General features: G+C 71.9%; 201 protein-coding genes, 3 tRNA genes, 1 pseudogene and 1 riboswitch (2 of these 206 only partly in view). Of the genes and pseudogenes, 89 read left to right on the top strand and 116 right to left on the bottom strand.

Annotated elements, in window-relative coordinates; all coding sequences use genetic code 11:
- Positions 1-54: the start of an OsmC family protein gene (locus ACIBG7_RS24470; RefSeq protein ID WP_357927733.1), read on the bottom strand. 339 nt of this gene lie to the left of the window's left edge; the window shows 54 of its 393 coding nt (coding positions 1-54); the start codon lies at positions 52-54; its stop codon lies off the left edge, out of view.
- Between the two features lie 53 nt (positions 55-107).
- On the opposite strand from ACIBG7_RS24470, the gene ACIBG7_RS24465 reads away from it, so the two are divergent.
- Positions 108-428 carry a hypothetical protein gene (locus ACIBG7_RS24465; protein ID WP_397337680.1) on the top strand — a complete coding sequence of 107 codons (321 nt, stop codon included), beginning with the start codon at positions 108-110 and terminating at the stop codon, positions 426-428.
- A gap of 52 nt (positions 429-480) precedes the next feature.
- Positions 481-1,107 carry an FAD:protein FMN transferase gene (locus ACIBG7_RS24460; protein WP_357927737.1) on the top strand — a complete coding sequence of 209 codons (627 nt, stop codon included), beginning with the start codon at positions 481-483 and terminating at the stop codon, positions 1,105-1,107.
- On the opposite strand, the gene ACIBG7_RS24455 is transcribed toward ACIBG7_RS24460, so the two are convergent.
- Complete coding sequence (locus ACIBG7_RS24455; RefSeq protein ID WP_357927739.1) at positions 1,104-1,406, bottom strand: hypothetical protein; 303 nt, start codon at positions 1,404-1,406, stop codon at positions 1,104-1,106. The genes ACIBG7_RS24460 and ACIBG7_RS24455 overlap by 4 nt on opposite strands.
- Before the next feature lie 42 nt (positions 1,407-1,448).
- Here ACIBG7_RS24455 and ACIBG7_RS24450 point away from each other — a divergent pair, with 42 nt between their 5' ends.
- The 3 genes from ACIBG7_RS24450 to ACIBG7_RS24440 are packed head-to-tail and all read left to right on the top strand — an operon-like array spanning position 1,449 to position 4,334.
- Complete coding sequence (locus ACIBG7_RS24450; protein WP_397337679.1) at positions 1,449-2,642, top strand: cation:proton antiporter; 1,194 nt, start codon at positions 1,449-1,451, stop codon at positions 2,640-2,642.
- A 4-nt stretch (positions 2,643-2,646) separates the two neighbouring features.
- Positions 2,647-3,024 carry a phage holin family protein gene (locus ACIBG7_RS24445; RefSeq protein ID WP_357927743.1) on the top strand — a complete coding sequence of 126 codons (378 nt, stop codon included), beginning with the start codon at positions 2,647-2,649 and terminating at the stop codon, positions 3,022-3,024.
- A gap of 2 nt (positions 3,025-3,026) precedes the next feature.
- A complete protein-coding gene (locus tag ACIBG7_RS24440; RefSeq protein WP_397337678.1) occupies positions 3,027-4,334 on the top strand; it encodes an aromatic amino acid ammonia-lyase in 1,308 nt (435 codons plus the stop codon).
- Here the strand turns inward: ACIBG7_RS24440 and ACIBG7_RS24435 are convergent.
- Entirely contained in the window at positions 4,321-5,304 is a 984-nt protein-coding gene (locus ACIBG7_RS24435) for a LacI family DNA-binding transcriptional regulator (RefSeq protein WP_357927747.1), read from the bottom strand. The two genes, ACIBG7_RS24440 and ACIBG7_RS24435, sit on opposite strands and share 14 nt — an antisense overlap.
- Before the next feature lie 140 nt (positions 5,305-5,444).
- On the opposite strand from ACIBG7_RS24435, the gene ACIBG7_RS24430 reads away from it, so the two are divergent.
- Complete coding sequence (locus ACIBG7_RS24430; RefSeq protein WP_397337677.1) at positions 5,445-6,317, top strand: amidohydrolase family protein; 873 nt, start codon at positions 5,445-5,447, stop codon at positions 6,315-6,317.
- Positions 6,301-6,789 (top strand): cysteine dioxygenase family protein, encoded by a 489-nt coding sequence (locus ACIBG7_RS24425; RefSeq protein WP_357927749.1) that lies wholly within the window; start codon positions 6,301-6,303, stop codon positions 6,787-6,789. Before ACIBG7_RS24430 ends, ACIBG7_RS24425 begins: the two co-directional genes overlap by 17 nt.
- Here ACIBG7_RS24425 and ACIBG7_RS24420 read toward each other — a convergent pair.
- Genes ACIBG7_RS24420 through ACIBG7_RS24410 form a run of 3 tightly spaced genes read right to left on the bottom strand, consistent with a single transcriptional unit; the run spans position 6,770 to position 9,562 of the window.
- Positions 6,770-7,735, bottom strand: a complete 966-nt coding sequence (locus tag ACIBG7_RS24420) for a glycerophosphodiester phosphodiesterase family protein (protein WP_397337676.1) — start codon at positions 7,733-7,735, stop codon at positions 6,770-6,772. The genes ACIBG7_RS24425 and ACIBG7_RS24420 overlap by 20 nt on opposite strands.
- A 14-nt stretch (positions 7,736-7,749) precedes the next feature.
- Positions 7,750-8,391 (bottom strand): (2Fe-2S)-binding protein, encoded by a 642-nt coding sequence (locus ACIBG7_RS24415; RefSeq protein WP_357927752.1) that lies wholly within the window; start codon positions 8,389-8,391, stop codon positions 7,750-7,752.
- A gap of 34 nt (positions 8,392-8,425) precedes the next feature.
- Positions 8,426-9,562, bottom strand: a complete 1,137-nt coding sequence (locus ACIBG7_RS24410; RefSeq protein WP_357927754.1) for an MFS transporter — start codon at positions 9,560-9,562, stop codon at positions 8,426-8,428.
- A 105-nt stretch (positions 9,563-9,667) separates the two neighbouring features.
- Between ACIBG7_RS24410 and ACIBG7_RS24405 the strand changes: the two genes are divergently transcribed.
- Positions 9,668-10,642: a LacI family DNA-binding transcriptional regulator gene (locus ACIBG7_RS24405; protein WP_357927755.1), complete on the top strand. Its 975-nt coding sequence runs from the start codon at positions 9,668-9,670 to the stop codon at positions 10,640-10,642.
- Here ACIBG7_RS24405 and ACIBG7_RS24400 read toward each other — a convergent pair.
- On the bottom strand, positions 10,614-11,879 hold the full coding sequence (locus tag ACIBG7_RS24400) for an MFS transporter (RefSeq protein ID WP_397337675.1): 1,266 nt from the start codon (positions 11,877-11,879) through the stop codon (positions 10,614-10,616). The genes ACIBG7_RS24405 and ACIBG7_RS24400 overlap by 29 nt on opposite strands.
- 107 nt (positions 11,880-11,986) lie before the next feature.
- Here ACIBG7_RS24400 and ACIBG7_RS24395 point away from each other — a divergent pair, with 107 nt between their 5' ends.
- Complete coding sequence (locus ACIBG7_RS24395; RefSeq protein WP_397337674.1) at positions 11,987-12,970, top strand: DUF5937 family protein; 984 nt, start codon at positions 11,987-11,989, stop codon at positions 12,968-12,970.
- Here ACIBG7_RS24395 and ACIBG7_RS24390 read toward each other — a convergent pair.
- From ACIBG7_RS24390 to ACIBG7_RS24380, 3 genes are read right to left on the bottom strand one after another with little or no spacing between them, the layout of a single operon-like run.
- Positions 12,945-13,772, bottom strand: a complete 828-nt coding sequence (locus ACIBG7_RS24390) for a carbohydrate ABC transporter permease (RefSeq protein ID WP_397337673.1) — start codon at positions 13,770-13,772, stop codon at positions 12,945-12,947. The two genes, ACIBG7_RS24395 and ACIBG7_RS24390, sit on opposite strands and share 26 nt — an antisense overlap.
- Positions 13,769-14,662 (bottom strand): sugar ABC transporter permease, encoded by an 894-nt coding sequence (locus ACIBG7_RS24385; RefSeq protein WP_357927763.1) that lies wholly within the window; start codon positions 14,660-14,662, stop codon positions 13,769-13,771. Before ACIBG7_RS24385 ends, ACIBG7_RS24390 begins: the two co-directional genes overlap by 4 nt.
- A 43-nt stretch (positions 14,663-14,705) precedes the next feature.
- Complete coding sequence (locus ACIBG7_RS24380; protein ID WP_357927765.1) at positions 14,706-16,004, bottom strand: ABC transporter substrate-binding protein; 1,299 nt, start codon at positions 16,002-16,004, stop codon at positions 14,706-14,708.
- A gap of 759 nt (positions 16,005-16,763) precedes the next feature.
- Between ACIBG7_RS24380 and ACIBG7_RS24375 the strand changes: the two genes are divergently transcribed.
- Positions 16,764-18,653 (top strand): ABC transporter ATP-binding protein, encoded by a 1,890-nt coding sequence (locus ACIBG7_RS24375; protein WP_397337672.1) that lies wholly within the window; start codon positions 16,764-16,766, stop codon positions 18,651-18,653.
- 200 nt (positions 18,654-18,853) lie between these two features.
- Here the strand turns inward: ACIBG7_RS24375 and ACIBG7_RS24370 are convergent, their stop codons facing one another.
- The 5 genes and pseudogenes from ACIBG7_RS24370 to ACIBG7_RS24350 all read right to left on the bottom strand — a co-directional run bounded on the left by ACIBG7_RS24370 (position 18,854) and on the right by ACIBG7_RS24350 (position 23,700).
- Positions 18,854-19,633 (bottom strand): hypothetical protein, encoded by a 780-nt coding sequence (locus ACIBG7_RS24370; RefSeq protein WP_397337780.1) that lies wholly within the window; start codon positions 19,631-19,633, stop codon positions 18,854-18,856.
- 44 nt (positions 19,634-19,677) lie between these two features.
- Positions 19,678-20,064: pseudogene (locus ACIBG7_RS24365) on the bottom strand (threonine/serine exporter family protein); the annotation flags it as partial.
- A 339-nt stretch (positions 20,065-20,403) separates the two neighbouring features.
- The gene (locus ACIBG7_RS24360) at positions 20,404-21,753 is read right to left on the bottom strand and encodes a sensor histidine kinase (RefSeq protein ID WP_397337671.1); all 1,350 of its coding nucleotides are present in this window, start codon (positions 21,751-21,753) and stop codon (positions 20,404-20,406) included.
- Positions 21,754-21,846: 93 nt separating this feature from the next.
- The gene (locus ACIBG7_RS24355) at positions 21,847-23,238 is read right to left on the bottom strand and encodes a peptidoglycan D,D-transpeptidase FtsI family protein (protein ID WP_397337778.1); all 1,392 of its coding nucleotides are present in this window, start codon (positions 23,236-23,238) and stop codon (positions 21,847-21,849) included.
- 102 nt (positions 23,239-23,340) lie between these two features.
- A complete protein-coding gene (locus tag ACIBG7_RS24350; protein ID WP_357927772.1) occupies positions 23,341-23,700 on the bottom strand; it encodes a MerR family transcriptional regulator in 360 nt (119 codons plus the stop codon).
- 77 nt (positions 23,701-23,777) lie between these two features.
- On the opposite strand from ACIBG7_RS24350, the gene ACIBG7_RS24345 reads away from it, so the two are divergent.
- On the top strand, positions 23,778-24,677 hold the full coding sequence (locus ACIBG7_RS24345) for an aldo/keto reductase (RefSeq protein ID WP_397337670.1): 900 nt from the start codon (positions 23,778-23,780) through the stop codon (positions 24,675-24,677).
- Positions 24,678-24,782: 105 nt separating this feature from the next.
- Here ACIBG7_RS24345 and ACIBG7_RS24340 read toward each other — a convergent pair whose 3' ends face one another.
- Positions 24,783-25,409 carry a TetR family transcriptional regulator gene (locus ACIBG7_RS24340; RefSeq protein WP_357927776.1) on the bottom strand — a complete coding sequence of 209 codons (627 nt, stop codon included), beginning with the start codon at positions 25,407-25,409 and terminating at the stop codon, positions 24,783-24,785.
- Between the two features lie 40 nt (positions 25,410-25,449).
- Positions 25,450-26,340 (bottom strand): hypothetical protein, encoded by an 891-nt coding sequence (locus ACIBG7_RS24335; protein WP_357927778.1) that lies wholly within the window; start codon positions 26,338-26,340, stop codon positions 25,450-25,452.
- Positions 26,341-26,546: 206 nt separating this feature from the next.
- On the opposite strand from ACIBG7_RS24335, the gene ACIBG7_RS24330 reads away from it, so the two are divergent.
- Complete coding sequence (locus ACIBG7_RS24330) at positions 26,547-27,980, top strand: aldehyde dehydrogenase (RefSeq protein WP_357927779.1); 1,434 nt, start codon at positions 26,547-26,549, stop codon at positions 27,978-27,980.
- Between the two features lie 204 nt (positions 27,981-28,184).
- Here the strand turns inward: ACIBG7_RS24330 and ACIBG7_RS24325 are convergent, their stop codons facing one another.
- The 5 genes from ACIBG7_RS24325 to ACIBG7_RS24305 all read right to left on the bottom strand — a co-directional run bounded on the left by ACIBG7_RS24325 (position 28,185) and on the right by ACIBG7_RS24305 (position 33,484).
- Positions 28,185-28,937, bottom strand: coding sequence for an alpha/beta fold hydrolase (locus ACIBG7_RS24325; RefSeq protein WP_357927781.1), 753 nt, complete (start codon positions 28,935-28,937; stop codon positions 28,185-28,187).
- Positions 28,938-28,996: 59 nt separating this feature from the next.
- On the bottom strand, positions 28,997-29,674 hold the full coding sequence (locus ACIBG7_RS24320) for an AMP-binding protein (RefSeq protein WP_397337669.1): 678 nt from the start codon (positions 29,672-29,674) through the stop codon (positions 28,997-28,999).
- Positions 29,675-29,730: 56 nt separating this feature from the next.
- Positions 29,731-30,531: an AMP-binding protein gene (locus ACIBG7_RS24315; protein WP_357927785.1), complete on the bottom strand. Its 801-nt coding sequence runs from the start codon at positions 30,529-30,531 to the stop codon at positions 29,731-29,733.
- A gap of 56 nt (positions 30,532-30,587) precedes the next feature.
- Complete coding sequence (locus ACIBG7_RS24310) at positions 30,588-33,017, bottom strand: tetratricopeptide repeat protein (protein ID WP_357927787.1); 2,430 nt, start codon at positions 33,015-33,017, stop codon at positions 30,588-30,590.
- A 143-nt stretch (positions 33,018-33,160) separates the two neighbouring features.
- Complete coding sequence (locus ACIBG7_RS24305) at positions 33,161-33,484, bottom strand: hypothetical protein (protein ID WP_397337668.1); 324 nt, start codon at positions 33,482-33,484, stop codon at positions 33,161-33,163.
- A 165-nt stretch (positions 33,485-33,649) separates the two neighbouring features.
- Between ACIBG7_RS24305 and typA the strand changes: the two genes are divergently transcribed.
- The 3 genes from typA (at position 33,650) to ACIBG7_RS24290 (ending at position 38,737) form a co-directional block, all read left to right on the top strand.
- A complete protein-coding gene (gene typA, locus ACIBG7_RS24300; protein ID WP_357927791.1) occupies positions 33,650-35,503 on the top strand; it encodes a translational GTPase TypA in 1,854 nt (617 codons plus the stop codon).
- Positions 35,504-35,600: 97 nt separating this feature from the next.
- Positions 35,601-36,176 carry a superoxide dismutase family protein gene (locus ACIBG7_RS24295; RefSeq protein WP_357927793.1) on the top strand — a complete coding sequence of 192 codons (576 nt, stop codon included), beginning with the start codon at positions 35,601-35,603 and terminating at the stop codon, positions 36,174-36,176.
- 50 nt (positions 36,177-36,226) lie between these two features.
- Positions 36,227-38,737, top strand: a complete 2,511-nt coding sequence (locus ACIBG7_RS24290) for a hypothetical protein (RefSeq protein ID WP_397337667.1) — start codon at positions 36,227-36,229, stop codon at positions 38,735-38,737.
- Here the strand turns inward: ACIBG7_RS24290 and ACIBG7_RS24285 are convergent.
- The 4 genes from ACIBG7_RS24285 to ACIBG7_RS24270 all read right to left on the bottom strand — a co-directional run bounded on the left by ACIBG7_RS24285 (position 38,734) and on the right by ACIBG7_RS24270 (position 42,675).
- Complete coding sequence (locus ACIBG7_RS24285) at positions 38,734-39,384, bottom strand: DUF2461 domain-containing protein (protein WP_357927797.1); 651 nt, start codon at positions 39,382-39,384, stop codon at positions 38,734-38,736. The genes ACIBG7_RS24290 and ACIBG7_RS24285 overlap by 4 nt on opposite strands.
- Positions 39,385-39,403: 19 nt before the next feature.
- Positions 39,404-40,897, bottom strand: coding sequence for a helicase HerA-like domain-containing protein (locus tag ACIBG7_RS24280; protein ID WP_397337666.1), 1,494 nt, complete (start codon positions 40,895-40,897; stop codon positions 39,404-39,406).
- On the bottom strand, positions 40,894-41,610 hold the full coding sequence (locus tag ACIBG7_RS24275) for a polysaccharide deacetylase family protein (protein WP_397337665.1): 717 nt from the start codon (positions 41,608-41,610) through the stop codon (positions 40,894-40,896). Before ACIBG7_RS24275 ends, ACIBG7_RS24280 begins: the two co-directional genes overlap by 4 nt.
- 489 nt (positions 41,611-42,099) lie before the next feature.
- Entirely contained in the window at positions 42,100-42,675 is a 576-nt protein-coding gene (locus ACIBG7_RS24270) for a helix-turn-helix domain-containing protein (RefSeq protein ID WP_397337664.1), read from the bottom strand.
- A gap of 32 nt (positions 42,676-42,707) precedes the next feature.
- Here ACIBG7_RS24270 and ACIBG7_RS24265 point away from each other — a divergent pair, with 32 nt between their 5' ends.
- Positions 42,708-43,550 (top strand): DMT family transporter, encoded by an 843-nt coding sequence (locus ACIBG7_RS24265; protein ID WP_357927805.1) that lies wholly within the window; start codon positions 42,708-42,710, stop codon positions 43,548-43,550.
- A gap of 20 nt (positions 43,551-43,570) precedes the next feature.
- On the top strand, positions 43,571-44,428 hold the full coding sequence (locus ACIBG7_RS24260) for an anti-sigma factor RsbA family regulatory protein (protein WP_397337663.1): 858 nt from the start codon (positions 43,571-43,573) through the stop codon (positions 44,426-44,428).
- On the opposite strand, the gene ACIBG7_RS24255 is transcribed toward ACIBG7_RS24260, so the two are convergent.
- A complete protein-coding gene (locus ACIBG7_RS24255) occupies positions 44,429-45,016 on the bottom strand; it encodes a sigma-70 family RNA polymerase sigma factor (protein WP_357927809.1) in 588 nt (195 codons plus the stop codon).
- A 229-nt stretch (positions 45,017-45,245) separates the two neighbouring features.
- Between ACIBG7_RS24255 and ACIBG7_RS24250 the strand changes: the two genes are divergently transcribed.
- The gene (locus ACIBG7_RS24250) at positions 45,246-46,301 is read left to right on the top strand and encodes a PLP-dependent cysteine synthase family protein (RefSeq protein WP_397337662.1); all 1,056 of its coding nucleotides are present in this window, start codon (positions 45,246-45,248) and stop codon (positions 46,299-46,301) included.
- Here ACIBG7_RS24250 and ACIBG7_RS24245 read toward each other — a convergent pair.
- Positions 46,294-47,280, bottom strand: a complete 987-nt coding sequence (locus ACIBG7_RS24245; RefSeq protein WP_357927813.1) for an iron-siderophore ABC transporter substrate-binding protein — start codon at positions 47,278-47,280, stop codon at positions 46,294-46,296. The genes ACIBG7_RS24250 and ACIBG7_RS24245 overlap by 8 nt on opposite strands.
- A 94-nt stretch (positions 47,281-47,374) precedes the next feature.
- Between ACIBG7_RS24245 and ACIBG7_RS24240 the strand changes: the two genes are divergently transcribed.
- The 3 genes from ACIBG7_RS24240 to ACIBG7_RS24230 are packed head-to-tail and all read left to right on the top strand — an operon-like array spanning position 47,375 to position 50,168.
- A complete protein-coding gene (locus ACIBG7_RS24240; RefSeq protein ID WP_397337661.1) occupies positions 47,375-48,367 on the top strand; it encodes a FecCD family ABC transporter permease in 993 nt (330 codons plus the stop codon).
- On the top strand, positions 48,364-49,389 hold the full coding sequence (locus ACIBG7_RS24235) for a FecCD family ABC transporter permease (RefSeq protein WP_397337660.1): 1,026 nt from the start codon (positions 48,364-48,366) through the stop codon (positions 49,387-49,389). The genes ACIBG7_RS24240 and ACIBG7_RS24235 overlap by 4 nt, the downstream gene beginning before the upstream one ends.
- Complete coding sequence (locus ACIBG7_RS24230; RefSeq protein WP_357927818.1) at positions 49,386-50,168, top strand: ABC transporter ATP-binding protein; 783 nt, start codon at positions 49,386-49,388, stop codon at positions 50,166-50,168. The genes ACIBG7_RS24235 and ACIBG7_RS24230 overlap by 4 nt, the downstream gene beginning before the upstream one ends.
- A 9-nt stretch (positions 50,169-50,177) precedes the next feature.
- Here the strand turns inward: ACIBG7_RS24230 and ACIBG7_RS24225 are convergent, their stop codons facing one another.
- The 14 genes from ACIBG7_RS24225 to ACIBG7_RS24160 form a co-directional block, all read right to left on the bottom strand.
- Entirely contained in the window at positions 50,178-51,065 is an 888-nt protein-coding gene (locus ACIBG7_RS24225) for a glycerophosphodiester phosphodiesterase (RefSeq protein ID WP_397337659.1), read from the bottom strand.
- Positions 51,066-51,091: 26 nt separating this feature from the next.
- Positions 51,092-52,753 carry a tetratricopeptide repeat protein gene (locus tag ACIBG7_RS24220; protein ID WP_357927822.1) on the bottom strand — a complete coding sequence of 554 codons (1,662 nt, stop codon included), beginning with the start codon at positions 52,751-52,753 and terminating at the stop codon, positions 51,092-51,094.
- A 417-nt stretch (positions 52,754-53,170) separates the two neighbouring features.
- On the bottom strand, positions 53,171-54,346 hold the full coding sequence (ftsY, locus tag ACIBG7_RS24215) for a signal recognition particle-docking protein FtsY (RefSeq protein WP_357927823.1): 1,176 nt from the start codon (positions 54,344-54,346) through the stop codon (positions 53,171-53,173).
- 130 nt (positions 54,347-54,476) lie between these two features.
- Complete coding sequence (smc, locus tag ACIBG7_RS24210; RefSeq protein WP_357927825.1) at positions 54,477-58,166, bottom strand: chromosome segregation protein SMC; 3,690 nt, start codon at positions 58,164-58,166, stop codon at positions 54,477-54,479.
- A 160-nt stretch (positions 58,167-58,326) separates the two neighbouring features.
- Complete coding sequence (locus tag ACIBG7_RS24205) at positions 58,327-58,521, bottom strand: hypothetical protein (RefSeq protein WP_357927827.1); 195 nt, start codon at positions 58,519-58,521, stop codon at positions 58,327-58,329.
- 192 nt (positions 58,522-58,713) lie between these two features.
- Positions 58,714-58,998: an acylphosphatase gene (locus tag ACIBG7_RS24200; RefSeq protein ID WP_357927829.1), complete on the bottom strand. Its 285-nt coding sequence runs from the start codon at positions 58,996-58,998 to the stop codon at positions 58,714-58,716.
- Entirely contained in the window at positions 58,995-59,837 is an 843-nt protein-coding gene (gene mutM, locus ACIBG7_RS24195) for a bifunctional DNA-formamidopyrimidine glycosylase/DNA-(apurinic or apyrimidinic site) lyase (RefSeq protein ID WP_357927831.1), read from the bottom strand. Before mutM ends, ACIBG7_RS24200 begins: the two co-directional genes overlap by 4 nt.
- A gap of 5 nt (positions 59,838-59,842) precedes the next feature.
- The gene (rnc, locus tag ACIBG7_RS24190) at positions 59,843-60,568 is read right to left on the bottom strand and encodes a ribonuclease III (protein WP_397337777.1); all 726 of its coding nucleotides are present in this window, start codon (positions 60,566-60,568) and stop codon (positions 59,843-59,845) included.
- Between the two features lie 291 nt (positions 60,569-60,859).
- Positions 60,860-61,039 (bottom strand): 50S ribosomal protein L32, encoded by a 180-nt coding sequence (rpmF, locus tag ACIBG7_RS24185; RefSeq protein WP_139632166.1) that lies wholly within the window; start codon positions 61,037-61,039, stop codon positions 60,860-60,862.
- A gap of 1 nt (position 61,040) precedes the next feature.
- Entirely contained in the window at positions 61,041-61,586 is a 546-nt protein-coding gene (locus ACIBG7_RS24180; RefSeq protein ID WP_357927833.1) for a YceD family protein, read from the bottom strand.
- A 70-nt stretch (positions 61,587-61,656) separates the two neighbouring features.
- Positions 61,657-62,133: a pantetheine-phosphate adenylyltransferase gene (coaD, locus tag ACIBG7_RS24175; protein ID WP_357927834.1), complete on the bottom strand. Its 477-nt coding sequence runs from the start codon at positions 62,131-62,133 to the stop codon at positions 61,657-61,659.
- A 28-nt stretch (positions 62,134-62,161) separates the two neighbouring features.
- A complete protein-coding gene (rsmD, locus tag ACIBG7_RS24170) occupies positions 62,162-62,725 on the bottom strand; it encodes a 16S rRNA (guanine(966)-N(2))-methyltransferase RsmD (protein WP_357927836.1) in 564 nt (187 codons plus the stop codon).
- 526 nt (positions 62,726-63,251) lie between these two features.
- Complete coding sequence (gene recG, locus ACIBG7_RS24165; protein WP_357927837.1) at positions 63,252-65,435, bottom strand: ATP-dependent DNA helicase RecG; 2,184 nt, start codon at positions 65,433-65,435, stop codon at positions 63,252-63,254.
- Positions 65,436-65,515: 80 nt separating this feature from the next.
- Complete coding sequence (locus ACIBG7_RS24160) at positions 65,516-67,042, bottom strand: DAK2 domain-containing protein (protein ID WP_397337658.1); 1,527 nt, start codon at positions 67,040-67,042, stop codon at positions 65,516-65,518.
- A gap of 208 nt (positions 67,043-67,250) precedes the next feature.
- Here ACIBG7_RS24160 and rpmB point away from each other — a divergent pair, with 208 nt between their 5' ends.
- Entirely contained in the window at positions 67,251-67,436 is a 186-nt protein-coding gene (rpmB, locus tag ACIBG7_RS24155; RefSeq protein ID WP_357927840.1) for a 50S ribosomal protein L28, read from the top strand.
- A 77-nt stretch (positions 67,437-67,513) separates the two neighbouring features.
- On the opposite strand, the gene thiD is transcribed toward rpmB, so the two are convergent.
- The 3 genes from thiD to ACIBG7_RS24140 form a co-directional block, all read right to left on the bottom strand.
- On the bottom strand, positions 67,514-68,308 hold the full coding sequence (thiD, locus tag ACIBG7_RS24150) for a bifunctional hydroxymethylpyrimidine kinase/phosphomethylpyrimidine kinase (RefSeq protein WP_397337657.1): 795 nt from the start codon (positions 68,306-68,308) through the stop codon (positions 67,514-67,516).
- A gap of 5 nt (positions 68,309-68,313) precedes the next feature.
- Positions 68,314-69,441, bottom strand: coding sequence for a hypothetical protein (locus tag ACIBG7_RS24145; RefSeq protein WP_397337656.1), 1,128 nt, complete (start codon positions 69,439-69,441; stop codon positions 68,314-68,316).
- Between the two features lie 508 nt (positions 69,442-69,949).
- Positions 69,950-70,903 (bottom strand): thiamine-phosphate kinase, encoded by a 954-nt coding sequence (locus ACIBG7_RS24140; protein ID WP_397337776.1) that lies wholly within the window; start codon positions 70,901-70,903, stop codon positions 69,950-69,952.
- A 105-nt stretch (positions 70,904-71,008) separates the two neighbouring features.
- Here ACIBG7_RS24140 and ACIBG7_RS24135 point away from each other — a divergent pair, with 105 nt between their 5' ends.
- Both ACIBG7_RS24135 and ACIBG7_RS24130 read left to right on the top strand, forming a co-directional pair.
- Complete coding sequence (locus ACIBG7_RS24135; RefSeq protein ID WP_357927842.1) at positions 71,009-71,242, top strand: Lrp/AsnC ligand binding domain-containing protein; 234 nt, start codon at positions 71,009-71,011, stop codon at positions 71,240-71,242.
- The gene (locus ACIBG7_RS24130) at positions 71,239-71,673 is read left to right on the top strand and encodes a DUF3515 family protein (RefSeq protein WP_357927843.1); all 435 of its coding nucleotides are present in this window, start codon (positions 71,239-71,241) and stop codon (positions 71,671-71,673) included. The genes ACIBG7_RS24135 and ACIBG7_RS24130 overlap by 4 nt, the downstream gene beginning before the upstream one ends.
- Here the strand turns inward: ACIBG7_RS24130 and ACIBG7_RS24125 are convergent.
- Genes ACIBG7_RS24125 through ACIBG7_RS24115 form a run of 3 tightly spaced genes read right to left on the bottom strand, consistent with a single transcriptional unit; the run spans position 71,656 to position 74,469 of the window.
- Positions 71,656-72,744: a D-alanine--D-alanine ligase family protein gene (locus ACIBG7_RS24125; RefSeq protein WP_397337655.1), complete on the bottom strand. Its 1,089-nt coding sequence runs from the start codon at positions 72,742-72,744 to the stop codon at positions 71,656-71,658. The two genes, ACIBG7_RS24130 and ACIBG7_RS24125, sit on opposite strands and share 18 nt — an antisense overlap.
- Before the next feature lie 11 nt (positions 72,745-72,755).
- Positions 72,756-73,766 (bottom strand): NAD(P)H-dependent glycerol-3-phosphate dehydrogenase, encoded by a 1,011-nt coding sequence (locus ACIBG7_RS24120; RefSeq protein ID WP_357927846.1) that lies wholly within the window; start codon positions 73,764-73,766, stop codon positions 72,756-72,758.
- Entirely contained in the window at positions 73,759-74,469 is a 711-nt protein-coding gene (locus tag ACIBG7_RS24115; RefSeq protein WP_357927847.1) for a lysophospholipid acyltransferase family protein, read from the bottom strand. The genes ACIBG7_RS24120 and ACIBG7_RS24115 overlap by 8 nt, the downstream gene beginning before the upstream one ends.
- An 84-nt stretch (positions 74,470-74,553) precedes the next feature.
- Between ACIBG7_RS24115 and cofC the strand changes: the two genes are divergently transcribed.
- A complete protein-coding gene (gene cofC, locus ACIBG7_RS24110; protein WP_357927849.1) occupies positions 74,554-75,183 on the top strand; it encodes a 2-phospho-L-lactate guanylyltransferase in 630 nt (209 codons plus the stop codon).
- Here cofC and ACIBG7_RS24105 read toward each other — a convergent pair.
- A complete protein-coding gene (locus ACIBG7_RS24105; protein WP_357927851.1) occupies positions 75,151-76,383 on the bottom strand; it encodes an MFS transporter in 1,233 nt (410 codons plus the stop codon). The two genes, cofC and ACIBG7_RS24105, sit on opposite strands and share 33 nt — an antisense overlap.
- Positions 76,384-76,438: 55 nt before the next feature.
- On the opposite strand from ACIBG7_RS24105, the gene ACIBG7_RS24100 reads away from it, so the two are divergent.
- Positions 76,439-76,642, top strand: coding sequence for a hypothetical protein (locus tag ACIBG7_RS24100; RefSeq protein WP_357927853.1), 204 nt, complete (start codon positions 76,439-76,441; stop codon positions 76,640-76,642).
- Between the two features lie 60 nt (positions 76,643-76,702).
- On the opposite strand, the gene ACIBG7_RS24095 is transcribed toward ACIBG7_RS24100, so the two are convergent.
- The 4 genes from ACIBG7_RS24095 to leuC all read right to left on the bottom strand — a co-directional run bounded on the left by ACIBG7_RS24095 (position 76,703) and on the right by leuC (position 79,257).
- Positions 76,703-77,002 (bottom strand): HU family DNA-binding protein, encoded by a 300-nt coding sequence (locus ACIBG7_RS24095; RefSeq protein WP_357927854.1) that lies wholly within the window; start codon positions 77,000-77,002, stop codon positions 76,703-76,705.
- A 90-nt stretch (positions 77,003-77,092) separates the two neighbouring features.
- Positions 77,093-77,311, bottom strand: coding sequence for a hypothetical protein (locus tag ACIBG7_RS24090; protein WP_357927855.1), 219 nt, complete (start codon positions 77,309-77,311; stop codon positions 77,093-77,095).
- Positions 77,290-77,877, bottom strand: a complete 588-nt coding sequence (leuD, locus tag ACIBG7_RS24085; protein ID WP_357927857.1) for a 3-isopropylmalate dehydratase small subunit — start codon at positions 77,875-77,877, stop codon at positions 77,290-77,292. The genes ACIBG7_RS24090 and leuD overlap by 22 nt, the downstream gene beginning before the upstream one ends.
- A gap of 12 nt (positions 77,878-77,889) precedes the next feature.
- Positions 77,890-79,257, bottom strand: coding sequence for a 3-isopropylmalate dehydratase large subunit (leuC, locus tag ACIBG7_RS24080; RefSeq protein ID WP_357927858.1), 1,368 nt, complete (start codon positions 79,255-79,257; stop codon positions 77,890-77,892).
- 61 nt (positions 79,258-79,318) lie between these two features.
- On the opposite strand from leuC, the gene ACIBG7_RS24075 reads away from it, so the two are divergent.
- Positions 79,319-80,035 carry an IclR family transcriptional regulator gene (locus ACIBG7_RS24075; protein ID WP_357927860.1) on the top strand — a complete coding sequence of 239 codons (717 nt, stop codon included), beginning with the start codon at positions 79,319-79,321 and terminating at the stop codon, positions 80,033-80,035.
- A 34-nt stretch (positions 80,036-80,069) separates the two neighbouring features.
- Entirely contained in the window at positions 80,070-81,800 is a 1,731-nt protein-coding gene (locus tag ACIBG7_RS24070; RefSeq protein WP_397337654.1) for a hypothetical protein, read from the top strand.
- A gap of 4 nt (positions 81,801-81,804) precedes the next feature.
- On the opposite strand, the gene ACIBG7_RS24065 is transcribed toward ACIBG7_RS24070, so the two are convergent.
- Complete coding sequence (locus ACIBG7_RS24065; protein ID WP_357927863.1) at positions 81,805-82,191, bottom strand: YchJ family protein; 387 nt, start codon at positions 82,189-82,191, stop codon at positions 81,805-81,807.
- 89 nt (positions 82,192-82,280) lie between these two features.
- Complete coding sequence (locus tag ACIBG7_RS24060; protein ID WP_397337653.1) at positions 82,281-83,837, bottom strand: hypothetical protein; 1,557 nt, start codon at positions 83,835-83,837, stop codon at positions 82,281-82,283.
- A gap of 128 nt (positions 83,838-83,965) precedes the next feature.
- Here ACIBG7_RS24060 and ACIBG7_RS24055 point away from each other — a divergent pair, with 128 nt between their 5' ends.
- On the top strand, positions 83,966-84,319 hold the full coding sequence (locus ACIBG7_RS24055) for a hypothetical protein (protein WP_397337652.1): 354 nt from the start codon (positions 83,966-83,968) through the stop codon (positions 84,317-84,319).
- Between the two features lie 72 nt (positions 84,320-84,391).
- Here the strand turns inward: ACIBG7_RS24055 and ACIBG7_RS24050 are convergent.
- From ACIBG7_RS24050 to ACIBG7_RS24040, 3 genes are all read right to left on the bottom strand, one after another.
- Positions 84,392-84,467 (bottom strand) — tRNA-Glu (locus ACIBG7_RS24050).
- Positions 84,468-84,490: 23 nt separating this feature from the next.
- Positions 84,491-84,563, bottom strand: a tRNA-Glu gene (locus ACIBG7_RS24045).
- Between the two features lie 35 nt (positions 84,564-84,598).
- A tRNA-Gln gene (locus ACIBG7_RS24040) sits at positions 84,599-84,670 on the bottom strand.
- A gap of 180 nt (positions 84,671-84,850) precedes the next feature.
- Here ACIBG7_RS24040 and ACIBG7_RS24035 point away from each other — a divergent pair.
- The 3 genes from ACIBG7_RS24035 (at position 84,851) to ACIBG7_RS24025 (ending at position 88,323) form a co-directional block, all read left to right on the top strand.
- Positions 84,851-86,824 (top strand): M3 family metallopeptidase, encoded by a 1,974-nt coding sequence (locus tag ACIBG7_RS24035; protein WP_397337651.1) that lies wholly within the window; start codon positions 84,851-84,853, stop codon positions 86,822-86,824.
- A gap of 75 nt (positions 86,825-86,899) precedes the next feature.
- Positions 86,900-87,448, top strand: a complete 549-nt coding sequence (locus tag ACIBG7_RS24030) for an RNA polymerase sigma factor (RefSeq protein WP_397337650.1) — start codon at positions 86,900-86,902, stop codon at positions 87,446-87,448.
- Positions 87,448-88,323: a CU044_5270 family protein gene (locus ACIBG7_RS24025; RefSeq protein ID WP_397337649.1), complete on the top strand. Its 876-nt coding sequence runs from the start codon at positions 87,448-87,450 to the stop codon at positions 88,321-88,323. Before ACIBG7_RS24030 ends, ACIBG7_RS24025 begins: the two co-directional genes overlap by 1 nt.
- Positions 88,324-88,370: 47 nt before the next feature.
- On the opposite strand, the gene ACIBG7_RS24020 is transcribed toward ACIBG7_RS24025, so the two are convergent.
- From ACIBG7_RS24020 to ACIBG7_RS24010, 3 genes are all read right to left on the bottom strand, one after another.
- Positions 88,371-89,180 (bottom strand): NAD(P)H-binding protein, encoded by an 810-nt coding sequence (locus ACIBG7_RS24020; protein WP_357927875.1) that lies wholly within the window; start codon positions 89,178-89,180, stop codon positions 88,371-88,373.
- 126 nt (positions 89,181-89,306) lie between these two features.
- A complete protein-coding gene (gene gltX, locus ACIBG7_RS24015; RefSeq protein WP_397337775.1) occupies positions 89,307-90,638 on the bottom strand; it encodes a glutamate--tRNA ligase in 1,332 nt (443 codons plus the stop codon).
- Positions 90,639-90,666: 28 nt separating this feature from the next.
- Positions 90,667-91,431 (bottom strand): fumarylacetoacetate hydrolase family protein, encoded by a 765-nt coding sequence (locus ACIBG7_RS24010; protein WP_397337648.1) that lies wholly within the window; start codon positions 91,429-91,431, stop codon positions 90,667-90,669.
- 122 nt (positions 91,432-91,553) lie between these two features.
- Between ACIBG7_RS24010 and ACIBG7_RS24005 the strand changes: the two genes are divergently transcribed.
- The 6 genes from ACIBG7_RS24005 to ACIBG7_RS23980 all read left to right on the top strand — a co-directional run bounded on the left by ACIBG7_RS24005 (position 91,554) and on the right by ACIBG7_RS23980 (position 98,029).
- Complete coding sequence (locus tag ACIBG7_RS24005; protein WP_397337647.1) at positions 91,554-93,014, top strand: N-acetylmuramoyl-L-alanine amidase; 1,461 nt, start codon at positions 91,554-91,556, stop codon at positions 93,012-93,014.
- 35 nt (positions 93,015-93,049) lie between these two features.
- Positions 93,050-93,499, top strand: a complete 450-nt coding sequence (locus ACIBG7_RS24000) for a hypothetical protein (protein WP_397337646.1) — start codon at positions 93,050-93,052, stop codon at positions 93,497-93,499.
- Between the two features lie 73 nt (positions 93,500-93,572).
- Positions 93,573-94,682 (top strand): hypothetical protein, encoded by a 1,110-nt coding sequence (locus tag ACIBG7_RS23995; RefSeq protein ID WP_397337645.1) that lies wholly within the window; start codon positions 93,573-93,575, stop codon positions 94,680-94,682.
- Positions 94,645-95,868, top strand: a complete 1,224-nt coding sequence (locus ACIBG7_RS23990; protein ID WP_357927884.1) for an amidohydrolase family protein — start codon at positions 94,645-94,647, stop codon at positions 95,866-95,868. Before ACIBG7_RS23995 ends, ACIBG7_RS23990 begins: the two co-directional genes overlap by 38 nt.
- On the top strand, positions 95,868-96,476 hold the full coding sequence (locus tag ACIBG7_RS23985) for a nitroreductase family protein (RefSeq protein WP_397337644.1): 609 nt from the start codon (positions 95,868-95,870) through the stop codon (positions 96,474-96,476). Before ACIBG7_RS23990 ends, ACIBG7_RS23985 begins: the two co-directional genes overlap by 1 nt.
- A complete protein-coding gene (locus ACIBG7_RS23980) occupies positions 96,461-98,029 on the top strand; it encodes a hypothetical protein (RefSeq protein ID WP_397337643.1) in 1,569 nt (522 codons plus the stop codon). Before ACIBG7_RS23985 ends, ACIBG7_RS23980 begins: the two co-directional genes overlap by 16 nt.
- Positions 98,030-98,033: 4 nt before the next feature.
- On the opposite strand, the gene ACIBG7_RS23975 is transcribed toward ACIBG7_RS23980, so the two are convergent.
- Positions 98,034-98,618, bottom strand: a complete 585-nt coding sequence (locus tag ACIBG7_RS23975) for an HD domain-containing protein (protein WP_397337642.1) — start codon at positions 98,616-98,618, stop codon at positions 98,034-98,036.
- Positions 98,619-98,812: 194 nt separating this feature from the next.
- Between ACIBG7_RS23975 and ACIBG7_RS23970 the strand changes: the two genes are divergently transcribed.
- From ACIBG7_RS23970 to ACIBG7_RS23915, 12 genes are all read left to right on the top strand, one after another.
- On the top strand, positions 98,813-100,456 hold the full coding sequence (locus ACIBG7_RS23970; protein WP_397337641.1) for a heparinase II/III family protein: 1,644 nt from the start codon (positions 98,813-98,815) through the stop codon (positions 100,454-100,456).
- Positions 100,457-100,501: 45 nt separating this feature from the next.
- On the top strand, positions 100,502-102,049 hold the full coding sequence (locus ACIBG7_RS23965) for an N-acetylmuramoyl-L-alanine amidase (RefSeq protein ID WP_397337640.1): 1,548 nt from the start codon (positions 100,502-100,504) through the stop codon (positions 102,047-102,049).
- A 110-nt stretch (positions 102,050-102,159) separates the two neighbouring features.
- Positions 102,160-103,812 (top strand): DUF885 domain-containing protein, encoded by a 1,653-nt coding sequence (locus ACIBG7_RS23960; protein WP_397337639.1) that lies wholly within the window; start codon positions 102,160-102,162, stop codon positions 103,810-103,812.
- 405 nt (positions 103,813-104,217) lie between these two features.
- Complete coding sequence (locus ACIBG7_RS23955; protein WP_357927896.1) at positions 104,218-105,729, top strand: FAD-dependent oxidoreductase; 1,512 nt, start codon at positions 104,218-104,220, stop codon at positions 105,727-105,729.
- Positions 105,726-106,010, top strand: coding sequence for a phosphopantetheine-binding protein (locus tag ACIBG7_RS23950; RefSeq protein WP_357927898.1), 285 nt, complete (start codon positions 105,726-105,728; stop codon positions 106,008-106,010). The genes ACIBG7_RS23955 and ACIBG7_RS23950 overlap by 4 nt, the downstream gene beginning before the upstream one ends.
- A 6-nt stretch (positions 106,011-106,016) precedes the next feature.
- Positions 106,017-109,811 (top strand): amino acid adenylation domain-containing protein, encoded by a 3,795-nt coding sequence (locus tag ACIBG7_RS23945; protein WP_397337638.1) that lies wholly within the window; start codon positions 106,017-106,019, stop codon positions 109,809-109,811.
- Positions 109,801-109,989, top strand: coding sequence for an MbtH family protein (locus ACIBG7_RS23940; protein ID WP_357927901.1), 189 nt, complete (start codon positions 109,801-109,803; stop codon positions 109,987-109,989). Before ACIBG7_RS23945 ends, ACIBG7_RS23940 begins: the two co-directional genes overlap by 11 nt.
- The gene (locus ACIBG7_RS23935) at positions 109,986-111,503 is read left to right on the top strand and encodes an amino acid adenylation domain-containing protein (RefSeq protein WP_397337637.1); all 1,518 of its coding nucleotides are present in this window, start codon (positions 109,986-109,988) and stop codon (positions 111,501-111,503) included. Before ACIBG7_RS23940 ends, ACIBG7_RS23935 begins: the two co-directional genes overlap by 4 nt.
- Before the next feature lie 2 nt (positions 111,504-111,505).
- Positions 111,506-112,825 carry an ATP-grasp domain-containing protein gene (locus ACIBG7_RS23930; RefSeq protein ID WP_397337636.1) on the top strand — a complete coding sequence of 440 codons (1,320 nt, stop codon included), beginning with the start codon at positions 111,506-111,508 and terminating at the stop codon, positions 112,823-112,825.
- On the top strand, positions 112,822-114,141 hold the full coding sequence (locus ACIBG7_RS23925) for an MFS transporter (protein WP_397337635.1): 1,320 nt from the start codon (positions 112,822-112,824) through the stop codon (positions 114,139-114,141). Before ACIBG7_RS23930 ends, ACIBG7_RS23925 begins: the two co-directional genes overlap by 4 nt.
- Positions 114,142-114,226: 85 nt before the next feature.
- Positions 114,227-114,685, top strand: coding sequence for a helix-turn-helix domain-containing protein (locus ACIBG7_RS23920; protein ID WP_357927908.1), 459 nt, complete (start codon positions 114,227-114,229; stop codon positions 114,683-114,685).
- 1 nt (position 114,686) lies between these two features.
- Positions 114,687-115,094, top strand: coding sequence for a PIN domain-containing protein (locus ACIBG7_RS23915; protein WP_397337634.1), 408 nt, complete (start codon positions 114,687-114,689; stop codon positions 115,092-115,094).
- 175 nt (positions 115,095-115,269) lie between these two features.
- Here the strand turns inward: ACIBG7_RS23915 and ACIBG7_RS23910 are convergent, their stop codons facing one another.
- The 6 genes from ACIBG7_RS23910 to ACIBG7_RS23885 all read right to left on the bottom strand — a co-directional run bounded on the left by ACIBG7_RS23910 (position 115,270) and on the right by ACIBG7_RS23885 (position 121,409).
- Positions 115,270-115,893, bottom strand: a complete 624-nt coding sequence (locus tag ACIBG7_RS23910; protein WP_357927921.1) for a Pr6Pr family membrane protein — start codon at positions 115,891-115,893, stop codon at positions 115,270-115,272.
- Positions 115,894-116,273: 380 nt separating this feature from the next.
- Positions 116,274-116,753 (bottom strand): DUF433 domain-containing protein, encoded by a 480-nt coding sequence (locus ACIBG7_RS23905; RefSeq protein WP_397337633.1) that lies wholly within the window; start codon positions 116,751-116,753, stop codon positions 116,274-116,276.
- Positions 116,754-116,755: 2 nt separating this feature from the next.
- Positions 116,756-116,926 carry a hypothetical protein gene (locus tag ACIBG7_RS23900; protein ID WP_397337632.1) on the bottom strand — a complete coding sequence of 57 codons (171 nt, stop codon included), beginning with the start codon at positions 116,924-116,926 and terminating at the stop codon, positions 116,756-116,758.
- A 363-nt stretch (positions 116,927-117,289) separates the two neighbouring features.
- Complete coding sequence (locus ACIBG7_RS23895) at positions 117,290-117,418, bottom strand: hypothetical protein (protein ID WP_397337631.1); 129 nt, start codon at positions 117,416-117,418, stop codon at positions 117,290-117,292.
- Positions 117,419-118,972: 1,554 nt separating this feature from the next.
- The gene (cimA, locus tag ACIBG7_RS23890; protein ID WP_397337774.1) at positions 118,973-120,547 is read right to left on the bottom strand and encodes a citramalate synthase; all 1,575 of its coding nucleotides are present in this window, start codon (positions 120,545-120,547) and stop codon (positions 118,973-118,975) included.
- Positions 120,548-120,755: 208 nt separating this feature from the next.
- Positions 120,756-121,409, bottom strand: coding sequence for a thioredoxin domain-containing protein (locus ACIBG7_RS23885; RefSeq protein ID WP_357926358.1), 654 nt, complete (start codon positions 121,407-121,409; stop codon positions 120,756-120,758).
- A gap of 22 nt (positions 121,410-121,431) precedes the next feature.
- Between ACIBG7_RS23885 and ACIBG7_RS23880 the strand changes: the two genes are divergently transcribed.
- Positions 121,432-122,070 carry an O-methyltransferase gene (locus tag ACIBG7_RS23880; RefSeq protein WP_357926360.1) on the top strand — a complete coding sequence of 213 codons (639 nt, stop codon included), beginning with the start codon at positions 121,432-121,434 and terminating at the stop codon, positions 122,068-122,070.
- Between the two features lie 15 nt (positions 122,071-122,085).
- On the opposite strand, the gene ACIBG7_RS23875 is transcribed toward ACIBG7_RS23880, so the two are convergent.
- Together ACIBG7_RS23875 and ACIBG7_RS23870 are read right to left on the bottom strand one after the other, a co-directional pair.
- Positions 122,086-122,745, bottom strand: a complete 660-nt coding sequence (locus ACIBG7_RS23875) for a hypothetical protein (RefSeq protein ID WP_397337630.1) — start codon at positions 122,743-122,745, stop codon at positions 122,086-122,088.
- Positions 122,733-123,500, bottom strand: coding sequence for a hypothetical protein (locus ACIBG7_RS23870; protein WP_357926365.1), 768 nt, complete (start codon positions 123,498-123,500; stop codon positions 122,733-122,735). The genes ACIBG7_RS23875 and ACIBG7_RS23870 overlap by 13 nt, the downstream gene beginning before the upstream one ends.
- A 116-nt stretch (positions 123,501-123,616) precedes the next feature.
- On the opposite strand from ACIBG7_RS23870, the gene ACIBG7_RS23865 reads away from it, so the two are divergent.
- Complete coding sequence (locus ACIBG7_RS23865; protein ID WP_397337629.1) at positions 123,617-124,609, top strand: RNA polymerase subunit sigma-70; 993 nt, start codon at positions 123,617-123,619, stop codon at positions 124,607-124,609.
- 54 nt (positions 124,610-124,663) lie between these two features.
- Entirely contained in the window at positions 124,664-125,308 is a 645-nt protein-coding gene (locus ACIBG7_RS23860; RefSeq protein ID WP_397337628.1) for a dihydrofolate reductase family protein, read from the top strand.
- Between the two features lie 2 nt (positions 125,309-125,310).
- On the opposite strand, the gene ACIBG7_RS23855 is transcribed toward ACIBG7_RS23860, so the two are convergent.
- Both ACIBG7_RS23855 and ACIBG7_RS23850 read right to left on the bottom strand, forming a co-directional pair.
- On the bottom strand, positions 125,311-126,396 hold the full coding sequence (locus ACIBG7_RS23855; RefSeq protein ID WP_397337627.1) for a branched-chain amino acid aminotransferase: 1,086 nt from the start codon (positions 126,394-126,396) through the stop codon (positions 125,311-125,313).
- Between the two features lie 145 nt (positions 126,397-126,541).
- Positions 126,542-127,591, bottom strand: coding sequence for a 3-isopropylmalate dehydrogenase (locus ACIBG7_RS23850; RefSeq protein WP_397337626.1), 1,050 nt, complete (start codon positions 127,589-127,591; stop codon positions 126,542-126,544).
- Positions 127,592-127,691: 100 nt separating this feature from the next.
- Positions 127,692-127,830, top strand: a riboswitch (cyclic di-AMP (ydaO/yuaA leader).
- A 144-nt stretch (positions 127,831-127,974) separates the two neighbouring features.
- On the opposite strand from ACIBG7_RS23850, the gene ACIBG7_RS23845 reads away from it, so the two are divergent.
- Complete coding sequence (locus ACIBG7_RS23845) at positions 127,975-128,433, top strand: C40 family peptidase (RefSeq protein WP_397337625.1); 459 nt, start codon at positions 127,975-127,977, stop codon at positions 128,431-128,433.
- On the opposite strand, the gene ACIBG7_RS23840 is transcribed toward ACIBG7_RS23845, so the two are convergent.
- On the bottom strand, positions 128,417-129,571 hold the full coding sequence (locus ACIBG7_RS23840) for an ROK family protein (RefSeq protein ID WP_397337624.1): 1,155 nt from the start codon (positions 129,569-129,571) through the stop codon (positions 128,417-128,419). The genes ACIBG7_RS23845 and ACIBG7_RS23840 overlap by 17 nt on opposite strands.
- A gap of 65 nt (positions 129,572-129,636) precedes the next feature.
- Between ACIBG7_RS23840 and ACIBG7_RS23835 the strand changes: the two genes are divergently transcribed.
- From ACIBG7_RS23835 to ACIBG7_RS23815, 5 genes are read left to right on the top strand one after another with little or no spacing between them, the layout of a single operon-like run.
- Positions 129,637-130,719, top strand: coding sequence for a sugar ABC transporter substrate-binding protein (locus ACIBG7_RS23835; RefSeq protein ID WP_397337623.1), 1,083 nt, complete (start codon positions 129,637-129,639; stop codon positions 130,717-130,719).
- Positions 130,716-131,483, top strand: a complete 768-nt coding sequence (locus ACIBG7_RS23830; RefSeq protein ID WP_397337622.1) for an ATP-binding cassette domain-containing protein — start codon at positions 130,716-130,718, stop codon at positions 131,481-131,483. Before ACIBG7_RS23835 ends, ACIBG7_RS23830 begins: the two co-directional genes overlap by 4 nt.
- On the top strand, positions 131,476-132,624 hold the full coding sequence (locus ACIBG7_RS23825; protein WP_357926386.1) for a sugar ABC transporter permease: 1,149 nt from the start codon (positions 131,476-131,478) through the stop codon (positions 132,622-132,624). The genes ACIBG7_RS23830 and ACIBG7_RS23825 overlap by 8 nt, the downstream gene beginning before the upstream one ends.
- Positions 132,621-133,472 (top strand): ROK family protein, encoded by an 852-nt coding sequence (locus ACIBG7_RS23820; protein WP_397337621.1) that lies wholly within the window; start codon positions 132,621-132,623, stop codon positions 133,470-133,472. The genes ACIBG7_RS23825 and ACIBG7_RS23820 overlap by 4 nt, the downstream gene beginning before the upstream one ends.
- Positions 133,472-134,284, top strand: a complete 813-nt coding sequence (locus ACIBG7_RS23815; protein WP_397337620.1) for a class I SAM-dependent methyltransferase — start codon at positions 133,472-133,474, stop codon at positions 134,282-134,284. Before ACIBG7_RS23820 ends, ACIBG7_RS23815 begins: the two co-directional genes overlap by 1 nt.
- Positions 134,285-134,639: 355 nt before the next feature.
- Here ACIBG7_RS23815 and serA read toward each other — a convergent pair whose 3' ends face one another.
- Complete coding sequence (gene serA, locus ACIBG7_RS23810) at positions 134,640-136,229, bottom strand: phosphoglycerate dehydrogenase (RefSeq protein ID WP_357926393.1); 1,590 nt, start codon at positions 136,227-136,229, stop codon at positions 134,640-134,642.
- A gap of 223 nt (positions 136,230-136,452) precedes the next feature.
- On the opposite strand from serA, the gene ACIBG7_RS23805 reads away from it, so the two are divergent.
- Entirely contained in the window at positions 136,453-137,310 is an 858-nt protein-coding gene (locus ACIBG7_RS23805) for a hypothetical protein (protein ID WP_357926395.1), read from the top strand.
- A 22-nt stretch (positions 137,311-137,332) separates the two neighbouring features.
- Complete coding sequence (locus ACIBG7_RS23800) at positions 137,333-138,118, top strand: class I SAM-dependent methyltransferase (RefSeq protein WP_357926397.1); 786 nt, start codon at positions 137,333-137,335, stop codon at positions 138,116-138,118.
- Here ACIBG7_RS23800 and ACIBG7_RS23795 read toward each other — a convergent pair.
- From ACIBG7_RS23795 to ACIBG7_RS23785, 3 genes are read right to left on the bottom strand one after another with little or no spacing between them, the layout of a single operon-like run.
- The gene (locus ACIBG7_RS23795) at positions 138,072-140,636 is read right to left on the bottom strand and encodes an FtsX-like permease family protein (RefSeq protein ID WP_397337619.1); all 2,565 of its coding nucleotides are present in this window, start codon (positions 140,634-140,636) and stop codon (positions 138,072-138,074) included. The genes ACIBG7_RS23800 and ACIBG7_RS23795 overlap by 47 nt on opposite strands.
- Positions 140,633-141,313: an ABC transporter ATP-binding protein gene (locus ACIBG7_RS23790; protein ID WP_357926401.1), complete on the bottom strand. Its 681-nt coding sequence runs from the start codon at positions 141,311-141,313 to the stop codon at positions 140,633-140,635. Before ACIBG7_RS23790 ends, ACIBG7_RS23795 begins: the two co-directional genes overlap by 4 nt.
- Positions 141,310-141,813 (bottom strand): PadR family transcriptional regulator, encoded by a 504-nt coding sequence (locus ACIBG7_RS23785; RefSeq protein WP_357926403.1) that lies wholly within the window; start codon positions 141,811-141,813, stop codon positions 141,310-141,312. Before ACIBG7_RS23785 ends, ACIBG7_RS23790 begins: the two co-directional genes overlap by 4 nt.
- 82 nt (positions 141,814-141,895) lie before the next feature.
- On the opposite strand from ACIBG7_RS23785, the gene ACIBG7_RS23780 reads away from it, so the two are divergent.
- Positions 141,896-142,453 carry a DUF1707 and FHA domain-containing protein gene (locus tag ACIBG7_RS23780; RefSeq protein WP_357926406.1) on the top strand — a complete coding sequence of 186 codons (558 nt, stop codon included), beginning with the start codon at positions 141,896-141,898 and terminating at the stop codon, positions 142,451-142,453.
- Positions 142,454-142,459: 6 nt separating this feature from the next.
- Here ACIBG7_RS23780 and ACIBG7_RS23775 read toward each other — a convergent pair whose 3' ends face one another.
- Positions 142,460-143,749, bottom strand: coding sequence for an MFS transporter (locus tag ACIBG7_RS23775; protein WP_357926408.1), 1,290 nt, complete (start codon positions 143,747-143,749; stop codon positions 142,460-142,462).
- 143 nt (positions 143,750-143,892) lie between these two features.
- Between ACIBG7_RS23775 and dacB the strand changes: the two genes are divergently transcribed.
- A complete protein-coding gene (gene dacB, locus ACIBG7_RS23770; protein ID WP_357926411.1) occupies positions 143,893-145,428 on the top strand; it encodes a D-alanyl-D-alanine carboxypeptidase/D-alanyl-D-alanine-endopeptidase in 1,536 nt (511 codons plus the stop codon).
- A 20-nt stretch (positions 145,429-145,448) separates the two neighbouring features.
- Here dacB and ACIBG7_RS23765 read toward each other — a convergent pair whose 3' ends face one another.
- Together ACIBG7_RS23765 and ACIBG7_RS23760 are read right to left on the bottom strand one after the other, a co-directional pair.
- Entirely contained in the window at positions 145,449-146,441 is a 993-nt protein-coding gene (locus ACIBG7_RS23765; RefSeq protein WP_397337618.1) for a hypothetical protein, read from the bottom strand.
- A gap of 5 nt (positions 146,442-146,446) precedes the next feature.
- Positions 146,447-147,112 (bottom strand): TetR family transcriptional regulator, encoded by a 666-nt coding sequence (locus ACIBG7_RS23760; protein WP_357926418.1) that lies wholly within the window; start codon positions 147,110-147,112, stop codon positions 146,447-146,449.
- A gap of 282 nt (positions 147,113-147,394) precedes the next feature.
- Between ACIBG7_RS23760 and ACIBG7_RS23755 the strand changes: the two genes are divergently transcribed.
- Positions 147,395-148,207 carry a CAP domain-containing protein gene (locus ACIBG7_RS23755; protein ID WP_397337617.1) on the top strand — a complete coding sequence of 271 codons (813 nt, stop codon included), beginning with the start codon at positions 147,395-147,397 and terminating at the stop codon, positions 148,205-148,207.
- Between the two features lie 1,167 nt (positions 148,208-149,374).
- Here ACIBG7_RS23755 and ACIBG7_RS23750 read toward each other — a convergent pair.
- Positions 149,375-153,025, bottom strand: a complete 3,651-nt coding sequence (locus tag ACIBG7_RS23750) for a BTAD domain-containing putative transcriptional regulator (RefSeq protein WP_397337616.1) — start codon at positions 153,023-153,025, stop codon at positions 149,375-149,377.
- A gap of 104 nt (positions 153,026-153,129) precedes the next feature.
- Between ACIBG7_RS23750 and ACIBG7_RS23745 the strand changes: the two genes are divergently transcribed.
- Entirely contained in the window at positions 153,130-154,533 is a 1,404-nt protein-coding gene (locus ACIBG7_RS23745; protein WP_397337615.1) for an MFS transporter, read from the top strand.
- 72 nt (positions 154,534-154,605) lie between these two features.
- On the opposite strand, the gene ilvC is transcribed toward ACIBG7_RS23745, so the two are convergent.
- The 5 genes from ilvC to ACIBG7_RS23720 all read right to left on the bottom strand — a co-directional run bounded on the left by ilvC (position 154,606) and on the right by ACIBG7_RS23720 (position 161,799).
- Complete coding sequence (gene ilvC, locus ACIBG7_RS23740; RefSeq protein ID WP_357927002.1) at positions 154,606-155,589, bottom strand: ketol-acid reductoisomerase; 984 nt, start codon at positions 155,587-155,589, stop codon at positions 154,606-154,608.
- Between the two features lie 23 nt (positions 155,590-155,612).
- A complete protein-coding gene (gene ilvN, locus ACIBG7_RS23735; protein ID WP_357926429.1) occupies positions 155,613-156,137 on the bottom strand; it encodes an acetolactate synthase small subunit in 525 nt (174 codons plus the stop codon).
- Positions 156,130-157,857, bottom strand: coding sequence for an acetolactate synthase large subunit (locus tag ACIBG7_RS23730; protein ID WP_357926432.1), 1,728 nt, complete (start codon positions 157,855-157,857; stop codon positions 156,130-156,132). Before ACIBG7_RS23730 ends, ilvN begins: the two co-directional genes overlap by 8 nt.
- 233 nt (positions 157,858-158,090) lie before the next feature.
- A complete protein-coding gene (locus ACIBG7_RS23725) occupies positions 158,091-160,718 on the bottom strand; it encodes a putative bifunctional diguanylate cyclase/phosphodiesterase (protein WP_397337614.1) in 2,628 nt (875 codons plus the stop codon).
- A gap of 187 nt (positions 160,719-160,905) precedes the next feature.
- Positions 160,906-161,799 (bottom strand): 2-hydroxyacid dehydrogenase, encoded by an 894-nt coding sequence (locus tag ACIBG7_RS23720; protein WP_357926438.1) that lies wholly within the window; start codon positions 161,797-161,799, stop codon positions 160,906-160,908.
- Positions 161,800-161,817: 18 nt separating this feature from the next.
- Here ACIBG7_RS23720 and ACIBG7_RS23715 point away from each other — a divergent pair, with 18 nt between their 5' ends.
- Positions 161,818-162,876 (top strand): PQQ-dependent sugar dehydrogenase, encoded by a 1,059-nt coding sequence (locus ACIBG7_RS23715; RefSeq protein ID WP_397337613.1) that lies wholly within the window; start codon positions 161,818-161,820, stop codon positions 162,874-162,876.
- Here the strand turns inward: ACIBG7_RS23715 and ACIBG7_RS23710 are convergent.
- The 3 genes from ACIBG7_RS23710 to ACIBG7_RS23700 all read right to left on the bottom strand — a co-directional run bounded on the left by ACIBG7_RS23710 (position 162,860) and on the right by ACIBG7_RS23700 (position 167,111).
- Complete coding sequence (locus ACIBG7_RS23710) at positions 162,860-164,839, bottom strand: VanW family protein (RefSeq protein ID WP_397337612.1); 1,980 nt, start codon at positions 164,837-164,839, stop codon at positions 162,860-162,862. The two genes, ACIBG7_RS23715 and ACIBG7_RS23710, sit on opposite strands and share 17 nt — an antisense overlap.
- 83 nt (positions 164,840-164,922) lie before the next feature.
- Positions 164,923-165,579: a response regulator gene (locus ACIBG7_RS23705; RefSeq protein WP_357926443.1), complete on the bottom strand. Its 657-nt coding sequence runs from the start codon at positions 165,577-165,579 to the stop codon at positions 164,923-164,925.
- A complete protein-coding gene (locus ACIBG7_RS23700) occupies positions 165,576-167,111 on the bottom strand; it encodes a sensor histidine kinase (protein WP_357926446.1) in 1,536 nt (511 codons plus the stop codon). The genes ACIBG7_RS23705 and ACIBG7_RS23700 overlap by 4 nt, the downstream gene beginning before the upstream one ends.
- A gap of 110 nt (positions 167,112-167,221) precedes the next feature.
- Here ACIBG7_RS23700 and ACIBG7_RS23695 point away from each other — a divergent pair, with 110 nt between their 5' ends.
- From ACIBG7_RS23695 to ACIBG7_RS23680, 4 genes are all read left to right on the top strand, one after another.
- A complete protein-coding gene (locus ACIBG7_RS23695; RefSeq protein WP_397337611.1) occupies positions 167,222-168,196 on the top strand; it encodes a tripartite tricarboxylate transporter substrate binding protein in 975 nt (324 codons plus the stop codon).
- Positions 168,196-168,714 (top strand): tripartite tricarboxylate transporter TctB family protein, encoded by a 519-nt coding sequence (locus ACIBG7_RS23690; protein WP_397337610.1) that lies wholly within the window; start codon positions 168,196-168,198, stop codon positions 168,712-168,714. Before ACIBG7_RS23695 ends, ACIBG7_RS23690 begins: the two co-directional genes overlap by 1 nt.
- A 1-nt stretch (position 168,715) precedes the next feature.
- On the top strand, positions 168,716-170,230 hold the full coding sequence (locus ACIBG7_RS23685) for a tripartite tricarboxylate transporter permease (protein WP_397337609.1): 1,515 nt from the start codon (positions 168,716-168,718) through the stop codon (positions 170,228-170,230).
- Between the two features lie 129 nt (positions 170,231-170,359).
- Complete coding sequence (locus tag ACIBG7_RS23680; protein ID WP_397337608.1) at positions 170,360-172,516, top strand: transglycosylase domain-containing protein; 2,157 nt, start codon at positions 170,360-170,362, stop codon at positions 172,514-172,516.
- A gap of 9 nt (positions 172,517-172,525) precedes the next feature.
- On the opposite strand, the gene ACIBG7_RS23675 is transcribed toward ACIBG7_RS23680, so the two are convergent.
- Positions 172,526-173,686, bottom strand: coding sequence for an ROK family protein (locus tag ACIBG7_RS23675; protein WP_357926459.1), 1,161 nt, complete (start codon positions 173,684-173,686; stop codon positions 172,526-172,528).
- A 137-nt stretch (positions 173,687-173,823) separates the two neighbouring features.
- Between ACIBG7_RS23675 and ACIBG7_RS23670 the strand changes: the two genes are divergently transcribed.
- From ACIBG7_RS23670 to ACIBG7_RS23645, 6 genes are read left to right on the top strand one after another with little or no spacing between them, the layout of a single operon-like run.
- Positions 173,824-175,068, top strand: coding sequence for a Gfo/Idh/MocA family protein (locus tag ACIBG7_RS23670; RefSeq protein ID WP_397337607.1), 1,245 nt, complete (start codon positions 173,824-173,826; stop codon positions 175,066-175,068).
- A complete protein-coding gene (locus ACIBG7_RS23665) occupies positions 175,065-176,675 on the top strand; it encodes a beta-N-acetylhexosaminidase (RefSeq protein ID WP_397337606.1) in 1,611 nt (536 codons plus the stop codon). Before ACIBG7_RS23670 ends, ACIBG7_RS23665 begins: the two co-directional genes overlap by 4 nt.
- A gap of 32 nt (positions 176,676-176,707) precedes the next feature.
- Positions 176,708-177,982, top strand: a complete 1,275-nt coding sequence (locus ACIBG7_RS23660; RefSeq protein ID WP_397337605.1) for an ABC transporter substrate-binding protein — start codon at positions 176,708-176,710, stop codon at positions 177,980-177,982.
- A 2-nt stretch (positions 177,983-177,984) separates the two neighbouring features.
- Positions 177,985-178,917 carry a sugar ABC transporter permease gene (locus ACIBG7_RS23655; protein ID WP_357926469.1) on the top strand — a complete coding sequence of 311 codons (933 nt, stop codon included), beginning with the start codon at positions 177,985-177,987 and terminating at the stop codon, positions 178,915-178,917.
- On the top strand, positions 178,910-179,719 hold the full coding sequence (locus tag ACIBG7_RS23650) for a carbohydrate ABC transporter permease (protein ID WP_357926472.1): 810 nt from the start codon (positions 178,910-178,912) through the stop codon (positions 179,717-179,719). The genes ACIBG7_RS23655 and ACIBG7_RS23650 overlap by 8 nt, the downstream gene beginning before the upstream one ends.
- 57 nt (positions 179,720-179,776) lie before the next feature.
- Positions 179,777-181,540, top strand: coding sequence for a bifunctional metallophosphatase/5'-nucleotidase (locus tag ACIBG7_RS23645; RefSeq protein WP_397337604.1), 1,764 nt, complete (start codon positions 179,777-179,779; stop codon positions 181,538-181,540).
- A gap of 561 nt (positions 181,541-182,101) precedes the next feature.
- On the opposite strand, the gene gatB is transcribed toward ACIBG7_RS23645, so the two are convergent.
- Genes gatB through gatC form a run of 3 tightly spaced genes read right to left on the bottom strand, consistent with a single transcriptional unit; the run spans position 182,102 to position 185,372 of the window.
- On the bottom strand, positions 182,102-183,580 hold the full coding sequence (gene gatB, locus ACIBG7_RS23640) for an Asp-tRNA(Asn)/Glu-tRNA(Gln) amidotransferase subunit GatB (RefSeq protein ID WP_397337773.1): 1,479 nt from the start codon (positions 183,578-183,580) through the stop codon (positions 182,102-182,104).
- Between the two features lie 5 nt (positions 183,581-183,585).
- Complete coding sequence (gatA, locus tag ACIBG7_RS23635; RefSeq protein ID WP_357926477.1) at positions 183,586-185,076, bottom strand: Asp-tRNA(Asn)/Glu-tRNA(Gln) amidotransferase subunit GatA; 1,491 nt, start codon at positions 185,074-185,076, stop codon at positions 183,586-183,588.
- On the bottom strand, positions 185,073-185,372 hold the full coding sequence (gene gatC / locus ACIBG7_RS23630) for an Asp-tRNA(Asn)/Glu-tRNA(Gln) amidotransferase subunit GatC (RefSeq protein ID WP_357926479.1): 300 nt from the start codon (positions 185,370-185,372) through the stop codon (positions 185,073-185,075). Before gatC ends, gatA begins: the two co-directional genes overlap by 4 nt.
- 88 nt (positions 185,373-185,460) lie before the next feature.
- Here gatC and ACIBG7_RS23625 point away from each other — a divergent pair, with 88 nt between their 5' ends.
- Positions 185,461-185,958 (top strand): N-acetyltransferase, encoded by a 498-nt coding sequence (locus ACIBG7_RS23625; RefSeq protein WP_357926482.1) that lies wholly within the window; start codon positions 185,461-185,463, stop codon positions 185,956-185,958.
- A gap of 4 nt (positions 185,959-185,962) precedes the next feature.
- Here ACIBG7_RS23625 and ACIBG7_RS23620 read toward each other — a convergent pair whose 3' ends face one another.
- From ACIBG7_RS23620 to ACIBG7_RS23610, 3 genes are all read right to left on the bottom strand, one after another.
- On the bottom strand, positions 185,963-188,005 hold the full coding sequence (locus tag ACIBG7_RS23620) for an EAL domain-containing protein (protein ID WP_357927009.1): 2,043 nt from the start codon (positions 188,003-188,005) through the stop codon (positions 185,963-185,965).
- 139 nt (positions 188,006-188,144) lie between these two features.
- Complete coding sequence (locus ACIBG7_RS23615; RefSeq protein WP_397337603.1) at positions 188,145-188,873, bottom strand: class I SAM-dependent methyltransferase; 729 nt, start codon at positions 188,871-188,873, stop codon at positions 188,145-188,147.
- A gap of 11 nt (positions 188,874-188,884) precedes the next feature.
- Positions 188,885-190,369, bottom strand: a complete 1,485-nt coding sequence (locus ACIBG7_RS23610) for an MFS transporter (RefSeq protein WP_397337602.1) — start codon at positions 190,367-190,369, stop codon at positions 188,885-188,887.
- Between the two features lie 192 nt (positions 190,370-190,561).
- Between ACIBG7_RS23610 and ACIBG7_RS23605 the strand changes: the two genes are divergently transcribed.
- A complete protein-coding gene (locus ACIBG7_RS23605; RefSeq protein ID WP_397337601.1) occupies positions 190,562-191,458 on the top strand; it encodes a hypothetical protein in 897 nt (298 codons plus the stop codon).
- Positions 191,459-191,540: 82 nt separating this feature from the next.
- On the opposite strand, the gene ligA is transcribed toward ACIBG7_RS23605, so the two are convergent.
- The 3 genes from ligA to ACIBG7_RS23590 all read right to left on the bottom strand — a co-directional run bounded on the left by ligA (position 191,541) and on the right by ACIBG7_RS23590 (position 197,628).
- The gene (gene ligA, locus ACIBG7_RS23600) at positions 191,541-193,724 is read right to left on the bottom strand and encodes an NAD-dependent DNA ligase LigA (RefSeq protein ID WP_397337600.1); all 2,184 of its coding nucleotides are present in this window, start codon (positions 193,722-193,724) and stop codon (positions 191,541-191,543) included.
- A 64-nt stretch (positions 193,725-193,788) separates the two neighbouring features.
- Positions 193,789-194,784, bottom strand: a complete 996-nt coding sequence (locus tag ACIBG7_RS23595; protein WP_397337599.1) for a methionine synthase — start codon at positions 194,782-194,784, stop codon at positions 193,789-193,791.
- A gap of 9 nt (positions 194,785-194,793) precedes the next feature.
- On the bottom strand, positions 194,794-197,628 hold the full coding sequence (locus tag ACIBG7_RS23590) for a histidine kinase (protein ID WP_397337598.1): 2,835 nt from the start codon (positions 197,626-197,628) through the stop codon (positions 194,794-194,796).
- 25 nt (positions 197,629-197,653) lie between these two features.
- Between ACIBG7_RS23590 and ACIBG7_RS23585 the strand changes: the two genes are divergently transcribed.
- Complete coding sequence (locus ACIBG7_RS23585; protein ID WP_357926497.1) at positions 197,654-198,289, top strand: MBL fold metallo-hydrolase; 636 nt, start codon at positions 197,654-197,656, stop codon at positions 198,287-198,289.
- On the opposite strand, the gene mnmA is transcribed toward ACIBG7_RS23585, so the two are convergent.
- Positions 198,276-199,334, bottom strand: coding sequence for a tRNA 2-thiouridine(34) synthase MnmA (gene mnmA, locus ACIBG7_RS23580; protein WP_397337597.1), 1,059 nt, complete (start codon positions 199,332-199,334; stop codon positions 198,276-198,278). The two genes, ACIBG7_RS23585 and mnmA, sit on opposite strands and share 14 nt — an antisense overlap.
- A gap of 22 nt (positions 199,335-199,356) precedes the next feature.
- Here mnmA and ACIBG7_RS23575 point away from each other — a divergent pair, with 22 nt between their 5' ends.
- Positions 199,357-200,412, top strand: a complete 1,056-nt coding sequence (locus ACIBG7_RS23575; RefSeq protein WP_357926501.1) for a DUF695 domain-containing protein — start codon at positions 199,357-199,359, stop codon at positions 200,410-200,412.
- A 36-nt stretch (positions 200,413-200,448) separates the two neighbouring features.
- Here ACIBG7_RS23575 and ACIBG7_RS23570 read toward each other — a convergent pair whose 3' ends face one another.
- On the bottom strand, positions 200,449-201,603 hold the full coding sequence (locus tag ACIBG7_RS23570; protein WP_397337596.1) for a cysteine desulfurase family protein: 1,155 nt from the start codon (positions 201,601-201,603) through the stop codon (positions 200,449-200,451).
- Positions 201,604-201,656: 53 nt separating this feature from the next.
- Here ACIBG7_RS23570 and ACIBG7_RS23565 point away from each other — a divergent pair, with 53 nt between their 5' ends.
- From ACIBG7_RS23565 to ACIBG7_RS23535, 7 genes are read left to right on the top strand one after another with little or no spacing between them, the layout of a single operon-like run.
- Positions 201,657-202,163: a TetR/AcrR family transcriptional regulator gene (locus tag ACIBG7_RS23565; protein WP_357926507.1), complete on the top strand. Its 507-nt coding sequence runs from the start codon at positions 201,657-201,659 to the stop codon at positions 202,161-202,163.
- 36 nt (positions 202,164-202,199) lie between these two features.
- The gene (locus tag ACIBG7_RS23560; RefSeq protein ID WP_357926510.1) at positions 202,200-203,396 is read left to right on the top strand and encodes an MFS transporter; all 1,197 of its coding nucleotides are present in this window, start codon (positions 202,200-202,202) and stop codon (positions 203,394-203,396) included.
- 58 nt (positions 203,397-203,454) lie between these two features.
- The gene (locus tag ACIBG7_RS23555) at positions 203,455-204,030 is read left to right on the top strand and encodes a biotin transporter BioY (RefSeq protein WP_397337595.1); all 576 of its coding nucleotides are present in this window, start codon (positions 203,455-203,457) and stop codon (positions 204,028-204,030) included.
- Positions 204,030-205,502 (top strand): AMP-binding protein, encoded by a 1,473-nt coding sequence (locus ACIBG7_RS23550; RefSeq protein WP_397337594.1) that lies wholly within the window; start codon positions 204,030-204,032, stop codon positions 205,500-205,502. Before ACIBG7_RS23555 ends, ACIBG7_RS23550 begins: the two co-directional genes overlap by 1 nt.
- Positions 205,499-206,632 carry a thiolase family protein gene (locus ACIBG7_RS23545; RefSeq protein WP_397337593.1) on the top strand — a complete coding sequence of 378 codons (1,134 nt, stop codon included), beginning with the start codon at positions 205,499-205,501 and terminating at the stop codon, positions 206,630-206,632. The genes ACIBG7_RS23550 and ACIBG7_RS23545 overlap by 4 nt, the downstream gene beginning before the upstream one ends.
- Entirely contained in the window at positions 206,633-207,307 is a 675-nt protein-coding gene (locus ACIBG7_RS23540) for an energy-coupling factor ABC transporter ATP-binding protein (RefSeq protein ID WP_397337592.1), read from the top strand.
- On the top strand, positions 207,304-207,897 hold the full coding sequence (locus tag ACIBG7_RS23535; protein WP_397337591.1) for an energy-coupling factor transporter transmembrane component T family protein: 594 nt from the start codon (positions 207,304-207,306) through the stop codon (positions 207,895-207,897). Before ACIBG7_RS23540 ends, ACIBG7_RS23535 begins: the two co-directional genes overlap by 4 nt.
- Here the strand turns inward: ACIBG7_RS23535 and ACIBG7_RS23530 are convergent.
- Complete coding sequence (locus ACIBG7_RS23530) at positions 207,894-208,172, bottom strand: DUF1905 domain-containing protein (RefSeq protein WP_357926524.1); 279 nt, start codon at positions 208,170-208,172, stop codon at positions 207,894-207,896. The genes ACIBG7_RS23535 and ACIBG7_RS23530 overlap by 4 nt on opposite strands.
- 142 nt (positions 208,173-208,314) lie before the next feature.
- On the opposite strand from ACIBG7_RS23530, the gene ACIBG7_RS23525 reads away from it, so the two are divergent.
- Positions 208,315-209,376: a serine hydrolase domain-containing protein gene (locus ACIBG7_RS23525; RefSeq protein ID WP_397337590.1), complete on the top strand. Its 1,062-nt coding sequence runs from the start codon at positions 208,315-208,317 to the stop codon at positions 209,374-209,376.
- Positions 209,377-209,428: 52 nt separating this feature from the next.
- Here the strand turns inward: ACIBG7_RS23525 and ACIBG7_RS23520 are convergent, their stop codons facing one another.
- The 13 genes from ACIBG7_RS23520 to ACIBG7_RS23460 all read right to left on the bottom strand — a co-directional run bounded on the left by ACIBG7_RS23520 (position 209,429) and on the right by ACIBG7_RS23460 (position 223,598).
- Positions 209,429-210,382 carry an electron transfer flavoprotein subunit alpha/FixB family protein gene (locus ACIBG7_RS23520; protein WP_357926528.1) on the bottom strand — a complete coding sequence of 318 codons (954 nt, stop codon included), beginning with the start codon at positions 210,380-210,382 and terminating at the stop codon, positions 209,429-209,431.
- A gap of 19 nt (positions 210,383-210,401) precedes the next feature.
- Positions 210,402-211,181, bottom strand: coding sequence for an electron transfer flavoprotein subunit beta/FixA family protein (locus ACIBG7_RS23515; protein ID WP_397337589.1), 780 nt, complete (start codon positions 211,179-211,181; stop codon positions 210,402-210,404).
- Positions 211,182-211,402: 221 nt separating this feature from the next.
- The gene (locus tag ACIBG7_RS23510) at positions 211,403-212,614 is read right to left on the bottom strand and encodes a serine/threonine-protein kinase (protein ID WP_397337588.1); all 1,212 of its coding nucleotides are present in this window, start codon (positions 212,612-212,614) and stop codon (positions 211,403-211,405) included.
- A gap of 18 nt (positions 212,615-212,632) precedes the next feature.
- A complete protein-coding gene (locus tag ACIBG7_RS23505; RefSeq protein WP_357926536.1) occupies positions 212,633-214,465 on the bottom strand; it encodes a serine/threonine-protein kinase in 1,833 nt (610 codons plus the stop codon).
- Positions 214,466-216,649: a protein kinase gene (locus tag ACIBG7_RS23500; RefSeq protein WP_397337587.1), complete on the bottom strand. Its 2,184-nt coding sequence runs from the start codon at positions 216,647-216,649 to the stop codon at positions 214,466-214,468. It abuts the gene before it with no gap.
- A 124-nt stretch (positions 216,650-216,773) separates the two neighbouring features.
- Entirely contained in the window at positions 216,774-217,286 is a 513-nt protein-coding gene (locus tag ACIBG7_RS23495; RefSeq protein WP_357926541.1) for a YbaK/EbsC family protein, read from the bottom strand.
- 81 nt (positions 217,287-217,367) lie between these two features.
- Positions 217,368-218,912, bottom strand: coding sequence for a flavin monoamine oxidase family protein (locus ACIBG7_RS23490; protein WP_397337586.1), 1,545 nt, complete (start codon positions 218,910-218,912; stop codon positions 217,368-217,370).
- Positions 218,905-219,747 carry a M55 family metallopeptidase gene (locus ACIBG7_RS23485; RefSeq protein WP_357926544.1) on the bottom strand — a complete coding sequence of 281 codons (843 nt, stop codon included), beginning with the start codon at positions 219,745-219,747 and terminating at the stop codon, positions 218,905-218,907. The genes ACIBG7_RS23490 and ACIBG7_RS23485 overlap by 8 nt, the downstream gene beginning before the upstream one ends.
- Positions 219,744-220,949: a DUF6395 domain-containing protein gene (locus tag ACIBG7_RS23480; protein WP_357926546.1), complete on the bottom strand. Its 1,206-nt coding sequence runs from the start codon at positions 220,947-220,949 to the stop codon at positions 219,744-219,746. The genes ACIBG7_RS23485 and ACIBG7_RS23480 overlap by 4 nt, the downstream gene beginning before the upstream one ends.
- Complete coding sequence (locus ACIBG7_RS23475; RefSeq protein WP_397337585.1) at positions 220,946-221,206, bottom strand: hypothetical protein; 261 nt, start codon at positions 221,204-221,206, stop codon at positions 220,946-220,948. Before ACIBG7_RS23475 ends, ACIBG7_RS23480 begins: the two co-directional genes overlap by 4 nt.
- Before the next feature lie 344 nt (positions 221,207-221,550).
- Entirely contained in the window at positions 221,551-222,207 is a 657-nt protein-coding gene (locus ACIBG7_RS23470; protein ID WP_397337584.1) for a hypothetical protein, read from the bottom strand.
- Complete coding sequence (locus ACIBG7_RS23465; protein ID WP_357926554.1) at positions 222,204-222,398, bottom strand: hypothetical protein; 195 nt, start codon at positions 222,396-222,398, stop codon at positions 222,204-222,206. Before ACIBG7_RS23465 ends, ACIBG7_RS23470 begins: the two co-directional genes overlap by 4 nt.
- A 426-nt stretch (positions 222,399-222,824) precedes the next feature.
- A complete protein-coding gene (locus ACIBG7_RS23460) occupies positions 222,825-223,598 on the bottom strand; it encodes an enoyl-CoA hydratase/isomerase family protein (protein WP_397337582.1) in 774 nt (257 codons plus the stop codon).
- Between the two features lie 191 nt (positions 223,599-223,789).
- On the opposite strand from ACIBG7_RS23460, the gene ACIBG7_RS23455 reads away from it, so the two are divergent.
- The gene (locus ACIBG7_RS23455; RefSeq protein WP_357926559.1) at positions 223,790-225,703 is read left to right on the top strand and encodes an N-acetylmuramoyl-L-alanine amidase; all 1,914 of its coding nucleotides are present in this window, start codon (positions 223,790-223,792) and stop codon (positions 225,701-225,703) included.
- 43 nt (positions 225,704-225,746) lie between these two features.
- Here the strand turns inward: ACIBG7_RS23455 and ACIBG7_RS23450 are convergent, their stop codons facing one another.
- Positions 225,747-225,836 carry the 3' end of an anti-sigma factor RsbA family regulatory protein gene (locus ACIBG7_RS23450; protein ID WP_357926562.1) on the bottom strand. Its footprint extends 840 nt past the window's final position, so the window shows 90 of its 930 coding nt (coding positions 841-930); the start codon falls outside the window, past its right edge — the gene reads right to left on this strand; it ends in the stop codon at positions 225,747-225,749.

Here is a 225,836-nt window from a genome sequence, read left to right as displayed (position 1 = left end):
GTTGACGGCGCGGAAGCCGCCTTCGGTGGTTCGTTCGACGCGTACATTAGCCATGTCCACAGGAACCACTAAGAGCGCTCTCATCTTCCTGACGCACCGTCGAAGACATGACGAGCACCGTTCTGATCGCCGCCGACGTGGACGCCGCCGAGCTCCGCGCCCTGCTGGCCGACCTGCCGCCCGACGCGCCGGCCCTCGTCAGGACCGCCCGCGTGACCCCCGAGCTGCGCGAGCTCCAGGCCCGCCGCGGCGTGGTCCTGGTGGTCGGCGAGGAGCACGACCCGCGCGCCAAGGAGCAGGTGAGCGCCTCCGGCCTCAGCCGCCTGCTGCCCGACATCACCCGCCGCAAGGTACGGCTGGCCGGCCCGAAGCCCTTCCGCAGATACGTCCGCGGCTCACTCAAGCGCCTCCGGAGGCAAAGCGTTTAGCCCGGCCTTACGGTCGTTATGAAAGCGTGATCTCTGAGTCTGAGGAGGCAGAATGACGTTCCCTGGAACTGCCCGGATGGAAGTGGTCATGGGCATCCCGGTCATGGTGGACATCCGGACCGCGTTGCCGGAACGAGAGCTCGTTCCGGTCATGGCCGACGCGTTCGCCTGGCTGCGCTGGGCGGGCGAGACCCTGGCCCCGGAGATGGACCGCTTCCACGGCGGCCAGACCATCGAGCAGCTCCCCGAACTCATCGAGGTCCTGCACCGCTGCGACGAGTTGTACGAGGCCACCGGCGGCTGGTTCGACAAGGCGGATCATCCCGCCTACATAAGGGGCTGGGCGATCGAGCGGCTGTCGCGGGCGCTGACCAACGCCGGGGCGGTCGACCATCGCATCGACGTGGGCGGCGACATCCGCGTGCGCGGTTCGGCCTCGCCCGGACGGGCGTGGCGGATCGGCGTGCGCGACCCGCGCGAGGGCACCGTCCGCCGGGTGCTGAGCGCGCACGACCTGGCCGTGGCCACGGTGGACGAGGTCACCGTCTGCGGGCCCGACCTCGGGGTGGCCATGGCCTGGGCGCTCGCGCTGCCGCGGATGCGCCCGGCCGCCGCACGGCTGCCGGGCGCCGACTACGAGGTGATCGCCTCCTCCGACGAGGGGCTCCTGGTCGGCTAGGCGTCCGGATGCTGGGCGAGGTACTCGACGTACACCGGTTTGAGCGCCTCGCCGAGCTCGCCTTCACCGGCCGCCATGGCGTCGCTGAGCAGGGCCGACACCCGGCTGAGGTCGTTGGCCGACTCCCCGCCGTGACCGCTGGCGGCCTCGGCCGCCGGGATCACCTTGAGCAGGTCCCACAGGAAGGCGAAGTCCCCATGGCGTACGGCATAGCGCACGGCGCGCTCGTGCAGCTCGCTGGTGGGCAGGGCTTCCAGCTCCTCGACGTCCATGGTTGCGCTGTTCCCGCGAAACAGCATGAGTAACGACTACCCGGCGTAATCGTTGGGCACATAGCGTGCATGTCCGATCATGCTCTGACCAGCGTGCTGGTGGTGGCGCTGGCGGCGATGCTCGCGCCGATCCTGGCCGCGGCGTCGGCACGCGTGGTGCGGGTGCCGAACGTGGTGCTGGAGATCCTGCTGGGCGTGCTGGTCGGACCGGTGGTCCTGGGCTGGGTGCGGGTGGACGGACTGGTCGCCGCGATCTCCGACTTCGGCCTGGCGATGCTGATGTTCATGGCCGGTTTCGAGATCGAGTTCCAGCGCATCCGCGGGCGGCCGATCCGGCTGGCGGTGCTCGGCTGGCTGATCTCGCTGGCCGCCGGGATGGCGATCGGCCTGGCGTTGTTCGGGTTCGGGACCGCCGCCCAGGTGATCGGCCTGGCGCTGACCACGACCGCGCTGGGGACGATCCTGCCCATGGTGCGCGACGCCGGCGCGCTGGGCTCGCCGTTCGGCGGGCGGGTGCTGGCCATGGGCGCGCTCGGCGAGTTCGGGCCGATCGTGGTGATGGCCTTCGTCTTCTCCGAGGACGAGAAGATCCACACCGTCCTGGTCATCGCGCTCTTCGCGCTGATCGCGATCGCCGCCGCGGCCTGGGCGGCCCGGCCGCGCGATCCCCGGCTCGGCGAGCTGGTCAGCGTCACCATGAGCACGAGCGGGCAGCTCGGCGTGCGGATCGTCATGTTCGTCCTGGTGCTGATGCTCTGGCTGGCCGCCACCTTCCGGCTCGACGTGCTGCTCGGCGCGTTCGCCGCGGGCATCGTCATCCGGCTGGCGGTGAACTCCGGCCCGCCCGGCGAGGAGGAGATCGTCGCCTCGAAGCTCGACGGCATCGGCTTCGGGATGCTCATCCCCTTCTTCTTCGTGATCAGCGGCGTCACTTTGGACTTGAAGGCGATGTTCGCCAGTCCGGCCAGCCTGCTGCTGATCCCCGTCTTCCTGCTGCTGTTCCTGCTGGTCCGGGGCCTGCCGACCTACCTGCTCAACCGGCGCGACCCGGAGCTGCGGCCGGGCGAGCCGCGCGCGCTCGGGCTTTTCGCCGCCGCCGCGCTCCCACTCATCGTCGTGATCACCAACACTGGAGTAGAGGAGGGTGTGCTGACCACCAGCACCGCGGCGGCCATGGTGACCGCGGGTGTCATCAGCGTCATGATCTATCCACTGGCGGCCCTACGGCTCTATCGCGCCGCCGAGCAGAATGCGAGGATCTAGCAGCGTGAGATTCATCCTGAACATCCTGGCAGCCGCGGTCGCCTTCTGGGTGGCGACCAAGCTCCTGCCGGACGACATCGTCGTCAGCTCCACCGGGGGCACCGCCAAGTACTGGGGCACCCTGCTCATCGTGGCGCTGATCTTCGGCGTCATCAACGCGATCGTCAAGCCGATCGTCCAGGCCCTGGGCTGCGCGCTGGTCGTGCTCACCCTGGGGCTGTTCCTGATCGTCATCAACGCCGGCATGCTCATGCTGACGAGCTGGATCTCCGGGCAGCTCGACGTGCCCTTCACCGTGGAGACCTTCTGGCCGGGCGCCGTGCTCGGCTCGATCATCATCAGCGTGGTCACCTGGGTGATCGACCTGATCATCCCCGACTGACCATGGAACTGACCGGCTCGGGCCTGACCTGCGCGCAGCTCTACGCGGTGGCGTACGGCGGCGCGCGGGTGGGGCTCGGGCCGCTCGACCGGGCCTGGCGGGCCTGGGAGAGCGCGCAGGACCTCACCGGGCCGGTGTACGGCCAGAGCACCGGCGTGGGGGCCAACAAGGATGTCGACGTCGCCCAGGGCGGGTTCGACCTGCTGCGCAGCCACGCCGGCGGGGCCGGGCCGCTCGTGCCGGCCGAACGGGTGCGGGCGATGCTCGTGGTCCGGGCCAACCAGCTTCTCGCCGGCGGGTCCGGGGTGGATCCGCGGGTGCTTCCCGTCCTGGTCGAGGCGGTGAACGGCGGCTTCGTCCCGCCGGTCCGGACCTACGGCGCGATCGGGACCGGCGACCTCACCGCGCTGGCGACCACCGCGCTGTGTCTGCTCGGCGAACTACCGTGGCACGACCAAGCCGAAGGTCCGCGGTTCGCCCTCACGTCCGCCGACGCGCTGCCCTTCATCAGTTCGGGAGCCGCCACGCTGGCGGATGCCGCGCTGGCCTGCCACCAGGTGGCGCACCTGCTGGAGGCCGCCGTCACCGTCGCCGCGAAGGCGTTCGCCGCGGTCGGCGCCTCGCCGGAGCCGCTGGCGCTCGCCGTGCAACATGCCCGGCCGCAGCCCGGCCAGGTCGCCGCGGCCGAGGCGCTGCGGCCGATGCTGGGCGTCGAGGGGGCCAGGCTCCAGGACCCGTACGGCTACCGCGCCTTCGCCCAGGTGCACGGCGCCGCCCTCGACGCGGTGCGGCACGCCTGCCGTACCGTCGAGATCGACCTGAACGCCGCGGCCGAGAACCCGCTGATCGCGGAGTCGCTGGCCTGGCACAACGGCAACTTCCACGCCGCCTCGGTGGCGCTGGCGCTGGACACGCTCCGCGCGGCGGTGTGCTCGGTGGCGCAGTTGAGCGCGGCCAGGCTGGCCACGCTGATGGAGCCGGAGTACACCGGCAGGCTGCCCTTCCTGGCCGCCGCGCCGGGCGCGTCGGGGGCGATGATCCTGGAGTACGTGGCGCACGACGCGCTGGCCGAGCTGCGGCACCTGGCCGGCCTGGTGTCGACCGGGAGCGCGGTGCTGTCGCGCGGCGTGGAGGATCATGCCTCGTTCGCCACGCAGGCGGCCCGGCTGGCGCTGCGCTGCGTGGAGCCGCTGGAGATCGTGCTGGCCTGCGAGCTGGTCGCCGCCACCCGCGCACTGGGCACTCCCGGCCCCGACCGCCCGCTGGACGGCGAGCTCGACGCCGCGCGGGCGACGTTCAGAGCCCCTTGACCGACCCGCGCTCGATGAGGGTGGGCTGCTGGATGGAGCGCCGCCGCCGCATGGTGCCGTCGGCCGCGGCCACCACCAGCCGCACCGAGGAGCGGACGATCCCGTCGATGTCCCAGTCGACCGTGCTCAGCCCGGGGGTGAGCAAGGCGGACATCGGGTGGTTGTCGTATCCCATGACGGAGAGGTCGTCCGGGATGCTCCTGCCCAGCTCGGCCGCCGCCGCGTACACGCCGTAGGCGATGGAGTCGGCGAAGCAGAACACCGCCTGCGCGCCCGCCTCCAGCACCTCGCGGGCGACCGCGGTGGCCCCGCCGAGGTCCTGGGGCGCGGTGCGGACCTCGACGGCGAGGCCGAGCCGCTCGCCCTCGGCCAGCACGTGCACGTCGGCGGGCCGGTCGGGGGTGGAGGCCATGGTGGGCGTGAGCAGCACGATCCGGCGCTGGCCGAGCGCCAGAAGGTGTTCGAGGACGAGGGTCACGCCTCGCCGGTTGTCGAAGACGACTTCTCCGGCGGTTCCCGGCAGCGAGTCACCGATCGCCACGACCGGCACCGATTCGCACAACTCCGCCCAGAACTCCGCCGCCGGGTCGATCGGGTGGACGATCATCGCGTCCACCCGCTGGTCGCGCAGTTGCTGGGCGAGGGTCCGCTGGCGCGCGGGCTCACCGGCGGCGTCGAGGATGAGCGCGTAGCGGTCGTGGGCGAGCAGGCGGCGCCCGATGCCGACCACGAGCGCCTGCTGCCAGAGGTCTTCGAGGGAGCCGGCCAGCAGCCCGATGGTGCCGGTCTTGCCGCTCGCCAGCGCCCGGGCGATGGGATCGGCCTCGTAGCCGAGCTCGGCCGCGGCGGCGCGCACCCGGAGCATGGTCTCCTCGGAGACCTGCAGGCCACGCAGCGCGTACGACACAGCGGCGGGTGACAAGCCCGTCGCCTGTGCCACCTCACGGATCGTCGCTCGTTTCCGCGGCATCGGGCCAGCCTAACCCCCATTGACACAGAAGCGGGTGAAGCGGTTCACTGAACCGTATCACTGAACCGTTTCACACCGATGTGTTCCGCAACCGACCTGGTTTACCTATAAAATCAGTCGGAAATGAAGGGAGTGTGAGCATGGACGTGCACCAGCACCTCTGGACCCCGGCCTTCGTCGAGGCGCTGCGCCGCCGTGCCCGCGCTCCCCGGCTGGACGGCTGGACCCTGCTCCTGGACGGCGAACCGCCCTACGAGGTGGACCCCGCCGACCATGATCCGGCCACCCGCGAGACCGGCGGCCTGGCCCTCGTCTCGCTCTCCAGCCCGCTGGGCATCGAGGCGCTCCCGCCCGAGGAGGCCTGGCCGCTGCTCGACGCCTACCACGACGGCGCGCTCGCGCTCCCGGCCGGCTTCGGCGCCTGGGCCTCGACCTGCCACAGCGCGCCCGACCCCGACCGGCTGGCCGCCGACCTCGACCGGGGGTTCGCCGGGCTGCAGATCCCGGCGACCGCCGAACCGGCCGACGAGCTGCTCGCCGTACTGACCGAACGGGACCTGCCGCTGTTCGTGCATCCCGGACCGGCCGCCGGGCCGTCGCCCACGCCCTGGTGGCCGGCGGTCGTGCCGTACGTCCAGCAGATGCACGCCTCCTGGCACTACTTCCACGCGGTGGTCCGGCCCCGCCACCCCCGGCTGCGCGTCTGCTTCGCGCTGCTGGCCGGGCTGGCCCCGCTGCACTCCGAACGGCTGCTCGCCCGGGGCGGCCGCAGCGGCCGGGGGCGCGTCGACCCCGGCTTCTTCGTCGAGACCTCCAGCTACGGACCCAAGGCGATCGACGCGATCGTCCGCGAACTCGGCATCGACGTCGTCGTCAACGGCTCCGACGCCCCCTACGCCACCGCCCCCGACCTCGGGCCCGGCCTCGGCGAGGCCGCCGCCCACGCCATCCGCGTCACCAATCCGCATCGCCTCTTGCACGGAAGGAGATCCGCACGTGAACACGCTCCCTGAGCGCAACCTCGACCGGAGGGAGCTGCGAGACCTGGTGGAAGAACTCGCCGCCGATCCGGCGCGGTGGCAGGACCAGGTCGAGTTCCCCGAGGGCGAGGGGCGTCACTACGCCTCGCTCTACCGTGACGCCTACGTCGACGTCTGGCTGCTGTGCTGGCGGCCGGAGGACGACACCGGCTGGCACGACCACGACATCAGCTCCGGCGCGGTGCGGGTCGTGCGGGGCGCGCTCCTGGAGTGCAACCCGCGCATCGGCGGCCAGCACCTGGAGACGGTGGTCGGCGAGGGCCAGTCCTTCTCCTTCGGTCCCGACCACATCCACCGGCTGACCGGCGCGGTGGACCGCAGCGTCTCCATCCACGCCTACTCGCCGCCGCTGTGGCGGCTCGGCCAGTACTCCATCGACGACACCGGGCTCATGCGCCGCGTCTCGGTGAGCTACGCCGACGAGCTCAGGCCGATCGTCGCCTGAGCACCGCCGAGGCCAGACCCGGATCGTCGAAGAACGCGCCGTCGATCCCCAGATCGAGCAGCCGGCCGAGCCAGCCCGCCACGTCCCCGGTGGCGCGCTCGTAGGCCGGGCTGGCCGGGTCGCCCAGCCGGTGCTCCGGCGGGAGCTGCGAGTTCTCGTTCCTGATCGTCCAGACGTGCACCTGCAGCCCCGCCTCGTGGGCGTCGCGCACCAGCGTCGTCGGCTCGCCGTCGCGCACCACGCACCCGGTGTGCACGCCGATGCCGTCGGCGTAGGTCGCCACCTCGCGCAGGCCCTCGGGGGTGAGCAGCTCGTCGTAGCCGCGGGTCTCCTCCCCCGAGACCACCCAGTCGTACGGCCGGCCGCCCGCGTACATGAGCTGGATGAGCGGCAACGACGTCTTGCCCCGCAGTTCCCGCAAGTTGCCCACCTCGAAAGACTGCAGGAACACGCGGGGCACCGGCGTCGCCGCCAGCCGCTCCAGCATGAGATCCTCCAGCGGCAGACCGAGCGCGGAGAAGTGGCTGGGGTGCTTGGTCTCGGGGTAGACGCCCACCCCGTGCCGCCGGGCCAGCGCCAGCACCTCGTCGAAGGTGGGGATCTCGGCCAGCCCGTCGAAGGCGGTGTTGGCCGGCCGCAGCTCGGGCACGCGCTCGCACGCCCGCAGCGTCTTGAGCTCGGCGAGGGTGAAGTCCTCGGTGAACCAGCCGGTCACCGGCCGGCCGTCGATCTCCTTGGTGGCCCGCCGGTCGGCGAACTCCGGCCGGGCCGCCACGTCGGTGGTCCCGCTGATCTCGTTCTCGTGCCTCGCGACCAGCACGTGGTCGCGGGTGGCGACCAGGTCGGGCTCGATGTAGTCGGCGCCGAGGGCGATGGCGCACTCGTAGGAGAGCAGGGTGTGCTCGGGGCGCAGTGCGCTGGCTCCGCGGTGGGCGATGACGATCACACGGCGACGGTAGCTCAGCCCTTGGCGAGGATGCAGCAGGTGCCGCAGGGCTCCGCGTCCGGCAGGGTGATCCACAGGCAGCAGGTGCGGCGGAAGTAGCCGTCGCCGCCCGGCTGGATGAGGCCGTGCACGGGCGGGCCGATCCGCTCCAGCAGGCTCATGTAGTCGCCGGGGACGTAGACCTTCAGCGGGTGGGCCACGGCTTCGGCGGTGGAGCCCCACAGGGTGCGCTCGCCGACGCGGGCGATCGTGGACAGCCGCTTGACGAGGGGCTCCTGCGACTCCAGGAGGGCCGGGCGGATGTCGCCGGCGTCGCCCCAGGAGACCTCGCTCGCGCCCAGCGTGACGCCGGCGTCGGAGACCTTGAACCACGTGTCACGAAATTTCATGATCGGTACGTGGCCGTCCAGGGCCCAGCCGACCGCCATGGGCAGGGTGTGCCAGTAGGAGTAGGTCTTCCAGAACAACGCGGCCCCCACGTGCCGGGGCGCGTTCCAGCGGGCGGCGGTCTGGTCGACCAGGGCGTCGAGGTCGGGGCCGGACAGCAGCGCCGAGGCCGGGGTCCAGCTCTCGTCCGGCTCGATGACCAGGCCGGGCACCACGCCGAGCACCCCGCCCCGTTCCGCGGCGAACCGCTCCAGCACCGTGGTGAGCACCCAGAACCCCTTCCCTATATAGGCAAGGCTAACCTTAACGAGGCACAGGGCGTCCGGCGAGCCAGCCCGCCACCACCTGGATCAGGCAGAACGCCAGCCCCGCCAGCAGCGGCACGTCCCATCCCCCGCTGGCCTCGCGCAGCGCCCCGACCAGCACCGGACCGGCCGCCGCGAGCAGGTAGCCGGCCGACTGGGCGACCGCCGACAGCGCGGTGACCGACGCCGGGTCGGCCGCGCGCATGGTGATGATCAGCAGGGCCAGCGCCAGCGTCGCGCCCTGGCCGACGCCCAGCACGATCATCCACAACCAGGGCAGCACCGTGGGCGCCATGAGCACGCCCAGGTACCCGGCCACGGTCAGCAGGGTCGCCGCGACCACGTGCGGCACCTGCGAACCCCGGCCGCCGGCGTGCATGGGCGCGCCGAAGGTGCCCACGACCTGGGCCACGGCCGACAGGCTGAGCAGATAGCCGGCGTTCTCGGCCGAGACGCCCGACTCCTGGAAGATCGTCGGGAGCCAGGCGAGCATGATGTAGTAGGTCAGCGACTGCAGCCCCATGAAGGCCGTCACGTACCAGGTCACCCGGCTGCGCAGGATGGCGCGGAACGGCCTGGCCCCGCCGTTGCCGCCGGCCTGCCGGCCCAGCGCCTGGGGCAGCCAAAGCACCGCCGCCAGCAGGGCCGGGACCGCCGCGAGCGCCGAGACGCCGCGCCAGCCGTACCCGGTGAGCCGTTCCAGGGGGATCACGAAGGCGGAGCTCGCGGCGGCGCCCAGCACCAGCGCGGAGACGTAGACGCTGGTGAACGGGCCGACCCGGCTGGGGAAGTGGTGCTTGACGACGCCGGGCATGATCACGTTCATGATCGCGATGGCGGTGCCCGCGACGGCGGCGCCCAGGTACAGCAGGACGGGCCCGTCGAGGCTGCGGATCACCACGCCGACGGCGAGCAGCGCCAGGCCGGCCAGCAGCGTGCGGTCGACGCCGATCCGGCGGGCCAGCAGCGGGGCGAGCGGGCCGAAGACGCCCAGGCAGATCACCATCACCGTGGTGATGGCGCCACCCCCGGCCGCGGTGAGGCCCACGTCGGTCATGATCTCGTCGAGGAGCGGGGACACGCCGGCGATGGCGGGACGGAGGTTGAGCGCCGCGAGCACGAGCCCGGCGACCAACAGAGCAGATCTCAGCCACATAGCGCGACTACTCTCCCATTCGCCGTAACGTGCTTGAAACCGGGCCGGGTAGGCGGCGTTGACAACGTTGTCTATGATCCTGTCGTGAGACCGACGATGAAGGACGTGGCCCGGGCGGCGGGTGTGGCGCTCAAGACCGTCTCGCGCGTGGTGAACGGCGAGCCGGGCGTGAACGAGGTCACCGCCGGGCGGGTGCGCGAGGCCATCGAACGGCTCGGGTACAGCCGCAACGAGGGCGCCCGGATGTTGCGCCGGGGCAGGACCGCGACGATCGGCCTGGTCATCGAGGACGTCGGCGACCCCTTCTACGCCGGGCTCAGCCGCGCGGTCGAGGACGCCGCGCTGCGCCACGGCTGCCTGCTGCTCAGCGGCTCGTCCGGGGAGGACCCGGCGCGCGAGCGCGACCTGGTGCGCGAGTTCTGCAGCCGCCGGGTGGACGGGCTGATCATCGTCCCGGCCGGCGGCGACCACACCTACCTGCGGCCCGAGCTCGACGCCGGCACCCCGGCGGTGTTCGCCGACCGGCCGCCCGGCCCCGGCGTCGCGGTGGACACCGTGGTGTGCGACAACGCCGGCGGCGCGGCGCTCGCCGTCGAGCACCTCAGGCAGCACGGTCACCGGCGCATCGCGTTCCTGGGCGACAGCCCGGCGATCTTCACCGCCACCGAGCGGCTGCGCGGATACCGCGAGGCGCTCGGCCCGCTGTTCGACCGGCGCCTGGTCTCCATGCGCGCGCCCGTCCTGGAGGGGGTGCGGGCCGACCTGGAGAGCATGCTGGCGCTGGAGGACCCGCCCACCGCGTTGTTCACCGGCAACGGGCGGCTGACCGTGACCGTGCTGCGCGCGCTGGCCGGGCGCTGGATGCCGCTGGTCGGCTTCGACGACTTCGAGCTGGCCGACCTGCTCACGCCCGGCGTCACCGTGGTCGCCCAGGATCCGGTGGGGCTCGGCCGGGTCGCCGCCGAGCTGCTGTTCCGCCGGATCGGCGGCGACACCGGGCCGGCCGAGCACGTCGAGCTGCCGGTCCGCCTCATCCCGCGGGGTTCGGTCGCCCGCTGACCGCCGCGTCGGTGGCCGGGGCGTCGGTGGCCGGGGCGTCGGTGGCCGGGGTGTCGGTGGCCGGGGTGTCGGTGGTGAAGAGGCCGCGCACGGTGAGCAGGGCGGCCAGGATGCCCACCGCCCCCGCGGCGGCGATCGCCAGGTGCGGGCTGACCAGCTCACCGGCCCCGCCGACCAGCGCGGCGCCGACCGCCTGGCCGGTCATCAGCCCGGTGTTCTGCAGCCCGAACGCCTGCCCGCGCACCCGCTCGGGCACCGCGTCCAGGAAGGGCCGCTGCAACCCGAGGGTGTACCCGAGGCACCCCGCCGACAGCGCCGCGCAGGCGGCGGCCACCGCCGTGCCGGGCTCGAGCAGGAAGAACAGCCAGGGCACCCCCATCGCCACCGCCAGCGGCCGGACCAGCCGCTCGCGCAGCGCGGGCGTGGCGAAACGGCCCACCAGGAACTCGCCGACCGCCATCCCGCCGGCCGCGAAGCCGAGCACCAGGCCCGCCCGGCTCCCCAGATAGGGCACGAGCATCGCCTCCGCCCCGGCCAGGAACATGACCGGCGTCCACTGCGCCAGCAGCAGCCGCCGCACCCGCCGGTCGGCGAACAGCCGCCGGTTGACCCGCCAGGTGCCGCCCGCGCCACCCCTGGCCTCGCGGTACGGCAGGCCGGCCCGCAACACCACCGCCGCCACCGCGCTCATCCCCGCCGTGACCAGCAGGGCCGGCTCCGGCCCCACCGTCGCGATGAAGCCGCCGCCCACGGCCATGCCGACGATCTGCGCCCCCGCCGCGGTGACGCCGAACACCGACCGGCCCAGCACGAAGGCGTCGCCCGGCAGCACCTCGGGCAACATCGCGTTCCTGGCCGCCATGAAGACCGGGGTGAACAGCCCGCTGAGCAGCACCAGGCCGAGCATCACCCAGATCGGCGCCCCGGTCAGGGCGATCACCAGGCAGACCGCCATCCGGACGAACTCGCCGAGGATCATCAGCAGCCGGGGCGAGACCCGGTCGGCCAGCGACAGCAGGAACAGCCCGCCGAAGACGAACGGCAGCCAGCCGGCCATGTAGGCGGTCGCGGCCAGGCCCGGCGAGTTGGTGCGGTCGAAGACCAGCACCGACAGGGCCAGCATCTTCACCGAGTCGCCGGCGACGAGCAGGGCGAAGCTGCCGAACAGGACGCGGAACTCCCGCACGGCGAAGACCTCGCCGAAGGTCGCGCCACGGGCGGGGGTGGACGTTGCCAAGGAGCACTCTCTCTCGCTTCGGAGGCGGCCCGGAGGGAGGTCGGGCCGCCGATTCGAGGATGAAGCCGGGAGCCGCTCGACAACACTTATTCGGATATAACCGAAAGGTGTATCGCCTGGAGCTGACCCCGCAGGACCTGGTGACCAGCCGCTTCGCCATCTCGCCGCTGGTCGAGACCATGCACGCCCAGCTCGTCCTGGACGGCCGGCAACCCGCCCCGCTGCTGACCGACTGGGCCGAGCGGTGGCGCGAGCCGTACCGGCGGCTACGGGCCCGGCACCACGGACTGCAGGTCATGGCGGCCATCATCGGCGCGAAGGGGGTGGCCAACGTGGACTTCCTCGCGCCCCCGCCCACCGGCGTGGACGTGCCGTTCGAGACCGAACTGGCGAAGATGCGCGCAGTGCCGCTGGAGCAGGCGCACGCCGAGATCCGGCAGGCGCTGGCGCTGCGACCGCCGGTGGACGAGCCGACCCGGCGGCTGCTGTTCGGGGCCGACATCGTCGAACTGCTGGCGGAGGGCATGCAGGCGCTCTGGACCGAGATCGTCTCACCGGGGTGGCCGCGCTTCCACGCCGTCCTGCAGCGCGACATCGCGCACCGGGCCGGGCGGCTGGCCGCCTACGGCTGGGCCGAGGCGCTCGAGGACCTCAGCGAGCACGTGCGCTGGATCAGCAGCGGGCACATCGAGGTGGACATGCACAGCGAGGGCGAGATCAGCCTCGGCGGGCGGGGGCTGCTCCTGCTGCCCAGCGTCTTCGGTCCCAAGGTGGGCGCCTACCTGGCGGAGGCCTGGCCGTACGCGCTGATCTACCCGGCGCGCGGGGTGGCGGCGGCGAGCCGGGAGCACCGCGACCTGGCCGGGCTGATCGGGCGCAGCCGCGCCAGGATCCTGGCCGAGCTGTCGGGGCCGGCCACGACGACCCAGCTCGCGGCGCTGCTCGGGCAGAGCCCCGGCACGGTCGGCGAGCACCTGGCCGCCCTGCGCCGGGCCGGTGCGGTCACCGGGGCCCGGGCCGGGCGGCACGTGCACTACTCGCGCACTCCCCTGGGGGAGGCGCTGATCAACCCTTCAACGCTCCGGCCATGAGGCCGCGCATGAAGAAGCGGCCGAGGAAGACGTAGATCAGCATCGTCGGGATGGAGCTGAGGATCGCCGCGGCCATCTGCTGGCTGTACGGCGTGGCCTGCGCCCCGGCGATGTTGTTGAGCATCACCGTGGTCGGCCAGTTCTGCGGGCTCGCCAGGAAGACCGCGAACAGGAAGTCGTTCCACAGCGAGGTGAACTGCCAGATGATCACCACCGCGATGGCCGGCCCCGAGACGGGCAGGACGACCGACCAGTAGGTGCGCAACATGCCCGCGCCGTCCACCCGCGAGGCCTCGATGAGCTCGCCGGGGATGGTGACGTAGTAGTTGCGGAAGATCAGCGTGCAGATCGGGATGCCGTAGACGACGTGCGCGAGGATCAGGCCGGGCAGGCCGCCGTAGAAGACGCCGTTGAGCCCGGTGACCTCGTCCATCTTGATCAGGAGCTGGACCAGCGGGATCATCACCCCCTGGTAGGGGATGAACATCCCGAACAGGAACAGCGTGAACAGCACGTCCGCGCCCGGGAAGCGCCACTTCGACAGCACGTAGCCGTTCATGGAGCCGAGCGCGCAGGCCAGCAGCGAGCCGGGCACGGCCAGCAGGAAGCTGTTGACGATGCCCGGGCGCAACTTCTCCCACGCCACCGCCCAGGCGTCGAAGGTCCAGGTGCGCGGCAGGTTCCAGGCCTGCGACGGATCGGCCTCGGTGAGCGGCTTGAAGCTGGTGACCAGCAACACGTAGACCGGGATCAGGATGATCAGGACGAAGGCCAGGAGCAGCCCGAAGCGTACGGCTTTCACGAGCGCTTCTCCTTGCGGACCGACCAGATCAGGTAGGGGATGACGAAGATCGCGACGGCCAGGACGATGTACGCGGCGATGGTCGCGCCCTTGGCCGGGTCGTCGGAGTCAAAGACGGTCACCCACATGAAGACCGCGGGCACGTCGGTGATGATCTGCTTGCCGGACACCGCCATGATCAGGTCGAAGACCTTGAGCGAGATGTGCCCGAGGATGATCAGCGCGGAGAGCGTGACCGGCCGGAGCAGCGGCAGCACCACATGGCGGTAGACGCCCCACTCGGTGCAGCCGTCCACGCGCGCCGCCTCACGCAGTTCCTCCGGGACGCCGCGGAAGCCGGCCAGGAACAGCGCCATGACATAGCCGGACATCTGCCAGACCGCGGGGATGGCCATCGCCGCCATGCCCCAGTCGGGGTCACGGAACCACGCCCACTGTGGCAGCCCGATCGCGTCGAACAGCCGGTTGAGCCCGACCGCGCGCTCGTCCTGCCCGGAGTTCATCAGCCAGCGCCACACGATGCCGGTGGCGACGAAGGAGATGGCCATGGGGAAGAGGTAGATGGTGCGGAAGGCGCCCTCGCCCCTGATGCCCTTCTCCATCAGGAAGGCCAGGAACCAGCCGAGGATCAGCGCGCCGAGCACGAAGACGATCGTGAAGAGGATCGCGTGCTTGACCGACAGGTGCCATCTGGGCTGGTCCCAGAGGCTGATGAAGTTGTCCAGCCCGACGAACTGCTCCTCCGGCTGGCGGCTCGTGTGCCGGTCGGTCATCGCCAGCCGGAAGTTCCAGCCCAGCATGCCGTACACGAAGACGCCGATCGCCACGATGGACGGCGTGACGAGGAGCAGCCCGGGCAACCACGTGCGTGCCCGCCTCACGATGTGCATCCCTTTCCGGCGGGGGGCGCGGGCGGCGCCCCCCGCGGTAGACCTACTGCAGGTTGGCCTTGGCCGCGTCGGCGAGCGCCGACTGCAGCGCCCCGACGTCCTTGGTGCCGAGGAACAGGCCGACGGCCTCACCGATCGCCGCCAGGTGCGGCTGGCTGACCGCGACGCCGTGCTGGATGGAGCCGGCCAGCTTGTTGCTGCTCCAGTCCTTCAGCGCGTCGGCCAGGTAGTCGGTGTAGAGCGCGGTGTCGGCGTCCTTGCGGGCGGGGATGGAGCCCTTCTTCGGGTTGAAGGCGTCCTGGCCCTCCTTGCTGGCGGCCACCTTCAGCCACGCCAGCGCGCCCTCGCGGTTCTTGGCGCCCTTGGGCAGGGTGAAGCTGTCCGACAACCACAGGTAGGTGCCCTCGGTGCCGGGCGCGGGCGCCCAGTCGAAGTCGGTCTTCGAGGTCTTGCCGAGGCCGCCGTCCGGCGGGTTGTGGAAGTAGCCGTAGGCCCAGTCGCCCATGATGTTGAAGGCGGCCTCGCCGTCGGCGACCTGCTTGGCGGCGGGCTGCCAGTCGTCCTGCGGGTCACCCGCGTAGGACATGATCGTCTTGAAGCTCTCCAGCGCCTTGGTCACCTCGGGCGAGGCCCAGTCGGCGCCCGGCTTGAACAGCGCGTTGTAGGCGTCGGTGCCCATCGAGCCGAGCATGACGTTCTCGAGCAGGTGGGCGACGGTCCACTCGGAGCCGACCGAGAGCGGGATCTTGCCCTTGGCCTTCACCTTCTCCAGCGCGGCGATGAACTCCTCGATGCTCTTCGGCGGGCCGGCCACGCCCGCGTCCTTCAGGACGGTCGGGTTGAACCACAGCACGTTGGAGCGGTGGATGTTCACCGGCACGGAGTAGATCTTGCCGTCCACGCTGATCTGGTTCACCAGGTCGGCCGGAAAGACGTCCTTGAGCTTGAGCTCGTCGTAGAGGGCGTTGAGGTCCTCGAGCTTGCCGTCCTTGATGTAGCCCTGCAGCTCGGCGCCGGCGTGGCCCTGGAAGGTGTCCGGCGGCTGGTTGCCGTCCAGCTTCGTCTTCAGCAGCGCCTTGGCCTTGTCGCCGGAACCGCCGGCGACGGCGGCGTCGAAGAAGGTGAAGCCGCTGTTCTGCTTCTCGAAGATCTCCTTCATGGCCTTCAGGCCGTCGGCCTCGCCGGGCCCGGTCCACCAGGAGAAGACCTCCACCTGCTTCTTGGCGTCCCCGCCGGCGCCACCCGTGGCCTGGGTGCCGGCGGGAGCCGTCCCGCCACCTCCGCAGGCGGCCAGGCTCATCATGCCGGCCATGGCGATGGTCGCTAACCACCGTCGTCGCATCGCACACCGTCCCTTTCGCAACCCCGAGCGGTTCATCAGGTGACAACGTTGTCAGTAGGGCAATCAACCCACTTCGCGGTCTCTGGCGTCAAGGTGGTCCCGGTAACAGGTCCGCAACCTCGGGAGAACGCTCTCTCGACTGTAGCCGTCCCGGTGGAGGGGGCAAGGGAGCCCGCCGAATCGTGATGTTCACCGCTCCTATGCACCGTACGGCGAAGCATGCACAACGCCGTGGCGACCGCCTCGTCGGCCGGGCCCGGGTCGCCGCGTGCGCAGAGCCGAGGTCGGTGCCGGTGTCCTATGCCGCCCGCCCGGCCAGAGGGTCCGCGTGCCGGATCCCTCCTGCCCGGGCGCGTCCCCCCTCGTGGCCCCCTCCACCGGAGCGGCCGGGCGAGCCGTACCGGAACCCCTGGACGGGCGGGCGGCAGGTGTGCGGGTCCGAGCCCTGCGCGACTCGGACCCGCTGTCGCACGTCGCCGGCCGAGACCCCCACCCCTCCGAGGAGGCCGGGCCGGCAGTGACGCGCGACGTCCGCGGATCGGGCCGCCGCCCGCCCCGCACGAGCTCGCCCGGGGCACGGGAGGCTGAAGCCGATGACGGGCGCGCGGCCGATCGCACCCTTGACGGTAGGCCGCCCGGCCACCGCCGCACATGAGCTGTTCTCACCATTCACCGGGGTATCCGCACCCATGTAGCCGGCGGGCGACAGGTATGCACACGCCCCCGGAAAGTGTCGGTGCGGCATCGCACACTGGACCCATGGCCGACCACCCACCCCCCTCGGCGACAAGCGAAGACCCCCTCGAACTCGGCGAGATCGCCGTGTCCGACTGGCACGCGCACAGCGACCGGATGGCCTCGGTGCGCTTCCTCACCATCGCCCGGCGCCTGCCCACCCTCATCAGGCAGGCCACCGAACTGGCCTGGCGGGCCAGCCCGCGCGACACCGTGGCCACCGTCGCGCTCAACCTGCTCGGCGGCGTCTTCACCGCCTTCGGCCTGCTGGCCACCACCGGCGTCCTGGAGGCGCTCTTCCGCGACGGCCCCACACCCGACCGGCTGCGCGCGGCCCTGCCCAGCCTGGCCGTGGTCGCCGCGGCCGCCGCCCTGCGCACCACCACGCAGGCCGCCGCCGGCTGGGCCCAGGCGCGGCTCGACCCGCAGATCAGCCGGCTCACCGAGGAACGCCTGTACGGCCTGACCAGCCGGGTCGAGCTGGTCAGCTTCGACGACCCCGACTTCCACGACGCCCTGCAGCGCGCCCGCATGCGCGGGGTGAGCATGGCCGACGTGGTGGTCGCCACCGCCATCGACCTGGTCACCGCCGTGGTCGGCCTGGCGGCCGTGGCCGGTGTGCTGGCGGTCCTGCACCCGGTGCTGCTGCCGCTGTTGCTGCTGGCCGTCCTCCCCGACGCCTGGGCGACCGTGCGCGCGGCCAAGATGCGCTACACCACCACCTACTCCCTCGTCCCGGTCATCCGGCGCAAGTGGATCATCGCCGAGCTGCTCGCCGACCGTGACCCCGCCGCCGAGGTGCGGGCCTTCACCATGCGCGGCTTCCTGCAGCGGATGTACGACGCGGTCGCCCGGGCCGAGCAGGAGGTCCTGCTGCGCCTGGCCCGCCGCCAGACCGTCGCCCGGCTCGTCGGCGAGGCCCTCGGCGGGCTCGGCACCGGCCTGGTCTACCTCGCCCTCGGCATCCTGCTCGCGCTCGCCGCCATCCCGCTGGCGGTCGCCGGCACGGCCGTCCTCGCCATCCGGCAGGGGTCGATGTCGCTGAGCAACCTCATGTACGCCACCAACCGGCTCTACGAGGAGGGCCTCTACTTCACCGACTTCCTCGATTTCTGCGCCGACGCCGAACGCCGGATCCCCGCCGCCCGTCCCGTCCCAGCGCCGGCGGCCTTCCACCGGATCACCGCCGAGGACATCTCCTTCACCTACCCCGGCGGCGACTCCCCCGCCCTGCGCGGCGTCTCGGTCGAGATCGGCCGTGGCGAGGTCATCGCCTTCGTCGGCGAGAACGGCTCGGGCAAGACCACCCTGGCCAAGATCCTCTCCGGGCTCTACGAACCCGACGGCGGCGTCGTCCGCTGGGACGACACCGACCTGCGCACCGTCGACCCCGAGGCGTTACGCGCGCACATCGCGGTCATCGCCCAGGACCACACCCGCTGGCCGCTCACCGCGCGCTACAACATCACCATGGGCACCGACAAGGGCGACGCCGCCCTCGACTCCGCCGCCCGCGTCGCCGGGGCCGACGAGGTCGTCGCCGACCTGCCCCACGGCTACCGCACCCTGCTCGACCGCCGCTTCAAGGACGGGCAGGAGCTGTCCGGCGGGCAGTGGCAGCGGATCGCCGTCGCCCGCGGGTTCCACCGGGACGCTCCGCTCCTCATCTGCGACGAGCCCACCGCCGCCCTCGACGCCCGCGCCGAACACGCCCTCTTCGAGCGCATCCGCTCCCACGCCGACGGCCGTACCGTCCTGCTCATCACCCACCGGCTGGCCAGCGTCCGCTACGCCGACCGGATCTACGTGCTCGACCACGGCAAGGTCGTCGAGGAGGGCACCCACAGCCACCTCATCGGTCTGGCCGGTCTCTACGCCGAGCTCTACAACCTCCAGGCCGACGCCTACCGCTGACCTCTCCACCTCTCGACCCCGGGTTCCCGGCCTGGCCCGCCCCCGGTCTTCCGTTTCAGCCCGCTCTCCTTCCGGTGCCCCGGCCATCGTTCCCGTCTCTGCTGCGAGCCCCGCTACCGCGACTCTTGGTTCTCCCCGCCCGGGCGGGTGAGCGGGCCGGGAGAGGTCGCGGGTGGAGGCCCGTCCCGTCGGCCGGCCTCTCACTTGGACGGGCGGGTGGCGAGGAGGGTGCCGAGGACGACGCCGACGCCGATGGCGGCCGTGGTGGCGAGGGCGGAGAGGAGGAGTCCCGGCGCGGCGGCGGACCCCTTGGCGTACTGGACGAGGCTGGCGTAGACGGTCGGTCCGGGCAGCAGGGCGCCGGTGACGCCGGGAAGGGTGGTGGCGGCCGAAGGCACGCCGAAACAGGTCCCCACGACGGCGGCCCAGGCACCGAGGAAGGTGGCGGCGGCGAGCGCGGCCAGCGGCGGGCTGTGCAGGAGGGCGAGCATGAGCTGGTTGACCAGCCCCGCCAGCAGCCCGGCCGCGACCCCCAGCGGCACCAGCCGCACACTGCCCCCGTTGAACAGCGTGTTCCCCGCCGCGCCCACCGCCGACGACAGCAGGCTCAGCCCGAAGGGCAGGGCGGCGAAGCTGACCCCGTAGGCGGCGAGCTCGAAGCCGGACCGGTCGAGCACCAGCGACCCGGTGATCGCGGTACCGGCGATGATGCCGCCCACCAGCATGGTCACGGTGATCGCCCGCCCGGCGGCGATCTGCGGGAAGCCCATGATGGCGTCCTCGGCCAGCGAGACGACCGACAGGATGGGCAGGAGCAGCACCAGGTTCGCGGCGAGCATGCCCGCGACGGCCTGCCCGCTGAGGCCGGCGGCGAAGGCCACAGCGCCCGCGCCGACGGTGAGGGCGGCCTGGGCGGCGGTGGTGTAGAAGGCCGGGATGCCGACGCGGCCGAAGAGCCGGCCGACCCGGTTGACCAGCACGAGCAGCAGCGCCGCAGCACCGCACCGCCCTGGGTGCCGCCGGCCTGGAGGCAGATCATGGCGGCCAGGACGGCGCCGCCCGCGACGTCCACCCACCAGGGGCGGCCCGCACCGGCTCCGGCGATGCGGTCGACCTCGGCGGAGGCCCCCTTGAGGTCGAGCTCGCCGGCCAGCAGGCGGCCCACGACGCGGTGCAGCCGGCTCAGCCGGTGCAGGTCGCGGGCGCCGTCGGTGGTGATGGTCCTGAGCATGACCATGGGGCGTTCGCCGGGGGGCGAGTACTGCAGGTGGATGGAGCGGGCGGCGAAGTCGATCTGGAGGTGGCCCATCCCGAGGTGGCGGGTGGCGGCGAGCACGGCGGCCTCGACGGTGCCGGTCTCGGCGCCGGAGCGGAAGAGCTGTTCGCCCAGGTGGAGGACGAACCGCAGCATGGCGGGGGCCTCGTCGGGGTCGACGATGCCGTCGCCGGTCAGGGGCGAGGGGGTGTAGGGGCTCCAGCGGTGCCCGCCGCGAGGCCAGATCCTGCCGAAACCGTCCCGCCCGATCACGCCACCGCTCCATCCTCGGCCCACCCCGGCTCAGCCCGAGCCCAAGGTTCCGGGACCCGAGCCGAAGAGCCCCGGCTCGGCTGTGGGCTCCCACGCCCGGCTCCGGGTGAGGGCTCCTCAAGCTCGACTCCGGCTCAGGCGTTCCTGTGTCCCGGCTCTGGCGGAGGGTTCCCGGGGGTGGCTCACGGGAAGACCGGGGCGGTGACGGCACCCGGCAAAACTTCAGGCCGCCAGCGGCAGCCGGAGCACCAGCCGGGCGCCCCGCGGGCTGGGCTCGGCGGTGAGGGTCCCGCCGTACATGGTGGCGATCTCCCGGGCGATGGGCAGCCCCAGCCCCGTCCCGTGCGGGTCGCGGGCGCGGCTCTCGTCGAGCCGGGCGAAACGCTCGAAGACCCGCTCACGATCGGCCTCCGGGATGCCGCCGCCGTCGTCCCGCACCTCCAGCACGGCCTCCGAGCCGTCCCGCCGTACGGTGACCATGACCTGCCCGGCGGCATGCCGTTCGGCGTTGGCCAGCAGGTTGTTCAGCACCCGGCTGAGCCGCAGCCGGTTGGCCGTGACCTCGACGCCGGGCTCGAGTTCGAGGGTGAGCGGCACCCGGTAGCTGCGGAGCCCGGTCTCGGCCCGCACCAGGTCGTCGAGCTCGACGCGGGACAGCGGCGCGGGGGCGCGGGCGTCGAGGCGGGCGAGTTCGAGCAGGTCGACGACGATGTCGTTGAGCCGGTCGGTGTGCCGCAGGGCGGCGTCGATGAGCGGCCGGGGCTCGGGGTCGTCGAGCGCGACCTCCAGGGTGGTGCGCAGGCCGGCGATCGGGTTGCGCAGGTCGTGCGAGGCGTCGGAGATGAACCGGCGTTCGCGCGCGGTGGCGGTCTCCAGCCGCTCCAGCCCGGCGTTGATCGTCTCGGCCAGCCGCTGCACCTCGCCGCCGGTCTCGGGGACCGGCACGCGCAGGTCGAGCTGGTTGGTGGTGATGTGGGACAGCTCGCGGCGGATCTCCTCCACCGGGGCGAAGGTCAGCCCGATCGTCCACCAGGTGCCCGCGCCGATCAGCACCAGCAGCGGCACCATCACCCAGCCGACCACGATCGGCAGCCCGAGCCCGCCCAGCGCCCGCGGCTCGATCACGGCGGCCAGCGCGATGCTCTCCTGGCCCGGGATGCGGAAGCCGGCGACCCGTACGCAGTCCTTCACGTACGGCGGGCAGACCCGCTGGTCGATCCGGATGTCGGGCGCCACCGGCCGCGCCGTGGTGAGCGCCGGCCGGCCGTGGAGAGCGCTGCTGGAGGCGAGCACCTCACCTCTTGGCCCGACTATCTGCACCAGGTTGGTGCCGCCCGGCGGGGAGAGCAACTGGTTCCCGGCGCCGGCCCGGACCGCGGTGTAACTCACCTCGCGCGCCGAGCGTGCCGCCCGGTCCACGGTGTCGGCCTCCAGGAAGGACCGGATCAGCAGCACCGCGAGGATCCCGCAGAGCGAGAGCACGACCGCCGCGACGCCGACGGCGATGACGGTCGCCCGGCCTCGGACGGAGTACAACATGCGCATCCGCGTGCGATGCAGCCGGTTCCTCACGTTTCGTTGCCTTCCGATGACGGACTGTCCGTCCCTCTCAACACGACGTGACGTTCATTTCACGTCAAGCCCCGACAAGCCTTGAACGATCCTTTACCCCAGCGCCGCCTGGAGCACGGCCCTCGCGACCGGCGCCGCGACGTCTCCCCCGGCTCCGCCGTTCTCCACGACCACGCCCACCGCGACCACCGGCGCCTCGGCCGGCGCGAAGGCGGTGAACACCGCGTGGTCCGGCGCGCCGGGCACGTTCTCCGCGGTCCCGGTCTTGGCCGCCACCGAGATCCCGGGCAGGGCCGCCCCCGACCCGGTGCCGCCGGGCTGGGCGACGGTGACCATCATCGCGGTCAGCGCCCGGGCGGTCTGCACGTCGAGCACGGTCCGGTACTCCACCGGCTCGGCCCGCCCGATCACCGTGCGGTCCGACATCCTGATCTCCTCCACCAGGTGCGGCCGCATCAGCACGCCGTTGTTGGCCACCGCGGCCGAGAACATGGCGATCAGCAGCGGCGTGGCCCGGTCGTCGGCCTGGCCGATCGCGGCCATGGCGGTCTGGGCGTGGTCGAGCCGGGCGGGGAAGACGCTCTCGGCGACCGCCAGCGGCACGGTCAGGTCGGTGGCGTTGAAGCCGAACGCCTCGGCCTGGTCCCGCAGGACGTCCTGGCCGAGCTGCAGGCCGATCCGGGCGAAGGCGGTGTTGCAGGAGACCTGGAAGGCGTAGGCCAGCGGCGGTTGCCCGTCGCCGCACGGCTGGCCGCCGGCGTTCGGGAGCTGGACGGAGCTGGCCGGCAGGAGCAGCCGGCGCGGCGCCTCGACCCGGGTGGCCGGGGTGTACTCCCCCGAGGCCAGCGCGGCGGCGGCCGTGACCACCTTGAAGGTGGAGCCCGGCGGGTAGGTCTGGCTGGTGGCGCGGTTCAGCAGCGGCTGCCCGGGATCGGCGCGCAGCCCCCGGTCGGTGGCCGCCAGCTTCGCGACGTCGAAGGTGGCGTAGCGGTTGGGGTCGTAGGACGGGTAGGAGGCGAGCGCCAGGATCGCCCCGGTGGCCGGGTCGATCGCGACCGCGGCTCCCGGGCGGCCGGTGGCCCGCAGCGCGTCGTAGGCCGCTCGCTGGACGCGGGAGTCCACGGTCAGCCGCACGTCCGCGCCGCGCCGGCCGCCCTCGCGCATCAGGGAACGCACTCGCACCCGCGGGTCGTCGCCGGACAGCACCGGCCCTTCGAGGCGTTCGAGCCCGGCCGAGCCGAACAGGCTGACGTACCCGGTGATCGCCGCGTACCGCTCGCCGTCCGGATAGGTGCGCTTGTAGGCGTGCATGCTGGTGCTCGACCGCACGCTGCGGGCGACAGCCGTACCGTCGAAAGTGAGGATGTCTCCGCGCGGGTGGTCGAAGCGGGCGAGCTGGGTGCGGCGGTTGCGGGCGTCGGCGTTGAGGGGGTCGGCGCGGAAGGCCTGCAGCCAGGTGAGGTTGGCCAGCAGCAGGAAGAGCATCACCGCCCCGACCAGGGCAACCCGCCTCAGTGGGATATTGATGCGTTTCGCCCTGGGTCCGGCCATACCACCTGGTGTAACAGCCCGAACACCAAGTTCCGGCTAGAGCGCGCTGCGGTAGTAGGAAATCTTGCGCTGGATGTAGTCCTGGCGGGACCGCAGGGTCGCGACCTGGGCCTCCACCCGCCGGTCGTGCTCCTCCAGCAGCGCGATGCGGTCGGCGAAGGTGTGGTCGCCGGACCGGACGAGCTCGGCGAAGCGCAACATCTCCGCGATCGGCATCCCGGTGTCGCGCAGGCAGCGGATGGTGCCCAGCCAGTCGAGGTCGTGCTGGGTGAACCGGCGCTGACCGGCGGCGTTCCGGCCGACCGGCTCCAGCAGGCCGATCTTCTCGTAGTAGCGCAGCGTGTCGAGGGTGAAGCCGGTCTCCTCGGCCACCTCGGACGGTGTGTACACAGTCACCCCGCCAGCTTGCCAGGTATCACCGTTTTTCGGATGACTTGACCTGGAGTGCACTCCAGGACGCATCGTCATGACCCATGCAGATCGCACTCGGCGCGCTCTCGTTCGGCTCCACCGTCGGCGAGCGCGACTCCTTCGCCCTTCTCGACCGCTTCGTGGCCGCCGGCGGCACCCTGATCGACACGGCCAACAACTACGCGTACTGGATCGACGGCCGCACCGGCGACGAGAGCGAGCAGACCGTCGGGGCCTGGCTCGCCGCCCGCGGCAACCGCGACCAGGTGTTTCTCTCCACCAAGGCCGGCGCCCGCCCGGACGCCTCCGGCGAGTGGGAGGGCCTGTCGGCCCCCGTGCTGGCCGCGGCGATCGAGGGCAGCCTGCGCCGGCTGCGCACCGACCACGTCGACCTCTACTGGGCGCACGTGGAGGACCGCTCGGTGCCGCTGGAGGAGACGCTGGAGGCGCTCGACGCCCTCCACCGGCAGGGCAGGGCGGTCAGGCTCGGCGCGAGCAACCACCCGGCCTGGCGGGTCGAGCGCGCCCGCGCCCTGGCCACCGCCCGCGGCTGGCTGCCCTACTCGCACGTGCAGCTGCGGCACAGCTACCTGCGCCCACGCCCCGGCGCGGCCCTGCAGGAGGCCGGCCACCGGCAGGCCTCGGACGAGACGCTCGACTTCGTCCGGGACGCGGGGCTGACGCTGTGGGCCTACAGCACGCTGCTGAGCGGCGCCTACCGCGACAAGCCCCTGCCCGAGGTCTACGAGCACCCCGGCACCACGGCCAGGCTCAAGGTGCTGGCCGAGGTCGCCGCCGAGGTGGACGCCACGGTCAACCAGGTCGTGCTGGCCTGGCTCGGCGCTCAGGGCATCGTGCCGATCGTCGGGGTCACCAAGCCCGAGCAGCTCGACGAGGCCATGGCCGCGACCCGGCTCACCCTGCCGGAGGCCCTGCTGGCCCGCCTGGACGAGCCGGCCTGACCCGCACGTCGCTGGCCCGCCTGGACGAGCCGGCCTGACCCGCACGTCAACCCTGGCCGAGAAGCCCGTTCCGCTTGAAACGCGCGCTCGGCCTCGAACCCCCGTTCAGCGCAGGTGGACGGCGAGGTACCGCCTGGCCAGCAGCTTGCACTCGGCGATCAGGTCGGGATCACCCTGCGGATGCGCCCGGAACGCCAGCTTGAGCACCGCGTCGGTGGCCTCCACCGCGACCAGGACCGCCCGGTCGACGCTCGTCCCGGGCGGCGCGTCGAGCAGCACCCGGAGCCGGTCGGCGACCACGGCGTTGTTCTCCAGCGCCGCGTCCAGCATGTGGTTGGTCCCCGGTACGGCAGGCCCGCCGGGCGTCGGCAACACCTCGCCGAAGTCGACCACCGCGAACCCGGGGGTGGTCCGCTTCATCTCGACGAACTCGTCGATCGCCAGGTCGACGAAGTCGGTCCAGTGGTCGGGCTCCCGGACGGCGATGCGCTCGGAGACGCGGGCGAGGAAGGCGTCGAGGTTGCGCAGCGCCAGCGCCCGCACGAGCCCGCGTTTGTCGGGGAAGAACTGGTAGAAGGTGCCGATCGGGACCTCGGCGCGGCGCGCTACCTCCTTGGTGGTCAGCGCGTCGTAGCCGACCTCCTCCAGCAACGCCGCGCATTCGTCGAGCATCCGCTCGACCCGCTCCACGCTGCGACGCTGGGCGGGACGGCGGCGGAGGGTACTCGTCATGCTCCCATCCTGGCTCATTACCGGAGGGTAGAGGGCGCCGCTAGAAGACCGAGACGTGCACGTGGTCCCAGTGGTTGGCGGTCACGCCGCCGCGGTCGGACATGGGGTCCCAGCCTCCGCCGCCGCGGATGTCGTAGTAGCGCTGCTTCCAGATGATGTACATGACCCCGAGGCGCGAGCCGTTGTTGATCAGCCACTGGGCGAGCTCGTCGCCGCGCCGCTCGGCGTCGCCGGTGGCCATCTGGCCGCCCGTGGTCATCATGAAGTCGCAGGCCCGGCCCTTGCCGTGCTCGCCGGGATCGCCCGCGCGGAAGCAGCCGGTGCTGGGCACCAGGAACTGCGAGAGCACGGCGTCCTTCACCGCGGTCATGCGCGGGGTGAGGCCGCCGGTGCCGATGGTCTGCTGGAAGCCGTACTTGGCCAGCAGCCGTTCGATGTCGCGGCGCTTGTTCTGCATGGCCTTGATCTCTTTTTCGAGATCGCCGATCTTCGCTGAGGCGGCGGCCTTGGCCTTCTTGGCCTCCGCGATCAGCTCGCGGAGCCTGGCCAGCCGGCCGGCGCGCTCGTTGGCCAGGTAGGACATGCTCGCGGCCAGACCCAGGGCGCTGTGCGGGTCGCCGCCGTAGTTGAGCAGCTTGGTGGAGTCGATCGGGCCGTTGATGTAGTTGCTCTGCGCGATGAGCGTGACGTCGCCCTGCGCCGAGGCGAGTTGCCTGGTCAGCGCGGCGGCCCGCGCGTTGGCCTTCTTGACCTGGATCTTCGCCTCTTCGAGGCTCTGGATCTCGCCGCGGTACTGCTTGGTCAGCGCGGTGGCCTGCTGGTTGAGGCGACGGAGTTTGGCCTGGTCGGGATCGGCCTCGGCGGGAGCGCTCTGGGTGAGGAGCAGGCCGAGCAGGGCGACGGCTGACACGGCGAGACGGCCGGTTCTCAACGCTCGTCCTCCCCTCAAGCGACGGGCGAAACTATAGAAGATGATCTTGATGCCTGCCACCGGAACGAGGTAAGTCACGCACCATTGGCGAACTATCTACCAGTTCGTGAAGGTTACGCCAAAACAGGATTGCGCCTTGTCGAGGGCCCCAGAACATGGTTCGGTTTGATCGGGACATAAGCCACGAGCAGGAAGAGGCTCACGACATGCGCCAGCACGACAAGCTGTTCATCGGGGGCGAATGGGTGGCGCCAGCGGGGACCGGCACCATCGAGGTCGTCTCCCCGCACACCGAGGAGGTCGTCGGCAGCGTACCGGACGGCACCCCCGAGGACGTGGAACGGGCCGTCGCCGCCGCCCGGCACGCCTTCGACCACGGCCCCTGGCCGCGCCTGAGCTTCGCCGAACGCGCCGAGAAGATCGCCCGCCTGGCCGAGATCTACGCCGCCCGCCAGGGCGAGATGGCCGCCCTGATCACCGAGGAGATGGGCTCCCCCATCACCTTCTCGCAGCTCGCCCAGGCCCCGCAGCCGCTGGGCATGCTGCAGTTCTACGCCGAGTACGGCAGGACGTTCGAGCAGGAGGAGCAGCGTCCCGGCCTGTTCGGCCCCACCACCGTGCGGCGCGAGCCGGTCGGCGTGGTCGCCGCCATCGTGCCGTGGAACGTCCCGCAGTTCGTGACCATGACCAAGGTCGCCCCCGCGCTGCTGGCCGGCTGCACGATCGTGCTCAAGCCCGCGCCGGAGACCCCGCTGGACGCCTACCTGCTGGCCGAGATGGTCCAGGAGGCGGGCATCCCGGCCGGCGTGCTCAACATCGTCCCGGCCGGCCGCGAGACCGGCGAGCACCTGGTCGGCCACCCCGGCGTGGACAAGGTCGCCTTCACCGGCTCCACCGCCGCCGGCCGCCGCATCGCCGCCATCTGCGGCGAGCAGCTCAAGCGGGTCAGCCTCGAACTCGGCGGCAAGTCCGCGGCGATCATCCTCGACGACGCCGACCTCGGCGCCAGCATGGGCATGCTCGCCATCGCCAGCCTGATGAACAACGGCCAGGCCTGCGTCGCGCAGACCCGCATCCTGGCCTCGCGCAGCCGCTACGACGAGGTCGTCGAGGCGGTCGCCGCGATGATCGCCGGCCAGCCCGTCGGCGACCCCGCCGACCCGGCCACCGGCATCGGCCCGATGGTCGCCAAGCGCCAGCAGGAGCGGGTGGAGAGCTACATCCGCATCGGCATGGAGGAGGGCGCCAAGGTCGTCGTCGGCGGCCTGGAGCGCCCCTACGACCGCGGCTGGTACGTCGCCCCGACCCTCTTCGCCGGCGTGCACAACGACATGCGCATCGCCCGCGAGGAGATCTTCGGGCCCGTCCTCGCGGTCATCCCCTACGAGGACGAGGCCGACGCCGTGCGCATCGCCAACGACAGCGACTACGGCCTGGCCGGCACCGTCTGGACCAGCGACGCCGACCACGGCATGGACATCGCCCGCCAGGTGCGCACCGGCACCTACGGCGTCAACTGCTTCATGCTGGAGGCCAACGCGCCCTTCGGCGGCTACAAGGCCAGCGGGCTCGGCCGCGAGCTCGGGCCCGAGGGGCTCAGCAGCTACCTGGAGTACAAGACCATCTCCAGGCTCGGGTAACCCGGGCGACTCGGCCCGGAAAAGCCGAGGCTCCGGTACGGCATGCCGTACCGGAGCCAGATGGGCCCAGCGCGCCCCCGCGACGCTGGGCGACCACCCGAACACGGGAAGTATCTCGCATGCCCGCCCCTGATGGGAGGGCTTGCCCCAACGAGACCTCTCCCTGGGGGTATCTTCCATCCGCCCTAAGTAGACGATGTTTACTCAGGAAAGGTTCGAACCGATCCACTTTCCGATCCGGCGGACCAGATCGGGCCTGGCGGCCGATTCGGCATGGCCGTACCCCGGCTCCACCCAGAGCTCCTTCGGCTCCCGGGCGTTCCCGAAGAGCTGGTGCGCGTGCTCCAGCGGGAAGAAGGTGTCCGCGTCCCCGTGCACGACCAGCAGCGGCGTGGGCGCGATCAGCGAGACGGCCTCGTGCGGCGGCATCGGGACCGGGTTCCACGGCCCGCGGGCGATCCGGGTGCGCTTGCCCAGCCGGGCCGCCCAGCGGCCGAAGCGGCGCTCGATCGCCCAGTGCACGGTGCGCATCGGGCGGGTGCCCCGGTAGTACCAGCGGGCCGGGGCGCTGACCGCGACCACCGCGTCCACCCCGCCGATCAGGCCCGCGTGCCGGACCGCGACCGCCGCGCCCATCGAGAAGCCGACCAGCGCGATGCGCCGGTAGCCCAGCCCGCGGGCGTGCCGTACCGCCGCCTCCACGTCGAGGATCTCCAGGTCGCCCACGGTGCTGAGGCCGGTCGAGCGGCCGTGGCCGCGGAAGTCGAAGGCGATCACGCCGCCGGTCAGCGACAGGACGTGCGCGATGCGGCGGGTGTCCTTGCAGCGCCACGAGCCCGTGAAGCCGTGCGCGAGCACGATGCCGATCTCCTGCGAGGGGCCGGGGGTGTGCACGGCGTCGAGCCGGACCCCGTCCTTGGTCACGAGCATCGCGGGGTAGTTGGTGGCGAGAGGCATGGCAAAAGGGTAGGTCCAGCCTCCGCGCAGACCGGGCACCGCCCTGGTCACCGGGTGGGTCACGCGCGCCGCGCGAAGGCCGAGTCCTCCAGGACGCGCAGCTCGGTCTGGCCGACCAGCCGGCGGGCCAGGTCGGCCGGGACCGCGACGACGCCGGCGCCGTGCTCGGCGGCCAGCACCCGCAGGCCCAGCACGGTGGGCTCGTGCGCGAGCACGATGTGCGCGCCGTTGAGCAGCGCGAGGTCCAGCAGGCGCAACGACCGCAGCCGGTCGGTCAGCGAGGCCAGGAGCACGTCGCCGGGCCGGATCAGCCCGGCCTTGGACAGCCGGCGCAGGTCGTCGGTGAGGTCCGCCTGGGTGAGCACCTGGCCGCCGAGGATCATGGCGGGGCCGGCGATGGGGCCGAACTCCAGGGCCTCTCCGCCGGCGGCCAGGGCGTTCAGTGCCCCGGGGTCGTCGATCGCCATCGTCGCCTCGCCGCCCGGGTCGGCGAAGCAGACCACGCCGCCCGCCCAGGCGGCGGCGTGCGTGCCGACCAGCAGGTTCAGGCCGGGCGGCAGGTTGATGAGGATCCGGTGGCCGGGGCGCAGCCCGCGGCGGCGCAACCCGCCGGCGATCAGCGTGATCCGGCGGGACAGGGCGGCGTAGGTCAACGCCTCGCCGGTCCTGATCTCGGTCACCGCGGGGCGCTCGCCCCGCGCGGGAGCCGCGCTCAGTACTAGCTCTGTCCAGGTCATGGCGCCACTGTAAGCAGAGGGGACGGGGGGACACATGCGCAGGATGATGTAGCGGCCTACGTACGCGGGGTGCGTACGAGCACCATGGTGTGCCCGTGCACGGTCAGCCGGACGTGCTCGCCGTCCAGCACCGGAGCCAGCCGCGGCGGCACCGCGGCCACGCTGACCCGGTGGTCGGCGATCAGTTCCCGGCAGCGGCTCAGCGTCGGCTCGACGGTGGCGATCACGTGCGCGCCCGCCATCATGGCCAGGTCGAACATGACCGCCTGCTCCCGTGCCTCGGTGGCGGCCACGAGCACGGTGTCGCGCTCGGTCAGCCCCACCTCGCGCGACAATCGCCGCAGCTCGGTGACCATGCCGGCGTGGCCGATGCGGTGGCGGCCGTCGAAGCTGGCCGCGACCGAGACCGGCACCTTCGCCGGCCGGCCGTCCAGGTCGCAGAAGGACGTCGCCCCCGGCACGTCGCCGAAGGCGAAGATCTGCCGGATCCGCGACTCGCCCACCGCCGAGGTGGACCACTCGGCCAGCTCGGCGTCGGTGATCAGCAGCCGGGCGCGGCTGGTGCACAGCCGCTCGTAGAACAGCTCGGTGTCCATGTCGCACTCCAGCGGCAGCACCAGCGCCCCCGCCGCCGCGGCGGCGTGCAGCGCCAGCGGGTAGTTCGCGCCCGGCGGCAGATGGACCAGGACCGGGTCGCCCGTGGACAGGCCGCGCTCGCGCAGCCCGGCCGCCGCGCGGCCGAGCTTCTTGGCCAGCAGCTCGTACGTCAGGACCTCGCCGGTCCGCACGTCGGTGACCGCCGGCCGGCCGTTTCGGCGAGTTGCGTCCCCGAGTACGACATCAGTCCAGGTAGGCATGCGCACTACGGTAGGAAAGCCAGCTCCTGCGCACATGCACACGAATATGTAGTGACCTAGCCATTCACGATGCGCTGCTCCAGCGCCCAGGCGGCGACCTGGGTGCGGGAGGAGAAGCCCAGCTTCAGCATGATGTTGGCCACGTGCCGGGCCGCGGTCGCGGTGCTGATCACCAGCTCCTCGCCGATCTTGCGGTTGGACAGGCCCCGCACCAGCAACGCGACCACCTCGCGCTCGCGGGCGGTCAGTAGGGAGGCGGTCTCCACCGCCACCTGCTCGGCGGGACGGCTCACCGGGGCCTGGAGCGGCTGCGCCGTACTGGCGGTGGTCAGGGCGTCCTCGGCCGACATCGCGCGGCCGTGCGCGTACAGCAGGCCGGTGCGCGAGTCGCCGAGCACCGCGCGCGCCCGGCCGAGGATCTCCTCGGCCCACGCGACCGACGACTTCTGCCCGATCGTCTCGCGCAGCGCGGCGACCGTCCCGCACAGCAGGACCGCTGACTCGATCTCGCCGCGCGCCTCGGCCACCCGCGCCAGCGCGGCCAGGCCGCGGGTCACCCCGCGCCGCTGGCCGATCTTCCGGCTCAGCTCCACGCTGGCCACCAGCCGGTCCCGGGCGCGCTCCAGATCCCCCTGCTGGGTGGCCACCCGGCCCAGCTCCGACAGGGCTCGCGCGATCTCGGGCTTGGCGTCCAGGGCTTCGAGGTACGGCAGAGCGGCCTCCAGGTTGGCCCGCGCGTTGTCGTAGTCCTCCCGGATGCGGCCGAGCACGCCCAGGCTGATCAGCGCGCGCCCGATGCCCCACGGCTGGTCGGTCTCGCGGAAGGCCACCAGGGCGTCCTCCGCGTGCCGCTGGGCCTCCCGGAGCTTGCCGTCCAGGCCGGCGATCAGGGTCAGGCCGTTGTGCGCCATGCCGATGTTCCACAGGTCGCCCGCCTGGGTGGCGCCCTCCAGAGCCTCCTCGGCATGGCTGCGCGCCTGCTCGGGGCGGCCGGTGCGCAGGTAGATCATCGCCACGTTGTTCAGCGACAGGCCCAGCGCGAACCGGTAGCCGGGCCGGGTGCGCATCAGCTCCAGGCCGCGCAGGGCCGACTGCTCGGCGATGGCCAGGTCGTCCTGGCCGAAGGCCATGTCCGCCTGGCGGCACCACGCCTCACCGACCAGCTCCGGCGGCACGTCCGTGGTGTCCATGGCCAGCAGGCGCTCGTACCAGCCCCGGTTCTCCAGCCAGCTCCCCCTGACCGCCCAGATCGGGTAGAGGAAGCAGGCCGTCTCCAGGCCCGCCTCGGCCTGCCCGGACTCGACCGCCCAGGCCAGCGCGGCACGGTGGTCGGCGTTGCGGTCGGCGACCTTGGCGAAGGCGGTCAGCCGGGTCTCGCCCGGCAGCTTGACCAGCATGTCGTTCCAGAAGTCGTCCCTGGCCCGGTCGCGGGTCACCCGCAGGTGCCGGTCGCGCAGCTCCTCCTCCTCGCCGGCCTCGCGCAGCCGCTCCCGGGCGAAGTGCGCGATCGTCTCCAGCAGCCGGTAGCGGGCCTCGCCCCGCTGGTCGCACTGGACCAGCGACTTGTCCACCAGCCCGGCCAGCAGGTCGAGCACGTCGTCCGGCGCGAGCAGCGCGTCGCCGCACACCCGCTCCACGTACTCCAGGTCGAACTCGCCGGCGAAGACCGCCAGGCGGCGCAGCAGGATCCGCTCCTCCTCGGGGAGCAGCTCGTGGCTCCACTCGACGGTCGCGCGCAGCGTGCGGTGCCGGGCGGGAGCCGTACGGTCCCCGCCGGTCAGCAGTTTGAAGCGGTCGTTGATGCGGGCGGCGATCTGCTCCGGTGCCAGTACGGCGGTGCGGGCCGCCGCCAGCTCCAGGGCCAGGGGCATGCCGTCCAGGGCCCGGCACAGGCCGCCCACCGCGTCCAGGGTCTCCGTGGTCAGCTCGAACCGGGAGCCGGCCGCGTAGGCCCGTTCCAGGAAGAGCTGCACCGCCTCGCTCGCCTCGATCTCCTCGCGTTCCTCGGGCAGTTCCAGCGGCGGGACCCGCCACACCAGCTCCCCCGCGATCCGCACCGGCTCCCGGCTCGTCGCCAGCACCCGCAGCCCGGGGCAGTTGGCCACGAGGGCGTCCACCAGCTCCGCGCACGCCTCGATCACGTGCTCGCAGTTGTCCAGGACCAGCAGGATGCGTTGCGACCCGATCCGGCCGACCAGCGTGTCGAGCAGGGTGCTCGCGCCCTCCTCGTGCGCCCGGAGCACGTCCGCCACGGCGTGCGCCACCAGGTCCGGCCGGTTGATCCTGGCCAGCTCCACCAGCCAGACCCCGTCCTGGAAGTCGTCCACCACCTCACGCGCCAGACGCAACGCGAACCGGGTCTTGCCGATCCCGCCCGCACCGCACAACGTGGCGACGCGATGGCGCGAGAGCAACCCGATCACCTCGGTCAGGTCCCGCTCCCGGCCGATGAAACGGTTCGGCTCACTGGGAAGGTTGTGGGGCATCGTGGTCCAAGGGCTGGAGGCTGGATCACTCGGAGTCTGTTCTCGACCGCGAGGCCTTGCAACCCCTTGCCCGATTTGTCACCGCAGCCAGAGACCGCACCGCTTGCCCTGTCTTGTGGCGATCAGTAGGCCCTTGACCAGGATCACCACACCCTGGCCACCGCCTCGCGAATCCGCCGCCCCACCTCGAACGCGCCGAGCACGACCAGCGGCAGACCGTAGAGGATCTTGGCGGGCCACTGCGACCCGTCGAGGTCTGGGAGGTCGACCATGAGCAGGAGCACGACCCACAACGCGCCGGTCAGCCCGAACTCGATCAGCCGGTCGATCACCAGGTCCCGGCGAGACCGGGGCGCCTGCCGTACCCAGGGCTCGGGGTCGGCGGCGAGCCGGTCGACGTAGGAGTGCGCCCACGGGAAGCGCCCTTCCTCGCAAAGCCGGGCGACATGGTCACGGTGGGAGGACACACGACCATCCAACAGATAGCAAAGCAGCCCCCTACAAGAGGGGTAGAGAGTCGGAATTGTGCCCCTTTGCGCCTGCGCCGCCCTAGGTGCTAGCGGGATCAACTAAAATGGTAGAGCCGCGGTTCGCGCGGACGACCCCAAACGATCACAGAGCGAGACTCCAACATGCCTTTGAACAGCCGCGACGACCTGCGCAACATCGCGATCATCGCGCACGTCGACCACGGGAAGACGACGCTGGTCGACGCCATGCTCTGGCAGTCGGGGGCGTTCCGCGCCAACCAGGACGTCGACGACCGGGTCATGGACTCGAACGACCTCGAGCGCGAGAAGGGCATCACCATTCTCGCGAAGAACACCGCGGTCAAGCACGGCGACATGACGCTGAACATCATCGACACCCCGGGCCACGCCGACTTCGGCGGCGAGGTCGAGCGCGGCCTGTCGATGGTCGACGGCGTGGTCCTGCTGGTCGACGCCTCCGAGGGCCCGCTGCCGCAGACGCGGTTCGTGCTGCGTAAGGCGTTCGCCGCGAAGATGCCGGTCATCCTGTGCATCAACAAGGTGGACCGCCCCGACGCCCGCATCAAGGAGGTCGTGGACGAGGTCTACGAGCTCTTCATGGACCTCGACGCCACCGAGGAGCAGATCGACTTCCCGATCGTCTACGCCTCGGCCAAGGCCGGTCGCGCCAGCCTCAACCGTCCCGAGGACGGCGGCATGCCCGACAGCGACGACCTGGAGCCGCTGTTCGACATCATCAAGTCGACCATCCCGGCCCCGACCTACGACCCGAGCGCCCCGCTGCAGGCGCACGTCACCAACCTCGACGCCTCCTCGTACCTCGGCCGGATCGCGCTGTGCCGCATCCACCAGGGCACGATCAAGAAGGGCCAGCAGGTCGCCTGGTGCAAGACGGACGGCACCATCCAGCGGGTGAAGATCACCGAGCTGCTGATGACCGAGGCGCTGGAGCGCAAGCCCGCCGAGGAGGCCGGCCCCGGCGACATCATCGCGATCGCGGGCATCCCCGAGATCATGATCGGTGAGACGCTGGCCGACCCCGAGGACCCGCGCCCGCTGCCGCTGATCACGGTGGACGAGCCGGCCATCTCGATGACCATCGGCACCAACACCAGCCCGCTGGTCGGCCGGGTCAAGGGCTCCAAGGTCACCGCCCGCATGGTCAAGGACCGCCTCGACAAGGAGCTCGTCGGCAACGTCTCGCTGCGCGTGCTCCCGACCGAGCGTCCCGACGCCTGGGAGGTCCAGGGCCGTGGCGAGCTGGCGCTGGCCATCCTGGTCGAGCAGATGCGCCGCGAGGGCTACGAGCTGACCGTCGGCAAGCCGCAGGTGGTCACCAAGGAGATCGACGGCAAGATCCACGAGCCGGTCGAGCGCCTGACCGTCGACTGCCCGGAGGAGTACCTCGGCGCGGTCACCCAGCTCCTGGCCGTCCGCAAGGGCCGCATGGAGCACATGACCAACCACGGCACCGGCTGGATCCGCATGGAGTTCGTGGTCCCGGCGCGCGGCCTTATCGGCTTCCGCACCGAGTTCCTCACCGAGACCCGCGGCACCGGCCTGGTCCACCACGTGTTCGAGGCCTACGAGCCGTGGTTCGGCGAGCTGCGCACCCGCAACAACGGCTCCCTGGTGGCCGACCGCTCCGGCCCCGTCACCGCCTTCGCGATGACGAACCTGCAGGAGCGCGGCACCCTGTTCGTCTCCCCCGGCACCGAGGTGTACGAGGGCATGATCGTGGGCGAGAACTCCCGCGGCGACGACATGGACGTCAACATCACCAAGGAGAAGAAGCTCACCAACATGCGCTCCTCCACGGCCGATGTGACCGAGACGCTGATCCCGCCGCGGGTGCTCTCGCTGGAGCAGGCGCTGGAGTTCATCCGCGAGGACGAGTGCGTGGAGATCACGCCCGAGACCGTGCGCATCCGCAAGGTCGTCCTCGACCAGGCGACCCGCGCCCGCACGACGGCCCGCGCCAAGCGCACCAACTAAGCCGCCGCTCCGGGCGATCGTGACGCCGAGGAGTGGGTAGGACTGCCGGGTGAGCCCCCGGCCAGGCCCACTCCTCCTTACGGAAGGCAGTCACGAAATGACCGGAAAAGCGCATCTGACCCTCGTCGCCCTGCTGGCGACGGGGGTCGCCGCTGTCTGGACCACGGCCGCGATCGGCGCGGACGGCCCGAGCGCGCGTGCCGCGCTGCACGACGTCTCGGGACGCAAGGTCGGCGAGCTCTCCGTCCGCCCCGAGGGCGGGGCCTCCCGCGTCTCGGTCCGCGTCAGCGGGATCCCCAAGGGCGTGCACGGCTTCCACCTGCACACCACCGGTGTCTGCGACCCCAAGGCCGTCGACCCGTCGACCGGGGCGGTCACGCCGTTCTTCACCGCCGGCGGGCACTTCGACCTCGCGCAGGCCTCGCACGGCGAGCACTCCGGCGACCTGCCGCCGCTGCTGGTGGGCGCGGACGGCACGGGGACGGCCTCGTTCGTCACCGACCGCTTCCGCCTCCGGCAGCTCATGGACCAGGACGGCAGCGCGGTGATCGTGCACGCGCTGCCGGACAACTTCGCGCACATCCCGCCGCGTTACGCGCCGAACGGCCCGGACGAGGCGACGAAGAAGACCGGTGACGCCGGCGGCCGGATCGCGTGCGGCGTCATCAGATAGTTATCTTCTTCGGCTGAACCTTTGCCCGCGCGTGGGGATCATCCTTAACCGTGGGCACGTTACGGCTGGTCATCGGTTATGCACTGGCCGCTCTCTCGGTGGCGGCGATCGTGTGGGGTGCGGTCGCCGCCCAACCGGTGCCCGGGCCGCCGCGCGCGGTGCTGCCGAGCCCGGCCGAGCTGCTGGTCAACCAGGGTCCCCGGGTGTCCGACACCGATCCGCCGGAGATCGCCACCAAGGTCGAGGTGCTCCAGCCCCGGGACGCCGACCTGGAGCGGGTCGCGCCCAGCCGGCTCGACGTCGGCCAGCGCCAGATCAAGCTGGTGATCACGCACACGCTCACCGCCGACCCGGACGAGACGCGGCTGCTCAACCGGCTGCGCGAGCGGCAGAACTTCCCCGGCTCCCTGCGTGCCGAGACCGACGAGCTGTTCGGCCCGATCGTGGCCGAGGGCGGCACGGAGCTGACCCCCACCGCGCGCTTCGCGCCGCAGACGGTGACGTCCGGCGGGCGCACCACGGTCACCTACGGCCTGGTCATGATGTACCAGACGGCTCCGGGCGCCCTGCTGACGTTGCGTTTCGAGGTGCCGACCGGCCGCCCGCTGTGGACGGCCAGCCGCGAGATCTCCGTGGTGCCCGGCCAGTGGCGGGTGGTGAGCACGCCGGACTTCGTCCCCGACGTCGAGACGCCCGACCTGCTCAAGGTCTCGATCAACCCCAACCCGGTGCGGCTCTCCCTCGCGCACGGCCGCCACGAGTACGTCGAGGCGGTCAAGGACGACGAGGTCTCCTGGTCCGCGGCCCTCGGCGTGGCGACCGCCCTGGTCATGGCCGTGCTGCTGCTGCGTGCCCTGGGCGGGAGCTGGTGGCGCCGGCGGCGCAACCGCTGGCTGGCGGCCGGGGTGGCGCTCTGCGCGGCCGTGGTGGCGCTCTCGCTGCCGATCGAGCCGCTGCACCTGGCCGGGTACGTGATGCTCTTCGTGGTGCTGCCGATCCTGACCCTGCGCCACGCGATCAAGGTGGTGCCCGGTCCGGCCCCGTGGACGACCACCGACCTGCTGGTGGTCACCGCCGCCGCGGTCGCGGTCGGCGGCGGCATGCTGCTCTGGTCCGGTCTGTACGGCCAGCTCCCCCTGGCCACCCTGCTGGGCTCCGGCACGGTCGCCGCCCTGTCGGCCGCCGGCTCGGCCGTGGCGTTCGGCGCCGACCTGGGCTCCCGCCAGGTGACCGTACGGCTGGCCCTGATCGCCGCCGGGGTGGCCCTGGGCGCGCTCGCCTTCGCGTTGTGGATGCGCGCCCTGATGACCGCGGTCTACCCGCCCGACAGCGTGCGCCTGGTGCTGGCCCTGGCCTGGTCGCTCATCCCGGTGGCCGGCATCGCGGTGATGACCCGGCAGTGGTCGCGCCCGGTGGTCGTCTTCGGCGTGCTCGCCGGCCTGCTGGTGCAGGGTTGGCCGGCGGAGTGGCTGGACGCCGAGTCGTGGAGCGTGGCCGGGCAGCCGGGCCCGCCCGACGGCCTCGACCCGGTGCTGCGCGGCGCGCAGGGCCTGCTGCTGCTGGCCTTCGTGCTCATGGTGCTGCGGCTGCGCCGGCTGGGCACCTCGCCCGACGTGCTGGGCAGCTCGGCGGTCCAGGCGACGATGATGGTGACGTTGCTGGCCGTCTACCTCACGCCCCGCGAGGGCGCGCTCGACGTCGGCGTGACCCTGCCCTCGCTGGCGATCACCTCGCTGATGGCGTGGGGCGGGGCGAGCTGGCTGATCTCCGGCCTGCGTCCCGAGTTCGTCGAGCCGGACAGCCCGGCCGAGCATCGTGACCTGGTCCGGAAGGCCCTGCACCAGCGGTTGCTCTTCCAGGCCAAGCAGGAGCTCTACCGGCTCGGCCGGGGCAAGCTGGGCGCGGGCGAGATGTCGCTGGACGACTTCGACGAGCGGCGCCGCGACCTCAACGAGGCGCTCGGCAGCGACTCGCACCGGCCGGAGACCGCGTTCGCGACCGCGGCGGCCTGCTCGCCGTGGCACAACGGCGTGATGGCCTTCGTCGTCACGCTGGTGCTGACGCTGCCGTTCGCGTTCATCTTCGGGCTGCCGGCCGGCTCCAACCTGAGCGAGGTCGCCTTCGACGCTCGCGGCCTGCTCTCGCTTCCCGTCTTCGGCTTCCTGTACGGCTACTTCTACCCGAAGATCCGCGGCACCCAGCCGATGACCAAGGCGCTGCACCTGATGGCCGCCGCCACCGCGACCGAGCTGTCGGCCTATCTGACCGCGCTGTTCGAGCCGGACATCGGCGCGGCCGACAAGATCCAGCTCATCGCCATCGTGGTCGGCCAGACCTCGCTGGCCTGCATCGGGCTGGGGCTGTACTGGGAGTGGCGGATCATGCACCTGGCCGGCGAGCCGTGGGGCCGGGTCCGCAACGTCCGCAGCGTGCGCAGCCTGGCCACGCCGCTGCTGGCGGTGGTCATCGCCGCCGGCACCACCGCCGCCACCTCGGTCGCCGGCAAGACGGTGGACCGCATCCTCAAGGGCGACGGCTACACCTCCCAGCAGAAGGACTAGCGGCGGCTGAGCTCGCTGCCCCGCACGTGCGCCGCCAGCCAGTCGACCAGCGGCCCGTAGGCCCGCCACGTCTCCCGCACCCGCTCGGCCACCTCGGCGGTGTGCACCCACGGCTCGGGCTCGAACCGCGAACCGGCGTAGAGCGACTTGTGCCGGAGCAGGTCGATGCGGGGATGGCTCTCGTCGAAGCCGCGCGGCTTGGTCTTGAGGCGCTCGCCGGAGATGGCGTAGCCCTCGCCGCGCAGCTCCTCGACCAGCTTCTCCAGCGGCACGCCGGTCAGCTCGTTGTCGATCGCCGCCCGGAAGCGGGCCACCTGGTCGGAGGCGGTGCTGTAGCAGCCGCCCGCGGTGTAGAGCCCGCGGGCGCTGATCTCCACGTAGAGGCCGATGGACGGCTGCAGGTCGATGAAGGCGCCCTGGTGGTCCTTGTAGGGCGACTTGTCCTTGGCGAAGCGCACGTCCCGGTAGGGCCGGAACAGGTGGGCCGTCCCGAACTCCGCGGCCAGCTCCTCGGTCAGGGCCAGCATGGGCGCCTTGACCGCCTCCTCGTACAGGTGCTTGTTCCGGGTGAAGTAGGTCTTGGAATTGTCCGCCTCGAGCCCCTCGTAGAAGAGGAAGGCCTCGTCGGGGAAGCCGGTGAACGCCATGGGCCCCAGGGTATGCCGTCTACCTGCGCCGCCTGGCCGTACCGAAGATGGCCCGGCTGATCTCCCGGCCGAACGCGCTGGCGGCCGAGCGGGCGAAGGACCGGAAGACCGACGAGCCCAGGATGCCCTCCAGCACGCCCGGCTCCTGCCGCTCGGCGGCCGGGGGCGGGGCGGCCGGCGCCTGCGGGGCGGGCTGCCGCTCGACGACGCGGGCGGCCAGCAGCTCGTAGGCGGACTGCCGGTCGACCGACTGGCCGTACTTTGCCATGAGCGGCGACTGCGCGATCAGCCCGCGCATGGCGACGGGGTCGGTCGGCCCCATCCTCGACTGCGGCGCGCGCAGCCGGGTCCAGGCGACCGGGGTCGGCACGCCCTTGTCGCCCAGCACGGTGACCACCGCCTCGCCGATGCCGAGCTGGGTCAGCACCTCTTCGAGGTCGTAGCCGGAGCGCGGGAAGGTGGACACGGTGGCCTTGAGCGCCTTGGCGTCCTGCGGGGTGAACGCCCGCAGCGCGTGCTGGACCCGCGCGCCGAGCTGCGCCAGCACGTCGGCCGGGACGTCCTTGGGCGTTTGGGTGACGAAGAAGACGCCCACGCCCTTCGACCGGATGAGCCGCACGGTCTGCGTGATGGCCTGCAGGAAGGCCTTGGAGGCGTCGTTGAACAGCAGGTGCGCCTCGTCGAAGAAGAACACCAGCCGCGGCTTGTCCGGGTCGCCCACCTCGGGCAGCTCCTGGAACAGGTCGGCCAGCAGCCACATCAGGAAGGTGGAGAAGAGCGCGGGCCGGTCCTGCACCGAGGGCAGCTCCAGCATCGAGACCACGCCCCGCCCGTCGGGCAGCACCCGGAGCAGGTCGGCGGTCTCGAACTCGGGTTCGCCGAAGAACTGCTCGGCCCCCTGCGCCTCGAAGTTGACCAGCGTGCGCAGGATCACCCCGGCGGTCTGCTTGGACAGCCCGCCGACCCCGCGCAGCGCCTCAGGGTTGTCGATCAGGTACTGGATGACCGCGCGCAGGTCCTTGAGGTCGAGCAGCGGCAGCCCCTGGCTGTCGGCGAAGTGGAAGACCAGCCCGAGCGAGGACTCCTGGGTCTCGTTCAGCCCGAGCACCTTGGCCAGCAGCGTCGGGCCGAAGGCGGTGATGGTCGCGCGCAGCGGCACCCCCTCGCCCAGCCCGCCCAGGGAGTAGAACTCCACCGGGCAGGCGGCCGGCTTCCAGTCCTGCCCGATCCCCTTGGTACGGCCGAGCAGCTTGTCGGAGCTCTCGCCGGGACTGGCCATGCCGGACAGGTCGCCCTTGACGTCGGCCAGGAAGACCGGCACCCCCTGCGCGGAGAGCTGCTCGGCCAGCACCTGGAGGGTCACCGTCTTGCCGGTGCCGGTCGCGCCGGCGACCAGGCCGTGCCGGTTGAGCATGCGCAGCGGGATGCGGATCTGGTCGCCGGGGCTGGGCTCGCCGTCCACCAGGAGCGCGCCAAGGTCGAGGACCGGGCCGTCGAACTCGTAGCCGATCATCGTTCGGTGTACTTCCTTCCCGGCGCGGGACGCTTGCCGTACAGCTCGGAGACGGTCACGAAGTCGAACCCGCGCCGCGACAGGGAGGCGACCAGCGACGGGACGGCGGCGACGGTGCTGCGGTGGATGTCGTGCATGAGCACGATGGAGCCGGGGCCCGCCTGGACGGCGCGGCGGGTGACGACCGAGGCGACGCGGTCGCGCCAGTCGAGCGTGTCGACGTTCCACAGGATCTGGGCCAGGCCCTCGCGGCGGCTCTCGGTGGCGACGCGGCCGTCGGTGGAGCCGTACGGCGGGCGCATGACCTGCATCTCCACGCCGGTGCGGTCGGCGACGATGTCCTGGGTGCGGGCCAGTTCGGCGCGGATGCCGTCGCTGGACAGGCCGGTGAGCTGGGCGTGGCTCCAGGAGTGGTTGCCGAGTTCGTGCCCGTCCTGGACCATGCGCTGCAGGGTGTGGTGCCGGTCGGCGGCGACCATCTGGCCGACCACGAAGAAGGTGGCTCGCACGCCGCGTTCGCGCAGCAGGTCGAGCAGGCCGGCGGTGTAGTCGCCGGGTCCGTCGTCGAAGGTGAGCGCCACGCACTTGCGTTTGGCGCAGTTGATCTCGGCCTTCGGACGGGGCCAGTGCGGTTGCATCCCACTCAACCGCTTGGCCAGCTCCTCAGGCGCCATTCGCACTGCCGGGCGGCCCTCCTCCACCCGGACGGTCATGGCCCCTCTCTCTGGTGGCTTGGTCGCACATCCAACCGCCACCGCCATGACCAGCAGCGCACATCGTCCGCGCAAGCTTCCCCCCGAAACGCGTTCGGGGGCTTACATCACGGATAGTCCTGTGCCGAGTCCCCCCGCAGTTCTCGAGCCAGGTCTTCCCACCAGGGTGGGACATCCGCCTGGAGTTCTGTGTACCGGCGCGCCACTCTTATGGCACATCCAACCGGATCCGTACCCAAATGCCGACGCTTCACCGTCCCTTCCTGCCATCGGTAAAAACCATCACGGAACCGAACCACCAGACCGATCCACACGGAGAGCGTGGAATCGTCACCGACCTCATCTGTGTCGGTCACGCCGAGACCGGCAAGCTCCGCTCGGAGCTTCTCGATCGCAGCACGGGCTTCACTCACCTGAACCCCTATCGACGGGTTGTCGAACAGATAGGGATGTACCCAGCATCTGTTGACCGATTGAGTAATCGGAACTTTACGATTCGGCGACTTCTTTCGGCTCGACAACGACCATCGTGAAGCGAAGAGGTTGGGATCCCGTATTCGCGTAGCGGTGCGGGCGGTCGGCGGTGAACAGCAGCGCGTCGCCCTCGGTGATCGTGTGCGTCCTGCCGTGGACGGTGAGGGTGAGCTCGCCGTCGAGGACGGTCAGCATCTCGCGGGTGCCCGGCGGGTGGGCGTCGCCGTCGTGGTGGGCGCCGGGGTCGAGGCGCCAGTCCCACAGTTCGAGGATCATCGGCGAGTCGGCGCCGACCAGCAGCTTGGCGACCGAACCGGCGTGGGTGAAGGTCATCACCTCGCTCTTGGCGATCACCCGCACCGGCGGCACGTCGTAGACCTCGACCAGCTTGGCGACGGTCGTGCCGAGCGCGGCGGCGATGCGGGTCAGCGTGGAGACGCTGGGGTTGGTCCGGCCCTGCTCGATCTGGACGAGCATGCCCTTGCTCACGCCGGCCCGCTGGGCGAGGGCGTCGAGGGTGAGCCCGCGGTGGGTGCGCTGCCCGCGGACGTTCGTCGCGATCGCCGCGGTGATGGCCTCTGTCTCGTGCAATATAGAGTACCAATCGTGCAATGGAGTGAACTATGCTTGCTGTGATCTTAGCGACAACCTGCGCCGTGGTGTACGGCACCGCCGACTTCTTCGGCGGCCTGGCCTCCAAGCGCTCGCGAGTGCTGTCCGTCGTGGTGCTCTCCCAGCTCGCCGGGCTGGCCCTGGTGCTGGTCCTGCTGCCGGTGCTGCCGGGCGCCTACTCGGGCGAGGCGCTGGCCTGGGGTATGGCCGCCGGCGTCGCGGGCGGGCTGGGCCTGGTGCTGTTCTACCGGGCGCTGGCCACCGGGGTGATGTCGGTGGTCGCGCCGACGACCGCGGTGACCTCGACGGTGCTGCCGGTGGTGTTCGGGCTGGCCATGGGCGAACGGCCGCACCTGATGGCGGTGGCGGGCATCGTGCTCGCGGTGTCGGCGGTCGTGCTGGTCAGCCGCAGCCCCGCCGAGGGCTCCCGGTCCTCGACCGGCGCGGTGCTGTCGGCGCTGGCCGCCGGCGCGGGGTTCGGCGGCTTCTTCATCCTGCTCGCCCTCGCCCCCGAGGGGACGGGCATGTGGTCCCTGGTCGGCGCCCGGCTGGCCTCGGTCGGCCTGGTGGCGCTGCTGGCGGTGCTCACCCGGCGCTCGCTGCGGCCCGGCCAGGGCTCGATGCGGATCATCCTCGCCGCGGGCGTGCTGGACATGGCGGCCAACGTGCTCTACCTGCTCGCCGAGCAGCAGGGACTGCTCAGCCTGGTCGCGGTCCTGGTCTCGCTCTACCCGGCCAGCACGCTGCTGCTGGCGCGCTTCGTGCTGGGCGAGCGGTTGCGCGGCATCCAGATGGCCGGGGTAGCCTTCGCGCTCGGGGCGGTGGCGCTGATTGCCGTTGCACCCGCGCCCTAGCGCTTGCTACGGTTCGCAGCGTGCTCACGCACATCGCCGTGCCGTACGAGTCCGACGAGGGGTTCCTCCGGCTCGTCCGCCCGCGTGTCGAGCAGGCGCTCCACGACGGCCGCCACGCCCTGGTCATCACCTCGCCGCGGCGGCTGGAGCTGCTCGGCCTGCCGGTGGACAGCGCGCCGTCGGGCGAGTGGTACCGCCACCCGCAACGGGCACTGGCCGCGCTGCACGAGTACGCCAGCGGGCGGCGCACCATGGTCGTCGGCGAGCCGCCGGTCGAGGGCGAGGGCTGGATCCGCTACGAATCGGTGATCAACGCGGCGCTCAGCGAGCAGGACTGCACCATCCTCTGCCTGTACGCGGCGCTGCCGGAGCACGTGCTGCTGACCCATCCGGCCGAGCTGGCCGCCGACGGCCTGCGGCCCAGCAGCCGGTACGTGCACCCGGCCGAGCTCGTCCTGGCCGGTGACCGGGCGCCGCTGGCCGAGCCGGTCGGCGAGGTGCGGGCGACCGCCTTCACCGCGCCGGAGCTGGCCAGGCTGCGCCGGGTGGTGGCCGACTACGCCCGCGCGGCGGGCATGGAACGCGGCCTCATCTCCTCGCTCGTGCTGAGCGTCTCGGAGGTGGCCGCCAACAGCGTGGAGCACGGCGCGGGCCACGGCACCATCACGATGTGGACCAACGGCCGTGAGGTGGTCTGCGAGATCTGCGATCCCGGCGGCGCGCTGACCGACCCGCTTCCGGGCTATCTGCCACCAGAGCCCGAATCCCAGCGGGGATACGGGCTCTGGATCAGTCGTCAGTTGTGTGATCTGGTGCAGATCAGGGGTGGCGAGGTGCTGCGTATCAGACTGCACATGCGCCTGCGCCAGAGCGCCTGATCAGGCCGCGCGCTGCGCCGGGATGCCGGCCGCCCGGCCCTCCTCGAGCGCGTAGCCCTCCAGCATGCTGCGGAGCTGACGGCGCCCGCGGTGCAGGCGGGACATCACGGTGCCGATCGGCGTGCCCATGCGCTCGGCGATCTCCTTGTAGGCGAAGCCCTCGACGTCGGCGAGGTAGACCGCCACGCGGAAGTCCTCGGGCAGGGCACGCAGGGCGTCCATCACCGTGCTGTCCGGAAGCTGCTCCAGGGCCTCGGTCTCGGCCGACTTCAGGCCGGTGGAGCTGTGCGACTCGGCCGCGTGCAGCTGCCAGTCCTCGATCTCCTCGGCGGCGGAGAGCTTCGGCGAGCGCTGCTTCTTGCGGTAGTCGTTGATGAAGTTGTTCGTGAGGATGCGGTGCAGCCACGCCTTGAGGTTGGTGCCCTCACGGAACTGGTGGTAGGACGTGTAGGCCTTCGTCACCGTCTCCTGGACCAGGTCCTCGGCGTCGGCGGTGTTCCGGGTGAGGCGCATGGCGGAGGCGAAAAGCTGAGTGGTCACCGGTACGACGTCACGCTCGAACCAGTCCTGACGCTGCTCATCGGTCATCGTGATCAATTCTCTCCCCCTCGCACTATCCCCCGGTCCGGCGCGAGCGCCGGATCCCATGCTCGCAAACCCGCCCTAAGGTGGGTGTTAGCTGGTCACTGGGGCCTACCATCCGTTTGCTCGCGGCGTGCGGTGCTACGTCCACGGCCGGACAAGTCTCATTATCATAACACTCTCTCTGCAATTCAGCATGAGATGTGGCAGGAGTCACAAAGGTTAGGTATGCGACATGAAACCTGTTGACCGCCAGTGGGTCGCGGACGCCGTCCGCACCGTGGAAGCGGACTCGAACCGGAGTGCTGACACCCATCTCCATGTTTTTCCGCTTCCCTCGCGCTGGGGGGTAAACCTCTACCTGAAAGACGAGTCGGTCCACCCCACCGGTTCACTCAAACACCGGCTCGCCCGCTCTCTTTTCCTGTACGGCCTGGCCAACGGCTGGATCGGCCCGGCGACGACGATCGTCGAGGCCTCCAGCGGCTCGACCGCGGTGAGCGAGGCCTACTTCGCCCGGCTGCTCGGCCTGCCGTTCGTGGCGGTGATGCCGGCGGGCACCTCGCCGGAGAAGATCGCGCTGATCGAGTTCTACGGCGGCAAGTGCCACCTGGTGGAGGACCCGACGACGATCTACGCCGAGTCCCGGCGGGTGGCCGAGGAGAGCGGCGGCCACTTCATGGACCAGTTCACCTACGCCGAGCGGGCCACCGACTGGCGGGGCAACAACAACATCGCCGAGTCGATCTTCCAGCAGCTCACCCTGGAGCCGCACCCGATCCCCCGCTGGGTGGTCGTCGGCGCGGGCACCGGCGGCACCTCGGCGACCCTGGGCCGCTACATCCGCTACCGCTGCCACCCGACCCTGCTGGCGGTGGCCGATCCCGAGGGCTCGGCCTTCTACGACTCCTGGGCCACGGGCGACCCCTCGGTGACCGCCGCCGGCTCGCGCATCGAGGGCATCGGCCGGCCCCGGGTCGAGCCGTCCTTCGTGCCCGCGGTGATCGACCGGATGATGCGGGTGCCGGACGCGCGTTCCATCGCGGCCATGCGCTGGGTGCGCGAGGTCACCGGGCGCGACGTGGGCGGCTCGACCGGCACCAACGTCGCCGCCGCGGTGGACCTCATCCGGGAGATGCGGGCCGCGGGCGAGCGGGGCAGCGTGGTCACCCTCATCTGCGACGGGGCCGAGCGTTACCGCGGCACCTACTGCGACGACCGCTGGGTCGCCGCGCAGGGCCTGGACCTCGGCCCCCATCTCGAGGACTTCGAGCGCTTCCTGCTCAGCTAGCGCGGGCCGGGTCGACCGCGAAGAGCTTGGCCAGGTCGTCCAGGATGGCGTGGGCGCCCTGCAGGCCGACCGCGCTCATCCAGATGGCGTCCTGCACGTCGTGCTTCTCGCCCTTGAGCTTGCCCCACAGTGGGTTGTTCACGAACTGCTTCTTCGGCCCCTCGGCGGAGGGGTCGGCGTAGGTCGAGACGAAGATGTGGTCGGCGTCGAACTCGGCGATGCGCTCCTGGGAGATGTCCACCGCGATGGCGTTCGGGTCCTTGGGCTGGTTCTCCGGCCGGGGGAAGCCGACGTCCTTCAGCACGATGCCGGAGTAGGAGTTCTCCACGTACAGCCGCGTCGTGGGCTCGCCGGCGAAGCGCACCACGGAGACGGTGGGCATCTCGCCCTCCTTCTCCTTGATCGCCGCGCCGATCTTGCCAGCCCGGTCCTCGAACTCCTTGATCTTGGTGTCGGCGAGCTGCTCCTTGCCGAGCGCCTGGCCCATCAGCCGGACGTTCTCCTTCCAGATGGCGCCGGTGGTCTCGCTGAACACGGTCGGCGCGATCTTGGAGAGCTTGTCGTACAGGGCCTCGTGCCGCACCTTCGCCGAGACGATCAGGTCGGGCTTGAGCGCCATGATCTTCTCGAGGCTGGGCTGCTCCAGGCTGCCGACCGGGGTCGCGTCCTTGCCGTACTCGGCGGCGACCTTGGCCATGTAGTCGGGCAGCTTGTCGTCGATCGAGCGGTAGGTGGTGTAGCCGACGACCGGCGTCTCCAGCGTCAGCACCGCGTCCACGAAGCTCTGGTCGAGCGCGACGACCCGCTTCGGCTGGGTCGGGATCTTGGTCTCGCCCATGGCGTGCTTGATGGTGCGGAAGGCCTCGGCGGACTGGCCGGCGGCCGGAGCCGAGGCGCCGCCGCTCGTGCTGGACGACCCGCAGGCGGCGAGTCCCATAGCGAGCACGGCACCGAGGGCCACTGCGGGGAACAGCTTCATGACAGAACTCCTCGTAAGGGCAACCTAAGTAAGTTTAGGCAGCCCTAAGCTGGCATACTTCAACGGGACCGGCAAATGGGCTAGGAGGACAGCGGTGGCACGTGCACGCTTCCTTGCCGTGCTCATCGGGGCTCTGGCCGTCGCCGTTGTGCTGAGCATCACCATCGGGGCGAAGGCCGTGCCGCTCGCCGACGCCTGGCAGGCGCTCACCGCGCCCACCGGCACCGAGAACGACATCATCATCCGCTCGCTCCGCATCCCACGGACCGTCATCGGCGTGCTCGCCGGGATCGCGCTCGGCGTCGCCGGCGCGCTGATGCAGGGCCACACCCGCAACCCGCTGGCCGACCCCGGGCTGCTCGGCGTGACCCAGGGCGCCGCCTTCGCCATGGTCGCCTCGATCATCTTCCTCGGCACCACGAGCCTGTACGCCTACATCTGGTTCGGCCTGGCCGGCGCCCTGATCGCCAGCGTCGGCGTCTTCGCCCTCGGCATGGTCGGCGGGCGAGGCGGGCCGACCCCGGTGACGCTCGCGCTGGCCGGCACCGCGGTCAGCGCCTTCCTCTACGCCCTGACCTCCGCCGTCGTCCTGCTGGACGAGCAGGCCATGGACGTCTTCCGCTTCTGGCAGGCCGGCTCGATCGCCGCCCGCGGCTCCGAGGTGATCTGGCAGGTCCTGCCGTTCATCCTGGTCGGCCTGGTGCTGGCCATGATGAACGCGCCCGGCCTGAACGCGCTGGCCCTGGGCGAGGACGTGGCCCGCGGTCTCGGCCAGAACGTCAACCGCACCCGCGCGGTCGGCGTGGCCGCGGTCACGCTGCTGACCGGCGCCACCGTCGCCGCCTGCGGCTCGCTGGCCTTCATCGGCCTGATCGTGCCGCACCTGGCCCGCTCGCTGTCCGGCACCGACCACCGCTGGCTCCTGCCCTTCTCCGGGCTGATCGGCGCGGTCCTGCTGCTACTGGCCGACGTGATCGGCCGCGTGGTCGCCCCGCCCGGCGAGCTGGAGGTCGGCGTGGTGCTCGCGCTGATCGGCGCGCCGTTCTTCATCGCGCTGGTGCGGCGCAGGAAGCCGGTGCGGCTGTGAAGCTCCGCGTGCGCCCCCGCGCCCTCATGGTCTCCGCCATCGGCTTCGTCCTGCTGGGCTTCCTGATGGCGCTGAACATGCGCATCGGCGACATCCCGCTCTCCTTGCCCGACGTCCTGCGGGCCACCTTCGACCCCGCCGACCCCGCGCACTTCGTGGTCATGGAGCTGCGCCTGCCCCGCGCGCTGACCGGCGCCCTGGTCGGCGCCGCCCTGGCCATGTCCGGCGCGATCATCCAGTCCATCGCCCGCAACCCGCTGGCCAGCCCGGAGATCCTCGGCGTGACCACCGGCGCCTCGGTGACCGTCGTGGCCGGCATGGTCGTCACCGGCAGCACGTACGGCGGAGCCAGCGGCCTGCTGATGGCGCTCGGCATCCCGGTCCTGGCCCTGGCCGGCGGCCTCATCGGCGCGATCGTCGTCTACGCCCTGGCCTGGCGGCGCGGCCTGGACGGCTACCGCCTGGTCCTGGTCGGCATCGGCGTCGCGGCGGTCTTCACCAACGTGAAGTACTGGCTGATGACCGTGGGCGACGTCAACGACACCACCCGCGCGATGGTGTGGATCTCCGGCTCGCTAAACGGCCGCGGCTGGGAGCACGTGGTGCCGGTCGGCTTGGCGCTGCTGCTGCTCATCCCGCTCACCCTGGCGGGCGCCCGCATCCTCGACGTGCTGCGCTTCACCGACGACACCGCGGTCGCGCTGGGCGTGCGGCTCAACCGCTCGCGCGGGCTGATGATCCTGTCGGCCGTGCTGCTGGCCGCCGTCGCCACCGCCTCGGCCGGTCCCATCGCCTTCGTCGCCCTGCCCTCGCCGCAGATCGCGATGCGCCTGGTCGGCTCCGGGCGGCCGCCGCTGGTCACCTCGGCGGTGGTCGGCTCGGTGCTGGTCGCCGGGGCCGACCTGGTGGCGCGCACCGCCTTCTCCCCGCTCGAGCTGCCGGTCGGCATCGTCACCGCGGTGCTCGGCGCGCCCTACCTGATCTACCTGCTCGTCCGAATGCGAAGGGGGAGCCGCGTATGAGGCTTCAGGCCGTCGACGTCCGCCTCGGCTACGGCGATCGCGTCGTGGTGGACGGACTCGACCTCGGGATCGAGCCCGGGACCGTCACCACGATCATCGGCCCCAACGGCTGCGGCAAGTCCACGCTGCTGCGCGCGCTCGGCCGGCTGCTCAAGCCGAGCGGCGGCGAGGTGCTCCTGGACGGCAAGCGCATCGACAAGCTGCCCACCCGTGAGGTGGCCCGCGTGCTGGGCGTGCTGCCGCAGGCGCCCTCCGCGCCCGAGGGACTCACCGTGGCCGACCTGGTCGCCCGCGGCCGGCACCCGCACCAGACCTGGTACCGCCAGTGGTCGTCCGACGACGAGTCGGCCGTGGGCCACGCCCTGGCCATGACCGGTCTCGCCGACCTGGCCGAGCGCCCGCTCGACGAGCTGTCCGGCGGCCAGCGCCAGCGCGCCTGGATCTCCATGGCGCTGGCGCAGGGCACCGACCTGCTCCTGCTCGACGAGCCCACCACCTTCCTCGACCTGGCCCACCAGGTGGAGGTGCTGGAACTGGTGCGGCACCTGCACACCTCGGCCGGCCGGACGATCGTCATGGTCCTGCACGACCTCAACCTGGCCGCGCGCTACGCCGACCGGCTGGTCGCCATGCGGGACGGCCGCGTGGTCGCCTCGGGCGCCCCGCACGAGGTGCTGACCGAGGAGCTGCTGGCCAAGGTCTTCGACCTGGACGCGGTGGTCATCGCCGACCCGGTCGCCGGCACGCCGCTGGTGGTGCCGATCGGCACCCGGCACTAGCCGCCGGCTTCAGCGGCCGAGCACCTTCTTCAGCAGGTCGGGCCGGTCGGTCATGATGCCGTCCGCGCCCAGCTCCACCAGCCGGCGCATGGTCGGCTCGTCGTTGATCGTCCAGTAGTGCACCTGCAGGCCCAGCCGGTGCGCGCCCTCGATCAGGGCGGGGTCGGTCAGGTCGAAGCCGCTGCTCTCGGTCGGGAGCTGGAGCACCCCGGCCTGCGGGCGATAGAAGCCGGGCACGAAGAACTTGTGCGTCAGCGCGAAGGCCGCCGCCTCGGCCCGGCCCGCGCCCAGCGCCACCCGGCCCTCGGACAGCTCGTCGAAGCGGTCCACGATGGCCTGGTCGAAGGAGACCACCACGACCCGGTCCGCCAGGCCGTGCTTCTGGATCAGCGCCCACAGCTTCGCCTCGATGCCGGGGTAGGGCGCCTTGATCTCGATGTTGAACAGCTTGCGGTAGCGGGTGAAGAGCTCCTCCAGGCGCGGGATCCGGGCGCCCTTGCCGCGGAAGCTCGCCCGCCCGTCGAGGTCGGTGAAGCGGTAGCCCGCGTCTAGCCGGCTCAGCTCGGCGTAGCTGAAGGAGTCCACCCGGCCGGTGCCGTCGGTGGTGCGGTCGACGGTCTCGTCGTGGATCGCGACGAGCTCGCCGTCGGCCGTCAGGTGCACGTCGGTCTCCAGCACGTCCGCGCCCAGCGAGACGGCCAGGTCGAAGGCCGCCAGCGTGTTGCTGGGCGCGAGCTGCTCGCCGCCCTGGTGGGCGATGAACAGCGGCGTCCTGGCGCCCGGGAAGGGCTGGACGGGCCGGTCCGGCGGGAACAGGTGCGTCATCGCCAGGTTGACCAGGAATGCCCCCGCCAGGACGGCCACGAGCCCGCCCAGGAACCGCCGTATCAGCTTCACGAGGCTCATTATGGGGCGAAACGCCCTCAGTCTTCCGCGAGCGCCTGCCGGACGTCCGGGTCGTCGGGGGCCAGCTCGGCGGCCCGCAGCAGGTCCTCCCTGGCCTCCTGGTGCCGGCCGCAGGCCCGCAGCGCCACGGCCCGGTTGAACAGCAGCTCCGCCGACTCGGCCAGCTTGACCGCCTGGGTGAGGTCGGCGACCGCCGCCTCGAACTCGCCGCCCAGGTAGGCCAGCTCGCCGCGGTTGGCCCATGCCGCCACCAGGTCGGGCTGCAGGCCGAGAGCGGCGTCGTAGGCCGCGCGCGCCGCCTCCGTGCGGCCCTCGATCGCCTCGACCTGCCCGCGTACGGCATGCAGGTGCGCGTTGGCCGGGTCGAGCTCCAGGCCCTTGGCGACGTCGCGGGCGGCTCCGCCGTACTCGCCGAGGGCGACGAGGAGGCCCGCCCGGTTGACGTAGGCGGGCGCGAAGCCCGGGTCGAGCTCCAGGACGTAGTCGAGGTCGGCCAGCGCCCCCGCGTGGTCACCGGCCGCGAAGCGCAGCTCCGAGCGGTTGTAGTACGGCTCGGGAAAGGGCGGGCTGAGCCGCATCGCGCTCTCGTAGTCGGCCAGCGCCTCCTCGGTGCGGCCCAGCTTGGCCAGCAGGTTGCCCCGGTCGAGGTAGTAGTCGGGGTAGCCGGGGTCGAGCTCGATCGCGCGGGTGTAGTCGGCCAGGGCCGCCTCTCCCCCGCTCAGCAGCGCGCGGTTGCCGTACAGCACCAGCAGGTGGATCGGGTGCGTCCCGGCCAGGTGCCGCTCGGCCAGGTCGATGGCCTCGGCCACCAGGCGCGCGGCGGCCTCGAAGCGGCGCAGCCGTACCTCCACCAGAGCCCGGGTGTTGAGGTCGAAGCCCAGATGGAAGGCGCGCTCGGCCGGGTCGGGCAGCAGCGAGGTGATGGCGATCGCCTCGTTGACCCAGGCCAGCGCCTCCGTCGCGTCGCGGCGGGCGGGGTCGTGGTGGCGCACCAGCAACGTCGCCATCGAGCAGGCGACGGTGGCGCGGTGCTTGGGGTCCACGCCCTCGCGCCGGGCGAGCTGGTAGAGCTCCCAGGCCTCGTCCTCGCGCTCGATCGCCTCCAGCGCCCCGGCGGTGCGGTGCAGCAGGGTCCACCACTCCTCCTCACCGGGCGTCAGCCGGGCCAGCGCGGGCGGTCCAGCCTCGGCCATGGCGTGGTGGAAGCCCTCGTCGCGGTAGCGGTCGAAGTCCTCGCGCAGCGGGCCGCCGGCGGAGGTGTGCGCGCCCTCGACCAGGCGCAGGGCCGGCACCCGGCGGCGCAACACCTCGATCAGCTCGCGGTCGGTCTGGTCGGCCTCGGCCAGGTTGTCCACGGTCACCGTGAGCTCGCGCCCGGCCAGGGCGTCCCGGCAGAACTCGGCCAGGCCGTTGGCGATGCGCAGCGTACGGCGGGCGCCGGGGATCAGGATGCGCTGCGCGGACGGCAGCGAGTCGGCGCGGCTGCGCCGCCGGACGGGCACCCGCTCGGCCAGGTTCGGCGCCGCGACGCGCAGTTCGATGTCATGGGCGGCCACCAGGTCCGGTGACGCCGCGGGCAGCAGCAGGCCGATCAGGGCGGCGCCGAGCGTGTACGGCCCGCCGATCCGCCGATCGGCGTCCAGGCGCGCGGCAGCGTCCTGAAGAAAAGGTGTGGTCACCAAGAACTCCCGAGAAACAGCTTCCGTACCCGGGGTCCACGGAACGCTCCCGCGCTGGAGAAGTCCCGGTCCAGGCCGCGCCCGAGCGCGGCCGGCGCCCCGGAAAGGGCTCGCGCGATGGGCCGGCGACCCTGTCCAGGACGCCGGCCTCCCGCAGCGTCAGCCCTTGTGCCTCGGCGCGGCGGCGCCTGCAGGCTTCACGGTTCCGGGCTTGTGGACCACGACCTTCTTCATGTGCACCTCTCGTCCGACCAAGGCGAGCCGCCGACAAACTGTGCCATCGCCCGCGATCTCGCCATGACGCCTCATGTGACCACGGTCTCCCGCATAGATCAAGACTTGACGCGGTAAGGGACAATTCCCCTAAATACGGAAACGCTCCGCGAAATTCGCGGAGCGTCCGAAATCACCGAGAGTTCACTCGCCGAGCAGTGCGTCGACGAACACCTCCGGGTCGAAGGGCGCCAGATCGTCGGGGCCCTCGCCCAGCCCGACCAGCTTCACCGGCACGCCCAGCTCGCGCTGGACCGAGATCACGATGCCGCCCTTGGCCGTGCCGTCGAGCTTGGTCAGCGCGATGCCGGTGATGTTGACCACCTCGGCGAAGACCTGCGCCTGGCGCATGCCGTTCTGGCCGGTGGTGGCGTCGAGCACCAGCAGCACCTCGTCCACGGTGGACTTCTTCTCGATGACCCGCTTGACCTTGCCCAGCTCGTCCATCAGGCCGGTCTTGGTGTGCAGGCGGCCGGCCGTGTCGACGATGACCGTGTCGGCCTTCTCCGCCAGACCCTTGGCCACCGCGTCGAAGGCCACCGAAGCCGGGTCGCCGGCCTCGGGACCGCGCACGACCTCGGCCCCCACCCGGTCGCCCCAGGTCTGAAGCTGGTCGGCGGCGGCGGCGCGGAAGGTGTCGGCCGCGCCGAGCACGACCTTCTTGCCGTCGCCGATCAGCACGCGGGCCAGCTTGCCGGTGGTGGTGGTCTTGCCGGTGCCGTTGACGCCGACGACCAGGACCACCGCCGGGCGCTCGCCGTGCTTGTCCACGTGCAGCGTCCGGTCGAGCTCGGGGTTGATCTGGATCAGGAGCTGCTCGCGCAGCAGCGCCCGCACCTCGTCGGGACTGCGGCTGCCCAGCACCTTCACCTTGGTGCGCAGCTCCTCCACGATCGCCTGCGTGGGCGCGACGCCGATGTCGGAGGTGAGGAGGGTCTCCTCGATCTCCTCCCAGACGTCCTCGTCGAGCCGGTCACGGGAGAGCAGCTCCAGCAGGCCCTTGCCCAGCGCGCTCTGCGAGCGGGCCAGCCGGGCGCGCAGGCGCACCATGCGGCCCGCCGAGGGCAGCGGCACCTCGACCTCGGGCTTGACCACCATCGGCTCGGCCGGCGGCGGAGGCGGGACCGTGGTGGTCGCACCGCCTTCGCCCTCCTCCACGCCCTTCGGCCGCGGGGCCTCCTCCTCGACCGGCTTGGCCTCCGGCGGCTTCACCTCCGGCGGGGCGGCCTTGCCCCCCGGCCGGAACAGGAAGAAGAGGCCGCCTGCCGCCAGCAAGGCGACGACGGCCACGATCACGATGATGACAAGGGAGTCAGTCACAATTAGTCAGTTTTCCAGATCAACGAGCATGCTCCGAACACCGAAGCCTCCCGCCGTCCCCGCACCCGGCCTCACCTGGGCGCTCCCCAGGGCTCCGCGTGGCGGCTGCGTGGCGGCCGGAACCGCGCGCTCAGGCGGGTTCGCGCTCGCGCAGCCGCTGGCTGACCACCTGGGTCACGCCGTCGCCACGCATCGACACGCCGTACAGCGCGTCGGCGATCTCCATCGTGCGCTTGTTGTGCGTGATCACGATGAGCTGCGAGGTCTGCCGCAACTCCTCGAACAGGGTCAGCAGCCGCTGCGTGTTGGTGTCGTCGAGCGCCGCCTCGACCTCGTCCATCACGTAGAACGGGCTCGGCCGCGCCTTGAAGATGGCCACCAGGAAGGCCACCGCGGTCAGCGACCGCTCCCCGCCGGACAGCAGCGACAGCCGCTTGACCTTTTTGCCCGGCGGCCGGGCCTCCACCTCGATGCCGGTGGTCAGCATGTCCTCCGGCGCGGTCAGCACCAACCGGCCCTCACCGCCGGGGAAGACCCGGGTGAAGATCTGCTCGAACTCGCGGGCCACGTCCTCGTAGGCGGAGCTGAACATCTGCTCCACCCGGTCGTCGACCTCCTTGACCACGGTCATCAGGTCGCGCCGGGTCTTCTTCAGGTCCTCGAGCTGCGAGGTCAGGAAGGCGTGCCGTTCCTCCAGCGCCGCGAACTCCTCCAGCGCCAGCGGGTTGACCTTGCCGAGCTGCGTCATCTGCTTGTCGGCGGCCCTGGCCCGCTTCTCCTGCTCCTCCCGGACGTACGGCACGGCGGGATCACCCGGCACCAGCGCCTCGGGACCGTACTCGGCGATCAGCGCCTCGGTCTCGACGCCGTACTCGTCGAGCGCCCGCTGCTCCAGTTGCTCCAGCCGCAGGCGCTGCTCGGTGCGGGCCACCTCGCTGCCGTGCACCCGGTTGACCAGCCGGTCGAGCTCCTGGCCCAGCTCGCGCACGTGCACGCGGACCTGCTTGAGCTCGGCGTCCACCGCGACCCTGGCCAGGTCGGCCTCGTCCCGCTCGCGGGCCGCCCGCGTCACCGAGGAGGCGAGCGTGGTGAGCACCTGGCGGGCCGCGCCGGCGATCTTCTCGGCCAGCTCGGCCTGGCGGCGGCGGCGCTCGCGCTGCTCGACGGCGCGCACCCGCTCCTCGCGCTCGCGCTGGGCGGCGGCGATGAGCTGGTCGGCCTTGCCCTCCACGCCCCGCACGCGCTCCTCGGCGGTGCGGACCTGGAGGCGGGCCTCCATCTCGCGCTGCCTGGCCGCCTCGCGGGCCGCGGCCAGCTCGTCCCGTTCGTCGGTGGTGGGCTCGGCCTCGAGCTCCTGGGCGTACTCCGCCTCGGCCAGGCGCATCTCCAGCTCGGTCGCCTCTTCCTGGCCGTCGGCCCGGGCGTCCTCGGCCGCGCGCACGCTCGTGTTGAGCCGCTCGGCCTCGCCCAGCGCCGCCTTGGCCGCGGCGTCGAGCTGGGCCAGCCGCTTGGCCGTGGCCGCGTTGCGCTGGTCGGCCTCGCGCTGCCGGGCCCTGGCGCGGTCCAGGGCGCCCTGGGCCGTGCTGACTCCGGCCTGGGCCGCGCTGGCCGCCCGCTGGGCCTCGGCCACGCCGGTCTGGGCCGTCTCCAGCGCGGCCTGGGCCGCCTGCTCCGCGGCCAGCGCCTCGTCCAGGGTCTCGGCGGTCGTCTCCGCGGTCGCCCTGGCCGCCTCCAGGTCGGCCACCGCGGCGTCGAGGGCGGCTCTGACCTGCAGGATCGAGCTCCCGCTCGTCGCCCCGCCCTCGGCGATGTGCATACCCACGACGTCCCCGTCGCGGGTCACCGCCCGCAACTCCGGGTGCCGCTCGACCAGGGCCCGGGCGCTCGCCAGATCCTCGACCACCACGACACCCGAGGTCAGGTGGCCGAGCGCGGCCCGCAGTTCGCCCGGCACACTCACCAGCTCAGCCGCCCACCGCGCCCCACCCGGAGCCGGTACGGCGTCGCCCGGACTGGCCACCAGGAGGCCCGAGCCGGCCACCAGCAGGGTGGCGTGCCCGCCCGCCGACTCTCGAAGGTGCGTCAGCGCCTCGACCGCCGACTCCAGCGACTTGACCGCCACCGCCTCGGCCGCCCCACCCAGCACGGCGGCGACCGCGGCCTCGTACCCGGGCTCGACGGTGAGCGAGGCGGCCAGCGGCCCGAGCACCCCGGCCAGCCCGGCGGCCAGCAGAGCGGCCCCACCGTCCGCGCCCCGGGCCAGGCCGAGCTCCAGCGCCTCCCGGCGCGCGTCGAGCGCGGCGACAGCCCGCTGAGCCTCCTGATCGGCGGCCCGGGCAGTGCCCACCGCCGCCTTGGCGGCCTGGAGAGCGGCCCGGGGCTCGGCCAGGGCGGCGGAGGCGCGCTCCACGGCCTCCCGGGCGTCCTCGGCCACCAGGACGGCCTCCTCGACCGCAGCGCTCGCCGTGGCGAGCTCCTCGGCCAGGGCGGGATCGGTCTCGGGCTCCTCGGCCAGCGCCAGCTCGTGCTCCTCCTGCGCTCGGCGGGCCCGCTCGGCGGCGTCGAAGACGGCCTTCTGCAACCGGCCGATCTCCTCCTCGGCGGCCCTGACCCGGCTGCGGGCCGAGTCGACCTGGCCGCGGAGCCGTACGAGCCCCTCACGGCGGTCGGCGGCGGCCCGGGCGGCGGCGGCCAGCCGGCGCTCCTCCTCGGCCAGCGCGGCATCGGCCTCGGCCCGGCGCTCGACCACCTCGTCGAGCAGTTCTTGGGCGTGCTCCAGCTCGGCGGCCAGGATGAGCTCCTGCTCGCGGGCCTCGGCGGCCTCGCGCTCCAGCTCCTCAGGGTCGCGGCCGCGCCGTTCGATGGAGGCGGCGTCGAGGGCGTGGCGGTGCCGCTCGGCGGCGAGCTGCTCCAGGCCGGTGATGCGCTCACGCAGCGAGGAGAGCCGGAAGTAGGTCTCCTGGGCGGCGGTCAGCCGGGGCAGCGCCTCGGCCTCGGCCTCCTCCAGCGCGCTCTCCCGGAGCTGGCCCTCCTCCAGGGCGGCCTCGACCTGGCGGCGGCGCTCCAGGATCGCGGCCTCGTCGGCGGCCTCGCGCTCCAGGGTCCGGCGGAGGGTGACCACGTCGTCGGCGAGCAGCCGCAGCCGGGCGTCGCGCAGGTCGGCCTGGATGACGGCGGCCTTGCGGGCGATCTCGGCCTGCCGGCCCAGCGGCTTGAGCTGGCGGCGCAGCTCGGTGGCGAGGTCCTGGACGCGGGTCAGGTTGGCCTGCATCGCGTCGAGCTTGCGGAGCGCCTTCTCCTTGCGCTTACGGTGCTTGAGGACGCCGGCCGCCTCCTCGATGAAGGCCCGGCGATCCTCGGGGCCGGCGTGGAGCACCGCGTCGAGCTGGCCCTGGCCCACGATCACGTGCATCTCGCGGCCGATGCCGGAGTCGGACAGCAGCTCCTGGATGTCGAGCAGGCGGCAGGTGTCGCCGTTGATGGCGTACTCGCTCTGGCCGCTGCGGAACATCAGCCGGCTGATCGTCACCTCGGTGTAGTCGATCGGGAGCGCGCCGTCGGAGTTGTCGATGGTGAGGGTGACCTCGGCCCGGCCCAGCGGCGGGCGGCTGGAGGTGCCCGCGAAGATCACGTCCTCCATCTTGCCGCCGCGCAGCGACTTCGCGCTGTGCTCGCCCATGACCCAGGCCAGGGCGTCGACGACGTTGGACTTGCCGGAGCCGTTGGGACCGACCACGCAGGTGATGCCCGGCTCGAAACGCAGGGCGGTGGCGGAGGCGAAGGACTTGAAGCCGCGCAGGGTCAGGGTCTTCAGGTACAAGCGCTGCCCCCTCCCCTCGGCGCTCCCGTCAGCGTCAAAGGGCAAGCCTACTGGTCATCCCCACCCCGCGCTGGTCATCGGCGGGGCGGCGGAAGGGGCCGGAAAACGCCGAAGGGACGCCCGCTTCGAGGCGTCCCTATGATTTAGCGCTTCCGACCACTCAGGTGAGTGCCGGCTCGCGCTCTTGCAGGCGGTTGTATGCCTCATCCCGGTTCTGGGCCGCAAGAGCATCGTTCTGTGCCTGAAGCCGGATGAGTTCTGCCTCCAGATCGCGGATCCGCTGCTGCAGACGGCGCATCTCCGAGACCATCCGAGGGTCAGGACCGCCGACGTGGCCGAGTAGAGCCTTCGCCATGGTAAAGGGTCCTCCACGCTGAGTGACCAGACTGGTTCGCGCACTTCTTCATTCCGCGGGAGGGGTGCGCGTGGTACCTAACAAGAGTCGCACCGGTGGTCTGGACGGTCAAGTTGAACGCACCGCGTCGACCTACCATTGGGCACTCCCGACATACAAATATACCCTATTTGGCGCGTTTGGCCAAATGGATCATCGCTCGACAAAGCCGATCAAACTACCTCGGGCTTCACTCCATCGTTCCACCACTCCATCCACCTGCCCCGGCGTGTCGCAACCATGCAGCAGATGGAGAAGCTTGACGCAAGACTGCTTCGAACCTTCCGCGACCACCTCGACCCGACCGTCGGCGGTGTTGCGCGCCCAGCCGGTCAGCCCCAGCTCCAGCGCCCTGGCCCGGGTCCACCAGCGGAACCCGACGCCCTGCACCCGGCCGCGCACCCACGCGGTCAGCCGGACCGGATCGGCCTCGCTCACCGGGGCCTGCGCTGGCAGGTCGGGCACGAGTAGGACGAGCGGTTCATGAACGGATCGCGCCGGATCGGCGTGCCGCACCGCGAGCACGGCTGGTCGCGCCGGCCGTACACCTCCAGCGAACGGTCGAAGTAACCGCTCTCCCCGTTGACGTTGACGTAAAGGCTGTCGAACGAGGTGCCGCCCTGACCCAAAGCCTCGGCCATGACCGCGCGAACCCCGGCCAGAAGTTCGGAGATCTGTGGCCGGGTGAGCGTGGCGGTCGAGCGCGCCCAGTGCAGCTTGGCCCGCCACAGCGCCTCGTCGGCGTAGATGTTGCCCACGCCGCTGATCAGCGACTGGTCCAGCAGCGCCCGCTTGACCTCGGTCCGCTTCGCCCGGAGCCGGCGCGCGAACTCCTCCTCGGAGAAGACCTCCTCGAACGGGTCGGGCGCGATGTGCGTGATCGGCTCGGGGATGCCGTCGACCAGCGGGGTGACCATGACGTGGCCGAACGTCCGCTGGTCGACGAAACGCAGGTCGGGACCGGAGTCAGTGAAGGACAACCGCACCCGCAGGTGCTTCTCCGCCGGGGTGTCCGGCCGCACCACCAGGAGCTGGCCGCTCATGCCCAGGTGCGCCAGGAGCGCGTCGGAGCCGTCCAGCGGCAGCCACAGGTACTTGCCGCGCCGCCGTACGTCGGAGACGGTACGGCCGGCCAGCGCGGCGGTGAAGGCGGTCGCGCCCGGCAGATGGCGGCGGATGGCCCGCGGGTGCAGGACCTCGGCGGTGCCGACGGTCCGGCCCGTGACCCACTCGGCCAGCCCCCGCCGGACGACCTCGACCTCGGGCAGTTCGGGCATCGGGCCTAACCAGCCGCGCCCGGCACCTGCGAGGCCGGCTGCTGGAGCTGGCTCGCCTGCTGGGCGTCACGCGCCTCGCGAGCGGCCCGGATGCGGGTCCAGGCGGCCTCGGCCGCCTGCTGCTCGGCTTCCTTCTTGGAACGCCCGCTGCCGGACCCGTAGGACTGGCCGCCCACGCGGACGATCGCGGTGAACGACTTGGCGTGGTCGGGGCCGCTCTCCTCGACGTGGTACTCGGGCACGCCGAGCGCCTCGGCGGCGGTGAGCTCCTGGAGCGAGGTCTTCCAGTCGAGCCCGGCGCCGAGCGAGGCGGAACGGATGATGAGCGGGTCGAAGAGCCGGTGCACGACGCGGAAGGCCTCGTCGAGGCCCTTGTCCACGTAGATCGCGCCGATCAGCGCCTCGAGGGTGTCGGCCAGGATCGACGACTTGTCGCGCCCGCCGGTGCCCTCCTCGCCGCGGCCGAGCCGCAGGAAGCGGCCGAGCCCGAGCTGGCGGGCCACATCGGCGAGAGCACGCATGTTGACCACCGCGGCCCGGAGTTTGGCCAGCTGGCCCTCGGGCAGATCGGGGTGGTTGCGATAAAGGGTGTCGGTGACCACCAGGCCGAGCACCGAGTCGCCCAGGAACTCCAGGCGCTCATTGGTGGGCAGGCCACCGTTCTCGTAAGCGAACGAGCGGTGCGTCAGCGCCCGCTCGAGGATCTCGGCGTCGACACGGACGTCGAGCACTTTGTCGAGCTCGTCACGAGCGACTTCGACGGCGATGGGTTTGGGAGCTACGCCCACGTGCTTCCTCCTCGGACATCATCCAGCAATGCGCGATGGCTGGAGATGCCCGAAAACGTGGTGGGCGTCGGGGACGAGCCGACTACACGGGTTCTGATCCGTCGGGATGAGCCGACTGGAACCCAGTCTGCACGAGCTCCGGCGTCCACCACGGCCGCGGGCGAACCGCCACCGCGTCGCGATGGAGACCATGAGGCCGACCGGATCATCCGGCCGGCACAAGGTCACCTGCGATCAGGCAGACGGCTCGATGACCTGACGGCGGTTGTAGGTGCCACAGGTCGGGCATGCGATGTGCGGCTGCTTGGGGGAGCGGCACTGCGGGCAGCTCACCAGCGCGACAGCAGTCGTCTTCCACTGGGAGCGGCGGTGGCGAGTGTTGCTCCGCGACATCTTCCGCTTCGGGACGGCCACGTCACTTCTCCTGATCGTTCTCGATTGCCAAACCTTGCAACGACGCCCAGCGGGCGTCGATCTTCTCGTGCCGGTGATCCGCGCCGGCTTCCGCCAGCCTGATCCCGCACTCCACGCAGAGCCCCTGACAGTCGTCCTGGCAGACCGGGCTCAACGGCAGTGCGAGCACCGCCGCGTCGCGGAACGTCGGCTCGAGGTCGAGCAGCTCCCCGTCGAGCAGCGAATCCTCCTCCGAGGCATCCTCGTCGGAGTAGAAGAAGAGCTCCTGCAGATCGACCTCGATCTCGTCGGAGACCGGTTCGAGGCACCGCACGCACTCCCCCGCGAGGGGGGCGCGAGCCGTGCCGGACACGAGCACGCCTTCCATCACTGCTTCGAGCCGGAGATCCAGCTCGACTTCGGCGTCCTTGGGGACACCGATCATGTCGACGCCCAGATCCAGCGGAGCCGGGAGAGTGAGATGCATCTGGCGCATCGAACCCGGTCGCCTGCCCAGGTCGTGGGTGGAGATCACCCATGGGGCGCGTGGGTCGAGGTGCTGTGTCATCCTGCTCTCGCTAGGCATGGCGGAATCATCGCGTCGTACAAGGCCGAATAGAAACAATACCAGGCGCGAGTCAGCCCCTGAGCCGCTCGATCAGCAGCTCGTGTACCAGATCCGGCACGAGGCCCGAGACATCCCCGCCGTAGCGGGCAATCTCCTTCACCCGGCTGGACGAAAGGAAAGAGTACTCGGGGTTGGTCGGCATGAACAACGTCTCGACCCCGGACAGCCGGTAGTTGAGCTGAGCCATCTGCAGCTCGTAGTCGAAGTCGCTGACCACCCGGATGCCCTTGACGATCGCCGGGATGTCGTTCTGCTTGCAGAAGTCGACCAGCAGGCCGTGGAACTTCTCCACCCGGACGTTCGGGTACCTCGCCGTCACGGTGGTGAGGATGTCGATCCGCTCGTCGACGGTGAACAGGCTGCTCTTCTCGACGTTGATCAGCACGGCGACGGTGACCTCGTCGTACAACATCGCAGCGCGGCCGATGATGTCGAGGTGGCCGTTGGTGATGGGGTCGAAGGACCCCGGGCAGACTACGCGACGCATGACGCCTCCCCACGGTGTAAGGGGGCGCTCACGGCAACCCCGCGGCGCGACCGTACCAAACGGCCGCTTCGCCGTAACGACGGACCCTCTCCTCTTCGTACCCAGCCGGCCAGACCAGCGCTTCGCCCCTGCTCTCGCGCTCGTAGGCGACCACCGCGTCCTCCGCCAGCCACCCGTTGTCCCGCAGCGCCGCCAGCACCTCGCCGGTGCCGCCCAGCGCGTAGGGCGGGTCGGCGAAGACGATGTCGTACGGCTCCGCGCACGGCTTGGCCAGCACGCGCTCCACCTTGTCGGCCAGCACGCCCACCCGGCCCTCGAAGCCCAGCACCGCGATGTTGGCCCTGATCGTGCGGACCGCCTTCGGATCCGACTCCACCAGCAGCGCGTGGGCGGCCCCGCGCGAGACCGCCTCCAGCCCGATCGCCCCCGACCCCGCGTACAGGTCGAGCACCCGCGCCTCGCGCAGGCCAATCATCGAGTCGAGCGTGGAGAAGATCGCCTCGCGGGCGCGGTCGCTGGTCGGGCGCGTGCCCCTGCCGGGCGGCGCCTGGATCCTCCGCCCGCCGGCGCTGCCCGCGATGATCCGAGTCATGACCCCATTCTTCCAGCCGATTACCCCACGTCCGCGCAGGTCAAGAGTTCACAAGTGTCGTCCTGCTCTGCGCAAGGATCATTCACATCCGGCGGGCGGGCCCGCATGATGATGACTGCGGCCTTCGAGGTGACCCACAGGGAGGCCGTCCGGCGTGATCGTGAGCCCTTCCGCACGCCGGAACCCTCGGCACCTGACCCGAGGGTGGGCCCAGGCGGGGACGGCATTCGGGGGGAGGCCGTCCCCGCGACTGGGACTTCAACCCAGTCGCGACCCCCACTCCCCCGGCACCCACCGCCACACCGGCCCATCGGCCCACCGACGGCCCACGCACCCGCCTCCTGAGACCCCCGCACTCCGCGGCCCCACCCTCCTGGAGAGCCCGCACGCCGCGGCCCCGCACCCTGAAGAGCCCGCACGCTGCGGCCCCGCACCCTGAAGAACCCCTGCCTCACCACCGCGCCCGCCCAGGGACCCCCGGGCTCCACCGGCCACCACCCCGGCTGGGCTCCCTTGCCCGGCGCGGTCAGGTCTTCTCGAGGTAGTCCGCCTTCTCGTCCCGCAGCAGCCGGTCGATCTCCGCCCGCAGCCCGTCGTGCGACTCCAGCGTGGGGTCGGCCGCCAGCAGGCCGGCCGCCTCGGCCCGGGCGGACTCGATCACATCCTCGTCCCGCAGCAGCTGCAGCAGCTTGAGCGAGGACCGCTTGCCCGACTGGGCGGCCCCCAGCACGTCCCCCTCACGCCGCTGTTCGAGGTCCACCCGCGACAGCTCGAACCCGTCGAGCGTCGCCGCCACCGCGTCGAGCCGCGTGCGCGCCGGAGTGCCCTCGGGGAACTCGCTGACCAGCAGGCACAACCCCGGCAGCCCGCCCCGGCCGACCCGGCCGCGGAGCTGGTGGAGCTGGGAGACGCCGAACCGGTCGGCGTCCATGATCACCATGACCGAGGAGTTGGGCACGTCGACGCCGACCTCGATGACCGTGGTGGCGACCAGCACGTCCACCTCGCCACGGGAGAAGGCCCGCATGATCGCCTCCTTCTCCTCCGGCGGCAGCTTGCCGTGCAGGACCGCCACCCGCAGCCCCTCCAGCGGCCCGCCGGCGAGCATCTCGGCGACCTCCAGGACGGCCAGCGGGGGCCGGCGGTCGTCGGCCGAGGAGGAGATGTCGCCCTCGTCGCCTTCGAGGTCGCCGATGCGCGGGCAGACGATGTACGCCTGCCGTCCCAGGGCGACCTCCTCCCGCACCCGCGACCAGGTGCGGTCGAGGTAGTGCGGCTTCTCCGCGACCGGCACCACGTGCGTGGTGATCGGCGCGCGCCCCGAAGGGAGCTGGGACAGGACGGAGACCTCCAGGTCGCCGAAGACGGTCATCGCGACCGTGCGCGGGATCGGGGTGGCCGTCATGACCAGCACGTGCGGCCGCCCGCCCGAGACCTTCTCCCGCAGCGCGTCGCGCTGCTCGACGCCGAAGCGGTGCTGCTCGTCCACCACGACCAGGCCGAGCTCGGCGAACTGCACGTGCTCCTGGAGCAGCGCGTGGGTGCCGACGATGATGCCCGCCGTACCGGAGGCCGCGTCGAGCAGGGCCGAGCGCCGGGCGGCGGCGCCCATGGAGCCGGTGAGCAGGGTGACGGCGGTGCCGCCGAACATGCCGCCGGCGGCCAGGTCGCCGAGCATGGCGGTGATGGAGCGGTGGTGCTGCTGGGCCAGGACCTCGGTGGGGGCCAGCAGCACGGCCTGGCCGCCGGAGTCGACGACCTGGAGCATGGCCCGCAGCGCGACCACGGTCTTGCCCGCGCCGACCTCGCCCTGGAGCAAGCGGTGCATGGGGTGGCCGAGGGCCAGGTCTCGGGCGATCTCCTCGCCGACCGCGGCCTGGCCGTCGGTCAGCTTGAACGGCAGGCGGCCGTCGAATTCGGTCAGCAGCCCGCCCTCCACCCGCGGCCGGGGCTTGGCGGGCCAGGCGACGGCGGCGGCACGGCGCTGCAGCAGCACGGCCTGGAGGACGAAGGCCTCGTCGAACTTGAGCCGCTCGCGGGCCCGGGTGACGTCGCCGAAGTCGCGGGGCCGGTGGATGGCCTCCAGCGCCTCTCCCAGCGGCATCAGCCCGTGCCGGGCGCGCAGCTCGGGCGGGAGCGGGTCTTCGAGCGGGCCGAGGGTGTCGAGCACGACGCCGATCGCCCGCCGGATCACCCAGGGCGTGAGGTCCTTGCCCGCCGGATAGATCGGCACCGGCGTGGTGGCGAACTCCTCCGCCGAGGCCGCGGCCTCCTCGAACAGCTCGAACTCGGGGTGGGAGAGCTGCCAGCGCGGGCTGGTGCGGGTGCCGAACATGCCGACCTTGCCGGCGAACATGCCGCGCCGGCCCGCCTTGAGGCGGTTCTCCGCGATGTGCGAGCCCTTGCCGAAGAAGGCGAGGTAGATCTTGTTCCGGTTGCCGTCGACGACCTCGACCTCCAGCCAGGTGCCGCCGCGGTTGCGCATGGGTTTGCGCATCAGCCGGGTGACCTCGCCGACGACGGTGACGTGCTCGTCGACCTCCAGCGCGTCGAGCGAGGTCAGCTCCCCGCGGGTGGCATAGCGGCGCGGGTAGTGGCGCAGGAGGTCGCCGACGCTCTCCAGGCCCAGCACGCCGTGCAGCAGCTTGGCCGTCTTCGGGTCGAGCGCCCTGGTCAGCGCCTCGTCGAACCGGCTGGTGGTCTCGCTCACGTACAGAGTTCTACCGCCTGGCGCCGACAGGATTCACTCGACGCGGGCCGGGCGGGCTCGTTCGGCTTGAGCCGTGCGGCTCATTCGACGCCGATGAGCAGGGGGTAGACGCCCTGCCCGCCCTCGTGCACGGTCACCTCGACCAGCGGGCCGAGCCGTTCCTCGATCTCCCTGGCCAGCCCGGGGGGCGCGTCCGCGCCGGTGACCAGGGTGATCAGCTCGCCGCCGCCGGAGACCATGCGGTTGACCACCCGGATGGCCACCTCGGCCAGGTCGGGCCCGAGGTCGGCCACGTCGCCGTCGATCAGCCCCAGGACGTCGCCCGGGCGGCAGACCCCCGCGCTGGTGAAGGCGGCGCGTGTCGCCACGGTGACATGTCCGTACCTCGTGTGCCCGGCCGCGTCGGTCATCGCCACCACGTCGTCGTCGAAGCGCCGCAGCGGGTCGTGCACGGCCAGCGCCGCCAGTCCTTGGACAGTCGCCTTGGTCGGCAGCACGCTGACCGTCACGCCGTCCTCGCGGGCGACCTCGGCCGCGGCCATCGCCACCGCGCGCACGGCCTCGTCGTTGGGCAGCACGGCCACCTCGCTGCCCGCCTCGCGGATGCCGGCCACCATCGCGGCCAGCGGCGGCGAGCTGCCCGGTTCGCGGCGCACGACCACCGCGCCGCACTCCTCGAACAATGCCGCGATCCCGGCCCCGGCCGCGACCGCGACCACGCCGCGCCCGCCGCGGGCCCGGTGGGTCCGCTCGGCCAGGTAGGTCACCCTGATCCGGTACGGCCGGCCCACCCGCAGCCCGGCCTCGATCGCCGCCCCCGCGTCCTCCACGTGCACGTGGACGTTCCACAGCCCCTCGCCGCCGACGATCACCAGCGAGTCGCCCAGCTCGTCGAGCTCCTCGCGCAGCTTGTCCACCTCCAGCGCGTCGAGCAGGTACATCACCTCGTACCCGGCGCCCTCCTCGGCCTGCTGCACCACCGCCGCCGTCGGCGCGGGCACCACGAACCGGCCCTCCCCCGCGCCCGTCACGACCTCTTCGAGCGCGTCCAGGATGATCGCCAGCCCGGCTCCGCCCGCGTCCACCACCCCGCTTCTGGCCAGCACCTCGAGCTGTTCCGGCGTCCGGCCCAGCGCCGCCCGCGCGGCCCTGGCGGCGACCGTCGCGGTCTCCCCCTCGTCCTCCCGTACGGCTCGCGCCACGGCGTCGAGCACGGTGAGCACGGTCCCCTCGACCGGCCTGGCCACCGCCGCCCTGGCCAGTTCGGCGGCCCGCACCAGGCCCGCGCGCAGGTCGCCCCGGCCGTCCTTGAGCACGTCCGCCAGCCCGCGCAACGCCTGGCTGACGATCACCCCCGAGTTGCCCCTGGCCCCGACCAGCGCGCCGTACGAGAGGGTCTGCCAGGCGATCGCCACGTCGACGTCGTCGGGCAGCGACTCCACCGCCTCGGCGGCGGACAACATCGTCAGGTGGAGGTTGGTGCCGGTGTCGCCGTCGGCCACCGGGAAGACGTTCAGCGCGTCGATCTCCGCGCCGGCGCGGCCGAGGCTGTCGGCGGACAACCGCGCCCAGCGGCGCACCCCGGCCGGATCGACAAGGGTGCTCACTCTCGCGCGCTCCTCGGTGTGCGGTAGCGTTATGGTCAGGAGAATATCGTCACGGCCCGGATTGCACAGGGTCCGCTCGCGCTCGCGTGGCAGGTTGTGCTCCGGATCGGATATCCTCGACTAGCTCGCCGGTTGTCCCGGCATGCCCTCCGCAAGGCACCGACGTGGCGGACCGGGCTGTATATCGACTGTTTTAAGGAGCGATACCGTGGCTTCCGTCTGCGATGTCTGCGCCAAGGGCCCGACCTTCGGCAACAACATCTCCCACTCGCACCGCCGTACCCGCCGCCGCTGGAACCCGAACATCCAGACGGTTCGCGCGGTGGTCGGTGGCACCCCGAAGAAGCTCAACGTCTGCACCTCGTGCATCAAGGCCGGCAAGGTCTCCCGCTAGATCTTCGGCTGCGAACCGAAAAGCCCGGCGCTCCGCGCCGGGCTTTTGGCATGCCCGCGATCGGGCTGGACGGTGCGTCAGCGCCACTGCCAGGCGTGATCGACGGGGCCGATGCCGGAGCCGAGCGGGAAGCCGAGGCCGATGGCCCCGGTGACGTACCGCTTGGCCGAGCCGACCGCCTCCGGCACGTCCTGGCCGAGAGCCAGATACGAGGCGATGGCCGAGGCCAGGGTGCAGCCGGTGCCGTGGGTGTGCCGGTTGTCCAGGCGCTCGGCGCGGAAGCGGTGCTCGCGCTCCCCGTCGGTCAGCAGGTCGACCGGCTCGCCCGGCAGGTGACCGCCCTTGACCAGCGCCCAGCGCGGCCCCAGGGCCAGCACGGCGTCGGCGGCCCGGCGCAGGTCGCGCTCGTCCTCGACCTTGATCGAGGTGAGCTGCTCGACCTCCCACAGATTGGGCGTCACCACGGTCGCCACCGGCAGCAGCCGCGTCCGGAGCGTGTCGACCGCCTCGGGCGCGAGCAGCGAGTCACCGTGCTTGGAGACGCCGACCGGATCGACGACCACGGGCGCGTCGTAGGCGGCCAGCGCGGCGGCGACCGTCTCGACCAGCACGGGCGAGGCCAGCATGCCGGTCTTGATCGCCTGCGCGCCGATGTCGCCCAGAACCGAGTCGAGCTGGGCGCGCACGGCCTCGGGAGGCAGTTCCCAGTATCCCTGGACGCCCAGCGAGTTCTGTGCCGTCACGGCGGCGATCACGCTCATGCCGTGCACGCCGAGGGCCAGCATGGTCTTGAGGTCGGCCTGGATCCCGGCGCCACCGCCGGAGTCGGAACCGGCGACGGTCAGCACGCGGGGCGGGGTGAGGGAGGACACGCCTCCTATCCCATCACACACTCCGCGCCGACCACGCCGCAGGTCTGGGGCGTCTCGGCCGTGCCGTACACCCCGATGGTGACCGACACCGACTCGCCCGCCGACAGCTCGCCGGGCAGGTCCAGGATGAGCAGGTCGCCGTCCTGCATCCACGACGAGGCGCCCTCGACGTCGTACACCTGGCCGCTGAGCGGCAGGGAGACGGTGGCCGCGGAGAAGGGCTTGGCGCTCTCGTTGGTGACCGACAGCCGGGCGGTGTAGCTGGAGTCGCGCTCGCGCAGGACGCTGAAGCCGACGTTCACCGCGCCCTGGCGCGACGATTGCTGGAACGGGGCGGCGGACTCGGTGCTGAGGGGCGTCACGGCTTCTGAAGGACCTTCCTGGGCTTCGGGCAACTGGTGGGACGGGGTGCTGGACTCCTGCGGGGTGCTGTCGTCCTTGTCCGCTTCCTCTGCCTCGATGGTCGGGACGGGGGTCTGTTTCAGCTTGGTCTTGCTCGGCTTCGGGACCGGGGTACGGCGGGGCGAGCGTTGCGAGGTGACGGTGGGCTTGGGGGTCGGGCCGGTGGTCTCGGTGGCCGGGTCCTCGTCGGGGGCGGCCTCGCTCTCGTCGGCGGCCGGGGAGGTCGTCACCGGGGCGGCGGCCTGCTTGGCGGCGGTGCAGGTGTCGCCGGTGCAGTTCGCCGGGGTGGCGGAGCTCATCATGCGGACGCCGGCCACGGTGCCGCCCAGCACGACGGCCACCGCGGCCACGGCCAGGACCGCGGCCTTGCCCTTGCCCTTGCCGCGCGGGTCGTCGCCGCCGCCGTCTCTCGGTGGGCGGCGGCGGCCTCTGCCTCGTCTGGGCGGGTCGCCGGCCAGGTTCTCCTCACGGGACCAGCCTTCTTCGGGGCGGGACCAGTTCTCGCCGTCCAGGAAGCCGGTGGGCGCCTCGGCCCAGGCGGGCACGGTCGCGGTGGGGGCGGCGGCGTCCGGGGAGGACGGGAAGGTGTCCGGGGACTCCAGGAACGGGCCCGAGGACGTCGGGAACGGGCCTGAGGACGACGGGAACTGGCCCGTGCCGGGCTGGGTGGACTCGACGCGGCTGCCAGCGACCTTCACGTCGCCGGGCGCCGGCGGTGGCCCCTCCTGCACGGGCCACCCGGGCTCCTGCGGGGGCTGGGCGGGCTCAGGGCTGGGCCAGGAGGGCTGGGTGCCGGTGCCGGACGACTGCCAGGCGGTCAGCGGCGCGGTCTCCTGAGCGGGCCACCCGGTCTGGTGCCCGGGTTCCGGCTGCGGCCAGGCGGCCTGAGAGGCCTCGGACCGAGGGGCCTGGGCGGGTTCCGGCCAGGGGGCCTGAGAGGGCTGGGGCCAGGGGGCCGGGGTGGTGGGGCCGGCGGGTGGGGGCGGAGCGGCGGCCCATTGGCCGGTCACCTCGACCTGGTCCGGCGGTTGCGGCCAGCCGGGCTGCTCGGAAGCAGCAGACGCCGCGGGCGGAATCCAGAACGCCCCCGTGGAGATCGGGTCCTGCGGATATTCGCTCTCCGATCCACCAGTGCCATGGCGGCCCATAGTCGACCTTTCTGCCGGGTACGGTGGCCGCCCATCTTCATAACACCTTTACTACGCCTTTGTCACAACTTTCCCGGCAGTATCCGGCGCCTCAACGGAAGTGGTCCCACCCACCGGAGACCGCAGCACGCCCGCTGACCTGCACTCCAGCCCCTTCCACCACCCGCCCGACCACCGTCCAGGCGTCGGTGAGGGGTATGTCACACGGAAACACCGCCGCGAGCGCGTGGTCCTCTCCCCCGGCCAGCACGAGGTCCAGCGGATCGACCCCGAGCCGCTCGGCCGCCGCCCGCACCGGCTCGGCGATCGGCAACGAGGCGGGCTCCAGCACGATGCCCACCCCGCTGGCCGCCGCGATGTGCCCGAGGTCCTGGACCAGCCCGTCACTGACGTCGAGCATCGCGGTGGCGCCCAGCACCGCCGCCTCCGGCCCCTGCGCATAGGGCGGGCACGGCCGCCGGTGCGCCTCGACGACCTCCCGCGAGCCGCCGGACCCCGAAACGCCGGCCCCCTCCCGCTCCAGCAGCGCCAGTCCCGCCGCGGCCCACCCCAGCCGCCCGGCGACCGCGACGACCTGCCCGGGCCGCGCTCCCGACCGCAGCACGGGCGCCCGCCCGCCGAGGTCACCCAGGACGGTCACCGAGACCACCACGAGCGGCCCGCGGGTCACGTCACCGCCGGCCACGCTCGCCCCGACCAGGTCGCACTCGTCCCGAAGCCCGTCGGTCAGCTCCTCCAGCCACGCCACCGGAAGATCGGCGGGCAGCGCCAGCCCGACCACGAGCGAGGTCGGCACGGCTCCCATGGCAACGGCGTCGGCAAGATTCTGTGCTGCGGCTTTACGTCCTACGTCGTACCCGCTGGACCAATCGCGACGGAAATGCCTACTCTCAAGCAACAAGTCCGTTGACACGACAATGCGCCCGTCAGGGGCGCTGACCATCGCGGCGTCGTCGCCGGGTCCGAGCAGGACGCTCGCGCCTTGCGGCAGGCGTCCGGTAATGCGAGCAATGACACCAAATTCGCCGAGTTCTCCGACTGTGATGGCATGCCTCCTGACAATGGACGTTCTGGGTGCCTTCGCTTCGCTGCGGATCCATCACAGGGTACGGTGGCCCTTCGGCGTGATCCAATTGCCCGGGAGGACGCAATGGTGCAGGCCTACATCCTGATTCAGACCGAGGTCGGCAAGGCCGCCGACGTGGCCAGGGAGATCGCGAGCATCTCCGGGGTGACCCAGGCGGAGGACGTCACGGGTCCCTACGACGTCATCGTCCGCGCGGAGGCCAGGAATGTCGACGAGCTCGGCAAGCTGGTCGTCGCCCAGATCCAGGGCGTGGAGGGCATCACCCGCACGCTGACGTGCCCTATCGTCCATATATGAGGGTGATGCGGGGGGCTGCTCTCCTGGTGCTGCTCGGCTTCGCCGCCGGGTGCGGCGGAGCCGTACAGGTGGAGCCGCCCGTCCCGGAGGGCGAGGCGGCGGCGGCCTGCGCGCGCCTGGCCCCTCTCCTGCCCGCCGAGCTCGACGGGTCGGCCCGCGGCCGGTCGGAGCCGGAGTCGCCGTATGTCGCCGTCTGGGGGGACGGCGAGATCGCGTTGCGCTGCGGCGTGCCCCGGCCCAGCCGGATGGAGCCGACCGACCAGCTCATGGAGATCGACGGGATCGGCTGGTTCGCCGACCCCGCCACGCCCACGCTCTTCACCGCCGTCACCGACGCCGCCTACGTCGAGGTCACCGTGGCCCGCAACCACCAGCCCGCCGAGGTCCTGGTGGACCTCGGCAAGCCGATCGGGTCAGCGCAGACCGGGTGAGCGCGCCAGCGCGAGCTGGATGAGCCGGTCGACCAGCTCGGGATAGGTGATCCCGGAGGCGCCGAGAAGCTGCGGCGCGACCGACAGCGAGGTGAAGCCGGGCATGGTGTTGATCTCGTTGAAGATCACCTGGCCGGTCGGGGTGTAGAAGAAGTCCACCCGCGACAGGCCCTCGCAGCCCAGCGCCTCGAAGGCGCGCACGGCCAGCTCCCGCACCCGCTCGGCGACCTCGGCCGGCAGGTCCGCCGGCACGTCGAGGCGCATCTGGTCGGGGTAATACTTGGCCTCGAAGTCGAAGAACTCCTGGCCGCCCTCGACGATCACCTCGCCGGGCTGGGAGGCGATGGGCGGCTCGTCGCCGGGCGACTGGAGCACCGCGCACTCGATCTCGCGGCCCGGGATCGCCGCCTCGACCATCACCTTGGGGTCGTGCTCGCGGGCGAACTCGATCGCCGTCTCCAGCGAGGCCGCGTCGTGCGCCTTGGAGATGCCCTGGGAGGAGCCGGCGCGGGCGGGCTTGACGAAGACCGGCCAGCCGAGCTCCTCGACCTCCTTGAGCACGCGCTGGCGGTCGAGCCGCCAGTCGCGGTCGCGCACCACGACGTACTTGCCGACGGGCAGCCCGGCGGCGGCGATCACCGTCTTCATGAAGGCCTTGTCCATGCCGACCGCGCTGGCCAGCACGCCGGAGCCGACGTAGCGCACGCCGGCCATCTCCAGCAGGCCCTGGATGGTGCCGTCCTCGGCGAAGGGGCCGTGCATGACCGGGAAGACCGCGTCCACCGCGCCCAGCTCCACCGGGATCGTGCCGGCCTCGAAGGCGACCAGTTCGCCGGAGGGCAGGGCCAGGGCGGCGCCGGTCTCCTGCACGACGGGCAGCTCGCCGTCCTCGATCGCGTAGCGCTGCTCGCCCGAGGCGAGCAGCCATCTGCCGTCCTGGGCGATCCCGATCGGGATCACCTCGTACTTGTCATGGTCGATCACCTCCAGCACGCTGCCGGCCCCCATGAGGGAGACAGCGTGCTCGGAGTTACGACCTCCGAAAACGACAGCTACGCGTGGCTTGCTCATGTAACCCGAATCTACACTCCGTACCGCTCCGGCTTGGGTGAGCGCGACATGAGCAGAACGCCGGCTTCGGCCGGAGCCATCCCGTCATGGACCACTCCGACGACGACCTCGGTGATCGGCATCTCCACGTCGTGCTTGCGAGCCAGCTCCAGCACGGACTCGCAGGACTTGACGCCCTCGACCGTCTGCTTGCTGGAGGCGATGGCCTCCTCCAGCGACATGCCGCGGCCCAGCTTCTCGCCGAAGGTGCGGTTGCGCGCCAGCGGCGAGTTGCAGCTCGCGATGAGGTCGCCCATGCCGGCCAGGCCGGCGAAGGTGTGCGGGTCGGCGCCGAGCGCCGCGCCGAGGCGGGAGATCTCGGCCAGGCCGCGGGTCATCATCAGCGCGCTGACGTTGTCGCCCATGCCCATGCCCTGCGCCACGCCGATGGCCAGCGCGATCACGTTCTTGATCGCGCCGCCCAGCTCCACGCCGATCACGTCGGGGTTGGTGTAGGCGCGGAACCACGGCGGCACGTGACACGCCTCCTGGAGGCGCTCCATCACCCGCTCGTCGGGGCAGGCGACCACGGTGGCCGACGGCTGCCCGGCGACGATCTCGCCGACCAGGTTGGGCCCGGAGACCACCGCGACCCGCTCGGCGGGCACCTCGGCGACCTCCATGATGACCTCGCTCATCCGCTTGGTCGTGCCGAGCTCGATGCCCTTCATCAGGCTGACCAGGACGGCGTCGCCGGGGATGGCCGGCTTCCACTGCATCAGGTTGCCGCGCAGCGTCTGCGAGGGCACCGCCAGGACCAGGAAGTCGGCGCCCGCCAGCGCCTCGGCCGGGTCGGTGGTGGCGCGCAGCGTGGGCGGCAGGGCGATGCCGGGGAGGTACTCGGGGTTCTCGTGCCGGTCGCGGATGGCCTCGACCACCTCGGCCCGGCGGCCCCACAACGTCGTCTCGACCCCGGCCCTCGCCATGATCATCGCGAAGGTCGTGCCCCAGGAGCCGGTGCCGAAGACCGCCGCCCTAGTCATTCGGCGCCTCCCACGGCTGGTCGGGGGCCTTCTCGCCGCGCAGCTCGGCGAGCTGGGTCATGATCGCCATCATGATGTCGTGCGTGGCGTCCTTCAAGACCTTGCCGCGCATCGGCTGGCCCTCGTACTTGGACAGGTCCACCGGCTCGCCCACCGAGACGCGGAAGGTCTTGCGGGGGAAGAGCCTGAGCTTGGTCGAGCCGTAGGGCAGCAACTCCTGCGCGCCCCAGTGGGCCACCGGGATGACCTTCGCGCCGGTCTCCAGCGCCAGCCGAGCCACGCCGGTCTTGCCGGCCATCGGCCACAGCTCCGGGTCGCGGGTGCAGGTGCCCTCGGGGTAGAAGAGCACGGCCGCGCCGTCGCGCAGCCGCTGCCGGGAGATCTCCAACGACTTGGCCGCGTCGGTGCTGCCCCGGTAGACCGGGATGGCCAGCAGCGAGCGCACCGCCTTGCCCAGCACCGGCACGGTGAACAGCCCCGACTTGGCGAGGATCACCGGCCAGCGGCCGTTGTTGTAGAGAAAGTGCGAGATCAGCACGGGATCGGTCCAGGACAGGTGGTTGGCCGCGATGATCAGGCCGCCCTGCCGGGGGATGCGCTCCCCGTGCCGCCAGTCCTTCTTGATCAGCAGCCGCGACAGCGGTTTGACCACCACGACGGCCAGCCATTCCCAGAACCGGGTCGGGCGCACACGACCGCTCACTGACTTCCTCCGAACCTCAACGGGACAGCGCCCCCAAGTCTCCCTGTTGCTCAGCAGACATGTCGAGGCGCGATGCTTAAGCCTATGAGCAACCGCTGGTCCCTGGTCATCCCGGTGAAGACCCTGGTCGCCGCGAAGACCCGGCTGGCCGCCGCGCTGGGTCCGCACCGCGAGCGCCTGGCCGTCGCCATCGCCTGCGACACCGCCTCGGCGGCACTCGCCTGCCCCGCCGTGGCCCGGGTAGTCGTCGTCACCGCCGACCCCCTGGCCGCGGCCCCCCTGTCGGCGCTGGGCGCCCTCGTCGTGCCCGACCCCGACCGCGGGCTCAACACCGCGCTCCGCACCGGGGCCGCGCATGCCGTACGGCTGGCGCCGGACGACCCGGTCGGCGCGCTCCAGGCCGACCTGCCGGCGTTGCGCCCTGCGGAGCTGGCCCGCGTCCTGGAGCTCGACTTCGAGCAGGGCTTCGTCCCCGACGCCCAGGAGGTCGGCACCACCTTCTACGGCGTACGGCAGGGCGTCCCGTTCACCCCGCGCTTCGGCGGCGAGTCGCGGGCCAGGCACCTGGCCGGCGGGGCCAAGGAGCTGGCCGCGGCCGGCATCGACTCGGTGCGCAGGGACGTGGACACCCCCGACGACCTGCGGGCCGCCGTGGCGCTCGGGGTGGGCCGGCACACCGCCTCAGTCCTGGCGGACCTGGAGCTTGCGCACTGAGGGCGCCGCCACGATCGGCAGGTGCGCGACCGACACCACCAGGCAGGTGATCCAGAGCACCTGGTGGATCGGCAGCGCGCCGGCCAGCACGCCGCCCAGCAGGCCGCCGAAGGGCATCGCGCTCCACATCAGGAAGCGCATGCTGGCGTTCATCCGGCCGCGCAGGTGGTCGGGGGTGACGAGCTGCCGGTAGCTGGACTGGCCGACGTTGAAGACGACGGCGGAGACGAGCCCGAGGAAGCCGCCCAGCGGGTAGAGGACGAGCTGCCAGCCCGGTCCGCTGAGCGGCATCAGCAGCGGGAAGAGCATCGACAGCGCGGCTCCGCCGTACATGGCGGGTCCGAAGCCGTGGCGCTCGACCACCTTGGGGGCGAGCACGGCGCCGGCCACCCCGCCCAGGGCGTAGGAGGACAGGATCAGGCCGTAGACGCCGGCGCTGAGCTTCAGCTCGCCGATCAGGTAGAGCGGCTGGACGACCGCCCACAGGCCGTTGGAGAGCATGGCCAGGGCCCCGACCACGGCCACGCGGCGCAGGACGGGGTGGCCGAGCACGTACCGCACGCCTTCGCCCAGTTCGGCGCGCAGGCTGCGGCGCTCCTCGCGGGGCGCGGGCGTCTCCTTCGCCCGCACGCCGCGCAGCAGCAGCGCCGACAGCAGGTAGGACACGGCGTCGGCGAGGATGGCCAGCGGTCCTGACAGCACCTGCACCAGCCAGCCGCCGAGGCCGGGCCCGGCGACGCCGGCGACCGAACGGCAGGTCTCCAGCGCGCCGATGCCGCGCGGCAGGTCGGACTTGGCGATGACGGAGGGCAGGAAGCTCATGTGCGCGACGTCGAAGAAGACCGTGCACACGCCCATGACCAGGGCGACGGCGAAGAGCTGGGCCAGGCTCAGCACGCCGAGCAGGTGGGCGACCGGGACGCTCAGCAGCGCCAGCGCGCGCACCAGGTCGGCGACGACCAGCACCGGACGGCGGCGCATGCGGTCCACCCACACGCCCGCGGGCAGGCCGAGCACCAGGAAGGCGATCATCTCCGCGGTGGTGATCAGGCCGAGCTGCAGCGGGGACGCGCCCAGCGTGAGGTAGGCGACCAGCGGCAGCGCGACCAGGGTGACCTGGGTCCCGAACTGGCTGAGCACGTCTGCGCCGAGATAGCGGCGGAAGGCGGGGATACGCCAGATGCCCGGTTCGTCTGTCACGAGCCGCGATCTTCCGATGCTCGCCGGGCGAGGTCAACCGAATTACGCTGGCAGGGTGCAGGCTACGGTCAGGACCTTCGATCCGCTCACCCGCTCGGGCTCGGTCTTCCTCGACGACGGGACGGTGCTGGAGTTCGGTTCGCGCGCCTTCGATGCCGGGCCGCTGCGGCTGCTCAGGTCGGGGCAGCGGGTGAACCTGGTGGCCCGCGGCCAGGAGATCACCTTCATCACGTTGTCCACCTTCCCGGTCCCCGACTGACCGGCTCACCACGCGAAGGCGCCCGGACCGTGAACCGGTCCGGGCGCCTCCCACGCGCTGCTACTTCTTCTTGGCGGCCTTCTTGCCGCCGTCGTTGACCAGTTCCTTGAAGTCGGAGCCGGGACGGAACTTGGGCGCCCAGCTCTCGGCGACCTTGATCTCCGCACCGGTCGAAGGGTTCCTGGCCGTGCGAGCCGGCTTGTGGACCATCTCGAAGGCGCCGAAGCCGGTGATGGAGACCTTGTCACCGCTCGCGACCGCGTTCTGGATGGCCTCGAGAATCGCGTTCACGGCCTCGGTGGCCGTCTTCTTGTCGCCCACGCGGCCGGCGATGGCGTCGACGAGTTCCCGCTTGTTCATCTATCCCCCTGGTATGGAGCGGGGTTCCAGCACAGACGTCAACGAAGAAACCCCTTACGCGCTCGAAATTAAGGCTGATCGCGGGGGAACTCAATCACCGAGCGTGTTTTCTTGGGCGCGTGGCGTGTCGTCCACTTCGGCCAGAAAGGCGTCCAACCGGGCCGAGGCGCGGGCCGGATCGTGCTTGGCGAGGTCGCAGATCGTGATGAAACGCCGCTGCATCCCGGGTGGGAGCAGGCGGACGCGGCGGTGCGCCTCGCGCAACCGCCGCGCCAGAGAGTCGTCTTCTAGACGGTCGTCGGCAGCCATGGCTGCCGACCATTCTCGTATGCCGTGATGTCGTCGGCGTGACGCAGGGTCAGCCCGATGTCGTCGAGGCCCTCCATCAGCCGCCAGCGGGTGTAGTCGTCGATCTCGAAGCTCCACGCCTGGCCGCCCGCGCGGACCTGGCGTTCGCCCAGGTCGACGGTGATCTCGGTGGCCGGATCCGCCTCGACCAGGTCGTGCAGGTGGTCGACGACCTCGGCGGGCAGGACGACCGGGAGGAGGCCCATCTTGGTGGAGTTGTTGCGGAAGATGTCGCCGAAGCGGGCGGCGATGACGGCGCGGAAGCCGTACTGCTGGATGGCCCAGACGGCGTGCTCGCGCGAGGAGCCGGTGCCGAAGTCGGGGCCGGCCAGCAGGACGCTGGCGCCGGCGTAGCGCTCCTGGTTGAGGACGAAGGCCGGGTCCTCGCGCCAGGCGGAGAACAGGCCCTTCTCGAAGCCGGTGCGGCTGACCTGCTTGAGCCAGACGGCCGGGATGATCTGGTCGGTGTCGACGTTGCTGCGGCGCAGCGGCACCGCCGTACCGGTGTGGGTGGTGAAGGCGTCCATGGGGCGGGTCTCCTAGGCCAGGTCGGCGGGGGCGGTCAGTTTGCCGGTGACGGCGGTCGCGGCGGCGACCTGCGGCGACACCAGGTGGGTCCGGCCACCCTTGCCCTGGCGGCCCTCGAAGTTGCGGTTGGAGGTGGAGGCGCTGCGCTCGCCCGGCTGGAGGGTGTCGGGGTTCATGCCCAGGCACATCGAGCAGCCGGCCTGGCGCCACTCCGCGCCGGCCTCGGTGAAGACCTTGTCCAGGCCCTCCTTCTCGGCCTCCAGCTTGACCAGCATGGAGCCGGGGACGATCAGCGTGCGGGTGCGGACCTTGCGCCCGCGCAGGATGTCGGCGGCGGCCCGCAGGTCCTCCAGGCGGCCGTTGGTGCACGAGCCGACGAAGACGGTGTCCACCTCGACCTCGCTGAGCGGGGTGCCGGCGGTCAGGCCCATGTACTGCAGGGCGCGCTCGTCCTCGGAGTTGCGCGGCGCCGGGATCGGCGTGTTGAGCGGGGCGCCCTGGCCCGGGTTGGTCCCCCAGGTGACGAACGGGCTCAGCGTGGAGGCGTCGATCTCCACGACCGTGTCGAAGACCGCGTCCTCGTCGGTCTGGAGCGTCCGCCAGTACTCCACCGCGGCGTCCCAGTCGGCGCCCTGCGGGGCGTGCGGGCGGCCCTTGAGGTAGGCGAAGGTGGTCTCGTCCGGCGCGATCAGGCCGGCGCGGGCGCCCGCCTCGATGGACATGTTGCAGATGGTCATCCGGCCCTCCATGGAGAGCTTGCGGATGGCCTCGCCGCGGTACTCCACGATGTAGCCCTGGCCGCCGCCGGTGCCGATCTTGGCGATGATGGCCAGGATCAGGTCCTTGGCGGTGACGCCCACCGGCAGCTCGCCCTTGACCTCGATCGCCATCGTCTTGGGACGGTAGGCCGGGAGTGTCTGGGTGGCGAGCACGTGCTCGACCTCGGAGGTGCCGATGCCGAAGGCGATGCCGCCGAAGGCGCCGTGCGTCGAGGTGTGGGAGTCGCCGCAGACGATGGTCATGCCCGGCTGGGTCAGGCCGAACTGCGGGCCGATGATGTGCACCACGCCCTGGCCGGCGTCGCCCATCGGGTGCAGCCGGATGCCGAACTCGGCGGCGTTCTTGCGCAGCGTCTCGACCTGGGTCTTGGAGACCGGGTCGGAGATCGGGCCGAGCACGGTCGGCACGTTGTGGTCCTCGGTGGCGATGGTGAGATCGGGCCTGCGCACGCTCCGCCCGGCCAGCCGAAGGCCGTCGAAGGCCTGAGGACTGGTCACCTCGTGGATGAGGTGCAGGTCGATGAAGAGCAGGTCGGGCTCACCTTCGGCACGTCGGACGACGTGCTGCTCCCAAACCTTCTCCGCCAGTGTGCGGCCCATGATCTCCTCCTTGAGAACCGCCGACTTGCTTTCTCGTATGCTGAGACGGCAGTATCGGTGTATGGACAACTCTAGCGGAGTCGGCGTACTCGACAAGGCCGTTTTGGTGCTCAATGCGCTGGAGGCGGGTCCCGCCTCGCTCGCGCAGCTCGTCGCGGCGACCGGACTGGCCAGGCCCACGGCCCACCGGCTCGCCGTCGCGCTGGAATTCCACCGGTTCGTCTCCCGTGACACCCAGGGGCGGTTCGTGCTCGGCGCGCGGCTGTCGGAGTTGTCCACGGCGGCCGGGGAGGACCGCCTGCTGGCCGTGGCCTCGCCGGTGTTGACCCAGCTCAGGGACCTTACCGGCGAAAGCGCACAACTCTATCGCCGCCAGGGCGACGAGCGGGTGTGCGTGGCCGCCGCCGAACGGGCCAGCGGGCTGCGCGACACCGTGCCGGTGGGCTCGGCGCTGCCGATGCTGGCCGGGTCGGCCGCGCAGATCCTGCTCGCCTGGGAGGAGCCCGACCGCCTGCACCGCGGATTGCGTGGCGCGAAGTTCACCGCGGCCACCCTCGCCTCCGTACGGCGGCGCGGCTGGGCCCACAGCGTGGGCGAGCGGGAGCAGGGCGTGGCCAGCGTCTCGGCTCCCATCAGGGGAAACGGTGGCAAGGTGATCGCCGCGGTCTCGGTCTCCGGTCCGATCGAGCGGCTGACCCGCACCCCCGGGCGGCTGCACGCGGTGCCGGTCATGGCCGCCGCGGAGCGCATCACGGAGGCCATGCGGCGCTCGTCCTGAGAAAATCGAGTGCGCGACGCACTAGCCTGGTCGGGTGACAGATCGCATCGAGGTAGCCGCCACTGAGCTGCGACCCCTGCTCGAGGAGTTCATCGTCTGGGCCCGCCACAACGTGCCCGACTGCTCGCCGGATCTCGTCGGGCCCGCCGCGCTGTGGCACCGGCTGGCCTTCTCCGACGACGTCCGCACCTGGAAGAGCGAGGACCTCCGCGGGCTCCTGCTGGACCGCCTGCCTCAGGTGATCGACGACCCCGACGCGGCCGCCGACGGTCTCGTCCACGCGCTCGATGCCTACCTGACCTTCCTGTCCGGGACGGGGCGCCTGTCGCCCGAGTCCGACCCGGTCGACCAGCTGCGCGGCGAGCTCCTCGATCTCGAGGACGAGTTCGTCGACGCGATGGAGGAGATCGAGGTCGAGGACGAGGAGGACGACGAGGAGGAGGAGTACACCGACCTCGGTGACTTCGAGCTGTTCGCCGACGAGCTGGCCGACCTGCCGGTCGTCCGGCTGCGCTCCGACGCCGAGCTGGCCGACGCGGCGCGTGCCGTACCGCTCATCGCCAAGGCCCGCGACCTGGCCCTCTGGGTCGGCCCCGCGCGCCGGGTGGGCGAGGAGAGCCTCCTTTCCGACGACGAGGTCGAGGAGGCGCTCGCGGTGGTCGGGCTGCCCCGGCCCGCCGCCTCCGGGCCGCTGGCCCAGGCGGTCCCGCAGCTCTGGAGCATCTGGAACCTCGCGGTCGACCTGGAGTTCCTGGAGCCCGGCGACGACGAGACGGTCAGCGTCCGCGCCGACACCGCCGACTGGCCCTTCGACGACGACGATGACGTGCTCGACGCCTGGTCGCAGGGCCTGCACTCGGTCGACTACGCCGACCCCGAGCTGCCCGACGACGACTACACCGAGGCCCTGACCGGGCTGACCCGCGGGCTGCTCATCCGGCTCCTGCTGGCCGGCGGCTCCGCCGAGATCGCCGCGCTCCGCGCCGACCTCGCCTCCGCCGCCGCCGAGCTCGACGACCTGGGCGCCGACGCCTGGGCCGCCGCCACCGAGCTGTACGGTGACCCGCTCGCCCCGGTGATCGACTGGCTGGTCGGCTACGGCATGGTGAGCGTCACCAAGACCACCGCCACGCTCACCCCGCTGGGCGTCGACGGCGTGGTCCACCTGGTGGACGACGCCGACATCGACATCGACGCCCGCCCGGCGATCGACACGATGAGCGCCCTCGACCTGCTCTCGCTCAGCGCCGACCTGCCCGAGGAGGAGGCCGACGCGGAGCTCGCCGCCTGGATGGAGCTGCGCGACCCGGCCAAGGCCGCCTCCGAGCTGCTGGACGCCGCCGCCTCCGACGCCAGTGACGCGCTGATCCGGGTGCAGGCGGCCAGCGTCGTCGGCTCGCTCGGCGAGGCCGGCATCCCGGCCTGGCGGGCCGCGCTGGCCCAGCCCTCGCTGCGCCCCTACGCGGCCACCCACCTCACCCAGCTCGGGGTGGCGGACGCGCCGGAGCCCACGCAGGAGGACACCCACTGGCTGATCCTGGACATGTGGACGATCTCCGCGGGCCTCGGCCGCGAGGAATTTGTCAGCAGTTTGCAGGACATCGGGCCCGACCTGCTCGACGGGCTGCTGGAGGTCGTCTGGCGCATCCCCCACGCGCACGTGGAGGAGCTGCTCGACCTGATCTCCCAGGTGCACCCCGACCGCCAGGTGGCCAAGGCCGCCAAGCGGGCCCTGTTCAAGGCCCGTTCCGCGGCCGGCAGGTGAGCCGCTAGGCCACGTCGCCGTCGAGGTAGAGCCAGGCGCCGTCCTCGCGGGTGAAGCGGCTCTTCTCGTGCAGCTCGCCCTCGGCCCCGCGGTGGCTGTAGCGGGCGGTGAAGGTGACCGTGCCGGTGCTGTGGAAGGCGCTGCCCTCGGTGGTGGCCTCGATCTCCAGCCCGGTCCAGCGCATCCCCCGCTCCAGGCCCACGCGGGCGGGGCGGGTGCGGGGGTGCCAGGTGCGCAGCAGGTACGGCTCGTCGCCGAGGGCGAAGGCGGTGTAGCGGGAGCGCATCAGCGCCTCTGCGGTGGGGGCGAGCCTGCCCGCGTGGTAGCGGCCGCAGCAGTCGGCGTAGGTGGCGGGCAGGCCGCAGGGACAGGGCGCGGTGGCTCGGGACATGCTCCCATTGTCGCCGGACCGCGCGCCCGTCTTGTCGCCGGACCGCGCGCCCGTCCGAGCAGGTCGGACCGCGCGCCCGTTCGGGCCGGTCAGTCCACGGGCACCAGGTCGGGGCCGAGCAGCCGGCCCTGTTCGGGGTGCGGGTGGGCCTGGTCGTGGTGGGAGTGCACGGCGTACCACACGACCACGTTCGCGCCGTTGATGTTCTCGCTGTTCAGGAACCGGTTGAGCATCGCGCGGTTGCGCGGGTCCGGGTCGCCGTCGTACAGCTCGGCCGGATGGTGCCGCAGGAACCACAGGTCGGCGATGCCGTAGGCGTCGGCGGTCCCGTCGAACTCGCCGGGATGGATCTGCCAGCCGGCCCCCGACGACTTGTCCCGCACCTGCCACCACCGGATGTTCGGCCGCCGCTTGCGCGAGGTCTCACGGACGATCGGCTCGGGGACCGGCACCAGCTCGCCGGTCTCGTTGACCTGCTCGACCAGGTCGTTCTCGGCCCCGGCGACGTCGAAGTCGAAGCGCCAGTAGGCATGGTGGCGGTGGACCTTGCAGGTGTGCTCGTTCTTGGTGGCGGCGAAGCCGAAGCGGGGCTTGATCGTGCCGTCGTCGGTCAGCCGCCAGTCGGAGGAGTAGCGGTACCAACCGGCTTCGAGCTCGCTGACGATGCGCAGCTCCTCGCCGTCGTGGTGGAAGGCCACGCCCTGGAAGTTGCCGGCGTCGGTGCTGGGCCGTTCGAGGATGGTCTGCGGCGGGCGCGGGCACAGCCGCCAGCCGCGGCCGACCGGCTCGGTGCCGTTGGCGGAGAACTTGGTCTCGATGCTGACGCCGTCGCGGAAGGTCTGGTCGATGGTGAGGTACTCGACGTTGAGGATCGGCAGGTGCGCCTGGCGCAGCACCAGCCGCCCCCGGTAGCGGACGTTGCGGAGCTCGACGCCGCCGCCCATGCCGGTCTGCGGGGCCGAGGCCCGCGGGCGCACCACGACCAGGTTCCACAGCTCGGTGCCGCCGCGCAGCACCCGCACCCGGACCTGGTCGGGGCCCGACTCGTCCCAGACGCCGCCGACCGCGTCCGGGACGCTGTCCTCGCAGTCGTGCATCGGGTGCAGCACCACCCCGGCCGGCGTCCAGTCCACCTCCCCGGCCAGCGGGTCGACGGCGACGATGCGGTGCCGGACGCCGGTCGGGTCGGACGGCGTGTAGATGCCGAGCGTGGGCCGGCGGACGGTGGTGCCGTCCGGCCGTTCGAGGTCGGCCAGCGGCGGCATGGGCCGGTAGACCAGCACGTCGTCACCCGCCGGGAAGCCGGGGTCGGCGCGCAGGATCTCCGCCGCCGCCTCCTGCTCGGCGGGCGTGGGCCAGGGCCGGTGCGCGCTCGGCCGCACCTCGGCCCGCTCGGGCGCGTCCAGCGTGCCCCGCAGCTCGACGCCGCGGTTGCCGACCGGGTCGAAGACCGTCGCGCGGAACGGCGCGTCCGGGCCCGGGTCGTGACCCAGCGGTACGGCAGGCGACAGGTGCAGCCGCCCCGCGTCGGCCACCTCCAGCTCGGCGAGGACCTGCGGGTGGGCGGTGACGACCTGGCGTAAGTCCTCGGCGCTGAGCCCGGCCTTGGGCACGGCCTCCAGCAGGACACGGATCTCATCGGACACGGTTTTCCCCTTGATCGACGATTGGGCCCCGTGCCCTTCCTACCCCGGCGGGCCACCGAGCGGAAGACGTCGAAAGCGCGAACAAAGCGGCGACCCTCATCGTGGCTGCACGACGAAGGGAGCAGGACATGCGCAAGATCGGGAGAATCGCGGTGGCGGCGCTGGCGGCGGCCGGGGCCCTGGCCGTCGCCGGGCCGGCCGCCGCCGAGCCGAGCCAGTGCGGGACCAGGACCTCCGACTCGGGAGGCGGTGGCGACTGGGACGCCGGCGTGCACCCCAACGGCCGGTACCTGTCCTACATCTACGGCACCTGGTACAACTGCGGCGGCTCCGGCACCGACCGGGTCCGGGTCAGGATCGACTACGCACCCGACGGGCCCTGCCTGTCGGTGCCCGCGCGGTCGGCGCTGAGCTGGTCGACGACGCTGCAGTACCCGGGACTGGAGATGCGGCCGCGCTACGCCGGCTGGTACCGCTGCTGAGAAACCGAGGCTGAGAAACCGCTGCTGAGAATGCGGAAAGCGCAGCACCCCGTGGGAGTGCTGCGCTTTCGTTGGTAGTCCCGACCGGATTCGAACCGGCGCTACCGCCTTGAGAGGGCGGCGTCCTAGGCCACTAGACGACGGGACCAAGCTTGTGAACGACGATCTGAGTAGTCCCGACCGGATTCGAACCGGCGCTACCGCCTTGAGAGGGCGGCGTCCTAGGCCACTAGACGACGGGACCGTGTCACAAAAGACAACCCTTGCGAGGCCGTCTAGCTGGGGTACCAGGACTCGAACCTAGAATAACTGAACCAGAATCAGTCGTGTTGCCAATTACACCATACCCCATCGCTACCAACCTCGTGTTTCCCCGCAGGGCTCCGAGGCGCTTGGCGACGTCCCAAACAATAGCCGACGTTGGCGCGTGACACCAAAACGATTGCCGGACCCGGTCCACGCGGTGCTATTGCACGTGCGGCAGCGTGCCAAGCTAGAGGGGACAAAATCACCCCGTGAGGAGCCCGAGCGTTGACCGACAACCCGTTCTTCGCACCCAGCGGCCTGCCGTACCAGCTACCGGATTTCGCCTCGATCCGCGAGGAGCACTTCCTGCCCGCCTTCGAGCGCGGCATGGCCGAGCACCTGGCTGAGGTCGACGCGATCACCTCCAGCGGCGAGGCGCCGACCTTCGACAACACCATCGCCGCGCTGGAGCGCTCGGGGCAGATCCTGCGCCGCACGGCGACCATCTTCTTCAGCCTCGCCTCCTCCGACGCCACGGACGGCATCCGCGAGATCGAGAAGGAGATCGCGCCGCGGCTGACCAAGCACAGCGACGAGATCAACCTCAACCGCGAGCTGTGGGCCCGGATCAAGCAGGTCGCCACCGAGGACGCGGAGGAGGCCTGGCTGCTGGAGCGCTACCGCACCGACTTCATCAAGGCCGGCGCCGACCTCGACGAGGCGCAGCAGGCCCGCCTCAAGGAGCTCAACGAGAAGCTGTCCACCCTCACCACGGACTTCTCGCAGAACGTGCTGAAGGCCACGTCCGAGTCCGCGCTGGTCGTCGAGGACGCCGCCGAGCTCGACGGGCTGGACGAGGCGCAGATCAAGGCGATCGAGAAGGACGGCAAGTACGTCCTCCCGCTGCTCAACTACACCAACCAGCCCGCGCTGGCGCAGCTCACCAACCGGGCGACCCGCGAGAAGCTGTACACCCTCAGCGTCGAGCGCGCGCCGGAGAACTTCGAGCTGGCCGCCCGGATCGCCGAGATCCGCATCGAGCGGGCCAACCTGCTGGGCTACCCCGACCACGCGGCCTACATCGTGGCCGACCAGACGGCCAAGACCGTCGACGCGGTCGAGTCCATGCTCGCCCAGCTCGTCGGCCCCGCCGTACGGAACGCCAAGAAGGAGGCCGAGGCGCTCGAGGAGCAGGCCGGCCACCCGATCGAGCCGTGGGACTGGTCGTTCTACACCGAGAAGGTGCGCAAGGCGCGCTACGACCTCGACGAGGCGGCCATGAAGCCGTACTTCGAGCTCGGCCGGGTCTTCGACGACGGCATCTTCTTCGCCGCGACCAAGCTGTTCGGGATCACCTTCACCCCGCGTCCCGACCTCAGGGGCTACCACCCGGACATGAAGGTCTGGGAGGTCTTCAACGAGGACGGCTCGGCGATCGGCCTGTTCCTGCTCGACCCGTACGCCCGCCCCACCAAGCGTGGCGGCGCGTGGATGAACAACCTGGTCGACCAGTCGTTCCTGCTCGGCGACAAGCCGGTGGTGATGAACAACCTCAACATCACCAAGCCGGCCGAGGGCCCGACGCTGATGACGTTCGACGAGGTCGAGACCGCCTTCCACGAGTTCGGGCACGCGCTGCACGGCCTGTTCTCGCAGGTGCGCTTCCCGCGCGTCGAGGGCACCAGCGTGCCGCGTGACTTCGTCGAGTACCCCTCGCAGGTCAACGAGATGTGGGCGACCTGGCCGGAGATCCTGGCCAACTACGCCAAGCACTACGAGACCGGCGAGCCCATGCCGGGCGAGCTGATCGACAAGATGCAGGCGGCCGAGCAGTTCAACCAGGGCTTCGCGACGCTGGAGTACCTCAAGGCGACGCTGCTCGACTGGTCCTGGCACCGCCTGGCCACCGGCCAGACGGTCGCCGACGCCCGGGCCTTCGAGGACGAGGCGCTGCGCGCGGCCGGCGTGGACTTCCCGCTGGTCCGCACCCGGTACCGGACGAACTACTTCCTGCACATCTTCTCCGACATCACCGGCTACAGCGCCGGCTACTACTCCTACATCTGGAGCGAGGTGCTCGACGCCGAGAGCGTCGAGTGGTTCAAGGAGAACGGCGGGCTCAAGCGGGAGAACGGCGACCACTTCCGCAAGACCCTGCTCTCGGTGGGCGGCAGCATGGACGCGCTGGCCGCCTTCCGCGCCTTCCGTGGCCGCGAGCCGCGGATCGAGCCGCTGCTCAAGCGCCGCGGCCTGGTGTAACGACGTGGCGTGAACTCTTCTCGGGGGCGGCGGTAAGTACCCATGACCGCTCACCCCCGAGAAGGGTTGCCATGCATGACTCTCACCCGCGAAGTCGCACAGTCCGACGACGCGAGTCTCATCCATCACTCGCTCCGTGAACCGGAGATCTTCGCCGTCCTGTTCGACCGGCACGCGCCCCTGCTGCACCGCTACGCGGTCCGCCGCCTGGGGCCAGACGCCGCCGAGGACGTGGTGGCCGACACCTTCCTGGCCGCCTTCCAGAGCCGGGAGCGCTACGACGCCGCCCGGCCCGACGCCCGGCCGTGGTTGTACGGCATCGCCTCCAACGTGATCGGCAAGCGCCGCCGTACCGAGCTCAACCTGTACCGGGCTTACGTGCGCACCGGCGTGCACCCCTTCTACGAGCTGGAGGACGGCGTCTCCACGCTGGCGGTCAACCGGCCGCTGGCGAGCGCGCTGCTCGGTCTCAAGCGAGCCGATCGTGACGTGTTGCTGCTGGTCGCCTGGGCCGACCTCACCTATGACGAGGTCGCGCAGGCGTTGGCCATCCCGGTGGGAACCGTCCGATCCCGGCTCAACCGGGCCCGTAAGAAGATCCGCGAGACCCTGGGAGCCGACTGATGGACGAGCTCAAGACCCTGTGGGCGGAGATCCCGCCCGCCGACCGCCAGACCCTGGACCCCGCCCGCCGCAGGCTGCTCGACGGCATGCGGGCCGGTCCGCCCCGGCGCGGGCGGCCGGCGTTCCGGTTCGCGGTCGCAGGGGGGCTGGCCGCGGCCCTGACCGCCACCTTCGTGGTGGTCCAGATCGGCGCCGACCCGGCGCCGGCCAGCGCGCAGGACGTGCTGGCCCTGGCCGCCGAGGCGGCCGCCGCCGAACCCGACCTGGCTCCACGGCCCGGCCAGGTGGTGCACTCGATCGGCCGGGACCGCTTCTCGGCCACCGACTCGGAGCCGCGGGAGGACTGGGTCCCGGCCGACTGGTCCACCCGCGAGTTCATCATGCGGCAGGGCGAGCAGGTCACCCTCCACAAGCTGTGCGGCGACAGCTTCGACCGCACGATGGGCACCACCTACGCCGACATGGCGCGGTGGCCCACCGACCTGCCCGCGCTGCGCGAGCGGGTACGGCAGGCGGTGGCCGAGCACCCGGCCGAGCCGGACAAGCGGGAGATCTACACCCTGACCAAGCTGCTCGACCGGGCGGCGGTACGGCCCAGCCTGCGCGCCGGGCTGTTCCAGCTCGTCTCGGAGGTCAAGGGCGTCCGGCTGCTGCCCAAGGCCACCGACGCCCTCGACCGCACCGGGGTCGGCGTGGCCACCCCCGACGGGGCCGTGCTCGTCTTCGAGCCGGAGACCTACCGCTACCTGGGGTTCAACGTCCTGGACGCCAAGGGGGAGCTGGTCTCCGGGCACGCGGTGCAGAAGGTGGAGGTCCTGGACAAGCTGCCGATGGAGCTGGTCAACTTCCGCGACCCGAACTGCATCCCGGCCTGACCCGCGCGGCCGATGCGGGCCGGTCCCGGCTCGCATCGCGGGGCGCGTCAGCGGAAGGCGTCGGCGTTCTCGGCCGCCCACTGGGCGAAGGTGCGCGGCGGGCGGCCGGTGAGGTCCTGGACCGTGCTGGAGGGCTGGTAGGCGTCCTCCGCCACCTCGCCGAAGACGCGGATCTGGAAGTCCACCATGTGCTCGGGCACGCCCTCCCTGCGGTACTTCTCCCGGAGCTGGTCGACGGTGAGCTCGACGAACTCGATCTCCCGGCCGATGGCCTCGCCGAGCAGGCGGACCTTGGCCGGGATGTCCAGGCGCTCGCCACCGGTGAGGCCGTAGGACCGGCCGGTGTGGCCGTCCGAGGTGAGGACGACGGCGATGACCGCGCCGATGTCGCCCTCGTGCACCATGACGGTCTTGGTCGAGGCGAAGGCCTCCTCGATGCGGTTGTGCTTGCGGACCGGCTCGGCCCAGGCCAGGGCGTTGGACATGAACTCGGTCGGCTGGATGTAGGCCCAGTCGAGGTCGGAGGCGCGCAGGGCGGGCTCCAGGGTGCCCTCGCCCCAGCTCGACAGCAGGGTCACCTTCCGGCCGGCCAGGAGCTGGACGATCTCTTCGCCGTTGCGCAGCGGGGTGTAGTCGTCGCCGCTGACGTCGATCAGGTGGACGGCCCGCACACCCTCCAGGGCGGCGGCGAAGGAGGCCAGGTCGGTCAGATCGCCCTGGACCACCTCGACCTCGGCGGGGAAGGCGGCCTTGGCCGGGTTGCGGGTCATCGCGCGGACCTGCTGGCCCCGCTCCAGGAGCTCGCGGACTACGTGGCGGCCGACGGCGCCGGTGGCGCCGGTAACGAGAATCGTCATACCGCATACGGTAGGAACTATTGCGGCAAGGTTCGTTCCGCGATTCACCGGCCTTTCCCGGAGATCCCCGAAAAGCCGAACACCGGCCGGTGCCTCACGCGCCGGCCGGTGTCCTGGGGTCAGGGGTCACGCCGTCAGTCTGGCCAGCGCGGCACGCACGCGGTCGACCGACTTCGCCCGGCCCAGCACCTCGATCGACTCGAAGAGCGGCAGGCCGACCGTGCGGCCGGTGATGGCGACGCGGACCGGGGCCTGGGCCTTGCTGAGGCCCATGCCCACCGCCTCGCCGACCTCCAGCAGGGCGGCCTTGATCGACTCGGGGTCCCAGTCGACCGTCTCCAGCTTGGCCAGGAAGCCGGTGAGGATCTCGACCGGGTTCTTCTTCATCGCCTTGTCCCACGAGGCCTCGTCGAAGACGGGCTCGTCGAGGAAGAGGAAGTCGACGTTCTGCCGGATCTCGCCCAGGACGCCGATGCGGGTTTGGGCCAGCGGGGCGACCTTGCTGAACAGCTCGGCGTCCCAGGTGGGGTCGAGGTAGGGCAGGCAGCGCTCCTCGAAGGTCTCCAGCGGCAGCGCCCGGATGTACTCCCCGTTGAAGGCGCGCAGCTTCTTCTCGTCGAAGAAGGCGCTGGCGGAGTTGACGTTCTCCAGCTTGAACAGCGGCATCATCTCGGCCCACGGCATGATCTCGCGGTCGTCGCCGGGGCCCCAGCCGAGCAGCATGAGGTAGTTGACCATGGCCTCGGCCAGGTAGCCCTCGTCCCGGTAGGACTCCAGGGCGACCTTGTCACGGCGCTTGGACAGCTTCTTGCGCTGCTCGTTGACGATCACCGGCAGGTGCGCCCAGACCGGCGGCTCCTTGCCGAGCGCGGGCCAGAGCATGACCTGCTTGGCGGCGTTGCCGAGGTGCTCCTCGCCGCGGACGACGTGGGTGATCCCCTGGGTGATGTCGTCGACCGCGTTGGCGATCACGTACAGCGGGGAGCCGTCGGTGCGGGCGATGACGAAGTCTTCCTGCGCCTCGTTCGGGAACTCCACCCGGCCGCGGATGACGTCCTCGACGACGGTGACGCCCTCGTCGGGGGTGCGGAAGCGGACCGCGCCCTCGGTCAGGCCGCGCTCACGGCAGTGGCCGTCGTAGCCGCGGTGCTCGGAGCCGGTGCGCGCGACCAGGTCCTCGCGGGTGCAGTCGCAGTGGTAGGCGCGCCCGTCGGCCAGGAGCTTGGCGACCGCCTCGCGGTGCTGCGGCTCGAAGGCGGACTGGAAGTAGGGGCCCTCGAACACCTTGTTGGTGCCGTTGATGCCGATCCAGTCGAGCGCCGAGATGATGCCCTCGGTCCACTCCGGCTTGTTGCGGGTGGCGTCGGTGTCCTCGACGCGCAGCACGAAGGTGCCGCCCGACTGTTCGGCCAGCGCCCAGTTGAACAGTGCCGTGCGGGCGCCGCCCACGTGGAACATGCCGGTCGGGGAGGGCGCGAAGCGAACCCTAATCACGGGAGACCACCTTGTTCGTCAGGGTGCCGATGCCCTCGATGCCCACGCTGACCTCGTCGCCGACCTCCATCGGGCCCACGCCCGCGGGGGTGCCGGTCAGGATGACATCGCCGGGGATCAGCGTCATGACCGCGCTGACGTAGGAGACCAGCGCGGGGATGTCGTGGATGAGCTGGCTGGTGCGTCCGCTCTGCCGTACCTCGCCGCTGACCGTGGTGGTCAGGGCGAGGTCGGACGGGTCGAGGTCGGTCTCGATCCACGGGCCGATCGGGCAGAACGTGTCGAACCCCTTGGCGCGGGTGAATTGCACGTCCTTCTTCTGCAGGTCGCGCGCGGTCACGTCATTGGCGCAGGTGTAGCCGAAGATGACGTCCTTGACCCGCTCGACCGGCACCTCGCGGCACAGGCGGCCGATGACGACGGCCAGCTCGCCCTCGAAGTCGACCCGCTCCGACAGCGCCGTCGGGTAGGCGATGGCCTCGCCCGGCCCGATGACCGAGGTCGACGGCTTCATGAAGATCAGTGGCTCGTCCGGCACCTCGTTGCCCAGCTCGCGGGCGTGCTCGGCGTAGTTGCGCCCGATCGCCACGACCTTGCTCGGCAGCATGGGCGCCACCAGCCGCACCTCGGCCAGCGGGAACCGCTCGCCGGTGAACTGGATCTGGTTGAACGGGTGCCCGGCGACGGCCGCGATGAACTCGCCCTCGACGACGCCGAAGGACACGCCTTCCCCTGTGGAGAACCTTGCGATACGCACCCGTCAAGGCTATCGGCCCCCACGTGTCAAGCAGTCATACCCCAATCGTCACATGAGGCGATATTTCCCCAACCCCCTCCGTAGGGTGCACGCGTCATCACCCCTCGAAGGGAGCTTTCCCCATGTTGACCGCCCGGCTGGCGGCGGCCGTCACGCTGCTGCTCGCCCTTATCCAAGCGCCGGGCCACGCCGTCTCGGCGGGCCCGCTCACCGAGGCCTTCGCCAGAGCCTCCGCCGCGTATGACGTGCCAACCGACCTCCTGGTTGCCATCGCCTACACCGAGACGCGCTTCGACGGGCACGACGGCCGGCCCAGCGCCAGCGGCGGTTACGGCGTCATGCACCTGGTCAGCCCAGGCCCGCTGGAGAAGGCGGCCGAGCTCACCGGCCAGCCGGCCGACAAGCTGCGCACCGACACCGCCGCCAACATCTACGGCGGCGCCGCCTACCTCGGCTCCCTCGCCGGGTCCATCAACCGTGACGACCCGACCGCCTGGTACTCCGCGGTCGCGCAGTACGGCGGAGCCGAGGCCGAGGAGGTCAAGCGCCTGTACACCGACTCCGTCTACGACGTCCTGGCCAACGGCCTGTCGGCCACCGTCGGCAGCGAGACGATCACCGTGCTCGCCAACCCCATCGAGCCGCAGCGCGGCGACCTGGAGGACGCCCGCAGCTTCGCCCAGGTGGTCAGCGCCGACTACCCGGCCGCCCACTGGGTCGCCGCCAGCCCGCGCAACTACACCTCGGCCGGGCGGGCTCCGATCGACCGCATCGTCATGCACGTCACCCAGGGCTCCTACGCCGGCTCGATCTCGTGGTTCCAGAACCCGCGGTCCCGGGTCTCGGCGCACTACGTGATCCGCTCCAAGGACGGCGACATCACGCAGATGGTCCGGCACAAGGACGTCGCCTGGCACGCCGGCAACAGCGGCTACAACCGGCGCTCGATCGGCATCGAGCACGAGGGCTACATCAACAACAGCGGCTGGTTCACCGACGCGATGTACCGCGCCTCGGCGGCGCTCACCAAGGCGTTGTGCGAGAAGTACCGCATTCCCAAGGACCGGCGGCACATCATCGGCCACAAGGAGGTGCCCGGCGCCGACCACACCGACCCCGGGCCGCACTGGAACTGGAACCGCTTCATGCAGCTCGTCAACGGCGGTCCCCCGCCGGGCAACCCGAGCGCGTGGAGCCTCGTGGTGGACCGGCCCACCGGCAGCGCCAACTGGGGCAGCTCCACCTTCTCCGGGCAGAAGCTCGGCAAGGACTACCGCTTCGCCAGCCCGGCCCGGGTGGCCGACGCCGCGTGGTTCAAGGCGGCGGTCCCGAACGCCGGGACCTACCGGATCGACGTGTGGTACCCGTCGAACGCCGGGTACAACTCGGCGACGCCGTACCTGGTGAGCACCGCGAGCGGGGTGCAGACCGTCACGGTGAACCAGCGGGCCGGCGGCGGGTCCTGGCAGAGCCTGGGCTCCTTCAAGCTGAAGGCGGGCAGCCAGAACCTGGTGGCGGTGAGCCGCTGGACGAACGGGACCGGGTACGTGATCGCCGACGCGGTCCGGATCACGAAGACCTAAAGGGAATCGATAACGGTCCTCGCTAGCGTCGGCGCATGGATCACGACGAACCGCCGGCGCCACGCCGGGCTCTGCTCGCCGTGGCGGTGGCGGCCGTCGTGGCCGTGGGTCTGCTCGGGGCGACCCATCCGGCGCTGTGGCCGGACGGGCGGGCGTGCGCGGGGTTCTTCCGGGCGGTCATGCCGGCCGAGGTGGCGCAGCCGTCGTCCCGGCCGTCCAGGGCCCCGCTGGCGGTGCCGACGGCGCCGGAGGACCTCTTCGGCGAGCCGCTGGAGCTGGACGTGGAGCTGGAGGATCTCGACCGGCTGATCGAGGAGATGGAGCAGCGGAAGAGCGCAGAGGACCGGCGGCGGCGGCGCGAGGTCCTGGCCGTGGCCGCGCAGGCCGACAGCCCCGAGCTGCGGGCCGCGCTGGAGCAGGCGGCCGGTCCCGCTCCGGCCGACTGGCTGGCCGGGATGGAGAAGGTGGGCACCCTCTGTGGCTGAGCACACCGGAGCGGGGCAACCCGCGACAGAGCCGGTCGGGACGAGGGAGGCCGGGGTCACTCGGCCGGCGCATGTGAGTCTGCCGCGGGCCAGGAGGATGGGGCTGGCGGTCGTGCTGGCGCTGATCGCCGCCCTGGCAGGTCTCGGGATCCTGGCCCAGTTCCTCCGCCCCCACCTGCCGGACGAGCTGAGCTTCCTGTCCCTCCTGCTGGGCTACCCGCTGACGCCCCGCCCGGAGAACTCCGTCCCCCGGCTGATCTGGCTCGCGGTGGCCGCCGCGGCACTGCCCCTGGTCTGCTACTGGCTGCTGGTCGGCCTGCGCCGGGTCCTGCCGCCGAGAGGGGCGCTCTTCGCCGCCTTCATGCTCGGCTGGGCGTGCACGGCGATGGGGATGCTGGTCAGCGGCCCGCTCGCGCTGTGGGGAGTGGGCGGGTACTGGCCGGGCTACATCGGCCAGCCCCTGCCGGTCAGCCTGACGGGCCCGGGCTCCGGGATGTGGCTGCTGGCCTTCGGCTGGATCGGCGGAGCCGCCGCGGCGGTGACCTACGCCCGCACCGCGCGAGCCGTACCACCGGCAGCGGAGGTGCCGACCAACAGCAGGCCGTACGCCACGGCAGGGGTCGCGGCCCTGGTGCTGACCTTGTTGCTGCTGGCCACGGGGGCGATGGCGCGGAACCGGGCGATCGCCAAGGACGTCCTCAACCCGCTGTTCGCGCTGCGCTTTCCCGAGCCGCTCAGCTCCTCCTGGCTGCCGGACGACGACCCCACCCGGCACGTGCTGCTGGACGTGGTCGCGCTGATGGCCCTGATCGTCTTCGCCGCGGTCGCGCTCATGCTCCTGCTGGGGACAACGCTCCGCCGGGTACGGCCGCGCGGCTCGGGCAGCGCGGTGTTCGTGCTCGGCTGGGGCTGCGCGGTCCTGGTGACCGGAGCCACCGGGCTGCTGCGCGAGGGGGCGTTCTTCCTGGCCGACCGGTTCACCTCGGGCACCACCAGCGTCTGGAGCGCGTTCGGGATGGCCGACGGGGTGAACGCCGGCCTGCTCACCGGCTGGCTGGTGGGCCTGGTGACGCTGACCGCCCACCTGTGGCTGCGGCCCGCGGAAGGATCTACCCCGGAGACGGACACGCCGCTAGATTTCGCCCATGACCCGAATCTCGGCAGACCTTCTCATCCCAGGTGACGGCGAGCCGGTACGGCACGGCACCGTCGTCCTCGACGGCGGCACGATCGCCTACGCCGGGCCCACCGAGCAGGCCCCGCCGGGCGAGCCCGGCCTGCACGTCCCGGTGGTCATGCCGGGCCTGTGGGACTGCCACACCCACCTGCTCGGCATCACCAGCCTGGAGCCGGGCCGGATGGCGACGGTACCCGCCCAGCTCCGCGCGGCCCGGTGCGCGGGCGACCTGCGCGCCGCCCTGGACGCGGGCGTCACCTCGATCCGCGAGGTCGGCGGGCTGGGCGTCTACCTGGCCGCGGGCGTCGAGGACGGCTCGCTGGAAGGGCCGTCGATCTACGCGGCCGGCGCGATCCTGTCCACCACCGGCGGGCACGGCGACTTCCACAGCCTGCCGCTGTCGTGGGTCGAGGGCCACGTCCAGGACAACGGCGAGATCCGGCTGGCCGACGGCCCGGACGAGTGCGCCCGCGCGGTGCGGGAGCAGCTCAGGCGCAACGCCAAGGTGATCAAGGTCTGCGCCTCCGGCGGCGTGCTGTCCGACGTGGACCACCCGATCCACCAGCAGTTCACCGGCGCGGAGCTGCGCACGCTGGTCGAGGTCGCCGCCATGGCCGACCGCGCGGTGGCCGCGCACTGCCACGGCAAGCCCGGCATGATCGCCGCGCTGGAGGCCGGGGTCACCACCATCGAGCACGGCACCTACCTCGACGAGGAGGTCTGCGACCTGATGGTGGAGAAGGGCGCGGCGCTGGTCGCCACCCGGACCATCATCGAGGAGCTCCTGGAGGACGGCACCGTGCCCGCCCTCTACCTCGACAAGCTCAAGACCATCGCCGAGACCCACGCCGACGCCGTCGCGCTGGCGCACTCGCGGGGCGTCACGCTGGCGATGGGCACCGACATCTCGGTCAGCGGCGCCGGCCGCCCCAACTCCTGGGGCCGGCACGGCCGCGAGCTGCCCCGCCTGGCCGCCTGCGGGCTGACGCCCCTGGAGGCGATCCGCACCGCCACCGCCAACGGCCCGCTCACCCTCGGCCCGCAGGCCCCGCGCAGCGGCGTGCTGGCCGCGGGCTACGACGCCGACGTCATCACCCTGGCCGCCGACCCGCTGGCCGACCTGTCCGTGCTGGCCGACCCGCGCAATGTCACCGGCGTCTGGAAGGCTGGGCGTCAGGTGAAGGGAGCCTGATGGAGTTCCAAGAGGTGGTACGGCGGCGCCGCATGGTCCGCGACTACGATCCCGACCGGCCCGTCCCCGAGGAGGTGCGCGAACGGATCCTGGCCAACGCGCTGCACGCCCCCTCGGCCGGGTTCAGCCAGGGCTGGGCCTTCCTGGTCCTCGACACGCCCGCGGACGTCGAGCGCTTCTGGGAGACCTCGGTCGAGTCGCGCGGCGACGACCCGTGGCTGGCCGGGCTGCGGCGGGCGCCGCTGCTGATCATCCCGTTCTCGCACAAGCAGGCCTATCTCGACCGGTACGCCGACGCCGACAAGGGCTGGACCGACCGCGACGAGTCGCGCTGGCCGGTCCCGTACTGGGACATCGACACCGGGTTCGCCTCGTTGCTGATGCTGCTCACCGCGGTCGACTCCGGGCTCGGGGCGTGCTTCTTCGGCATCCCGCCGGGCGAGCGCACCACCCGGGTGAAGGCGGCCTTCGGGGTGCCCGAGGCGTACACGCCGATCGGGGTGATCAGCGTGGGGTACCGCGCCCAGGACCGGCCCTCGCCCTCGCTCAAGCGGGGCCGCAAGCCGGTGGACGAGGTCGTGCACCGGGGAGCATGGGGCACGCACTGAAGGCGCGTCACGCGTTGAGCCGGCTTCGCCGGGGGCTGGCGGCCGTCCTCCTGGCGGCGGCGGTCGCCGGTTGCTCGGGCGGGGCCGCCGCTCCGGCGCCGGGGGCCGCGGCCCGGCCGCCCGGCGGTCAGCAGGGCGGCTGCGCGCCACGGGATCCGCGGGTGGCCGCGCCGTACCCGATCTCGGGGTACTGGGTCTCCCCCGATGCCGACGCCTGCCGGACGAGGCGGACGGTGGAGGCGATGCACCGGATCGGGGCGGACACGATCGTGGTCATGGGCCAGCGGCTGCTGCCCGGAACGGGCGCGGCCGGGTGCGTGGTGGACGGGCAGCCGTGCGACCGGCTGGCCGGGGTGCGGCGGGTGTTCGGTTACGAGGCGCGCGAGGACATGGGCGACGCGCTGCTGCGCTGCCCGGGCGTCGACCGGAACGTGCCGGGCGGTTTCCAACTGCTGTTCGTGCCGTGCGAGGGCACGCAGCGGGACCTCATCATCGTGCGGGTGGCCGACGACGGCGTCGGGCACCTGCTGCGCGAGGCGGCGGCGTTCGGGATGAAGGTCTTCCCCGGGCTGCCGACGGCTCCGGCGCAGGAGGGCCGGCCCTGGCTGCCGGACCTGTCGGCGATGGCGCCGCTCAAGGCGCTCACCGAGCGGGTCGCCGCGCGCTACCGGGGACGGGCCGAGGTGGCCGGGGTCTACCAGGCGTTCGAGATGTCGATGCGCGAGCGGCTGCGCGACGACCCGGTGCTGGCGCTCTACCGCGACCAGCACCGGAGCGTGGCGCGGGCGCTGCCGGGCGGCACGATCCTGGTCAGCCCCTACTTCCACGCCCACACCGACCGCGGCTTCCCGCCGGCCAAGGTCGCCGCGGGGCTGGCGCAGCTCGGCGCGACGCGGGCGGGCTCGCCGATGGCGGTGGCGGTCCAGGACGGGCGCGGCACCGGCAAGGTCGGCGTGTTCGGCGGCGACCAGGTCGAGGAGCCGGTCGAACCGGGGCTGGTGCCCGCGGTGGGGCAGGTGCGCAACGGGCAGGCCTACCAGGGCTCGACGGGCGACTACTTCGCGGCGGCGGCGCGGCGGCCGGTCGAGGGCGTGGAGCTGTGGATGAACGTGGAGGTGTTCGAGCCGGCGCCGGAGGCCGGGCTCTGCTCCCGGCCGGACGGCCCGCAGCGGGGCCGGGCGGCCAAGGAGCGGGTCGACCGGCAGCTCGCCGCCGCGGCCGGCCGGGTCGGCAAGGTGCTCTCCTATGCCTGGGACCCCTACCTGATCTGCACCGAGTCGGGCCGGCCGCCGCTGGCCGCGGAGATCGAGGCCCGCTGGGCCGAGCCGATCGTCTTCGGCGCCGAGCGGTCGGGGTCCGGGGTGGCGTTGCGCGGGCACCGGCTGGAGGGGGCGGAGCTGACCTTCAGCTACCGCACCACCTCGGGGACGACGGCCTCGGTGCCCGTGCGGGGCGGCGCGGTCGTGCCGTTCGAGCCGGTCGGCCTCGACCCGGCCCAGCCGTGGGTCCGGGCCGGCACCGCGCGGGTCTGGCACACCTTCCGCTGGGAGTGAGCGGCTAGCCCTGTTCCAGCGGGTTGCGGGCGAGCTTGCCGGCCAGGCCGCCGCGCACGAAGACGGCGGCCAGGCTGTCCGGCTTGCGCTCGGCCTGCGCGGCGAAGCAGCCGGCGAACTCGGTGGCCAGGTCGAACCGCGGGTAGGCGGCCAGCACCCGCGCCCGCAGCGGGCCGGGCAGCTCGTCGGTCTGCCGTCCGGAGATGTCCATGGCGGTGGACAGCTCCAGCAGGAAGCTCTCGGGATCCTCGGCGACGTCCACCTTGTCCCACATGTGGCGGATGATCACTTCGCCGGCCCGCACCCGGCGCTCGACCGGCCAGCCCGCGCCCGCCCCGAAGACCCAGGCGACGTTCGCCCCGGCCTCCTCGAACGTCAGCTCGTGGTTGTCGAAGGCCTGGGCCAGCCCGATGTCGTGCAGCATCGCCGAGACGAACAGCAGCTCGGCGTCGTAGCCGATGCCGTGCTCGGCGGCATACCACTCGGCCCACAGGTAGGCCCGAACGGAATGGTTGAGCAGCGACGGGGTGTGGAAGGCGGTCGCTACTTCGAGCGCCGCGCGGCAGGCGGGACTGTCCGGGAAATTCACCCGGCCAGTCTGCCAGGCGAGGTCAGGGCACAGGAGCGGCCGGGTGGCCATGACCGGAAGGGATCGGGCCGGGCGGCCGAGGCGCTCCTGCGAGTCCGGTGGGAGGGCGGTAACGATCCGGCACTCAACTTGACCAGTTACCGGATAACCGGAAAGCATGTTGCGCCGCCCTCAGCCCCGGAAGGACCCCTCGCGTGCGCCGCCTCGCCCTCCTCCCCCTCGCCGTGTCCCTCGCCGTCGGCGGGCTGAGCGGGGTCGCCGCCGCCGAGAGCGCGCCGGTGAAGCGGACCGCGCAGTGCCAGGGCGACTGGATCCCCGGCACGCCGACCGCGGACGAGGTGATGCGCGGCGAGCTGTCGCTGGTCGGCCTGCCGCCGATCAAGCTCGGCAAGAAGATCGACTGGGACGCCAGCCCCTACCGCAACCGCTCGTGGGAGTACGTCTTCCACTCGCTGCGCTGGATGGGCACGCTGGTCGTGGCCTACGAGAACTCCGGCGACGAGAAGTTCCTGGAGCGCGCCAAGGAGATCACCGCCGACTGGGCCGCGCGCAACAAGCCGGGGGCGGCTCCGCCGTACGTGTGGAAGGACCACCCGACCTCGCTGCGCACGCAGGCGCTGGTCTGCCTGAGCATGCACGTCAAGGAGGACTGGCTCAAGAGCAGCCTGGCCCAGCACGCCAAGCTGCTGAGCAACCCGGCCCTGTACAAGAAGGGCCACAACCACGGCATCGACCAGGACATTGCGCTGATGGCGATCGGCTGCCGCTACAACCGCGCCGACTGGTCGAGGCTGGCCGTGCGGCGGCTCACCGAGACGGTCGAGATCGACGTCGACTCGCAGGGCGCGCTGCGCGAGCAGGCCCCGCGTTATGCCGTCTACGTCTACGGGCGCATCCAGGTGGCGCTGGAGAACATGCGCGCCTGCGGCGTCAAGGCGCCGGGCGCGATCGTGTCGCGGGCCGAGTCGCTCAAGGACTTCATCGCGCACTCCACCCAGCCCAACGGCTACATGGCGCCGCTCGGCGACGGCAGCGCCGAGACCGAGCCCAAGATGGAGACGGGCACGCCGGCCTCGAAGGTCAAGGTCTACCGCGCCGGTTACGTCTACGGCCGCACCGCGTGGGGCAAGCCCGAGTCGGCGTACTACAGCATCCGCTTCGGCCCCGGCATGAAGTTCCACGGCCACGAGGACCACCTCGGCGTCACCTACTACGCCCAAGGCCGCGACATCCTGGTCGACACCGGGTTCCACTCCTACGAGCGCAGCAAGTACCGCTTCTGGACCATGTCCCCCGAGGCGCACAACATCCCGACCGTCGTGGGCGAGCGTTTCCGCCCGCGTACGGCCAGCACGCTGACCAGGGCCACGTACGGCAAGGACCGGCAGAGCTTCCGCCTGACCGACAAGGCCTACGGTGTGGCCCGCAACCGCGCGGTGCTGGTCAACCACGACCAGGACCTGATGGCGGTCAAGGACAGCGCCGCCGGCGGCCGGCAGGTCAGGAACATCTGGCGCTTCGCCGACTCCCTGTCGCTGGTCTCCCGCGAGAAGGGTCACCTGGTGCTGGGCGACGGGAAGTTCAAGGTCTCGCTGGTCCAGCTCGCGGGCTGCACCGCGGTCGGCGGCCAGAAAGTGGAGCGCGGCGGCGGTCTCGGCTGGGTGTCGCCGACGTACCTGTCGAAGAAGCCGGCGACCGTCGTGGTCTCCCCGGCGGCCAAGGAGCTGGTGACCATCGTGGTGCCCGGCGTGGAGGACCCGAAGGTGTCGTGCTCGGGCGGCCGGGTCACCGTCCAGACGGCGACTGGGCCCGTCAGTTTTTCCACAAGCTCGATGTAATGTCAATAATCGACATCTGACCAGGGTTCGCCGAAACTTTCTTTCATGCGAACCCCTCGCTTCACGCTGTTATCCGTGATGCTCGCCACGCTGCTGACGGCTCCGGCCGCAGCCCACGCCGTGACCGTCACCGCGACGGTCACCACGACGGCCGCCACGACCTCCGCCACGACCTCCGGCCCGCTCAACGCCGCCTTCGAGCGCGCGGCCCGGGCCCACGACGTCCCGCGCGACCTGCTGGCCGCCATCGCCTACAACGAGACCCACTTCGACTCGCACGACGGCAAGCCCAGCGCCTCCGGCGGCTACGGTGTCATGCACCTGGTCAGCAACCCGTCGGTCAAGGCCCTGGAGAAGGCCGCCTCGCTCACCGGCCAGCGCGCCCGCGCCCTGCAGCGCGACAACGCGGCCAACATCCTCGGCGGCGCCGCCCTGCTCCGCGCCTACGCCACCGAGCTCGGCCTCACCACGAACGGCGACATCGGCGGCTGGTACCAGGCCGTCGCCCGCTACAGCAACGCCAGCGACCCGGCGGTCGCCCGGCTCTACGCCGACGCCGTCTACGCCACCCTCGGCACCGGCCTGACCGCCGACGCCACCGGCGAGCAGATCGCCATCCCCGCGCAGCCCTTCATCGCCGACCGCGGCGCCTACGCCGAGGCCGCCGACCTCGCCGCGCTGGCCGCCGCCAGCCCCGACTACCCCAACGCCTCGTGGGTCCCGGCCAGCTCGTCCAACTACACCGCGGCCAGCCGCGAGTCGGACTACGCCATCGACCGGATCATCATCCACGTCACGCAGGGCTCCTACGCCGGGGCGATCTCCTGGTTCCAGAACCCGTCCGCCCAGGTCTCCGCGCACTACGTCATCCGCTCCAACGACGGCGCGATCACCCAGATGGTCCGCGACAAGGACATCGCCTGGCACGCCGGGAACTGGACCTACAACACCCGCTCCATCGGCATCGAGCACGAGGGCTGGGTCAGCCAGGCCTCCTGGTTCACCGACGCGATGTACCGCTCCTCGGCCGCGCTCACCGCGCACCTGGCCAACCGCTACGGCATCCCCAAGACGCGCAGCTACATCATCGGCCACAACGAGGTCCCCGGCGCGACGCACACCGACCCCGGCCCGCACTGGGACTGGAACAAGTACATGGGCTACGTCACCGGTGGCGGCGGCACGAGCTGGTCGACCATCGTGGACAACGCCACCGCCGGCCGCTTCACCGCCAGCGCCAACTGGGGCACCTCGACCTACTCGGCCCAGCGCTACGGCGCCGACTACCGCTTCGCAGACCCGGTGGCGGCCAGCGACCCGGCCTGGTTCAAGGCGAACATCCCGAGCGCCGGGACGTACAAGGTCGAGGTCTGGTACCCGGCCGTGTCCGGGTACAACCCGTCCACGCCGTTCATCGTCGCCACCTCCAGCGGCAACAAGACCGTCTACGTCGACCAGTCCACGGGCGGCGGCGGCTGGCGCAGCCTCGGCACCTTCAGCCTCACCGCGGGCGACCATGACGTGGTCGGCGTCTCGCGGTGGACCGGCGGGGCCGGGTACGTGATCGCCGACGCGGTCCGCATCAGCAAGTAGGCCCCCAGCTCGGCCCGCCTTTCCGGCCGGGGGCCGCCGGTGTCGCACCGGCGGTCCCCGGTCTCCTTACAACGCTTCCTGACAGAAGTCACGCGGGTATGGTGCGGGGCATGACCCCGTTACGTGTGCACCAGATCTGCGATGCCTACGTCGACGACTACGCCCGGCTGAACCCGGTCGCCGCCACCGAGTTCGGCATCGGCGGCCACGACGACCGGCTCCCCGACCTCTCCCCGGACGGCCACGCCGCCCGTGCCGCCCTCGCCGCCGCCGCGTCGGCCGCCATCCGCGCCGCCCGGCCCGCCGACGAGGGCGAGCGCGTCGCCCAGGCGGTGTTCGCCGAGCGGATCGGCCTGGAGGTCGAGATCCACCAGGCCGGCCTGCCGCAGGCCGCGCTGAACGTGATCGCCAGTCCGGTGCAGAGCATCCGCTGGGTGTTCGACCTGATGCCGACCGCGAGCGAGGCGGACTGGGCCGCCTTCGCCCGGCGGCTGGCCGCGGTGCCGGCCGCGCTGGCGGGCTACCGAGCCTCGCTGTCGGCCTCGGCCGCCGCCGGCCAGGTGGCCGCCGCCCGGCAGGTACGGCAGGCCGCCGCCCAGTGCGAGACCTGGTCGGCCCCCGGCGGCTTCTTCGCCACCTGCGCCGACCGGGCGGAGGTGGGCGACGCCTTGCGGGCCGACCTGCGAGCCGGAGCCCGGGCCGCGGCCGGCGCCTACGCCGAGCTGGCCGCCTTCCTGCGCACCGAGCTCGGCCCCGAGGCGCCGGCCGAGGACGCCGTCGGCGAGGAACGCTACGCCCTGTGGTCCCGGACGTTCCTGGGCGCGAGGCTGGACCCGCGCGAGGCCTACGCCTGGGCGTGGGAGGAGTTCGCCCGCATCGAGCGCGAGATGGCCGAGGCCGCCGCCCGCATCCGCCCCGGCGCGACCCCGGCCGAGACCGCCGCGGCCCTCGACGCCGACCCCCGCCACACCGTGCACGGCCGGGACGGCTTCCAGGCGTGGATGCGCGAGCTGTCCGAGCAGGCGCTGGCCGACCTGGGCGGCAAGCACTTCGCCATCCCCGACGAGCTCATGCGGCTGGACTGCCGGATCGCGCCGCCCGGCGGCGGGGCGGGCGCCTACTACACCAACCCCGCCGAGGACTTCAGCCGGCCGGGCACGATGTGGTGGTCGCTGCCCGAGGGCAAAACCGTCTTCCCGACCTGGCGCGAGGCCAGCACCGTCTACCACGAGGGCGTGCCGGGCCACCATCTGCAGATCGGCACCGCGGTCGCGACCCCCGGGCTCAACCGTTTCCAGCGCCTGCTGTGTTTCATCGACGGCCACGGCGAGGGCTGGGCGCTCTACGCCGAGCGGCTGATGCGCGAATTCGGCTACCTGGACGACGCCAGGCTGCTCGGCATGCTGAACAAGAGCCTGTTCCGGGCCGCCCGCGTCGTGCTGGACATCGGCCTGCACCTGAAGTCGGCGATTCCCGCCGGGACCGGCTTTCACGAGGGCGAGCGCTGGACGCCGGAACTGGGGGTGGAATTCCTGTCCACCAGGACGCTGACCGATCCGGCGCGGGCCGCCGACGAGATCGACCGTTATCTCGGCTGGCCCGGACAGGCCTCCGCCTACAAACTCGGCGAGCGGTTGTGGCTCGACCTCCGCGAGGCGGACCGGGCCCGGCGCGGCGCGGCATTCGACCTGAAGGATTTCCACACGCGCGCCCTGCGCAGCGGCCCGGCCGGACTCGACACCATGCGAGAGCTGCTCACATAATCCCGTACTCGCGCTTTGACAGAGAGTAAGAATCGAAGAACGATCACGACGTGATCAGCCGTTTTAATTTCGGTCAGAAAAAACGGAGATTCCCTTCCGGCCCACCGAACGAAGTTCGATTAATCGAATATCCAGTTTCATCTCTTGCGAGGCATAGGTCGCCTGGTTAGTGTGGTCAACTGTTGCCAGAACAGCGAGTGGGGCTCGTGACCTGACGACCTACCGGGGGGAACGCACATTATCGATTAATCGACGCCGACGTGAATTGCTCGTGACCGCAGACCTCTCTCGGCGCCGTCACCCACAGCACTGACCACCCTTCGTGCTGCGCCGCCGATACTCCGTTCAAAGCCCTACAAGGGCGCACAGAATTTCGTCATGCCATCTCCCAACAAAGGAGTCCCCGTGCGAAAAGAAAGTGCTGGACAGATAGAACGGCCCGCCCAGGCGGACATCGTCATCGTCGGAAACGGCGCGCTCGGCATGTTCCTCGCCGACGAGCTGGTCGAACGCCGCGCCGGTTCGGTCGTCGTGGTCGGCCCGAAGAGCCGCGAGGCGGGCGCCAGCCAGGCGGCCGGCGCGATGCTCGGCTGTTTCGGCGAGACCACCACCGAGTCGCTGCGCACCGACGCCTCCCGCGTCCGGTTCGAGATCGGCGTGGCCGCCCACGAACGCTGGCCCGAGGTGATCGACCGGCTCGAACCGTTCTCCTCGACCGGCTCGCCGCTGCTGGTCACGCCGGAGTCGCACGTCGTGCTCAACTCCATCGGCGCCGACCTGGACACCGTCAACTTCGCCGCGATGCTCAACGCCCTCGACGAGTACGGCAAGCCGTGGGCGGAGATCGATCCGAAGGAGATCCCCGGCTTCCGCCCCCGGCTGGACACCCGCGCCCTGCGGGCGGTCCACCTGCCGGAGGAGGGCGCGGTGGACGCGCGTGGCGTGCTGGACGCGCTCGACACCAAGCTGGCCGGCACGGACGCGGTCATGGTCGACCAGACGGTGCGCCGGCTGATCAGGACCGACGGCGAGGTGACCGGCGTCGAGCTGGACGACGGGCACATCATCGAGGCCGGCACCGTGGTCGTCGCGGCGGGGGCGCACAGCGAGGCGCTGGTGAAGACGGCGCTGACCGACTTCGACATGGTGCCGACCTTCCCCGGCCTCGGCTTCGCCATGCTGGCCCGCCGTACCGGAGGAGACCCGTTCCGCAGCGTCGTCCGCACGCCCAACCGCGGCTTCGCGTGCGGGTTGCACGTCGTGCCCGGCCCGGGCGACCTGGAGTACTACGGCGCGACCAACCGGCTGGTCGACCACGTGTCCGGGGTGACCTGGATGGCCGACGTCCGCTTCCTGGCGCAGTACTCGATGCAGCAGCTCGACGAGCGGGTCGCCTCGCACGAGGTCACCCGCTGGCTGGCGGGCAACCGCCCGGTCACCCTCGACGGGTTCCCGCTCATCGGGTGGCTGCCGCTGAACGGCCTCTACCTGCTGACCGGCACCTACCGCGACGGCTTCCACTGCGCCCCGCTGCTGGCCGAGCACGTCGCCAACGAGGTGCAGGGCAAGCCGGGCACCCTCGACCCGATGGTCAAGCCGACCCGGCGGCCGATCGAGACCCGGACGATCGAGTGGTCGATCAACGAGTACGTGGAGCACAACCTCGCCGCCTGGTTCGAGACCGGCGCCGAGGCCGCGCCGCAGATGACCACGACGCAGATCGCCGAGTACTACCGCACGATGGCGACGAAGTTCTACGACACGATGGGCATCGACTACGCGCTCGGCCCGGACATCCTCTGGTACGCGCAGGGCAGCCTGCTCGGCGCGCGCCGGGTCGCCCGCTACTTCCAGCGCCTGGCGGCGCGGGGCGGCTCGCAGCCGGTGGGCGCGGGCACCGGGGAGGCGGGCCGATGACGCTCTCCCAGGACTCCGTGGCCGAGGCCGTCCAGCAGCTCGTCGACAAGCACCTCAACCTGACCGCCCACGGCTACGGGTTCGGCGCGGACGACGACCTGTGGGAGCTGGGGATGACCTCGCTGAGCTGCATGGGGCTCATGCTCACCCTGGAGGACACCTTCCAGGTCGAGCTGCCGGAGGAGGCGCTCAAGGAGGACACCTTCCGCACGGTGGCCACCATCACCGCCGCCATCGAGGCCGCCCGCTCCGCGGCGAGCAGCTCTTCGGCGAAGGTGTAGGAACCGATGCCGAGGTTCGAGCCGCGCCCGGCGAATCCGTTCCCGTTGCTCCGCGATCCCCGGGCGCGCCGGTTCCCGCTGTCGGCGGGCCAGGAGCGGCTGTGGTGGTTGCGCCAGCTGGATTCGTCCCACGACCAGTACCACATCACTGGCGGCTGGCGCTTCCCGGCGGGGCTCGATCCCACGGCCCTCGGCACCGCGCTCACCGCCCTGACCCGCCGCCACGCCATCCTGCGCACCGCGTTCGTCCTTCGGCCGGACGGGACGGTCGCGCAGGAGGTCGTGGACGAGGTGGAGATCCCCGTCGACTGGGCCGGACGCGACTGGCGTCCGGCGGTCGAGCGGGCGGCGGCCGAGCCCTTCGACCTGGCCCGGCCGCCGCTGCTGCGGGCCGTGGCCGCGGAGCTGGACGAGGGGCACGGCCTGTTCGTGGCGCTCCACCACATCGTCACCGACCGGTGGTCGATGGACGTGCTGGCCCGCGACCTGGTCGAGCTGTACGCGGCGGCGCTCGCCAAGCGGGCGCCGGTCCTGCCCGAGCTCGCGGTCCAGTACGGCGACTACGCGAGCTGGCAACGCCGGCTGCTGGACGGCGACCTGCTGCAACCCCACCTGGAGCACTGGCGGCAAGCCCTGGACGGCTACGAACGCCTGGAGCTCCAGACCGACCGGCCCCGCACCACGGCCGCCGACGCCGCCGGCGACAGCGTCGTGCTGGAGCTGCCGGAGGAGGCCACGGCGGCGATGAGCGCGCTCGCCTGGCGGACCAGGTCCAGCCCCGGCGTGGTGGTGACGGCTGCGCTGGTCGCGACGTTGAGCGCCTTCACCGGCCAGGACGACGTGACCCTCGGCGCGATCGTCTCCGACCGGCCCCGGCCCGAGCTGCAGGACCTGATCGGCTTCTTCGTCAACACCCTGGTGCTGCGGGTGCGGGCCGACGGGCGGGAGCTGACCTTCCGCGAGCTGGTCGCGCGCACCCGTGACGCCTGGATGGCCGCGGACGCGCACCAGGACGTGCCCTTCGAGCAGATCGTGGGGGCGGTGCGGGCGGCGCCCGAGGAGCAACGCAACCCGATCTTCGACATCGTGGTCAACCACGCGGGTGACCGTACGGCGCTGGCGGAGGCTCCGGACGCGCCCGCGTGGTGGTACCCGGACCTGCCGGTGACCGCCCGCTTCGACCTGTCCCTCACCACGCAGCTCGCGGACGGGCGGCTGCGCGTCACGTTCGTCTACCGGCCCGCGTTGTTCGACCGGGCCTCGATCGCCGCCCTGGCCGAGCGCTACCTCCAGGTGCTCGGCCAGGGCGCGGCGGCCCCCGCCCGGCCGCTGCGCGAGCTGGACGTGGCCGGGGAACCGCCCGGCCCCGCCGAGGAGAGCGCGCCGCGGGCGACGGTGGTCGAGCTGGTCGAGGCGCAGGCCGCGCTCCGGCCGCAGGAGGCCGCCGTCGTCGGCACGGGCGGCGAGCTCACCTACGGCGAGCTGAACCGGCGCGCGAACCGGCTGGCCCGTCACCTCACCACGCTCGGCCTGCGCCATGGCCAGGTCGCGGGCGTCTGCCTGGCGCCGACCGTCGACCGGTTCGTCGTCCTGCTCGCGGTGCTGAAGTGCGGGGCGGCCTACTTCCCGCTCGACCCGGACTTCCCGCCCGACCGGCTCCGCTTCCTGGTCGCCGACGCCGGGGTGAGCCTCACGCTGGTCAGCCCGGAGCTGCGGCTCCCCGCCGACCTGGGCGCGCTGGTGGTCCCGCAGGCGGCCGACCTGGCCGGACACGACGGCGGCGACCCGCCCCTGGCCGCGCGCCCCGGCGACCTGGCCTACCTGATCTCCACCTCGGGCTCGACCGGGACGCCCAAGGCCGTGGCCGTCCCGCACCGCGCGCTCAGCCGGCTCGTCGCCGGGGCCCCGCACTACCTCGACGTCGGACCCGGCGCGACGTTCCTGCAAGCCGGGCCGCTCACCTTCGACGTCTCCGTCCTGGAGTGGACCCCGCTCGCGCACGGCGGGCGCACCGTGGTGACCGGTACCGGCACCCTGCTGGAGGAGCTGCGGCCGGTCCTGCACCGGTACGCGGTGACCACGCTCAAGCTGGTCTCGCCGCAGCTCGACCTGCTCGTCGAGCAGGAGCTGGAAGGGCTGTTCTGGCTGCGCCAGCTCATCGTGGGCGGCGACGTGGTCAACCCCGCCAGCTTCCGTGCCGCGCGCGAGCGGCTGCCCGGCTGCGAGGTCATGGCCTCCTACGGGCCCACCGAGTGCACCGTGCTGGCCACCACCTACACCCCCGACGGCCACGACGCGCCGCTGGACCGCGTGCCGATCGGGCACCCCATCCCCTACACCAGGGCCTACATCCTCGACCGCGACCTCAGGCCCGCGCCGGTGGGCATGCGCGGCGAGATCTACCTCGCCGGCGACGGCCTGGCGCGCGGCTACCACCGCCGTCCCGGCCTGACCGCGCAGGCCTTCCTGCCCGACCCGTACGGCCGGCCCGGCGAGCGCATGTACCGCACCGGGGACGTCGGCCGCTTCCTGCCGGACGGCGCGATCGACTTCCTCGGCCGGGCCGACCGGCAGGTCAAGATCCGCGGTTACCGGATCGAGACGAGCGAGATCGAGCACGCCCTGGTACGGCACGGCGCCTCCGCGGCCGTCGTGCTCCGCGCCGAGCTGGACACCGGGCCCGCCCTGGTCGCCTACGTGGTGGCCGACGCCTCGGTGGACCTGCCGGCGCTGCGCGAGCGGGTGCGCGCCACGCTGCCCGCCTACATGATCCCCGACCACCTCGTGCGGATCCCGCGCGTGCCGCTGACCGTCAACAACAAGGTGGACCGTACGGCGCTGCCCCCGGTCACGCCGTCGCGACCGGAGCCGGCCGCGCCCCCGGCCTCGGGGTTGGAGGCGCGGGTCGCGGAGGCCTGGTCCGGTGTGCTGGGCCGTACCGTCGCGGCGGGCCAGGACTTCTTCGAGCAGGGCGGCCACTCCCTGCTGGTGCCGCGGGCCACCGCGGCGGTCCGGCGGCTGCTGGGCCGGGAGGTGCCGCTCCGGCTGATGATGCGGCACCGCACGCCGGCCGCCTACGCCACCGCGCTCCTGGCCGAGAGCCTGCCCGAGCTGCGCGGCGGGGCCCGGCTGGAGCGGCGGAGCTGGCGGCAGCGGCGGGTGGACCTGTACGTCTCCGCCGGGCCGGTCGAGGAGATGCGGGTCCTGGTGGTGCTCGACGGCTCGGAGTTCGCCGACATCATGCGCCTGCCGGCGATCCTCGACCGGCTGGTGCACGAGCGGCGGATCCCGCCGGTCGCGGCGCTCTTCGTGAGCCCGGAGAGCTGGGCGGCCCGGCGGACCGAACTGCTCGCCGAGGACTGCCCCGACCTGCTCGCCGACGAGTTGCTCCCGATGCTGAGCGGCGAGCTGGGCGCGCGCTGGCGGCCCGGCCGGGCCACGGCGGTCGGCGCGAGCCTCGGCGCGATCGCCGCGGTGCGGGCCGCGCTGCGCCGCCCCGACTGCTTCCGCGGCGCGGTCGCGCTGTCCGGCCCGCTGAGCGAGCACCGGCTCGGCCCGGCGATCTCCCCACCGGCCCGGCTGTTCCTGTCGGCGAGCAAGGAGGAAGCCGAGATCGTGCTCGACGACGGCCTGACCCTCGTCGAGTCGGTGGAACGCACCGGCGCGGACCTGACCGCCGAGGGCCACCACGTGCGGTGCGCGTACGGCGAGGGCGGACACACCTACGCCGCCTGGGAGGCGATGCTCCCGGAGGCGATCTCCTGGGCGCTGAGAGAGGACGACACCCGAGATGTTCGATGACGGCGACTTCCACGTCGTGCGCAACGACGAGGAGCAGTACTCGATCTGGCCGGCCGGGCGCGACCTGCCCGCGGGCTGGCGGGTCGCCGGACCCACCGGGCCGAAACAGGAGTGCCTGGCCTACATCGACGAGACCTGGACCGACCTGCGGCCCCTGAGCCTGCGGGAGCCGACGTGACGACACCTCGCCCCGCTCAGGCCCCGACGGTGACCGAGCTGTTCGAGCGGCAGGTGCGCGCCTGGCCGGAACGCACCGCGCTCAGGACCGCCGCCCGTTCGTGGACCTACGCCGAGCTCGGCCTGCTCACCGCCCGCCTGGCCGCCCGGCTGCGACGCGGCGGCGCGGGGCCGGGCGGCATCGTGGGGATGCTCGCCCCACGCGGCCCGCAGGCGGTGATCGGCCTCCTGGCGATCCTGCGGGCCGGGGCCGCGTGCCTGCCGCTCGAACCCGACGACCCGCCGCGGCGCAACCAGGAGGTCCTCGGGGACACCGGCTGCGCGCAGGTGCTCGTCGCCGCCCCGACCTCCTGGCTGCCGCACGCCCAGCTCATCGACGACCCCACGCTGACCGGCGAGCAGGCCGGCCCGCTCGGCGTGCCGCACCAGCTCGACCTGGCCTACGCGATCACCACCTCGGGTTCCACCGGGCGGCCCAAGGTCGTGGGGGTGCCGCACGAGGGGCTGGCCAACCTGATGGCCGCCTCGATCGAGGAGCTCGACCTGATCCGGCCGGACGACACGATGCTCTGGACCCTCGCGGTCACCGTCGACAGCACCGTGCACGACGTGCTCATGCCGCTGTGCTGCGGCGGCTGCGTCGCCGTGCCCGACGACGGCGACCTGCCCGCGACCCGCGTGGTGCATGCCGTACGGGCGCTGGGGGCGACCGTGCTGGAGATCCCGGCCGCGGTGCTCGGGCCGTACGGCCGGGCGTTGCTGCCGAAGCTGGCCGAGGCCGGGGTGCGGCTGGTGATCACCGGCGGGTCGCAGCTCGACGGGCCGGGGCTCGCCGAGGCCGAGCCGCTGGTCGTGCACAACGGCTACGGGCCCACCGAGACGACGGTCGCGCCGCTCTGGTACCGGTGCGACAAGGCCACGCCCCGCTGGGCGCCGATCGGCACGCCCATTCGCGGCATCCGCGCCTACGTGCTCGACGAGGAGCTCCGCCCGGTGCCGGAGGGGGCGGCCGGCCAGCTCTTCATCGCGGGGGCCGGCGTCGCCCGGGGGTATCTCGGGCTGCCGGGCCGTACCGCCGCCGTCTTCCTGCCCGACCCGTTCGCCACCGCGCCCGGGCAGCGCATGTACGCCACCGGAGACCGAGTACGGCGCGAGCCCGACGGCCAGTACGTCTTCCTCGGGCGCATCGACGACCAGGTCAAGATCAGCGGGTTCCGGGTCGAGGTCGGCGAGGTCGAACACGCCCTGCGCGAGCTGCCCGGCCTGGTCGACGCCGCGGTGCTGGTGCGCCAGGACGCCCCCGGCGGCGCGGCCCTGGTCGCCTACCTCGCCGGGACGCCGTCCCCCGGCTTCCCCGAGCTGCTCGAACGGCTGCGCGACCGCCTGCCGTCCCACATGGTGCCGCGCTTCCACGTCTGGCTCGACCGGCTGCCGCTCAACCGGGCCGGCAAGGTCGACCGCGCCGCCCTCGGGAAGATCCCGTTCGTGACCCCGCAGTCCCCCAGGGAGAACTGACCATGACCCGCGATGTACGGCAGGCCGTACCGCACCCGACCAAGCGACCGACGATCGCGGTGATCGGCGGCCGGGCGAAGTTCGTGCGCAAGGCCCGCGAGCTCGGCATGAACGTCGTCTACGTGCAACACCCCAACCAGTACGACCAGTCGCACTGGCCCTACGTCGACCAGGCGCTGCTGGTCGACTACACCGACACCGAGCGGCTGCTGCCGCTGGTGCGGGCGCTGCACGACGTGCACCCGTTCGACGCCGTGATCTCGCTGTACGAGCTCGGCGTCCAGCCCGCGGCGCTCATCGACGAGATGCTCGGGCTGGGCGGGTACTCGCTGGAGACGGTGGACCTGCTCCTGGACAAGGCCAGCATGCGGCAACGCCTGAACGCGCTGGGCATCAGCCCCGTCGCCGCCGCCGTCGGCCGGACCGAACAGGACCTGCGGGCCTTCGCCGCCGCCCACGGCCTGCCGATCTTCGTCAAGCCGGTCGCGGAGGCGGGCAGCATCGGCGTCTTCGCCGTCCGCGACGAGGCCGACCTGGCGGCCATCCCCGCGCGCTTCCGCGAGCTGGAAGCCACCTTCGACCCGGCCGACCTCGCCGGGCCGCTCGACCGCTTCCTCATGGAGGAGTACCTCGACGGGCCGGAGATCAGCGTGGAGACGCTGAGCTTCGACGGCCGCCACGTGGTCATCGGCATCACCGACAAGGTCCTCGGCGGCCCGGGGTTCGTCGAGGTCGGGCACTCCTCGCCCAGCCGCCACCCCGCCGCCGCGCTCCGTGCCGCCGAGGAGCTCGTGCTGACCTTCCTCGACGCCGTCGGCCTGCGGCACGGGCCCGGACACACCGAGCTCAAGCTGACCAGCCGGGGGCCGCGCATCATCGAGTCGCACACCCGGATCGGCGGGGACCGGATCAACGAGCTCACCGAGCTCGCTTACGGCGTCGACATGGACCGCTACGCCCTCGGCGCCCGGCTCGGCCTCTTGGAACCCTTGCCCGCCTCACCCCGGTCGGTCGGCGGGGCCGCCATCCGCTTCCTCACCCCGCCGCCCGGCACCGTCCTGTCCATCACCGGCGAGGACGCCGTCCGGGCCGACCCCGCCCTGGTCGAGCTGGAGCTCTCCGTCGGGCCGGGGGACGTCGTGCCGCCTCTCACCTGGAGCGAGGACCGGATCGGGCACATCCTGGCCCGTGGCGCCACCCCTGAGGACGCCATCGCGGCCTGCACCCGGCTGGCCGCGCTGATCCACATCCAAACCGAGCCCCTCTCCTCCCAGCCCCTGTCTCCGGCCCCCGGGACCGTGTCGTCCGAGGCGGGCCAGTGAGCCTGCGCGCCGGCCCGGAACACCCCCGGTTCCGCGACACCGTCCGCCGGCTCCCCCCGACGGTGTGGATCGTCAGCCTCGGCATCCTGGTCGTCCGGGTCGGCAACTTCCTGCCCGTCTTCATGGTCCTGTACCTGACCAGCCGCGACATCCCACCCGCCGCCGCCGGCCTGGTGCTCGGCGCCGCCGGCCTCGGCAACATCCTCGGCAGCGCCATCGGCGGCTACCTAGCCGACCGCATCGGCCGCCGCTGGACCATCGTCCTGTCCATGGTCACCACCGCCGGCCCCACCGCCGCCATCCCGCTGTTCGACGAGCTGGCGGTGCTCATCTCCCTGGTCTTCCTGGCCGGAACCGCCTCCCAGATCTACCGCCCCGCCGCGGCCGCCCTCCTGGTGGACGCCACGACGACCACCCAGCAACGCCTGGCCGCCTTCGCCGTCCACCGCTTCGCCATGAACATCGGCGCCGCGGTCGGCGGTGTCCTGGGCGGCATCCTGGCCACCGTCTCCTACATCGCGCTCTTCCTCGGCAACGCGGTCGCCTGCCTCCTCCTGGCCGCCATCGCCGCCCTCTTCCTCCGCGACCTCACCCCCGCCCGAGCCCACCCCGACATCCCAGGCGACCCGCCCCCCGCACCCCCACCCGGTGAGCCGATCCCCGCCACCCCCGAGCCCAGCTACCGCCAAGCCTTGACCGACCGCCGCCTCCGCCGCTTCCTGGTCATGACGGTGATCGCCGAGTTCGTCTACATCCAGTCCACCGTCGGACTCCCCCTCCACGTCGACGCCCACCACCTCACCCCGGCCGACTTCGGCCTCCTCATGGGCCTGAACGGCGTCATGGTCCTTCTCCTCGAACTCCCCATCACCGGCCTGGTCTCCCGCCGCTCCCCCGGCGCCGTCCTCGCCCTGGGCAACGTCCTGACCGGCGTGGGCCTGGCCATGACCGGCTTCTTCGGCGAGATGCACTGGCTGGCGGCCACCATCCTCATCTGGACCATGGGCGAGATGTTGTACGCCTCCATGGCCAGCGCCTACCTCGGCGACCTCGCCCCACCCACCATGGGCGGCCGCTACCAGGGCCTCTACAGCGCCGCCATCACCGCCGGCACCGGCCTCGGGCCTCTGATCGGCGGGGCCGTCTACGCGTTCAACTCATGGGCCCTCTGGACCGTCTGCGCCCTGGGCGGCCTGCTCTCCGCCTGGCTCTGCCTCCCAAGCTGGAAAGACCGCCGCACCCGCACGACCTCCGCCATGGAAGAACCCAAGGCCCCTGCCCCACCGGTGCACGAGCCGGGAGGCCCCATCTCATAAACGTGCATGCCGTACGCTCCGCAGTTCGGCGGGTTGCATTTATTGCACCTGCTACACATACTGCAGATAGAGAGGAGCGCAGCGCATGACTGTACGGACGCCTAAATCCCTGGAGCCCGGTCGCGTGGACGCCCAGGACGCCGCCCGCGCCGTGCGGCGGATCAAGGACTACCTCGCGACCCACCCAGGCACCGGCGACATCCGCGTCACCGGCGAGCTCGCGGGGGACGACGCGCTCGTCCTGCCCCGCGACGCTGTGACCATGCTGGCCTACATCCTCACCCAGCTCGCCGAAGGCCGGGGCGTCACCGCGATGCCCAGCCACGCCGAGCTGACCACTCGGCAGGCGGCGGACCTGCTGAACGTGTCCAGGCCCTACCTCATCGGCCTCCTCGACGCGGGAAAGATCCCCCACCGTCTCGTCGGCCGGCATCGACGCGTGCGGTTCGAAGACCTCATGGCCTACAAGCAGCGCAGCGACGCAGCCGGCCGCAAGGCCGCGGATGATCTCGTCGCCCTCAGCGAAGAACTGGACCTGTACTGACATGGCGCTCGTCGGGGTCTACGACGCCAACGTGTTGTACGGCAACGAGGTCCGCGACCTGCTCATCCGTGTGGCCTGCTCCGGGCTGGTCCGAGCCCACTGGTCCGCCGAGATCCTCGACGAAGTCACCAGAAACCTCGCCGCAAACCGCCCGGACATCCCCTCGGACAAGCTCTCCACCCTGTGCAAACTCATGAACGCCGCAATCCCCGGCGCCCTGGTGAGCGGATGCGAGGAACTGACCGAAAGCCTCAAGCTGCCCGACCCCGACGACCGGCACGTCCTCGCCACAGCGATCAAAGCCGGTGCAGAAGTGATCGTGACATCGAACCTGAAGGACTTCCCCGCCGACGTACTGGCGACCTACGGCATCACGGCCAAAAGCCCCGACGACTTCATCCTCGATTAGCTCGACCTCGACGAGGTCGTCCGCGACTGCGTCCACCAGATCGCGAGCAGCCGCACTCGTCCACCGAAGTCCTTCGCCGACATCCTCGACGCGCTCGAACGCGCCGGCCTGGTGGAATCAGCCGCAACCCTCCGAGGCTGAGCCCACCCACGACCACACCGCACGAGCTGCACTTTTACAGCGCAGCTTCAACCACCCTCCCCCTTCCCGCCACCAGCCGGTGCCCTGCCACCACCGCCAACCCGAGAAGAACAAAGACAGCCCCGTACACCAGGACGCTGATCAGCAACCCGCCGTACCCCAGCACGCTCACATCCAGGAACGGATACGGATAACGCCGCGGCGTCCCAGGAGCCAGCAGCGCACCCCGCACCACCGCGAACACCGCATAACCCGCCGGATACCCGACCCACACCACCGCATCCCACCAGCGCGGCCCCCGGTCCCGATCCCACAGCAGCCAATCCACCACCGCCATGACCGGCGTAACGGTGTGCAGCAGCAGGTTCCCCCAATCGAGCACCTGATCCCCTCGCCCATCCAGAACCGGAGCGAACGGATTCCCACCGACGAGCACCAGATTGAACACCAGCCCCGTGATGCAGATGTAGAGCGTCACCGCCCCCTTCACCCGCCCCGTCCCCGCCCATCCCGCCAGCCTGGCCAAGTAGTAGACGGCCAGCACGATGTTGCTCTGCACCGTGAAGTAGACGAGCGGCGACAGCGGACTAGCCGCACCCCGCCACGTGCACACGAGCCCGACAACCGCAGCCAAGACCAGGACAATCCGGAACAGCATCACGGCCGGGAGGATATCCGGCACATGTCCCTGGCCTGTCAGGGGCATCGCTGCCACGGGACGCCTCCGACGCACGCAGAGCATCTCCAGCCAGAACTTTGGCCGCCACCACCAGATCGATCACCCGCCGGCAACTCGCCGCCGCGGAACCGACCCTTCGTCAGGTGATCAGGCGGGGCCGCCACGATCGCCGCCGCCTCGCGGGGACACTGCATCTGCCGCCCATCACTGGCGCGGACCTCCTGAAAGCCTCGGCTGCGGCCCGCGGATACAACGTTTCATCCCGTGTGCCCGACCAGCCAAGCAAGTCCAGCAGATGAACGATGTCGTGACCCAGCACGAAACTCGTCAAGACCTGGCGAAGAGGGCGCGGCACATCCTTATCCAGCAGCAGCTTGACGCCACTCCCGAGGGGGTTCGTAGCTGTCCACATAGTCGGCGAAGTCCGCGGCGTCACGTGCCGCCACGGCCGACACGCTGGGGTAGAAATCCGCGATCCGCTCGGCCGGAACACCGTCTCGCAGCAGCGACGCCACCTCGCCGTACGGCACGCGGGTCCCCTCGATCACCGGCATCCCGCCCCGGACGTTCGGATCGACGGTGACATGCTCCCGAGGCTGCAGCAGGTCGGGAATGTACCGCCCGTCGCGATAGAACGGCCGCAACACCTCGACCAACTCATGGATGACGATGTTGGCCTTGCGATGCACCAGATCGGTGGCCTGCCCCTGTTCCGCCAGATAGATCGTCGAGCCGTCCGTCACCAACCGATAGGCCGACAGATGTTCCCGCTCCTGGAGGTCCTCACGCAGTGTGTCCAGCACCCGGCGAATCTTCTGCAGCGAGGCGTCGTTTCGCAACTTCACACAGTGCGCAGCGCAATCAGATCCCGGAACGAGTACAGCACCGGACGCACCGGCGAAACCTCGGGCACCAGCACCGCCCCACGCCCTGTACGAGCGTTACGCCAGTGCGCGAGCTGGCGAAGCGTGGCACCCGACAACGCCGCCGCAAGCTTCGGACTGTAGGACACCGGCTTCACCTCCTCTGACCGACCCGACCGGCTTCATCATCGCAAACATCCCCCGAAATCATCTGCCTTTACCGCACCCGCCTCGGAGCCCCATTCCCGGCGCTGCCGGGCGAATCTTCGACGCAGCCTGGCCGGCCTCGACGCCAAAGCAACCAGTAGCCCAGTACGCCGCCTCGCCTCGCCTCGCTGAGTATCCGCCCAAGGCCTCAAGCCACACCTCGACGACACGTCCACCTTCTCGACACTCCAGCTGCCCACGTGATGGAGCTTCCGAGGCACGAGCGCACTCCGTTTGCGCCGATCCCCGCTCACAACACACGGTCGACGCAGCCGCTCAACTCTCTCGCCGAACCGGCAGACTGCTTACTCTTCTCGAAGCGGCCGAAGTTCAACCTTCAGCCGCATCTCCAGCGCTCCCGCAATACGTACCAGCAGGGGCAGAACGGGCATCGCTCCCCCTTCCTCCAGCCGCCCAACCACCTCCTGTTTCACCCCGACCCGCTCCCCCAACTCCTCATGCGTAAGCCCTAGCTCCTTTCGCCGATCCGCACCGATTTCCCTAACTCAAATCGCAGCCGAGCAGCCTCATACCCAGCCCCGGCTCCAGGACGACTCATGGCCTCGACGCGCTTGACAGCCCATGCCTTGCGCTCAGTCATCGCGTTCCGCTCCTATCCACCGCGGCCGTGACGGCCACGCACCGCCATCCCACCTGCTCAATCCCACCCGTCCGACATCAAGCCGCCAGGGCGAAGCTCGAAATCTCGCACACTTCCGAGCCAAGCCGACGGCCACCATATACACCCCGCCATATCAGCTCAGCTCACCGCTTGATGTCCGCGAACCTCTCACAAATGATGGCGCGTCCTCGAGTGCAACTTGTTCGCTGCCGCAGATCCACGACATCAGCTGAAATCGGTGCTGGCATGCATAACCACACTGCTCTTCGAGCACCCGTAAAGAGATCACTAAGAGAGAACTTCGGCTGGATAGCCATGCAGGAGCGTCGAAGAAGGCCGCTGACCAGAAGGCTTGACGATCTCGTTCGGCAGGTAGACCGTCGCGGAACCCCCCACGGGCGTAGGAGGCGCGGTGGTCCGTACGCATGGAAGCCGAAGACGCGGGTCATCCCGCGGGTGTGGGGAAGGCGGGTCGTCGTCGCTCACGGGCGTGTTGACCCACAGATCACCCCCACGGGCGTGGGGAAGGCATGAAAGTCCACGGCATGCTGTCCGTAACCAGCTGGGTCACCCCCACGGGTGTGAGGAAGGCGGGAATCTGTCGCCGCCGCCGCTCGGCTGCAGCGGGCCACACCCACGGGCGTGAGGAAGGCCGGACGCCGACCTTGAAATCCGTCCGGTCGATCGGGTCACCCCCACGGGCGTGAGAAGGGCCTGGCCTGGGCCGGAGCAGGAGCCGCCGTTGTCGGGTCACCCCCACGGGCGTGGGGAAGGCGCCGCGTATCCGACCTCGTCGAACCCCCACACCGGGTCACCACCACGTGGGGGTGATCCGGCCAGCGCGGCGTTCGCCCGCCAGGTGGGCGTGTGGTCCCCACGCCTGTGGGGGTGATCCGGAGTAGACGCAGATGCCCGCAACGCCGATCGCGTGGTCCCCCACGCCTGTGGGGGTAATCCGGCCGGGATCGGTGCGACCACGGGCCGCGCCGTGTGGTCTCCACGCCCGTGGGGGTGATCCGAGCTCGCCTACCTTGACGAACAGGACGACGGAGTGGTCCCCACGCCCGTGAGGGTGATCCGCATATCGCCAACACCATCAAGGAAACCGAGCTACAGCCCAGGCCCGCGGGTGATCCGTCGTTAGAGAGCAATACAAGGCCGTTCACTAACCGCCAAGCACCAACCCAGCCCCCAACGATCCCCCCGCACCGCCCCGGCCCAACCCGACAGCCCACCACCACCCCACCACCGAACCCGCCCCACCCCCGGGGGACCGGGGGCCGGGAGGCTCCCGGCAAGGGGGTGTGGGGGAGCTGGGCTCCCCCACAGTCACAGCCCGGAGCCCGAAGGGCGAAGGCCAACGCAGTTAAAGGTCGTGACCAGCCCGAAGCAGCCCAAAGGTGACAGCCTGCTCAAGCGCCTGCCAAGAAGCCTCGATGATGTTCTCGGCCACCCCCACGGTCGCCCACTCGGTGGTGTCGTCGCTGGAGGTGATGAGCACGCGGGTGATGGCCCCCGTGCCGTGGGTGCCCTCCAGGATGCGGACCTTGTAGTCGATGAGCTCCAGCCGGGCCAGCTCCGGGTACAGCTTCTCCAGGGCATGCCGCACAGCACGGTCGAGGGCGTTGACAGGCCCGTTGCCCTCGCCGGTGGCGACGATGCGCTCGCCCTTGGCGTGGAGCTTGACCGTGGCCTCGGAGACGAGCTCCCCGCCCTTGGTGCGCTCGACGATGACCCGCCACGACTCGACCTCGAAGTGACGACGGCGCTCGCCGTGGACGGTGTCGCGGAGGAGGAGTTCGAAGGAGGCGTCGGCGGCCTCGAAGGTGTAGCCGCGGGCTTCGAGGTCCTTGACCCGGTCGACCAGGACGCGGGTGGTGTCGGGGTCGAGGGTGTAGCCGAGTTCGCGGCCCTTGAGCTCGACGCTGGCGCGGCCGGCCATGTCGGAGACGAGCATGCGCATGTCGTTGCCGACCTGGGCGGGGTCGATGTGCTGGTAGAGGTTGGGGTCGACCTTGATGGCGCTGGCGTGCAGGCCGGCCTTGTGCGCGAAGGCGGACATGCCGACGTAGGGCGCGTGGGAGTTGGGGGTGACGTTGGTGACCTCGGTGATCGCGTGCGCGATGCGGGTCATGTCGGCGAGCGCCGCAGGCGGGACGAGGTCGTAGCCACGCTTGAGCTGGAGGTTGGCGACGACGGTGAAGAGGTTGGCGTTGCCGGACCGCTCGCCGTACCCGTTGGCGCAGCCCTGGACGTGCGTGGCGCCGGCGCGGACGGCGGCGAGGGTGTTGGCGACGGCGCAGCCGGTGTCGTCGTGGCAGTGGATGCCGATCCGGGCGGCGGTGCCGACGGCGGCGTGGACGACGTCGGCGAGCTCGTCGGGGAGCATGCCGCCGTTGGTGTCGCACAGGGCGATGACGGAGGCGCCGGCTTCGGCGGCGGTCTGGATGACTTCGAGCGCGTACGCTGGGTTGGAGGCGTAGCCGTCGAAGAAGTGCTCGGCATCGAGGAAGACTCGCTGTCCCTCCGCACGAAGGTGAGAAACCGTGTCGCGGATCATCGCGAGGTTCTCCTGGAGACTCGTACGGAGGGCCAGCTCCACGTGCCGGTCGTGGCTCTTGGCGACAAGGGTCACGACCGGCGCGCCGGATTCGCGCAAGGCGGCTACCTGTGGGTCGTCGGCGGCCTTCACACCGGCTCGGCGGGTTGCGCCGAACGCGGCGAGTTGCGCGTGCTTCAGGTCGAGCTCGGTCTGAGCTCGCCGGAAGAACTCGGTGTCCTTGGGGTTGGCGCCGGGCCAGCCCCCTTCGATGAAGCCGACGCCCAGCCCGTCCAGGTGCCGCGCGATCGCGAGTTTGTCAGCGACGGTGAGGTTGAGACCCTCCTGCTGAGCGCCGTCGCGAAGCGTGGTGTCGTAGACGTGGAAGCGGTCGTCGGCCATCGGGAAGCTCTCCATTTCGAGGAGCGGACAGTTCGTGGTCGGGCAAGAAGCGAGCAGTTCGTGGAAAAACAAAAGACCCCTCACGGACGTGAGAGGTCTGCGCGCTGGCGGTGTCCCTTTTAGCCAGCGCGCCTGCCGATAATGAGCAGACCGTAGAACATGATGCTCCCGAGTCTGCCACATCGATTCACCATCTGGCACACGGATCTCAGGATTCGAGATACGGGCCGTTGAGCTGGGTGACGAGCTGCTCCAGCGCCTGGGGGTCGAAGGCGAGGTTGCCGAGGGCCTGCCCGTTGAGCAGGACGGTCGGGGTGCCTTCGAGGGTGGGGTTGTCCTTGAGGTGGCCTTCGGCGCGTTCCTGGCTGCGCACGCAGGAGTCGAAGCCGGGGCTCTGCACGCCCGCGGTCTTGCCGGCGGCGACGAGTTCGTCCACGGTGAAGCCGCTGGCGGTGCCGTGCGGGGCGGGCTGCATGCCGTACAACTGCTCGCGGTAGGCGAGCCAGCTCTCCACGGGCACGCAGCGGGCGGCGGCCGCGGCGCGGATGGAGTTGGAGCGCATGGGCTCGTCGGTGAAGATCGTCGCGGGGTGGAAGACGAGCTTGATCCGCCCCTCGGAGGCCATCTTGAGCAACGTCACGTTGACCTTCGCGTGCAGGTCACGGCAGACGGGGCAGTCGAAATCCTCGTAGAGGTCCAGCACCGGCTCGGTCACCCCGGCCTTGGCCAGCACCAATGAGCCGTCGGCCTGCCTGGTCAGCGGGGTGGCCGCCGCTTCCGCGGCGGGATCTGACCGCTGCAGCACCAATGCCCCGATGAGTACGGCTACCGCCACCAAGGCCACGGCTACTCGCTTGACCACAATCGCTCCCTATGCTGCGTCCATGACCTTCATCGATCCGGCTGTCGAGCAGTACATTCTGGACCACACCACCCGTGAGGACGAATTCCTGGTCGAGCTGGCGGAGGAGACCGCCAGGGTCGCGGGACGCAGCGCGAGCATGCAGATCTCGGCCGATCAGGGACGCTTTCTCACCACGATCACCCAGCTCGTCGACCCGTACGTGGCCGTCGAGGTGGGGACCTTCACCGGGTACTCGTCGATCTGCATCGCGCGCGGGCTCGGCCGCGGCCACCTGCACTGTTACGACGTCAGCGAGGAGTGGACGGCGATCGCCCGCCGGTACTGGGAGCACGCGGGGGTGACGGACAAGATCGAGCTGACCGTCGGCCCGGCGCTGGAGACGCTGCGCGACCTGAAGGGCCCGGTGGGCCTGGCGTTCATCGACGCCGACAAGGGCAACTACCCGGGCTACTACGAGTTGCTGATGGAGCGGATGGACACGGGCGGGGTGATCCTGGCCGACAACACGTTGTGGAGCGGCCGGGTGGCCGACCCGGCCAACTCCGACCCGGCCACTGAGGAGATCCGGCAGTTCAACGACCTGGTGATGAACGACCCGCGGGTGACGAGCGTCATCCTCCCGATCCGGGACGGAGTGACGCTCATCCGCAAGCGTTAGCCAGGCCCGCCGGGGTCACCGCGCGAAGGCGAGCGCGGTGGCCGTGGCGATGGCCGACACGAGCACGACCACCACGATCACGGTGGCCAGCGGGTTGCGCCGCCGCAGCGGCTCGGCGGGCGGCGGCAGCGGGCGGCGCACCGGCTGGGCCACCACCGTGGGCGTGGGCTTCGGCGTGGGCGTCGGGCTGCTCTTCCGGACCAGCGGCACCGGCCGCGGCCGGTACGGCGGAGCGACCCGGACCCTCGGCGGCGGGACGGGCGCAGGAGTCGGCTCGACCGCGGGCGGCGGGGTCGGCGTAGGCACGGGAGGTGGCGGCGGCTTCGGCTGAGCAGGCGTCGGCTTCACCGGAGTCGGCTTCGCGGGCGTCGGCTTCACCGGAGGCGGAGGCTTCACCGGAGGCGGCGGCTCAACCGGAGGCGAAGGCGTCGGTTTCACCGGCGGCTGCTGCCCCGGACACCCGAGGGCGACCTTGACGTGCACCAGCACCTTGACGTCGAGGCAGAGCGAGATCACCCCGACCTCCACCTCCGCCTCGACCAGCGGCGACCCGCCACCGCCGTCGCCGTCGCCGTCGGTCGGCGGGGTGTCCGCCAGCGCCCCCGAGGCGGTCACGGAGGCGGCGAGCAGGAGGGCGAGCAGGGCGAGGACCACCCGCATGGTCAGGCGCTCCACGAGATGCGCTGCAGCTCGGCCAGCAGGCTGGTGAAGGCGTCGGGCCCGACCGCGAGCGCCCCGGCGAAGACGCGCGAGATGTCGATGGTCAGGAAGATGCCCATCCCGAGCAGCGCGCCCATCAGCCCGAGCGGCACCAGCGTCATGCCGCGCGGCCGCGCCCCGGACAGCAGCGGCAGCACGACGACGGCCAGCCCGGTCATGATGGTGACCACGAGCAGACCGGAGGGCGGCGAGGCGGCGGCGTCCATGGCCCGCTGCCGGCGCGCGGAGGAGATCTCGCTGATGTGCTGGAGCACGGCGGTGCGGGCCTCTTCGGCGTCGTCGCCCTCGACCTCCAGCGCGGTGGCGTTGCGGCGGAGCGTCTCCAGCCGCGACCAGCCCTCGGGGCTGAGCTGCCCCTCGGCCATGAGCGGCCATTCGGCGTCGCGCACGAACATGGTGTAGTCGCGCAGCCCGGCCTGGATGCCCGCGCCGGTGGTGTCGGGCAGGGCGGCGGCCGACCAGGAGGCCTCGGCGATCGCCTGCGTCTCGGCGTAGGTGTTGAGCCGCGCGGCGTCGGCGGTGGTCCAGGGGACGACGATGGCGATGGCGAAGGCGATCAGGAAGAGCGCCGAGATCATCGAGCCGGAGTGGCCGGCGGTCGGGCCGCCGGGGTCGCCGTCGTCACTCGCCGCCCGCAGGCGGCGGATCAGGAGGCTGGAGATCACGACTACGGCGATCGCGCTCGCTGCGGCGATGACGTATCCGGGCATGCACGCCTCCCTCGGCTTGACCTCGGCCTGACTCTCAGGCCGATAACCGTGGGGAATCTTATCATTACGATGAGTAGTCATTACAGGGGCTTGAAGCGGCTGGCTACGCTCGATTCATGGACGGCGAGCTGCTGGCGGCGGCGCGGGCGGGTGATGAGGCGGCATTCGGGCGTTTGGTCGCCCCCTACCGGCGTGAGCTGGCCGCGCACTGCTACCGGATGCTGGGCTCGCCCCACGACGCCGAGGACGCGGTGCAGGAGGTCCTGCTCAGCGCGTGGCGCGGGCTGGCCGGGTTCGAGGGGCGCAGTTCGGTTCGCACGTGGCTCTACCGGATCGCCACCCACGCCTGCCTGCGCCTGGCGTCGAAGCGACCCCGGCGGCTGCTGTCCCCTGACCACGGGCCGCCGCGTCAGGACGTGCACGACCTGGGCGAGGTCGTGCCGGGGCCGGTGTGGCTGGAGCCGTGGCCGGACCCGGCGGCCGGGCCGGAGGAGAGCTACCTGCTGCGGGAGGGGGTCGAGCTGGCCTTCGTGGCGGCGTTGCAGCACCTGCCGCCGTTCCAGCGGGCGGTGCTGGTCCTGCGGGAGGTGCTGGAGTACCCGGCGGCCGAGGTGGCGGGGTTGCTCGGGAGCACGACGGCGGCGGTGAACAGTTCGCTCCAGCGGGCCAGGAGGAGCGTCGGGGAGCGGGTGCCGGAGCGGGGCGAGGTGGAGGTTCCCGGCCAGGGTGAGGTGCTGAAGGCGTTCGTCCGGGCTTGGGAGCGCGGGGATGTGGACGGGCTGGTGGAGTTGCTGACCGACGATGTGCGGTTCATCATGCCGCCGTTGCCCGCCTGGTTCGAGGGGCGGGAGACGGTGGGGCGGTTCCTGGCCGAGCGGGTGTTCGCGAGCCGGTGGCGGGTGGTGCCGGTTTCCGTCAACGGCGGGTGGGGGATGGCGTTCTACCAGGAGGGGGAGGTGGCTGCGGTCGGTGTGTTGCGGGTTCGTTCAGGGTCATCGGCCGCCGCACGGGTTCCCGCCGCATCGGTCGGGGAGATCGTCACCTGGCTGGATCCTCGGGTGCTCGGCAGCTTTCCCGTGCCGCGAAAGTTTTCCGCGTCCGAGCGATGAGTCAGGCGCCTCCGGTGTCTCTGCCCGGGCAGGACCACCTGGAGAGGAATCACCATGCGCAAGCTGATCGTCGTCGCCATCGTCTCTTTGGACGGCCGGATGGAGTGCCCCGGCCGTGACGTCCTGGCGATGCCCATGGACCACGCCTTCGACTCCCACAACCTGGAGCGCCTGCGCGGCACGGACGTGCTGCTGTTCGGGCGCGAGACCTTCGAGGGCTTCGTGGGCTTCTGGCCGGCGATGACCGACCCGGCGCACGCCGCCGAGGTGCTGCCCGGTGAGCCGGAGCAGCAGCGGGTCCACGTCGAGATCGCCCGGATCAACGCCGGCGTCCGCAAGATCGTGTTCTCCGACAGCCTGCGCCCGGAGGAGACCGAGCCCTGGCGGTCGAGCACGCAGGTCGTGGCGCGGAAGGCGGCACACGGGACGGTCGCCGAGCTGAAGCGGGAGGGCGGCGGCGACATCACCGTGTTCGGCAGCTTCACCGTCTGGAACGACCTGCTCGAAGCGGGCCTGGTCGACGAGGTGCATGTGATGGTGGGGCCGGTCCTGCTGGGCGCCGGGACGCCCGCCTTCCAGGTCTCGGAGACCGTACGGCTGCGCCTGCTCGGCGTCCGGACCTGGGCCGACTCGGGGAACGTGGTGCTGCTGCGGTACGCGACGGAGCCCCCGGTGGAGCCCCGCCGTACCGGTCAGTGAGCTCAAGCGATCTTGTGGACCCAGCTGTGGTGGTCGGGACGCGTGCCGTACTGGATGCCCAGCAGCTCCTCACGCACCCGCATGGTCACCTCGCCGGGGGTCCCGTCACCCACGACCCAAGCCCGGTCGGCGCCCTTGACGGTGCCGACCGGGGTGACCACGGCGGCGGTGCCGCAGGCGAAGACCTCGGTCAGCTCGCCCGACTCGCACCCGGCCTGCCACTCCTCGATCGACAGCCGGCCTTCCTCGGCCTCCAGGCCCAGCTCGGCGGCGAGGTTCAAGATGGAGTCACGGGTGATGCCCGGCAGCAGCGTGCCGGTCAACGACGGGGTCATCAGCTTGTTCCCGAAGACGAAGAACAGGTTCATGCCCCCCATCTCCTCGACATAGCGGTGCTCGTTGGAGTCGAGCCACACCACCTGGTCGCAGCCCTGCTCGACGGCCTGGCGCTGGGCGACGAAGGCCGCCGCGTAGTTGCCGCCGCACTTGGCCGCGCCGGTGCCGCCGGGCGCCGCGCGGGTGTACTCGGTGGACAGCCAGACCGAGACCGGCTTGATGCCGCCGGCGAAGTAGGAGGCGGCCGGTGAGGCGATGACCATGAAGCGGTACTGCTTGGACGGGTAGTTCACGCCCAGCCCGACCTGGGTGGCGATGATGAAGGGCCGCAGGTAGAGCGAGTGGCCCTCGGTGGTCGGCACCCAGTCGCGGTCGGTCTGGACGAGCAGTTCGAGCGCCTCGACGAAGGTCTCCTCGGGCACCTCGGGCATGGCCATGCGGGCGCAGGACTTGTTGAAGCGCGCCGCGTTGGCGTACGGGCGGAAGGCCACGATGGAGCCGTTGCTCTGGCGGTAGGCCTTGAGCCCCTCGAAGAGCTCCTGCGCGTAGTGGAAGACCGAGGTCGCCGGGTCGAGCGTCAACGGCCCGTACGGCTCGAGCCGCGCGTTGTGCCAGCCGAGCTCCTCGGTGAAGTCGATCGAGATCATGTGGTCGGTGAAGTGCTGACCGAAGCCGGGCGCCGCGAGTATCTGGTCGCGCTCGGCCGCGGTGCGCGCGCGGTCGGAGAGTTGCACGTCGAAGCTGAGCGTCATGGCGGAGTCCTTCTTTCGCGAGGCGGGCTTATGTCCAGTATCTGGGATGTAGCGGCATCTATACCAAAAACGCCTGGTGGCTGCGGCCACCAGGCGTTCGTAGGGCAGGCAGGCCGGAGCGCGAAGGGCGCCCGGCCGGGTACGGCTAGGCGCCGCCGGCTACTCGTGCGGTGATGTCGTCACCGATCTCCTGGGTGCCGCGCACCCGGCCGCCGCTCCGCTCGAGGATGTCGGCGGCGACGGCCTGCTCGACGCGCTCGGCCTCGGCGGTCAGCCCGAGGTGCTCGAGGAGCATGGCGATGGAGAGGATGGTCGCGGTCGGGTCGGCCTTGCCCTGGCCGGCGATGTCGGGCGCGCTGCCGTGGACGGGCTCGAACATGCTCGGCGCGGTGCGGTCGGGGTTGACGTTGCCGCTGGCGGCCAGGCCGATGCCACCGGCGATGGCGGCGCCGATGTCGGTGATGATGTCGCCGAAGAGGTTGTCGGTGACGATCACGTCGAAGCGGCCTGGGTCGGTGACGAAGAACATCGAGGCGGCGTCGATGTGCTGGTAGTCGGTGGTGACCTCGGGGAAGTCGGCGGCGACCCGCTTGACGGTGCGGGCCCACAGGTCGCCGGCGAAGGTGAGGACGTTGGTCTTGTGGACCAGGGTGAGCTTCTTGCGGGGCCGCTCGGCGGCCTTGGCGAAGGCGTAGCGGACCACGCGCTCCACGCCGAAGGCGGTGTTGAGCGACTCCTGGGTGGCGATCTCGTGCGGGGTGCCCTTGCGCAGCACGCCGCCGGCGCCCGCGTAGAGGCTCTCGGTGCCCTCACGGACGACCACCATGTCGATGTCCTCCGGCGTGACGCCGGCCAGCGGCGTCTCGACGCCCGGGAACAACTTCACGGGCCGGAGGTTGACGTAGTGGTCGAGCTCGAAGCGGAGCTTGAGCAGCAGGTCGCGCTCCAGGACGCCCGGCGGCACGCTGGGGTCGCCGACCGCGCCGAGCAGGATCGCGTCGTAGCCGCGCAGCTCGTCGAGAGTGGCGTCGGGCAGCACTTCGCCGGTGCGGTGGTAGCGAGCGGCACCCAGGTCGTAGTGGGTGGTCTCGATCTTGACACCGGTCGCGTTGAGGACCTTCAGTCCTTCGGCGACGACTTCGGTGCCGATCCCGTCTCCGGGGATCACGGCCAGACGAATGTTGCGCGACTCCATGAGAACGTACCCTACCCCCCTGTCTCGCCCTGCGAACAACCGATCTCAAAAGGCGGACACGGCTTTTTGTCCGATTTGCGACCTTTTGACCCTTTCGTTAGAGTCCCACGAGCCTAATCCGTCACGTCCGTGACAGAGCCGGGGACCCACCTTTCTTCATGGGGCGAATCCCTTCGTGTAGGGCCGACTTCCAGGCCCGAGCCCGTCAGCTAACCCGGTCGGCCGCGTGGAAGGACCCTCCCCTGTCTCGCCTCGTTCTCGCCGCCCTCGCCCTCCCGCTGGCGCTCGCCGCCACCCCGGCCCCGGCCCACGCCTCGGCCGGCGCGGGCAGCACGCCGGAGAAGGCCGCCAGCATCACACTGGACGCCGCCCAGGTCAAGGAGGTGCGCGACCGGGCCGTCAAGCCGCCCGCCTGGAAGAAGGCCCTCACCTACGCCATGTCCAAGCGGGGCGTGCCGTACGTCTGGGGCGGGACCTCCGACCGCGGCTACGACTGCTCCGGACTCATGCTCCGCGCCTACGAGAGCGCGGGCATCGAGCTGCCCCGCACCGCGGCCCAGCAGTACTCCGCCTTCGGCAGGAAGATCTCCTGGAAGGAGCTCAAGCCGGGCGACATGGTCTTCTTCTCCGGCCTCGGGCACGTGGGCATGATCAGCCGCCCCGGGTACATGGTGCACGCCCCGCACTCCGGTGACGTGGTCAAGGAGGAGCGGCTCAGCGGCTGGCGGCGCGGCGCCTTCGTCGGCGCGGTCCGGCCCGACCCCAAGGGCGTCGCGCTCTGGGCGGCCCTGCTGAAGCAGAAGGCCAAGCCCGCCGAGACGATGCCTACCGCGAGCCTCTGAGCTCGAAGATCAACTCCCAGGCCCGGGCCTTGGCGTGGGCGACCGCGCCCAGCAGCACCCCGCTGTCGCCCAGCGCGCTGGCCACCACCTGGGGCCGCAGAGGCCCCAGCTCGGCGATCCGCCGCTGGATGGAGCGCCCGAGCAGGTCGAGGTTGTGCCCGACGCCGCCGGTGAGCACGATCACCTCCGGGTCGAGCACGGCCGCCACCGCGACCAGCAGCCCGCCGATCCGCCGGCCCTCGCCGTCGACCACCGACAACGCGACCGGGTCGCCCCCTGCCGCGGCGGCGAAGACCTCGCGGGCGCTGTCCAGCCGCAGCCCGGCGGCCTGGGCGGCGCGCACCACGCCGGGCGCGGCGGCGACCGTCTCGGTGGCGCCGCGCTCCAGGGTCTCGTCGCCCTCGGGCGCCTCGGCGGCCGGCAGGTAGGACACCTCGCCGGCCGCTCCGCGGGCGCCGACGTAGAGCTCGCCGTTGATGACGATGCCCATCCCGACGCCGGTGCCGACCGAGACCAGCGCGAAGTTGGCCTTGCCGCGGCCCTCGCCGTACGCCATCTCGCCGACCGCGGCGAGGTTGATGTCGTTCTCGATGACCAGCTCGACGCCGAGCGCGGCGGCCAGCCGTTCGCCCAGGTCAGGACCGGGCAGGTTGGGGGCGAGGGAGAGCAGCCCGGCCGCGGGGTCGTAGACGCCCGGCGCCCCGACCACCGCGCAGGCGATCGAGGACCACTCGACCCCGGCCTCGGCGGCGGCCTGCCGGGTCAGCTCGGCCACGCAGGCGGCCAGCTCGGCGGAGGTGCGGGCGGTGTTGCGTGCGTCGGTCCGCCCGACGAAGGCGGCCCGCAGGTCGGCGACGGCCACCCGGATCCAGTCGCGCCCGATGTCGATGCCCGCCACGTGCCGGGCGGCGGCGTTGAGGTCGTAGAGCGAGCTGACCGGCCCGGGCCGGCCCAGGACCTCGCCCACCAGGTGCACGAGGCCGTCCTCCTCCAGCCCGGCCAGCACGGCGGAGACGGTCGGTTTGGACAGGCCGGTCGCCTTCGCCAGGTCCGCGCGGGCGGCGGGACCGTGGGCGGCCAGCCGATCGAGGAGCTGCCGCTCGTTCAGCACGCGGAGCAGCCGCGGATTCCCCAGCACAGCGGAAGTCTAGCCAACGCGTTGATAGTAAATTACCTTTCTTACCAAATAGGAGAGGAGGGGCGATGCACCGCACAGCCGCCCTGGGAGCACTCTGCTTAGCCGCCGCCCTGCTGACCGCCTGCGGGTCCGGTACGGCAGGCCAGAACAGCGAGGCCGGCAAGACCAGCAAGATCGCGCTGTTCCTGCCGGAGTCCAAGACCACCCGGTACGAAGCCTTCGACCGCCCGCTGTTCGAGGCCAAGGTCAAGCAGCTCTGCCCCGACTGCGAGCTCCTGTACGGCAACGCCGACCAGGACGCCGCCAAGCAGCAACAGCAGGTCGAAGCCGCCCTGGCGCAGGGCGCGAACGTGATCGTCCTGGACGCCGTGGACGCCGGCGCGGTCGCGCCCCTGGTCAACCAGGCCAAGCAGCGCAAGGTCCCGGTGATCGCCTACGACCGGCTGATCTCCGGCATCGACTACGCCTACTACGTCTCCTTCAACAACGTCCGCGTCGGCGAGATGCAGGGCCAGGCGCTGCTGGAGGCGATGACCGCCAAGGGCGTGGCCGGCCAGGGCGAGATCGTGATGATCCACGGCTCCCCCACCGACCCCAGCTCGGCCGACTACAAGAAGGGCGCCAAGAGCGTCCTGGAGGGCAAGGTCAAGGTCGGGCGGGAGTTCGACACCCCCGACTGGAGCCCCGACAAGGCGCAGCAGCAGATGGAGCAGGCCATCACCGCCCTGGGCAAGGACCGGATCGTCGGCGTGCTGAGCGCCAACGACGGCATGGCGGGCGGCGCCATCGCGGCCATGAAGCGCGCCGGGTACCAGACCCTGCCGCCGATCACCGGACAGGACGCCGAGCTCGCCGCCGTGCAGCGCATCCTCACCGGCGAGCAGTACATGACCATCTACCTGGACATCCGGGCCGAGGCGGAGAAGTCGGCGGAGCTGGCCGTGGCCCTGGCCAAGGGCACCCCGGTCCAGGCCCCGGCCAAGGTGCACAACGGGACCGCCGACATCCCGGCCTTCCTGCTCGACCCCATCGCGGTCACCGCGGACAAGGTCAAGGACACGATCGTCAAGGACGGGTTCTACACCGTCGAGCAGATCTGCACGGCCGAGGTCAAGGCCGCCTGCGCGAAGGCGGGCCTGCAGCAGTGATCTCCGCCACCGGGATCACCAAGCGCTACGGCGCGGTCCAGGCGCTCTCGGGGGCGAGCCTGGACCTGCGCCCCGGCGAGGTCGTCGCGCTCGTCGGCGACAACGGCGCGGGCAAGTCCACCCTGGTCAAGGTCGTCTCCGGCGTGATCACGCCGGACGGCGGCACGATCTCCGTGGACGGCTCGCCGGCCCGCATCGCCGGCCCGCACGACGCCCGCGCCCTCGGCATCGCCACCGTCTACCAGGACCTCGCCCTCTGCGAGAACCTCGACGTGGTCGCCAACCTCTTCCTCGGCACCGAGCCGAACCGCTTCGGGCTGCTCCGCGGCATCGCGATGGAGCGCCGGGCCCGCGAGCTGCTCACCCGGCTGGAGGTGCGGATCCGGGACCTGACCGTGCCGGTCGCCCAGCTCTCCGGCGGGCAGCGCCAGTCGGTGGCCATCGCCCGCGCCCTGCTCGGCGAGCCTCGCCTGGTCATCCTCGACGAGCCCACCGCCGCGCTCGGCGTCGAGCAGACCGCCCAGGTGCTCGACCTGATCGGCCGGTTGCGCGAGCGCGGGCTGGCCGTGCTGGTGATCTCGCACAACCTGGCCGACGTCCGGGCGGTCAGCGACCGCGTGGTCGTGCTGCGGCTCGGGCGCAACGCCGGGGAGTTCCGCACCGCGGAAGCCACCCAGGAGGAGATCGTCGCCGCCATCACAGGAGCCGCCGACACAGGAGCCGCCATCACAGGAGCCGCCATCACGGGAGCCGCAGATGACTGAGCTGAAGGCCGGTTGGATCAGGGGCAGAGCCGGGGACCTCGGGCCGTGGCCGGCGATCGGCAGCCTGGTCGCCATCGCCGCCGTCCTGCAGTCGCTCAACAGCCGCTTCCTGTCCCCCGAGAACCTCACCAACCTGGCCCTGCAACTGGCCGCCACCGGCACCATCGCGCTCGGCGTGATCATGGTGTTGCTGCTCGGCGAGATCGACCTGTCGGTCGGCTCGGTCAGCGGCCTGGCCGCGGTGGTCATGACCATCCTGCACGTGCGCGAGGGCTGGTCCGCGCTGACCGCCATCGGCGTCGCGCTCCTGGCCGCCGCCGCCATCGGCGTGCTGCACGGCCTCATGCACACGACCCTGCGCATGCCGTCCTTCGTGGTCACGCTGGCCGGGCTGATGGGCTGGGCCGGGCTGATGTGGTTCCTGCTGGGCGACGGCGGCACGATCAACCTGGACTTCGCCGGCTTCGTCTCCGGGCTCAGCGACACCTGGCTGCCGCCGTGGCTGTCGTGGGCGATCGTGGCCGTGCTGGTGCTGGGCCGGGCGGGCGGCGTGCTGGTGGTGCGCCGGCGGCGGGCGGCGGCCGGGCTGCCCGTGGACCCGCCGTGGCCGGCGGCGATCCTGCTGGCCGTGCAGGCGCTGCTGCTCGCCGGGGCGGTGCTCGCGCTGAGCGCCGACCGCGGGGTGCCGCTGCTGCTGGTCCTGTTCGGCGGCCTGGTGATCGGGCTGGACGCGGTGTTGCGGCACACCGTCTTCGGCCGGTGGCTCTACGCCGTGGGCGGCGACGCCGAGGCCGCGCGCCGGGCGGGCATCCCGGTGCGCCGCATCCGGGTGCTCGCCTTCGCGCTCGCCTCGGTGCTGGCCGCGACCGGCGGCATCCTGGCCGCGAGCCGGCTGTCGGCGGTCAACCAGGCCTCCGGCGGCAGCGACATCCTGCTCATGGCCATCGCCGCCGCGGTGATCGGCGGCACCTCGCTCTTCGGCGGGCGGGGCCGCGCCTACAACGCCCTGCTCGGCATCCTGGTCATCCAGTCGATCACCAACGGCATGCTGCTGCTGAGCGTCGACACCGACATCCGCTTCATGGTGACCGCCGCCGTGCTCGTCCTGGCCGTGGCGATCGACTCGGTGGCCCGCCGGTGAGCCGGGTCCTGGGCATCGACGTCGGCGGCACCAAGATCGCCATTGGCTGCTCCGACGCCGACGGCCCCGTGCTGGCCGGGCACGTACGCCTGCGCACGGGGGACGATCCCCTGGCCACCGCGCTGGCCGCCGCCCGCGACCTGGCCGGGGCCCCGGCCGCGGTCGGCTTCTCCACCACGGGCGTGATCCGCCAGGGCGTCGTACGGCTGGCGCCGAACGTGCCCGGCTGGGACGGCCTCGAACTGCCCCGGCTGCTGCGCGAGGCCTACGCGCCGGTCCCGGTCGCCATCGACAACGACGTCAACGCCGCCGCCGCGGCCGAACTGCGCTGGGGCGCGCTGCGCGGCGTCTCCTGCGGCCTCTACCTGAACCTCGGCACCGGCCTGGCCGCCGCGCTGGTCGTCGACGGCCGGGTCTTCGCCGGCGCGCACGGGGCGGCGGGCGAGATCGGCTACGTGCTGACCGACCCCGGCAGCCCGGGCTTCGCCGCCGGGCACGCGCCGCTGGAGGACCGCTTCTCCGGCGCCGGGCTGGCCCGCCAGGCCTCGGCCGAGCTCGGCACGCCGACCACCGCCGCCGAGCTCTTCGCCGGCGACGTCCTGCCGCACCTGGTGGAGGCGGCGCTGGCCGACCTGACCACGGCCGTGGCCAACCTGTGCGTGAGCCTCGACCCGGAATGCCTGGTGGTCGGCGGCGGGCTCATGGGGGCCGCGCCGGTCATCCTGCCCGCGCTGGAGGAGCGGCTCCGCCGTACCGTGCCGTTCCCGCCGCGGGTGCGGCGGGCCCGGTTCGCCGACGACGCCTCGCTGCTCGGCGCGCTGGCGCTGGCCCGTTCTATGGTGGAGTGATGGAGAGGATCAGGCTCACCGGCGCGCAGGCCACCATGCTCGCCACCCTGTACGGCAAGGCCATGGACGCTCGCTCGCCCAACTCCGTCCTCCACGACACGATGGCCCTGGAAGCGGTCCGCCGGATCGACCACGACTTCTCCAAGGTCGGCATCAAGCCCGGCGACGCCTCCACCGTGGCGCTGCGCAGCCTGCACTTCGACGGCTGGACCCGCGAGTTCCTCGCCGCCCACCCCGAGGCGACCGTGCTGCACCTGGGGTGCGGCCTGGACACGCGGGTCTTCCGCGTCGATCCGGGCCCGGGCGTGCGGTGGTTCGACGTGGACTACCCGGACGTCATCGACCTCAGGCGCAAGGTCTTCCCCGAGCGCGAGGGCGACTACACGCTGCTGGCCACGCCGGTGACGCCGGCCGGCTGGCTCGCACAGGTGCCGGCCGACCGGCCGGTGCTGGTCGTGGCCGAGGGCCTGACCATGTACCTCCGGGAGGAGGCCGGCCGGGAGCTGTTCCGCGCGATCGTGGAGCGCTTCCCCTCGGGTCAGCTCGTCTTCGACGGGTTCAGCAAGCGCGGGATCAAGCTGCAGAAGGTGAACAAGGCCGTCCAGGTCGCCGGCGCCACGCTCTACTGGGGCGTCGACGGGCCCGCCGAGCTGGAGTCGATCCATCCGGCGTTGCGCTGCGTCAGCGCGGTGAGCGCGTTCGACCTCGACGGGTTCGACCGCGTGCGGCTCGCCTACCGGCTGCTGGCGAAGGCGGCCAGGATGATCCCGGTCATGCGCCGGATGGCGATCATGTACCGGCTGGAGTTCTAGGAGCCGAGCGGCCGGCCGCCGTTGTCGCGGCGGTCGAGGGCGATCTGGACGGCCTCGACGGCCTCGTCCTCGGTGTCCTCAGGGCTGTTCCACGAATACATGTCATACATGTGCGTCTCATCTCGAAGATCGCGAACGACGGAAAGAGTCTGAAGGCCTCGGCTCCGGATCGCGGACGCTCGGGACAGACCTGTCGCGCGGGGCAGGGAAGTGGTGCTTCCACCTGCCAGCTTGCTCTCCACGATAACAGCGAATCTCGTAGGATGTCCTACTATCTCGCATGCTGAGACATGCAGGTGGGACAACAGAACGGCCGGCGGGATCGTTCCCGCCGGCCGTGGTGCACTACAGGTGGCTAGTCGGCCAGGTCGACCGAGCGGCCGCTGTCGGCGCCGATCTCGCTCACGATCTGGTCGAGCACGCCCGACGGGATGGCCGAGTCGACGGTCAGCGCGATGAGCGCCTTGCCGCCCTTGACGTCCCGGGCCACCTGCATCGAGGCGATGTTCACCGTGTGGTCGCCGAGGATGCGGCCGACCACGCCGACGATGCCGGGACGGTCGGCGTAGGTGAAGAAGGCCAGGTGGTCGGTGGGCTCGATCTCCATCTCGTAGCCGTTGACCTCGACGATCTTGGTGATCTGCCGCGGGCCGGACAGCGTGCCCGAGACCGAGACCTGGCGGCCGTCGGCCAGCACGCCGCGCACGGTGACGACGTTGCGCCAGTCGGGGCTCTCCTCCGAGGTGACCAGGTCCACCGCCAGGCCGCGCTCCTTGGCGATGAGCGGGGCGTTGACGTAGGTGACCTGCTCCTCGATGACGTCGGTGAAGACGCCCTTGAGCGCGGCCAGCTCCAGCACGCGCACGTCCTGGTTGGCGATCTCGCCGCGCACCTCGACGTCGAGCTTGGTCGCGGTCTCGCCCGCCAGCGCGGTGAAGACGCGGCCCAGCTTCTCGGCCAGCGGCAGGCCCGGCTTCACGTCCTCGGCGACCGCGCCGCCCTGGACGTTGACCGCGTCCGGCACGAACTCGCCGGCCAGGGCGAGCTTGACACTGCGGGCGACCTGGGTGCCGGCCTTCTCCTGGGCCTCGTGGGTCGAGGCGCCGAGGTGCGGGGTGACGACGACCTGGTCGAGCTCGAAGAGCGGGTGCTCGGTCATCGGCTCCTTGGAGAAGACGTCGAGACCGGCGCCGGCGACCCGGCCCTCCTTGATCGCGGTGTAGAGGGCGTTCTCGTCGACGATGCCGCCGCGCGCCACGTTGATGATCCGCACGTTGGGCTTGACCTCGTGCAGTTCCTTGTCGCCGAGGAGGCCGAGGGTCTCCTTCGACTTGGGCAGGTGCACGGTGATGAAGTCGGCGGTCTTGATGGCCTCGTCCAGGCTGACCAGGCGCACGCCCATCTGCGCGGCGCGAGCCGGGGGCAGGTAGGGGTCGTAGGCGATCAGCTCGACGCCGAAGGGCTGCAGGCGCTGCGCCACGAGCTGGCCGATCTTGCCCAGGCCGAGGATGGCCACGACCTTCTCGTCCAGCTCGACGCCGGTGTACTTGGACCGCTTCCACTCGCCGTTCTTGAGCGCGGCGTGCGCCTGGGCGGTGTTGCGGGCGCTGGCCAGGATGAGCGCGATGGTCTGCTCGGCGGCGCTGGTGATGTTGGAGGTCGGCGCGTTGACCACCATCACGCCGGCCTTGGTTGCGGCCTCGACGTCGACGTTGTCCAGGCCGACGCCCGCGCGGGCGACCACCTGGAGCTTCGGTGCGGCGGCGATGGCCTCGGCGTCCACCTGCGTGGCGGAGCGCACGATCAGCGCGTCCACGTCGGCGAGAGCGGGCAGGAACTGAGCTCGGTCGGCGCCGTCGGTGTGACGGACTTCGAAGTCCGTGGCGAGTACGGCGAGGCCGGCCTCCGACAGCTCCTCTGCGACCAGGACGACGGGCTTGTTCACTGATGAGATCCTTCGGGCGGACATGGCAGGGGCACTTCGACGGGCCCCCGTGGGATCCCCCAGAGTCTATCCAGCCTTGTGAACGCGTTCACGAGTGTCCCAGGATCTGGGCGTTACCCAGCGAATGCCAAGATCATCCAGGTCGCGGCCATCTTTGTCTTGATCGGGAGTTTTATTCGGCATTAGCCTGATAAGTCGTGGCCGACTACCTAGGGTTCGTCCTATGAGCATCGGGAACCCCGCTCTCGCCGACGTGCTCCGCCAGCATGGCAACCCGCACCGCCTGCTGTCCGCGCTCGCCGACGGTGGAGTCCTGGTGGCCGTGCGTCCAGACCGCTCCGTGGTCCTGGGCACCACCCAGTCCGGAGACCGGGTGCTGCTCGGCTACACCGGGCCGGACACCTACGCGCGGCACCGCGGTAGCCATTCCCTGTCGGCGTGCGACGCCGACACCATCCTCGACATCCAGCGGGTCACGGGCGTGCGGGAAATCGTGATCGACGCTGCCGGGCCGGCCGCCGCGGCCGTGCCCATCGAGGACCTCCAGCGCTTCCTGCGAGCCGTACGCTCCGGACCCATGCCGGCCCTGTCCGGCGCGGTGCCCGCGGCATACGCGACCGGGGCCATGGCCACGGTCTCGCGGAACGCGCCCGCCTTCGCCCAGGCGCTGCCCGCGCCGGTCACCGCGCCGCCGCAGGCGTGGATCCCGGCGCCGCGGCCGCACCTGTCCGGCCCGATGCAGCAGGTGGACCCGGGTTACCGGCGGTGCACCCATCCGATCCTGCCCGCGCTGCGCCGGGCGATCGCGACCCTCCTGGCGGACTTCCCGCTGGTGCACCACGTGTGGATCTCCGAGGCCCGCACCGCCTCCGGCGCGCCCGGGATCATGCTGCACGTCAAGGTGCACATGTCGGCCGCCGAGGACGTCGTGCGCGACCTGCACCGCGGGGTCAGGGCCCGGCTGCCGCAACTGGCCGCCAGCGAGGCTCCCATCCTGATGGCCCGCGTGGCGGACACCCGAAGCGAGAGACGCATGATAGAGATCGGAGCACACGTCGTGTGCGCCGACGTGACCGACTGACCGCACAGGGGGTGCCGTCCGGGTGAAACGCACGAACCCCCTGCACCAGCTCCGGTACGCCGCCCGGCACCCGGACCGGATCCTGCCGCACCTGCGCCGGCTGGCGCGCGACACCTGGTTCCGGCTGCGCGCGCCCGACCACATCGCGTACTACCGCGCGGTCATGAAGTCGGACGTCGCGCGCAGCCCGGAGGGCGCGGTCGGCTCGCACACGCACAAGCGCTGGCTGGCGCTCGGGCGCATGCAGTTCGACTACCTCGTCGGTCACGGGCTGCGGCCCGGGCACCGCATGCTGGAGATCGGCTGCGGCAACCTGCGGGCCGGCCACCTGTTCATCGGCCACCTCGACCCGGGCCACTACTACGGGATCGACATCTCGCCCGACATCCTCTTCGCCGCGCAGCAGACGCTGGTGCGCTTCGGCCTGGCCGACCGCCTGCCGTACCTCACGCCCGTCCGTGACCTGCGCTTCGAGTTCCTGCCCGCCGAGCACTTCGACGTCGTGCACGCGCACAGCGTCTTCTCGCACTCGCCGCTGCCGGTGATCGAGGAGTGCTTCGCGCACGTCGGCCGGATCATGCGGCCCGGCGGGTGGTTCGACTTCACCTTCGACCGCACCGAGGGCGCCGAGCACCAGGTGCTCGGCGAGGACTTCTACTACCGGACCGAGACCCTGCTCGCCCTGGCCGGCAAGCACGGTCTCGACGGCGTCTTCATGGACGACTGGGAGAAGCTGCCGCACAAGCAGTCGAAGATCCGCCTCACCCGAGCCGGCGCGGCGGTGGGCCCGGACGCAACCGCCGGGTGAACAGGCCCGCGATCAGCGCGGCCAGCAGCGGCAACCCGAGGACCAGACCCAGCGAGAAGCCCCACGGCACGGCCACGGTGAAGCCCGCCGACCCGTCGCTCACCGACAGCCCGCCGTGCCCCAGCCGCGTCCTCCCGGTGCTCGCCCAGGCCAGCGCCACGCCCGGGACGATCGCGACCAGCAAGCCGGCCACCGCGCCCAGGAGCGCGATGTAGCCCGCCTGGCCGGCCAGCACCAGCCGGCGCAGGCCGCCCGAGGCGCCGATCGCCGCCATGACCTGCTGGTCGGGGCGCAGGTCCGCCGCGGCGAGCCGGGTGGCCACCAGCGTGCCGCCCAGCACCAGCAGCCCGGCCGCGCCGAACAGCACCCACAGTTGCGGGGTGAGGTAGTCCTCGTAGCCCGCCTCCACGTAGACGTCCGCAGCCGCGCCCGCGGCGGTCGCCGCCCGCTCCAGCCGCAGCTCGTCGGCCGGGGAGCCGGTGGTGAACAGCTTGCGTTCGGCGACCTGGAAGCCGGCCCGCTCCAGCGCGACGCGCGGCACGATCGCGCCGCCCTGGTGCTCGGCGGCGGCCTCGGCCCGTACGGCGGGCACCTCGATCTCGCGGGTCCGCGATCCCTGGCCGCCGAAGGGGTTGTTCGCGGCGAGCCTCACCCGGGAGGCGCCCGGGGCGAAGCCGGGGTCGAAGACCACCGCCTTGCCCTCGGCCAGCGCCGCGGCGGCCACCGGATCGTCGCGGCCCTGGATCAGCCGCAGCAGCTCGGGGCCGCCGATCGGCACGTCGCCGCCGAACACGCCGTAGGAGCGGCGCAGCCCCGGGCGGGTCAGGCTCTGCAGGTCCAGCGACAGGATGTACGGTTCGCCGCCGATCATCACGTCGTAGCCGGAGATCAGCGGGCGGCCGGGCAGGCTCTGCGCCGCCGCGCTCCTGACCTTCGCCCAGGCGGACTCGTCGGCGTCCCGGGCGTGGATCTGCACGGTGCCGAGGGGCATGCCGGGCCAGTAGGCGGCGCGGTTGTCCTCGAAGTTGCTGTGGTAGCCGATGCCGAAGGCCAGGGCCGCCGAGGAGGCCGCCATCACGGCCGCGGCGGCGGAAGCCGTACGGGCTCGGTGGCGGACCGCGTCGCGGACGGGCAGGCGCAGCGGGAGCGGCAGGCGCGCGGCCGGGCGGCCGGTCCACTCGATCAGCCTCGGCAGCAGCGCGATCATGCCGAGGACGACCAGCACGGCCGCGGCGATCACGTTCAGCTCGCGGTCGAAGCCGTCCCCGGCGGCCATCAGCAGGGTCAGCCCGATCCCGATCGCGATCAGCAGGGCGCCCAGCACCGGCTTGCCCGCCTTGCCGCGCACCTCGGGCGCGCGCCCGGCCAGGACCCGGGCCGGCTCCTGCCGCCCAGCCTGTACGGCAGGCACCAGCGCGGCCACGAGGGCGCTGACGACGCCCAGCACGGCGACGCCGAGCACGCTCACCCACGGCACCTCGACCGGCCCGATCGAGCTGAGCCTCCACCCCGCGGCCAGATGGGCCCCGCCGATCCCCAGGCCGACGCCGAGCCCGGCGGCGAGCAGCGAGGCCAGCCCGCCAAGGATCAGCCCCTCGGCCAGCACGACGGCCCGCAGGTGCCGCGGCGAGCCGCCCTGGGCGGCCACCAGCGCGAGCTCGTGCCGCCGCCGGCGCAGCCCGATGGCGAAGGCCGGTCCGGCCAGCAGCGCGGTCTCCAGCACGATCATGAAGATGGCCAGCCCGAGCCCGACCGCCATCTCCTCGCTCCGGAGCAGCGGGGCCTCCTCCTCCGCGAGGAGCCGGGTGGCGACGATCAGGCCGTGCGAGTTGAACTGGATGATCTCCGCCCGGCCCACGCCGCCGGGCAGGTCGACCAGCCAGCCGAGATCGAGCCCGCGCGGCGGGTTGAGCAGGAGCGCGCCGGGCAGTGCGGCGAGCTCCTGGAGGGCGGGCCGCTGGGGATCGGCCACGACGCCGACGACCCGGAAGCTCCGGTTGTCCGGCGGCACCACCAGGGTGCTGCCCACCGAGGCCCCGCGCTCGGCGAGGGCGGGGGTCGCGGCGACCTCGCCGGCCGTGGCGGGCAGGCGGCCCTGCCGCAGCTCGCGCAGGCCCTTCGCCAGCGGGTCGCGCAGGTCGACCTCGGTGATCTCGACGATGTCGAGCCCGCCGGGCAGCCGGACCGGCCCGGTGCCCTCGTACAACGGGATGTGCCGGGCGCCCGCCGGCAGCAGGGCGGCCAGCCGCTCCTCGCTCCACACCGCGCGCTCGGTCGAGCCCGTGCCGGTGTACGAGTGGCCGTCGAGCTGCTGGACGGGGCCTTCGTGCGCGGTGGCCGAGAGGGCGGCGTCGGCCGAGCCGATGCGCTGCCGCAGCCCTTCCAGGGCGGAGACGTCGGCGGTGGCCGCCCCGGTCAGCAGCGCGGTGAAGACGAGGACCGGCAGCCCGATCATCGCCATGATCAGCGCGCTGCGGCCCCTGGCGCGCAGGATGCCGCCCCACACCAGCCGCCTCATCGGGCGCTCTCCAGCTCCGCCGAGTCGACGACCCGGCCGTCGCGCAGGAACACCACGCGGTCGGCCCAGCCGGCGTAGCGGGGCTCGTGCGTGACGAGCAGCACCGCCGCGCCGGCGTCGCAGCGGGCCCGCAGGAGCCGGAGGATCTCGTCGCCCATCCGGGTGTCGAGCGCGCCCGTGGGCTCGTCGGCCAGCAGCAGCCGCCGCTCCCCCACCAGCGCCCGCGCGATGGCCACCCGCTGGCGCTCGCCGCCGGACAGCTCGTCGGGGAAGCGGCCGGCCGCCTGCTCGGCGCCGGCCTCGGCCAGCGCCCGGCGGGCCTGCTCCCGGGCCCGGGCGGTGCGCACGCCGTCGAGCTCGCGCGGGAGCATCACGTTCTCCAGCGCGGTGAGCGAGGGGATCAGGTTGAGGTCCTGGAAGACGTAGCCCACGCTGCGCCGCCGCAGCTCGGCCAGGGAAGCGGCGCTCAGCCCGCCGAGCGGCACGCCCCCGACGGCCACGCTGCCCGAGGTGGGCCGGTCGAGCCCGCCGGCGAGGTTGAGCAGGGTGGACTTGCCCGACCCGGACGGCCCCATGACGGCGACCAGTTCCCCGGCCGCGACGCTGAGGCTGATCCCGCCCAGAGCCCGCTGCTCCCCGTAGGCCCGGACGACGTCCACGAGCGTTAACACGGTCATGACGACCCTTCTCTGAGTACGGCTTCGCAGTGGTCCAGCCAGCGCTGCTCCGCCTCGGCCTGGAAGATCATGGAATCGACGACCAGGCGCTGGGCCGGGGAGCCGTCGCGCTTGGCGCGGGTGAGCTCCTGCAGGGTGCGCATGGTCGCGGTGCGCTGCGCCTGGATGACCCGGAGCGCGGCCGGATGGGTGGTCACCGCCATCGCCAGTTTGATCACCAGCTCGTCCCGCGGCCGGTCGGTCTGGGTGACCGGGGTGTCGAACCAGCGCTGGAGCTCCTCCCGTCCGGCGCCGGTGATGCGGTAGACCACCCGGCCCTGCTCGTCGGTCTCCCCCGGCTCGACCAGGGCGTCCCGTTCCATGCGCGCGAGCGTCGTGTACACCTGGCCGATGTTGAGCGGCCAGGTGGCCCCGGTGGACGACTCGAACTCGGCACGCAGTTGGTACCCGTAGCGGGGACCCCGGCTGAGCAAGGCCAGGAGGCCGTGCCTGATTGACATGAATACTGAGTATGCATACTCAGTATTCAGTGGGCAACCGTATTCTGGACATCACCCGTCATTCAGCCCGATACTCTGGGGCATGGGCTCGACGCAACCTCCGTATCGCGCATCGGACGGCGAGCGCGATCGCGCGATCGACGAGCTCCGCGACCGCGCGGTCGAGGGACGCCTGTCCCCCGAGACCTTCATCGGCCGCGTCGACATGGCCCTGCGGGCCCGGAGCCGGCACGAGCTCGACGACCTCGTCGCCGACCTCCCGCCGCCGAACACCTTCCGCCATCGCCTCGCCCACGCCGTGGGGTCGGTGTCGGAGTTCGTCACGCGCGTGCAGTCGGCCTGGCGGCGGCCGCGGCTGCCCCGGCTGGCGCTGCCCGACGACGAGCGGCTCCGCTTCGTCGTGGGCCGCGGCTCGGCCTGCGACCTGGTGCTCGCCGACCTCACCGTCTCGCGCGTCCACGCCGAGCTGCGGCGGGAGGCGGACGGCGGCTGGCTCATCGTCGACCTGGGCTCCCTGAACGGCACCCGGCTGAACGGCTGGCGGCTCGTCGGCCCGGCACGGGTGCGCTCGGGCGACGAGGTGTCCTTCGGGGACTGCGGCTTCCTGCTCAGCTCCGGCCAGCCGTCCCTGCCCCGCTGACCGCCCTCAGCGCGCGGCGGCCATGGTCTCCGCGGTGAGCCGGTAGCGCAACGTCAGCACGATCGCCACCCCGACGAAGAACGCCGGCAGCAGCGTGCCGCCGTACAGCACGGCCTGCACCGCGGAGTCGGCCTGCTCCACGCGCGTCTTCGCGTCCGACTCGCGGAAGCCCCCCGCCCCGAGCACCCAGCCCAGCACCAGCGCGCCGAAGGCGAACACCACGGTCTCGGCCGCCGTCCACAACCCGGTGAACACCCCGGCCCGCCTGGTGCCGGTCACCACGTTGTCGTGCGCGATCACGTCGGCCATCATCGAGAACTGCAGGAGCTGGATGCCGGCGTACCCGACCCCGACCAGCAGCACCGCCACGTGCGCGTAGAGCGCGCCGAGGGCCGGGGTGAACGCCATCGCCACCGCGCCGGCGAGGAACAGCGCCGACGACAGCACCATCGCCCCGCGCTTGTCCAGCCGCCTGGCCAGCCACACCCACAGCGGCATCGTCAGCAGGATCGGGCCCACCAGGCAGGCGAACAGCGTGGTGGTGGCGGCCGGGTCGCCGACGATGTAGGTGGCGAAGTAGGGCGCCCCGGCGAGCATCGTGCCCGCGGCGAACATCTGCGCGCAGCTCAGCGCGAGCAGGACGAGGAAGTGCCGGTTGGTCCTGGCCACCGCGAGCTGGCGGCGCAACGACGGCTCGGCCTGGGCGTGACCGACGACGGGGGCGCCTGCCGTACCCCAGTAGGTGCCCAGCATCGCGGCCAGCAGGACCACGCCGATGACCAGGCCCATCACGTGGTAGCCGAGGCCGTTGGCGATCACCGGGGCCAGCGCGCCGGACAGCAGGATCGCGACACCCAGGAAGATCATGCGCCACTGCAGCAGCGAGGAGCGCTCGTGGTAGTCGTCGGTCATCTCGGCCGGCATCGCCTTGTACGGCACCTCGAAGAAGGCGTAGGCGGTGGCGGTGAGGAAGAAGAAGAACCCGACGTAGAGCGCGGCCGGCACCCCGGTCATCGTGGGCGCGGCGAAGGTCAGCGCGAAGGCGGGCGGGAGGGTGACCGCGCCGAGCAGCAACCACGGGCGGCGGCCCCCGGTGCGGTCCGAACGCTGGCCGACCCACGGGTTGATCAGCATGTCCCAGAGCTTGGGCAGGAAGACCACCAGGCCGGCCAGCCAGGCGGGCACCGCGAGCTGGTTGGTCATGTAGAAGAGCAGCAACAGGCCTGGAACGGTGGAGAACGTGCCCGTGCAGAAGGAGCCGATGCCGTAGCCGATCCGAATACCCCTGGGGACCATTGCCACATTACAGCCGAGCGACCGCTCGTTTGGTAGTGCCTCTTCCCCGAATGTCTTCCGCAAAATACGGAGATTTGCGGATTACAGGGCCGCTCGGCCGCCGCATGATCCGACGAGATCCCTCAGCCCTTTGGAGACCCCCCATGCGGCGCACCTCAGCCTCCCTCGTCGCGGGCGCGCTCATCGCGACCCTCGCGTGGGCGTCCAGTCCGGCCACGGCCGTCGACCCCGAACCGGGCGTCGCCGACCTGACCCGCGACATCAACCTCATCCTCGGCGACAGCCGCCTCACCATCGCCCGCGCCGCCGTCACCGTGCGCAACGCCACCACCGGCGAGGAGCTGTACACCCAGGACGGCGGCAAGCTCATGACGCCCGCCTCCAGCGCCAAGCTCTTCACCTCGGCCGCCGCCGCCGAGGTGCTCGGCCTCGACTACCGCTTCGACACCACCGCCCTGCGCGCCGGCCGCCAGGTCGGCTCGGCGCTCGTCGGCGACCTGGTCCTGCGCGGCACCGGCGACCCGACGATGCTGGCCGCCGACTACGACACCCTGGCCGCCGCCGTGGCCGCCAAGGGCATCCGCACGGTCACCGGCAAGCTCGTCGCCGACGACACGTGGTTCGACACCCAGCGCCTCGGCAACGACTGGGCCTGGGACGACGAGCCGTACTACTACAACGCGCCGATCTCCGCGCTCACCGCCTCGCCCGACCGCGACTACGACGCCGGCACGGTGATCGTCTCCGTCGCGCCCGCGGGCTCGTCGGTCAAGGTGAGCGTCTCGCCCGAGACCGACGTGCTGAAGATCGACAACCGGGCCACCGTCGGCGCGACCACCAACGTGCTCATCGAGCGGCAGCACGCCACCAACACGGTCCTGATCACCGGCACCGTCTCGGAGGAGACCTCCGAGTGGGTGACGGTCGACGACGCCACCCGCTACGCGGCCTCCCTGTTCCGCTCGGCCCTCACCAAGCACGGCGTCCGCGTCCTCGGCCGGACCGTCACCGGCGCCGCCGCCTCCGACGCCGTCGAGCTGGCCAAGCACCAGTCGATGCCGCTCAGCGAGCTGCTCGTGCCGTTCATGAAGCTCAGCAACAACATGCACGCCGAGATCCTCACCAAGGCCATGGGGCGCAAGGTCGCCAACGCGGGCACCTGGGCCGCCGGGCTCAAGGTCACCCACGACTTCGCCCGCGCCCAGGGCGTGCAACTGCTCAACCTGCGCGACGGCTCCGGGCTGTCCCGCCGCGACGGCGTGAGCACCGGGTCCATCACCCAACTGCTGGTGGCGGCGCGGGGCAAGCCGTGGTTCCAGACCTGGTACAACTCGCTCCCGATCGCCGGCGACCCCGACCGGCTCGTCGGCGGCACCCTGCGCAGCCGGATGCGGAACACGCCCGCCGCCGGGAACGTCCACGCCAAGACCGGCTCGCTGACCGGGGTGACCTCGCTGTCCGGCTACGTCACCAGCGCCGACGGGGAGCCGCTGGCCTTCTCGGTCATGCTCAACCAGTACCTGTCCGGCTCGCCCAAGGACATCGAGGACAAGATCGCCGTACGGCTGGCCAACTTCCGCCGCTCCGCCCCGGACGCGGCCGCCCCCGAGCTGCGCTCGGGCGACCCGGTCAGCTACCCGGACCTCGAGTGCTCGTGGCTGAAGCCCGCCCAGTGCTGACCTGGGGTTAGTGCGGCTCTCTACGGGCTTGTCTTGTACGGCTGTCGCGGGGCGGCGCGCTTCTCGCCCGTCGCCCCGCGGTCGTAGCGGGCGGCCATGGCGTGGAAGACCTCCTTGGCCGCCCACCGCCGCTCGTCCAGCATCCTGACCACCCCGTACGACCCGAGATCCGCCTCCCCCGGCCGCCCGAAGCCCGCGAAGGTGAACCAGAACGCGGCATCCACCCCCTCCTCCTCGAACAGGTCCAGCAGCCGGGTGAAGTGCCGCACCTGCTCCCCCTCGTCCCGCACCGCCCCGTCCGGCACCTGCCACGCCATCCCGCCCAGCTCACCCGCACCCCGGTAGGCGCACGTGCCGAACTCGGTGACCGCCACCGGCTTGCCGTGCCTGAAGTGCCCGCGCACCTCCTCCCGGAAGGTAGCCGCGTTGTAGGCGGCCTGGTAGGCGTCCACCCCCACCACGTCGAACGGTGCCCAGTCGATGAACTCCCACGGGGCCGCCGCGTAGCCGACCCGCCCGCCGAACCGCTCCCGCACCTCCCCGACCGCCCCGGCCAGGAACCCGTTGAGCCGCTCCAGAACCGGCCCCAGCGCGCTCCACCACTCGGGATCGGCCTTGGCCATCGCCCCCAGCCGGTCACCGTACGTGGCACCCGGGATGAACCCGGCGCCGAACGCGCTGAGCTCGCACCCGGCCACGAACACCACCTCCGCTCCGCCGCGCCGCAGCCTCTCGGCGCGGGCCGCGCAGTCGGCGAGCATGGCCACCGTCTCCTCCGGCGGCAGATCCACCGGGAAGGGGGCGAACCACACCTCCAGCCCCAGCTCGGCCGCCTGCTCGGCGGCGACGCTCAGCCGCTCCGGGTGCCCGCCGGAGATCCGTACGGCGTCGCAGTGCAGGTCACGGGCGATGACCTCCAGGTCGCGCCGGACCGTATCCGGGTCGAACACCTTGCGGCTGAGGTCCCGCCCCGGCAGGAACCCGGTGTCGTAGTTGATCCCTCTGGCGCGCATTCCCGTCACCCTTCTCGTCGGTTCCGGTTCGGGAGACCGTGCTCCAGCAGGTCGAAGGCGAGCTCCACGGCCTCGCCCAGCCGCCGGGCGGCCTCCTGCGGCGTGACGCCCTCGACCAGGTCGCAGAAGTACGCCTCCTGCACGGTCAGCATCGAGGCGGTGATCTGCGCCGCGGTGAGCGCGGCCACCAGGTCCCGGCGCCCCTTCTCCGGCCCACCCAGCTCGCCTTTTTCGCCCGGTTCGCCCGCTTCGCCCGGTTCGTTCGCCAGCACCCTGGCCAGGGCCTGCCGCTGCCCGTAGAGCAGGTTGTTCGCCGCGTCACTGAGCGCCGGACTGGCGAAGATCACCTGAAGCTGCGCGACCAGCGCCTCCGCGTCCGCCACCGGCTCGGCGGCGGAAGCCCGGTAGTGCTCCCGCAACGCCTCCAGCGGCGTCCGCCCCGGCCCGCGCGCGGCGACGATCCCGGCGAGGTCCTCCTCCCCCACTCCGTGCAGGACCAGCGCTTCCTTGGTGGGGAAGTACTTGAACAGCGTCACCTTCGCCACCTCGGCGGCCTCGGCGATCTCGTTCACCGTCACCGCCTCGAAGCCCCGCTCGGCGAACAACCGCAACGCCACCGCGGCGATCCGCCGCCGCGTGCGCTCCTTCTTCAGCTCCCGTAGCCCGCTCACGGGATCACTTTAGCTGAACCGAGTACAAAACTGTACTCGGTTCACCCACTTATCGACTAACTTGAGCCGCACAGACGAACGAGTTGCCTCCCCGGTTTACCGAGGTAGAGGCGGCAATTGTTACGAATGAGACACATGGAGCTCCAGATATAGGAGCGTTTCTAGTGACATGCCGGATCTGCGCACACCAGAATGCCGTTTCGAAGCAGCGTCTAATCCCCTCTGGAGAACATCGTGCGCAGACCACTCCAGGCACTCGCCTGCCTTGGCAGTCTTGCGGCATTGAGCACTCCCATCGCCGCCGCCGAAGCCACGACGGCGCGGCCCGCGGCCGAATGCCGGGTCAGCGCGGCCCAGCCGTACGTCGACCAGAAGGGCCTGCTCCGCGCCGCCGCGGTCAGGTCCGGCTGTGACGACACCAGCGTGCTGCGCGTCCGCATCCGTGAGGCCCGCCGTGGCCCCGACCGCACCCTCAAGAGCGCCTCCACGCGCCTGGACAACGGCACCATCGCCGCCACCCTGCGGTGCTCGGACACCCCGCGCAGCTACTACGTCCTCGCCCTCGACTACCGCGGCCACCGGGCGCAGTCCTCCGTCGTACGGCTCGCCTGCGCTCCCACGGGCACCCCCACCACGCCGCCCACCAACACCCCCACCACCCCGCCCCCCACCGGCGGTGGTGACAACGGTGGGGGCGGGACCCCCGGCGTCGGCTCCGCCGTCGAGGAAGAGGTCGTCCGCCTCACCAACGCCGCCCGGGCCGGGAACGGCTGCAAGACCGCCCTCACCCACGACGCCAAGCTCCACGCCGCCGCCGTCGCCCACTCCGCCGACATGGCCGCCGCCAACTACTTCGACCACACCTCGAAGGACGGCCGCTCCCCCGGCGACCGCATCAAGGCCGCGGGCTTCTCCCCCATCTCCGCGTGGGGCGAGAACATCGCCAAGGGCCAGCCCACCGCCGCCGCCGTCGTCGACGCCTGGCTCAAGAGCCCCGGCCACCGCGCCAACATCATGAACTGCGCCTACACCCACATCGGCGTCGGCCACATCGCCAAGGGCCCCCTCTGGACCCAGGTCTTCGCCAAGCACTAACCCACAGCCACCCCACCTCCCTCTAAGCCCAGCCCACTACACCCCCTAAGCCCAGCCCAATGCGCCTCCCCTAACCCGAGCCCACCCACTTTCCCCTGAGCCCAGCCCACCCACATTCCCCTCAGCCCAGCCCACCCGCCTTCCCCTGCGCCCAGCCCGCCCACCTCACCTCCGCCCCACCGCCGCACCACCACCCGTCCCCTACATCCACCGTCCATCCCCTACACCCGTCCCCCGCCCACCCCGCCACCCGCCAGCCCACCTGCGGCTGCGGCTGCGGCTGCGGCTGCGAGGCCGGGTGTTGAGCCCGAGCACTGGTAACCGCGCGCCACGTGCTCGCCCGGCGGCCAGGTCCCCTCACGCCTGGCCGCCGGGACCGCCGGGAACCCCCGGCCCGAGGAGGGCCCGCCCACACTGTGCCCGGGCGGGCCCTCCTCCGCGTCCCCGCCCTCTCGGACCAGACGGCCAGCCCTCAACCGCGCCTCACACCCTGGAAGGCCCGGGCGGCCAGCCGTCCAAGACCCCTCACCCCCCGGCACCCAAGCGGCCGCTCCTCCAAGGCACCTCACTCCCACCGGACCGGAATGGGCGGGCCTCCCCCTGCCCCCAACCGAGCGGCCAGCCCTCAACCGCGCCTCAGACCCTGGAAGGCCAGGGCGGCCAGCCGTCCAGGACGCCTCACCCCAGGGGGCCCAACTAGCCGGTTCTCCCGGGCACCTCCTCCCACCGGGCCGGAGTGGGCGGGTCTCCCCCGCCCCCGACCGAGCGCCCAGCCCTCAACCACGCCCTCTCCACAGGGCCAGGGCGGCCGACGGTTTCCCGCACCTCACCCCACAACAGGGCAGAGTGCCCCGCTCTGCGCACGGCCCGGGGCGGACCAGCGGTGGAGCCCGAGGAGCCGGGGCGGCGGGGCTCCGGTGGAAGGCGGGCGAGCCGTACGGCAGAGGGCTGCGCCCGGCGACCTCCTCCGGCCAGAGGGCAGCGGGCTCGGCCAGGGGCACAGCGGGGTCGACCAGAGGGACGGCGAGGTCGACCGGAGGGACCGCGGGGCGATTAGAGCCGCACCGCGGTCGACCAGGGCACAGCGGGGGCGACCAAGAACCCAGCGGGAGCGAGTTCAGGCAGGGGAGGTCAGACGGCAGCGAGGTCAGGCGGCAGGGAGGGAGGTCAGGCGGGCAGGGAGGTGGGGTGTTGTTCGCCGGAGTGGAACTCGGCCCGGAAGACGTCCTCGCCCAGCGCGTCACGCACCAGGGCGCTGATGCGGTCCACGTCGGCGCGCTCTCCGGCGGGCAGGGGGACACCTACGGAAGCGCGGGCGGCGGAGGCGGTGCCGAGGAGGCGGGCGGCGGCACGGTGGTTGCCGGCCAGGGCCTCGGCGCCGGCCAAGCCCTCGTACGCCAGCGCGACCGCACGGGGGTCGTTGGTGGCACGGGCGCACTCCAGGCCCTCCAGGTGCAGGGCCATGGCCTCGGCGCCTCGCCCGCGGAGTTCGGCGATGAAGCCCAGCTCCGCCAGCACCAGCGCGATGCCGGGGTCGCCCTCGATCATGCGGAGCCAGTCGAGCCAGCGGGTGAGGTGCCGTTCGGCTTCGTCCAAGCGGCCCTGCCGGCGGGCGGAAAGGGCCAGGCCGATCTCGGCGAAGTGCTCGGCGAACGGGTTGGACTGCTCGTGCGCCAGCCGCCGCGCCTGCTCGTGCAGGTCGTCGGCCCGAAGGTAGTCGCCGCGCAGCAGGGCGATCCGGCCCAGCCCGGCCAGGGCTCGGGAGACCTCGACCCAGAGCTCGAGGTCCTGGCCGGCGGTGAGGACCGCTTCGTGGAGTACGGCGGCGCGGTCGTAGTCGGCGGCGATCTCGGCGAAGGTGGCGAGCTGCCCGGTGGCCAGCAGTACCCCGCACTGGTCCCCCAGCTCGGCGAAGAGGGCCGCGCTGCGTTCGCCGTCCCGGGTGGCGGCGGCCAGGTCGCCCGTGACCAGGCCGATGGACGCCCGGGAGCTCAGGCCCGCGGCGATGCCCCAGCGATCGCCGAGGGACTCGAACTCCTCCAGGGCACGGATGGCCAGCTCGTCGAAGTCCTGGAGGTCGCCGCGGCCCCACAGGCCGAAGGCGAGGTACCACCGGAGCAACGCCCGCCGTACCGGGTCGATGATCTGGTCGAGACCGGCCAAGGACTCGGCCAGGGTGCCGTTGCAGCCGCTGAACTGGAGCATCAGCCCCGCCCGCCAGGCCAGCGCCTCGGCGAGGGTCGAGGGGTCGGCCTCGCCGGGATGGGCGAGGGCGCGGTCGAAGGACTGGAAGCCCTCCTCGTAGCGGCCGCGCAGGGTCCAGTACCACGCCATGGCGTTGGCCAGGCGGAGGGCTTGCTGCCGGGTGGCGGGGCCGTCGAGGGCGGCGCGGATGTTGGGGGCCTCGGCGTCGAGGCGGGCCAGCCACTCCCGCTGGCCGTGGCCGCGGAGCCGCCGGTCGCCCTGCTCGGCGAGGGCGGTGTAGTAGGCGAGGTGCCGGGCGCGGACCGCCTCGTAGTCGCCACTCTCGCGCAGGCGCTCGACGCAGTAGGCGGCGACGGATTCGAGCAGGCGGTATCTCGGCGCGGTCGTGGTGGCGCCGGACATCGGGGCGCCGGACATCGGGGCGCCGGGGATCGTGGACCCGGGCGTGGGGGCGCCGGGCGTGGGGGCGCCGGGCGTGGGGGCGCCGCACACGGTGACGACGAGGGAGCGGTCGATGAGGCGGGCCAGGAGGTCGAGCACCTCGTACTGCTCGATCTCGCCGCCCGCGCTCACCGCTTCGGCGGCCTCCAGGGTGCAGCCGTCGGCGTGGACGGCCAGGGAACTCAGGACCTGGCGCTCGCGGTCGGACAGCAGCTCCCAGCTCCAGTCGATCATCGCGCGGAGGGTCTGCTGGCGGGCAGGCGCGTCGCGGCGGCCCGCGGCCAGGAGGCGGAAGCGGTCGTCGAGGCGTTCGAGGAGCTGTCTCGGGCTCAGGACGCGCATTCGGGTGGCGGCCAGTTCGATGGCCAGGGGGACGCCGTCGAGCTTGCGGCAGATGTCGGCGATGTCGTGGGCGTTGGTGGGGTCCAGGCGGAAGCCGGGGACGGCTGCGGCGGCCCTGGCGACGAACAGTTGCACGGCTCCGGCGGCTCCGATGGCGGTCACCGCCTCGACATCCGCCGCTGTCGTGGTCGGCTGCATCGGGGTGCGGTCCGCTGAGCCTGGCGCGCCCCAAGGGCTGGGGTGGGACGAGTCGGGGCCCCATGTCGGCGGCTGACCCGACCTGGCCTCGTGCCCCGCCGCCGAGGTGTCCGCCGCAGAGTGGGCCGCCGCAGAGTGGGCCGCCGCAGAGTGGGCCGCCGCAGGGTGGGCCGCCGCAGGGTGGGCCGCCGCAGGGTGGGCCGCCGCAGGGTGGGCCGCTGCCGGGTCAGGAGCCCGGGAGCCGGGGACGGCGGTCGGGTGGGAGGAGGGGCTCGCGGGTGCGGTGGTGAGGGGGGAGGGGGTGCCCAGCGAGGCAGCGGAGGAGGCGGCGGCGGAGGAGAAGGAAGAGGTGGGTTCGGGGCGGGACACCGGCACGGCTGGGGGGAGGTCGAGCGGGGGGACGGGCCAGAGGGCTTCGCCGGTGAGGTTGAGCGCCTCCTGGCTGGTGGCGAGGAAGCGGACGCCGGGAGCGGTGCGAAGGAGCTGGTCGACCAGGGTGGCGACGGGCTCAATGACGTGCTCGCAGTTGTCGAGCAGCAGAAGCAGCCGCTTGTCACGGACGGCGTCGCTGAGCCGGCAGCCGCCGTCGGCGGTCCGGCTGCCGGTGGCGTCGTCACGCAGGCTGAGCGCGGCGGAGACGGCGTGCACGACGCCCGCCCTCGACGGCACGTCCAGGGCGGCCAGTTCGACCAGCCACACCCCGCCGGGGAAGTCGGCTTCGAGCCGCCGCGCGACGTCGAGGGCGAGCCGGGTCTTGCCGACCCCGCCGGGCCCGGTGAGGGTGACCAGGCGGTGGGCGGCGAGCAGGGAACGGACCTCGGCCGCGGCCCGCTCGCGGCCGATGAGCTCGGTGGCCGGCGTGGGCAGGTTGGTACGGGCGGGCACGACGGGCGCCAGGGCCGGGTCCTGCGCGAGGATGGCCCGCTGGAGCTCGACGAGCTGCGGGCTGGGATCGACGCCGAGCTCGTCGAGCAGCAGCGTGCGCAGCTCGGTGAAGCTGTCGAGGGCCTCGCTCTGCCGTCCGGCGCGGTAGAGGGCCCGGATGTGCACGGCCCGCAGCCGCTCGCGCAGCGGGTGCTCGGCGACCAGGTCGGCGAGCTCGGCGGCGAGCAGGGCGTGCTCGCCCAGCTCCAGCCGGGTCTCGGCGTGCTCTTCGAGGGCGACGAGCCGCTGCTCCTCCAGCCGGGCGATGGCCGGGCGGGCGAACTCCTCGTCGCGGAAGTCGGCGAAGGCGGGCCCGCGCCACAGGGCCAGCGCGTCGCCCAGCAGGCCGGCCTTGATGCGCGGGTCGTCGCTCTGCCGGGCCAGGGTGGTGAGCTCGTGGAAGCGGTCGGCGTCGGACGGCCCGTCGAGCAGGTAGCCCGGCTGGCGGAAGGCGAGCCGGTCGCGCCCGCCGCGCTCGGCCTCCTCCAGCACCTTGCGGAGCTGGGAGACCTTGACGCGCAGCGCCCCGGCGGGCTTGCCGGGCGGCCGGTCGCCCCACAGGTCTTCGATGAGGCGGTCGGCCGAGACCGGGTCGCCCTGGTGGACGAGCAGGTCGGCCAGGAGGGCGCGCACCTTCGCCTCGGGGATCCGCACCTGATCCCCTTGGCCGGTCCAGACGGTGAGCGGGCCTAGTACGCCGAATCGCATAGGTGCAGGCTAACCACCCCCACCGACAGAATCGCGCTCCACCCTGCCTCCGCCATAACTCCGTCCGAATCCGTCCATAACTCCCCCTCGGCACGGTAGGCGGCATGACACAGCTCACCCTGCCGAAGCACCGCGTTCCCACCGCCGTCCGCCATACCATCCCCAAGACCCCGGTGCGTTGCCGAGATACCGGCGTGAGCGCACCGCCGCCCCCGCCGCCGCCCCCACCGCGGGCCGCGCTTCCCGTGCTGCTCACGGCCGCTTTCGTGACCACGCTCGACTTCTTCATCGCCAACGTGGCCCTGCCCGCCATCCGCGCCGATCTCGGTGCGGGCGACGGCGCGCTCCAGCTCGTCATCGCCGGCTACGGCCTCGCCTACGCCGCCGGGGTGATCACCGCCGGACGGCTGGGCGACCTGTACGGGGCGCGGCGGATGTTCGTGGTCGGGCTGGCGCTGTTCACCGCCGCCTCGGCGGCGTGCGGCCTGGCGCCGGGCGCGGGCTGGCTGGTCGCGGCCCGCATCGTGCAGGGCGCGGCGGCCGCGCTGATGGCGCCGCAGGTGCTGACCCTGCTCGGCGTCCTGTACCCCGGCGCCGCGCGGGCGCGGGCCTTCGGCTGGTACGGCAGCGCCGTAGGCGTCGCGGGCGTGAGCGGCCAGCTCGTCGGCGGCCTGCTGATCGCCTCGGACCCGGCCGGGCTCGGCTGGCGCACCTGCTTCCTGATCAACCTGCCCCTCGGCCTCGCCGCCCTGGCGCTCGTGCGCCGCGCCCTCCCCAAGGACGCCGACCGGGCCCGGGCGGGCAAGCGGCTCGACCTGACGGGAACGGCGCTGGTCACGCTGGGCCTCATCGCGCTGGTCCTGCCGCTCACCCTCGGCCGCGAGCAGGGCTGGCCGGTGTGGTCGTGGCTGAGCCTGGCGCTTGCCGTACCCCTGCTGGGCGGGTTCTGGACCCGGCAGCGCGGCCAGGCCGACCCGATGGTGCCGCGCGAGCTGTTCACCGGGCGCTTCACCCGGGGGCTGGTCTCGGTGGCGCTGCTGTTCGGCGGGTCGGCGGGGCTGACCTTCGTGCTGGCGCTGCACCTGCAGGAGGCCGAGGGCATGGGGCCGGTGGAGTCGGCGGCGGTGTTCACCGCGCTGAACGCCGGTTTCCTGCTCGGCTCGCGGCTCAAGGCGTTGCTGGTGGGCGCGCTGGCCCTGCCGGCGGGGCTGGTGCTGATCGCCCAGCTCGGCACGCCGGTCCCCGGGCTGCTGGTCGCGGGGGTGGCGATGGGGATGGTGATGTCGCCGCTGCTCTCGAAGGTGCTCGGCGAGGCGGGCGGCGACGGGCGGGACGGGGCCGCGGCAGGCGTGCTCGGCACCGTCCAGGAGCTCGGCGGGGTGCTGGGCGTGACGGTCACCGGCATCGCCTACTTCGCCGGGGGCGGGCTGACCGCGGGGCTGGCCGTACTGCTGGCCGCCTCGGCCCTGCTGGCCTGGACGCTGCGCGACGGGCGCCGGCCCGCATGAGCGGCCCAGGAGCGGAGACGAGAGGCGCCCCCGTGGAGTCCACGGGGGCGCCGGGCCGTACGACGGGGCAGGTCAGCCCTTGAGCCAGCTCATCATCGGGCGGAGCTTGGCGCCGGTCTCCTCGATCGGGTCCTTGGCGAGTTCCTCGCGGTAGCGGGTGAACTCCTTCTGCCCGCCGTCGAACTCCTTGATGAGCTCGTCGGCGAAGCGCCCGTCCTGGATCTCGGCGAGGATCTCCTTCATCGCCTTGCGGGTCTCGTCGGTGATGATGCGCGGGCCGCGGCTGTAGCCGCCGTACTCCGCGGTGTCGGAGACCGACCAGTACATCTTGGAGATGCCGCCCTCGTACATGAGGTCGACGATGAGCTTCATCTCGTGCAGGCACTCGAAGTAGGCGACCTCGGGCTGGTAGCCCGCCTCGATGAGGGTCTGGAAGCCGGCCTTGATCAGCTCGGAGACGCCACCGCACAGGACGGCCTGCTCGCCGAACAGGTCGGTCTCGGTCTCCTCGGTGAAGGTGGTCTTGAGCGCGCCGGCGCGGGTGCCGCCGATGCCCTTGGCGTAGGACAGGGCGAGCTCCATGGCCTTGCCGGAGGCGTCCTTCTCCACCGCGACCAGGCAGGGCACGCCGCGCCCGGCCTCGAACTGGCGGCGCACGAGGTGGCCGGGGCCCTTGGGGGCGACCATGGCGACGTCGACGCCCTCGGGGGCCTCGATGAGGCCGTAGCGGATGTTGAGGCCGTGGCCGAAGAAGAGCGCGTCGCCCTCCTGCAGGTTCGGCTTGATGTCGTTGGCGTAGATGTCGCGCTGGAGGTGGTCCGGCGCGAGGATCATGATGAGGTCGGCCTCGGCGGCGGCCTCGGCGGGGGTGACCACGCGAAGGCCGTCGTTCTGGGCCTTCTCCCGCGACTTCGAGCCCTCGGGCAGGCCGACGCGGACGTCGACGCCCGAGTCGCGAAGCGAGAGGGCGTGGGCGTGGCCCTGGCTGCCGTACCCGATGACGGCCACGACCCGGCCCTGGATGATCGACAGGTCGGCCTGGTCGTCGTAGAAAATCTCGGTCACTTGTGAAAAACCTTTCAGGCGGTACGGTCCAGTGCCCTGAGGGACCGGTCGGTGATGGAACGGGCGCCGCGGCCGATGGCCACCATGCCCGACTGGACGAGCTCCCGGATCCCGAAGGGCTCGAGCAGCTTGATGAAGGCGTCGAGCTTGTCGGGCGTGCCGGTGACCTCGATGGTCACCGCGTCGGAGGCCACGTCGACGCAGCGGGCGCGGAAGAGCGAGACCAGTTCGAGGACGTGGGATCGGGTGTCGGCGTCGGCCTTCACCTTGATCAGCATCAGCTCGCGCTGGACCGCCTGGGCGGTGTCCAGCTCGACGATCTTGAGGACGTTCACCAGCTTGTTGAGCTGCTTGGTGACCTGCTCCAGCGGGAGGTCCTCGACGTTGACCACGATGGTCATCCGCGAGATGTCGTCGTGCTCGGTCGGCCCGACGGCCAGCGAGTCGATGTTGAAGCCGCGCCGGCTGAACAGCGCGGAGACCCGTGCCAGGACGCCGGGCTTGTTCTCGACGAGCACCGACAGCGTGTGCTTACTCATCCTCGCTCCAAACCGGCGCCATGTCCCGGGCGATCTTGATGTCGTCGTTGCTGGTGCCCGCCGCGACCATCGGCCAGACCATCGCGTCCTGGTGGACGACGAAGTCGATGACGACCGGGCGGTCGTTGATCTCCATGGCCTCCTTGATGACGGCGTCCACATCCTCGGGACGCTCGCACCGGAGACCGACACAACCATAGGCGTCCGCGAGCTTCACGAAGTCGGGGATACGCCGGGCGGACTTCAGATCGGTGTTGGAGTAGCGCTGCTCGTAGAAGAGCGTCTGCCACTGCCGGACCATGCCGAGGTTGCCGTTGTTGATGACGGCGACCTTGATCGGCACGCCCTCCAGCGCGCAGGTGGCCAGTTCCTGGTTGGTCATCTGGAAGCAGCCGTCGCCGTCGATGGCCCAGACCGTCGTGTCCGGCCGGCCCATCTTGGCGCCCATCGCGGCCGGGACGGCGAAGCCCATCGTGCCCGCGCCCCCGGAGTTGATGAAGGTGCCCGGGTTCTCGTAGTCGATGAACTGGGCCGCCCACATCTGGTGCTGGCCGACGCCCGCGCAGTAGATCGCGTCGGGTCCGACCAGGGCGCTCAACCGCTGCATGACGTACTGCGGAGCCAGCGAGCCGTCGTCGAACTCGTCGTACCCGAGGGGGTAGGTGCTCTTCAGCCCGTTGAGCTGCGTCCACCAGTCGGCGTAGTCGCCCTTGCGGTCGATCGCCCCGAGCAGGTCGTTGAGCACCTCGCGGCAGTCGCCCACGATCGGCACGTCGGCGTGGCGGTTCTTGGAGATCTCGGCCGGGTCGATGTCCGCGTGGACGATCTTCGCGTACGGCGCGAAGGTGGAGAGCTGGCCGGTGACCCGGTCGTCGAAGCGCACGCCCAGGCCGATGATCAGGTCGGCCCGCTGCAGCGCGCCGACCGCGGCCACGCTGCCGTGCATGCCCGGCATGCCGAGGTGCTGGGGGTGGCTGTCGGGGAAGGTGCCCCGGGCCATCAGCGTGGTGACCACCGGGATGCCGGTCAGCTCGGCGAGCTGGAGCAGTTCGGCGGAGGCGCGGGCCTTGTGCACGCCGCCGCCCACGTACAGCACGGGCCGCCGGGACTCGGCGATCAGCTTGGCGGCCTCGCGGATCTGCTTGGAGTGCGGCCGCGTGACCGGCCGGTAGCCCGGCAACTGCATGGTCGGCGGCCAGTGGAACTCGGTCGTCGCCTGCAGCGCGTCCTTGGCGATGTCCACCAGGACCGGGCCGGGGCGCCCGGTGGAGGCGATGTGGAAGGCTTCCATGATGGTCCGCGGGATCTCCGCGGGGTCGGTGACCAGGAAGTTGTGCTTGGTGATCGGCATGGTGATGCCGGAGATGTCGGCTTCCTGGAAGGCGTCGGTGCCGATCGCGCCACTCGGCACCTGGCCGGTGATCGCGACCATCGGCACCGAGTCCATGTACGCGTCGGCGATGGGGGTCACGAGGTTGGTCGCACCCGGTCCGCTGGTCGCCATGCAGACGCCCACCTTCCCGGTGGCCTGGGCGTAGCCCTCGGCCGCGTGCCCCGCGCCCTGCTCGTGCCGTACAAGGACGTGCCGGACCTTGGTGGAGTCGAAGAGGGGATCGTAGGCGGGGAGGATGGCCCCGCCGGGGATCCCGAAGACGGTGTCGACACCAACGTGCTCCAACGCCCTCACGAGGGCCTGTGCACCTGTCATCCGTTCGGTCATCGGCTCGTTCCCTTGGCTCCCGGACAATGATTGCCGTGCATAAAAAAGGCCCCTCTCCCACCGAAAGGGCGGGACCGGGGCGGCGCGCAGGTCGGAGTGCTTCGCTATCGGCCTGCGCGCCGGCGAAGTACTACGAGAATCTCACTGCGAAGCATGGAGCCACCTTAGCCTGTCCTGGGGCATGAGTGTCAATCTGATGGAACGCCGGTCTCGCTATTCGAGACCGGCACTGGTCACAGCGCTGACTGCAGGCTCGTGCGCATCAGCGAATCCACCCCGCGCGCGGCCATCGGCCGGGCCACGAGGAAGCCCTGCCCGCGCGTGCAGCCCATCTCCCGCAGCAGCTCCAGTTGCTCCGGGCGCTCAATGCCCTCGGCGACCACGATCAGGCCGAGGTCGTGGCCCAGCCGCACGATGGTGCGCGTCAGCAGCGTCAGCGTGTCGTCGCGGCCCAGGCCGCTGACGAAGGACGGGTCTATCTTGATCATGTCCACCGGGAGCTGGCGCAGGAAGGCCAGCGAGGCGTAGCCCGTGCCGAAGTCGTCGATGGCCAGCCGTACGCCCAGGGCACGCAGCTCCGAGAGCCGGCTGATCGTCTCCTCGGCGTCCTCGACCAGCATCTCCTCGATCACTTCGAGGGTCAGCGCGGAGGCGGGCAGGCCGCTGTCGGCCAGCGCCCGCTCGACCGTCTCGACGAAGCGCGGGGCGGTGATCTGCCGGGCGGAGAGGTTGAGCGACAGCCCGATGTCCCATGAGGAGGCGCGCCAGGCGGCGACCTCCCGGCAGGCCTCCTGCAGGATCCACTCGCTCAGCGGCACGATCAGCCCGGTCGCCTCGGCCGCGCCCAGGAACTGGTCGGGGGCCATGAAGACCGAGCCGCGCCACCAGCGCACCAGCGCCTCGACCGCGGTCACCCGGGAGGTGGCCAGGTCGACGACCGGCTGGTACTCGATGGCGAACTGCTGCTCCATCAGCGCCCGCTGCAGGTCGGCGGCGAGCTCCAGGCGGCGGACGACGTCGGCGTGCATGTGCGCGGCGAAGACCTCCACGCGCCGCCCGCCGAGGTCCTTGGCCCTGGCCATCGCCACGTCGGCGTTGCGCAGCAGGTCGCCGGGGCTGACGTCCTCCTCGGCGAAGGCCACGCCCACGCTCGCGGTGAGCGCCACGTCGCGGTCGGCCACCCGGAACGGCTCCTGGGAGACCGCGCGCACCAGCCGCTCGGCCAGGTCGACCGCCGACTGCGCCTCGGTCTCGACCAGCACGGCGAACTCGTCGCCGCCCCAGCGGGCCAGGGTGTCGTCGGAGCGTACGGCGCCGCGCAACCGGCGCGCGGCCTGCCCGAGCAGGTAGTCGCCGCTGGCGTGCCCCACGGAGTCGTTGACCGCGGTGAAGCCGTCGAGGTCGAGGAAGATCACGGCCACGCCGGTGCGGCCGCCGTCGACCACCTCGCGGGTGCGCTCCTCGAAGTAGGCGCGGTTGGGCAGGCCCGTCACGCCGTCGTGGAAGGTCAGGTGCGCGACCTGGTTGCGCAAAGCCTCCTGGTCGCTGATGTCGCGGGTGGTGACCAGCAGCAGGTCCTCGCCGCCGACGTGCCGGGTGGCCACCGACTCGGTGGGCCGCCAGGTGCCGTCGGAGGCGCGGACGCGGCAGGCGATGAGGCAGGCGCCGGAGTCGGCCGCGTCCTCAGCGTCGAGCCCCATGGTCTGGAGCGCCGCCTGGATGCCGGGGACGTCCTCGGGGTGGATGTAGTCGAAGATCGAGCGGCTGAGCACGTCCTCCGGGCGGTAGCCGTACGTCACCTCGACCCCGGCGCCGATCTCGCGCACGAAACCCTCGTAGTCGCACAGCAGCACGACGTCGCCGGTGCTCTCGGCCAGCTCCCTGAGCTGGCGGTCGCCGAGGGTGACCAGGCCGCGCAGGCGGGCGTTGCTCATGAGCAGCCCGACCATGCGCAGGGCCAGGATCAGCACGACGGAGGCGGCCAGCACGACGACCGGGGTGGTCGGCGGGCGGCCGTTCCAGCGGGCCAGGTGCAGCAGGATCGCCCCGGTGGCGGCGACCACCAGGACGACCGGGACGGCGGCGAGCAGGTGGACGAAGACCGGGCCGACGTGTGGCCGGGAGTCCTCGGAGCTCGCCTCGCGCAGCCCGGTCCAGGGGATGGCGGCCAGCAGCAGGAAGGCCACCGGCGGTAGCGCCGCGCTCCAGGCGGGCGGGCCGTCCCCGGTCAGCCGGCCCACGCCGGCGGCCAGTTCGGCGAGCGAGACCGCGGCCAGCACGCCCACGCCGGCCAGGCCGAGTGGGCGGGCGGTTGAGCGCCCGGTGAGCACGACCGGGATGACCGTGCAGGTCACCAGGAGGCAGATCATCGGCGCCAGCAGCACGAAGGCGAAGGCCGGGGTGGTGATCTGGTGCAGCGTCGCCACCCAGCCGATGACGAACAGCGCGACCGCGGCGACGTAGCCGTCGACCAGCCGGCGCAGCAGCGCCCTCGCCGCCGGCGCCCGCCGGGCGGCCAGCACGCAGCCGCTGGCCAGCATGGTGGCGCCGATCAGCACCAGCACGTCGGTGACGGTCACCACGAAGCTGGAGCTGTCGGCGATCGGGCGCACGCCGACGCCCGCGCTCCACACCAGCGTGCCGCCGGCGAGCCAGCGAGCCGCGAGCGCGCCCGGCCGGTGCGCGGTCATCGCGCGCGAGCCGAGCAGCAGCGACCCGGCCGCGAGCAGCGCGGCCAGCAGTCCGGCCACCGCACCGGTGACCGAGGCGGGCGCCCCTGATAGCAGGGCGGCCGCGAACCCCACCGCTCCCGTCGCCGCGGCGGCGACGAGCGGCGTTCGTGGATCACGCCAGCGGATCAATGTATTAGCCCATCCGTTGCCACATCGCCAGTGTGTGCGGTTCCGGGCGCGCGGGTGGTGACAACGCCGATGTCGTCACCGATCTGATAACCACACAGACCACTTGTCCCCAGGGAACCTTCTTGACTGGGAGTCAAGAATCCTTGGTAGAAGCCCACCGTACGCACCGAAGGTCACGGGCCAGCCACTAATAGGTGTCGGTGATGAGGTTGTTCAGCGGCTCTCCGGCGAGGTAACGCAGGACCTGCGAGCGCACCAGCTTGAGGGTGCGCCGGACCGAGGCGGGGGTGCTGCCGGCCACGTGCGGGGTGATCAGCACGCCGGGGGCGGTCCAGAGCGGGTGGCTGCCCGGCAGCGGCTCGGGGTCGGTCACGTCGAGCGCGGCCCGCAGCCGGCCGCTCTGCAGCTCGGCGAGCAGGGCCGAGGTGTCCACCACGCCGCCGCGGGCGGCGTTGACCAGCACCGCGCCGTCCTTCATCCGGGCGAGGAAGGCCGCGTCCACCATGCCGGCGGTGAGCGGGGTGGCCGGCACGAGCAGCACCACCACGTCCGCCTTCGGCAGCAACTCGGGCAGCTCCTCCATGGCGTGGACGCCGGTGCGGGCGCTCCTGGCCACCCGCACCACCTCGACCTCGAACCCGGCCAGCCGGCGTTCCACCGCCGCGCCGATCGAGCCGTGGCCCACGATCAGCACCGTCGAGTCGGCCAGCACGTCGGTGTGGTGGTAGGTCCACTCGCCGCGTTCCTGGGCGCGCACGAAACCCGGGAAGTCACGCAGCACGGAGATCATCGCGCCCACGGCCCACTCGGCGGTGCCCGCGTCGTGCACCCCGCGCGCGTTGCACAGGGTCACCCCCTCGGGCAGGTGCGGGACGTAGGGCTCCACGCCGGCGGTGACCGTCTGGAGCAGCCGCAGGCCGCTCATCTCGCCCAGCAGTCCGGCCACGTCCGGCGGCGGGACCAGCGGCGGGATCCACACCTCGACCTCGTCCAGCTTCTCGGGCCGTTCCACGACGCACTCGACTCGGGGCAGGTCGGTGAGGACTCCGGCGACCGCCTCCGATGGAACCCAAATCAACATGGGACAAGTATGGGTGTCATGAAGCGACTCTGGATCATCTCCGTCCTGCTCGCCGCGGGCTGCTCGGCCCCGGCCGGCGGCGGTGTCACGCCTACCGCGCAGGTCACCGCCTCGCCGCCGCCGTCGGGCACGCGCGCCGACGTCGTGACCGGTCTCGAGGTGCCGTGGGCGATCGCCTTCCTCGACGACGGCGGCGCCCTGGTCACCGAGCGCGACACCGGGCGGCTGCTGCGGGTGACCGGCGGCAAGGCCACCGAACTCGCCGAGATCGCGGAAGTGCGGCCGGACGGCGAGGGCGGCCTGATGGGCGTCGCGGTCAAGGCGCCGCACGTCTACCTCTACTACACCGCCGAGCAGGACAACCGCATCGTCCGCTACCGCCTGGGCGACAGCGGGCTGAGCGAGGCGCAGGTGATCGTCGAGGGCATCCCGAAGGGCGGCATCCACAACGGCGGCCGGCTGGCCTTCGGCCCCGACGGCTTCCTGTACGCCACCACCGGCGAGGTCGGCGACCGCCCGCTGGCCCAGGATCGCGACTCGCTGGCCGGCAAGATCCTCCGGATGACCGCCGAGGGCAAGCCCGCGCCCGGCAACCCGTTCGACAGCCTCGTCTACAGCTACGGCCACCGCAACGTGCAGGGCCTGGCCTGGGACGACCAGGGCCGGCTGTACGCCTCGGAGTTCGGGGCGTCGACCTTCGACGAGATCAACCTGATCAAGCCTGGCCTCAACTACGGCTGGCCCGACGTCGAGGGCAAGGACCCGGCGGGCGACAAACGCTACACCGACCCGATCCTCACCTGGAGCACCAGCGAGGCCTCCCCCTCCGGGATGGCCTTCGCCAACGGCTCGCTGTGGGTGGCCGCCCTGCGCGGCACCCGCCTGTGGCAGGTCCCCCTGGCCGCCGACGGTACGGCAGGCAAGCCGGTCGCCCACCTGGAGGACGAGTACGGCAGGCTCCGCGCGGTGGCGCTCTCCCCCGGCGGCGAGCTGTGGGTCGGCACCAGCAACCACGACGGCCGCGGCGATCCCAAGCCGGGCGACGACCGGATCGTGACGATCAGCCCCGGCCCATGACGGTGCAGACCACCTGGGGCCGGGGCCGGTACTGGGTGGTCAGCTTCCGGTCCCGGCGCACCTCGCGCCCGTCGTCGCGGAAGACGCGGGTGACGTCCACGGTGAAGCCGGGCACGCCGTCCAGCGGCGTGCAGCCGGGCGAGGTGCTGGTCTCGATCGGGAAGGCGATCACGTCCCGTTCGTCGGAGACGATGACCTCGACCTGGTCGTAGCGCTTGGTGCTGTACAGGGTGACCGTGACCGAGGTGGGCGTCGACGCGGTCTTGATCAGGACGCCGTGCTCGGAGTCGTTGCGCCAGCGCAGGTCGAGGCCGGGGTGGCGGAACATGGTGTCGAGGCCGCGCGGGTAGGGCTTCATGTAGATGTCGAAGGGGTGCTGCTCGACGATCTCGAAGCCAGCGCGGTAGGCGGCGTTGAGCATGGTGGTGGCGACCTGCGAGCCGCCGCCGCCCATGATCGTGGTGACCCTGCCCTCGACGTACTGCGGCGCGGGCACGTACCCGGCCGCCGGGGTCGGCTCGCCGACGACCTCCTTGAGGGAGAAGGTCTCGCCGGGCTTGACCAGGTAGCCGTCGAGCTGTTCGGCCATCCGGCGGATGTTGGTGACGCGGGCGGCGCAGCAGTCGAACGGGATGGTCGACGACCCCACCTGGGTCTCGATGCCGAGCCCGGCGAGCATCTCGTCGGTGACCCGCGGGCGGGCGGTGGCCAGCGACACCTCGATCGTGCGGGGGCCGCCGCGGCTGACCACCCTGGCCACGTCGGCGGCGAGCTTGGTGCGGTCGAGGCCGCGGCCCACCCGGGCGCGCACCGGCACCAGGCGGCTGCCGACCACGTCGTAGCCCGCGTCGCGGGGGGCCTGGGCGGCGGTGATGAGGGTGGACTCCGCCAGGTCGATCGCCGCGCCGCGGGTCTCGAACCTCGGGGCCAGGTCGCCCTTGCCGTCGGGGCCGAAGGTGAGCCGGGCGGCCAGCACCTCGGGGGTCAGCACGGCCTGGCGGCCGGCGTGCGTCAGGACGATGGGGGCGGCGACCGCTCTGCGGGCCAGCTCGGTGGCCTGCCGTACCTCGTTGGCGCTGGTGGTGGGGCGGGCGAGCTTGACCGGCAGGACCACGGTGCCGCGGTCGGCGATCAGGGCCTCGCGGATCAGCCGGGCGCTCTCCTCGCGGTCGAGGAGCACGCCTTCCCTGGGCAGGGTGGCCACCGGGGTCAGGCCGCGGAAGGCGACCTCGCCCTCGCGCTGCTGGCGGTCGACCGACTGGGCCAGGCTCTCGATGCTGCGGGCGAGCTGGGAGCCGTCGATGGAGATGCGCGGCTGGAGCTCGGTGACGCCGGTGAGGCCGCGCCAGACCTGGGCCGGGCTGGGGAAGCCGCTGGGCGCCTGGTTGATGGTCGCGACGACGTCGAGGGTGACTCCGGCGGCCTCCGGCGGCAGGGGTTTCTGCCGGCCGTCGATCTCGATCAGGATCGGGCGCTCGACGGTGGACCTGAGCTCGGTGAGCACCTTGTCGGCCGCGTCGGTGACGGTCAGGCCGCCGATGTCGATGCCGGACACACGGGTGCCCGGCAGGATGGTGCCGGCCATGATGATGGCGGGCACCAGGTAGGCGGTCGCCAGCAGCAGGGCGAGGCCGAGCACGATCTTGAGCAGCCGGCGGCCGGCTCGGGAGGCGGGTGGGGGCGCGGCGGGGCGCCGGGCCGAGCTCTCGCGCTGGGGCACCAGGCCGAAGACCGGAGCGGGCGGGGGCGGGGGTTCCTTGACCTGTTCCATCGCCAGCGGCCACGGCTGCGGCGGCTGGGCCACGGCGGGCAGCCTGACCTGGGCTTCCATCTCGGGGCTGAGGTCGGGCAGCACGCCCGGGGGCAGGCCTTCGATGCGGGGGCGCCGCAGGGGCGCAGCCTCGGGTAACGGCACCGCGCTGAACGGGTCGGTCGAAGACTCGATCGGTCCGGCGTTGCGCACGCCCCAGTCTCCTCCCGCGTGTCTGTTGCCTCAGTCACTCTCCCGTAACAGTAAGGCACGCAAACGCGGAAATGTCATGGGATCTACACACTGATCCATCGATATCGGTGCTCGGGGCGGCCTGCCGTACCGTAGCGGGGACGGAGCTCCGCGCGACCGGCCGCGCACAGGTATTCGAGGTAGCGGCGGGCGCTGACCCGCGACAGGCCGGTGGCCTCCGCGGCCTCGGCGGCCGACAGGTCGCCGCCCGCCGCGCGCAGCGCCTCGGCGACCAGCGCGCAGGTGGCCGAGGACAGGCCCTTGGGCAGGTGGGCGCGCGGTCCGGCGCCGAAGAGCCGGTCCACCTCGTCCTGGCGCACCTCGGGTCCGAAGCCTTCGAGCTGGCGCCGGGCCTCGGCGTACTGCTCCAGCCGCTCGGCCAGCGCGGCGGCGGAGAACGGCTTGATCAGGTAGTTGATCGCCCCGCCGCGGATCGCCGCGCGCACGGTCGGCACATCGCGGGCGGCGCTGATCATCAACACGTCCACGTGCTGGAGTTCCTGCAGCACCTCCAGGCCGGAGCGGTCGGGCAGGTAGATGTCGAGCAGCACCAGGTCGGGCCGGTGCTCGGCGACCGCGCGCAGCGCCTCGGCCCCGCTGTGCACGGTGGCCACGACCTGGAACCCGGGCACGCGCGCCACGTAGCCGCTGTGGATGCGGGCCACCATGAAGTCGTCGTCCACGACGAGGACCTTGATCATGGCAGCAGGGCGGTGAACACCGCGCCACCCTCGTTGCGCACCTTCACCCAGCCGCCGCGGCGCAGGCACGCCTGCCTGGTCAGTGCCAGGCCCAGGCCGCGCGGGCCCGACCGGGCCGCCTTGGTGGTGAAGCCCTCGCGGAAGACCTCCTCGACCAGCTCGGGGGTGATGCCCGGGCCGGTGTCGCGCACCCGGACGTGCAGGCCGCCGTTCTCCAGGCGGACCGAGACCTCGATGGTGCCTCCCGCGCCGTCGAGCGCGTCGATCGCGTTGGCCACCAGGTTGCCGACCACCAGCACCGCGTCGTGCGGGTCGGGCAGCGCGCCGGCCACGTCGGTGTCGGCCGCCAGCACGAGGGTCGCGCCGCGCTCGGCCGCCTCGGCGGACTTGGCCAGCAGGAGCGCGGCGAGCGTCGGGTCGCCCACCCGCTCGCGGATGCCCACGGCGTAGGGGCTCAGCGTGGAGCTGGTGATGTAGCCGATCGCCGCGTCGTGCTCGCCCAGCTCCAGCAGGCCGACGACGGTGTGCATGCGGTTGGCGAACTCGTGCGCCTGCGCGCGCAGCGCCTCGGCCGTGCTGCCCGCCTCGGCCAGCTCCCGCGACAGCCGTACCAGCTCGGTGCGGTCGCGCAGGGTGACCACCCAGCCGCGGTGGTGCTCGCGGACGGCCACCGGCGTGCGGTTGAGCACGAGCACCCGGTCGCGGTGGAGCACGATGCGGTCCTCGCCCGGGTCGGCGCCGCCGAGCACGTCGCGCAGCCGCTCCGAGACCGGCAGCACGTCCAGGGTCTGGCCCGCGGCGACCTCGCCGAGCAGCTCGCGGGCGGCGTCGTTGACCAGCGTCACCCGCCCGGCCAGGTCGAGCGCGAGCACGCCCTCCTTCACGCCGTGCAGCACGCCCTCGCGTTGCTCCAGCAGCGCGGCGATCTCCTTGGGCTCCAGGCCGAAGGTCTGGCGGCGCACCCGCGCCGCGATCAGCGCCGCCGCGGCCGAACCGGCCAGCAGCACCGCGACCCCGGTGTAGAGCAGCGGCATCAGCAGCGTGTCGAACTCGCCGGCGACCTTGCGTTCGAGCACGCCGACCGAGGTCATGCCGATGACATTGCCCTCCAGGTCGAAGATCGGCGCCTTGCCGCGCAGCGTCCGGCCGATGGTGCCGGTCTCGATGCCGGTCCAGCTCTCCCCGGTGCTGAGCACGGGCGCGCCGTCGGTCGAGAGCCGCCGGCCGATCAGCTCGCGGTTGGGGTGGGCGTAGCGGATCTGGTCGCGGTTGGCGATCACCACGTAGTCGGCCTGCGTCGCCTGCTGCACGCCCATCGCCAGCGGCTGCAGCGACAGCTCGGGGCGGGCGTCGTCGAAGGCCGCTCTGACCTCGGGCATCCCGGCGACCGCCTGCGCGATGCCGAGGGCGCGCTGCAGGTAGTGCTGGTCGAGCCGGTCGCGGGTGTCACGGGCCCACACTCCCGCCGTCCCGGCCGTCGCGAGCAGCACGATCACCGTCTGCAGCACGTAGAGCTGGGTTCCGAGCCTCACGCCGTGAACACTACGACCAATACGACCTCAAACAGGTTAAGCATCGACGTCAGGGCGGTCGCATCTCACCATCGCTTGCACACCCCCGTGAGTTTCCTGTGGAGAGAGCAATGCGCATCACGAAGATGGCCGCGGCCGCGGCCGCGGCCGCCCTGGCCCTGACCGCCTGCGGCGGCACCGCCGGGACCGGCGCCTCCGGCGGCGGCTCCCTGCGCATCATGGCGCCCGCCGCGCCGGGCGGTGGCTGGGACCAGACCTCCCGTACGGCGGAGCAGGCCATCAAGTCGGTGGCGCCCGACCGCAAGGTCGAGGTGTTCAACGTCAACGGCGCCGGCGGCACCATCGGCCTGGCTCAGCTCGCCGGCGAGAAGGGCAACGGCAACATGCTCATGACGATGGGCCTGGTGATGGTGGGCGCCATCGAGCAGAACAAGTCGAAGGTGACCCTCGCCGAGACCACGCCGATCGCGAAGCTGACCGAGGAGTACGAGATCGTCGTCGTGCCCGCCGAGTCGCCGCTGAAGACGATGGCCGACCTGGCGGCGGCTTGGAAGGCCGATCCGGCCAAGGTGTCGGTCGCGGGCGGTTCGGCCGGCGGCACCGACCACATCGCGGCCGGCCTCATGGCCAAGGCGGCCGGCGTCGACCCCAAGCAGGTCAACTACATCGCCCACTCCGGCGGCGGCGAGGCGCTGAACGCGCTGCTCGGCAACAAGGTGAGCATCGGCATCTCGGGCGTCGGCGAGTTCGCCGAGCACGTCAAGTCCGGCAAGCTGCGCGCGCTCGGCGTCACCTCGCCCGAGCGGCTCCCGAACCTGGACGCGCCCACCGTCAAGGAGGGCGGCCTCGACGTCGTGCTGGCCAACTGGCGCGGCATGGTCGCCCCCGGCGGGCTGTCCGACGCGGACAAGAAGGCCTTGATCGACCTGGTGACCAAGATGCACGACTCGAAGGCGTGGAAGGACGCGGTGGCCAAGAACGGCTGGATCGACGCCTTCCAGGCGGGCGAGCCGTTCGCCCAGTTCCTGACCGCCGAGCAGACCCGGATCAAGGGCGTCATCGCCGAGATGGGGCTCGTCTCCTGATGAGCGTTCCGTCGGCCGGCCGGCGGGAGCCTCCCGCCGGCCGCACCCGCTGGTGGGCGCGGCCCGAACTGGTCCTCGCCCTCGTCGTGCTCGGCCTCGGGGTGCTGGTGATCCTCGGCACGCTCGACGTCACCGCCTCGGCCTCGGCGCTCGGCCTGGGCCCGCGCTTCTTCCCGCTGCTGGTCGGCGGCGCGATGGTGCTGATCGGCGTGTTCTACGTCGCCGACGTGCTGCGCGGCGGCCACGGCGACCCGGAGGAGACCGAGGACGTCGACGCCGGGGCCCCGGCAGACTGGCGCAGCGTGCTGCTGGTCAGCGGCATCTTCCTGGCCTTCGTCGCGATCCTGCCGCTGGCCGGCTGGATGATCGCCGCCTCGCTGCTCTTCTTCGCCCTCGCCGTCGCGCTGGGCGCCGAGCACAAGCTGCGAGCCGCGCTGATCGGCGTGGTCCTCGGCGTCACCACCTACCTGGTCTTCGTCAAGGGCCTCGGCGTGACCCTTCCCGGAGGCCCCTTCTGACATGGAATCGTTCCAGCTCCTGATGGACGGCTTCGCCGCCGCCCTCACCCCGCAGAACCTGCTCTACGCCCTGCTGGGCGTCACCCTCGGCACCCTGGTCGGGGTGCTGCCCGGCATCGGCCCGGCGATGACCGTCGCGCTGCTGCTGCCGATCACCTTCACCGTGGAGCCGGCCAGCGCCTTCATCATGTTCGCCGGCATTTACTACGGCGGCATGTACGGCGGCTCGACGACCTCGATCCTGCTCAACACGCCCGGCGAGTCCTCCAGCATGATCACCGCGCTGGAGGGCAACAAGATGGCCCGCCGCGGCCGGGCCGCCCAGGCGCTGGGCACCGCGGCGATCGGCTCGTTCGTGGCGGGCACCATCGCCACCGCGCTGCTCGTGGTGGCCGCGCCGCTGGTGGTGGACTTCGCCATCTCCTTCGGCGCGGAGGACTACTTCGCGCTGGCCGTCCTCGCCTTCACCGCGGTGTCGTCGGTGATGTCGCGTAGTGTCGTGCGCGGGCTGGCCTCGCTCGGGTTCGGGCTGGTGATCGGCCTGGTCGGCATCGACGAGCAGACCGGCCAGGCCCGGCTCACCTTCGGCCTGCCGCAATTGCTCGGCGGCATCGAGGTGGTCGTCGTCGCGGTCGGCCTCTTCGCCCTGGGCGAGGCGCTCTACGTCGCCTCCCGGATGCGGCACACGCCGCCGGACATCATCCCGGTCGGCCGGGCCTTCCTCGGCCGCAGCGACTGGGCGCGGTCCTGGAAGCCGTGGCTGCGCGGCACCGCCCTGGGCTTCCCGTTCGGCGCCCTGCCGGGCGGCGGCGCGGAGATCCCGACCTTCCTGTCGTACGCCACGGAGAAGCGGCTGGCCCGCTCCGACGAGTTCGGGAAGGGCGCCATCGAGGGCGTGGCCGGTCCGGAGGCGGCCAACAACGCCTCGGCCGCGGGCACCCTGGTCCCGCTGCTGACGCTGGGCCTGCCCACCTCGGCCACCGCCGCGATCCTGCTGGCCGCCTTCCAGCAGTACGGCCTGCAACCCGGCCCACAGCTCTTCGACCACAACCCGGCACTGGTGTGGGGCATGATCGCCTCGCTGTTCATCGGCAACGCGATGCTCCTGGTGCTGAACCTGCCGCTGGCGCCGATGTGGGCCAAGGTGCTGCACGTCCCGCGTCCCTACCTCTACGCCGGCATCGTGGTCTTCGCCGCGCTGGGCGTCTACGCGCTCAACGGCTCGGTGGTCGATCTGGTGGTGTTGTTCCTGCTCGGCCTGCTCGGTTTCGCGATGCGGCGCTTCGGCCTGCCGGTCGCGCCCGCGGTGATCGGCATGATCCTCGGGCCGATGGCCGAGATCCAGCTCCGCCGCGCGCTGGCCATCGGCGCGGGCGACGTGAGCGTGCTGGTGAAGAGCCCGGTGGCGGTCACGCTGCTGGCGTTGTCCCTGCTGGCGCTGCTCATGCCGCTGATCCGCCGGCTGTGGGCACGGCGGAGCGGCGATGCGGTCACGACCTCGTCACAGCAGGAGTAGGCCCTCCTCCTGCGGGCATCACGGGAGAGGTTCTCGGGAGGAACGCGACGTCACGGCCCCGCCGGCCCTGTCCACCGGCGGGGCCTCGGCGTGTCTGGGGTAGTTGTGAAGGAACGCTACGTTTGTTACATGGGGACTTGGGGCAAACGGGATGACTCTGCGCGAGGCGCACTGGCCAAACTGGCGACCGCGGCGCTGACCGGCGGCGTGCTGGTCGCCGCCCTGGCCCTGCCCACGGTGGGCGGCGGCGGCGTGATCGTCAAGGCGGCCCTGGAAGACCTCGACCTGCGCCCGGTGAAGCTGGTGGAACCCCCGCTCGCCGAGAAGATCACCCTGCTGGACAAGGACGGCAAGCAGTTCGCCCAGTTCTTCGACCAGAACCGCACCTCCGTCGGCCTCGACCAGGTCGCCGAGGAGATGAAGACCGCGATCGTCGCCATCGAGGACTACCGCTTCTACGAGCACGGCGCCATCGACCTCGAAGGCACCATGCGCGCGCTGGCCAAGAACGTCGCCAAGGGCGGCGTCGACCAGGGCGGCTCCACGATCACCCAGCAGTACGTCAAGCAGGTGCTGGTCAACAGCGCCAAGACCGACGCCGAGCTGAAGGCGGCCATCGAGACGACCGTCGGGCGCAAGCTCAAGGAACTGCGCTACGCGCTGTACGTCGAGCAGACCTACACCAAGCCGCAGATCCTGGAGAAGTACCTCAACATCGCCTACTACGGGGCCGGGGCCTACGGGGTGCAGGCCGCGGCGCGGCGCTTCTTCGCCAAGAACGCCGCCGACCTCGACCTCGCCGAGGCGGCCACGCTGGCGGGAGCCGTACAGAGCCCGGGGGTGACCGACCCGAGCCGCGGCAAGCAGGCGCGCGCCCGGCTGCTGGAGCGGCGCAACACCGTCCTCGACCGGATGGCCGAGCTGGGCAAGATCACCCCGGCCGCCGCGGCCGCGGCCAAGAAGCGGCCGCTCGGCTACCTGGGCAAGACCTACACCCAGGGCTGCGAGCAGAGCCGCTACCCCTATTTCTGCCTCTACGTCCGGCACGAGATCCTCAACGACCCCAAGCTCGGCGAGCGCGCCTTCACCAGCGGCGGCCTCACCGTGAAGACCACGCTCGACCCCAAGATGCAGCAGGCCGCCGACCGGGCGATCCGCCAGTACGTCTCCAGGAAGGACAAGCCGGTGGCCGCCGAGGCCATGGTCGTGCCCGGCACCGGCGCGATCACCGCGATGGCCGCCAGCCGGCCGTTCGGCTCCGACGCGGCCAAGAACGAGATCGGCTACAACCTGGTCGGCGACAGCCGGCACGGCGGCGGCGCGGGCTTCCAGGCCGGCTCCACCTTCAAGGTCTTCACCCTGATCGCGGCCCTGGAGCAGGGCATGCGCTTCGGCGACGGCAACACCACCGGCGCGGCCTACCACGCGCCCAGCGCCTCGGCCTTCCGCGACTGCAAGGGCAACGCGGTCGGCGACCCCTCCCACCCGGTGCGCAACTCCAGCGAGGGCGGCGGCGGCTTCAAGACCCTGCAGACCGGCACCTGGAGCTCGGTCAACACCTTCTTCCTGGCGCTGGAGGAGAAGGTCGGCCTCTGCCAGACGGTCAAGGTCGCCGAGAAGCTCGGCATCAAGCGCGCGGACGGCAAGCCGGTCAGGCAGTTCGAGACCTTCACCCTCGGCGCGGACGAGATGGACCCGGTCACCGTGGCCGCCGCCTACGCCGCGCTCGGCGCGCGCGGCCGGTACTGCCGGCCGATGGCGATCCTGGAGATCCGCGACGACCGCAGCGGCAAGGTGGTCAAGAACCGGCCCTCCTGCCGGCAGAACATCGAGCCGGAGGTGGCCGACGCGGTCAACGACATCCTGTCCGGGGTGTTCACCAAGGGCACGATGAGCGGCGTCGGCGGCCTCGGCCGGGACGCGGCGGGCAAGACCGGCACCACCGACAACTACACCGCGGCCTGGTTCGCCGGGTACACCCCCGACCTGGCCGCCGCGGTGAGCCTGGGCGACCCGCGCGGCGCGTTCTCGCACGACCTGATCGGGGTGACCATCGGCGGGCGGCCCTACGGGTACGTGCAGGGCGCCACGATCTCGGGGCCGATCTGGAAGCAGTCGATGCTGGGCGCACTCGCGGGCACCCCTGCGACCTCGTTCACCCCGCCCGATCTGCAGCGTTTCGGCGGCTGCAGCACCGGGTGCGCGCCGCGCCAGCCCGAGCGCGACCAGTCGCCGCCCTCCGACGGCGAGGACACCGTGGACTTCGGCGACTTCTTCGGCCGGTAAAGAGCTTCCTCAGCGGACCGGGGCCACCGGCCGCGCGAGGGAGCCCTCGGGGGAGAAGTAGTGCCGCTCGACCTGCTCCAGCGCCTGGCAGGCCGCCCCGAGCGCCACGCACTCCTCCCCCAGTGACGAGGGCCGGATCTCGGGCACCCGCAGGCAGTGCGGTTCGAGTGCGCTGCGCAGCGCGGGCAGCAACACGTCCGCCGAGCGCGAGAACCCGCCGCCCAGGACCACGAGCTCGGGGTCGAGCGTCATGATCATCGCGGCGGTGCCGACCGCCAGGTGACCGGCATAGCGGCGCACCGCCGCCAGCGCCTCGGGGTCGCCGGTGCGGGCGGCGGCGAACACCGTCCCGGCCGCCGCCGAGGGCGGCACCCCCTCGGCCACCGGGCAGCTCTCCAGTTCCCCGGCCATGGTGGTCCAGCCGGTCAGCTCCATCAGCCCGATCTCGCCGGTGGCGCCGCTGAAGCCGTGGTACAGCATGCCGTTGATCATGAGCGCGGCGCCGGGCCGGCGGCCCACATGCAGGTAGACCAGGTCGTGCACGCCCGCGGCCACGCCCAGCCGCTGCTCGGCGAGGGCGGCGAGCTTGCTGTCGTTCTGGATGGTGATCGGGCAGGGCAGGTGCTGCCCCAGATAGCCCGCGAGGTCGACGCCGACCCAGTCGGGCAGCTCCCAGACCCGGGTGACGCGCCCCTGGCGGTCGACCACGCCGGTGGTGCCGGCGGAGACGCTCCACACCCGGTCGGGGGTCAGGCCGGAGGCGACCAGCGCCGCGTCGATCGCCCGGTTCACCGCGTCGAGCCGCTCCTGGCGGGTGGTGCCCCGGCTGACCGCCGTGCGCCCGCTGGCGACGGTACGGCCGGCGAGATCGGTGACCAGGGCCAGGACCTTGTTGACCCCTATGTCGAGACCGAGCACGTGCCCGGCGTCGGCGCGGAAGCGGTAGCGCTTGGCGGGCCGGCCCATGCCGCCCGCCGCCGGTTCGACCTCCGCGATCCAGCCGCGTTCCTGCAGATCGGTGATCACGTCGCCGATCGAGGGACGGGACAGCCCGGTCCTGGTGGCCAGCTCGGTGAGGGTGAGCGGTCCGTCCGCCTCGCGCAGCGCCCGGATGCTGCCGAGCGAGTTGAGCTGGCGCAACCGTTGAAGGTCGCCACCGCTGACCTGCACGAACCCCTCCCCACTATTGCTGGACTCCTCATTATGGCCCCATGCATGCATGGAAAGCCAGCGTCTTCAAGCCCTTGACCTGACATCGGGAGGGGGACTAATCATGGTCTCCATAATAAGTATCGGGGAGTGAGCGAATGAGTGTGACGTTGGCGATCGTGGGCGCGGGCTCGCGCGGCCAGATCTACGCCCGGGAGGCCGTCGCCGACGGCCGGGGGCAGGTCGTGGCCGTGGCCGACCCGGACCCGGCCAGACGGGGACTGCTGGCCGCCGAGTACGGCATCCCGGAGGAGGCCTGCTTCGCCGACTGGACGGAGCTCGCCGCCCAGCCCAAGCTGGCCGACGCCGTGGTGATCGCCACCCAGGACCGGATGCACGTCGAGCCCGCGGTGGCCTTCGCCGGCCTCGGCTACGCCATCCTGCTGGAGAAGCCGATGGCGCCGACCGAGCCGGAGGCCCGCCGGATCGCCGAGGCGGCCGAGCGGGCCGGGGTGATCTTCGCCGTCTGCCACGTGCTGCGTTACACCGCCTACACCAAGGCGCTCAAGGAACTGATCGCCGGCGGCCGGCTGGGCACCCTGTCCAGCATCCAGCACCTGGAGCCGGTCGGCTGGTGGCACCAGGCGCACTCCTTCGTCCGCGGCGCCTGGCGCAACAGCGCCGAGTCCGGCCCGATGCTGCTCACCAAGTCCTGCCACGACCTCGACTGGCTGCTGTACGTCATGGACGACGTCCCCACCGGGGTCGCCTCCTTCGGCTCGCTCACCCACTTCCGCAAGGAGAACCACCCGGAGGGCGCCGGCGAGCGCTGCACGAGCTGCGCCGTCGAGCCCACCTGCCCCTACTCGGCCAAGCGGCTGTACCTGAGCTGCCTCGGCGACCCCAAGCGCGAGTTCTGGCCGCTCGGCCCGGTCACCACCGACGCCACCACCGAGGGCGTGCTGCACGCCCTGGAGAACGGCCCCTACGGGCGGTGCGCCTACCTGTGCGACAACGACGTCGTCGACCAGCAGGTCGTCATGCTGGAGTTCGCCGGCGGCGCGACCGCCTCGTTCACGATGACCGCCTTCACCCCGCTCGAGCACCGCAAGACGCGCGTCTTCGGCTCGCACGGCTTCGCCGAGGGTGACGGCCGGATGCTGCGGGTGGTCGACTTCGCCACCGCCACCGAGCAGATCATCGACACCGCCACCGGCGCGGGGGCCTCACTGGCCGACGGGCACGGCGGCGGCGACACCGGGCTGATCCGGGCCTTCCTCGACGCGGTGACCTCGGGCGAGCAGGAACGGCTCGGCGCGACCGCGGCCGACGCGCTGGCCGGACACCTGGTGGTCTGGGCCGCCGAGCGGGCCCGCGAGACCCGGACGGTGACCGCCCCATGACCACGGTTCCCTGCCCGGCCGAGGTGGAGGCGGGCGACGGGCGGTTCGCGCTCACCCCGGACACCCCGCTGACCGCCGATCCGGCGCTGGCGCGGGCCGCCGCGTGGTTGCGCGAGACGCTCACCCCCGCCACCGGCCTCCCGCTGCCCGAGGGGCCGGAGGGCGTCGAGATCCGGCAGGTCACCGGCCTCGGCCCCGAGGAGTACCGCCTGACGATCACCCCGGAGCGGGTGCTGGTCGAGGCGAGCGACCCGGCCGGCGGCTTCTACGGCGCGCAGACCCTGCGCCAGTTGCTCGACCCGGCCGCCTTCCGCGCCAGCCGCATCGCCGAGCAGACCTGGACCCTCCCCGCCCTCACCGTCTCCGACCGCCCGCGCTACGGTTGGCGCGGCTGCCTGATCGACGTGGCCCGGCACTTCCTGCCGAAGAACGACCTGCTGCGCTACATCGACCTGCTCGCCATGCACAAGCTCAACGTGCTGCACCTGCACCTGACCGACGACCAGGGCTGGCGCCTGGAGATCGCCAAGTACCCGAAGCTCACCGAGGTCGGCGGCTGGCGGCGCGAGTCGCCCATCGGCTCCATCGTGCACGAGCGCTTCGACGGCCGCCCGCACGGCGGCTACTACACCCGCGAGGACATCCGCGAGATCGTCGCCTACGCGGCCGACCGCTTCGTCACCGTCCTGCCGGAGATCGACCTGCCCGGCCACACCCAGGCGGCCATCGCCGCCTACCCCGAGCTCGGCAACCTGGCCGAGCCGCTGGAGGTCGGCACCCGCTGGGGCGTCCAGGACCACGTGCTCAACGTCTCCGACGCCACGATCGCCTTCTTCCTCGACGTCCTGGACGAGGTGCTGGAGCTGTTCCCCAGCCGCTACGTCTGCGTCGGCGGCGACGAGGCGCGCAAGGTGCAGTGGGTGGAGAGCCTGGACGCCAAGCAACGCATGGCCGACCTGGAGCTGGCCACCCCCGAGGAGCTGCAGACCTGGTTCGTCCGGCACTTCACCGACTACCTCGTCGAGCGCGGGCGCGTCCCGCTCGGCTGGGACGAGTTGCTCGAAGGCGGCGTCCCGCCGGGCACCGCGGTGGCGGCCTGGCGCGGCGAGCCGGTCACCCGGCTGGCGGTGCGGGCCGGGCATGACGTCGTCGTGTCCCCTTTCACCGCGACCTACCTGGACTTCCGCCAGTCCGACTCCCCCGACGAGCCGGTGCCCATCGGCAGCGTCACCTCGTTGCGGTCGGTCCACGACTTCGACCCGGTGCCCGACGGGCTGGACGACGAGGAACGGGCCCGCGTGCTGGGCGCCCAGGCGGCGCTCTGGACCGAGCACATCGACTCGCCACGGCTGCTCGACTACATGGCCTTCCCCCGGCTGGCCGCCTTCGCCGAGGCGGTCTGGACGGGCGGCCGTGACTACGAGGACTTCCTTGTACGGCTTGCCGTACACGAGGAGAGGTTGCGGGCCCTCGGCGTGGAGTTCCGGCCGCAGGACGGCCCGCTGCCCTGGCAGCGGCGCCCGGACGCACCCGGCCGGCCCCGCACCCGGGCCGAGGTCGACGCGGAGCTCGAGAGCTGGACGGCGCTGCTGCGGAGATCGTCGTAACACCCCCCACCCCCACGAAAGGAGAGGCTCACATGAGCCTTAACCGCCGAATTACCGGCATATTGGCGCTGTCGCTGGTGCTCAGCGCCTGCGGTTCGGGTTCCGGAGGCGACTCCGGCGCCTCCTCCGGCGGCACGTCGGAGAAGGCCGAGATCAGCTACGCCATCTGGGACAAGAACGACCAGCCGGGCACGCTGAAGATCATCGAGGCTTTCGAGAAGAAGAACCCGACCATCAAGGTCAAGCTCGAAGTGACCCCGTGGGACCAGTACTGGACCAAGCTCCAGACCGCGGTCACCGGCGGCGCCGCGCCCGACGTCTTCTGGATGAACCCGCTCAACCTGCGCCTGTACGCCAAGAGCGGCGTGATCCTGCCGGTGGACGAGAGCAAGATCGACCTGTCCGGCTTCCCGCAGCCGATCGTCGACAGCCACCGCTACGAGGGCAAGCTGTACGGCACGCCGCGCGACCTCAGCGTCACCGGCCTCTGGTACAACAAGGAGCTGTTCGACCAGGCCGGCGTGAAGTACCCGACCGCCGACTGGACCTGGGACGACTTCCGCGCCGCCGCGCAGAAGCTCACCATCCCGGACAAGAAGCAGTACGGCTTCCTCAGCTACCGCTGGGACCAGGGCGGCTTCTACAACACGATCTTCCAGGCCGGCGGCTACGTCATCTCCCCCGACGGCAAGAAGTCGGGCTACGACGACCCCAACACCATCAAGGGCCTGGAGTTCTGGACCGACCTGATCGCCAAGGACAAGGTCAGCCCGTCGGCCCAGGTGATGAGCGACAGCGACCTGCTCGCGCTGTTCATGAGCGGCAAGTACGCCATGGCCTTCGGCGGCTCGTGGTTCGGCGCGCTCTACAAGGCCAACACCGAGACCGGCAAGAAGGTCGACATCGCACCGCTGCCCAAGGGCCCGGCCAAGGCGGCCACCGTCATGATGGGCCTGTCGAACGTGGTGTGGGCCAAGGGCAAGCACCAGGAGCAGAGCGCCGAGTTCGCCCGCTTCCTGGCCACCGAGGAGGCGCTGAAGATCCTCAGTGAGTCCGGTGGCGCCTCGCTGCCCGCCCTGCCCAGCGCGCGGGACGCCTACTACAAGAGCTTCCCCGACTACCACCTCAAGGAGATGGTGGACGCCTCCGTGCCCAACGGCGTCCCCTTCCCGGTGAGCATCAACACCGCCAAGTGGCTCGCGGTCCAGGACAAGCTCCTGCCCGAGGCCTGGGCGGGCACCCGGCCCACCGCCGACGTGGCCAAGGAGATCGCCACGCAGATGAACGAGATCCTGGCCAAGGAATAACGATGGTTCTCACCACGGAACGGGCCGCCGCCAAGGCGACGGCCCCGACCGGGCGCCGGCCGCCGCGACGGGAGTGGCTCTGGGGGTACGCGCTGGTCGCGCCCATGGCCCTCGGCCTCGCCGTCTTCTACCTGTGGCCGATCGTCCAGACCTTCTACCTGAGCCTGAACGAGACCGGCCCGTTCGGCGGCGAGACGTGGGTGGGCCTGGCGAACTTCGCCGACCTGCTCGCCGACGAGGACATGCACGGCGCGCTGCGCAACAGCCTGGTCTACGCGTTGATCGTGCTGGCCGGCGTGCCGCTGTCCATCGTGATCGCCGCGCTGCTCAACGTGCCGAAGCTGCGCGGGCTCGGCTTCTACCGCACGCTCTACTTCCTGCCGGTCGTCACCATGCCGGCGGCCATCGGCCTGACCTGGCGCTACCTGTACAACGGCGACTTCGGGCCGATCAACTACGCGTTGTCGCTGGTCGGGATCGAGGGGCCCTACTGGGTCTCCGATCCCGACGTCGTCATCTTCGCGATCGGCGTGGTCGGCATCTGGTGCTCGGTCGGGTACAACGCCGTGCTGTTCCTGGCCGGGTTGCAGGGCATCCCCAAGCACTACTACGAGGCCGCCGAGATCGACGGGGCGAGCCGGATGCGGCAGTTCTTCCGCATCACGCTGCCGCTGCTCACGCCGACCACCTTCTTCGTCGTGGTGATCACGATGATCAACGCGTTCCAGGTGTTCGACCTGATCTTCCTCATGATCGACGATAGCGGAACCGGCATGCCAGGCGCCCGCTCGATCGTCTACCTCTTCTACCAGAAGGGCTTCGTCGAGCACAGCCGCGGCTACGCGGCGGCCATCGCGGTCGTCCTGCTGGCGATCATCCTCGTCCTGACGGCCATCCAGTTCCGGCTGCAGAAGAAGTGGGTCCACTATGAGTAGGCGGTGGACGGTCCACCTCGCCCTGCTGTTCGGCGGGATCATCATGATCACGCCGTTCGTCTGGCAGATCGTCGTCTCCCTGCAGACGGTGACCGAGTCGATGCGCACGCCGCCGCAGTTCTGGCCGTCGTGGCAGTGGCACAACTTCGTGGACATCTTCCAGACGGTGCCGCTGGGCCGGCAGTTCCTCAACACCGTGGTGGTCACCATCGCGGTGACCGCCGGGCAGCTCCTGCTCTGCTCGCTGGCGGCCTTCGCCTTCGCGCGGCTGGAGTTCCCCGGGCGGGGCCTGATCTTCACGCTCTTCCTGACCGTGCTGATGGTGCCCGGCGAGCTGTTCCTGCTGCCGCGGTACGAGATCATGCAGGGGCTCGGCTGGCTCAACACGCTCCAGGCGCTCGCCGCGCCGGGCATCTTCGGGGCCTTCGGCGTCTTCCTGCTGCGGCAGTTCTTCCTCTCCCTGCCCAAGGAACTGGACGAGGCGGCCCGGCTGGACGGGGCCAATCCGATCCAGATCTACTGGTACATCATGCTCCCGCTGGTCAAGCCGGGCCTGCTGGCGCTCGGGCTGCTGACCGTCATGTGGTCGTGGAGCAGCCTGCTCTGGCCGCTGGTGGTCAACACTGACCCGGAGATGATGACGCTCTCGGCCGGGCTGGCCTCGCTGCGCGGGCAGTACCTGACCAACTTCCCCATCCTCTTCGCCGGGTCGATCGTGGCCTCGCTGCCGGTGATCGTTCTCTTCGTGGTCATGCAACGGCAGTTGATCGCCGGTATCGCGTTCACCGGATCGAAGGGTTAGCCCGCCAGTCTTTTCTCCTCATTTATCCCCCAATCACCCCCTCTGAGGAGTTTTTGCATGCGCTCCCCCCTGCTTCGCTATGCCCTGGCCGCGGGCGTCGCCCTCGCGACGCTCGCCGCCGGAGGCGCCCCGGCGGCCGCCAAGCCCCGGCCCGTGGACGTGCAACTGCTGTCGTACACCGACTTCCACGGCTACCTCACCCCGATGAACAACGTGAACGACGGCACCATCAAGGACGCCCAGGGCAACACCCTGATCGTGGGCGGCGCGCCGTACATCGCCACCCACCTGAAGCGGCTGCGGGAGGGCAAGCGGAACACGATCACCTTCTCCACCGGCGACGCCTTCAGCGGCTGGCCGGTCGAGGTCTCCCAGCACGCCGACGAGCCCACGATCGAGTTCATGAACAAGATCGGCACGAGCTTCAACGCCGTCGGCAACCACGAGCTGGACCGCTCGCTGGAGTTCCTGCGCGACCACATCGGCAAGGGCGAGTGCTTCGGCGTCGTGGGCGAGGACAGCTGCTTCCTCGACTCCGACGGGCAGATGTTCGGTGGCGCGAAGTTCACCACCTCCTCCGCCAACATCACCATGAAGGGCTCCACCGAGCCGATCTTCGCGCCCTACCTGATCAAGCGGTTCGGCAACGTCAAGGTGGGCTTCATCAACCTGACCACGCCCACCACCGTGACCGGCTCCACCTCCTACCAGCCCTCGCTGGGCGAGCTGCCGCTGGTCGAGACGGCCAACAAGTACGCCGCCGAGCTGAGCCGGCGCGGCGTCAAGGCGATCGTGGTCAACCTGCACGAGGGCGGCGCCGCCGGCACCGACTTCAACGGCTGCAACAGCGCGCTCACCGGCCCGGTCGCCGACTTCGCCAAGAACGCCTCACCCGAGATCGACGCGATCATCACCGGGCACTGGCACGCCGCCTTCAACTGCTCCATCCCGGACCCCGCGGGCAACCCCCGCCCGGTCGTCGAGGCCTCCAACCACGGGCGGCTCCTCAACGAGATGAACCTCAAGATCGACGTCCGCACGAAGGACGTCATCCGCGACTCGATCGTCTCGGTCAACCACGCCGTGACCCGCGACGTGACCCCTGACCCCGAGATGGTCACCATGGTCGACTACTGGAACGCCAAGGCCAAGGAGACCTACGCCCGGCCGGTCGCCAAGATCACCGGTGACCTGACCCGTGTCCGTGACGCCGACGGCGAGAGCACCCTCGGCAACACCGTCGCCGACGCCGCCTACGCCGACGGCCAGACCACCGGCGGCGGCGCCGACCTCGCCATGGTCGCGGTCGCCCCGGTCAAGGGCTCCAACTCGCTGCGCGGAGACCTGCTGTACGCCAAGGGCGCCAACCCCGCCGACAGCGACGGGACCGTGTTGTTCGGCGAGGCCTGGGCCGCCTGGGGGTACGCCAACCCCGTCCTCACCGTCTCGGTGACCGGCGCCCAGATCGAGCAGGCCCTGGAGCAGCAGTGGCAGACCCAGGCCAACGGCACCGTCCGCTTCGCTCCCCTGGCCGTCTCGGGCAACGTGCGCTTCTCCTACGACCTGTCCAAGGCCGTGGGTGACCGGGTGCTGGCGCAGAACGTGCTGATCAACGGGCAGCCGCTCGACCCCGCCAAGACCTACCGCCTGGCCGCCCTGGCCTACACCCTCCTCGGCGCCGACGGCTACACGGCCTTCGCGGGGTACACCGACGCCATCCGTGGCGAGCGTGACTACGAGGCCTTCCGCACCTACCTGCGCAAGGCCGGCACCCTCACCCCGCCCGCCCTCGACCGCGCCATCGCCCTCCCCGCCGGCTGACCCCTCCCCCAGGGATCCCGGCCTCCGCCAGAGCCCGGGATCCCTCAGCGGCTGGGATTGCTCAGCAGCCGTGCCTCCCCCGGATGGCCGGGATCGTCGGGACGCCACCGCACGCCGCCCCGCCGACCCCGGCCACCTGGAACACCTACCTCGGCCGATCGCGAGCGCCGCCGCCTCGCCGCCGGGAACGGTCGGCCAACCCGGAGGTCTCCACGGCGGCGGGCCCGCACCACACCACGGAACCCGTGCGCACACCACGGCACCGCCGACGCCGGACCCGCAGCCGCGCCACCCGGAGAAGGCCCGCCGCAGGAAAACCCGCACACCGAGACTCGCCGCAGGAGCGCGGCGCGCAGCAACCCGCCGCCGGGAGCCTGCGCGTGAGAAACCTGCCTTCCGCCGTCAGAAGCGTGCGGGAGGGCAACCCCTGAGGAGCGCGGATGGCCGCCAAGGCCACCCGCCCGGGGGTTTGGGGGTGGGCCGACAGGCTCACCCCCAATGGACACAGACCGAAGCCGGGGTGCGAGCGCGAGCACCCCGGCGAAGGGCCGAGCAGTTAGCTCAGGAGACGCCGAGCTTCTCCAGGATGAGCTCCCGTGCCCGCCCAGCATCCGCCTTACCCCGGCTGAGCTTCATGACGGCACCCACCAAAGCCCCCACCGCAGCAACCTTGCCCGACCGGACCTTCTCGGCCGCGTCGGCGTTGTCCGCCAGCACCTGCTCGATGATCCCCGCCAGCTCGCCCTCGTCCGCGATCTGGAGCCCGCGCTTGGCCACGACCTCGTCAGCCGTGCCCTCGCCCGCGAGGATGCCCTCCAGGGCCGCCCGCGCCAGCTTGTCGTTGAGCGCGCCGGAGGCCACCAGCTCGGTGACCCGGGCGACGTCGACCGGCGTGATGGCCAGGTCGGCGAGAGCCGTACCGGACTCGTTGGCCCGCCGGGCCAGCTCGCCCATCCACCACTTGCGCGCGTCGGCCGCCGGGGCGCCCGCGGCGATGGTCGCCTCGACGAGGTCGACCGCGCCGGCGTTGGTCATCGACTCCATGTCGTGCTCGGAGACGCCCCACTCCTCCCGCAGCCGCAGGCGCTTGACGCGCGGCAGCTCCGGCAGCGAGGCGCGCAGCGACTCCACCCAGGCCACGTCGGGCGCGATCGGCACCAGGTCGGGGTCGGGGAAGTAGCGGTAGTCCTGGGCCTCCTCCTTGGAACGGCCGGGCGTGGTGGTGCCGGTGTCCTCGTGGAAGTGGCGGGTCTCCTGGGTGATCTTGCCGCCCTCGCTCAGGAGGTAGGCCTGGCGCTCGATCTCGCCGCGCACCGACCGCTCGACCGAGCGGAAGGAGTTGACGTTCTTGGTCTCGGTGCGGGTGCCCCACGGCTCGCCCGGCTTGTTCAGCGAGACGTTGACGTCGAAGCGCATCGAGCCCTGGTCCATGCGGACGTCGGAGACGCCCAGCGAGCGCATGATCTCGCGCAGTTCGATGCCGTAGGCCTTGGCGACCTCGGGGGCGAGCTCGCCGGTGCCGGTGATCGGCTTGGTGACGATCTCGACCAGCGGGATGCCGGCGCGGTTGTAGTCGACGATGGAGTAGTCGGCGCCGTGGATGCGGCCGGTCGCGCCACCCACGTGGGTGGACTTGCCGGTGTCCTCCTCCAGGTGCACGCGCTCGATCTCGACGCGGAAGGTCCGCCCGCCGACCTCGACGTCGAGGTAGCCGTCGGAGCACAGTGGCTCGTCGTACTGCGAGATCTGGTAGTTCTTCGGCATGTCCGGATAGAAGTAGTTCTTCCGGGCGAAGCGGCACCACTCGGCGATGGAGCAGTTCAGCGCCAGGCCGATGCGGATGGTCGCCTCGATCGCCGCCTCGTTGGCCACCGGCAGCGCGCCGGGGAAGGCCAGGCAGGTCGGGCAGACCTGGGTGTTGGGCGGCTCGCCGAAACCGGTGGCGCAGCCGCAGAACATCTTGGACTCGGTGCCCAGCTCGACGTGCGTCTCCAGGCCCAGCACGGGCTCGAAGCTCTGCAGAGCCTTGTCGAAAGCCATCACGCTCACAGTGCGGGAGCCTCCTTCAGCAGCGGACCGCCCCAGCGGGCCTCGAAAGCCTTCTCCAGGGCCGCGCCGACGCGGTAGCAGCGGTCGTCGCCCAGCACCGGGGCCATGATCTGCAGGCCGACCGGCAGGTTGTCCTCGTCGGCCAGGCCGCACGGCACGGAGATGGCCGCGTTGCCCGCCAGGTTGGACGGGATGGTGCACAGGTCGGCGAGGTACATCGCCATCGGGTCGTCGGCCCGCTCGCCGATCGCGAACGCCGTGGTCGGCGTGGTCGGCGAGATGAGCACGTCCACCCGCTGGTAGGCGTTCTCGAAGTCGCGCGCGATGAGCGTGCGGACCTTCTGCGCCTGGCCGTAGTAGGCGTCGTAGTAGCCGCTCGACAGCGCGTAGGTGCCGAGCATGATCCGGCGCTTGACCTCGGGGCCGAACCCGGCCGCGCGGGTGAGCGCCATGACCTCCTCGGCGCTGCGCGTGCCGTCGTCCCCGACGCGCAGGCCGTACCGCATGGCGTCGAACCGGGCGAGGTTCGAGGAGCACTCGGAGGGCGCGATCAGGTAGTAGGCCGGCAGCGCGGTGCCGAAGGTCGGGCAGGAGACCTCGACGATCTCGGCGCCGAGCGACTCCAGGAGCTTGACCGCCTCGTTGAAGCGGGCCAGCACGCCCGGCTGGTAGCCCTCGCCGCCGAACTCCTTGACCACGCCGATCCGCATGCCGGAGACGTCGGCCTGCTGGGTGGCGGCCACCACCGACGGCACCGGGGCGTCGATCGAGGTGGAGTCCATCGGGTCGTAGCCGGAGAAGGCCTCGTGCAGCAGCGCCGCGTCGTGGACGTTGCGCGCGAACGGGCCGGGCGTGTCCAGCGAGGAGGCGAAGGCGATCAGGCCGTAGCGGGACGAACCGCCGTAGGTCGGCTTCATGCCCACGATGCCGGTGACCGCGGCGGGCTGCCGGATCGAGCCGCCGGTGTCGGTGCCGGTGGACAGCGGCGCCTGGTAGGCCGCCACGGCCGCGCTGGAGCCGCCGGAGGAGCCGCCCGGGATGCGCGACAGATCCCACGGGTTGCGGGTCACGCCGTAGGCGGAGTTCTCCGTCGAGGAGCCCATGGCGAACTCGTCGAGGTTGGTCTTGCCCAGGATGACGAGCCCCGCCGCGCGCAGCCGCGCCGTCACGGTCGCGTCGTACGGCGGGCGCCACCCTTCGAGGATCTTGGAGGCGGCGGTGGTGGGCATGTCGCGCGTGGCGAAGATGTCCTTGTGCGCGATCGGCACCCCGGCCAGCGGGCCGAGCTTCTCGCCGGCGCGGATGCGGGCGTCGACCTGGCGGGCCTGCTCCAGGGTGACCTCGCGGTCGACGTGCAGGAACGCGTTGACCTTCGGCTCGGTCGCCTCGATGCGGTCGAGGTGCGCGGCGGCGATCTCCTCGGCGGAGACCTCGCCCGCGGCGACCAGGGCGCCGAGCTCGGCTGCGGTCTTGTGGATCAAGCTCATTCCTCCTCCCCGAGGATCCGCGGCACCTTGAACCTGTCGTCCTCTACGGCCGGCGCGTTGGCCAGGGCCTGCTGAGGCGTCAGGGACTGTCGCACCTCGTCGGCACGGAAGACGTTGGTCAGCGGGAGCGCGTGCGACGACGGAGGCACGTCCTCGGCGGCGACCTCGGCCACCTTCGCGACCGACCCGATGATCACATCGAGCTGGGTGGCGTAGTGGTCGAGTTCGTCGTCCGTGAGCGCCAATCTGGACAGTTTGGCCAGGTGGGCGACCTCGTCGCGGGTTATGGCGGACATGAGTCGGTGAACCCGTTTCGTGGTTGGGCAGCGATTTGTCGTGACCTCGGCAAGCTCGGTCACACGGTCACCTGTCATCCTAGGGGGCATGACGGAGAGCGACCGAACCGTTTACCAGCCGGACATCAGGGACGAGCGGCCCGAGGACCGGGCGGCGGTGTGGCAGGTCGAGGCCGACGCCTTCGGCCGCACCGCGGAGGCCGACCTGGTGGGCCGCCTGGCGGACGACACCGCCTTCTCGCTCGTGGCCGAGCTGGACGGGCGCATCGTGGGGCATGTCCTGTTCACCTGGCTGCCGGTCGGCGACCGGCGGGCGCTCGCGCTCGCGCCGCTCGCCGTACAGCCCGGGGTGCAGGGCAGGGGCGTCGGCGGCGCGCTGGTCAGGGCGGGGCTCGCCCGCGCGGAGGCACTCGGCGTGCCCGGCGTCGTGGTCCTCGGCGACCCTGGCTACTACGGCCGTTTCGGCTTCACCGCCGACCACCGGATCACCCAGGCGTACGGCTGGCCGGCCGAGGCCTTCCAGGCGATCACGTACACCGACCTCGCCGGCCCCGCGGTCTACCCGGCGGCCTTCCTGGAGGAGTGACCCTTCAGACCGGGGTCTCCACGCCGGCGCGGGCGATGGCGTGCTCGCGCAACCACACGGTGGCCGCCGCGGCCGGCATCGGCTGGCTGAACAGCCAGCCCTGGCCCATGTCGCAGCCCATCTCGACCAGCCGCTCGGCCACCGCCTCGCTCTCCACGCCCTCGGCCACCGAGCGCAGCCCGAGCGAGCGGACGAGGTCGACGATGGAGCGCACGATGCGCTCGTCGTCCTGGGAGTCGACGATCCGGCTGACGAACGAGGCGTCGATCTTGACCTCGGACACCGCCAGGCGCTGCAGCCGGATGAGCGAGGAGTAGCCGGTGCCGAAGTCGTCGAGCGAGAGCGGGACGCCCAGCGTGGCCAGCGCCTTGATGGTGTCGTGCGCCTGCTCCCCGGTCAGCACCCGCTCGGTGACCTCGAGCTGGATCGCCTCCGGCGGGAGCCGGTAGCGCGCCAGGCCCAGCTCCAGTTGCTCGGGCAGCGCCGAGTCGAGCAGGTCGCGGGCCGAGACGTTGACCGCGACCTGCACCCGCAGGCCGGTGTGCCACCAGCGGGCGGCCTGCTCCAGCGCGCCCTCGATCACGTACTCGGTGAGCTGCCGCATCAGATAGGACTGCTCGGCCAGCGGCACGAACTCCGAGGGCGGGATCGAGCCGCGGGTCGGGTGCCGCCAGCGCAGCAGCGCCTCCATGCCGACGACCGAGCCGTCCTCCAGCCCGATCTTGGGCTGGTAGTGCAGGCGGAGCTGCCGGTTGTCGAGGGCGCGGCGCAGGTCGCCGAAGAGGCCGAGGCGTTCCGGAGAGTTGCGGTCCTTGTCGGCCTGGTAGAGCTCGACCCCGGTGCGGGCCTCCTTGGCCTGGTACATGGCCACGTCGGCGCGCTGCAGCAGCAGCTCGAAGTCGGGGGCGTGGTCGGGGTAGAGCGCGATGCCCACCGAGCCGTCGAGGTCGAACGACATGCCCTCCAGGCGCACCGACTCGGTCAACGCCACCCGCAGCCGCGCGGCGACCTCGCGGGCGGCCTGCACGTCACGCACCTTCGGCAGCAGCACCGCGAACTCGTCGCCGCCGAGCCGCGCGACGACGTCGCCCGGCCGTACGGTGTGGGTGAGCCGGTGGGCCATGAGCTGCAGCAGCCGGTCGCCCACGGGGTGGCCCAGGGTGTCGTTGACCTGCTTGAGCCCGTGCAGGTCCATCAGGAAGAAGCCGACCTTCTCCCCCACGCGCGCCTCGGCCAGCGCCTCCTCGGTGGCGACGCTGAGCAGCTTGCGGTTGGGCAGGCCGGTGAGCTCGTCGTGCATGGCCTGGTGGTCGCGGCGCATGGACAGCGTGGCGGTGAAGTAGACCGCGACCAGGGGCGCCACGAAGAGCGGCACCAGGCCCGGCGAGTCCTCCATCACGATCACCACGAGCGGTGCGAGGCCGAGCAGCCCGGCGTACACCAGCGCCTGCGGGCCCATCGTGGCCTTGAGCACGCGGGTGATCGAGCGCCGCTCGTGCAGCGCCACCGCGCCCGAGACCAGCAGCGCACGGACCACGAAGTAGGCCACGCCCGCCAGCGCTATCGCCGGCAGGTCCGCGCCGGTCGGCGCCCAGGTGGCCACCGGCGTCGGCACGATCCCGAACACCCCCAGCACCACCGCGGCCGCGGTCAGCGCCAGCGTCGCCTGCGCGATGTTGAAGATCACCCGATGCCACGCCTTGCGTACCGCGATCCCGTTGACCACCACCCCCACGGCCTGCATGAGCACCGCCACGGGCAGGCCGAAGTGCAGCAGCGCCGCGAAGGTGAACATCGTCGAGGGATACGTGCCGCCGACCGGCGCCTGCGAGGAGAGCATCACCGGGCGCAACTCGCCGAGCAGCACCAGCACGCCCAGCACCCAGAACAGGGGCAGCCCGCTCACCAGCGCCAGCTCCTGCGGGCCCAGCCGGAGCTGCGCCACGACCAGGGCCGTCAGGCCGATCACGGAGACCGCGACAAGGTAGGCCCACAGCGGCGAGCCCACGCGCGGTCCGGTGTCGCGGGTGTCGTTCGGGTCGGTCATCGGAAGCAGAACCCCCAAGCGGTCACTATGGGAGGGTACGGCCTTTGCTCCACTTCGCGAAACCAGTCGCGTACGTTCCGTCACTTTCTACGAAGGATTGGGAGTGGTGGGGCGGATGAGGCAGGGTTTGCGGCGTTCGTCAGGGCCGCCTGGCCAGCGTGACGATCTCGCGGCTCTCCTCGGTGATCGGGCCGCGCCGCCAGTCGCCGTACTGCGCCTCGATCTCGAACCCGGCCTCGGTCAGGAAGCCGTTGAGCGTGGCCACGTCCATGAAGCGCAGGCTGGTGCGGTCGACCCGGGCCACCTCGCCCTCCACGCTGGTCGTCTCGGTGAAGGTCACCACGTCGCCGGCCACCTGTTCCACCCGGTGCTCGACCCAGAGCTTGCGGCCCCGGCCGTCGACCACCTCCGAGCCGTTCTCCGGGTTCCAGGACTCCCAGGCCCGGGCCTGCGGGTGGCGGGTCTCGAAGGCGAACACGCCGCCGGGCCGCAACGCCCGCCGCACGGCGGCGAGCGAGGCGCGCACCTCCGCGTCGGTCACCAGGCACTGGAAGGCGTGGCTGACCATGGTGGCCAGGGCGAACTCCGCGTCCCACCGCACGTCCGCGGCCACCCCGTGCACCCATTCGATGTCCGTACGGCTCCGCGCCCGGGCCAGGGCCGAGGCGTCCGGGTCGATCCCCACCAGGCGGCCGGTGTGCCCGCCGGCCCGGGCCAGACGCAACATCGCCCCGGTGCCGCAGCCGACGTCCAGAACGGAGTCGGCGGCGGCCACCAGGGCGTCGTAGAAGGCGTCGCTCGGCCAGGCGGCGGGGTCCCAGGGGTTCAGCCGGTCGTAGAGCTCGGCCGCCTCGTCATCAGTGAACACCCGGGCATTATTCAGGCCGTCTCGTGCGCCGCCAACCGGTTTTCCGGCTGGTCAGCCGGGGCGGGCCTGCGGTCGCGGATGACCACGACGGCCAGGACCGCCGCGGCCAGCACGGCGACCGCGCTGATCACGAACGCGCCGGACATCCCGGAGGTGAAGGCCTCCCGGGCGGCCTGCGCGAGGCCGGGGTCGCCCAGGGCGATCGCGTCGCCGATCGAGCGCCTGGCCTGCTCGGGAGCCTCAACCGGGAGCGCGGCGGCGTAGTTGCTCGCCAGCAGGCTGCCCAGCACCGCGACGCCCAGGGCCGCGCCGGCCTGCTGGATGGTGTCGTTGAGCGCCGAGCCGACCCCGGCGTGCTCTTGCGGGACGGTGCCCATCAGCGCGGCGATCGCCGACGGCATCGCCAGGCCGCCGCCCGCGCCCAGCACGAACAGCGCGATGGCCGGCAGCACGAACCCGGCGTCGGCCGAGAGCGAGGCCATCAGCCCGAATCCCACGGCGGACACGACCAGGCCGGTGGCGATCATCGCCCGGTTGCCGACCCGCGCGCCCAGCGTCGCGCCGAGCCCGTTGAACAGCAGCGAGGCCACCGCCATCGGGATGAACGCCAGGCCGGCCTGGGTGGCGCTGTAGCCGAGCACGTACTGCAGGAACTGGGTCAGCACCAGCAGCAGCCCGCCGTTGCCGATCTGCACCAGCGTCAGGGAGAAGCTCGCGCCGCTGAAGGTGCGGTCGCGGAACAGGCGCAGGGGCACCATCGGGTACGGCGTGCGCAGCTCCCACACCACGAACCCCGCCAGCGCGGCCACGGCCAGGGCGAGCGCGGGCACCGACAGGCCGTGCGGCAGCTCGATGATCGTCCAGACCAGCGCGGTCATGCCCACCGCTGACAGCACCGCGCCCAGCGGGTCGGCCTTGACCTGCGGGCCCTTGGACTCCGGCATCAGCACCAGCGCGGCGATCACGGCCAGGACGGTGACCGGGACGTTGATCAGGAACACCGCGCCCCACCAGAACCACCCGATCAGCGCGCCGCCCAGCACCGGGCCGCCGACGAAGCCCACCGTCGCCACCGCGCTCCAGGCGCCCATCGCCTTCCGGCGCTCCTGCTCGTCGAAGACGGTGATCAGGATCGAGAGCGTGCTCGGCATGATCAACGCGCCGCCGATGCCCATCACCGCTCTGGCGGCGATCAGCATCTCCGGGGAGGCGGCGTAGGTGGCGGCCAGGGAGGACAGACCGAACAGCACCAGGCCGATCACCATCACCTTTCGCCTGCCGTACCGGTCGGAGAGGCTGCCCGCGGTCAGCAGGAGGCCGGCGAAGACCAGGATGTAGGAGTCGATGATCCATTGGACGTCCTGCGCATCCGCCCCGAGATCGGCGGCCAGGGGCGGGATGGCGACCGTCAGCACCATGTTGTCGATCACCAGGACCAGGGTGCTCAGGCACAACACGATCAGGATCAGCCAGCGGCGGGGATCACGGGGGTTCATGGGGGACCTTTCGGGAAGTCGTGAACGTCGTGCTCGTCTTGCGCACACTGTACGCATGCGGAACAGTGTGCGCAACTGCGGATTTCGTATGCGCTTTTCTTTTCGAGCGAACGCTCAGTAATCGAACTCGCGATCGGCTAAATTTGACCACCGTCAGTAAATGATCCACCACAGAAAGGAAGGAGGTGTGCCATGTCGCCAGGTGTCCGGCACGAGATCCCCCTCGACATGATCCATCGGCGGCCGACTTTCGTCCTCGAACTGCTCGCCGTCGCGCTCGGGGTGGACACCTCGGAGTACGGCGACGTCCGGGTCGAGACGATCGAGCTCAACTCGATCCAGCCCACCGAACGGGCCGCCGACTCGGTCACCTCGGTCTCGATCCCCCAGGGCGACGGCCGCCGGCTGTACGTGATCGTCGAGGTGCAGCTCAAGTACGACGCGGCCAAGTGGTGGCGGTGGTGCTCCTACGTTGGCACCCTCATGGGGCGGCGGGAGCAGCCGGTCATCCTCGTCGTCATCTGCCCGGAACCCGCCGTCGCCGCAGGTTACGACCAGGCTTTCCAGCCCGACCACTCCTGCCTGATCCTCCGCCCCGTGGTCGTCGGGCCGGAGCGGCTGCTGCACATGGTGGAGGCCGAGGACGTGCTCGCCTCCCCCGAAATGGCCACCCTCGCCGCCGTCGCCCGGCCGAATCTCGAGGACTCCCTCGCGGTGGCGCGAACTCTTGTCACCATGAGTGATGAGAGGGGGCCGCTGTACTACTCATACCTGGCAGCCTGCCTGCCGGGGCCCATCCGAGAGGAACTGGAGAAGCAGATGGCAGTGACGTTCGAGCTCATCGACAACGAGTTCACCCGCCGCTGGGAAGCCCAAGGCCGCGCCAAGGGCAAGGCCGAAGGAAAGGAGGAAGGCAAGGCCGAGGGTCTCGCGGAGTCGGTGCTCACCCTGCTGGAGGTGCGCGGGTTCGTCCTCGGCGAGGAGCAGTGCGCCACCGTGATGGCCTGCAAGGAGGTCGATCAGCTCAAGGTCTGGCTGACCCGGGCCGCGACGGCCACCGAGCTGGACGAGGTGCTCGGCGACGCCTGACCCAGGCAGCCACCTCGGGGCCCGAAGGAGGGCGGGCCCCAGGGCGACGGGGAGCCGTCAAAAGGCGATGGGTGGAACCACGTCAGGGTTGGTCGGTGACGGCGGCTTGGGTGGCGGCGTCGGGGCCCTGGGTGAGGAGGATGTGGAAGCCCGCCTCGTCCAGGATGGGCACGCCGAGGGAGACGGCCTTGTCGTACTTGGAGCCGGCGTTCTCCCCCATCACCAGGAAGGACGTCTTCTTGGACACCGAAGAGGAGACCTTGCCGCCACGGCTGGTGAGGGCTTCGGCGGCGGAGTCGCGGGTGAAGTCGGTCAGGGAGCCGGTGACGACGAAGGTGAGCCCCTCCAAGGTCTGGGGACCCTTCTCGGGCGCGGGGGCGTCGGCCATGCGGACGCCGGCGGCCTTCCAGCGGGTGATGATCTCCCGGTGCCAGTCGACCTCGAACCACTCGCGGATGGTGGCCGCGACGCGGGGGCCGATGCCTTCGACGGCGGCGAGTTCGGCCTCGGAGGCGTTCATGATCGTGTCGATGTCGCGCATGGCGTTGGCCAGGGCCCGGGCGGTGGGCGGGCCGATGTGCCGGATGGAGAGGGCGACGAGGACCCGCCAGAGGTCGACCTGCTTGGCCCGCTCCAGCTCGTCCATGAGCTTGAGCGCGAGCTGCGAGGGCCCGCCGCCGAGGTTGGCGAAGAGGGAGACGACCTTGGGCTCGCCGGTCTTGGGGTCGGGCTTGGGCAGCCCGCTCTCCTGGTCCCGGACGACCGAGCGGATGGGTGTGATCTTGTCGAGGGTGAGGTCGAACAGGTCGGCCTCGGTGCGGACGGCGGGTTCCTGCGGCGGGACGGGCTGGGTCAGCGCGGTGGCGGCGACGTAGCCGAGGCCGTCGATGTCGAGGGCGTAGCGGCCGGAGGCGAAGTAGACGCGCTCACGGATCTGGGCCGGGCACGCGCGGGCGTTGGGGCAGCGCAGGTCGGCGTCGCCCTCCTTCTCGTAGGCCAGCTCGGTGCCGCACTCGGGGCAGTGGGTGGGCATGACGAACTCGCGCTCGCTGCCGTCGCGCAACGCGGCGACCGGGCCGACGATCTCGGGGATGACGTCGCCGGCCTTGCGCAGGACGACGGTGTCCCCGATGAGCACGCCCTTCTTGACCACGATGGCGGCGTTGTGGAGGGTGGCGCGCTCGACGGTGGAGCCGGCGACGACGACGGGCTCCATGACGGCGAAGGGGGTGACCCGTCCGGTGCGGCCGACGCCGACCTGGATGTCGAGGAGCTTGGTGTTGACCTCCTCGGGCGGGTACTTGAACGCGATGGCCCAGCGTGGAGCCCGCGAGGTGGAGCCGAGCTCGCGCTGCACCTGGAAGCGGTCGACCTTGACGACGACGCCGTCGATCTCGTAGGCCGGGTCGTGCCGGTGCTCCTCGTAGTGCCTGATGTAGGAGTTGATCTCGTCGAGGCCGGGCACCACCTGGTAGAGGTCGCTGACCGGCAGCCCCCAGGAGCGCAGCAGGTCGTAGACCTCCGACTGACGCTGCGGCGGCGCGGCGGAGCCCTGCCAGACGCCGATGCCGTGGACCAGCATGCGCAGCGGACGCTGGGCGGTGATCCGCGGGTCCTTCTGCCGCAGGGTACCGGCGGCGGCGTTGCGCGGGTTGGCGAAGGGCGGCTTGCCCTCGCCGACGAGCTGCTCGTTGAGCTGCTTGAAGCTCTCGACCGGGATGTAGACCTCGCCGCGGATCTCGACCAGGCTGGGCACGTCGTCGCCGGTGAGGCGGTGCGGGATGCCGTGGATGGTGCGGACGTTCGGCGTGACGTCGTCACCGGTGACCCCGTCGCCGCGCGTGGCGCCGCGTTCGAGCCGGCCGTCGCGGTAGACCAGCGCCACGGCCAGCCCGTCGATCTTGAGCTCGCACAGGTACGGCCCGGCATCCCCCTCGGCCAGCCGCTCGGCGCGCCCGATCCAGGCGGCCATGCCCTCGGCGTCGAAGGCGTTGTCCAGCGACTCCATCCGGGCCAGGTGCTCGACCTTGGCGAAGTCGCCCGAGACCGGCGCGCCCACCTTCTGGGTGGGCGAGTCGGGGGTGGCCAGCGACGGATGGGCCCGCTCCAGGGCCAGCAGCTCGTTGAACCACGCGTCGAACTGCGCGTCGCTCACCGTCGGCTGGTCGAGCACGTAGTACCGCCAGCGCGCGTCCTCCACCTGATCGCTGAGCTCGGCATGGCGCTTCATCGCGTCGACCGGGACGCCGGAGACCTCGCTACTCATAGGAGAAAACTATCTCCGAGCCCCGCCGGGTTCACCGCCCAATCCCCCGGCCACGACCACGGCTTTAACCTCCGTGCTGCCCGTTGAGCTCGGCGGCCGGGTCGTCCACCAGCACCTTGGCCGCCGCCCGGACGGCCTCCAGGGCCTTGCGCGCGTACGCCGGGGAGGCTCCGGCCAGCCCGCAGGACGGGGTGAGGACGACCTGGGAGGCCACCTGCGCGGGATCGAAGCCGAGCCGCCGCCACAGCTCCAGCGCCGGCCGGGCGATGGCCGCGGGGCCGGGGAGCCGGGTGTCGGTGCCGGGCACCACGCCGAGGAAGAGCGTCAGACCGGCCTCGACCGCCTCGCCGAGCGCCTCCTCGTCGCGCCGCCGCAGGAGCGTCAGGTCCAGGGAGATGCCGCGCGCGCCTGCCGTACGCAGCAGATCGACCGGGACCTCGGGCGCGCAGCAGTGCACGAGCGGCGCGTCGAAGGACTGCAGCGCCTGGGTGGCCGCCCACGGCTCGACCGCGGCCAGCCGTCCGAAACCGGAGGCGGTGGGCACGGTGCCGGCCAGCACGCCGGGCAGCGAGGGCTCGTCGAGCTGGAGCACGATCTCGGTCACCCCGGGCAGCCGCCGCCGGACCGTGGCGACGTGCTCGCTCACGCCCTGGGCCAGGGAGGCCACCAGGTCGCGTACGGCTCCCGCGTCGGCGAGGATCTTGTCGCCGTGCGGCAGCTCGATCGCGGCGGCCAGCGTCCAGGGGCCGGCGACCTGGAGTTTCAGCGGCCCCTCGTAGGCGTGGCCGACCTCCTCCAGCCCGTCGAGGTCGCGGGCGAGGTGGTCGGCGGCCCGCCGGTGGTCGCGTCCGGGGCGGCCGGTCAGCCGCCAGCCGGACGGCTGCACTTCCGCCGGCAGGTCCACCAGCAGGGCGGCGGTGCGGCCGATCAGGTCCGCGCCGACGCCGCGGGCGGGCAGTTCGGGCAGGTACGGCAGGCCGGGCGCCTCGCCGAAGACGACCCGGGCCGCCTCCAGGTGGTCGGTGCCGGGATGCGAGCCCACGCCGGTGGAAGAGAACATGCCCCCAGCCTAGAGCGGCCCCGCCGCGGAACCCGCCTCCGCCTGCAACGCCCCGGACGCCGGCCCACCCGCCGAGCCGGCCTCCACGCCGGCCTCCGCGCCGGACTCCGCGCCGGCCTCCGCGCCGGACTCCGCCTGGAGGGGGAGGAAAGCCGCCACCGACGTGCCGCCGCCGGGCCGGGCGGCGACGTGGCAGGTCCCGCCCACCTCGGCCGCCCGCTCGTGCATCGAGGTGAGCCCCACCCCGGCCGTCACGCCCTCCGCCAGCCCGATCCCGTCGTCGAGCACCTCCACCCGCAACGCCGCCCCCTCCCGCAGCACCCGCGCGCAGGCCCACCCGGCCCGGGCGTGCCGCCGCACGTTGGTCAGCGCCTCCAGCACGATCCGGTAGGCCGCCAGCTCCACCGGCGGCGGGATCGCCCCCGGCTCCACCTCCAGCTCCACCCGGACCCCGGGCAACGAGGCCGCCTCCCGCAGCGCCCCGGCCAGCCCGAGGTCGTCCAGGACGGCCGGCCGCAGCCCGGCGACCAGCTCGCGCACCGACACGACGGTCGTGCCCAGGTCGGCGTCCACCCGGGCGAGCAGGCCGGCCGCCTGGTCCGGGTCGCGGCGCGCCGCGTCGAGGGTGAGGATGACGCCGGTCAGCACCGGCCCGAGCCCGTCGTGCAGCTCGCGGGCCAGCCGGCGGCGTTCCTGCTCGCGGGTGGCCCGGATGCGCTCGCGCGAGCGCCGGAGGTCCTCGGCCAGCCGTACCGCGTGGGCCAGCTCGGCCAGGTGCCTGGCCAGCACCTGGAGCTGCTGGCCGTACTGCCGGGGTCCGGACAGCAGCAGGCGGCCGACCGGCTCGCCGTGCCAGGACAGCTCGACCGTGCGCGGCCGGTCGCCCAGCGCGCCGTCGACGAACAGCTCGCCGTCCACCTCGACGCCCGCGCCGCGCGCGCCGAGCGCCCAGCGCAGCACCGCGGTCGCGCTGGCCAGCGCCTCGGCGGGGTCGCCCGCCTCCTGGACGGTACGGCTGAGCCGGTCCACGGCCCGGTAGGGGTCGCGCTCGACGTCCATGAGGCGGTCCACCGACCCTTGCAGGCGGAGCCGTACCGGGTGGAAGAGCACGGCCACCGCCATCGCCGCGACCAGCCCGGCCAGCGGCCCGAAGCCCTCGGCGAGCTGGTTGCCGGCCCAGATGAGCACCAGGTAGCCGAATCCGAGCAGCGCGGCCAGCGTGACGTAGACGAGGGTCCGGTTGACCACGATGCGGATCCCGTAGAACCCGCGCCGGAGGACGGCGGCGACGATCGCCAGCGGGATGCCGCCGCTGAGCGTCATCTGGACGGCGACCACGGCCGGGTGGTCCATGTCCTCGCCGAGCGGCAGGCGCAGGATCCACCAGGCCATGTACACCGCCATGGAGCCGATGTACCAGGCGATCTGCCGCTGCACCCGGGTGCCGGCGGAGCGGTAGCGGAAGATCAGGGAGACGACGGAGAGCGTGAAGACCGGGACCATGACCCAGCCGATGTACGTCTCGACCAGCCACGGCAGCTCGCCGAGCGCCTCGATGCCGAGCGGGTTGTCCAGCGGGAGCCCGATCTCCGGCTCCGGATCGGGCATCACCGCCATCAGCGTGGAGTGCCCGACGAACAGCACGGTCACCGCCACCACCAGCGGCCGCCACCGGCGGCTGGGCAGCCGGGCGTCGGGGAAGAACAGCGGGAGATAGCCGGACATGATGCTGAGCGGCACCATCCACAGCCAGATCGACACCCAGGCGGCCGGGACGAAGAGCGGGTTGCCCGGGTCGACCTTGTAGAGCCAGTGCGCCAGCAGGTGGCAGTACTCGTACAGCGCCCAGGACACGCCGGTGCCCCAGAGCAGCCAGGGCACCAGCAGCCGCGGCCGGTAGTGGATCAGGAAGGCGCCGGCCAGCGGGTAGAGCATCCCGATCGGGTCGATCGGCTGCAGCCAGCCGGAGTAGTCGCTGTCCGCCGCCAGCCAGACCGACGCCAGCACGGCCGCCGGCGACAGCACCCCGCCGGCCCAGGCGAGCGTCACCACCAGCCGGCGGCGCGGCGACACCGGCCGCCAGGGCTCGGGGTCGGCCCGGTGCGCGGGCCGGCGCTCGTCCTCCAGCCCAGGGGTGCTCGCGTGCAGCCCGTAGACCAGGTCGCGCACCTCGGCGACGGCCTCGGCGAGCCGCTCGCGCGCCCGGGCCAGGCCGTCGGCCCCCGGCGTGTTCCTGAGCTGCTCGCGCAGCGAGACGAGGGTCGCGCCCAGGCCGTCGCGCAGCACGCTCATCAGCCGGGCGCGTTCCTCCTCGCGGGTGGCCAGGAGCCGTTCGCGGGCCTGCCGCAGGTCTCCGGTGAGCTGTACGGCATGCGCCACCTCGGCGAGGTGGCGGGCGAGCATCTCCATCAGCGCCGGGTCGGGCGACTCGGCGGAGACCACCAGCCGCCCGACCGGGCGGCCGTGCCAGACCAGGGCCGTCTCGAAGCGATCGGCGCCGAGTTCGCCGTCGGTGAGCGTGGTCGTCCCGGCGACCTCCACGGCCACGCCGCCGGCCCGGAGCGCCTGCCGTACGGTGGAGGCGCCGGCGGCCAGGGCCTCGCCGGGGTCGCCGGCCCGCTGCACGCCCTGGGCCAGCCGGTCGACGAGCCGGTAGGGGTCGCGTTCGACCCGCAGGAGGCGGTCGGCGAGGTCCTGCAGCCGCAGCCGGAGCGGGTGGAAGATCGCCCCGGCGACCAGCGCGGCGAGCAGGCCGTCCACCGAGAGCGCGCCGAGCCCGAAGTAGACCGCGGCGATCACCACGCTGAGCACAGCGAACGCGACAAGCCTCGCTAACTTCTCCATATGTGGCGGGATTATCCTCGGGAAGGTGAAGCTCACCAAGTTCAGCCACGCCTGCGTCCGCCTCGAGAAGGACGGCAAGGTCCTGGTCATCGACCCGGGCACGCTCAGCGAGGCCGCCGCGCTCGACGGCGCCGACGTAGTCCTGATCACCCACAGTCACTTCGACCACGCAGACCGGGAGAAGCTGCTCACCCTTCCGGCCACCGCCGAGGTCTACACCTGCGCGGGAGTGGCGGCCGAGGCCGCCGCCGACCTGGCCGCCCGCGTCCACACCGTACGGCACGGCGACGCCTTCGACGCCGCGGGCTTCGGCGTACGGGTGTTCGGCGAGTGGCACGCCGCCAACCACCCCGACGTGCCGGCCGTGGACAACGTCGGCTTCCTGGTGGAGGAGGAGGTCTTCTACCCCGGCGACGCCTTCACCGTGCCCGAGGCGAGCGTCGGCACGCTGCTGGCGCCGACCGGAGCGCCCTGGCTGCGGCTGGCCGAGACCATCGGCTACCTGCGCGAGGTGAAGCCGGCCCGCGCCTACTCCACCCACGACGCGCTCTACAACGACACGGGCCTCGGGCTGGTGGACAACTGGCTGAGGATGGAGGCCGAGCGGCAGGGCACCGACATCCGCCGCCTGGCCACCGGCGAGTCGGTCACGCTGAGCTAGCGATGGTGGCCGAGCCGACCACCACGTCGCCGCTGTAGAGGACGGCCGCCTGCCCGGCGGCCACTCCCCTGGCCGGCGAGTCGAGCTCGATGACCAGTTCGTCGCCGCCGTCGACGACGCGGCAGCCGTACACCTCGCCGTGGGCCCGCAACTGCACGCTGAGCCCCTCGCGGATCTCCGGGCCGTTCCAGATCCGGCGGGTCGCGGTGATGGTGGTGACCTCCAGCGACGAGCGCGGCCCCACGGTCACGGTGTTGGAGACCGGCTCGATGGACAGCACGTAGCGGGGGCGGCCGTCGGCGGCGGGCCGGTTGAGGTGGAGACCCTTGCGCTGGCCGACGGTGTAGGCGTAGGCGCCCTCGTGCTTGCCGAGGACGGTGCCGTCCTCGTCGACGATTGCGCCCTCGGCGCTGCCGAGCCGCTCGGCCAGGAAGCCGCGGGTGTCGCCGTCGGCGATGAAGCAGATGTCGTGGCTGTCCGGCTTGTCGGCCACGGTCAGGCCGCGCCGGGCGGCCTCCTCGCGCACCTCGGCCTTGGTGGAGTCGCCGAGCGGGAAGATGGCGTGGGCCAGTTGCTCGCGGGTGAGCACGCCGAGCACGTAGGACTGGTCCTTGGCCTGGTCGGGGCTCCGGCTGAGCACGCCGTCGGCCAGCCTGGCGTGGTGGCCGGTGGCGACCGCGTCGAAGCCCAGGGCCAGCGCCCGGTCGAGCACGGCCTCGAACTTGATCTTCTCGTTGCAGCGCAGGCACGGGTTGGGCGTGCGGCCCGCGGCGTACTCGGCGACGAAGTCCTCGATCACGTCGCGCTGGAAGCGCTCGGCCATGTCCCAGATGTAGAACGGGATGCCGATGACGTCGGCGGCCCGGCGGGCGTCGCGCGAGTCCTCGATCGTGCAACAGCCCCGGGCGCCGGTGCGGTGTGATTGCGGATTGGCCGACAACGCCAGATGCACACCGGTGACGTCGTGGCCCGCCTCGGCGATCCTGGCGGCGGCCACGGCGGAGTCGACGCCGCCCGACATGGCGGCAAGCACGCGAAGCCTCATAACCCCACTAGGCTACTTCGGTATGCGACTGTTCGGGCGCAAGGACGATGAGGGGCAGGAGCCCGAGGGCCTGTCCGGTGAGCGCATCGCGGAGTTCTGGGTGACCTGGGACCAGCTCAGGCCCCAGCTCGACACCCTGCTCGCCGCGGGCGACACCCAGGGGGCCACCGAGCTGCTGGCGCCCGCCGTGGCGGCGCTCGACCCGGGGCTGGTGGCCGAGATCGGGCCGGGACGCAACGCGGTGCAGTCCCTGGTGATCACCGCCGCGGGCGATCCGGAGCTGCGCTCGCTGGCGCACCGCTGGGCCGCCTCCGCGCCGCAGGGCGACTTCATGTGGGAGTTCTTCCCCTCGCGGCAGGCCAACCCGCGGGTGATGGAACTCACCGTCGAGGTGGGCGGCGCCGACTTCGCCTTCGACCAGCTCATGTTCGGGCTGCGGGTGCCGCACGGCACGCCGCGGGTGGACATCTCGGCCTACCACCCGCTCTTCGCCGACCTCGACGCCGACGCCCGGATGGAGGCCACCCTGCTGGCCCTCGACTGGCTGCTCGGCGAGGACGAGGTGGCCCGGTGGGTGGGCGAGATCACCCCGGCCACCTTCCAGCCGATCGACGCCGTCGCCGCGGTGCACCTGCCCGCGGTGGTGGCGGACGTGGCCGGCGAGTGGGCCGAGGAGCAGTGGGTGATGTTGGAGGGGCAGGCCGCCGGCGGGGCGGCGCTGGTCGCCACCGCCCGCTATCCGCTGCGGCCGGTCGACCACCCGCTCTTCGACCAGCACATCGAGATCACCCTGCCGTACACGCACCGCGACGAGAAGGGGCTGCCGGCCGGGGCCTCCGAGCGGGCGCTGCGCGAGTTCGACGACAAGCTCGCCAAGCAGCTCGCCAAGGGCGGCGACGCCGTGCTGGCCGCGCACGTGAGCGCGGACGGGCTGCGGGTGGCGCACCTGTACGCCGACCCCGCCGGTGGTGCGGCGGAGCTGGCGCGGGAGCTGGCGGGGCGGTGGAAGGAAGGCGGCGCCAAGGTGGAGGTCGACCACGACCCGGGCTGGATCGCGGTCTCCCCGTTCCTGAGCTGAACCCGCCGCTTCCGAACTGAACCCGCGGGACGGCGGCTAGCTGATGCCCGCGCGGCGGGCACGTTCGACGACCGCGGGCAGCACCTCGATCAGCCGGTCCACGTCCGCCTGCGTCGAGGTGTGGCCCAGGCTGAAGCGCAACGATCCCCGGGCCCGCAACGAGTCCGCCCCCATCGCGAGCAGCACGTGCGACGGCTGCGCCACCCCCGCCGAGCAGGCCGAGCCGGTCGAGCACTCCACGCCCTTGGCGTCGAGCAGCATCAGCAGCGCGTCCCCCTCGCAGCCGGGGAAGGAGAAGTGCGCGTTGCCGGGCAGCCGGTTGTCGGGGTCGCCGTTCAGGACGACGCCGGGGACGGCCTGCCGTACGCGGGTGATCAGGTCGTCGCGCAGCGCGGTGAGCTGGGCGAACTGCTCCTCCTGAGTGCGCACGGCCACCCGGACGGCGGCGGCGAGCCCGGCGATGGCCGGGGTGTCGAGGGTGCCCGAGCGCACGTCGCGCTCCTGGCCGCCGCCGTGGATGACCGGCAGCGGGGTGAGCTTGCGCGACAGCAGCAGCGCGCCGACGCCGAGCGGCCCGCCGATCTTGTGGCCGGTGAGGGTGAGCGCGTCGGCGCCGGAGCGGGCGAAGTCGACCGGGAGCTGGCCGAGCGCCTGGACGGCGTCGGTGTGGAACGGGATGCCGCGATCGTGGGCGATGGCGCCCAGCACGTGGACCGGCTGGATCGTGCCGACCTCGTTGTTGGCCCACATGACGCTGACCATCGCCACGCTGCCGGGGTCGCGTTCGATGGCGGCGCGCAGCGTGTCGGGATGCACCCGGCCCTGCTCGTCGACGTCGAGCAGTTCCAGGTCGGCGCCCTGGTGGTCGGCCAGCCAGCGGGCCGGGTCGAGGACGGCGTGGTGCTCGACCGAGCTGATGAGGACGCGCCGGCGCGGGGCTCGTGCCCAGAACAGGCCCTTCACGGCCAGATTGTCGGCCTCGGTGCCGCCGCCGGTGAAGACGACCTCGCTCGGCCGGGCGCCCAGCGCCTCGGCGATGCTCTCGCGCGACTCCTCGACGACGCGGCGGGCATGCCGGCCGGCCGCGTGCAGGGAGGAGGCGTTGCCGACCTGGCCGAGCTGCTCGGTCATCGCCTCGATCGCCTCGGGCAACATCGGCGTGGTCGCCGCGTGATCAAGGTATGCGGTCACCGGATCAGCGTATCTCGTTTGCTACTGTACCGTCCGGACGGTACAGTAGAGATATGCGTAGAGACGAGTTGCTGGATGCCGCGGAGGCCCTCCTCTGCGACCAGGGCTCGGACGCGCTGACCCTGGCCGCCGTCGCCGACCGCGCCGGCGTGAGCAAGGGCGGCCTGCTCTACCACTTCAAAACCAAAGAAGCCCTGATCAAGGCGATGGCCGAGCGGCTGATCGACGATTTCGACCAGCTCATGGCGGCGCAGCCCGGTGACACCTACACCCAGCGCTACCTGGCCGCCACCATGGCCGCGATCCGCACCGGCCGGCTGCGACGCTGGGCCGTGGTCACCGGCGCCTCGGGCAACCTCTACCTGCTCGCGCCGCTGCGCGAGGCCATGGCCCGCTGGCACTGCGAGGGCCTGGAGTCCGAGCCCGACCCGATCACCGCGCAGGTGGTCCGGCTGGCCTGCGAGGGGCTCTGGGACGTCGCCTCGCACGACCCGGCGATGTATCCGGAGCCCGAGCTCGTGGCGCTGGAGCAGCGCCTGCTCGGCCTGCTCGCTTCGTAAAACCTTCCTTTCGCAAGACACCTCTAGGAGTTCGTGATGACGCGCGCCCTGAGGACCGCCCGCTATGGGGCGATCCTCACCTTTGTCCTGGCCGGCTTGATGGTGGGCACGATGACCGTGCGCATCCCCGCGATGACCGACAAGCTCGGCCTGTCGGACTCGGCGGTGGGCGGGATCCTGCTCGCCTGGGGCCTGGGCGCGCTGATCACCATGCAGTCCATGCGCGGGATCATGGCCCGCGCCGGGAGCAAGGCGGTCCTGCGCGTCGGCGGTCCGCTGACCGCGCTGGCCATGCTCGGCCTCGCCTTCGCCCCCAACCTGCCGATCCTGATCGCCGCCGCGGCCGTCTTCGGCATGGCCTTCGGCATCGTCGACGTGGCCATGAACGCGCAGGGCTCCACGGTCGAGCAGGCGTACGGCAGGCCGCTGATGAACGGCATGCACGCCGGCTGGTGCGTCGGCGCGATGGCGGCCGGCCTGATCGGCTCGCTCTCCATCGCCCTCGGCCTGTCGATGACCGCCAACCTGGCGATCGTCGCGCTGGTCTCGCTCCCGCTCATCGTGCTGATCGGCCGCACCTACCTGCCCGGCAAGCCCACCGCCGCCGAGGCGGGCGAGCGGGCCGCCCGGCGCCGCATGCCGCCGGTCGTCTACCTGCTCGGCGTGATCATGTTCTTCGCCTTCATGGTCGAGGGCACCGTCGCCGACTGGAACGGCCTGTTCATGCGCGACACCCTCGGCGCCCCCGAGGCCGTCGCCGCGCTGGGCTACCCGGTCTTCGAGGCCGGCATGCTGCTGGCCCGGGTCACCGGCGACCGGCTGCGCACCCGCTTCGGCGTCAAGGGCCTGATGACCGTGTCCGGCCTGGCCACGGCGGCGTTCTTCACCCTGGTGCTCACCGCGGGCACCCCGCTCGTCGCGGTCTCGGCGATGTTCTTCGTCGGCATGGGCGTGGCGACCATCGCCCCGATGACGTTGTCCCTGGCCGGCAACGCCACCGACAACCCCGGCCCGGCCATCGCCCAGGCGGGCGCCATGGGCTACTCCGGGCTGCTGCTCGGCCCGGTCGTCATCGGCTTCCTGTCCGACGCCACCTCGCTGCACACCGCGCTCGGCCTGGCCGTCGTGCTCGGCCTCGCGATCGCCGTGCTGGCCCGGTTCCTGCCGCGCCCGCGGCTGCTCGCCCGGCCGACCCGGCCCCGCGAGCAAGAGGAACTGGCCAGAGCGGCGTGAGCAAGTTTGTCGGATACCTCCACCACCTTCCGGCCTCGCCTAGGGTGCAATCGGATCCGTGACTGAGAAGCAGAACACCCTCGGAGCGGCGACCCTGGCCAGGGTCGCCGCTTTCGCCGCGCTCATCGCCGCCCTCGGGTTGCCCGGCTCGCTGAACCTCTTCGGCAACGCCGTGCCCCTCACCTTCCAGACGCTCGGCGTCATGCTGGCCGGCGCGATCCTCGGCAGCCGCCGGGGCGCGCTGGCCGTTCTGGTCCTGGTCCTGCTGGTCGCGGCCGGCCTGCCGTTGCTGGCCGGCGGGCGGGGCGGGCTCGGCGTCTTCGCCGGGCCCTCCGTGGGCTTCCTGCTCGGCTGGATCCCCGGCGCCTTCGTCACCGGCTGGATCGTCGAACGCGGCGGGAAGGCGCCCGGGATCGCGCGGTTGATCCTGGCCTGTGCGGCGGGCGGGATCGGGGTCGTCTACCTGTTCGGCATCCCGGCCCAGGCGCTCGTCGCCGGGCTGCCGCTGGGCAAGGCCGCGCTGCTCAGCTCCGCCTTCCTGCCCGGCGACCTGCTCAAGGCCGTGGTCGCCGCCTTCGTGGCCCACGGCGTACGGCGCGCATACCCGGCGGCGGCGCCGGGCAGGGACCGCTGATGCCCGTCGCCCCGCAGGTCCTCCGGCACGCCGCGGCCCGGCCCCACGCGCTCGCCCTGCGCGGGCCGTCGGGGTCGCTCAGCTACGGCGAGCTGGCGGCGCGGGTCCAGGGCGCCGCCCGCACCCTGCTGGCGACGCGGGACCGGCGCGGCTCCCTGGGCGGTTCGAAGGTGCTGGCGGTGACGCTGGCCGACCCGGTCGAGGTGCTGGTGGCGGCGCTGGCCGCGGACCTGGCCGGGGTGACCCCGCTGCTGTGCGACCCGTCGTGGGACGCCGCGCGGCGGGAGCGGATCCTGGAGGCCGTCCCGGTGGACGGCCGGCTCGACGCCCCGCTCGCCGAGACCCCCGGCGCGCCGATCGTCCCCCGCCCGGCCCCGGACGACCGGGTCTGGGCCTGCTTCAGCTCGGGCAGCACCGGCCGCCCCCGTGCCGTCGTCCGCACGCGGGCCTCGTGGTCCGGGTCCTTCCCGCACGTGGACCGCCTGGCCGGGGTGACCTCCGCCGACACCGTCCTGGTCCCCGGGCCCCTGGTCTCCAGCCTGTACGGCTTCGCCGCCGTGCACGCGCTCGCCGCCGGGGCGGCCGCCCTGGTGCCCGGCCGCTGGCAGCCCGCCGCGCTCGCCGGGCACCTGCGTGAGGCCACCGTGGCGCACCTCGTCCCGCACGCGCTGCCCGCGCTCCTGGAGGCCAGGCCGGGCGGCCCGCTCCGTACCGTGCTGGTCGGCGGGGCCTCCCTGCCGGCCGGCAGCCGGGCCGCCGCCGAACGCGCCGGGCTGCGGGTGCTCGCCTACTACGGGGCCACCGAGCTGTCCTTCGTCGCGGTCGACGTCGACGGGAGCGGGCTGCGGGCCTTTCCCGAGGTGGACATCGAGGTGCGGGGGCGACCGCTGGGCGAGGTGTGGGCGCGTTCGCCGTGGTTGTCGGAGGGTTACCTGGCCGACGGGGCGGGGCCGCTGCGGGTGGACGAGCGCGGCTGGATGTCCGTCGGCGACGTCGCCGAGCCGTACGACGGGCCGGACGACGGGCCGGCGGACAGCCGGGCGGACAGCGGGGCGGGCGACCGCGCGGACGACGGAGCGGAGAGCGGGGCGGGCGGCCGCACGGACGGCCGGGCGGGCGGCGGGGTGTTGCGGGTGCGGGGCCGGGGGGACGGCGCGATCCAGACCGGCGGCGCGACCGTGGTGCCCGAGGACGTCGAGGCGGTCCTGCGCGAGGCGCCCGGCGTGCGCGACGTGGTCGTGGTCGGCTCGCCGCACCCGGTGCTGGGCTCCGTGGTCACCGCCGTGGTCGAAGGCCGGCCCGCACGGGACGAGCTGGAGGCCGTCGCCCGCGCCGGGCTCGACCCGGCCCAGCGGCCCCGCCTCTGGTACGCCATGCCCGCCCTCCCCCGCACCCCGGCGGGCAAGCCGGCCCGGGGCCAGGTGAGCGCGCTGGCCGCCACCGGCGACCCGGCGTTGCGGAAGCTGGCATGACCCGGCCCGTCGTCGTGGCGGCCCGGCGCACGCCCATCGGGACCGCCGGGCACGCCTACCGCGACCTCGACGCCCACCACCTGGCCGCCCCCGTGCTGCGCGTGCTCGCCGAGGAGTGCGCGCCCTACGGCCTGCCGGTGGACGACGTGATCCTGGGCAACTGCATGGGCCCGGGCGGAAACCTCGCCCGGGTCTCCGCCCTGGCCGCCGGCCTCGGCGAGGAGGTGCCGGGGGCCACGGTCGACCGGCAGTGCGGCAGCGGCCTGGCCGCGATCCTCCAGGCCGGGCAGGCGATCCGGGCCGGTGAGGCCGGGCTGGTGCTGGCCGGCGGGGTGGAGAGCGCCTCCACGGCTCCGGCCCGGTTCCGCCGCGGCTCGGACACGCCCTACCCACGGGCCCCGTTCGCGCCGGAGGGCTTCCCCGACCCGGACATGGGCCCGGCCGCCGAGGCACTCGCCCAGGCACGCGGGATCAGCCGCGAGCGCCAGGACGACTACGCCCGCCGCAGTCACGAGCGCGCGCTTGCCACCGACTTCACCGCCGAGCTCGTCCCGCTCCACCCGGATCCACCCGGAGACGGCGAGCCGCTGCTGAGTCGCGACCAGCGGCCGCGCGTGCTGCGTGCCGCGTCGCTGGCCAGGTTGCCGGGGGCGTTCGTGCCCGGCGGGACGGTGACGGCCGGCAACTCCTCGCCGATCAGCGACGGAGCCGCGGCCGTGGCCATGGTCCCCGAGACGGCGCGCGCCGGGCGGCCGGGGCTGGCGCTGCTCGCGGGGGCCGTGGTCGGCTGCGACCCGGCGCTGCCCGGCTGGGGCCCGGTGCCTGCCGTACGGCGGCTGCTGGACCGGACCGGCCTCGGCGTCGCCGACCTCGCCGCGGTCGAGATCGTGGAGGCCTTCGCCGCCCAGGTGCTGGCCGTGACCGACGCCCTGGAGCTCGACCCCGGCCAGGTCTGCACCGGCGGCGGCGCCCTGGCGCTGGGCCACCCGTGGGGAGCCAGCGGCGCGGTCGCCGTCACCAGGTTGTTCAGCCGCCTTGTACGCTCGGGGGCTGCGCCGGGCACGCTGGGCCTGGCCACGGCTGCGGTGGGCGGCGGCATGGGGATCGCCGCGCTGTTCGAGGTGGTGTGAGTGATCGAGCTGAGCGAGGTCCGGGTACGGCTCGGCGAGCGCGAGGTGCTCAAGGGCGTCACCGCCACGCTCACCGAGCGCCGCATCGGCGTCGTCGGCGCGAACGGCTCCGGCAAGAGCACCCTCGCCCGGCTGGTCAACGGCCTGGCCCTGCCCACCTCGGGCCGGGTCACCGTCCTGGGCGAGGACACCGCCAAGGCCGCCGCCAAGATCCGGCGCCGCGTCGGTTTCGTCTTCGCCGATCCGGACGCGCAGATCGTCATGCCCACCGTCGCCGAGGACGTCGCCTTCTCCCTGCGCCGCGCCAAGCTGCCCGCCGCCGAGCTCGACCGCCGGGTGCGGGCGGTGCTGGCGGAGTACGGGCTGGCCGGTCACGCCGAGCATCCCGCGCACCACCTCTCCGGCGGCCAGAAGCAGCTCCTCGCGCTGTGCTCGGTGCTGGTCCTCGAACCGAACATCCTGGTCATGGACGAGCCGACCACCCTGCTCGACCTGCGGCACTCGCGCAGGATCGCCCAGGTGTTGCGGGAGTTGCCTCAGCAGCTCCTCGTGGTCAGCCACGACCTGGCGCTGCTGGAGGACTTCGACCGGGTGCTGGTGCTCGACGACGGCCGGATCGTCGCCGACGACGAGCCGCGCACCGCGCTGAAGCGCTACCGCGAGCTGATGACATGACCGCGGTTGCCGCCGCCGGCTCCACCGGCACCGTGGTGCACCGGCTGCCGGTCTGGGCCAAGCTGCTCGGTCTGACCGCCGGCTGCGCGGTCATCCTCGTGCACCCGCTCGCGGGCTTGGCCGTGGTCGTGGCCTGCTACGCCCTGGCCCGGCAGGGGCCGCGGGCGGCGTGGGCGCAGGTGCGGCCGCTGCGCTGGTTCGCGCTGGTGCTGTTCGGCACGCAGGTCCTGATCGCCGACCTGCCCACCGCGCTCACCTCGGTCTCGCGGATCGTGCTGGCCGTCCTGCTGGCCGGGCTGGTCACGCTGACCACCAGCACCTCGGCGCTGCTGGCCGGGCTGGAGCGGCTGTTCGGGCCGCTGCGCCGGCTGGGGGTGGACCCCTTCCGGCTCTCCCTGGTGCTGTCCCTGACGCTGCGGAGCGTGCCGATCATCGCCGACCTGGCCGCCCGGGTCCGCGAGGCGCAGCGGGCCCGTGGGGTGCGCTGGGACGTGCGGGCCTTCGCGGTGCCCCTGGTCGTCGGCGTGCTGCGGTACGCCGACCTGCTCGGCGAGGCCCTCACCGCGCGCGGCCTCGACGACCCCGCCTAGGCGAGGCGCTCGGACAGGTGCACCGTGACGGTGTCGCCCTCCTCCTTGCCGATCCGCCGACGCAGGTCCGCCTTGACCGGGAGCTTGTGCGTGCCGTCCCCGAGGGCCATGAAGGAGCTCTCGAACGGCTCCCCGTCGATGGTCCCCCGGATCTTGACCAGTCCCCTGGTGCCGAAGAACTCGGCCGACCCCGGCATCTTCACGTAGGTCCAGCCGCCCTTCGCCTCGCTCTTGAGCAGGGGTGCGGTGAAGTCCTTGTCCAGTGGCGTGCTCATTCGAGGCCCTCCAGTTCGTTGCCGTCGCAGGGGAAGACCCGGGCCCGGGCGGAAACTCATCGCTCACCCTGTGGTTTTCCCCAGCAGGAGTGGGCGGCGCACCGCATTCTGCCGCGAACCGCCGCTCCCTAGCGTGGTCCCCATGATGAACACCCTGATGAACGCCCTGGTGGCGGCGGCTGTGGCGATGACCGGGCCGGGCGGCGGCCTCAGTGCCGACCTCCAGCGGATCGTGGACGCCAAGGGCGCCACCGCCGCCCTGGCCCGGGTCTCGGACGGCGGGCGGACGTGGACCGGCACGGCCGGGGTGCGCGATCTCGACCGGGGCGGGCGCCCGGCCCCGAACGGGCACTTCCGCATCGGCAGCGTCACCAAGACCTTCGTCGCGACCGTGCTGCTCCAGCTCGTGGACGAGGGCGAGGTCAGCCTCGACGACCCGATCGAGCGCCACCTGCCCGGCCTGGTGCCCGGTGGCGCGGAGATCAGCGTGCGCGAGCTGCTCAACCACACCAGCCGGCTGTACGACTACATGAGCGAGCCGGGGTACTCGACCAACCGCTGGCGTGGGGCCGAGCGCTTCCGCTCCTACCAGCCTCGGGAGCTGCTCAAGGTGGCCTTCGCCAAGAAGCTGCCCGACGACGGCAAGTGGCACTACTCCAACACCAACTACGTCGTGCTCGGGCTGCTGATCGAGAAGCTGACCGGCCGGCCGTACGGGGAGGAGGTCTCGCGGCGGATCCTGCGGCCGCTGGGGCTGCGCCACACGCTGGTGCCGGGCGACCGGCCGGGCCTGCCCGCGCCACATGCCAAGGGGTACGAGCCGCTGCCCGACCTGGTGGACGCCACGCGGATGAACCCCTCCCTCGACTGGGCGGCCGGCGAGATGATCTCGACCACGGCCGACCTCGACCGGTTCATGGGCGCGTTGCTGGGCGGCAAGCTGATCAGCGCGGAGTCGCTGCGGGCGATGCGGACGACCGTCGAGACCGGCGCGGGCTTCGGCTACGGGCTCGGCCTGCAGGCCTACGCCCTGCCCTGCGGGACGGTCTGGGGGCACAGCGGCGAGCTGATCGGCTACCTGACCTTCGCCTTCCGCGCCGACTCGGGCCGGTCGCTGACCCTGTCGATCAACCCGTCGACGCGCAACCCCTCGACCGCCGAGGTCATGGGGCTGGCGGTCGAGGTCTTCTGCCCGAAGGGCTGACGACGCCGCGAGGCCCGGAGGCGGCGTGCCTCCGGGCCTCGCGGGCGTCGTGCTACTTGCGCTTGCCGACCTCGTCGGTGAGCTGCGGCACGATCTGGTGGAGGTCGCCCACCACGCCGTAGTCGGCCAGCTCGAAGATCGGAGCCTCGGGGTCCTTGTTGATCGCCACGATGGTCTTGGCGGTCTGCATGCCGGCCCGGTGCTGGATGGCGCCGGAGATGCCGGCCGCGATGTAGAGCTGCGGCGAGACGGTCTTGCCGGTCTGGCCGACCTGGAACTGGTGCGGGTACCAGCCGGCGTCGGTGGCCGCGCGGGAGGCGCCGACGGCCGCGCCGAGCGCGTCGGCCAGGCCCTCGATGACCGAGAAGTTCTCGGCCGAGCCGACACCGCGCCCGCCGGAGACGACGATGGCCGCCTCGGTGAGCTCGGGGCGGGCGCCCTTCTCCTGCTTGACCCGGTCGACGATGCGGGCGGCGCGGGCGCCGTCCGACAGCGCGACGGTGACCTGTTCCTCCGCACCGGCGCCTGCGGCGGCGACGGGCTGGGTGGAGTTGGGGCGGACCGCGACGATCGGGGTGCCCTTGGTCACGCGCGAGTGCACGTTGACGCCGCCACCGAAGATCGACTGGTCGGCGACGAAGCCCTCGCCGAGGCCGACGGCGTCGGTGATGACGCCGGACTCGGTCTTGACCGCCAGGCGACCGGCGATCTCCTTGCCCTCGGCCGTGGCCGCGACCAGCACGGCGGCCGGGGCGGCGGAGCCGACGAGCTGAGCCAGCAGCTCGGCCTTCGGCGCGACGACGAAGTCGACGATCTCGGCGGAGTCGGCGACGTAGATCTTGTCCGCGCCGTACTCCTTCAGCCGCGCGGAGGCGGTGGCGGAGAAGCCGGGACCGGCCCAGACGGCGGCGGGCGTGCCGAGCGAGCGGGCCAGGGTCAGCAGCTCGAGGGTGACCTTCTTGACCTCGCCGTCGACGTGCTCAACGAGTACGAGAATTTCCGACATTGACAGCAAACCCCCGTTCTCAGATGAACTTCTTCGACGCGAGGAAGTCGGCCAGCTTGGCGCCGCCGTCGCCCTCGTCCTTGACGATCGTGCCCGCGGCCCGCGGCGGGGCGGCGGCGAAGTCGACGACCTCGGACCAGGCCGCGGCCAGGCCGACCTGCGAGGCGTCGATGCCGGCGTCGGCGACCGAGAGGGTCTCGACCGGCTTCTTCTTGGCCGCCATGATGCCCTTGAAGGACGGGTAGCGCGGCTCGTTGATCTTCTCGACCACGGAGACGACGGCGGGCAGCGTGGCCTCGACCTTGTCGTAGCCGTAGTCGGTGAGGCGCTGGATGGCGATGCTGCCCTTGCCGATCTCGACCTTGTTGGCCAGCGTGAGCTGGGGCACGCCGAGGCGCTCGGCGAGCATCGCGGCCAGCATGCCGGTGCGCGCGTCGGTGGACTCGGAGCCGAGGATCACCAGGTCGAACCCGATCCGGCCGAGCGCCTGCGCCATGGCGTAGGAGGTGCCCACCGCGTCGGAGCCGTGCAGCGCGTCGTCGCTGAGGTGCACGGCCTTGTCGGCGCCCATGGCCAGGGCCTTGCGGATGGTCTCGGTGGCCTTGCCGGGGCCCATGGTGAGGACGGTGACCTCACCGCCATGGGCTTCCTTGAGCTTGAGGGCCTCTTCGACCGCGTACTCGTCAAGCTCGTTCACCACGCCGTCGGCGGCGTCGCGGTCGAGCGTCTTGTCATCCGACCGGAGCTTGCGCTCGGTCGCCGTGTCGGGGACCTGCTTCACGCAGACGACGATGTTCATGGCCGGTAGCCGACCTCCCGTTATCGCATGCTCGGAATGTGCCCTAGTGCTGCACCACAGACTGCCAGGTCTCCCCGGGGGCCCGTGACAGGGGGTGGCCCGGAGGCCACGCCCGTTATGTTACCCATGGGTAGCTTCACCGCAAACCGGCAGGTCGTACGGCAGGCAGCCCGCTAGAACAATATTCTACGCGCTCGGTGGCGAAACACCCGCCACCACCCTCACGCGCTCAGCAGGAAGACGACCGCCACGACCAGCGCGGTGATCGCGAACAGCCCCAGCGTGAGCGGGCTGAACACGCTGCTCATCACCAGCCACAACGCCCCGGTCCCGAAGATCCCGGCCAGGTCCACCACGATCCTGCCCCGCTTCAGCGCGCTGCGCGAGGCCAGCGCCACCCCGGCGTCGACCAGCACGACCAGCGAGTAGGCCGAGATCAGGAAGAGCGAGGCCTCCGGGAGCGGCGCACGGGCCGCCGCGGCCAGCAGCGAGACGAACAGGCCCGAGCCGATCACCCAGCGCCGGCGCACCTTCTCGCGGTGCCGCTCGCGGGTCTCCTCGATGGAGCGGGGCCTGGCCTTCTTCTCCGGCCGCCACTCGGTGGTCGCCAGCTCGTCGAGCTCGCGGTGCACGGCCACGGGCGGCTCCGCCGTACCGACCAGGACGGGGGCGTCGGCGCCGAGCCGGGCGCAGATCTGCGCCGCGGTCGGCCGGGCGGCCGGGTCGCGGCGCAGGCACTCCAGGAGCAGGGGCTCCAGCCACTCGGGCGTGCCCTCCAGGTCGGGTTCGTGGTGCACCACGCGGTAGGCCACGGCCGACAGCGGGCCGTCGCCGTACGGGTGGCGGCCGGTGGCGGCGTAGGCGAGCGTCGCCCCGAAGGAGAAGACGTCGGCGGCCGGACCGGCGGGCCGGCCCTCGATCACCTCGGGGGCCAGGTAGCCGGGGGTGCCGATCACCGCGCCGGGCGCGGTCGCGGCCAGGGAGTCGAAGGCCCGGGCGATGCCGAAGTCGATCACCACCGGATCGCCCTCGGAGATCACCACGTTGGCCGGCTTGAGGTCGCGGTGCACGACCCCCGCCTCGTGCATCGCCAGCAACGCCTCGGCCAGCCCCTTGGCCAGCCGCGGCAGATCGGGCACCGGGAGCGTGACCGCTGACAGCGGGCGGCCCTGCACGTACCTGGTCACCAGGTACGGCTCGGCGGAGTCGAGCGAGGCGTCCAGCACCTCCGCCACGTGCGGCCCCCGCACCAGCCGCATCGTCTCGACCTCGCGGGCGAGCCTGGCCAGCGCCGAGGGGTCGCCGGCGACCTGCGGATGCAGCAGTTTGATCGCCACGGTCCGGCCCTCGGGGTCGAGCGCCAGATGCACCTGTCCGAAGCCGCCGGCCCCCAGCTCGGACAGCAGCCGGTAGGGGCCCAAGGTCTCCCGCATACCCCTCCTCCTGCCCCGTCAGGACCAGGGTGAAAGGAACCCGAGGCCTAGATTTCGCAGCAGATCGTCGAGCAGGCCCGTGATCAGGCCCATCGTGCTCTCCCGCGCGCTGCGGGTCAGCTCGCGGATGACCGTCTCAGGCGCCCGCCACGGCTCCCAGGACGGCTCCTGGCCCATCGCGAACATCACCACCATCACCGCCGCCGTGCCGGCCAGCACCGCCGCGACGAGCGCCGCGCCCGGGCTGCGCAGCACCGAGGTGAGCGAGCGGGTCACCGCCTTGCGCGGCGCCCCTGAGCCGGGCAGCACGAACAACCCGGCGGTGAACGCCCCGGCGGCGTAGGCCACCGACTGGTTCACGTCGAAGCCGCCGCCCCACTTGGCGATGCCGTAGACGCAGAAGCCGCCGAGCACCGCGAGCAGCGAGTGCGCCACGGTCACGCCCACCGCCTTGACCAGCGCCCACGGGGTGCCGACGATGACGAGCAGCGGGTCGGCCGCGCTGCCGCCGCCACGGAGCTGGCGGCGCTGGACCAGGTCGCCGAAGAGGTACTCGCCCATCCGCAGCACCAGCGCGAGCGCCAGCGCGGTGACGCCGAAGGTCACCGGCATCATGACGGTCAGCCCGATCAGCACGGCCAGCAGCAACCCGCCGACGAGTTGGCTGCCGACGAGGTACTTCTTGCGCTCGCGCGGCGGGGTGTAGGCCGGCGGCGTGTAGGGCCGCGGTGCGGCCTGCGGCGCCGGATACCCGGCCACCCGCTGGTCGGCATAGGGCGGCGGGGCCGACCTCGCCACCGCCGGGGCGGGCACGTAGGGCGGCGGTTTGTCCTGCCGGGCCGCCTTGTCCTGCCGCGACTGCTTGACCGGCTTCTGCGGGCGCGGCTGGGCGGGCGCGCGGCCGTACTCGACCGGCGGCAACACGTCGGAGTAGGTCGGCTTGACCGGCTTGCCGGACTTGGCGCCCCTGCCGGGCTCGGCCGGCGCACTGGGCAGCACCTTGGTGCCCGACCGCGGCGGCGGCGCCTCGTTGAAGGTGGTGACCCGCGGGTCGAGCGCCCGCGCCATGCGCAGCAGCTCCTGCGCGCCCGGCCGATCGTCGACGTCGACCGCCAGCGCCCGGCTGAGCCAGCCGCGCAACCACACCGGCGCCTTGTCGATCTGCGGGCGCCCTTCCATGATGTTGTAACAGACCACCTCGAAGGCGCCCGTGCCGAACGGCGGCACCCCCGTGGCGGCGAAGAAGACGGTGGAGGCCAGCGCGTGCACGTCGGCCTTCTGGGTGATCTCGGCATCCCGGATGATCTCCGGGGCCAGGTAGCCCGGCGTGCCGACGAACATCCCGGTCTGGGTGAGCCTGGTGGCGTTGACCAGGTGCGCGATGCCGAAGTCGATGACCAGCGGCTCGCCGTTGACCAGCATGACGTTGGACGGCTTGAAGTCGCGGTGGATGACGTCGGCCGCGTGGATCGCCACGAGCGCCTGGCACAGCCCCTGCGCCAGGCGGATCAGCTCGCGGGCCTCCAGCGGCCCGTCGGCCAGGACGGTGTCCTCCAGCGTGCGCCCGGGGGCGAACCTGGTCACCACGTACGGCTGGCCGCCCACCAGCTCGGCGTCGAGCACGGAGGCCACGAACGGGCTGCGCACGCGGCGCATCGTCTCGACCTCGCGGATCAACCGGTCCCTGGCCTTCAGGTCGGCGGCCACGTGCGGATGCAGCACCTTGATGGCGACTTCCCTGCCGGCCTCGTCGAGACCGAGGTGGACAACGCCCATGCCACCTTCGCCGATCTTCCTGACCAGACGGTACGGACCTAGCCGTTCGGGTGCTTGGGTGTTGCCTGTGCTCATCTAGCCGTCATCTCCCCCTCTGAGCCCATCGAGCTTCCCAGTGATGAGATCCACGTTGACCGGGTTCCAGTTCGCCTCTCGACCGGAATTTTTATCCGCCGTGCCGTACGCCAGCCACAACGAGCCGGCCGCGACGGCGGCCAGGACGCCCGCGAGCACCATGGCCACCTGCCTCGAGGGTACGAGGGAGGCGAGCGTTCTGCGCATCTGGCGGCTCGGGCCCTCGACGCCGGGTCCGGCGCAGACGGTCCAGAGCGCCACCGCGACGCCCCAGGCCAGGGCGTTCGCCGAGTCCATCTTGAGCACCACGGTGAGCAGGAGGGTGACCGGGAGCCCGAGGATGGCCGCGTAGAGGGTGAGCGCCAGGGTGACGCCCAGCGACTTGAGCAGCGCCTGGGGGTGGGCGAACACGCGCAGCACGTCGAGCGCCGCGCTGCCGCCGCCGCGCCGGCCGGCGAGCTGGGCCTGGGCCAGGTCGGCCGCGCGCAGCAGCACCGCGACCGGGATGGCCACGGCCGCCACGATCACCGGGGCGAGCGCGGCGAGCACGATCATGATGATCAGCATCATCGCGCCGGTCACCGCGTAGGCACGGGAGTACTGCAGCGCGTTGCCCGGGCGGACCGACGGGATGTACGGCTCGCGCTTGGTGGGGGGTTCCGGCGGATAGGGGGTCTGGGGCTGGGCCGCGTAGGGCGAGGGCGGCCTGCCGTACTCGGGCAGGTCGGTGCGGACGCGCCGGGTGGGGACGTCGTAGCCGGGCATGGGCGCGGCCTGCTGCGGCCAGCCCTGCTGGTGCTCCTCGCGGACCTGGCGCATCTCCTCGGGGCTGACCCTGCGGGTGGGGAAGGGGTCGCCGGCGCCCGGCCCGGTCTGCTGGCGGCCCGGCTGGTGCGGCGCCTGCGGCGGGTAGGGCTGGGCCTGCCCGGGAGCCTGCTGCAGCCCGGACGGGTGCTGACCACCCGGCCCCGTGGCGTGCTGACCACCCGGACCGGTCGCCTGGTGACCGCTCGGACCGGTCGGCTGGTGACCTCCCGGACCCGTGGGCTGGTGACCACCCGGCTCGGTGGGCTGGTGACCTCCGGGGCCGGTGGGCTGGTGGCCGCCCGGGCCTGTCCCCTGGTGGCTGCCGGGGAGCGGGCCGCCGGGGTGCTGGACGGGCGGGTAGGGGCCGGAGGACTGCTGGACGGGCTGGTGGGGACCGCCCGGATGCTGGAGCGGCTGGTGCGGGCCGGACGGGTGCGGCGCGGGCTGGCCGGCGTGCGGCTGGCCCTGCCCGGGCAGCAGGGAGACGTACGGCCCGCCCGACGGCGCGGGCGGCATCGGCGGCGCCTCGGTGATCCGGCGGTCGGCCCGCGGCACGGTCGACACCTCGTCCGGCACGCCGGGCTGGCGCGGCATCAGCAACGCGGTCTGCTCGGCCAGCTCGGCGGCCTTGGGCCGCTTGGCCGGGTTGCGCTGGAAAGCCGCCTTGAGCAGCGGCTGGAGCTGGGACGGCGCGGCACTCACATCGGCCTTGCCGGCGGTGATGTTGTAGAAGATCATCTCCAGCGTGCCCTTGCCGAAGGGAGGCTGGCCGGTGGCCGCGAACAGCAGCGTGCCGGCCCAGGCGTGCACGTCCACCTCGGGACCCGCCTCGTGCCCCTCGATGATCTCGGGCGCGAGGTACTGGGGGGTGCCGATGAACATGCCGGTCTGGGTGAGCCGGGTGGCGTCGACCGCCTGGGCGATGCCGAAGTCGATGAGCACCGGCTGCCCGTCGAGCAGCAGCACGTTGCCGGGCTTGAGGTCACGGTGGATGACGCCGACGGCGTGCACGGAGGAGAGCGCCGAGGCCACGCCGTGCGCCAGGCGGATGAGCGCGGGCAGGTCGAGGGGGCCGTCCTCCTTGACGATCTCGTCGAGCGGGCGGCCGGGGACGTAGCGGGTCACGATGTACGGGCGGTGCCCGGTCACGTCGGCGTCGAGCACCTCGGCGATGAACTTGCTGCGCGCGCGCCGCATCGTCTCGACCTCACGCGACAGACGCCGCCGCGCGACGTCGTCGCCGGCCACCTCCGAGCGCAGGACCTTGACGGCCACCTGCCGGCCCTGCGAGTCGACGGCGAGGTGGACCACACCCATGCCGCCTTCGCCGAGCCGCCTGAGCAGGCGGTACGGGCCTAGTCGGTCGTCCTGATTCATGGCATGAAGCACCATACCGGCTTAAACCTCACCCAGAGATGAACCATGAGGTCACATTCCCACTTGCTTAACGTTCGGGTCGGCACCGTCGGTTTCCCAATCGACGGTCTCACACTGGTCACGGTCAGCTCGCCAAGGTCAAGACCTCTGCTCCCGGCAGCCCCGCCAGTGTCGCGCCCGGCACCGACAGTTTCGAGTGGCGCACGCCGCTGCCGATCACCAGGCCAGGATGGGCCGCCACCGCCGAGTCCACCAGGATCGGCCAGCCCTCGGGCAGTCCCAGCGGGGTGATCCCGCCGTACTCCATGCCGGTCAGCTCGACCGCCTCGCTCATCGGGGCGAAGCTGGCCTTACGCGCGTCCAGCCGCTTGCGGACCACGCCGTTGACGTCGATGCGCATCGAGCCGAGCACCATGCAGGCCGCGTACATCGTCTGGCCGCCCCGCTTGGCGGCCACCACCACGCAGTTGGCGCCGTCCTCCATCCGCACCCCGTAGTGCTCGCAGAAGGCGGCGGTGTCGGCGAGCCCCGGGTCGATCTCCGCCACCCGGACGCCGTCGAGATCCAGCACCGCTTTGGCCACCGGCTCGGCGAGCAGGTCGAGCCGGTCCGCGGCCGGCGTCCACACCAGCGACATCGTGTCCCCTTTCCCGTCGGTTGGGAGAGTTGCCGCTCCCGCTTGGGACCCTACGCCGTACCCAGGGACGCGTGCGCGCGATCAGGGGGACTGCAGCGCGCGCTGGTGCAACTGGGTCACCGCGCTCCTGGCCGACTCCATCGCACCGGCCTGCCAGGCGATCAGATGGGTCAGCCAGTCACCGGCGAAGTACACCCTTCCGGCGGGGCGTTGCAGAAGAGTGAAGGACGAATCAATGCTGGGCCAGCGCACCCAGCCGCCCATGATGTGCTCCTGGCGCTCCCAGGCGATCGAGACGCTGGACAGCAGGTCGTTCCGGTACTTGTCGCCGTGGATCTTCTTGCCCTGGGTGAGCGCGCGGCGCCTGCGGTCCTCGGGGGTGAGCGCGCCGTACAGCTCGGCGTGCTCCTCGGTGGCGTAGTAGCCGACCACGATGCCGGTCTTGCCGTGGTAGCCGTGCGAGGGGTACCAGATGTGCGTGATGTCGAGATCGGTCTCGGTCACCCCGCCGTAGATCCGGTCCTCCAGCTCCCACCAGCGCCTGCCGTACTCCAGCCCGATCTTGCCCGCGGCCACCGGCACCGGTCTGGCCAGCGCGGCGCCGACCTGGGCGCCGAGGTTGTGCGGGATCTTGGCCAGGATGTGCGGCGGCAGCGCGGCGACGCAGTAGTCGGCCTTGAGCCGGCCGCCGGCCCACTCGACCTCGACGCCGTCCGCCAGGCTGGTGATCTTGGTGACCTTGATCCCGGTCCGGACGCGGCCGGCGCCGACCCGGTCGAGCAGCGCGGTGACGATGGCGTCCATGCCGCCGACCGGCTGGAACATCGGGGTCGCCTGGTCGTAGCCGAAGTCGTTCGTGATCGCCCGGCCGGTCCCGGCGGCCAGCACCTGGCGCAGTGAGCCGGGCCCCTCGATCGGGACGCCGCCGTCGATGTCGGGCGACTCCAGGAAGCCGCGGCGCGGCGAGCCGTCGTAGTCGAGCTTGGGCCCGAGGTCGCCGAAGCGGCGCAGGAACTCCAGCAGCCGCTCGCGGTCCTCCGCCGTCAGCCTGCGGTCGAGCCGCCCGGCGTCGGTCGCCTTGGCCAGCAGCTCGGAGATGTAGCCGTACAGGTCGGCGCGGGCGGTCCGCGCCCGCACGGTCACCCCGTTGGTGTGCACGTAGGCGGCCGCGTTGTTGTTGACGAAGGTCTCGATGGGCACGCCCAGCTCGCGGCAGTAGTCCATGGTGACCATCCAGGGCGCGATCCGCCCCGGCCCGGCGTTGAAGTAGGCGCCCTCGCCGAAGCGCACGTCCTGCGCCTGCCCGCCGGCCTCGGTCAGCCGGTCGCCGCCGCGCAGCGTGAGGCTGCGCCCGCCCGCCTTGGGCCGCGCCTCCAGGATCGTGCAGTCGTAGCCCGCCTTGCCCAGCTCGTAGGCGGCGGTCAGCCCGGCCACGCCCGCGCCCAGGATCACCACGCTCGCGCTGGAGCGCCCGCGCAGCGTGAAATCGCCCGCCTGCGGCGGGGTGAAGCTCCGCTCCTGCTCGGCGGGGGCCAGCCCGAGCGCCCCCATCGCCGCGTACATCGCCCCGGCCCCGCCCGCCGCGCCGATCCCGACCAGCAGGCCCCGCCGGGTCAGCTCACCCATAGGGACCGCTGCCGCACGAGATCTGCCCGCCGATCGTGGCGAAGATCCCGAACAGCGCCATGATCTGGCCGAAGTCGTCCGTGGTGAACTCGGTCTCCCGCGCCCCGACCGCCTTCACGCCCGGCACCAGCGACACCGCCGCCGCGATCGCCGTCGAGTTCCACTCCACCCCCAGCGTGTACGGCGGAGCCACCGTGTAGGGCGTGAAGTCGCTCAACCGGCCCAGCGCCCGCGCGGTCGCCTCCCGGATCGCCGCCTGCGCCACCGAAGGCGGCAGCAGCTCGGCGGAGAACTTGTCGATACCCTTCTTGACCGCCACCGTCTCCACGTCGCCGAGCAGCTCGCGCGCCTCCTCGCCGACCGCCTCGTCCCCGGTCACCAGCACCACGGGCACGCCGTGGAAGCCCGCGCACGCGGCCACCAGCCGGGTCTCGCCGCAGAGCTCCCCGTTCAGGTAGACGTTCTGGATCTCCTTGCCCATCCACGTGTGGTTGAGGACGCCGTGCGGCACCCCGGCCCTGGCGTGATAGCCCACGAAACAGGCGGCGGCGAAGGAGGAGTCGAGCCCGTGGGCCATGCGCTGGGCCTTGCCCGGCCCGCGGATCAGCGTCGCGCGCGGGTCGAGCAGGTCGATGCGCAGGTTCTTGGTCGAGCCGTGCGCGTCGTTGACCAGCACGCCGGCCGCCCCACCCAGGAACGCGCCCTCGACGCAGGCGTTGGCGTCGGCGGTCATCAGCTCGCACCCGCGCTCGTAGCCGCGCTTGCCGGCGTGCATCTCCTCCGGGTCGGTCAACCCGGTCACGCCCTCCATGTCGACCGACAGGTAGACCCTCACACGCCCCACTCCTCCACCCGGCGCGCCTGCTCCGGGGTCATCAGTCCGACATTCGCCACCACGAACTCGCGCACCTGCTCGCGCCACGGCTCGGGGATCTCCTCGATCGCCGGCGGGTAGCAGCGCTCCAGCCACTCCGTGGACTCCTCGGTGGCCCCCAGGTGCGCCGCCGCGCGAGCGAAGACGCCCTGCTCGATGCCGGGGACGCGGGCGCAGCCGTACTCGATCATCTCCTGCCCGCCGTACGGGGGCGGGTCCTGCCACTTGCGCGCCACGGGGCGTTCGGGGGTGATCGGGGTGTCCAGCGGGCGGCGCTCCACCGCGGCCTGGATGAGCTCCTTGTACAGGCACTTCCCGCAGGTACGGCAGGGCCCGCCGGACCCGCGCAGGCACCACCGGACCTGGGCCTTGAGCGGCGACTCCAGTGCCAGGCGCATGGTGACCGCCTCGCTCACCCCGCCCACCGGCAGCACGATGTGCACCCCGGCGGCGGCGAACAGCCGGCCCCACGCGCCGTGCGGCGCCCACATCGGGTTGTCGGGCGTGTACCGCAGCAGGTAGCGGTCGCCGCCGAGCCAGCGCGAGCCCAGCTCGTAGCCGAACGCCAGGCCGCCCAGGTCCATCCGGTCGGCCAGCAGCAACGCGCCGGCGGCCACCGCGTGGTGCTCGGGGTAGCCGGGGCGCGGCTCGGCCAGGGTGAACTCCAGGTCGGACTGGACCGTGCTCAGCGGCCGGCCGGTCTCGCGGGCCAGCTTGGCCAGCACGTCGGCGCGGTAGTGCGTCCAGCGGTTCGGCACGCGGGGGTGCGAGACCCGCTGGAAGTGCACGAACGGCGCGTCCGGCAGCATGGCGGCGGCGGCCACGGAGTCGGCCCCGCCGCTGTAGGAGACGGCCAGCGTCCGGCCCGCCGGGCGGGTCTCCGCACCCACCGGCCCGGCCTCGATCCCCCACCCGGCGTGCAGCGCCTCGGCCAGCCCGGCGGAGATCGCCCGGTCGAACACGATCCGCCTGCGGGTCCAGGGGGCCACGATCGTCCAGGCGGCGACGGCGAACAGGTCGGGGTGGGCGTCGTCCGGGACGCCCCTGAGCGTGCAGGAGTTGGTGCGCAGCTTGACCGGGTAGCCGTCGGCGGCCTCGCCGGTGATCTCGTCTTCGGCGTCCAGGCGGAAGGTCAGGGTGCCGGACTGCCAGGACACCCTCATGCCCGCTCCACCGCCTGCCAGAGGAGCACCTCGTTCTGCAGGAGCGCGTCGAGCGCCTCGGCGGTCTGGGTCGCCAGCCGCCTCGCCTCCTGGTCCACCGGCTTGGCCGTGCTCAGGGCTTGGACCTGCCGTTGGAGCTCGGCGACGCTCGCGCGGAGCTCGTCGATCTCCTTGCGGGCCTCGGCGAGCTCGATCCTCGCCGCGTACCGGGCGTCCAGCCACGATCGGACCCGGGAGGGAGTAAGGCGGCCCATCATGACAAGTCACCCTACAAGGGCCCCCACACCCCCGTACCCCCCGCCCGGAAACCGACCTCAGAGGAGAGGTTCCGGGCGGGCGTGGCCGGGGGTTCAGGGGTGGCCGCGGTTCGCGGGGCGGCCGGGCGGGGTTCAGGTGGCCGAGGTTGGCGGGTGGCCCGAGTTAGCGGGGCGGCCCCGCGGTCCCCGGGCGGCCCGGGTTCACGGGCGGCCGGGCTCCCAGGCGGCCCGGGTTCACGGGCGGCCACCGCTCCGGCGGGTGGCCGCTGGGTCCCTCCCTCTCCCCTGTCCACCCCGGCCCGAGAACCGGGCGAGCTCCCGAGCCAGGGGGAAGGGGAAACCGGTCAGATGTAGCGGGGCCGGGCGGTGGTGGCGGGGTCGGCGGTGCGGGCCAGGCGGACCTGACGCCAGGCGGTGGTCCAGGTGGTGAGGTCCTCCTCACCCCCACCACACCCGTAGACGAACGCGGTCACGACCTTCAACGTCGGCAGCCGGGGCGGCCGCTTGGGGTCGAGCGCCTCGCACAACGTGCTGGCCCCCACGCTCTTCCGGGCCTTGAGCGCGATCTCCCGATAGGACGGCTCCCCCGCCCAGATGTGGAACTCCCGCATCACCGCCAGAAACTCCTCCTTCGACGTGGCGGTCAGCGGGCTGGGCTTGAGGGTGTACCCGGCGGCGTCCTCGCGCAGCCGGTGCAGCCCAGCCGGGTCGGCGGCCTCCGGCGGCTCCGGCGCGGCGGCCTCCGTCTCGGCCCGGGCGGCTTCGAGCCGGCGCCAGGCGTCCACGACGGGACGGCGTTCGGGCTGGACGGCGTCGATCCGCTGGAGGATCTCGTCCAGCAGGTGGCGCGGCACCCGCCCGTTGCCGTTCAGGACCCGTTCGACCTGGGACCGCGCCATCCCGGTGACCCGGACCACGTCCTCGCTGGTGTACAGGCCCCGGAGGGTCAGCAGCCGCTGCAGCTCGATGCGGAGGACGAGCCGCGGATTGACCGAGCTCATCGCGGGAGCGGGCGGCCGAGGACGTGGAGCGCGGTGGTCCCGGCCGTGCTGATCAGCAGGACCGCCACCTCGGTGGCCATCCCGGCGGCCTGGGCGGCGAGCGCGAAGGCCAGGAGGATGACGATGAGGATCAGCCGGTAGACCGGGGAGGTCCCGCGACGGGGCGGGACGGGGGCAAGCTGTGTGCTCATACAGCACCGCTTTCGGATATCGCCTTGCGCAGGCAGGAGTTTGTCGAATCCGCCGGCCGGGGGCGGCAACCCTGTCTCGGCCGAGCGGGAGCACCATAATGGCTCAAACCGCAGCCGGGACGCGGCCTTCGGAAAACCGGACGAAATTCGACATATGACGCTGATTTTCCAAATTCAGGCTGTATCGCCATTCGGTGGCGTTTGCTGGGGTTCGGCGGCGCTCGGTGCTGTTCAGCGGTGTTCGGTGGCGTTCACAGATGTCCGGGGCCGCTGGGGCGGGTGAGGCGCGGTCCTGGAGAATGGGGACGCCCTTGGCGCCGCTCGCGCAGGCAGGTCAACGGCAGCGGGGCCCGCCGCGGCAACGGCGGGCCCTCCCCTTTCCCTCAACGACCGGAATGATCCGGAGAACCAAGCAGCCGGTGATGCTCAGCGGCCGGTGAACTTGGCCTTCGTCTTCTCCGCGAAAGCCCGCATGCCGATCTTGGCGTCGTCTGTGGCGAACAGCCCGGAGAACTGCAGCCGCTCGATCTCCAGCCCGGTGTCCAGGTCGACCTCCAGCCCGTGGTCGATCGCCTGCTTGGCCGCGCGCAGCGCTACCGCGGGCCCACCGGCGAAGGTGCCGGCCCATTCCAGCGCCGCCTGGTACACCTCGGCGTCCGGCACCACCCGGTCGACCAGGCCGATGGCCAGGGCCTCGGCGGCGCTCACGTGCCGGCCGCTGAAGATGAGGTCCTTGGCCTTCGCCGGTCCGACCAGGCGCGGCAGCCGCTGGGTGCCGCCCGCGCCGGGGATGATGCCGAGCTGGATCTCCGGCTGGCCGAGCTTGGCGCCCTCCCCCGCCACCCGGAAGTCCGCGCAGAGCGCCAGCTCGCACCCGCCGCCCAGGGCGTAGCCGGTGATCGCGGCGATGACCGGCTTGCCGATGCGCGCCACGGCGGTGAAGCAGTCCTGGAGGGTCGCGGAGTGGGCGGCCATCTCCGCGTAGGACATGTCGGCCATCTCCTTGATGTCCGCCCCGGCGGCGAAGACGCGCTCGCCGCCGTAGATCACCACGGCGGCGACCGCCGGGTCCTCCGACACCGCTCGGGCGCTCTCCCCGATCTCCCGCTGGACCTGCCCGTTGAGGGCGTTCATCTTCGGCCGGTCCAGCCTGATGGTCGCGATCTGGTCAGCCACTTCGACACGTACGAACTCACCCATGCGCCCCAGCGTAGAACAGCACCATCCGGCCGGCGGAGGCCGGAGCCGGACGGTCCTGCCCCGGGGATGACCGGCCGCATACCGGGGACCGCACCCGTTAAAGGCTGAAAAATTCCTTCGCAATGTACTCGACGAATGAAGGAAAGCATGGTCAGACTGTGAGTCGACCAACCCCCAGCCAAGGAGCGTTCATGCGCAGAGCCTTGATCGCTGTGCTCCCCTTAGCGCTACTGTCCCTCCAGCCCGTGCAGGCCTCCGCCGCCGAGCCCGACGACCGCCAGCAGGCCTTCGCCGCCGCGTCCGCCGAGTTCAAGGTGCCGGAGAGCGTGCTGCTCGGCGTCTCCTACCTGGAGTCGCGGTGGGACGCCAACGCCGGACGGCCCAGCACCGACGCGGGCTTCGGCCCGATGCACCTCACCGACGCCGCCGCCTACAGCGGCTCCAACCACCACGAGGAACCCGGCTCGGAAGGCGAGCGCGAGGACCCGCGAGGCGACGAGAGCCGCCCCGCCGTACCCGCCCAGGACGCGCCACCGGCGACCGAGATCCCCGAGTCGCTGCGCACTATGGAGAAGGCCGCCGAGCTGACCGGCGAGAGCCACGAGAAGCTGCGCACCGACCCGGCGGCCAACATCCGCGGCGGCGCCGCCCTGCTGGCCGCCTACCAGAAGGCGCTCGGCGCCCCGCTCAGCGACGACCCGGCGCAGTGGTACGGCGCGGTCGCCCGCTACTCCGGCGCCACCGAGCAGCAGGCCGCCGGCTTCTTCGCCGACGAGGTCTTCGCCACCATCAAGCAGGGCGTCCAGCGCACCACCGACGACGGCCACCGGGTCGTGCTGCCGCCGGCGCCGTCCCTGGAGGCGGTCAAGCAGTGGCTGGAGAAGCTGGGGCTCAAGCCGCCGCAGCGCGACGGCGTGGAGTGCCCGCCGACGATCTCCTGCGAGTGGATCCCGGCCAAGCAGGCGCAACTGCCCAACGGCAACTACGGCAACTTCGACACCTCCGACCGGCCGTGGAACCAGAAGGTCGACTACATCGTCATCCACGACATGGAGGGCTACTGGCGCCCGTCCATCGACCTGCTGCTCAACCCGGCCCGCGCGGCGAGCTGGCACTACTCGCTGCGTTCCTCCGACGGCCACATCGCCCAGCACATCAAGACGAAGGACGTCGGCTGGCAGGCCGGCAACTGGTACATCAACGCCAAGTCCATCGGCCTGGAGCACGAGGGCTTCCTCGCCGAGCGGGGCTCCTGGTACACCGAGGCGATGTACCGCACCTCCGCCAAGCTGGTGCGCTACCTGGCGATGAAGCACCTGGTCCCGCTGGACCGCGCGCACATCATCGGCCACGACAACGTGCCCGGCACGCTGCCGACCACCGTGCGCGGCATGCACGAGGACCCCGGGCCCTTCTGGGACTGGGACCGCTACTTCCAGCTCCTCGGCAAGCCCCTGCACCCCTTCGGCGGCCCCAACTCCGGCTCGGTCATGATCAAGCCGGACTTCGCCACCAACAAGCCCTACTTCTTCGGCTGCGACCGCAAGCAGCCCGCGCTCGACTGCCCGCCCACCAGCGCCTCCACGGTCTGGCTGCGCACCGAGCCGCGCGCCGACGCCCCGCTCATCGGGGACATCGGCAAGAAGAACCCGGGCACCTACAGCGTCTACGACCACAGCGCCCGCGCCACCACCGGCCAGCGCTACGCGGTCGCCGAGCGCCGTGACGGCTGGGTCGCGATCTGGTACCTCGGGCAGAAGGGCTGGTTCGAGGCCTCCTCGGCGGTCCCGTCCATGGGCCTGGTCGTCACGCCCAAGCCGGGCCTGGCCACCGTCCCCGTGTACGGCAGGGCCTACCCCGAGCAGGAGGCCTACCCGGCCGACGGGAGCATCCCCTACCAGCCGATCACGCCCCTGCAGTACAAGTTCTCCGCCGGGGAGAAGTACACCTTCGCCGGCGTCCAGCTCGGTGAGTACTACCGGGCGGTGACCATCGACCCCGCCTCCCACAAGGTGGTCCGGGGCAAGACGAAGTACTACCAGATCCAGTTCGGCCACCGGATCATGTTCGTCAAGGCCGACGACGTGGTCCTCTCCTGGAACTGACCCCGCTTCCGGGCGCCCTCCTCGCGGGGGCGCCCGGCCGCGTTCACACCGTCAGGTAGAAGCGGATCGCGGTGCCGTCCTCGGTCGTGTGGACGCGCACGAGATCGGCCACGAAGTGCACCAGCATCAGGCC

Source organism: Nonomuraea sp. NPDC050328, from assembly GCF_044459405.1.
In the GTDB taxonomy this organism is placed as follows: domain Bacteria; phylum Actinomycetota; class Actinomycetes; order Streptosporangiales; family Streptosporangiaceae; genus Nonomuraea.
Note: the sequence above shows the minus strand (reverse complement) of the source record. Positions and strands in the feature narration are given on the sequence as shown.

What these genes read in the sequence shown, in the direction of transcription:
- ACIBG7_RS24325 (WP_357927781.1), bottom strand. Translation starts at nt 28,937, where the DNA reads ATGCCTCTCGCCACCAACTACCCCGCGATGCTCGTGACCAAGGACGGG.
- ACIBG7_RS23985 (WP_397337644.1), top strand. Translation starts at nt 95,868, where the DNA reads ATGGAGTTCCAAGAGGTGGTACGGCGGCGCCGCATGGTCCGCGACTAC.
- ACIBG7_RS23605 (WP_397337601.1), top strand. Translation starts at nt 190,562, where the DNA reads ATGTCGCCAGGTGTCCGGCACGAGATCCCCCTCGACATGATCCATCGG.
- ACIBG7_RS23620 (WP_357927009.1), bottom strand. Translation starts at nt 188,005, where the DNA reads ATGACCGACCCGAACGACACCCGCGACACCGGACCGCGCGTGGGCTCG.
- ACIBG7_RS23705 (WP_357926443.1), bottom strand. Translation starts at nt 165,579, where the DNA reads ATGATCAAGGTCCTCGTCGTGGACGACGACTTCATGGTGGCCCGCATC.
- ACIBG7_RS23945 (WP_397337638.1), top strand. Translation starts at nt 106,017, where the DNA reads ATGCCGAGGTTCGAGCCGCGCCCGGCGAATCCGTTCCCGTTGCTCCGC.
- ACIBG7_RS23530 (WP_357926524.1), bottom strand. Translation starts at nt 208,172, where the DNA reads ATGAGCACGCCACTGGACAAGGACTTCACCGCACCCCTGCTCAAGAGC.
- ACIBG7_RS24180 (WP_357927833.1), bottom strand. Translation starts at nt 61,586, where the DNA reads ATGACACAGCACCTCGACCCACGCGCCCCATGGGTGATCTCCACCCAC.
- ACIBG7_RS24135 (WP_357927842.1), top strand. Translation starts at nt 71,009, where the DNA reads ATGGTGCAGGCCTACATCCTGATTCAGACCGAGGTCGGCAAGGCCGCC.
- ACIBG7_RS23550 (WP_397337594.1), top strand. Translation starts at nt 204,030, where the DNA reads ATGCCCGTCGCCCCGCAGGTCCTCCGGCACGCCGCGGCCCGGCCCCAC.
- ACIBG7_RS24285 (WP_357927797.1), bottom strand. Translation starts at nt 39,384, where the DNA reads ATGGCGTTCACCGGCTTCCCCGACGAGGCCTTCCTCTTCTACGAGGGG.
- cofC (WP_357927849.1), top strand. Translation starts at nt 74,554, where the DNA reads ATGAGCAACCGCTGGTCCCTGGTCATCCCGGTGAAGACCCTGGTCGCC.
- ACIBG7_RS24000 (WP_397337646.1), top strand. Translation starts at nt 93,050, where the DNA reads ATGGATCACGACGAACCGCCGGCGCCACGCCGGGCTCTGCTCGCCGTG.
- ACIBG7_RS24205 (WP_357927827.1), bottom strand. Translation starts at nt 58,521, where the DNA reads ATGGCGAAGGCTCTACTCGGCCACGTCGGCGGTCCTGACCCTCGGATG.
- ACIBG7_RS24465 (WP_397337680.1), top strand. Translation starts at nt 108, where the DNA reads ATGACGAGCACCGTTCTGATCGCCGCCGACGTGGACGCCGCCGAGCTC.
- ACIBG7_RS23455 (WP_357926559.1), top strand. Translation starts at nt 223,790, where the DNA reads ATGCGCAGAGCCTTGATCGCTGTGCTCCCCTTAGCGCTACTGTCCCTC.
- ACIBG7_RS24265 (WP_357927805.1), top strand. Translation starts at nt 42,708, where the DNA reads ATGCTTGCTGTGATCTTAGCGACAACCTGCGCCGTGGTGTACGGCACC.
- dacB (WP_357926411.1), top strand. Translation starts at nt 143,893, where the DNA reads ATGCGGCGCACCTCAGCCTCCCTCGTCGCGGGCGCGCTCATCGCGACC.
- gatC (WP_357926479.1), bottom strand. Translation starts at nt 185,372, where the DNA reads ATGTCCGCCATAACCCGCGACGAGGTCGCCCACCTGGCCAAACTGTCC.
- ACIBG7_RS23460 (WP_397337582.1), bottom strand. Translation starts at nt 223,598, where the DNA reads ATGGGTGAGTTCGTACGTGTCGAAGTGGCTGACCAGATCGCGACCATC.
- ACIBG7_RS23590 (WP_397337598.1), bottom strand. Translation starts at nt 197,628, where the DNA reads ATGGAGAAGTTAGCGAGGCTTGTCGCGTTCGCTGTGCTCAGCGTGGTG.
- ACIBG7_RS24380 (WP_357927765.1), bottom strand. Translation starts at nt 16,004, where the DNA reads ATGCGACGACGGTGGTTAGCGACCATCGCCATGGCCGGCATGATGAGC.
- cimA (WP_397337774.1), bottom strand. Translation starts at nt 120,547, where the DNA reads ATGGCCGACGACCGCTTCCACGTCTACGACACCACGCTTCGCGACGGC.
- ACIBG7_RS23835 (WP_397337623.1), top strand. Translation starts at nt 129,637, where the DNA reads ATGCACCGCACAGCCGCCCTGGGAGCACTCTGCTTAGCCGCCGCCCTG.
- ACIBG7_RS24090 (WP_357927855.1), bottom strand. Translation starts at nt 77,311, where the DNA reads ATGGCTGCCGACGACCGTCTAGAAGACGACTCTCTGGCGCGGCGGTTG.
- ACIBG7_RS23865 (WP_397337629.1), top strand. Translation starts at nt 123,617, where the DNA reads ATGGACGGCGAGCTGCTGGCGGCGGCGCGGGCGGGTGATGAGGCGGCA.
- ACIBG7_RS24455 (WP_357927739.1), bottom strand. Translation starts at nt 1,406, where the DNA reads ATGCTGTTTCGCGGGAACAGCGCAACCATGGACGTCGAGGAGCTGGAA.
- mnmA (WP_397337597.1), bottom strand. Translation starts at nt 199,334, where the DNA reads ATGAGGCTTCGCGTGCTTGCCGCCATGTCGGGCGGCGTCGACTCCGCC.
- ACIBG7_RS23785 (WP_357926403.1), bottom strand. Translation starts at nt 141,813, where the DNA reads ATGTCAATCAGGCACGGCCTCCTGGCCTTGCTCAGCCGGGGTCCCCGC.
- ACIBG7_RS24280 (WP_397337666.1), bottom strand. Translation starts at nt 40,897, where the DNA reads ATGATCGGCTACGAGTTCGACGGCCCGGTCCTCGACCTTGGCGCGCTC.
- ACIBG7_RS23795 (WP_397337619.1), bottom strand. Translation starts at nt 140,636, where the DNA reads ATGAGGCGGCTGGTGTGGGGCGGCATCCTGCGCGCCAGGGGCCGCAGC.
- ACIBG7_RS23480 (WP_357926546.1), bottom strand. Translation starts at nt 220,949, where the DNA reads ATGAGGGTGTCCTGGCAGTCCGGCACCCTGACCTTCCGCCTGGACGCC.
- ACIBG7_RS23515 (WP_397337589.1), bottom strand. Translation starts at nt 211,181, where the DNA reads ATGAACATCGTCGTCTGCGTGAAGCAGGTCCCCGACACGGCGACCGAG.
- ACIBG7_RS24005 (WP_397337647.1), top strand. Translation starts at nt 91,554, where the DNA reads ATGTTGACCGCCCGGCTGGCGGCGGCCGTCACGCTGCTGCTCGCCCTT.
- ACIBG7_RS23535 (WP_397337591.1), top strand. Translation starts at nt 207,304, where the DNA reads ATGACCGCGGTTGCCGCCGCCGGCTCCACCGGCACCGTGGTGCACCGG.
- ACIBG7_RS24330 (WP_357927779.1), top strand. Translation starts at nt 26,547, where the DNA reads ATGCGCCAGCACGACAAGCTGTTCATCGGGGGCGAATGGGTGGCGCCA.
- ACIBG7_RS23510 (WP_397337588.1), bottom strand. Translation starts at nt 212,614, where the DNA reads ATGCGGGAGACCTTGGGCCCCTACCGGCTGCTGTCCGAGCTGGGGGCC.
- ACIBG7_RS24250 (WP_397337662.1), top strand. Translation starts at nt 45,246, where the DNA reads ATGAAACCTGTTGACCGCCAGTGGGTCGCGGACGCCGTCCGCACCGTG.
- ACIBG7_RS23625 (WP_357926482.1), top strand. Translation starts at nt 185,461, where the DNA reads ATGACGGAGAGCGACCGAACCGTTTACCAGCCGGACATCAGGGACGAG.
- ACIBG7_RS24295 (WP_357927793.1), top strand. Translation starts at nt 35,601, where the DNA reads ATGACCGGAAAAGCGCATCTGACCCTCGTCGCCCTGCTGGCGACGGGG.
- ACIBG7_RS23780 (WP_357926406.1), top strand. Translation starts at nt 141,896, where the DNA reads ATGGGCTCGACGCAACCTCCGTATCGCGCATCGGACGGCGAGCGCGAT.
- ACIBG7_RS23665 (WP_397337606.1), top strand. Translation starts at nt 175,065, where the DNA reads ATGACCACGGTTCCCTGCCCGGCCGAGGTGGAGGCGGGCGACGGGCGG.
- ACIBG7_RS24340 (WP_357927776.1), bottom strand. Translation starts at nt 25,409, where the DNA reads ATGACGAGTACCCTCCGCCGCCGTCCCGCCCAGCGTCGCAGCGTGGAG.
- ACIBG7_RS23940 (WP_357927901.1), top strand. Translation starts at nt 109,801, where the DNA reads ATGTTCGATGACGGCGACTTCCACGTCGTGCGCAACGACGAGGAGCAG.
- ACIBG7_RS24130 (WP_357927843.1), top strand. Translation starts at nt 71,239, where the DNA reads ATGAGGGTGATGCGGGGGGCTGCTCTCCTGGTGCTGCTCGGCTTCGCC.
- ACIBG7_RS24440 (WP_397337678.1), top strand. Translation starts at nt 3,027, where the DNA reads ATGGAACTGACCGGCTCGGGCCTGACCTGCGCGCAGCTCTACGCGGTG.
- ACIBG7_RS23690 (WP_397337610.1), top strand. Translation starts at nt 168,196, where the DNA reads ATGAGCGTTCCGTCGGCCGGCCGGCGGGAGCCTCCCGCCGGCCGCACC.
- ACIBG7_RS24255 (WP_357927809.1), bottom strand. Translation starts at nt 45,016, where the DNA reads ATGACCGATGAGCAGCGTCAGGACTGGTTCGAGCGTGACGTCGTACCG.
- ACIBG7_RS23920 (WP_357927908.1), top strand. Translation starts at nt 114,227, where the DNA reads ATGACTGTACGGACGCCTAAATCCCTGGAGCCCGGTCGCGTGGACGCC.
- ACIBG7_RS24030 (WP_397337650.1), top strand. Translation starts at nt 86,900, where the DNA reads ATGACTCTCACCCGCGAAGTCGCACAGTCCGACGACGCGAGTCTCATC.
- ACIBG7_RS24435 (WP_357927747.1), bottom strand. Translation starts at nt 5,304, where the DNA reads ATGCCGCGGAAACGAGCGACGATCCGTGAGGTGGCACAGGCGACGGGC.
- ACIBG7_RS23475 (WP_397337585.1), bottom strand. Translation starts at nt 221,206, where the DNA reads ATGATGGGCCGCCTTACTCCCTCCCGGGTCCGATCGTGGCTGGACGCC.
- typA (WP_357927791.1), top strand. Translation starts at nt 33,650, where the DNA reads ATGCCTTTGAACAGCCGCGACGACCTGCGCAACATCGCGATCATCGCG.
- ACIBG7_RS23645 (WP_397337604.1), top strand. Translation starts at nt 179,777, where the DNA reads ATGCGCTCCCCCCTGCTTCGCTATGCCCTGGCCGCGGGCGTCGCCCTC.
- ACIBG7_RS24375 (WP_397337672.1), top strand. Translation starts at nt 16,764, where the DNA reads ATGGCCGACCACCCACCCCCCTCGGCGACAAGCGAAGACCCCCTCGAA.
- ACIBG7_RS24310 (WP_357927787.1), bottom strand. Translation starts at nt 33,017, where the DNA reads ATGCCCCACAACCTTCCCAGTGAGCCGAACCGTTTCATCGGCCGGGAG.
- ACIBG7_RS23610 (WP_397337602.1), bottom strand. Translation starts at nt 190,369, where the DNA reads ATGAACCCCCGTGATCCCCGCCGCTGGCTGATCCTGATCGTGTTGTGC.
- mutM (WP_357927831.1), bottom strand. Translation starts at nt 59,837, where the DNA reads ATGCCCGAACTGCCCGAGGTCGAGGTCGTCCGGCGGGGGCTGGCCGAG.
- leuD (WP_357927857.1), bottom strand. Translation starts at nt 77,877, where the DNA reads ATGGACGCCTTCACCACCCACACCGGTACGGCGGTGCCGCTGCGCCGC.
- ACIBG7_RS24065 (WP_357927863.1), bottom strand. Translation starts at nt 82,191, where the DNA reads ATGTCCCGAGCCACCGCGCCCTGTCCCTGCGGCCTGCCCGCCACCTAC.
- ACIBG7_RS23650 (WP_357926472.1), top strand. Translation starts at nt 178,910, where the DNA reads ATGAGTAGGCGGTGGACGGTCCACCTCGCCCTGCTGTTCGGCGGGATC.
- ACIBG7_RS23930 (WP_397337636.1), top strand. Translation starts at nt 111,506, where the DNA reads ATGACCCGCGATGTACGGCAGGCCGTACCGCACCCGACCAAGCGACCG.
- ACIBG7_RS23765 (WP_397337618.1), bottom strand. Translation starts at nt 146,441, where the DNA reads ATGCGCGCCAGAGGGATCAACTACGACACCGGGTTCCTGCCGGGGCGG.
- ACIBG7_RS23730 (WP_357926432.1), bottom strand. Translation starts at nt 157,857, where the DNA reads ATGACCGAACGGATGACAGGTGCACAGGCCCTCGTGAGGGCGTTGGAG.
- ACIBG7_RS24125 (WP_397337655.1), bottom strand. Translation starts at nt 72,744, where the DNA reads ATGAGCAAGCCACGCGTAGCTGTCGTTTTCGGAGGTCGTAACTCCGAG.
- ACIBG7_RS23980 (WP_397337643.1), top strand. Translation starts at nt 96,461, where the DNA reads ATGGGGCACGCACTGAAGGCGCGTCACGCGTTGAGCCGGCTTCGCCGG.
- ACIBG7_RS24355 (WP_397337778.1), bottom strand. Translation starts at nt 23,238, where the DNA reads ATGCTCTTCCTGCTGCTGGCCAACCTCACCTGGCTGCAGGCCTTCCGC.
- gatA (WP_357926477.1), bottom strand. Translation starts at nt 185,076, where the DNA reads ATGAGCTTGATCCACAAGACCGCAGCCGAGCTCGGCGCCCTGGTCGCC.
- ACIBG7_RS24385 (WP_357927763.1), bottom strand. Translation starts at nt 14,662, where the DNA reads ATGCACATCGTGAGGCGGGCACGCACGTGGTTGCCCGGGCTGCTCCTC.
- ACIBG7_RS23490 (WP_397337586.1), bottom strand. Translation starts at nt 218,912, where the DNA reads ATGGGTGAGCTGACCCGGCGGGGCCTGCTGGTCGGGATCGGCGCGGCG.
- ACIBG7_RS23915 (WP_397337634.1), top strand. Translation starts at nt 114,687, where the DNA reads ATGGCGCTCGTCGGGGTCTACGACGCCAACGTGTTGTACGGCAACGAG.
- ACIBG7_RS24020 (WP_357927875.1), bottom strand. Translation starts at nt 89,180, where the DNA reads ATGACGATTCTCGTTACCGGCGCCACCGGCGCCGTCGGCCGCCACGTA.
- ACIBG7_RS23655 (WP_357926469.1), top strand. Translation starts at nt 177,985, where the DNA reads ATGGTTCTCACCACGGAACGGGCCGCCGCCAAGGCGACGGCCCCGACC.
- leuC (WP_357927858.1), bottom strand. Translation starts at nt 79,257, where the DNA reads ATGGGCCGCACACTGGCGGAGAAGGTTTGGGAGCAGCACGTCGTCCGA.
- ACIBG7_RS23790 (WP_357926401.1), bottom strand. Translation starts at nt 141,313, where the DNA reads ATGACCGTGTTAACGCTCGTGGACGTCGTCCGGGCCTACGGGGAGCAG.
- ACIBG7_RS23870 (WP_357926365.1), bottom strand. Translation starts at nt 123,500, where the DNA reads ATGCCCGGATACGTCATCGCCGCAGCGAGCGCGATCGCCGTAGTCGTG.
- ACIBG7_RS23465 (WP_357926554.1), bottom strand. Translation starts at nt 222,398, where the DNA reads ATGAGCACACAGCTTGCCCCCGTCCCGCCCCGTCGCGGGACCTCCCCG.
- ACIBG7_RS23815 (WP_397337620.1), top strand. Translation starts at nt 133,472, where the DNA reads ATGGAGAGGATCAGGCTCACCGGCGCGCAGGCCACCATGCTCGCCACC.
- ACIBG7_RS23965 (WP_397337640.1), top strand. Translation starts at nt 100,502, where the DNA reads ATGCGAACCCCTCGCTTCACGCTGTTATCCGTGATGCTCGCCACGCTG.
- ACIBG7_RS23805 (WP_357926395.1), top strand. Translation starts at nt 136,453, where the DNA reads ATGAGCATCGGGAACCCCGCTCTCGCCGACGTGCTCCGCCAGCATGGC.
- ACIBG7_RS23685 (WP_397337609.1), top strand. Translation starts at nt 168,716, where the DNA reads ATGGAATCGTTCCAGCTCCTGATGGACGGCTTCGCCGCCGCCCTCACC.
- ACIBG7_RS23575 (WP_357926501.1), top strand. Translation starts at nt 199,357, where the DNA reads ATGCGACTGTTCGGGCGCAAGGACGATGAGGGGCAGGAGCCCGAGGGC.
- ACIBG7_RS24275 (WP_397337665.1), bottom strand. Translation starts at nt 41,610, where the DNA reads ATGACCGTCCGGGTGGAGGAGGGCCGCCCGGCAGTGCGAATGGCGCCT.
- ACIBG7_RS24025 (WP_397337649.1), top strand. Translation starts at nt 87,448, where the DNA reads ATGGACGAGCTCAAGACCCTGTGGGCGGAGATCCCGCCCGCCGACCGC.
- ACIBG7_RS23470 (WP_397337584.1), bottom strand. Translation starts at nt 222,207, where the DNA reads ATGAGCTCGGTCAATCCGCGGCTCGTCCTCCGCATCGAGCTGCAGCGG.
- ACIBG7_RS23855 (WP_397337627.1), bottom strand. Translation starts at nt 126,396, where the DNA reads ATGACGCTCAGCTTCGACGTGCAACTCTCCGACCGCGCGCGCACCGCG.
- ligA (WP_397337600.1), bottom strand. Translation starts at nt 193,724, where the DNA reads ATGAGTAGCGAGGTCTCCGGCGTCCCGGTCGACGCGATGAAGCGCCAT.
- gltX (WP_397337775.1), bottom strand. Translation starts at nt 90,638, where the DNA reads ATGTTCCACGTGGGCGGCGCCCGCACGGCACTGTTCAACTGGGCGCTG.
- ACIBG7_RS23595 (WP_397337599.1), bottom strand. Translation starts at nt 194,784, where the DNA reads ATGTTCTCTTCCACCGGCGTGGGCTCGCATCCCGGCACCGACCACCTG.
- ACIBG7_RS23525 (WP_397337590.1), top strand. Translation starts at nt 208,315, where the DNA reads ATGATGAACACCCTGATGAACGCCCTGGTGGCGGCGGCTGTGGCGATG.
- ACIBG7_RS23880 (WP_357926360.1), top strand. Translation starts at nt 121,432, where the DNA reads ATGACCTTCATCGATCCGGCTGTCGAGCAGTACATTCTGGACCACACC.
- ACIBG7_RS23960 (WP_397337639.1), top strand. Translation starts at nt 102,160, where the DNA reads ATGACCCCGTTACGTGTGCACCAGATCTGCGATGCCTACGTCGACGAC.
- ACIBG7_RS23500 (WP_397337587.1), bottom strand. Translation starts at nt 216,649, where the DNA reads ATGAATCAGGACGACCGACTAGGCCCGTACCGCCTGCTCAGGCGGCTC.
- ilvN (WP_357926429.1), bottom strand. Translation starts at nt 156,137, where the DNA reads ATGAGTAAGCACACGCTGTCGGTGCTCGTCGAGAACAAGCCCGGCGTC.
- ACIBG7_RS23505 (WP_357926536.1), bottom strand. Translation starts at nt 214,465, where the DNA reads ATGAGCACAGGCAACACCCAAGCACCCGAACGGCTAGGTCCGTACCGT.
- ACIBG7_RS24460 (WP_357927737.1), top strand. Translation starts at nt 481, where the DNA reads ATGACGTTCCCTGGAACTGCCCGGATGGAAGTGGTCATGGGCATCCCG.
- ACIBG7_RS24315 (WP_357927785.1), bottom strand. Translation starts at nt 30,531, where the DNA reads ATGCCTACCTGGACTGATGTCGTACTCGGGGACGCAACTCGCCGAAAC.
- ACIBG7_RS23990 (WP_357927884.1), top strand. Translation starts at nt 94,645, where the DNA reads ATGACCCGAATCTCGGCAGACCTTCTCATCCCAGGTGACGGCGAGCCG.
- ACIBG7_RS23560 (WP_357926510.1), top strand. Translation starts at nt 202,200, where the DNA reads ATGACGCGCGCCCTGAGGACCGCCCGCTATGGGGCGATCCTCACCTTT.
- ACIBG7_RS23745 (WP_397337615.1), top strand. Translation starts at nt 153,130, where the DNA reads ATGACACAGCTCACCCTGCCGAAGCACCGCGTTCCCACCGCCGTCCGC.
- ACIBG7_RS23495 (WP_357926541.1), bottom strand. Translation starts at nt 217,286, where the DNA reads ATGTCGCTGGTGTGGACGCCGGCCGCGGACCGGCTCGACCTGCTCGCC.
- ACIBG7_RS23720 (WP_357926438.1), bottom strand. Translation starts at nt 161,799, where the DNA reads ATGTTGATTTGGGTTCCATCGGAGGCGGTCGCCGGAGTCCTCACCGAC.
- ACIBG7_RS23695 (WP_397337611.1), top strand. Translation starts at nt 167,222, where the DNA reads ATGCGCATCACGAAGATGGCCGCGGCCGCGGCCGCGGCCGCCCTGGCC.
- ACIBG7_RS24245 (WP_357927813.1), bottom strand. Translation starts at nt 47,280, where the DNA reads ATGAAGCTGTTCCCCGCAGTGGCCCTCGGTGCCGTGCTCGCTATGGGA.
- ACIBG7_RS23565 (WP_357926507.1), top strand. Translation starts at nt 201,657, where the DNA reads ATGCGTAGAGACGAGTTGCTGGATGCCGCGGAGGCCCTCCTCTGCGAC.
- coaD (WP_357927834.1), bottom strand. Translation starts at nt 62,133, where the DNA reads ATGCGTCGCGTAGTCTGCCCGGGGTCCTTCGACCCCATCACCAACGGC.
- ACIBG7_RS23825 (WP_357926386.1), top strand. Translation starts at nt 131,476, where the DNA reads ATGACTGAGCTGAAGGCCGGTTGGATCAGGGGCAGAGCCGGGGACCTC.
- ACIBG7_RS24430 (WP_397337677.1), top strand. Translation starts at nt 5,445, where the DNA reads ATGGACGTGCACCAGCACCTCTGGACCCCGGCCTTCGTCGAGGCGCTG.
- ACIBG7_RS23520 (WP_357926528.1), bottom strand. Translation starts at nt 210,382, where the DNA reads ATGTCGGAAATTCTCGTACTCGTTGAGCACGTCGACGGCGAGGTCAAG.
- rsmD (WP_357927836.1), bottom strand. Translation starts at nt 62,725, where the DNA reads ATGACTCGGATCATCGCGGGCAGCGCCGGCGGGCGGAGGATCCAGGCG.
- ACIBG7_RS23750 (WP_397337616.1), bottom strand. Translation starts at nt 153,025, where the DNA reads ATGCGATTCGGCGTACTAGGCCCGCTCACCGTCTGGACCGGCCAAGGG.
- ACIBG7_RS23715 (WP_397337613.1), top strand. Translation starts at nt 161,818, where the DNA reads ATGAAGCGACTCTGGATCATCTCCGTCCTGCTCGCCGCGGGCTGCTCG.
- gatB (WP_397337773.1), bottom strand. Translation starts at nt 183,580, where the DNA reads ATGGCTTTCGACAAGGCTCTGCAGAGCTTCGAGCCCGTGCTGGGCCTG.
- ACIBG7_RS24320 (WP_397337669.1), bottom strand. Translation starts at nt 29,674, where the DNA reads ATGACCTGGACAGAGCTAGTACTGAGCGCGGCTCCCGCGCGGGGCGAG.
- ACIBG7_RS24450 (WP_397337679.1), top strand. Translation starts at nt 1,449, where the DNA reads ATGTCCGATCATGCTCTGACCAGCGTGCTGGTGGTGGCGCTGGCGGCG.
- ACIBG7_RS23910 (WP_357927921.1), bottom strand. Translation starts at nt 115,893, where the DNA reads ATGCTGTTCCGGATTGTCCTGGTCTTGGCTGCGGTTGTCGGGCTCGTG.
- ACIBG7_RS23545 (WP_397337593.1), top strand. Translation starts at nt 205,499, where the DNA reads ATGACCCGGCCCGTCGTCGTGGCGGCCCGGCGCACGCCCATCGGGACC.
- ACIBG7_RS23660 (WP_397337605.1), top strand. Translation starts at nt 176,708, where the DNA reads ATGAGCCTTAACCGCCGAATTACCGGCATATTGGCGCTGTCGCTGGTG.
- ACIBG7_RS24230 (WP_357927818.1), top strand. Translation starts at nt 49,386, where the DNA reads ATGAGGCTTCAGGCCGTCGACGTCCGCCTCGGCTACGGCGATCGCGTC.
- ACIBG7_RS23950 (WP_357927898.1), top strand. Translation starts at nt 105,726, where the DNA reads ATGACGCTCTCCCAGGACTCCGTGGCCGAGGCCGTCCAGCAGCTCGTC.
- ACIBG7_RS23850 (WP_397337626.1), bottom strand. Translation starts at nt 127,591, where the DNA reads ATGGAGTCGCGCAACATTCGTCTGGCCGTGATCCCCGGAGACGGGATC.
- ACIBG7_RS24120 (WP_357927846.1), bottom strand. Translation starts at nt 73,766, where the DNA reads ATGACTAGGGCGGCGGTCTTCGGCACCGGCTCCTGGGGCACGACCTTC.
- ACIBG7_RS24055 (WP_397337652.1), top strand. Translation starts at nt 83,966, where the DNA reads ATGCGCAAGATCGGGAGAATCGCGGTGGCGGCGCTGGCGGCGGCCGGG.
- ACIBG7_RS24345 (WP_397337670.1), top strand. Translation starts at nt 23,778, where the DNA reads ATGCAGATCGCACTCGGCGCGCTCTCGTTCGGCTCCACCGTCGGCGAG.
- ACIBG7_RS24095 (WP_357927854.1), bottom strand. Translation starts at nt 77,002, where the DNA reads ATGAACAAGCGGGAACTCGTCGACGCCATCGCCGGCCGCGTGGGCGAC.
- ACIBG7_RS24075 (WP_357927860.1), top strand. Translation starts at nt 79,319, where the DNA reads ATGGACAACTCTAGCGGAGTCGGCGTACTCGACAAGGCCGTTTTGGTG.
- ACIBG7_RS23860 (WP_397337628.1), top strand. Translation starts at nt 124,664, where the DNA reads ATGCGCAAGCTGATCGTCGTCGCCATCGTCTCTTTGGACGGCCGGATG.
- ACIBG7_RS23775 (WP_357926408.1), bottom strand. Translation starts at nt 143,749, where the DNA reads ATGGTCCCCAGGGGTATTCGGATCGGCTACGGCATCGGCTCCTTCTGC.
- ACIBG7_RS23680 (WP_397337608.1), top strand. Translation starts at nt 170,360, where the DNA reads ATGGGGACTTGGGGCAAACGGGATGACTCTGCGCGAGGCGCACTGGCC.
- ACIBG7_RS23670 (WP_397337607.1), top strand. Translation starts at nt 173,824, where the DNA reads ATGAGTGTGACGTTGGCGATCGTGGGCGCGGGCTCGCGCGGCCAGATC.